Source organism: Klebsiella sp. 141162, from assembly GCF_050600755.1.
GTDB classification, from domain to species: domain Bacteria; phylum Pseudomonadota; class Gammaproteobacteria; order Enterobacterales; family Enterobacteriaceae; genus Klebsiella; species Klebsiella aerogenes.
Genome location: NZ_JAQIRI010000001.1, coordinates 230,687 through 461,372, shown reverse-complemented (window position 1 = coordinate 461,372; position 230,686 = coordinate 230,687). Strand labels below are relative to the sequence as shown.

The 230,686-nt window shown below is 54.5% G+C and carries 191 protein-coding genes, 1 tRNA gene and 1 riboswitch (1 of these 193 only partly in view); of the genes, 79 read left to right on the top strand and 113 right to left on the bottom strand.

The features are described from left to right. Positions 1–475 precede the first annotated feature (475 nt). The 18 genes from PGR23_RS02055 to galF form a co-directional block, all read right to left on the bottom strand. Entirely contained in the window at positions 476–1,537 is a 1,062-nt protein-coding gene (locus PGR23_RS02055) for a glycosyltransferase family 4 protein (RefSeq protein ID WP_348875994.1), read from the bottom strand. A gap of 155 nt (positions 1,538–1,692) precedes the next feature. Beyond that, positions 1,693–3,099: an NADP-dependent phosphogluconate dehydrogenase gene (gene gndA, locus PGR23_RS02050; RefSeq protein ID WP_045391829.1), complete on the bottom strand. Its 1,407-nt coding sequence runs from the start codon at positions 3,097–3,099 to the stop codon at positions 1,693–1,695. Between the two features lie 219 nt (positions 3,100–3,318). After that, entirely contained in the window at positions 3,319–4,470 is a 1,152-nt protein-coding gene (locus tag PGR23_RS02045; RefSeq protein WP_396279542.1) for a glycosyltransferase family 4 protein, read from the bottom strand. Between the two features lie 82 nt (positions 4,471–4,552). After that, positions 4,553–5,926, bottom strand: a complete 1,374-nt coding sequence (gene cpsG, locus PGR23_RS02040; RefSeq protein ID WP_088389864.1) for a phosphomannomutase CpsG — start codon at positions 5,924–5,926, stop codon at positions 4,553–4,555. Positions 5,927–5,942: 16 nt separating this feature from the next. Next, positions 5,943–7,364, bottom strand: a complete 1,422-nt coding sequence (locus tag PGR23_RS02035; RefSeq protein ID WP_396279541.1) for a mannose-1-phosphate guanylyltransferase/mannose-6-phosphate isomerase — start codon at positions 7,362–7,364, stop codon at positions 5,943–5,945. A gap of 55 nt (positions 7,365–7,419) precedes the next feature. Continuing rightward, entirely contained in the window at positions 7,420–8,409 is a 990-nt protein-coding gene (locus tag PGR23_RS02030; RefSeq protein WP_047078094.1) for a polysaccharide pyruvyl transferase family protein, read from the bottom strand. A gap of 1 nt (position 8,410) precedes the next feature. Beyond that, positions 8,411–9,952, bottom strand: coding sequence for a hypothetical protein (locus PGR23_RS02025; RefSeq protein ID WP_396279540.1), 1,542 nt, complete (start codon positions 9,950–9,952; stop codon positions 8,411–8,413). 61 nt (positions 9,953–10,013) lie between these two features. Then, entirely contained in the window at positions 10,014–10,997 is a 984-nt protein-coding gene (locus tag PGR23_RS02020) for a glycosyltransferase family 4 protein (RefSeq protein ID WP_059342077.1), read from the bottom strand. A 13-nt stretch (positions 10,998–11,010) separates the two neighbouring features. Further along, positions 11,011–12,057, bottom strand: a complete 1,047-nt coding sequence (locus PGR23_RS02015; RefSeq protein WP_396279539.1) for a glycosyltransferase family 4 protein — start codon at positions 12,055–12,057, stop codon at positions 11,011–11,013. Further along, a complete protein-coding gene (locus PGR23_RS02010) occupies positions 12,050–13,276 on the bottom strand; it encodes a hypothetical protein (protein ID WP_047046476.1) in 1,227 nt (408 codons plus the stop codon). Before PGR23_RS02010 ends, PGR23_RS02015 begins: the two co-directional genes overlap by 8 nt. A gap of 37 nt (positions 13,277–13,313) precedes the next feature. Then, positions 13,314–14,678 (bottom strand): right-handed parallel beta-helix repeat-containing protein, encoded by a 1,365-nt coding sequence (locus PGR23_RS02005; RefSeq protein WP_047046473.1) that lies wholly within the window; start codon positions 14,676–14,678, stop codon positions 13,314–13,316. Positions 14,679–14,698: 20 nt separating this feature from the next. After that, entirely contained in the window at positions 14,699–16,129 is a 1,431-nt protein-coding gene (gene wbaP / locus PGR23_RS02000; protein ID WP_047056460.1) for an undecaprenyl-phosphate galactose phosphotransferase WbaP, read from the bottom strand. 92 nt (positions 16,130–16,221) lie between these two features. Beyond that, positions 16,222–18,375, bottom strand: a complete 2,154-nt coding sequence (locus PGR23_RS01995; RefSeq protein WP_047046468.1) for a polysaccharide biosynthesis tyrosine autokinase — start codon at positions 18,373–18,375, stop codon at positions 16,222–16,224. A 16-nt stretch (positions 18,376–18,391) separates the two neighbouring features. Next, positions 18,392–18,826, bottom strand: a complete 435-nt coding sequence (locus PGR23_RS01990) for a protein tyrosine phosphatase (protein ID WP_072057560.1) — start codon at positions 18,824–18,826, stop codon at positions 18,392–18,394. 2 nt (positions 18,827–18,828) lie between these two features. Then, positions 18,829–19,965: a polysaccharide export protein gene (locus tag PGR23_RS01985; RefSeq protein ID WP_047046465.1), complete on the bottom strand. Its 1,137-nt coding sequence runs from the start codon at positions 19,963–19,965 to the stop codon at positions 18,829–18,831. A 110-nt stretch (positions 19,966–20,075) separates the two neighbouring features. Continuing rightward, positions 20,076–21,515 carry a capsule assembly Wzi family protein gene (locus PGR23_RS01980; RefSeq protein WP_047046462.1) on the bottom strand — a complete coding sequence of 480 codons (1,440 nt, stop codon included), beginning with the start codon at positions 21,513–21,515 and terminating at the stop codon, positions 20,076–20,078. A gap of 921 nt (positions 21,516–22,436) precedes the next feature. Next, positions 22,437–23,066 carry a phosphatase PAP2 family protein gene (locus PGR23_RS01975; protein ID WP_045391862.1) on the bottom strand — a complete coding sequence of 210 codons (630 nt, stop codon included), beginning with the start codon at positions 23,064–23,066 and terminating at the stop codon, positions 22,437–22,439. A gap of 448 nt (positions 23,067–23,514) precedes the next feature. Continuing rightward, positions 23,515–24,405, bottom strand: a complete 891-nt coding sequence (galF, locus tag PGR23_RS01970) for a UTP--glucose-1-phosphate uridylyltransferase GalF (RefSeq protein WP_015706060.1) — start codon at positions 24,403–24,405, stop codon at positions 23,515–23,517. An 855-nt stretch (positions 24,406–25,260) separates the two neighbouring features. Here galF and PGR23_RS01965 point away from each other — a divergent pair. Continuing rightward, a complete protein-coding gene (locus PGR23_RS01965; RefSeq protein ID WP_047046458.1) occupies positions 25,261–26,847 on the top strand; it encodes a TerC family protein in 1,587 nt (528 codons plus the stop codon). A gap of 47 nt (positions 26,848–26,894) precedes the next feature. Here PGR23_RS01965 and asmA read toward each other — a convergent pair whose 3' ends face one another. From asmA to alkA, 4 genes are all read right to left on the bottom strand, one after another. Beyond that, the gene (asmA, locus tag PGR23_RS01960) at positions 26,895–28,742 is read right to left on the bottom strand and encodes an outer membrane assembly protein AsmA (RefSeq protein WP_396279538.1); all 1,848 of its coding nucleotides are present in this window, start codon (positions 28,740–28,742) and stop codon (positions 26,895–26,897) included. Positions 28,743–28,769: 27 nt separating this feature from the next. Then, positions 28,770–29,351 carry a dCTP deaminase gene (gene dcd / locus PGR23_RS01955; protein WP_015365790.1) on the bottom strand — a complete coding sequence of 194 codons (582 nt, stop codon included), beginning with the start codon at positions 29,349–29,351 and terminating at the stop codon, positions 28,770–28,772. Between the two features lie 90 nt (positions 29,352–29,441). After that, positions 29,442–30,083 carry a uridine kinase gene (gene udk, locus PGR23_RS01950; protein ID WP_015365789.1) on the bottom strand — a complete coding sequence of 214 codons (642 nt, stop codon included), beginning with the start codon at positions 30,081–30,083 and terminating at the stop codon, positions 29,442–29,444. A 114-nt stretch (positions 30,084–30,197) separates the two neighbouring features. Next, on the bottom strand, positions 30,198–31,046 hold the full coding sequence (gene alkA / locus PGR23_RS01945; RefSeq protein ID WP_396279537.1) for a DNA-3-methyladenine glycosylase 2: 849 nt from the start codon (positions 31,044–31,046) through the stop codon (positions 30,198–30,200). A gap of 136 nt (positions 31,047–31,182) precedes the next feature. On the opposite strand from alkA, the gene yegD reads away from it, so the two are divergent. After that, positions 31,183–32,535, top strand: a complete 1,353-nt coding sequence (gene yegD / locus PGR23_RS01940) for a molecular chaperone (protein WP_047078113.1) — start codon at positions 31,183–31,185, stop codon at positions 32,533–32,535. Between the two features lie 99 nt (positions 32,536–32,634). Here the strand turns inward: yegD and PGR23_RS01935 are convergent, their stop codons facing one another. Next, positions 32,635–32,694 (bottom strand): type I toxin-antitoxin system Ibs family toxin, encoded by a 60-nt coding sequence (locus PGR23_RS01935; RefSeq protein WP_108418926.1) that lies wholly within the window; start codon positions 32,692–32,694, stop codon positions 32,635–32,637. Between the two features lie 253 nt (positions 32,695–32,947). Here PGR23_RS01935 and PGR23_RS01930 point away from each other — a divergent pair, with 253 nt between their 5' ends. From PGR23_RS01930 to yegS, 8 genes are all read left to right on the top strand, one after another. Then, on the top strand, positions 32,948–34,192 hold the full coding sequence (locus PGR23_RS01930; protein WP_289578134.1) for an MdtA/MuxA family multidrug efflux RND transporter periplasmic adaptor subunit: 1,245 nt from the start codon (positions 32,948–32,950) through the stop codon (positions 34,190–34,192). Then, on the top strand, positions 34,192–37,314 hold the full coding sequence (locus PGR23_RS01925; protein WP_289578133.1) for an MdtB/MuxB family multidrug efflux RND transporter permease subunit: 3,123 nt from the start codon (positions 34,192–34,194) through the stop codon (positions 37,312–37,314). The genes PGR23_RS01930 and PGR23_RS01925 overlap by 1 nt, the downstream gene beginning before the upstream one ends. Further along, positions 37,315–40,392: a multidrug efflux RND transporter permease subunit MdtC gene (mdtC, locus tag PGR23_RS01920; protein WP_289578132.1), complete on the top strand. Its 3,078-nt coding sequence runs from the start codon at positions 37,315–37,317 to the stop codon at positions 40,390–40,392. Between the two features lies 1 nt (position 40,393). After that, positions 40,394–41,809, top strand: a complete 1,416-nt coding sequence (locus tag PGR23_RS01915) for an MFS transporter (protein ID WP_047046441.1) — start codon at positions 40,394–40,396, stop codon at positions 41,807–41,809. Next, the gene (gene baeS / locus PGR23_RS01910) at positions 41,806–43,260 is read left to right on the top strand and encodes a two-component system sensor histidine kinase BaeS (RefSeq protein WP_045391887.1); all 1,455 of its coding nucleotides are present in this window, start codon (positions 41,806–41,808) and stop codon (positions 43,258–43,260) included. The genes PGR23_RS01915 and baeS overlap by 4 nt, the downstream gene beginning before the upstream one ends. Beyond that, positions 43,257–43,979, top strand: a complete 723-nt coding sequence (baeR, locus tag PGR23_RS01905; RefSeq protein ID WP_045391890.1) for a two-component system response regulator BaeR — start codon at positions 43,257–43,259, stop codon at positions 43,977–43,979. The genes baeS and baeR overlap by 4 nt, the downstream gene beginning before the upstream one ends. A 145-nt stretch (positions 43,980–44,124) precedes the next feature. Continuing rightward, positions 44,125–45,486: a tRNA 5-hydroxyuridine modification protein YegQ gene (yegQ, locus tag PGR23_RS01900; protein ID WP_032714942.1), complete on the top strand. Its 1,362-nt coding sequence runs from the start codon at positions 44,125–44,127 to the stop codon at positions 45,484–45,486. Positions 45,487–45,743: 257 nt separating this feature from the next. Further along, positions 45,744–46,637 carry a lipid kinase YegS gene (yegS, locus tag PGR23_RS01895; protein WP_015706070.1) on the top strand — a complete coding sequence of 298 codons (894 nt, stop codon included), beginning with the start codon at positions 45,744–45,746 and terminating at the stop codon, positions 46,635–46,637. 34 nt (positions 46,638–46,671) lie between these two features. Here yegS and PGR23_RS01890 read toward each other — a convergent pair whose 3' ends face one another. The 3 genes from PGR23_RS01890 to dalD form a co-directional block, all read right to left on the bottom strand. After that, complete coding sequence (locus PGR23_RS01890) at positions 46,672–47,949, bottom strand: RbtT/DalT/CsbX family MFS transporter (protein ID WP_165430571.1); 1,278 nt, start codon at positions 47,947–47,949, stop codon at positions 46,672–46,674. Positions 47,950–48,014: 65 nt separating this feature from the next. Then, entirely contained in the window at positions 48,015–49,478 is a 1,464-nt protein-coding gene (xylB, locus tag PGR23_RS01885) for a xylulokinase (RefSeq protein WP_047047564.1), read from the bottom strand. After that, positions 49,469–50,854: a D-arabinitol 4-dehydrogenase gene (gene dalD, locus PGR23_RS01880; protein WP_213797893.1), complete on the bottom strand. Its 1,386-nt coding sequence runs from the start codon at positions 50,852–50,854 to the stop codon at positions 49,469–49,471. The genes xylB and dalD overlap by 10 nt, the downstream gene beginning before the upstream one ends. A 196-nt stretch (positions 50,855–51,050) precedes the next feature. Here dalD and PGR23_RS01875 point away from each other — a divergent pair, with 196 nt between their 5' ends. Then, complete coding sequence (locus PGR23_RS01875) at positions 51,051–51,992, top strand: sugar-binding transcriptional regulator (RefSeq protein WP_045398229.1); 942 nt, start codon at positions 51,051–51,053, stop codon at positions 51,990–51,992. 12 nt (positions 51,993–52,004) lie between these two features. Here PGR23_RS01875 and PGR23_RS01870 read toward each other — a convergent pair whose 3' ends face one another. Beyond that, positions 52,005–53,018 carry a LacI family DNA-binding transcriptional regulator gene (locus PGR23_RS01870; protein WP_045398223.1) on the bottom strand — a complete coding sequence of 338 codons (1,014 nt, stop codon included), beginning with the start codon at positions 53,016–53,018 and terminating at the stop codon, positions 52,005–52,007. Positions 53,019–53,306: 288 nt separating this feature from the next. Here PGR23_RS01870 and PGR23_RS01865 point away from each other — a divergent pair, with 288 nt between their 5' ends. From PGR23_RS01865 to PGR23_RS01855, 3 genes are all read left to right on the top strand, one after another. Continuing rightward, positions 53,307–54,056 (top strand): SDR family oxidoreductase, encoded by a 750-nt coding sequence (locus PGR23_RS01865; protein ID WP_045398225.1) that lies wholly within the window; start codon positions 53,307–53,309, stop codon positions 54,054–54,056. 32 nt (positions 54,057–54,088) lie between these two features. Next, positions 54,089–55,696: an FGGY-family carbohydrate kinase gene (locus tag PGR23_RS01860; protein WP_396279535.1), complete on the top strand. Its 1,608-nt coding sequence runs from the start codon at positions 54,089–54,091 to the stop codon at positions 55,694–55,696. Positions 55,697–55,778: 82 nt separating this feature from the next. Continuing rightward, positions 55,779–57,062 carry an RbtT/DalT/CsbX family MFS transporter gene (locus PGR23_RS01855; protein WP_396279534.1) on the top strand — a complete coding sequence of 428 codons (1,284 nt, stop codon included), beginning with the start codon at positions 55,779–55,781 and terminating at the stop codon, positions 57,060–57,062. A 63-nt stretch (positions 57,063–57,125) separates the two neighbouring features. Here PGR23_RS01855 and fbaB read toward each other — a convergent pair whose 3' ends face one another. From fbaB to PGR23_RS01835, 4 genes are all read right to left on the bottom strand, one after another. Next, on the bottom strand, positions 57,126–58,178 hold the full coding sequence (fbaB, locus tag PGR23_RS01850) for a class I fructose-bisphosphate aldolase (RefSeq protein WP_015365768.1): 1,053 nt from the start codon (positions 58,176–58,178) through the stop codon (positions 57,126–57,128). 148 nt (positions 58,179–58,326) lie between these two features. After that, positions 58,327–59,127 carry a bifunctional hydroxymethylpyrimidine kinase/phosphomethylpyrimidine kinase gene (gene thiD, locus PGR23_RS01845; RefSeq protein ID WP_015706078.1) on the bottom strand — a complete coding sequence of 267 codons (801 nt, stop codon included), beginning with the start codon at positions 59,125–59,127 and terminating at the stop codon, positions 58,327–58,329. Further along, complete coding sequence (thiM, locus tag PGR23_RS01840) at positions 59,124–59,897, bottom strand: hydroxyethylthiazole kinase (RefSeq protein ID WP_396279533.1); 774 nt, start codon at positions 59,895–59,897, stop codon at positions 59,124–59,126. Before thiM ends, thiD begins: the two co-directional genes overlap by 4 nt. Before the next feature lie 34 nt (positions 59,898–59,931). Then, positions 59,932–60,028: riboswitch (TPP riboswitch) on the bottom strand. A gap of 104 nt (positions 60,029–60,132) precedes the next feature. Next, the gene (locus PGR23_RS01835) at positions 60,133–60,450 is read right to left on the bottom strand and encodes a DUF1493 family protein (protein ID WP_045391193.1); all 318 of its coding nucleotides are present in this window, start codon (positions 60,448–60,450) and stop codon (positions 60,133–60,135) included. Between the two features lie 294 nt (positions 60,451–60,744). Between PGR23_RS01835 and PGR23_RS01830 the strand changes: the two genes are divergently transcribed. Together PGR23_RS01830 and PGR23_RS01825 are read left to right on the top strand one after the other, a co-directional pair. After that, a complete protein-coding gene (locus tag PGR23_RS01830) occupies positions 60,745–61,170 on the top strand; it encodes a hypothetical protein (RefSeq protein ID WP_380377597.1) in 426 nt (141 codons plus the stop codon). Positions 61,171–61,454: 284 nt separating this feature from the next. Beyond that, a complete protein-coding gene (locus PGR23_RS01825; protein WP_348876007.1) occupies positions 61,455–63,431 on the top strand; it encodes an alkyl/aryl-sulfatase in 1,977 nt (658 codons plus the stop codon). A 45-nt stretch (positions 63,432–63,476) separates the two neighbouring features. On the opposite strand, the gene PGR23_RS01820 is transcribed toward PGR23_RS01825, so the two are convergent. Then, positions 63,477–64,112 carry a helix-turn-helix domain-containing protein gene (locus PGR23_RS01820; protein ID WP_396279532.1) on the bottom strand — a complete coding sequence of 212 codons (636 nt, stop codon included), beginning with the start codon at positions 64,110–64,112 and terminating at the stop codon, positions 63,477–63,479. 214 nt (positions 64,113–64,326) lie between these two features. Here PGR23_RS01820 and PGR23_RS01815 point away from each other — a divergent pair, with 214 nt between their 5' ends. Next, positions 64,327–66,303: an alkyl/aryl-sulfatase gene (locus PGR23_RS01815; RefSeq protein WP_396279531.1), complete on the top strand. Its 1,977-nt coding sequence runs from the start codon at positions 64,327–64,329 to the stop codon at positions 66,301–66,303. A 141-nt stretch (positions 66,304–66,444) separates the two neighbouring features. Continuing rightward, positions 66,445–66,867, top strand: a complete 423-nt coding sequence (locus tag PGR23_RS01810; protein ID WP_015365758.1) for a universal stress protein — start codon at positions 66,445–66,447, stop codon at positions 66,865–66,867. Here PGR23_RS01810 and PGR23_RS01805 read toward each other — a convergent pair. Next, positions 66,864–67,775 (bottom strand): LysR family transcriptional regulator, encoded by a 912-nt coding sequence (locus PGR23_RS01805; RefSeq protein ID WP_047078264.1) that lies wholly within the window; start codon positions 67,773–67,775, stop codon positions 66,864–66,866. The two genes, PGR23_RS01810 and PGR23_RS01805, sit on opposite strands and share 4 nt — an antisense overlap. Before the next feature lie 124 nt (positions 67,776–67,899). On the opposite strand from PGR23_RS01805, the gene PGR23_RS01800 reads away from it, so the two are divergent. Both PGR23_RS01800 and PGR23_RS01795 read left to right on the top strand, forming a co-directional pair. After that, positions 67,900–69,711, top strand: coding sequence for an adenine deaminase (locus tag PGR23_RS01800; RefSeq protein ID WP_396279530.1), 1,812 nt, complete (start codon positions 67,900–67,902; stop codon positions 69,709–69,711). Positions 69,712–69,713: 2 nt separating this feature from the next. Continuing rightward, positions 69,714–71,057 carry an NCS2 family permease gene (locus tag PGR23_RS01795; RefSeq protein WP_045376687.1) on the top strand — a complete coding sequence of 448 codons (1,344 nt, stop codon included), beginning with the start codon at positions 69,714–69,716 and terminating at the stop codon, positions 71,055–71,057. Here PGR23_RS01795 and PGR23_RS01790 read toward each other — a convergent pair. Continuing rightward, the gene (locus PGR23_RS01790; protein ID WP_047051025.1) at positions 71,047–71,946 is read right to left on the bottom strand and encodes a LysR family transcriptional regulator; all 900 of its coding nucleotides are present in this window, start codon (positions 71,944–71,946) and stop codon (positions 71,047–71,049) included. The genes PGR23_RS01795 and PGR23_RS01790 overlap by 11 nt on opposite strands. A gap of 183 nt (positions 71,947–72,129) precedes the next feature. On the opposite strand from PGR23_RS01790, the gene PGR23_RS01785 reads away from it, so the two are divergent. Both PGR23_RS01785 and PGR23_RS01780 read left to right on the top strand, forming a co-directional pair. Beyond that, complete coding sequence (locus PGR23_RS01785; protein WP_015365753.1) at positions 72,130–72,447, top strand: RcnB family protein; 318 nt, start codon at positions 72,130–72,132, stop codon at positions 72,445–72,447. After that, positions 72,419–72,892: a GNAT family N-acetyltransferase gene (locus PGR23_RS01780; protein WP_047051024.1), complete on the top strand. Its 474-nt coding sequence runs from the start codon at positions 72,419–72,421 to the stop codon at positions 72,890–72,892. The genes PGR23_RS01785 and PGR23_RS01780 overlap by 29 nt, the downstream gene beginning before the upstream one ends. Here the strand turns inward: PGR23_RS01780 and apbC are convergent. After that, positions 72,889–73,998: an iron-sulfur cluster carrier protein ApbC gene (gene apbC / locus PGR23_RS01775; protein WP_015365751.1), complete on the bottom strand. Its 1,110-nt coding sequence runs from the start codon at positions 73,996–73,998 to the stop codon at positions 72,889–72,891. The two genes, PGR23_RS01780 and apbC, sit on opposite strands and share 4 nt — an antisense overlap. Before the next feature lie 151 nt (positions 73,999–74,149). On the opposite strand from apbC, the gene metG reads away from it, so the two are divergent. Then, positions 74,150–76,183 (top strand): methionine--tRNA ligase, encoded by a 2,034-nt coding sequence (gene metG / locus PGR23_RS01770; RefSeq protein WP_045377042.1) that lies wholly within the window; start codon positions 74,150–74,152, stop codon positions 76,181–76,183. A gap of 140 nt (positions 76,184–76,323) precedes the next feature. Then, positions 76,324–76,788, top strand: coding sequence for a YehR family lipoprotein (locus PGR23_RS01765; protein ID WP_047066101.1), 465 nt, complete (start codon positions 76,324–76,326; stop codon positions 76,786–76,788). Positions 76,789–76,831: 43 nt separating this feature from the next. On the opposite strand, the gene PGR23_RS01760 is transcribed toward PGR23_RS01765, so the two are convergent. Genes PGR23_RS01760 through PGR23_RS01750 form a run of 3 tightly spaced genes read right to left on the bottom strand, consistent with a single transcriptional unit; the run spans position 76,832 to position 79,754 of the window. Beyond that, a complete protein-coding gene (locus tag PGR23_RS01760; protein ID WP_015706088.1) occupies positions 76,832–77,299 on the bottom strand; it encodes a DUF1456 family protein in 468 nt (155 codons plus the stop codon). 53 nt (positions 77,300–77,352) lie between these two features. Then, positions 77,353–78,072 (bottom strand): two-component system response regulator BtsR, encoded by a 720-nt coding sequence (btsR, locus tag PGR23_RS01755; RefSeq protein WP_045391229.1) that lies wholly within the window; start codon positions 78,070–78,072, stop codon positions 77,353–77,355. Continuing rightward, on the bottom strand, positions 78,066–79,754 hold the full coding sequence (locus PGR23_RS01750; protein WP_047066103.1) for a sensor histidine kinase: 1,689 nt from the start codon (positions 79,752–79,754) through the stop codon (positions 78,066–78,068). The genes btsR and PGR23_RS01750 overlap by 7 nt, the downstream gene beginning before the upstream one ends. 199 nt (positions 79,755–79,953) lie before the next feature. Between PGR23_RS01750 and PGR23_RS01745 the strand changes: the two genes are divergently transcribed. Both PGR23_RS01745 and PGR23_RS01740 read left to right on the top strand, forming a co-directional pair. After that, a complete protein-coding gene (locus PGR23_RS01745; protein ID WP_045391234.1) occupies positions 79,954–80,685 on the top strand; it encodes a MerR family transcriptional regulator in 732 nt (243 codons plus the stop codon). Between the two features lie 59 nt (positions 80,686–80,744). Beyond that, a complete protein-coding gene (locus tag PGR23_RS01740; RefSeq protein WP_015365743.1) occupies positions 80,745–80,858 on the top strand; it encodes a protein YohO in 114 nt (37 codons plus the stop codon). Here PGR23_RS01740 and PGR23_RS01735 read toward each other — a convergent pair. From PGR23_RS01735 to bglX, 5 genes are all read right to left on the bottom strand, one after another. Then, positions 80,833–81,570 (bottom strand): ABC transporter permease, encoded by a 738-nt coding sequence (locus PGR23_RS01735; protein ID WP_047044871.1) that lies wholly within the window; start codon positions 81,568–81,570, stop codon positions 80,833–80,835. The genes PGR23_RS01740 and PGR23_RS01735 overlap by 26 nt on opposite strands. Then, positions 81,567–82,502: an ABC transporter ATP-binding protein gene (locus PGR23_RS01730; RefSeq protein WP_213797420.1), complete on the bottom strand. Its 936-nt coding sequence runs from the start codon at positions 82,500–82,502 to the stop codon at positions 81,567–81,569. The genes PGR23_RS01735 and PGR23_RS01730 overlap by 4 nt, the downstream gene beginning before the upstream one ends. Continuing rightward, entirely contained in the window at positions 82,495–83,652 is a 1,158-nt protein-coding gene (locus PGR23_RS01725) for an ABC transporter permease (RefSeq protein WP_396279529.1), read from the bottom strand. Before PGR23_RS01725 ends, PGR23_RS01730 begins: the two co-directional genes overlap by 8 nt. Positions 83,653–83,658: 6 nt before the next feature. After that, complete coding sequence (gene osmF / locus PGR23_RS01720) at positions 83,659–84,576, bottom strand: glycine betaine ABC transporter substrate-binding protein OsmF (RefSeq protein WP_396279528.1); 918 nt, start codon at positions 84,574–84,576, stop codon at positions 83,659–83,661. Positions 84,577–84,722: 146 nt separating this feature from the next. Continuing rightward, complete coding sequence (gene bglX / locus PGR23_RS01715; protein WP_369049821.1) at positions 84,723–87,020, bottom strand: beta-glucosidase BglX; 2,298 nt, start codon at positions 87,018–87,020, stop codon at positions 84,723–84,725. Between the two features lie 201 nt (positions 87,021–87,221). Between bglX and dld the strand changes: the two genes are divergently transcribed. Then, positions 87,222–88,955 (top strand): D-lactate dehydrogenase, encoded by a 1,734-nt coding sequence (gene dld, locus PGR23_RS01710; RefSeq protein WP_315711220.1) that lies wholly within the window; start codon positions 87,222–87,224, stop codon positions 88,953–88,955. A gap of 92 nt (positions 88,956–89,047) precedes the next feature. Beyond that, a complete protein-coding gene (locus PGR23_RS01705; RefSeq protein ID WP_015365736.1) occupies positions 89,048–89,602 on the top strand; it encodes a GNAT family N-acetyltransferase in 555 nt (184 codons plus the stop codon). A 43-nt stretch (positions 89,603–89,645) separates the two neighbouring features. On the opposite strand, the gene pbpG is transcribed toward PGR23_RS01705, so the two are convergent. Both pbpG and PGR23_RS01695 read right to left on the bottom strand, forming a co-directional pair. Then, complete coding sequence (pbpG, locus tag PGR23_RS01700; protein WP_161799877.1) at positions 89,646–90,596, bottom strand: D-alanyl-D-alanine endopeptidase; 951 nt, start codon at positions 90,594–90,596, stop codon at positions 89,646–89,648. Positions 90,597–90,770: 174 nt separating this feature from the next. After that, a complete protein-coding gene (locus PGR23_RS01695) occupies positions 90,771–91,358 on the bottom strand; it encodes a Yip1 family protein (protein WP_045391252.1) in 588 nt (195 codons plus the stop codon). Positions 91,359–91,512: 154 nt separating this feature from the next. Between PGR23_RS01695 and PGR23_RS01690 the strand changes: the two genes are divergently transcribed. Continuing rightward, positions 91,513–92,106, top strand: coding sequence for a DedA family protein (locus PGR23_RS01690; protein ID WP_047044885.1), 594 nt, complete (start codon positions 91,513–91,515; stop codon positions 92,104–92,106). A 27-nt stretch (positions 92,107–92,133) separates the two neighbouring features. Here PGR23_RS01690 and mdtQ read toward each other — a convergent pair whose 3' ends face one another. Beyond that, positions 92,134–93,573 carry a multidrug resistance outer membrane protein MdtQ gene (gene mdtQ, locus PGR23_RS01685; RefSeq protein WP_315711221.1) on the bottom strand — a complete coding sequence of 480 codons (1,440 nt, stop codon included), beginning with the start codon at positions 93,571–93,573 and terminating at the stop codon, positions 92,134–92,136. Positions 93,574–93,697: 124 nt separating this feature from the next. Here mdtQ and PGR23_RS01680 point away from each other — a divergent pair, with 124 nt between their 5' ends. Then, positions 93,698–94,432 (top strand): class I SAM-dependent methyltransferase, encoded by a 735-nt coding sequence (locus tag PGR23_RS01680; protein WP_315711222.1) that lies wholly within the window; start codon positions 93,698–93,700, stop codon positions 94,430–94,432. Between the two features lie 39 nt (positions 94,433–94,471). Here the strand turns inward: PGR23_RS01680 and PGR23_RS01675 are convergent, their stop codons facing one another. From PGR23_RS01675 to mhbT, 9 genes are all read right to left on the bottom strand, one after another. Further along, on the bottom strand, positions 94,472–95,866 hold the full coding sequence (locus tag PGR23_RS01675; protein WP_315711223.1) for a glycoside hydrolase family 1 protein: 1,395 nt from the start codon (positions 95,864–95,866) through the stop codon (positions 94,472–94,474). Positions 95,867–95,881: 15 nt separating this feature from the next. Next, the gene (gene bglF, locus PGR23_RS01670) at positions 95,882–97,849 is read right to left on the bottom strand and encodes a PTS beta-glucoside transporter subunit IIABC (protein ID WP_380377571.1); all 1,968 of its coding nucleotides are present in this window, start codon (positions 97,847–97,849) and stop codon (positions 95,882–95,884) included. 28 nt (positions 97,850–97,877) lie between these two features. Beyond that, positions 97,878–98,711, bottom strand: a complete 834-nt coding sequence (bglG, locus tag PGR23_RS01665; protein WP_032712035.1) for a transcriptional antiterminator BglG — start codon at positions 98,709–98,711, stop codon at positions 97,878–97,880. Positions 98,712–98,921: 210 nt separating this feature from the next. Continuing rightward, positions 98,922–99,854: a tRNA dihydrouridine(16) synthase DusC gene (gene dusC / locus PGR23_RS01660; RefSeq protein ID WP_045391272.1), complete on the bottom strand. Its 933-nt coding sequence runs from the start codon at positions 99,852–99,854 to the stop codon at positions 98,922–98,924. A gap of 74 nt (positions 99,855–99,928) precedes the next feature. Beyond that, positions 99,929–101,122: a 3-hydroxybenzoate 6-monooxygenase gene (locus tag PGR23_RS01655; protein ID WP_396279527.1), complete on the bottom strand. Its 1,194-nt coding sequence runs from the start codon at positions 101,120–101,122 to the stop codon at positions 99,929–99,931. A gap of 12 nt (positions 101,123–101,134) precedes the next feature. After that, positions 101,135–101,779 carry a maleylacetoacetate isomerase gene (gene maiA / locus PGR23_RS01650; protein WP_047077005.1) on the bottom strand — a complete coding sequence of 215 codons (645 nt, stop codon included), beginning with the start codon at positions 101,777–101,779 and terminating at the stop codon, positions 101,135–101,137. Positions 101,780–101,787: 8 nt separating this feature from the next. Beyond that, positions 101,788–102,489 carry a fumarylacetoacetate hydrolase family protein gene (locus tag PGR23_RS01645; protein ID WP_047044903.1) on the bottom strand — a complete coding sequence of 234 codons (702 nt, stop codon included), beginning with the start codon at positions 102,487–102,489 and terminating at the stop codon, positions 101,788–101,790. A 17-nt stretch (positions 102,490–102,506) separates the two neighbouring features. Further along, positions 102,507–103,544, bottom strand: coding sequence for a gentisate 1,2-dioxygenase (gtdA, locus tag PGR23_RS01640; RefSeq protein WP_045391279.1), 1,038 nt, complete (start codon positions 103,542–103,544; stop codon positions 102,507–102,509). Between the two features lie 11 nt (positions 103,545–103,555). After that, positions 103,556–104,914, bottom strand: coding sequence for a 3-hydroxybenzoate transporter MhbT (gene mhbT, locus PGR23_RS01635; protein WP_396279526.1), 1,359 nt, complete (start codon positions 104,912–104,914; stop codon positions 103,556–103,558). 127 nt (positions 104,915–105,041) lie between these two features. Between mhbT and PGR23_RS01630 the strand changes: the two genes are divergently transcribed. The 5 genes from PGR23_RS01630 (at position 105,042) to sanA (ending at position 109,048) form a co-directional block, all read left to right on the top strand. Continuing rightward, positions 105,042–105,947 (top strand): LysR substrate-binding domain-containing protein, encoded by a 906-nt coding sequence (locus tag PGR23_RS01630; RefSeq protein ID WP_063415378.1) that lies wholly within the window; start codon positions 105,042–105,044, stop codon positions 105,945–105,947. Between the two features lie 112 nt (positions 105,948–106,059). Continuing rightward, positions 106,060–106,458, top strand: a complete 399-nt coding sequence (locus PGR23_RS01625; protein WP_045376759.1) for a CidA/LrgA family protein — start codon at positions 106,060–106,062, stop codon at positions 106,456–106,458. Continuing rightward, positions 106,455–107,150, top strand: coding sequence for a CidB/LrgB family autolysis modulator (locus PGR23_RS01620; protein WP_015365717.1), 696 nt, complete (start codon positions 106,455–106,457; stop codon positions 107,148–107,150). Before PGR23_RS01625 ends, PGR23_RS01620 begins: the two co-directional genes overlap by 4 nt. 127 nt (positions 107,151–107,277) lie before the next feature. Beyond that, positions 107,278–108,162: a cytidine deaminase gene (gene cdd, locus PGR23_RS01615; protein ID WP_213797428.1), complete on the top strand. Its 885-nt coding sequence runs from the start codon at positions 107,278–107,280 to the stop codon at positions 108,160–108,162. Between the two features lie 169 nt (positions 108,163–108,331). Continuing rightward, positions 108,332–109,048, top strand: a complete 717-nt coding sequence (sanA, locus tag PGR23_RS01610; protein WP_015365714.1) for an outer membrane permeability protein SanA — start codon at positions 108,332–108,334, stop codon at positions 109,046–109,048. A gap of 70 nt (positions 109,049–109,118) precedes the next feature. On the opposite strand, the gene mglC is transcribed toward sanA, so the two are convergent. The 6 genes from mglC to folE form a co-directional block, all read right to left on the bottom strand. After that, entirely contained in the window at positions 109,119–110,129 is a 1,011-nt protein-coding gene (gene mglC / locus PGR23_RS01605; RefSeq protein WP_015365713.1) for a galactose/methyl galactoside ABC transporter permease MglC, read from the bottom strand. 15 nt (positions 110,130–110,144) lie between these two features. After that, complete coding sequence (gene mglA, locus PGR23_RS01600) at positions 110,145–111,665, bottom strand: galactose/methyl galactoside ABC transporter ATP-binding protein MglA (RefSeq protein ID WP_015365712.1); 1,521 nt, start codon at positions 111,663–111,665, stop codon at positions 110,145–110,147. Positions 111,666–111,781: 116 nt separating this feature from the next. Beyond that, the gene (gene mglB, locus PGR23_RS01595) at positions 111,782–112,780 is read right to left on the bottom strand and encodes a galactose/glucose ABC transporter substrate-binding protein MglB (protein ID WP_045391288.1); all 999 of its coding nucleotides are present in this window, start codon (positions 112,778–112,780) and stop codon (positions 111,782–111,784) included. 298 nt (positions 112,781–113,078) lie between these two features. Beyond that, on the bottom strand, positions 113,079–114,101 hold the full coding sequence (gene galS, locus PGR23_RS01590; RefSeq protein ID WP_047044918.1) for an HTH-type transcriptional regulator GalS: 1,023 nt from the start codon (positions 114,099–114,101) through the stop codon (positions 113,079–113,081). Between the two features lie 155 nt (positions 114,102–114,256). After that, the gene (gene yeiB, locus PGR23_RS01585; protein WP_047078275.1) at positions 114,257–115,414 is read right to left on the bottom strand and encodes a DUF418 domain-containing protein YeiB; all 1,158 of its coding nucleotides are present in this window, start codon (positions 115,412–115,414) and stop codon (positions 114,257–114,259) included. A gap of 15 nt (positions 115,415–115,429) precedes the next feature. Beyond that, positions 115,430–116,098, bottom strand: a complete 669-nt coding sequence (folE, locus tag PGR23_RS01580) for a GTP cyclohydrolase I FolE (RefSeq protein ID WP_015365708.1) — start codon at positions 116,096–116,098, stop codon at positions 115,430–115,432. A gap of 343 nt (positions 116,099–116,441) precedes the next feature. Between folE and fghA the strand changes: the two genes are divergently transcribed. The 4 genes from fghA to arsC all read left to right on the top strand — a co-directional run bounded on the left by fghA (position 116,442) and on the right by arsC (position 119,521). After that, positions 116,442–117,278 carry an S-formylglutathione hydrolase gene (gene fghA, locus PGR23_RS01575; RefSeq protein ID WP_396279525.1) on the top strand — a complete coding sequence of 279 codons (837 nt, stop codon included), beginning with the start codon at positions 116,442–116,444 and terminating at the stop codon, positions 117,276–117,278. A 151-nt stretch (positions 117,279–117,429) separates the two neighbouring features. Beyond that, positions 117,430–117,750, top strand: a complete 321-nt coding sequence (locus PGR23_RS01570; RefSeq protein ID WP_213797430.1) for a metalloregulator ArsR/SmtB family transcription factor — start codon at positions 117,430–117,432, stop codon at positions 117,748–117,750. 34 nt (positions 117,751–117,784) lie between these two features. Beyond that, positions 117,785–119,074, top strand: coding sequence for an arsenic transporter (locus tag PGR23_RS01565; protein WP_047044929.1), 1,290 nt, complete (start codon positions 117,785–117,787; stop codon positions 119,072–119,074). 12 nt (positions 119,075–119,086) lie between these two features. Next, a complete protein-coding gene (gene arsC, locus PGR23_RS01560; protein ID WP_020078288.1) occupies positions 119,087–119,521 on the top strand; it encodes a glutaredoxin-dependent arsenate reductase in 435 nt (144 codons plus the stop codon). Positions 119,522–119,590: 69 nt separating this feature from the next. Here the strand turns inward: arsC and cirA are convergent, their stop codons facing one another. From cirA to yieE, 3 genes are all read right to left on the bottom strand, one after another. Continuing rightward, the gene (gene cirA, locus PGR23_RS01555) at positions 119,591–121,564 is read right to left on the bottom strand and encodes a catecholate siderophore receptor CirA (RefSeq protein ID WP_045391307.1); all 1,974 of its coding nucleotides are present in this window, start codon (positions 121,562–121,564) and stop codon (positions 119,591–119,593) included. Positions 121,565–121,866: 302 nt separating this feature from the next. Beyond that, positions 121,867–123,336, bottom strand: a complete 1,470-nt coding sequence (locus PGR23_RS01550; protein WP_047078277.1) for an amino acid permease — start codon at positions 123,334–123,336, stop codon at positions 121,867–121,869. A 177-nt stretch (positions 123,337–123,513) separates the two neighbouring features. Further along, positions 123,514–124,380 (bottom strand): DNA-binding transcriptional regulator YeiE, encoded by an 867-nt coding sequence (yieE, locus tag PGR23_RS01545; RefSeq protein WP_015365699.1) that lies wholly within the window; start codon positions 124,378–124,380, stop codon positions 123,514–123,516. A 179-nt stretch (positions 124,381–124,559) separates the two neighbouring features. On the opposite strand from yieE, the gene PGR23_RS01540 reads away from it, so the two are divergent. Then, complete coding sequence (locus PGR23_RS01540; RefSeq protein WP_045391310.1) at positions 124,560–125,609, top strand: YeiH family protein; 1,050 nt, start codon at positions 124,560–124,562, stop codon at positions 125,607–125,609. A 96-nt stretch (positions 125,610–125,705) separates the two neighbouring features. Continuing rightward, a complete protein-coding gene (gene nfo, locus PGR23_RS01535; protein ID WP_047078278.1) occupies positions 125,706–126,560 on the top strand; it encodes a deoxyribonuclease IV in 855 nt (284 codons plus the stop codon). Between the two features lie 53 nt (positions 126,561–126,613). Here nfo and fruA read toward each other — a convergent pair whose 3' ends face one another. From fruA to fruB, 3 genes are read right to left on the bottom strand one after another with little or no spacing between them, the layout of a single operon-like run. After that, on the bottom strand, positions 126,614–128,308 hold the full coding sequence (gene fruA / locus PGR23_RS01530; protein ID WP_045391316.1) for a PTS fructose transporter subunit IIBC: 1,695 nt from the start codon (positions 128,306–128,308) through the stop codon (positions 126,614–126,616). Between the two features lie 16 nt (positions 128,309–128,324). Next, a complete protein-coding gene (gene fruK / locus PGR23_RS01525; protein WP_015365695.1) occupies positions 128,325–129,263 on the bottom strand; it encodes a 1-phosphofructokinase in 939 nt (312 codons plus the stop codon). Further along, positions 129,264–130,394, bottom strand: coding sequence for a fused PTS fructose transporter subunit IIA/HPr protein (gene fruB, locus PGR23_RS01520; protein ID WP_396279524.1), 1,131 nt, complete (start codon positions 130,392–130,394; stop codon positions 129,264–129,266). A gap of 330 nt (positions 130,395–130,724) precedes the next feature. On the opposite strand from fruB, the gene setB reads away from it, so the two are divergent. Next, on the top strand, positions 130,725–131,906 hold the full coding sequence (setB, locus tag PGR23_RS01515; RefSeq protein ID WP_047044945.1) for a sugar efflux transporter SetB: 1,182 nt from the start codon (positions 130,725–130,727) through the stop codon (positions 131,904–131,906). On the opposite strand, the gene PGR23_RS01510 is transcribed toward setB, so the two are convergent. Beyond that, positions 131,903–132,157 (bottom strand): YkgJ family cysteine cluster protein, encoded by a 255-nt coding sequence (locus tag PGR23_RS01510; RefSeq protein ID WP_045391329.1) that lies wholly within the window; start codon positions 132,155–132,157, stop codon positions 131,903–131,905. The genes setB and PGR23_RS01510 overlap by 4 nt on opposite strands. A 205-nt stretch (positions 132,158–132,362) precedes the next feature. On the opposite strand from PGR23_RS01510, the gene yeiP reads away from it, so the two are divergent. Further along, positions 132,363–132,935 carry an elongation factor P-like protein YeiP gene (gene yeiP, locus PGR23_RS01505; protein ID WP_015365690.1) on the top strand — a complete coding sequence of 191 codons (573 nt, stop codon included), beginning with the start codon at positions 132,363–132,365 and terminating at the stop codon, positions 132,933–132,935. Between the two features lie 544 nt (positions 132,936–133,479). On the opposite strand, the gene uxuA is transcribed toward yeiP, so the two are convergent. Continuing rightward, complete coding sequence (gene uxuA / locus PGR23_RS01500) at positions 133,480–134,670, bottom strand: mannonate dehydratase (RefSeq protein ID WP_430915564.1); 1,191 nt, start codon at positions 134,668–134,670, stop codon at positions 133,480–133,482. Positions 134,671–134,876: 206 nt separating this feature from the next. On the opposite strand from uxuA, the gene PGR23_RS01495 reads away from it, so the two are divergent. The 9 genes from PGR23_RS01495 (at position 134,877) to yejF (ending at position 146,536) form a co-directional block, all read left to right on the top strand. After that, the gene (locus PGR23_RS01495) at positions 134,877–136,343 is read left to right on the top strand and encodes a mannitol dehydrogenase family protein (protein WP_047044948.1); all 1,467 of its coding nucleotides are present in this window, start codon (positions 134,877–134,879) and stop codon (positions 136,341–136,343) included. A 121-nt stretch (positions 136,344–136,464) separates the two neighbouring features. Further along, positions 136,465–137,442: a CobW family GTP-binding protein gene (locus PGR23_RS01490; protein WP_059342127.1), complete on the top strand. Its 978-nt coding sequence runs from the start codon at positions 136,465–136,467 to the stop codon at positions 137,440–137,442. Between the two features lie 42 nt (positions 137,443–137,484). Next, positions 137,485–138,192: a phosphatase PAP2 family protein gene (locus tag PGR23_RS01485; RefSeq protein ID WP_047043195.1), complete on the top strand. Its 708-nt coding sequence runs from the start codon at positions 137,485–137,487 to the stop codon at positions 138,190–138,192. Between the two features lie 426 nt (positions 138,193–138,618). Next, positions 138,619–139,188 (top strand): bifunctional murein DD-endopeptidase/murein LD-carboxypeptidase, encoded by a 570-nt coding sequence (mepS, locus tag PGR23_RS01480; RefSeq protein ID WP_047043201.1) that lies wholly within the window; start codon positions 138,619–138,621, stop codon positions 139,186–139,188. Positions 139,189–139,390: 202 nt separating this feature from the next. Then, positions 139,391–140,953, top strand: a complete 1,563-nt coding sequence (locus tag PGR23_RS01475) for a cyclic di-GMP phosphodiesterase (RefSeq protein WP_063414626.1) — start codon at positions 139,391–139,393, stop codon at positions 140,951–140,953. 57 nt (positions 140,954–141,010) lie between these two features. Continuing rightward, positions 141,011–142,816 (top strand): extracellular solute-binding protein, encoded by a 1,806-nt coding sequence (locus PGR23_RS01470; protein ID WP_396279523.1) that lies wholly within the window; start codon positions 141,011–141,013, stop codon positions 142,814–142,816. Positions 142,817–142,825: 9 nt separating this feature from the next. Then, entirely contained in the window at positions 142,826–143,920 is a 1,095-nt protein-coding gene (locus tag PGR23_RS01465) for a microcin C ABC transporter permease YejB (protein WP_020078276.1), read from the top strand. Beyond that, positions 143,920–144,945, top strand: a complete 1,026-nt coding sequence (locus tag PGR23_RS01460) for a microcin C ABC transporter permease (RefSeq protein WP_396279522.1) — start codon at positions 143,920–143,922, stop codon at positions 144,943–144,945. The genes PGR23_RS01465 and PGR23_RS01460 overlap by 1 nt, the downstream gene beginning before the upstream one ends. Before the next feature lies 1 nt (position 144,946). Then, complete coding sequence (yejF, locus tag PGR23_RS01455) at positions 144,947–146,536, top strand: microcin C ABC transporter ATP-binding protein YejF (RefSeq protein WP_047043211.1); 1,590 nt, start codon at positions 144,947–144,949, stop codon at positions 146,534–146,536. A gap of 3 nt (positions 146,537–146,539) precedes the next feature. Here yejF and PGR23_RS01450 read toward each other — a convergent pair whose 3' ends face one another. From PGR23_RS01450 to rsuA, 3 genes are all read right to left on the bottom strand, one after another. After that, positions 146,540–146,884 carry a YejG family protein gene (locus PGR23_RS01450; protein ID WP_045391356.1) on the bottom strand — a complete coding sequence of 115 codons (345 nt, stop codon included), beginning with the start codon at positions 146,882–146,884 and terminating at the stop codon, positions 146,540–146,542. A 331-nt stretch (positions 146,885–147,215) separates the two neighbouring features. Then, positions 147,216–148,412, bottom strand: coding sequence for a Bcr/CflA family multidrug efflux MFS transporter (locus tag PGR23_RS01445; RefSeq protein ID WP_045391357.1), 1,197 nt, complete (start codon positions 148,410–148,412; stop codon positions 147,216–147,218). Beyond that, positions 148,409–149,128, bottom strand: a complete 720-nt coding sequence (gene rsuA / locus PGR23_RS01440) for a 16S rRNA pseudouridine(516) synthase RsuA (protein ID WP_047043216.1) — start codon at positions 149,126–149,128, stop codon at positions 148,409–148,411. The genes PGR23_RS01445 and rsuA overlap by 4 nt, the downstream gene beginning before the upstream one ends. Positions 149,129–149,275: 147 nt before the next feature. On the opposite strand from rsuA, the gene PGR23_RS01435 reads away from it, so the two are divergent. Beyond that, complete coding sequence (locus PGR23_RS01435) at positions 149,276–151,033, top strand: DEAD/DEAH box helicase (protein ID WP_316423274.1); 1,758 nt, start codon at positions 149,276–149,278, stop codon at positions 151,031–151,033. Between the two features lie 136 nt (positions 151,034–151,169). Further along, on the top strand, positions 151,170–151,454 hold the full coding sequence (gene rplY / locus PGR23_RS01430) for a 50S ribosomal protein L25 (RefSeq protein WP_015365674.1): 285 nt from the start codon (positions 151,170–151,172) through the stop codon (positions 151,452–151,454). A 58-nt stretch (positions 151,455–151,512) separates the two neighbouring features. Here the strand turns inward: rplY and PGR23_RS01425 are convergent, their stop codons facing one another. Beyond that, a complete protein-coding gene (locus PGR23_RS01425) occupies positions 151,513–152,400 on the bottom strand; it encodes a LysR family transcriptional regulator (RefSeq protein WP_045391365.1) in 888 nt (295 codons plus the stop codon). A gap of 103 nt (positions 152,401–152,503) precedes the next feature. Between PGR23_RS01425 and PGR23_RS01420 the strand changes: the two genes are divergently transcribed. Then, a complete protein-coding gene (locus PGR23_RS01420) occupies positions 152,504–153,790 on the top strand; it encodes a serine hydrolase domain-containing protein (RefSeq protein WP_045391367.1) in 1,287 nt (428 codons plus the stop codon). A 20-nt stretch (positions 153,791–153,810) separates the two neighbouring features. On the opposite strand, the gene PGR23_RS01415 is transcribed toward PGR23_RS01420, so the two are convergent. Beyond that, complete coding sequence (locus PGR23_RS01415) at positions 153,811–154,407, bottom strand: NUDIX domain-containing protein (RefSeq protein WP_047043222.1); 597 nt, start codon at positions 154,405–154,407, stop codon at positions 153,811–153,813. A gap of 81 nt (positions 154,408–154,488) precedes the next feature. On the opposite strand from PGR23_RS01415, the gene PGR23_RS01410 reads away from it, so the two are divergent. Continuing rightward, on the top strand, positions 154,489–155,250 hold the full coding sequence (locus PGR23_RS01410) for a DeoR/GlpR family DNA-binding transcription regulator (protein ID WP_047078287.1): 762 nt from the start codon (positions 154,489–154,491) through the stop codon (positions 155,248–155,250). 39 nt (positions 155,251–155,289) lie between these two features. Here the strand turns inward: PGR23_RS01410 and yejK are convergent, their stop codons facing one another. Further along, complete coding sequence (yejK, locus tag PGR23_RS01405; protein WP_396279520.1) at positions 155,290–156,297, bottom strand: nucleoid-associated protein YejK; 1,008 nt, start codon at positions 156,295–156,297, stop codon at positions 155,290–155,292. Positions 156,298–156,485: 188 nt separating this feature from the next. Here yejK and PGR23_RS01400 point away from each other — a divergent pair, with 188 nt between their 5' ends. From PGR23_RS01400 to PGR23_RS01380, 5 genes are all read left to right on the top strand, one after another. Continuing rightward, complete coding sequence (locus PGR23_RS01400) at positions 156,486–156,713, top strand: YejL family protein (RefSeq protein WP_045377048.1); 228 nt, start codon at positions 156,486–156,488, stop codon at positions 156,711–156,713. A 19-nt stretch (positions 156,714–156,732) separates the two neighbouring features. Continuing rightward, positions 156,733–158,493: an LPS biosynthesis-modulating metalloenzyme YejM gene (gene yejM / locus PGR23_RS01395; RefSeq protein WP_045391375.1), complete on the top strand. Its 1,761-nt coding sequence runs from the start codon at positions 156,733–156,735 to the stop codon at positions 158,491–158,493. Between the two features lie 76 nt (positions 158,494–158,569). After that, positions 158,570–158,646, top strand: a tRNA-Pro gene (locus tag PGR23_RS01390). Between the two features lie 338 nt (positions 158,647–158,984). Beyond that, positions 158,985–159,299: a cupin domain-containing protein gene (locus tag PGR23_RS01385; protein WP_045391377.1), complete on the top strand. Its 315-nt coding sequence runs from the start codon at positions 158,985–158,987 to the stop codon at positions 159,297–159,299. A gap of 32 nt (positions 159,300–159,331) precedes the next feature. After that, positions 159,332–160,159: an aminoglycoside phosphotransferase family protein gene (locus PGR23_RS01380; RefSeq protein WP_396279519.1), complete on the top strand. Its 828-nt coding sequence runs from the start codon at positions 159,332–159,334 to the stop codon at positions 160,157–160,159. 115 nt (positions 160,160–160,274) lie between these two features. Here PGR23_RS01380 and PGR23_RS01375 read toward each other — a convergent pair whose 3' ends face one another. After that, positions 160,275–160,730, bottom strand: a complete 456-nt coding sequence (locus PGR23_RS01375; protein ID WP_045376845.1) for a GNAT family N-acetyltransferase — start codon at positions 160,728–160,730, stop codon at positions 160,275–160,277. 227 nt (positions 160,731–160,957) lie between these two features. On the opposite strand from PGR23_RS01375, the gene PGR23_RS01370 reads away from it, so the two are divergent. Both PGR23_RS01370 and eco read left to right on the top strand, forming a co-directional pair. Next, the gene (locus tag PGR23_RS01370) at positions 160,958–162,067 is read left to right on the top strand and encodes an AI-2E family transporter (RefSeq protein ID WP_045391382.1); all 1,110 of its coding nucleotides are present in this window, start codon (positions 160,958–160,960) and stop codon (positions 162,065–162,067) included. Positions 162,068–162,196: 129 nt separating this feature from the next. Continuing rightward, on the top strand, positions 162,197–162,688 hold the full coding sequence (gene eco, locus PGR23_RS01365; RefSeq protein WP_045391384.1) for a serine protease inhibitor ecotin: 492 nt from the start codon (positions 162,197–162,199) through the stop codon (positions 162,686–162,688). A 46-nt stretch (positions 162,689–162,734) separates the two neighbouring features. Here the strand turns inward: eco and mqo are convergent, their stop codons facing one another. Next, positions 162,735–164,369, bottom strand: coding sequence for a malate dehydrogenase (quinone) (gene mqo, locus PGR23_RS01360; protein ID WP_047043232.1), 1,635 nt, complete (start codon positions 164,367–164,369; stop codon positions 162,735–162,737). Between the two features lie 278 nt (positions 164,370–164,647). Between mqo and PGR23_RS01355 the strand changes: the two genes are divergently transcribed. Next, positions 164,648–165,856, top strand: a complete 1,209-nt coding sequence (locus PGR23_RS01355) for a SulP family inorganic anion transporter (protein WP_047043234.1) — start codon at positions 164,648–164,650, stop codon at positions 165,854–165,856. Here the strand turns inward: PGR23_RS01355 and mgtE are convergent. The 6 genes from mgtE to PGR23_RS01325 form a co-directional block, all read right to left on the bottom strand. Next, the gene (gene mgtE, locus PGR23_RS01350) at positions 165,819–167,255 is read right to left on the bottom strand and encodes a magnesium transporter (protein ID WP_045391390.1); all 1,437 of its coding nucleotides are present in this window, start codon (positions 167,253–167,255) and stop codon (positions 165,819–165,821) included. The genes PGR23_RS01355 and mgtE overlap by 38 nt on opposite strands. 164 nt (positions 167,256–167,419) lie before the next feature. Continuing rightward, entirely contained in the window at positions 167,420–169,063 is a 1,644-nt protein-coding gene (locus PGR23_RS01345; RefSeq protein WP_047043236.1) for a multidrug ABC transporter permease/ATP-binding protein, read from the bottom strand. Positions 169,064–169,131: 68 nt separating this feature from the next. Further along, positions 169,132–169,791 carry a DNA oxidative demethylase AlkB gene (alkB, locus tag PGR23_RS01340; protein WP_045391394.1) on the bottom strand — a complete coding sequence of 220 codons (660 nt, stop codon included), beginning with the start codon at positions 169,789–169,791 and terminating at the stop codon, positions 169,132–169,134. Continuing rightward, the gene (gene ada / locus PGR23_RS01335) at positions 169,791–170,861 is read right to left on the bottom strand and encodes a bifunctional DNA-binding transcriptional regulator/O6-methylguanine-DNA methyltransferase Ada (protein ID WP_045391396.1); all 1,071 of its coding nucleotides are present in this window, start codon (positions 170,859–170,861) and stop codon (positions 169,791–169,793) included. The genes alkB and ada overlap by 1 nt, the downstream gene beginning before the upstream one ends. A 72-nt stretch (positions 170,862–170,933) precedes the next feature. Continuing rightward, a complete protein-coding gene (gene apbE / locus PGR23_RS01330; RefSeq protein WP_396279518.1) occupies positions 170,934–171,986 on the bottom strand; it encodes an FAD:protein FMN transferase ApbE in 1,053 nt (350 codons plus the stop codon). 103 nt (positions 171,987–172,089) lie between these two features. Beyond that, positions 172,090–173,193: an OmpK36 porin gene (locus PGR23_RS01325; protein WP_047066177.1), complete on the bottom strand. Its 1,104-nt coding sequence runs from the start codon at positions 173,191–173,193 to the stop codon at positions 172,090–172,092. Between the two features lie 771 nt (positions 173,194–173,964). Between PGR23_RS01325 and rcsD the strand changes: the two genes are divergently transcribed. Together rcsD and rcsB are read left to right on the top strand one after the other, a co-directional pair. Then, the gene (gene rcsD, locus PGR23_RS01320) at positions 173,965–176,625 is read left to right on the top strand and encodes a phosphotransferase RcsD (RefSeq protein WP_348876075.1); all 2,661 of its coding nucleotides are present in this window, start codon (positions 173,965–173,967) and stop codon (positions 176,623–176,625) included. A gap of 16 nt (positions 176,626–176,641) precedes the next feature. Then, positions 176,642–177,292 (top strand): response regulator transcription factor RcsB, encoded by a 651-nt coding sequence (gene rcsB / locus PGR23_RS01315; RefSeq protein WP_015365624.1) that lies wholly within the window; start codon positions 176,642–176,644, stop codon positions 177,290–177,292. 112 nt (positions 177,293–177,404) lie between these two features. Here the strand turns inward: rcsB and rcsC are convergent, their stop codons facing one another. Together rcsC and gyrA are read right to left on the bottom strand one after the other, a co-directional pair. Further along, the gene (gene rcsC, locus PGR23_RS01310; RefSeq protein ID WP_049061095.1) at positions 177,405–180,257 is read right to left on the bottom strand and encodes a two-component system sensor histidine kinase RcsC; all 2,853 of its coding nucleotides are present in this window, start codon (positions 180,255–180,257) and stop codon (positions 177,405–177,407) included. 131 nt (positions 180,258–180,388) lie between these two features. Beyond that, positions 180,389–183,022 carry a DNA topoisomerase (ATP-hydrolyzing) subunit A gene (gyrA, locus tag PGR23_RS01305; RefSeq protein ID WP_045391405.1) on the bottom strand — a complete coding sequence of 878 codons (2,634 nt, stop codon included), beginning with the start codon at positions 183,020–183,022 and terminating at the stop codon, positions 180,389–180,391. 146 nt (positions 183,023–183,168) lie between these two features. On the opposite strand from gyrA, the gene ubiG reads away from it, so the two are divergent. From ubiG to yfaE, 4 genes are all read left to right on the top strand, one after another. Then, entirely contained in the window at positions 183,169–183,897 is a 729-nt protein-coding gene (ubiG, locus tag PGR23_RS01300; RefSeq protein WP_396279517.1) for a bifunctional 2-polyprenyl-6-hydroxyphenol methylase/3-demethylubiquinol 3-O-methyltransferase UbiG, read from the top strand. A gap of 346 nt (positions 183,898–184,243) precedes the next feature. After that, the gene (gene nrdA / locus PGR23_RS01295) at positions 184,244–186,529 is read left to right on the top strand and encodes a class 1a ribonucleoside-diphosphate reductase subunit alpha (RefSeq protein WP_015365619.1); all 2,286 of its coding nucleotides are present in this window, start codon (positions 184,244–184,246) and stop codon (positions 186,527–186,529) included. Between the two features lie 100 nt (positions 186,530–186,629). Continuing rightward, the gene (nrdB, locus tag PGR23_RS01290) at positions 186,630–187,760 is read left to right on the top strand and encodes a class Ia ribonucleoside-diphosphate reductase subunit beta (RefSeq protein ID WP_015365618.1); all 1,131 of its coding nucleotides are present in this window, start codon (positions 186,630–186,632) and stop codon (positions 187,758–187,760) included. Further along, positions 187,760–188,014, top strand: coding sequence for a class I ribonucleotide reductase maintenance protein YfaE (gene yfaE, locus PGR23_RS01285; protein WP_015365617.1), 255 nt, complete (start codon positions 187,760–187,762; stop codon positions 188,012–188,014). The genes nrdB and yfaE overlap by 1 nt, the downstream gene beginning before the upstream one ends. Before the next feature lie 94 nt (positions 188,015–188,108). On the opposite strand, the gene glpQ is transcribed toward yfaE, so the two are convergent. Both glpQ and glpT read right to left on the bottom strand, forming a co-directional pair. Then, complete coding sequence (glpQ, locus tag PGR23_RS01280) at positions 188,109–189,176, bottom strand: glycerophosphodiester phosphodiesterase (RefSeq protein WP_396279516.1); 1,068 nt, start codon at positions 189,174–189,176, stop codon at positions 188,109–188,111. 9 nt (positions 189,177–189,185) lie between these two features. Next, positions 189,186–190,532, bottom strand: coding sequence for a glycerol-3-phosphate transporter (glpT, locus tag PGR23_RS01275; RefSeq protein ID WP_015365615.1), 1,347 nt, complete (start codon positions 190,530–190,532; stop codon positions 189,186–189,188). Positions 190,533–190,802: 270 nt separating this feature from the next. On the opposite strand from glpT, the gene glpA reads away from it, so the two are divergent. Genes glpA through glpC form a run of 3 tightly spaced genes read left to right on the top strand, consistent with a single transcriptional unit; the run spans position 190,803 to position 194,858 of the window. Then, positions 190,803–192,425, top strand: coding sequence for an anaerobic glycerol-3-phosphate dehydrogenase subunit A (gene glpA, locus PGR23_RS01270; RefSeq protein WP_396279515.1), 1,623 nt, complete (start codon positions 190,803–190,805; stop codon positions 192,423–192,425). After that, the gene (gene glpB / locus PGR23_RS01265; RefSeq protein ID WP_396279514.1) at positions 192,415–193,674 is read left to right on the top strand and encodes a glycerol-3-phosphate dehydrogenase subunit GlpB; all 1,260 of its coding nucleotides are present in this window, start codon (positions 192,415–192,417) and stop codon (positions 193,672–193,674) included. Before glpA ends, glpB begins: the two co-directional genes overlap by 11 nt. Then, complete coding sequence (gene glpC, locus PGR23_RS01260; RefSeq protein ID WP_045391420.1) at positions 193,671–194,858, top strand: anaerobic glycerol-3-phosphate dehydrogenase subunit GlpC; 1,188 nt, start codon at positions 193,671–193,673, stop codon at positions 194,856–194,858. The genes glpB and glpC overlap by 4 nt, the downstream gene beginning before the upstream one ends. Before the next feature lies 1 nt (position 194,859). On the opposite strand, the gene PGR23_RS01255 is transcribed toward glpC, so the two are convergent. The 3 genes from PGR23_RS01255 to PGR23_RS01245 form a co-directional block, all read right to left on the bottom strand. Then, the gene (locus PGR23_RS01255; RefSeq protein WP_045391423.1) at positions 194,860–196,059 is read right to left on the bottom strand and encodes a nicotinamide mononucleotide deamidase-related protein YfaY; all 1,200 of its coding nucleotides are present in this window, start codon (positions 196,057–196,059) and stop codon (positions 194,860–194,862) included. 94 nt (positions 196,060–196,153) lie between these two features. Beyond that, on the bottom strand, positions 196,154–196,696 hold the full coding sequence (locus tag PGR23_RS01250) for a YfaZ family outer membrane protein (RefSeq protein ID WP_015365610.1): 543 nt from the start codon (positions 196,694–196,696) through the stop codon (positions 196,154–196,156). A gap of 283 nt (positions 196,697–196,979) precedes the next feature. Continuing rightward, on the bottom strand, positions 196,980–197,921 hold the full coding sequence (locus PGR23_RS01245; protein ID WP_396279513.1) for an Rpn family recombination-promoting nuclease/putative transposase: 942 nt from the start codon (positions 197,919–197,921) through the stop codon (positions 196,980–196,982). Between the two features lie 137 nt (positions 197,922–198,058). Here PGR23_RS01245 and nudI point away from each other — a divergent pair, with 137 nt between their 5' ends. After that, complete coding sequence (gene nudI / locus PGR23_RS01240) at positions 198,059–198,484, top strand: nucleoside triphosphatase NudI (RefSeq protein WP_047078301.1); 426 nt, start codon at positions 198,059–198,061, stop codon at positions 198,482–198,484. On the opposite strand, the gene PGR23_RS01235 is transcribed toward nudI, so the two are convergent. Continuing rightward, positions 198,481–199,890 (bottom strand): sensor histidine kinase, encoded by a 1,410-nt coding sequence (locus tag PGR23_RS01235; protein WP_045391433.1) that lies wholly within the window; start codon positions 199,888–199,890, stop codon positions 198,481–198,483. The two genes, nudI and PGR23_RS01235, sit on opposite strands and share 4 nt — an antisense overlap. Then, positions 199,877–200,554: a transcriptional regulator TctD gene (gene tctD / locus PGR23_RS01230; protein WP_045391436.1), complete on the bottom strand. Its 678-nt coding sequence runs from the start codon at positions 200,552–200,554 to the stop codon at positions 199,877–199,879. The genes PGR23_RS01235 and tctD overlap by 14 nt, the downstream gene beginning before the upstream one ends. A gap of 133 nt (positions 200,555–200,687) precedes the next feature. Here tctD and PGR23_RS01225 point away from each other — a divergent pair, with 133 nt between their 5' ends. The 3 genes from PGR23_RS01225 to PGR23_RS01215 are packed head-to-tail and all read left to right on the top strand — an operon-like array spanning position 200,688 to position 203,644. Further along, positions 200,688–201,668, top strand: a complete 981-nt coding sequence (locus PGR23_RS01225) for a Bug family tripartite tricarboxylate transporter substrate binding protein (RefSeq protein ID WP_045359580.1) — start codon at positions 200,688–200,690, stop codon at positions 201,666–201,668. A 15-nt stretch (positions 201,669–201,683) separates the two neighbouring features. Next, positions 201,684–202,115: a tripartite tricarboxylate transporter TctB family protein gene (locus PGR23_RS01220; protein WP_015365604.1), complete on the top strand. Its 432-nt coding sequence runs from the start codon at positions 201,684–201,686 to the stop codon at positions 202,113–202,115. 11 nt (positions 202,116–202,126) lie between these two features. Continuing rightward, positions 202,127–203,644, top strand: a complete 1,518-nt coding sequence (locus PGR23_RS01215) for a tripartite tricarboxylate transporter permease (protein ID WP_015365603.1) — start codon at positions 202,127–202,129, stop codon at positions 203,642–203,644. Here the strand turns inward: PGR23_RS01215 and menE are convergent. The 7 genes from menE to PGR23_RS01180 form a co-directional block, all read right to left on the bottom strand. Then, a complete protein-coding gene (gene menE / locus PGR23_RS01210; RefSeq protein WP_396279512.1) occupies positions 203,641–205,002 on the bottom strand; it encodes an o-succinylbenzoate--CoA ligase in 1,362 nt (453 codons plus the stop codon). The two genes, PGR23_RS01215 and menE, sit on opposite strands and share 4 nt — an antisense overlap. After that, positions 204,999–205,964: an o-succinylbenzoate synthase gene (gene menC, locus PGR23_RS01205; protein ID WP_396279511.1), complete on the bottom strand. Its 966-nt coding sequence runs from the start codon at positions 205,962–205,964 to the stop codon at positions 204,999–205,001. The genes menE and menC overlap by 4 nt, the downstream gene beginning before the upstream one ends. Further along, positions 205,964–206,821: a 1,4-dihydroxy-2-naphthoyl-CoA synthase gene (gene menB, locus PGR23_RS01200; protein ID WP_015365600.1), complete on the bottom strand. Its 858-nt coding sequence runs from the start codon at positions 206,819–206,821 to the stop codon at positions 205,964–205,966. The genes menC and menB overlap by 1 nt, the downstream gene beginning before the upstream one ends. A gap of 14 nt (positions 206,822–206,835) precedes the next feature. Next, complete coding sequence (gene menH, locus PGR23_RS01195) at positions 206,836–207,594, bottom strand: 2-succinyl-6-hydroxy-2,4-cyclohexadiene-1-carboxylate synthase (protein WP_047043273.1); 759 nt, start codon at positions 207,592–207,594, stop codon at positions 206,836–206,838. After that, positions 207,591–209,261 carry a 2-succinyl-5-enolpyruvyl-6-hydroxy-3-cyclohexene-1-carboxylic-acid synthase gene (gene menD / locus PGR23_RS01190; RefSeq protein ID WP_045391450.1) on the bottom strand — a complete coding sequence of 557 codons (1,671 nt, stop codon included), beginning with the start codon at positions 209,259–209,261 and terminating at the stop codon, positions 207,591–207,593. The genes menH and menD overlap by 4 nt, the downstream gene beginning before the upstream one ends. A 76-nt stretch (positions 209,262–209,337) precedes the next feature. Then, a complete protein-coding gene (gene menF, locus PGR23_RS01185; protein ID WP_063414600.1) occupies positions 209,338–210,633 on the bottom strand; it encodes an isochorismate synthase MenF in 1,296 nt (431 codons plus the stop codon). A gap of 173 nt (positions 210,634–210,806) precedes the next feature. After that, positions 210,807–211,268, bottom strand: coding sequence for a GNAT family N-acetyltransferase (locus PGR23_RS01180; protein ID WP_396279510.1), 462 nt, complete (start codon positions 211,266–211,268; stop codon positions 210,807–210,809). A 56-nt stretch (positions 211,269–211,324) separates the two neighbouring features. Between PGR23_RS01180 and rnz the strand changes: the two genes are divergently transcribed. Continuing rightward, complete coding sequence (rnz, locus tag PGR23_RS01175; RefSeq protein WP_396279509.1) at positions 211,325–212,245, top strand: ribonuclease Z; 921 nt, start codon at positions 211,325–211,327, stop codon at positions 212,243–212,245. Between the two features lie 56 nt (positions 212,246–212,301). On the opposite strand, the gene nuoN is transcribed toward rnz, so the two are convergent. From nuoN to PGR23_RS01105, 14 genes are all read right to left on the bottom strand, one after another. Next, positions 212,302–213,759 carry an NADH-quinone oxidoreductase subunit NuoN gene (gene nuoN, locus PGR23_RS01170; protein ID WP_015365594.1) on the bottom strand — a complete coding sequence of 486 codons (1,458 nt, stop codon included), beginning with the start codon at positions 213,757–213,759 and terminating at the stop codon, positions 212,302–212,304. Between the two features lie 6 nt (positions 213,760–213,765). After that, the gene (gene nuoM, locus PGR23_RS01165; protein WP_015365593.1) at positions 213,766–215,295 is read right to left on the bottom strand and encodes an NADH-quinone oxidoreductase subunit M; all 1,530 of its coding nucleotides are present in this window, start codon (positions 215,293–215,295) and stop codon (positions 213,766–213,768) included. Positions 215,296–215,464: 169 nt separating this feature from the next. Continuing rightward, positions 215,465–217,306 (bottom strand): NADH-quinone oxidoreductase subunit L, encoded by a 1,842-nt coding sequence (gene nuoL, locus PGR23_RS01160; RefSeq protein ID WP_015706160.1) that lies wholly within the window; start codon positions 217,304–217,306, stop codon positions 215,465–215,467. Then, positions 217,303–217,605 carry an NADH-quinone oxidoreductase subunit NuoK gene (nuoK, locus tag PGR23_RS01155; protein WP_004865088.1) on the bottom strand — a complete coding sequence of 101 codons (303 nt, stop codon included), beginning with the start codon at positions 217,603–217,605 and terminating at the stop codon, positions 217,303–217,305. The genes nuoL and nuoK overlap by 4 nt, the downstream gene beginning before the upstream one ends. Further along, a complete protein-coding gene (gene nuoJ / locus PGR23_RS01150; RefSeq protein WP_015365591.1) occupies positions 217,602–218,156 on the bottom strand; it encodes an NADH-quinone oxidoreductase subunit J in 555 nt (184 codons plus the stop codon). Before nuoJ ends, nuoK begins: the two co-directional genes overlap by 4 nt. An 11-nt stretch (positions 218,157–218,167) precedes the next feature. After that, positions 218,168–218,710, bottom strand: a complete 543-nt coding sequence (nuoI, locus tag PGR23_RS01145; protein WP_015365590.1) for an NADH-quinone oxidoreductase subunit NuoI — start codon at positions 218,708–218,710, stop codon at positions 218,168–218,170. 14 nt (positions 218,711–218,724) lie between these two features. Next, the gene (nuoH, locus tag PGR23_RS01140; protein ID WP_015365589.1) at positions 218,725–219,702 is read right to left on the bottom strand and encodes an NADH-quinone oxidoreductase subunit NuoH; all 978 of its coding nucleotides are present in this window, start codon (positions 219,700–219,702) and stop codon (positions 218,725–218,727) included. Then, complete coding sequence (gene nuoG, locus PGR23_RS01135) at positions 219,699–222,425, bottom strand: NADH-quinone oxidoreductase subunit NuoG (RefSeq protein WP_047043280.1); 2,727 nt, start codon at positions 222,423–222,425, stop codon at positions 219,699–219,701. The genes nuoH and nuoG overlap by 4 nt, the downstream gene beginning before the upstream one ends. A gap of 32 nt (positions 222,426–222,457) precedes the next feature. Then, on the bottom strand, positions 222,458–223,795 hold the full coding sequence (gene nuoF, locus PGR23_RS01130; protein WP_430915563.1) for an NADH-quinone oxidoreductase subunit NuoF: 1,338 nt from the start codon (positions 223,793–223,795) through the stop codon (positions 222,458–222,460). Continuing rightward, positions 223,792–224,292, bottom strand: coding sequence for an NADH-quinone oxidoreductase subunit NuoE (nuoE, locus tag PGR23_RS01125; RefSeq protein ID WP_015365586.1), 501 nt, complete (start codon positions 224,290–224,292; stop codon positions 223,792–223,794). Before nuoE ends, nuoF begins: the two co-directional genes overlap by 4 nt. Before the next feature lie 2 nt (positions 224,293–224,294). Beyond that, entirely contained in the window at positions 224,295–226,103 is a 1,809-nt protein-coding gene (gene nuoC / locus PGR23_RS01120; RefSeq protein WP_015365585.1) for an NADH-quinone oxidoreductase subunit C/D, read from the bottom strand. Between the two features lie 88 nt (positions 226,104–226,191). Continuing rightward, on the bottom strand, positions 226,192–226,866 hold the full coding sequence (nuoB, locus tag PGR23_RS01115) for an NADH-quinone oxidoreductase subunit NuoB (RefSeq protein ID WP_002913178.1): 675 nt from the start codon (positions 226,864–226,866) through the stop codon (positions 226,192–226,194). 15 nt (positions 226,867–226,881) lie between these two features. Then, positions 226,882–227,328: an NADH-quinone oxidoreductase subunit NuoA gene (gene nuoA, locus PGR23_RS01110; protein WP_002913181.1), complete on the bottom strand. Its 447-nt coding sequence runs from the start codon at positions 227,326–227,328 to the stop codon at positions 226,882–226,884. Positions 227,329–227,980: 652 nt separating this feature from the next. Next, positions 227,981–228,907, bottom strand: coding sequence for a LysR family transcriptional regulator (locus PGR23_RS01105; RefSeq protein ID WP_045391466.1), 927 nt, complete (start codon positions 228,905–228,907; stop codon positions 227,981–227,983). Positions 228,908–229,792: 885 nt separating this feature from the next. Here PGR23_RS01105 and alaA point away from each other — a divergent pair. Further along, positions 229,793–230,686: the 5' portion of an alanine transaminase AlaA gene (gene alaA / locus PGR23_RS01100; protein WP_015365583.1), read on the top strand. It continues 324 nt past the right edge of the window; 894 of the gene's 1,218 nt are visible here — the first part of the coding sequence; its start codon is at positions 229,793–229,795; its stop codon lies beyond the right edge, outside the window.

Here is a 230,686-nt window from a genome sequence, read left to right as displayed (position 1 = left end):
ATCCAGGCCCAGAGTTATTGGGAGTACATTGGAAGCGTTTGCATCAGCATAGATGCACCTTCCCCTTAATAAGAAAAGTCTAAAAAAATCACACCGTCAACACGCCCGAATAAAAAAATAAATCACGAATAGTTTCCATAAGTTATACAGCTATAAATTAAAACCAGAGCTTCCCTCCCCCCACTAAATTCAGTAGGGGAAAACGCAAGAAGGATAAATTCAAATTAGAAACGACAAATACCACCACTTATAACAAGGGTATTTTACATGTTAACAGAATTGCGGAATTTTTTGAGGATAGGGCCAGAGGATGGTGTAGTAAATGCAGGCTTAGCAGATGTAGCCTAATTGAGGTCAGAGCAAGTCAAGGCGGGTAAAATGTTAATTAACTGAAATAATTAACACCATTATTAATAAAGCAACTTTGTTGACAATGAATAACGTGTAACACACTCGAGAGTGTATAGTGAATAAGCTATTCAACTTTAGTAATAAGCATATTCAGTGTTTCAGCGGAACGTTCCCAGGAGTATCTCTGCACATTTTCTTTACCTTTTCTAATCAACAAGTTACGGTCTTCAACGCTGTTGTTTAATTTTATGATAGCTTTGATAAGCTCATATTTTGAGTCTGGATCAAAGTACAATGCACTATCACCTAAGGTCTCTTTAAGGGAAGCTCTATTTGAAGAAATAACTGGGCAAGAGCATGATTGAGCTTCCAGTGGGGGTATACCAAATCCTTCATAAAAGGATGGAAATATAAAAGCTTTTGCACCTTTATATAATGAAATAAGTTCATCATCAGATACACGCCCTAAAAAATCAATTCTTGGATCATTAGTTTTTATATTTACACAATTAAACACTGTGTTCCTGTCACCTATTATCTTCAAATTTATATTTAAATCTGCAGATAGTATAGTTTCAATAAGACCATGAATATTTTTATGATGATTAACCGAAGATACAGTCAGAAAGTAGTCGCATCCACGAATCTCATTAGTCTTAACCATACTGTCATGTGGTTTAAAAAAATTATTACTCACAGCATTCGGAATGATATGAATCTTACTGGCATCACAATTATAATAATTTACTAGCTCACTTTTAGAAAAATCACTAACCGTCACTATTAATTTAGAGTTCTTTAGTAAAATAGGGGTTAATAATGAATATAACCATCTGAAGCCAAATGAAAAGCTTTCTGGGTAACGAATATAAGTAATATCGTGTTGCGTAATAATCTGCCTTTTGAAAAGCAAAGGACCAGTGTTGCATAAGTTGATTAGCATGCAATCTTTCTGTTTTTTTAAAAAAAGAGGTAATGTGAATTGTTCCCAGAAATGGCCTCTACCCCCTGAGATTTCTTTAATATTAAAACCTGAAATGTTATAGCTTTTATCAATGGCGGAGATATTGGGTACCAAGACCACAACATTATGTCTCAATTTCGATAACCGAAGAGTCATTTCATAAGCAAATCGCTGCACACCGGTAAGTTTTTGAGTAAGAAAACGACCATTAACATAAATCATTAGCGACCTACTTGAGGTTTATTATTATAAGACACTCATTATGACAGGATTATAAATTGAAAAAAACCATTTTCGAACAAAATATAATATCTAAACAGATATAGATAAAAAAAAGCCCTGTAAAAACAGGGCTTAGAAAGCAAATCTTTACTAACTTAGTTAATCCATTCAGTATGGAACACACCGTCTTTGTCAGTGCGCTTATAAGTATGTGCGCCGAAGTAATCGCGCTGAGCTTGAATTAGGTTCGCTGGCAAAACAGCAGAGCGATAGCTGTCATAATAAGCAATAGCAGCTGAGAATGTCGGAACAGGGATCCCATTTTGCACCGCATAAGCTACGACATCACGTAATGCCTGCTGGTAATCATCAGCGATCTGTTTAAAGTATGGGGCTAATAACAGATTGGCTATTTTATCATCCTGATTATAAGCATCGGTGATCTTCTGAAGGAACTGAGCACGAATGATGCACCCTGCACGGAAAATTTTAGCAATTTCACCGTAGTTGAGATCCCAATGATACTCATTCGAGGCAGCTCGCAACTGAGAAAAACCTTGGGCGTAAGAAACAATCTTACCTAAATATAATGCTCTACGGACTTTCTCGATAAATGCAGTTTTATCACCGGCAAGTTTAGCCTGTGGGCCCGTCAAGACTTTAGACGCTGCAACACGCTGCTCTTTTAGGGACGAGATATAACGAGCGAAAACTGATTCCGTAATAAGGGACAAAGGTTCGCCTAAATCGAGAGAACTTTGGCTTGTCCACTTACCGGTGCCTTTATTCGCGGCTTCATCAAGAATAACATCTACCAGATAGTTACCTTCTTCATCTTTCCTGGTGAAGATATCTTTTGTAATATCAATAAGATAACTGCTTAGCTCACCTTCATTCCATTTGGTGAAAGTTTCCGCCAATTCGTCGTTAGAAAGATTTAAACCACCTTTCAACAATGCATAGGCTTCAGCGATAAGTTGCATATCACCGTATTCGATACCATTATGAACCATCTTAACATAATGGCCAGCCCCATCAGCTCCGATGTAAGTTACGCAAGGTTCACCGTCTTCCGCAACAGCAGCAATTTGTTTAAGAATTGGCGCAACAAGTTCATAAGCTTCTTTTTGACCACCCGGCATAATTGAAGGGCCTTTCAACGCACCTTCTTCTCCGCCGGATACCCCTGTCCCGATAAAATTGAACCCTTCAGCAGAGAGTTCACGATTACGACGGATAGTATCCTGGAAGAAAGTATTCCCCCCATCAATAATGATGTCGCCTTTTTCCAGGTATGGCTTAAGAGATTCAATAGCACTATCAGTGCCGGCACCGGCTTTAACCATCAACAGGATGCGTCGAGGGGTTTCCAGAGATTCAACAAACTCTTTCACTGTGAAATAAGGGACTAATTTTTTGCCTGGATTCTCAGCAATAACTTCTTCAGTCTTTTCACGGGAGCGATTGAAAACAGAGACGGTATAGCCACGACTTTCGATGTTGAGCGCAAGGTTTCGGCCCATCACCGCCATACCAACAACCCCAATCTGTTGCTTGGACATTACTTACTCCTGTCTGGTGTGGTCACTGCGACAAGTTCGCAGTTCAAATGTGATGTTTATATTAGCTCAAAGCCTGTATGACGTATAGTGTAAAAATGTTCACAAATTAAGAATGGCAGTCATAACCCATTGAAAATTATTGGTTTTAATTCTGCCTTTTAATACCATTACCGCAACAAAAGCCAAGTGGCACAAAATTGCTTAGTTTTTATTCATTTATTAATAGATAATTTTTTTGTTTTCCACAAATTCACAATATTTAGAATTGACGTATTCAGAAATTTCCTGATTAAACCGCTCGGTTGAAAATTTTAGCGCATGAGCACGACAATCATTAGGAAGAATTTGATCCTGCATAGTTTCAAACTTTTGGACAGCATCAATGACAGAACCTATATCCTGTTTGTCAAAAAGGATACCTGTTGGATTATCTACACCAAATGGTCTTACTGTTTCAAGTGAACCACCTTTGCCAAACGCAATAACAGGCGTCCCACAAGACTGCGCTTCAACAGGAGTAATTCCAAAATCTTCTTCTGCCGCAAAAACAAATGCTTTAGCATTTCTCATATGTTCTTGCATGACTTCATTTGATTGATAACCCAGGATTTCAATGTTAGACGTGGCTTTAGACTTTATCTTTTGCATTTCCGGCCCATCACCAACAACAACAAGTTTACGGTTTGGCATGTGACTGAAAGCCTCAACTATCAAATCAATACGCTTATATGGAACAAGGCGTGATGCGGTAAAGTAATAATCTTCTTTAGCTTCATTCAGAAGAAAGCGATTGACATCAACAGGCGGATAAATGACATCAGCCTCTCGCCCATAAACTTTTTTAATCCGCCGCGCGATAAATTGCGAGTTAGCAATAAAATGATCAACGCCATTTGCAGTACGGTAGTCCCACATGCGCATTTTATGCAAAATCAATTTTGCAATCATTCCTTTGACTCCATGATCTAAACCTGCTTCCCGTAGATATTGATGCTGGAGATCCCATGCATATCTTATAGGGGAATGAACATAACTAATATGCAGTTGATCGGGCCCCGTCAAAACCCCTTTAGCAACAGCATGGCTGCTAGAAAGAATGACATCATGGCTGGATACATCAAGTTGCTCAATCGCTAATGGCATTAAAGGAAGATATGTTTGATATTTTTTCTTCGCTTTTGGGAGGCGTTGAATGAATGTTGTGGTTATTTCTTTATTCTGAAAGTGTTTTTTATTTTCAGAGGAAAGAAAATCCACAACAGAATACAAGTGTGATTCTGGATATGATTTAATAAGTTCCGCTACTACTTTTTCAGAACCAGCATAAGTAATAAACCAATCAGCAACAATACCAACATTTAAATCGCGCATAAAAATCCATCGTACATTTATAATTTAACATGCAAAATATAAAGGTGCTCCAGATTTGAAAAGCACCTTTAGTAATTTAAATTTAAGCCCTTAACAAGGCTAAAATCTCTGCAGTTTTTTCTTTCATTAAAGTAACATCACTTCTGGATTCCACATTTAAGCGAACGACAGGCTCAGTGTTAGAACTACGTAGATTGAAGCGCCAGTCCGCAAATTCAAGGCTTATACCATCCGTGTAATTAATATCAAGAGCTTCATTCTGATATCGCTCAAGAACCCGTTTGATCGAGGATTGCGGATCGCTAAGGGAGCTGTTGATTTCTCCAGAGGCAGGATAAGCTTGCATCCGTGCACTAACTAATTGGTTTAGCGTTTTATCCTTGATACAGAGTAATTCAGCGACAAGGAGCCATGGGATCATTCCGCTATCGCAATAGGCAAAATCGCGGAAATAATGGTGGGCACTCATTTCGCCGCCGTATATTGCATCTTCTGCACGCATACGTTCTTTAATGAAAGCATGACCTGTTTTAGACATCACAGGAATACCGCCAGCATTTTTTACAATATCAATTGTATTCCAGCTTAAACGCGGGTCATGAATAATACGAGAACCTGGATTCTTTTCAAGAAATGCGTCAGCCAAAAGACCAACAATATAGTAGCCTTCGATAAAGTTACCCATATTATCGAACAGGAAGCATCGATCGAAATCACCATCGAATGCAATACCCATATCAGCATTATTTTTTATGACAGCGTCAGTGGTATCTTTTCTACACTCTGGTAATAATGGATTTGGTATACCATTTGGGAAGGTCCCATCGGGTTCATGGTGCACCTTTATAAATTCAACAGGAACATTATGTTTTATAAAGCGCTTCTCAAGGGCATCAATAACATGACCAGCGGCGCCATTACCAGAGTTAACAACTAATTTTAGCGTTCTATTGATATTATGAAGATTGATATAGCTCAATAACTTATCAATATATGCATCTAATATAGAAATGGATTGATAACTACCTTTAGGCTGCGATGAATTTATAGCAAAATTATTCTCTTCGGCAAGACGCTGGATCTCCCTTAGCCCAGTATCACCACTGATTGGCTTTGAGTTCTCGCGGACGAGTTTCATTCCATTATAATCAATTGGGTTATGACTTGCTGTTACTTCCACTCCGCCATCAACACCGAGGTAAGATGTAGCAAAATAAATCTCCTCAGTACCCGATAAACCAATGTCTAAAACATCAGTACCAGCATCCTGCAATCCTTTGGCAAGGGCAAGTTTAAGGGATTCACTAGTTAGTCTAACATCGCCTCCGACAACCATTTTTTTAGGCTTAAGATACTCACCATATGCACGACCAATACGGTATGCGATGTCCTCTGTAAGTTCCGAGCCTAGCTTGCCGCGAATGTCATACGCTTTAAAGCAGGTTAATAATTCCATCATTTTCCCCGTTTAATCAAATTCCATAATGATCTTTTAGACGAACAATATCATCTTCACCTAAATATGAACCAGATTGAATCTCAAGGATTTCAAGATCTATTTTCCCTGGATTTTCCAGCATATGAGTCGAACCAGCAGGAATAAATGTTGATTGGTTTTCAGTAAGCAAAAACTCACGTTCGTTTAAGGTAATCTTCGCTGTTCCTGATAATATAATCCAGTGCTCGGCCCGGTGGTGGTGCATTTGCAAAGAAAACTTACCGCCCGGTTTAACTGTAACTTTGTTAATGTGATATTTAGTTGTATTAACCACTTTATCACTATGCCCCCAAGGGCTATAGGATTCACGGTGGATCCTATACTCTCTACGCGAAGTCATTTTAAGATGTTCAACTACACGTTTAACGTCTTGCACCTGTGATTTATCTATAACGAGCACAGCATCTTTGGTGCTGACTACTACCAGATTGTTAACCCCAACGGCAGCTACTAGTTGTTCTTCGCTATTTATATAACAGTTAGAAGAATCATGAACAAAAACATCCCCGGATAGTGAATTACCTTGAACATCCTTATCGTTGACTTCCCACAGTGCTGACCATGAACCTACATCATTCCAACCTGCATCCAGTGGTACTACAGATGCAGATTGCGTTTTTTCCATTACAGCATAATCAACTGACTCATCAGGGCAAGCAATAAAAGCATCTTTATCAACACGAATAAAATCACGTAAAGAATCGGTATGCACAGTCTGCATTGCCTTTTTACATGAGCTAAGAATATCTGGACGGAACTCATCCAACTCTTGAAGAAAGCGTCTTGCTCGAAACATGAACATACCGCTATTCCAGTAATATTCACCGCTGTCCAAATATTCTTGTGCTGTATGCAAGTTAGGTTTTTCAACGAAACGTTTTACATCATAAGCTATATGATTATCGAAATGTTCTTCGTTACCACGCTGGATATAACCATATCCCGTTTCAGGGCCAGTAGGCACAATACCAAACGTTACAAGCTTCCCTTGATTTGCATAAACTACAGCGCTGTTGATTGCAGCTTGAAAAGCATCGTTATTCTCAATAACGTGGTCCGCGGCCAAAACAAGTAGCAATGGATCATCATCATCATGTGCTACTGCGTGTAATGCAGCAAGTGCAATTGCTGGAGCCGTATTACGTCCAATTGGTTCAAGGATAATGTTATTAGATAGCTTTTCGATTTGACGTAGTTGTTCTGCGACTAAAAAACGATGTTGTTCGTTACATATCACAATAGGTTCTTTAGTCTCTAAACCATTAAGGCGAGTAATTGTCTCCTGAAGCATTGATTGCTCGCCGTGTAAACGTAAAAACTGTTTTGGATATAGCTCTCGCGACATCGGCCATAAACGACTACCAGTACCTCCAGCCATTATCACTGGGAGAATCATGACTTAACCTCATTTAATATATTTACAGTTCGATAAAGAGACATTTAGAATAAAATTACACAACAAAACTTCTGCATTTATCCGCTAATTCATTAGCATATTGTTCATGCAATGTTTTATTTTTAATAATAGTATTCATACCTATTTTCTTACCATCAAATTCGAAGTTAGCAGTCGCATTGGCATTCATATCGACGTCAATTCTATTAAAGAAGTCAAATAACCCATCGAAACGGCAGTTATCAACTTTATTTTTAAAACCACCATTTACAAAAATAACTGGAGTGCCCATAGCCAGGCATGGAAGAGCAGTATGAATCCTGGAGGTTACTACCAGTTTTGCATTAGCCAATTTCCTCAGAAAATCATCGGCTAATTTAAAACCTTCGTCAGCGGAAAGGTACGGAATGATCTGTTTTTCATGTTTAGCATGCTTGAGTAATTCACTATCAAAAAACTGGTTTAGTACTTTGCTTCTATGATTAAATTCAAATGCCCGACCATTTAGCAAGCGTTTTCCGAAACGTAATGGTTGGCTCATTAACTCTGGTAATGACATTGAGTCATACATCACATCGATAAAATAAATATCATCAGTAACATTATCCCGTTTATATTTATTCCCCAACGTAAGTGTCATACAGCCTGAGTAATATGCATCAATCCCTTTTGAGATCAGCAAATCACGAGTGTAAAAATCACGGCAACCTATCGGCGCATGTTTTTTAAAGTGCTCAATACTCGCAGGTGTGAAAATTTTATCTACAATAGTAGAGTTAATATGGATTGACACATATAAAGGAGTTATATCTTCAGATGGCGGAAAGTTTTCTGGTATATCCATATACCACGCATTCATGATCATTTTTACTTTATTACCACTATAAGTATTCATATGATCTCGTGGTATATACTCATTCACGCAAGGTAAAAACTGGCGTGCTGCTGTACTTTGTACATAATCACCCAGATTGATCCAGTTTCTTTTGACATAGATGTCACTTTCGTACGTCAGGACGCCATATTGAGTATTGTTTACTTGCATGTTATTTCCTACCTAATTTTTTCTTTATTAAAGATGTTAAATATTTTCTTTCTGAACTAATTAGCACCAAATAGAAAAAGAATATAGCCACTGAGATTGTGTTTAAGGCGATTAGAAGCAGTAACCCTAAAAAACCTACAGGAAGTACGGTGTTAATGTAAAATGAAATTGCAAATGATATTACAGAAACAGAAAATAAGCGCGGGAAAATATTAAGGAAAAATATTTTACTATTTAATCCAGTTACTTTTTCCACATACAAAACTCTGAACATAAGCATTGCAACTGCACAAAGTATACGACTAGACACCGCCACAACCAATGCAAAACCCAAAGAGTAAAGAGCATATGTTAATACCAAAGTTAAAAGCATTATTAATGATGCTATTAACTGATAGTTCCGCAACTTTCCCACTGCATATGCTACGGTAACAAAAGGTCCTGATAGAGAATCAATGATGACATACAGTATGACAATTCTTACCAACACCACCAAATGTTCTGGAACTTGTTTCAACCATAAGTTAATAACAAAAGGCGCATCTACAAAGGCGGGTACTGCTGCAATCAGTACGATAAAGCCAGTCAACTTGCAGGATAAAGATAGAAGAGACGAAACCTCTTCGTGATTTCCAGTTGAATGCTGCTTTATCAGTTGAGGATTGAATGCGGTTTGCAAAGTACCTATGACACGGTTAAATGCAATCAGCACCTGCTCCGCTAACCAAACAGAACCATTTGCCACAACTCCGACAAAGAAATATGTCAGGAGAGCAATACCTTGAGAAAGTCCGACTAAACTCAATGAGCCCATCATTGACCAACTCGAGAAGGATAGTATTTCCTTGAGCAGTTCTTTATTTTCTTTGAAACTTACCTTTACAGTACATATATCTATTTTCTTAATGCAACTAACAAAATAGACAAAAAAGACTGATATATATCCAAAAAGCAAGAATGCAGCATACCATATTAATTTCGAGTCGAATTCGAACAAGGTAAATAAATACACCATGCCCCAGCGCTGAATAGCATCAAATATCCCTATCTTAGCAAACAAATCCATCTTTTCAGTTGCAATTAACGCTGCAATAAATGGTGTTTGCATGATCTGAATAAGCAGAGATATGACAGACAACTGGTACACCCAAAATATTTCTGTCATACGCTCAACGGGAACTCTTAATTTATAGATTAAGAACCATAACCCAATTGTCTCAGCGAGGAATAAAACGGCACCACATATTATGAAATGGACCAATATACTTGTCGAAAAGACTCTTTTAGTCCAGGAAAAGTCCCTTCTACCTAAACCAACTGACAGGAACCTTTGAGTTGCCAAAGCTGATACGTTTTGAATGAACGAAAATAAAACGATAATACTGCCAATGACACTGTAAAGCCCAAAGTCATAAACCCCAAGCGCATTTAAAACTAAGCGTGAGGTATAAAAAGTTGCAAACATTATTAGTAACATCCTGCCATAAAGCATGAATGTGTTCTTTGCAACTATTTTTTTATTTGTAGCGTATTTTTCACTCATTTTTACCAACATTATCGTCAACACAGAAAAATTTCATTCTTGTTTTACGATTTCTATACTCTCAACTACTTGTTAGATACTTATTAACAAGTTCTGCGGTAGCACTCCAGGAATATTTACCGACCTGTTTTGAGCCTTTACTAATGAGTTGGGTTTTAAGTTCAATATCAGAATGTAATTTAGATATTGCAGTTGCTATTTGCTGTATATTCTCAGGGTCAACTACAAGTGCTGCGTCGCCAGCAACCTCACCGAGGGAGGTTGTTTTGGAGGTAATTACAGGTATACCACTTGCCATTGCCTCAATAACAGGGAGACCAAATCCTTCATAGAAGGAGACGAAAATCAATCCTTCTGCACCACGATAAAGCTCAGGTAATTCTTCGTTTTTGACAAAACCAGTAAATACAACCCTATCAGTAAGCTCATTGATTTCGATGAGAGTCGCTAACTCATCTGTTTTCTTGCCAGTAAAAACAAGTTTTACGTTTTTAGGGATATCTGCTCTGGCAAAAGCCTGAATTGTTCCAACCTCATTCTTATGACTTTTCCTGTTACTGACACATAAATAATAAGGATATCCAAAATCTTTCTTTTGTCCATTTGGTCGAAAATTGTTGGATACTCCATTCCCTACATTTACAACTTTTTCAGCAGGAACTCCGGACCATTGGATGATTTTTTGTCGAGAAAATTCGGAAACAGTAAAAATATACTTAGCTTTTCGACATCCTCTTTTTATAACAACCTTATAGAATATTTTTTTTAATAGACTCGAATTTTCAGGACGCTCCAAATGATTCAAATCATGGATTGTAAACACAAATGGTATTCTGGAAAATAATGGAGGAATATAGCCTGGAAAAAAAACTATACCATCACGCATCTTCAGCATCTTTAACGATGTTTTTATGCAATCAACAGGGCTGAATGGTTTGCCGGTGAAACCCGCACTCTTATAATTTGTTATTTTATTAATTTCTTCAGCAAATGTTCCGATTCCGCCTGAACCTGACCATCGGTCATCAATTAGAATGTTTTTCATAAATATCCATTGGTTAGTTGCCACTTATAATATCTTGCAGCTTTATCGATAAAGCGTCTATTTCTTCTTCTTCACTACCAGTTTTATATAAATAAATCTGAGGTATATAATCAAGCATGCCATCACGGGCAGGAGCTATAATCGAGACATTTGCCTTAATTGCTTCAAGCATGACGAGCGGTACTCCTTCATACAATGAAGGTAAAACTAATGCATCCACATCCTTGGTATAGTCCCATATATTATTCTTCCAGCCCATGTATTCAAACGTCACATTAGAACTCAGTGTGTCTGACATCTCCTTCATTTTTTTAAGGTCTGGGCCATCACCAATAACCTTAACTCTTATGTTTTTATTGACATTAATTTTTTTCAAAGCACCAATCAGTAGATGTTGCCCTTTTTGCCGAAAATAGATTCTTCCGGCCATTAGCAAAACAAATCCATTTTCACTTTGATGGTATGTGTAACCACTTCCTCTTACATTCTCAGGGTTAAAATTAACTATAACATTACGTAATACTTTTACACGAGCATTTGAATTTCTTTTCTTCAGCTCATTAGCAAATACATTGCTTATTGTGATGTATTTGTTGCATCTTTTATAAACGATGTTGGACAAAATATCCTTAACTAAGGCAAACTTGCTTCCCATTAAAGAAAAGCGATGTGTATAAGGGATATAACTAATTATTTTGTCTTTACAAATAACCGCCCCTTCATTTATTAATACAGAACCTAACTCAATATCACCTTGAATAATGACAATATAATCATAATCAGCACTTATTTTTTTTAAAAAATGTCTTGCCCGCATTCTATATTTTAGATTTAAAAAAGAGTGCAGAATTTCCAATCTTTTATGACATACTGCATGCGTATCATATACTACGCTTTGATTTGTAAGGATTTCTTTTAGTTGAGAATTATCCTCTGGTACAAAACATGATAAACTAAACCCTTTATTAAGAAATCGCTTTATATGAGCTATAGCCATTAATTCATGACCACCCACGATTGATGCAGTAAAAACAACCGCTGTTTTAATTTTATTAATCATTAGCACCTTCAGTTTTATTTTTACACTCTTGATTAAACCAAACTGTACATAACCCCATAATAATAAAAAGATTCGTAGCAGTCGGTGGCAACCAAAAAGCACCATCTGACAATGCGGCGCAAAAATATGCGACAAACGGCAAAATGTAAGGCGATCTCAACAACGGTTTTAACTTAATAAAAATAAAACTCAAGAAATATAAAACCATAGGCACACCAAAAATTTGTGCTATTGATGCCGGAAGAACTTCATAAATCTCATAAAATGTTCTATTGTAAGATAACATACCATTTAGCAAAATTAATGGATGTTCGGTAATAATATCAATATAGGATATAATCTTTTCAATTCTCCCGCTCCCTTGACTTAAGTCACGGTTAACCAATCTTTCATATATTATTTTTGAAAAAATATTATCGGTATTTAATAAAATCAAAAACATTACTGCCGAGACTACGATTACAAGTAGCATTACTATCAATGCCATTGGGGATTTTTTTTCTGCAGTAAAAAACATCCATAAAAGTGCCCCAATCATTCCAAGGTATATTGATGCTGAGGCTGTCAATAACACGACGACCCCAAGCAAAGATAATGGGACAAGTGTTCCTTTTAACTCATTTCTTAAATTTGCAATAACAGCGAAACCAATTAGTAATAGATTCGCGCCAAATACATTACCATTTTGGTATGTGGATGTAGCTTTAAGATAATGTATCCCCCAAATCATGTTATTTTTGTCTGCAAGAAAGTTTGGCGTTACTGCATCCTGAAAATTTGCTGTAATGCCGGGGATAACCACAGTATAGTCACCAATAATTTTTTGCATTAAAGCATAAATAACAAGGATGTAAAAAATTAATTTTAAATAACGTTTCCAATTATCAGCATTGTTGATACCAAGAGCACCATAATAACAAAAAAAAGCAAACATCGAACTAATATATGCTATTTGAGATGACAATGGTAAAAATGGTGAGCCCGAAAAAAACAATGCATTGTATGAAGATTGATTTATTAAAAATGAAAGCAATAACAATATTAATGGTATTAATGCGAGTAAGAGTTCTTTCGGTCTTGTCAGTGCATGCAAGGCTCCCATGAACATAAAATACATACTACTCAACAGCGAAATATATAGTGGGAACCCTCCGATTTTAGCACCTGCTTTGGGGATCGCAAATGTTATGAAAAGCAGTGCATCTTTTAACCTACTCATATTTCTTATCCATTTTTATATTCTTAATTTCAAAACATCAATTCTGATATGATATTTGGTCTTTGTTAATCAAAACATTATTTAATACATTGTTATTGGTTTTTACGCTCAATTTCTTATTTGATTCAATCTTAAAAAACTGTATAGCTTTAAAATTTTCAGATGGTATGTTTATGAATGTATTATTAGCGATTTTTATACTTGCACTTGCTTTCTTAACGTTTCCAACCCTAATTGTACTAGCCATTTTATCAATTATAGTATCGTATTTAAACTTATTATCAGAAATGTCAATATCACCATTGTTATTGCTAGTAAAATCAACAATTACATTGCCAAAATAATTATTTCTAACATTCAGGTAATCAGTCGCACCATTTTGTTTAAAATATGAAATCAAACCTTCACTAACAAACACATTACCGATAAAGTTAATATTTTTATTAAGTGGTTTTTGACTTGCATTAAATATAGCCGCGATTGATTTCCCATAAAGACCCGAGTTAAGTGCAAGATTATTTTTAAATATAATATTATTACATATAAAAAAAGTTGCTAGACATCCATGCTTAAAATTTTTGACGATGTTGTTTTTAGCAATACTATTATTACAGCCCTCAAAATCAATACCCACATCACCACCGTTTTCTACATAATTCGCAGTAATGCTTACACGTTCCCCCATTGACCCCCAAATCCCGCCTAATCTGACATCACGGATTATATTATTATTAATTACTAATGCTGTGCATTTTCTTTCATTATGCGGTTCCCCATCTTTAACGGGATTCGAATCACCGCCCCAGAACATAATTCCATGATAGAAAGCTGATATTATATTATTACCACACCGCCCTCCATTGATATAACTAAGTTCAATACAGGCATGATTAGTTTTTATTTGTTTTGCATTAGCACTACAAGATGACACATTGATATCCTGACTTATTCTTTCAATAAGAATATCAGAGTATCTTTGTGTCATTTTGGAAGAAAAAATCCGACACCCTATACACTTAATTTTTTTTACAGTAATATTTTCAACATAATCCACACACTGCACAACTACTATCAAATCATCTTCAGCAATGAAGTTCCCTCCTGAAATTTGTATATTTTTAGCACCTGCAATATTAAATATCGCAGCACTACGATTACTCTTATGTGCATCAATATAAATATTAGCCCCATCCGAAAAAATTATTTCTGACATCGAGTCAATGTTTATAGATGTACCGTCAAAGTAATAGTCACCAGGAGGGATTAAAATCTTCTTACTATTTTGGTTTTTAAAAAATTCTGATAAATTTTTTTTAGTATTATTTACTGTTACTGCGCGCGCAAACTGACTGCTTAATGCTACACTAGAAATCGTTGATAACAAGAAAGCTCTTCTATTCATGTTCACACCCACAGCAATAGTTAATAAGCACCATCTTTTTTCAAAACTACTGTAATTGTTTTGAATAATATGGCTATATCATTCCACATTGACCAATTTTTAACATACCAGGCATCAAGATATACACGGGTGTCATAGTCAACATCACTTCTACCACTTACCTGCCATAATCCAGTCATTCCTGGTTTGCTCAGAAGATAGTACTCCACTTCATCGTTATACCTTTCTAACTCAGCTGTGATAATTGGCCTCGGTCCAACCAGACTCATTTCGCCTTTTAACACATTAAACAACTGAGGTAACTCATCCAAACTTGTTTTCCTCAGGAATTGGCCAATTTTGGTAATCCTTGGATCATTTTTTAATTTAAATGTCGCATCCCATTCCGCTTTGGCATCAGCATTTGAAAGAAGTAACTCTTCCAAAACCTGCTTTGAATTAACAACCATTGAACGAAATTTCAAACACTTAAAAGATTTCCCGTCTTTCCCTACTCGTTCGTGACCATAAATTGCCGGGCCACCATCCTTTTTAACTTTATGGCTGATATATATAAGAAGCGGTGATAATATCACTATAATACTTATTGACCCTATAATATCAAAGGTTCGTTTAAGTATTCTTGACGACAGTTTCGCTAAATTTTGTTGAACACGGAATATCATTACCTCATGACTAAAAATAAATGACATATCCGTACTATCGAGTGGCACACCCCTCAATGTTGGTATAACCGATACGTATCGGTATCCTTTGATCATAAAATCTCGTAACCATGCATTTCGCACATCGCCTTGATTTGATTCTACTGCAACGATGAACTGTGTTCTTTTATCAATGCTATTCAGCCAGTTTTCTTCGGGCTTCAAAACATTTGCATTTTTTAATTTTTCTTTTATTAACCCCTGCTGCTCACTATCTGAAATAAACCCAACAATATTTAAACCGAGATTTTTTTCACTTTGTATCGCATTATATGCATCTAATGCATTTTTACCGCTGCCAATAATCCAGGTATCTCTGAGCCATAACCCGATCTTTTTGAGCACCCATTTTGCAGCGATTCTTGACAACGGGACTAATGCAAGGGCAAATAACCATGTCAGCAACCAGACATATCTTGAAAAATACCATTTTGCAAATGCAATGACAGCGATTTCTATAACAGCAAAAATTATTAATGTACGCAATATTTCTTTTAATTCAAACCAAAATGTTTTCCGATAAAAATAATGTCTGAGTCGTACTCCATACCAGCATATGCAACATACTCCTAGCAACCAATGTAAAGCAATCCAACCGGATATTTGTTCTTCTGGTACACGTTCTTCAAAGTGAGTTAGCGTAACTGAAAGTATTCCTAAGGAAAGATATAAAGAGAGAACAAAGCCAAAAAAATCGGCAAGCGCTAGGATTACGCTGCAAGTTATATTTTTAGAAAAGTGCGTCATAGCTCCCTCTGTGTACACATAGAGATTTAAATTGTATATGACAATATTTAAGGTGAGCTATAGTAGCTCACCTTTAATATCATAATAATTTATTATTCTTTGTTTGAGTATGAATAACCATAATGATTATATCCATAACCATAATAGCTACTTGCTTTCTTTAACACACCATTCAATATACAACCTTTAACATTTACACCACTTTGTTCAAAGCGCTTAACACTTACTGAGATTTCTTTCGTAGTATTAGCCTCGAAACGAGCAACAAGCAATGTTGTTCCTGCATAGCGCCCAATGATAGCAGCATCGGTAACCGCAAGGATTGGTGGTGTATCGACAATTACAAGGTCATAATTACTTGATGCCCATTCGATCATGTCAGAGAAGCGAGTATGCATTAGCAATTCAGCAGGGTTCGGAGGAATTTGTCCACGGCCAATATAATCAAATTCACCACCGGGAACTCGTTCGATGACTTTTTCAATTGATTCTTGACCAGATAATATCTCAGATAGTCCCTTGGCATGCTGTTTGCCCAACATTTTGTGTACATACCCCTTACGTAAATCGGCATCCACAAAAAGAACTTTTTTTCCTGTCAAAGCAATTATTGCAGCTAAGTTAGTACTAATGAAAGTTTTACCTGCATTAGGGCTAGCACCTGAAATCATAAGAACATTATTCTTTGCTTCCATCATTGCAAAGTGAAGGCTGGTGCGTAAACTTCGGATAGCTTCCACAGCCAAATCAGCTGGATTCTCTACAGCAAGTAAAGTACTAGATTGATTTTTATTGCGTTTGATTTTTCCGGTATTTTGTTTTGTTAACCATTCAGACACCGGTACACTTGCATAAACATTTACACCGAGTTCTTCTAATTGTTCAGGAGATTCGATTCCTCTACGCAGAACGACACGAACCAATACGAGTCCTACCGAAATAAATAATCCCAATATAATTCCGATTACGATAACAAGGATTTTTTTAGGTTTCACCGGACTTGGTTCTGTTATTGCCTGATCAATTATACGGACATTACCAATAGCACTCGACTTAGCAATGCTTAACTCTTGTTGCCGGTTGAGCAACTGCATATAAACGGCTCGACCTGACTCAACATCACGGCTTAATCGAAGTACTTCTTGCTGCGTTGATGGCATCGCGCTTACGCGCTTACTTAGTTTTCCTTTTTCTTGTTGCAGAGTTTTACGTTTTTCCATTAACGCTTTATATGTAGGATGTTCTTTCGTATATAACTGCGAAATTTCAGCCTCTTTGAATGTCAACGTATTCAATTGGTTATCGACATTTACAATTTGATCAAGTACTGATTTTGCCTCCATAGACAAATCAACTGAGTCTTTTTGTTTCCTATAAGCATTCAATTTATCTTCTGCAGCATCTAAGTCAGAGCGAACAGTCGGTAACTGATTACTCAAAAACTCTAAACTCTTTGCATCTTGTGCTGCTTGCCGATCGACATTCTGGGATAGATAATTTTGACTAATATTATCTAACATATGAGCAATAAGCTCAGGATCATCTCCGGTTAATGTCAAATTAAGCATCCCGGTATCTTTGCCTTGATCGACAACACTAAATGAGTCTTGAAGGTTACTTATTGCTAATAGCCTTGGCAAATATCTTATTTTAAATTGTGTTCCCGGTTCTGCATCGATTGATTGAACTAATAATGATATTCCTTTATCTTCAATCAATTTACCCACGACTCCATTAATGACCAAATCACCACTTTCAATTTGGTAATTATTTTTATCCTTAACTGTCAGTATGATTTCAGGTGTATCGCCCTTCAGGCTTTTTGGCAAATACAGCCTGGATACATTTATTTTGCCTCGTTTTTCACCTAGTATTCTGGATAAACCTTTCCCAAACACGGGAAAGTAAATCTGTTCTGTCTGAGCCTGAAGATTTAAATCATCAACTGATTTGCCAAGAATCATTCGTGATTGTAGTAATGCTATTTCAGGTGCAGACTGAGGTTGACTATCAGGCAACATCTGACTGAGACTATCTAAAAGTGCATTTCCTTGTTTTTGTTCAACTTGGATTAAAGCATTTGCTTGATATATTGGGGTAGCTAACAGTGAGTACAATACCGCCAGTACTGTAAAACCAGCAGTAACAGCAATGATGAGTTTTTTATGGTCAATCAACTCACCAATCAGCCGCCCGAAATCAATGTCGTTACTATCTTGCGAAGTATTGTTATTTAATGATGCCATGCAGAAAATTCCTGAATTATCTACCTAGTTTCTCTGCCCAGTGCTGGCAGCTTTGGTCTATTAATCGATACACCGACTCAAACGCCTCATCGCTTTTGCGATAAGGATCGGGGATTTCTTTTCCTTGCAACCAATGTCCAAGTAGCATTGTCTTGCCTCTAACCTCCGGCGCGATTCGACTAACTTGTTCTAAATGCTCAGTTTCCATTACAAGTAGCAGATCGTATTGTCGACCCAAAGCACTAGTAAATTGTATTGCTTTATGCCCTTCCAGGGATATGCCATGGTTACTAGCTACCCTTATCGCTGAATTATCTGCTGCATGACCTACCAATGCGCCAACACCAGCGGAATCAATTTTTTTATCTGGAAAAATACTACGTAGTATTCGCTCTCCTATTGGAGAGCGACAAATGTTACCTGTACAGATCACTAATATAGAATCAAACATTATTATGGCCACGTTTTGATATATCTAACAGTTTCAGTCATATCATGAACCCCACTAATTGTTGGTACCAATTGTGAAATAACGCGGTTCCATCTAACCAGCGGAGCTGTTGTAACATAAACAATGTCATATGGCTGTAATTGGAATTCAGTCCCTAATACCATTGCGGATGCATCTTGAGCATTAAGTTGGTAAATATTAGCAATTTTACCCTGCTTATCACCTTTAAGCTGGCGAACTACAAATACCCCTGTTGCATCGCTCATTGCTTGGGAAATTCCTTCTGCATTCCCTAGAGCTTCTGCGAGCGTCATTCCACTTCGATCCATTTTCATGGTGCTTTGTTTGCCCACTTCTCCCATCACAAATACCTTGAGATCATCGTTTCTTGGTACAAACAAAATGTCACCCGGATACAGTAAGTGGTTTTGAGTTAAATCTCCTTTTTGCATCAGAGCATATAATGAAATCTTAGTATCTTTGCCATTATGTGTCAGGACTACATTTCGCCAATCAGCATCAGGTGCTAAGCCGCCCGCGTTATTTATTGCGTCCATAACTGTCAGCGGTATATTGGTTATCGGTTGTTGGCCTGATTTAACCACTTCACCTGTAACATATGCTTTTTGAGAGCGGAAAGCTGCCACGCTGATGTCGACTTGTGGACTCTCGATGTATGTTGTCAATCTGCTCGCTATTTCTTGTCTAACTTGACTCAACGGTTTTCCTGCTACCTGAACTTTACCTATATAAGGATAAAAAATTGAGCCGTCAGAATTCACCCAGTTGCCGGTGTCACTTGCACTACGATACTGGCCAGCTGGAGTAGTTAACTCTGGATGATCCCAAACAGTGACCATCAGCACATCCCCCACCCCAATACGATACTCATAGTTTTTCAATAAGTTATCTAACTGAGGGTTTGGGCGAGCCAGCACAGTCTCAGGTCTAAGCTGCTCCACTAACCTCGGCGTCATTGGATAAACGTTCACCAACTTATCCAGGTCATAATCGCTATCCGGAAGTTCAACTACATTTTTGCGTAAGCTGTTCAGCCCCTGACCCGGAACAATAGTACACCCTGTCAAAAAGCTAATTGCCAATGCCACTGCTGAAACCCTAACAATTTTTTTCTTCATAATGTCACATCATCAATAAACCAAATTTTTCAATTACTGATTTGCCGTCTGAGTTTTTACCGATTAACAATTCACAATCAGTAATCCCTACCCTCTTCTCAGCATCCAGCCTATAAACTAAATGGAATCTCTATCCCTGCACTGGCACCAACATCGTCGCTATCGCTGTTATCGGCATTGGTGTACCAAAGATTAGTATTCAATCGAACAGATTTATAGACATCGCCACTCCAGCCCAACTGTATCCCTTTTAAGGTGTCTGAATTAGGAAACGCTTTATTGATAGTCTGATTTTCCGGGTTCACTTTCGCGTACACCAGACGGGTACTCCAGCGCTGATTATCTTCAGTCACCAACTCAACTTTGCCTGCAAACAACTGGCCATCTCCCCCCATCGCATCACCTAGTGGATAGCCTTGCTGATAATAACCATCTTTATAGATGTGATGGGTATAACTGTAATTAGTGCGACTCATATTGGTACGGGTATCATGCGCTTCCACATACCAGTTAATCGCATCTTTACCCCAGCCGTGGTGACCTTCAATACCACCAAGATACATATTCGCGGAAGGTAAGAATCCTGACTCATCTTCGCCAATCATTTGGCCATAGAAACTCACCGGCCAGCCCAGAGTAGGTTCGAGCTTAAACTTAAAATCAAAACCGGCAAGTTGGTTGCCCGGTTCATTTGGGTCGTTGGCTGAGGTGTTGTCTTTGCCGGTGAATCCATCCCAGAAGTTGCTAAACGATTGAGGACGTCCCTCCCCACCCCACTGCATTATGCGTGAAGCGCCAAGCTCAAGTGACTGGAACGGAGTAAAGGTAAAACGGCCACCGATAATTTTGGTATGAGGTACGGCCGTGTATTGGTTCATCTGGCTTGCGGAAATCTGATACTGCCACGGACCAATCCAGCGCAACCACCATGTCTCAGGAGCAGCTTGTTCAGCGCGTTGCATTAAAAAACCGGTCATCGGTCTTGCCGCATCGCCACGAATCAAGCTACCTTCATAACCAGGGCCCCACCACTGGGGCACCTGGCCGAATGATAACCATTGATTCCAGAATTTGACTGCGCCATATGCGCCGTTGGCATTAAAACGTGATCCATTGCTAATACGCTCGCCGCCTTCGACATTCCCCTGCAGATGCACATCCCACCATTCACCGCTGTTATTGAAGGCAAGAGAGAGAGAATTATCTGCTGGTTGGCTTTGGCCAAATCCCTGCGGTGTTCCAGGCTGGTCAGTTGACGTATAGCCGCTTACGCGAAAATCCGCCTTCAAATTAGAAAGGCGTTGATTGATGCGCGCCAGGACAACTTGTTCAGAGGAATATGAAGGTTTTGCTTTTTTCAGCGCTCGGGTAATTTCTTCCTGGCTGAGCGGCCAGGTGGAGAGACTTAGATGAATGACTCCGCGATCGGATAACCACGCCAGGTCGTTGCGAAGTTCATTATCATTTTGCACCAACCCTGCTGCATATACCTGCGAGCTAACTGATGCAACCAGACCCAAAGCAAGTGCGATACGAGCAATTTTTATCATTGTTCAAGTTCCATTTACGAGTCCCTTCCCACCAGGTGGGTACGGCAATGGGGATTTTTAAGAATCAGGAGCTTATGAGTTCGACAAGCCTATTTTTTACAACAGCGATCCATTGCCTCGATGGACAACATCCTCAGGTACGAGCGGTTTGCTGCAAACGGATGTGAACTTAATGCATTCATAATGTAAGCGATATTGGTTGCCAAGGCTACTTTCATGGGCTCAATAATGTGCACATGATCAGAAGTCTGACAACGTCGCTATGCGTATGGTGAGTATTCAAAACATTGGGTACCGTGAGTGTCAGGATACGCTACCGCCCTTGGCTTAACAGCTACCAACGCACTGTACCTCTTACCCAGGAATTTTCTTTACATCGACTGTTGGTGAATTAACCACAGCAATTATTTTTACCGCCTCGAGTTTACGAGATTCTTCTGTTAATTGGGAGTATAAATTCACCCCCACGAAGCGGATAAAACGATATTTTTCATTTTTACTGGCAAGGGTTCATCTGTTAATAAGATTATTTAATGGCATCCCTCACCAACTGACCACTTTATTACCACCCTAAGAATGAACCATGGTAACTATATGATTTTAAAGCAATTAAAATAAATGCTATGTTTAAGTGAAAAAACACCCATGCAGTAGTCAACTACAAAATATGATAGATATCATCACCCACTTCTTTTTTGGGTTCCAGAACGATAACTCTGATTTCCGTTATTCTCTTTTCATTTAAGAATCATCTTATCCGTAATAACATACCGAACCGCGCTTTCAAAGATCCTGTTAACATTATTATGTTTCACCATTATGAAAGCCACGATTCTAAAATCCCTTAGTTAACTATGGATACGCCATTTATCATACTAATCACGCCAACTGTTAACCCGTAAACTTATCGAAATAGTATGATTAATATATATGCTTATGTAGATCGGCTCTGGTAAACGGCTTCTCAAATGGTCCGATCATGGTTGCAACCTCGCCTAACAACGACTGCGTCGGTGCTTTAACCCCAGTGTTTAATAATATGAGTGGGATAATTACCACGCTCAACGCCCCCATCCATGAAATCTGCGCAGAACGAAAAGCCGACGTACGCCATTGCAACAGCAGAAAAGTCAAACTTCCACAAGCCCCCAGAATAAATCCACTCACCACTTCAGATACCGAATGTGCATGAATCATCAATCGGGAATAACCCACAATACCCGCCAGAATAAAGCCCAGAAGCACGGCCCCCCAGCGCAGGGATGATGAAGCACGAGAAGTTAACAGCCATAAGAGTATTGGCCAAAAGGCGGTTGAGAGTGCGGTATGTCCGCTGAAACCGGTAAAATCGATTTCCCGTATGCCAATTCCCCAGCCCATAAAGGCCAGTTTTGAAATGCACACGACAGTCCCCGTAATCCCAAAGAGCAGCGCCCATTGCCAGGCCAGAGTCCGGGATGTTTTACGCAGCACCAGCACCGCGAACAGCACCACTGCGCTAGGAAGCAACACGGTACTATCGCCAAAAAACGAGACAAATTGCCAGTTCATTTACGCTTCATCCTCTGACGATACATCCCTTTTCCCTGTATCTTATCCATGAATTCCTTATGGGCATATTCATCCATTAACGTTACGTTTATATGCATACATCACCGTTGTTTAATGGCTAAACATGATCTCAGTCAAGTTTTATTTCGCATCTCTAACTGTGCTACAGTGCGCTTGCTTAAGAAAGAGCGCACTAAGCAACTATCAGTTAAGCAATTTTCTGACTCATCTGACCAAATGACTGCTTCACGCACGACAATCATCAATCAGCCATCGCATCTATGTACTCAATAAGATTCAACTGAGATGAAAACTCTTCATTGCAATTAATGAACCGAATAAATAAGAATATCGGCTTCATTTCAGTTGGATCTTCTAACGCTGGCGTGCCACTCAACAATATGATGTTATCTGCACGCCAGCTTTCGTTCGTATTAAGCGCCTGGTTTCACGCCAGCAGCTTTTTGATGCTCTCGCGGAATTTAGTCCCTTCTTTATGGTTACGTAAGCCGTAGCTTACAAACGCCTGCATGTAGCCCATTTTTTTACCGCAGTCGTAGCTCTCACCGGTCATCAACATGGCATCAACAGACTGTTTCTTCGCCAGTGCGGCTATAGCGTCAGTCAGCTGGATACGACCCCATGCGCCAGGTTCGGTACGCTCAAGTTCTTCCCAGATATCAGCAGACAGCACATAACGGCCAACGGCCATCAAATCGGAATCGAGCGTTTGTGGTTCGTCTGGTTTTTCAATAAATTCAACAATACGGCCAATCTCCCCTTCCACTTTCAACCCATCTTTGGTTTGAATGACGGAATACTCGGAAAGGTCCCCTGGCATGCGTTTGGCCAGAACCTGACTGCGCCCGGTTTCATTAAACCGCGCTACCATTGCCGCAAGGTTATAACGCAGCGGATCCGCGCTCGCACCATCAAGAATGATATCCGGCAACACCACTACAAACGGATTATTGCCAACGGCCGGACGCGCACAAAGGATAGAGTGACCCAACCCCAGTTGCTGACCTTGTCGAACGTTCATTATCGTGACGCCTGGCGGACAAATCGCCTGCACTTCTGCTAACAGTTGGCGTTTAACTCGTTGCTCCAGCAGCGCTTCCAGCTCATAAGAGGTATCGAAATGGTTTTCTACAGCATTCTTAGATGAATGGGTGACCAGCACAATTTCTTTGATTCCGGCGGCGACAATTTCATCGACGATATACTGAACCATCGGCTTATCAACGATCGGCAGCATCTCTTTCGGTATCGCTTTGGTTGCAGGCAACATATGCATCCCTAACCCTGCTACCGGAATAATTGCTTTCAAACTCACCATTATTTCATCCACCTATATGGTTATAAACTTTCGAATTTTTGTCAGAACGTTGATGTCACTGGCATTTGTTTGTGATGGTACAGCATCGTACCGTGCACGACTTTAACCAAAATCCTAAATTACTCTCTTAGTCCAAGAATACACGCAAAAAATGCTAGCTGACAGGTAGCTTTAAGAAAATTCTCACACACTTGTCCTGGTCAATTGGCATTCATGGGAGCAGAGCAAAAGCAGCGCTTAATTCATTGTTATTTAACAATAATAATTGGAAAGCGTTCCTGGCGATAAGCAACTTCCTTTGCAGATTAAACACCTTTTTTCTTAAAAATCGCCATGGCAAGACACTTCAGAAAAAGTCAAATACCATGTGAAATAGCAATTTGGCGATAGTAATTAGTAAAATCGTCTAAATTTTGGACAAAAGGCTAACTTGACTAACCTTCTTACCCGCAGTTTAACCCATTGTCCATCGCTGATACTGCTGCTTTTATGCAACAATAAGCCATCTTAAGGGTCTTATTAAACGAGAGGCCTGACAAGCTACGGAATTCAGTAGGAATTTTCCCCTAAATAACAACTTGCTGAAAAATACGCCAATATTTTGGTGTTGGCCACGGTTAATAATCTTTTCTTATCCTTGCTATTACCGCACAGTAATTGTGTGGATTTCTAATTAATTCCAAATCAGCCCAAATAGATCTTAAAGGCCCGATATTTAACCATAGTTTATTACGTTATAACTTTCGTTTGTACGCTAACCCGCTACGCATCTCCACCATAAGTCGTTGCATTTTACCTGGCGCTTATCCATGATCGATAGATGATACGATTATGTTGTAAAGGTTCTTATTGATTATGGAATGGATTGCCGATCCCTCTATCTGGGCTGGTCTCATTACGCTCGTGGTTATCGAACTGGTTCTGGGGATAGATAACCTGGTATTCATTGCTATCCTTGCCGAAAAGCTTCCCCCTGCCCAGCGCGATCGCGCGCGTGTTACCGGTCTGTTGTTGGCAATGGTGATGCGTTTGGTTCTGCTGGCGTCAATTTCCTGGTTAGTCACCCTCACCACGCCGCTCTTCAACTGGCATGATTTAAGCTTCAGCGCCCGCGATTTGATCATGTTATTCGGCGGGCTGTTCCTGTTGTTTAAAGCCACCGTTGAGCTTAATGAGCGGCTGGAAGGGAAAGACAGTAATAATCCCACCCAGCGTAAAGGGGCGAAGTTCTGGGGCGTGGTGGCGCAAATAGTCGTGCTAGATGCTATCTTCTCGCTGGATTCAGTCATTACCGCGGTTGGTATGGTTGATCATCTGGCGGTAATGATGGCCGCAGTTATTATCGCCATTACGCTGATGTTAATGGCCAGCAAAGCCCTGACCCGCTTTGTCAACAGCCACCCCACGATTGTCATCCTATGCCTTAGTTTCCTGCTGATGATCGGTTTTAGCCTGATCGCCGAAGGGTTTGGCTTCCCAATCCCGAAAGGTTATCTGTATGCCGCTATTGGTTTCTCGGTGATGATCGAATCGTTCAATCAGTTAGCTATCTTTAATCGCCGGCGCTTCCTCTCGGCCAATCTCACTATGCGGCAGAGGACGACTGAGGCGGTGATGAATCTACTAAGCGGACGTAAGGAGAATGCTGAGCTTGATGCCGAGACGGCAACCATGGTCGCCGATCAAGGGGAAAACCCGCTGTTTAATCCGCAGGAACGCTTAATGATTGAGCGCGTACTGAATCTGAATCAACGCACCGTCAGCAGCATCATGACTTCACGTCATGATATCGAGCACATCGACTTAAGCGCGCCCGAAGAGGAAGTCCGCGCGCTGCTGGAGAAAAACCAGCATACCCGTATCGTCGTCACCGGCGGCAACGATAACGAGGATCTGTTAGGGGTTGTTCATGTTATCGACCTGCTACAGCAGTCGTTGCGCAATGAGCCGCTTGATTTACACGTTCTGCTACGACAACCGCTTATTTTTCCGGAAACCTTGCAGCTACTCCCGGCGCTGGAGCAGTTTCGCCAGGCGCGGACGCACTTTGCTTTTGTGGTCGACGAATTTGGCTCCGTTGAAGGGCTGGTGACTATCAGCGATGTTATGGAAACCATTGCGGGTAATCTGCCTAATGAAGTGGAAGAGATCGATGCTCGTCATGATATTCACAAAAACGCCGATGGCAGTTGGACCGCTAACGGCCATATGCCGCTGGAGGATCTGGTTCAGTACGTTCCGCTGCCGCTGGATGATAAACGCGAATACCACACGATAGCCGGCTTATTGATGGAATATTTGCAGCATATTCCAGCCGCAGGTGAAGAAGTGAAGATTGGCAGTTATACCCTGCGAACTCTGGAAGTTGAAAGCCACCGAGTGCAGAAAGTACAAATTATCCCGCCTGTTGAAGTAGAAGATGAATTAGATTATGAAGTGTGAATAAAGCGGTTCAGCCGCCGCAAGCTGCTCGCGGCGGCTGATGATGGTTACAGCTTATCGAGCAGCTTCTTCACATCTTTGCCGTTTTGACTATTACTATTGCGTTCAGCCCACTCGTTCAAACGCTGTCTGGCTTCGTCCTGCAACTGCTTACGCAGGATCTGATCTACCTGTAGGCTATAGCTTAACGACTGCCACTTACCATAGATACGCAGCGGGATTGCCGTCTGCTTGAGGCGGTCAATCAGCTTGCTTTCACCTTTCCAGCCGCCTAACACCCGCACGTTGAAATGCATGTCGCAATCCTCTGCTTGCAGATTCAGATTACCTTGCCCGTTCAACGCCATCATTGCGGACTGTCCCTGCAAGCCGTTAAGCGTTATCTGGCCATTATTCAGGGTTAAATCACTGCTTAACGCGTCAAGCTGAGTCGCATTATCGAAGTTTTCTTGCGCCTGTACGTTGGTGCTCCTCGCTACAGCCTGCTGTACGAGCTGCTGGAAGTTGAGTCCTTCGGTACGCGTATCCTTCATTCGTAGCTGTGCCTGTCCCTGCCAGTTACGACGGAAGTCATCTGCATCAATGCGCGGGCCGGAGAAATCGCCATTCAGGGATAATTTTCCCGTCAGGCTAATCGGGTAGTGGAAGGCCTGCAAAATGGTACCGATTTCCACATTATCTAACTGCGGTTGGAAAGCGGCATGGGACGTATTGCCCCGAACATCCAGCACTCCAGGTAACGAGATACGCCCCTCGCCCAGACTGCCCTGCAGTTGTTTCACCGTCAGCAGCCCCTGCTGGTTCGTGATATCACTCTTCACCTGGCTGAATCGCATACCACGCCACTGCACCTGATCCGCCGACAGCGCGAGCTGGCCGTTAAAGCCAAGCAAACTATGATAATCCTGCTGGATATCGCTATCGGCAATCACGGGGCGCAGCTGTCTCGGCTGGCTTTGCCCACGCTGATCAGCATTGCCTTCATTAGCCGCCGCGTTTTGCGCAAGCAAACTGTCCAGATTCAGGGTGGTCGCCTGCAGGTTTAGCACCCAGTCAGGTTTATCCCCCAACACAACGCTACCACTACCGGTAATTGCGCTGCCATTAGCCGTGAGATGGAGATTGTCGAAATTGAGTTTTTTCGCCTCTTCAATCCAGCTTGCTTGCAGACTTCCTTGCCCGTTGAGGCCATCCGGCGGCAGCTCCGCTCCGCGTACCTGCCAGTTGAGCTGCGAAAAATCCGCTTTCAGAGAATGAGGGTAATCACCGCCCTGAACCTGTGCAGTAAAGGACAACGCCAGGTCACGTTGATCGCGATTGACCCTGCCGGAGAAATCAACCGTCGCCAGATGGTTGTCATCCTGCTCCATTTGTAAGCGTATGTCGCGCACGGTGATCTGTTCGCCATTTTCATGCTGGAAGAACAGGACACTATCGGCTACCTGCAGCTTACGGACATCGTAGGACCAACCGCGATCTTGCGGCGCCTGAGGCAACGTATTGTCATGCGGCACCACCGGCGCGTTCTGGTCACGCACCGCTTCCGTTTTCGCGGTAAGCTGAATGACCGCGCCTTTCAGCATCACCTGCTTGACCTGCAGTTGATGAGAAAGTAGCGGCATCAGCGCAACATCCAGACGCATATTATCAGCACGCACGACCGGTTCGGAAGCACCTGGCGCCGTTAGCGCCATACGGCCGGAGAGAATACTCAACTGCGGCCAAACATGCCAACGCAGCGGACCATCAAGCTTCAGTTGATAGCCGCTACGCTCCGCCACTTCCTGCACCATATAGTTGCGGAAGTCATTAGGGTTGACCAGCAACACCAGCGCAGTGAGTCCCGCGACAATGACGGTCAACAAGATCATCAGCGTGGTCAGAATTCGTCTCATGACATCCTCTATTAGCCGCTTACTTTATCAATCCTTGTCGATTCGACTAGCCACCGCGCCCTGCTGGTCGCGATATTTGGCGTCTTCACGGCGGTTGTATGGCCGTGCCGCCGGGCCAGAAAGCGGCTCGAAGCTCAACGCGCCAATGGGCATTCCCGGGCGCAGCGCCAACGGCAGCTTGCCGGAATTATAGAATTCCAGCACGATGCAGCCAGACCAGCCCGGATCAATTCGGTGCGCAGTGACGTGAACCATAAGTCCGAGACGCGCCAGTGACGAGCGGCCATCAAGCCAGCCGACGAGGTCTGCCGGAAGCGTTACAGACTCATAAGTCACCGCCAGCGCCAACTCTCCAGGATGAAGATAGAAAGCCTCACCTTCCGGCAATACGATCTCTTCGCTCATGACCCGGTCCAGCGCCGCGCTCACTTCCGCCTTAGGGCCGCTCAGGTCAATAAATGGCGCCGTATGACCGCGGAAGGTACGGAATTTATTGCCTAAGCGAACGTCAACGGTCGCACCGTTAATTCGGTCCACCGGCGGACGTGGGCTGATTGCCAGGCGCCCTTCATCCAACCAGGCTTCTATATCTCGGTCACACAGACGCATGAGCTTTCTCCTTTAAGGCATCTAGCCCTTACGCTTTCCGGGAATAAGGGCAATTGGGATTCTCTTTGCACGTTACACAATTAGTACGTGTTATTCAAAGAACTGACTGATTTTGGCCTTCAGAATATCGATGGCAATACGGTTTTTACCGCCGCGCGGGACAATAATGTCGGCATATTGCTTGGAAGGTTCAATAAATTGCAGGAACATTGGCCGCACCGTCTTCTGATACTGCGCCATCACCGAGTCCATGGAACGACCACGTTCGTTAACATCACGCTTGATGCGGCGCATCAGGCAGATATCCAGCGGCGTATCGACGAAAATAGAGAAGTTTAATTCATTGCGGAGTCTGGCATCCGTCAACAGCAGGATCCCTTCCAGAATGATCACTTTCTTCGGTTGAATATGAATCGTTTCCGGCATACGCGTATGTTCAACGTAGCTATACACGGGTAATTCAATTGGCTGGCCGCTTTTCAGCGTCTGTAAATGCTGGAACAACAAGCTATGGTCCATCGAGCTCGGATGGTCATAGTTGGTTTTTACACGCTCTTCCATCGACAGATGGCTTTGATCTTTGTAATAGCTGTCTTCTGGAATAACGCCAATATGCTCATCGCCAACTTGTTCACGTAATTCACGATAAAGTGTGCTGGCGATAAGGCTTTTGCCCGAAGCCGATGCGCCGGCGATGCCTACAATGACGCACTGATGAGACGTATCAGTCATAAATTTTTGCGACCTGATTAACCTGGATGTAGATGGAGGGTGACGTTTGACCGTCAAACGCGGCAATTATAGGGATTTCAGGGCGGCGATACCAGTGATATGCGCCCTGTACGCCTATTCCTCGTCCGGCGTCCAGCCTTCGGTATACCAGATATGCAACAACGCATAGGAGCGCCAGGGTTGCCAGCGGCTGGCATAGCGCGCGATACGCGCGGGCGTCATTCCAGGAAAACGCTGTTTAATCAGATAGTCATCGGGCAGAAAAATATCTTTTGCCTGCCAACCACGCAGCGCATAGTAATTCGCCGTCCAGCGACCAATGCCCGGCAGACTCTGCAATCGCTTCATACCGGTTGCAATATCAGCAGGCGCCGTCAACGGCAATTCACCGCTCAATGCCGCTTTGCCAAGGTGAATCAAGGCTTCCGCGCGGCGAAGGGGCATACCTAGCGCTTTGAGCGCCAATGGATCGGCTTGCGCCAGTTTCTGTGGGTCAGGGAAGAGAACATAGCCTGGCGCTTCGCTTAACGGCTGCCCGTAGGCCGCAGCCACTTTGGCCGTCAGCTTCGCCGCCATCGCTACGCTCACCAGTTGCCCCAATACCGCGCGCACCGCCTGTTCAAACGCATCCAGCGCGCCCGGCAAGCGTAACCCAGGCCGCGGCTGCGCCAGTTTGCCTAAGGTTTGCGTGACCTCAAACGGATCGCATGCTAAATCAAACAGTTGCGCTACGCGCGCCAGGCACTGGTCTACTACCGGTAATAGTCCGCGAGAGAGCATCACCCGGAAACCCTGCCCGCATTCATCCGCTTTAACGGTAATCAATCCGCTGTGCCCATCGATACTAAAGCTGCGGGTATATTCATCTTCATGGAAGCTTTCAATTCCCGCTACCGCACGCGCGCTGAGAAACGCGAACATCCATCGCCAGTCATAAGGCGGTTGCCAGGGTAATAATGTCATGCACTCTCCTTATTGATCGCAACAAGCATAGATGCTCTGCGCCAGATACGCCTTGCTTTTAAATTCCAGTTGTCGGCATGGCGGCAATCCGCTAAAGTCGCCCCCCTTCTTCACTGGCATGGGGATTTTTCCGGTTATGTTTATTGGTTTTGACTATGGTACCGCTAACTGTTCGGTCGCCGTTATGCAGGGTGACAGCCCACGGCTTTTAACGCTGGAAAATGGTAGCCCGCTGTTGCCATCGATGCTTTGCGCTCCGACGCGCGAAGCGGTCAGCGAATGGCTATACCGCCACCACAATGTCCCGGCCGACGGTGCGGAAAACCAGGCGCTGCTGCGTCGCGCCATTAATTATAACCGTGATGAAGATATCGAAGTCCTGGGCAACAGCGTTCAGTTCGGACTCGCCTCTCTGCATCAATACGTTGACGATCCGGAAGAGGTCTACTTCGTTAAGTCGCCAAAATCGTTTCTTGGCGCCAATGGCCTTAAACCCCAGCAGGTTGCGTTATTTGAAGATCTGGTCTGCGCGATGATGCTGCATATTAAGCAGCAGGCGCAGTCTCAGCTAAGCGAACAGATTACCCAGGCGGTCATTGGTCGACCGATTAACTTCCAGGGGCTTGGCGGCGATGACGCCAACGCTCAGGCACAAGGAATTCTTGAGCGGGCGGCGAAACGCGCTGGATTTAACGATGTCGTATTTCAGTTTGAACCCGTCGCGGCGGGATTAGATTTTGAAGCCACCCTCGATGACGAAAAACGCGTGCTGGTCGTCGATATCGGCGGCGGCACCACCGACTGCTCGCTGCTGTTGATGGGGCCGCAGTGGCGGCAGAAAGCTGACCGTCAGGCTAGCCTGCTCGGCCACAGCGGCTGCCGTATCGGTGGTAACGATCTGGATATCGCCCTGGCCTTCAAATGCCTGATGCCGTTACTCGGTATGGGCGGTGAAACGGAAAAAGGCATTGCGTTGCCGGTACTGCCCTGGTGGAATGCAGTGGCGATTAATGACGTCCCGGCGCAAAGCGATTTTTATAGCGCCGCCAACGGCCGTATGCTCAATGACCTGCTGCGCGACGCCCGCGATGCCGACAAGGTCGCACTGCTGCTTAAAGTATGGCGTCAGCGTCTGAGCTATCGCCTGGTGCGCAGCGCGGAAGAGAGCAAAATAGCCCTTTCCGCCCAGCAGGATTTCAACGCCGAACTGCCGTTTATTAGCGATGAGCTGGCGACCGCTATCAGCCAGCAGGGGCTGGAAGAGGCGCTCAATCAACCGCTGGCCCGCATTATGGAGCAGGTAAAGTTAGCGCTGGAAAGCAGCCATGAAACCCCGGACGTTATCTATCTCACCGGCGGTAGCGCGCGATCGCCATTAATTAAGAAGGCGCTGGCCGCACAGCTGCCGGGGATACCGATCGCCGGCGGCGATGATTTTGGTTCCGTGACCGCCGGTCTTGCCCGCTGGGCGCAGGTGGTTTTCGCCTGAAACGCGAGCGCCATTCGGTAACCTGAGTTGACTTTGCCGCTTTTTCGTCCTAATTTGCAGGATGAAGGGTAAGGGAGGATTTCTCCTCCCCCTGGCGTCTTAGTAAGCCGGTAAGCTAATCACTAAGAGTATCACCAGTATGATGACCAGGTTCATCATAACCCTTTCCTTATTTAAGGCCCCTTCCTCAGGAGGGGCTTTCCTGTATTTAGCCTCCGCTAAATCAAGCTGACGTTACCATGCCGCGTCCGACACATTTCTTTTCAGCGTTCGGCTTTGCGAGCCTCCTCGTGAAAGCCCGCCAATTCAGACCTTTCCATACGCGCTTTTCATAATTCCTCCATTTTTGCGGGGCGTTCCGTTACTAAACTAGTATCATTCAGCGAAAGCTTCAGGATGAGATAGCAAAATAATGAAAAGTAGTCACACACTTCGTTGGGGAATAGTCCTGACGGTAATTTTGGCGGCGGGAGCCGCCTATTGGTTCTGGCACGATCGCTTTGAAGAAACAACCGCAGGCGCTGCTGGCGCAAGTCAACAAGGAGCAAAACCGCCTGCCGGGGCGCGTCATGGGCGTTTTGGGGCGACGCTGGCCCCGGTGCAGGCGGCAACCGCCACCAGCGAATCCGTCCCCCGCTATCTTACTGGCCTGGGGACTATCACCGCGGCGAACACCGTGACCGTGCGCAGTCGGGTTGACGGTCAGTTGCTGAGTATCCATTTCCAGGAAGGTCAGCAGGTAAAAGCCGGCGATCTGCTGGCGCAAATCGATCCCAGCCAGTTCAAGGTCGCGCTGGCCCAGGCGCAGGGCCAGCTTGCCAAAGATAACGCTACCCTCGCAAACGCGCGCCGAGATCTCGCCCGCTATCAACAACTGGTCAAAACCAACCTTATCTCCCGTCAGGAGCTGGATACGCAGCAGTCGCTGGTGGTTGAATCCGCCGGTACGGTTAAAGCCGATCAGGCCGCCGTCGCCAGTGCGCAACTGCAGCTGGACTGGACCCGCATCACCGCGCCGATTGACGGACGCGTGGGCCTGAAACAGGTCGACATCGGCAACCAAATCTCCAGTGGCGACACCACCGGCATTGTCGTACTCACGCAAACCCACCCTATCGATTTGGTCTTTACCCTGCCGGAAAGCGATATCGCCACCGTGGTACAGGCGCAAAAGGCCGGGAAAACGCTGACCGTTGAGGCCTGGGATCGTACCAATAAACAGAAGATCAGCACTGGCAACCTGCTGAGCCTCGATAACCAAATCGATGCCACCACCGGCACTATTAAGCTTAAGGCGCGCTTTAATAACCTCGATGATGCTCTGTTCCCGAATCAGTTCGTCAACGCCAGAATGCTAGTGGATACCGAGCAGGATGCGGTCGTGATCCCCACCGCCGCGCTACAAATGGGCAACGAGGGGCACTTCGTGTGGGTGCTGAACAGTGAGAATAAAGTCAGTAAACATACGGTCACGCCGGGTATTCAGGATAGCCAGAAAGTGGTGATTAACGCCGGGCTGTCAGCAGGCGACCGGGTGGTGACCGATGGTATCGACCGCCTGACCGAAGGGGCCAAGGTCGAAGTCGTCGAAGCTCACAGCGCCGCGGAGGAACAACCCGCCGCCCGCCAGAGTGGTAAAAACGGAGCGGGCGCCTGATGCAAGTCTTACCCCCAAGCAGTACGGGCGGTCCGTCCCGGCTGTTTATTATGCGTCCGGTAGCGACAACGCTCTTGATGGTCGCCATTCTGCTGGCCGGCATCATCGGCTATCGCTTCCTGCCGGTCTCCGCGCTGCCGGAAGTGGACTACCCCACTATTCAGGTGGTGACGCTTTACCCCGGCGCCAGCCCGGATGTGGTGACGTCGTCGATTACCGCGCCGCTGGAGCGCCAGTTTGGCCAGATGTCCGGCCTTAAACAGATGTCCTCACAAAGCTCGGGCGGCGCGTCGGTCATCACCCTCCAGTTCCAGCTGACCCTGGCGCTGGATGTTGCCGAACAGGAAGTGCAGGCGGCTATTAACGCCGCCACCAACCTGCTGCCGTCTGATTTACCCAACCCGCCGGTTTATAGCAAAGTGAACCCGGCGGATCCGCCGATCATGACCCTGGCCGTCACCTCCAGCGCAATGCCGATGACGCAGGTCGAAGATATGGTGGAAACTCGGGTGGCGCAGAAGATTTCTCAGGTTTCCGGCGTCGGTCTGGTGACGCTGGCCGGCGGCCAGCGCCCTGCTGTGCGCGTTAAGCTCAATGCCCAGGCGATCGCCGCGTTAGGTTTGACCAGCGAAACCGTGCGTACCGCCATTACCAGCGCCAACGTGAATTCAGCAAAAGGTAGCCTTGACGGTCCGGCCCGCGCGGTCACTCTTTCCGCCAACGATCAGATGCAGTCGGCGGAAGATTACCGTCGACTGATTATCGCCTATCAGAACGGCGCGCCGATCCGCCTTGGCGATGTTGCGACCATCGAACAGGGCGCCGAGAACGCCTGGCTCGGTGCGTGGGCCAATAAGCAGCGGGCGATCGTAATGAACGTCCAGCGCCAGCCGGGAGCGAATATCATCGCCACCGCCGACAGCATCCGCCAGATGTTGCCGCAGCTCACAGAGAGCCTGCCTAAATCCGTTAAGGTACAGGTGCTTTCTGACCGCACCACCAATATTCGCGCGTCGGTCAGCGATACGCAGTTCGAATTGCTGCTCGCCATCGCTCTGGTGGTGATGATCATTTATCTCTTCCTGCGCAATGTCCCGGCGACTATCATCCCCGGCGTCGCCGTGCCGCTGTCGCTGGTCGGCACCTTCGCGGTTATGGTGTTCCTTGATTTTTCAATTAATAACCTGACGCTAATGGCGCTGACCATCGCCACCGGCTTCGTGGTCGATGACGCCATCGTAGTCATCGAAAACATCTCCCGCTACATTGAAAAAGGTGAGAAACCGCTTGCCGCCGCGCTGAAAGGCGCGGGGGAAATCGGCTTCACGATTATTTCATTAACGTTCTCGCTGATTGCCGTACTGATTCCGCTGCTGTTTATGGGTGATATCGTTGGGCGATTGTTCCGCGAATTCGCCATTACCCTGGCGGTGGCGATTCTGATTTCGGCGGTGGTCTCGCTGACCCTGACGCCAATGATGTGCGCGCGGATGTTAAGTCACGAATCGCTGCGCAAACAAAACCGCTTTTCGCGGGCCAGCGAGCGATTCTTCGAGCGGGTGATTGCCGTGTATGGTCGCTGGCTGAGCCGCGTGCTGAACCACCCGTGGTTAACATTGAGCGTGGCGTTAAGCACCCTTGCGTTATCGATTCTGCTATGGGTCTTTATCCCGAAAGGCTTCTTCCCGATCCAGGATAACGGCATTATTCAGGGCACGTTACAAGCGCCGCAGTCGGTATCGTTCGCCAGTATGGCGCAACGCCAGCAGCAGGTATCCGAGCTGATTCTGAAAGATCCGGCGGTTAAAAGCCTCACGTCGTTTGTCGGCGTTGATGGCACCAATCCGGCGCTGAACAGCGCGCGTCTGCAGATTAACCTCAAGCCGCTGGATGAGCGTGACGATCGGGTACAAACGGTCATTAGTCGCCTGCAACACGCGGTGGCAAGCGTACCGGGCATTGAGCTCTACCTGCAGCCAACGCAGGATCTGACTATTGATACCACCGTCAGCCGAACGCAGTATCAATTTACCCTGCAGGCTAACTCGCTCGATGCGCTGAGCAACTGGGTGCCGCAATTGCTGTCGCGCCTGCAATCCTTACCCCAGCTTGCCGACGTCAGCAGCGACTGGCAGGATAAAGGGCTCGCGGCTTATATCAATGTCGATCGCGATAGCGCCAGCCGACTGGGTATTTCCATGGCGGATGTCGATAACGCGCTGTATAACGCCTTTGGCCAACGGCTGATCTCGACAATTTATACCCAGGCCAACCAATATCGCGTGGTGCTGGAGCACGACACCCAGGCGACGCCGGGGCTGGCGGCGCTGGATAATATTCGCCTCACCAGCAGCGATGGCGGCATTGTGCCGCTGAAGTCTATCGCCAGCGTCGAGCAGCGTTTTACGCCGCTGTCGATCAACCATCTCGATCAGTTCCCGGTTACCACCATTTCATTCAACGTGCCGGACAACTACTCTCTTGGCGAAGCGGTAGAGGCTATTTTGTCCGCCGAGCAGTCGCTGGATTTCCCAAGCGACATCCGCACTCAGTTCCAGGGCAGTTCGCTCGCGTTCCAGTCGGCGCTCGGTAGCACCGTCTGGCTGGTCGTTGCGGCGGTCGTCGCCATGTATATCGTGCTCGGCGTGCTGTACGAAAGCTTCATTCATCCCATCACCATTCTTTCTACGCTGCCGACCGCTGGCGTCGGGGCGCTACTGGCGCTATGGCTGGCCGGTAGCGAGCTGGATGTAATTGCGATCATCGGCATCATTCTGCTGATTGGTATCGTGAAGAAAAACGCCATCATGATGATTGACTTTGCCCTCGCCGCCGAGCGCGAACAGGGAATGCAGCCGCGCGAAGCCATTTATCAGGCCTGCCTGCTGCGCTTCCGTCCGATTCTGATGACCACCCTCGCCGCCCTGCTCGGTGCGCTGCCATTGATGCTCAGTACCGGCGTCGGCGCCGAGCTGCGTCGTCCGCTGGGCATTGGTATGGTTGGCGGCCTGATGCTCAGCCAGGTACTGACGTTATTCACCACGCCGGTGATTTATCTGCTGTTCGATCGGCTATCGCTGTATATGAAGAGCCGCTTCCCGCGCCGCGAAGAGGAGGCGTAAGTGAAGTTTTTCGCTCTCTTCATTTATCGTCCGGTGGCGACGATTCTTATCTCGCTGGCGATTACCCTGTGCGGGATCCTCGGATTCCGCCTGCTGCCGGTCGCGCCGCTGCCGCAGGTCGATTTCCCGGTGATCATGATTAGCGCCTCGCTGCCCGGCGCCTCGCCGGAAACCATGGCCTCGTCGGTAGCCACACCGCTGGAACGCTCGCTGGGGCGCATTGCCGGGGTCAATGAAATGACCTCGTCGAGCTCGCTTGGCAGTACCCGCATCATCATGGAGTTTAATTTCGATCGCGATATTAACGGCGCAGCCCGCGACGTGCAGGCGGCGATTAATGCCGCGCAAAGCCTGCTGCCGAGCGGGATGCCCAGCCGCCCCACGTATCGCAAAGCTAATCCATCCGATGCGCCGATCATGATCCTGACGCTCACCTCGGATACCTATTCGCAGGGCGAGCTGTACGATTTCGCTTCAACCCAGCTGGCGCAAACCATCGCGCAGATCGACGGCGTCGGCGATGTCGACGTCGGCGGCAGCTCACTGCCGGCGGTGCGCGTCGATCTCAACCCGCAGGCGCTGTTTAACCAGGGCGTCTCACTGGATGCCGTGCGCAGCGCCATCGACAACGCCAACGTGCGTCGCCCGCAGGGCGCGCTGGAAGATGGAACCCATCGCTGGCAGGTGCAGACCAACGATGAACTGAAAACCGCGGCGGAATATTTGCCGGTAATCGTCCACTACAACAACGGCGCAGCGGTACGTCTTGGCGACGTGGCAAAAGTGACAGATTCAGTGCAGGATGTGCGTAACGCCGGAATGACCAACGCCAAACCGGCGATCCTGCTGATGATACGCAAGCTGCCGGAAGCCAACATCATTCAAACGGTTGATAGCATTCGCGCCCGCCTGCCGGAGCTACAGCGTACCATCCCCGCCGCCATCGATTTACAGATTGCCCAGGATCGTTCGCCCACTATCCGCGCATCGCTTGAAGAGGTCGAGCAAACGCTGGTGATCTCGGTCGCGCTGGTGATTCTGGTGGTCTTTCTGTTTTTGCGCTCCGGGCGCGCAACGCTTATCCCGGCTGTCGCCGTACCGGTATCGTTAATCGGTACCTTCGCCGCCATGTATTTATGCGGCTTCAGCCTTAATAATCTGTCGCTAATGGCGCTGACCATCGCCACCGGTTTTGTTGTTGATGACGCCATCGTAGTGCTGGAAAACATTTCCCGCCATCTTGAGTCGGGAATGAAACCGCTGCAGGCCGCGTTACAGGGCAGCCGTGAAGTCGGCTTTACCGTGCTGTCGATGAGCCTGTCGCTGGTGGCGGTGTTCTTACCGCTGCTGCTGATGGGCGGCCTTCCGGGCCGTCTGCTGCGCGAGTTCGCCGTCACGCTATCGGTAGCGATCGGCATTTCGCTCGCCGTATCGCTCACGCTAACGCCGATGATGTGCGGCTGGCTGCTGAAAAGCGGCAAACCTCATGAACCAACGCGCAATCGCGGCTTTGGCCGCCTGTTGGTCGCTATTCAGGGCGGCTATGGCAAATCGTTAAAATGGGTGCTGAAGCATAGTCGTCTGACTGGCCTGGTCCTGCTCGGTACGATAGCGCTCAGCGTGTGGCTGTATATCGCCATTCCGAAAACCTTCTTCCCGGAGCAGGACACCGGGGTGCTGATGGGCGGCATTCAGGCGGATCAGAGCATTTCTTTCCAGGCGATGCGCGGCAAACTGCAGGACTTTATGAAGATCATCCGCGAGGATCCGGCGGTCGATAACGTGACCGGCTTTACCGGCGGCTCGCGGGTGAATAGCGGTATGATGTTTATCACCCTGAAACCGCGCGAGCAGCGCCATGAAACCGCGCAGCAAATCATCGACCGGCTGCGGAAAAAGCTGGCGAAAGAGCCCGGCGCTAATCTGTTCCTGATGGCGGTGCAGGATATCCGCGTCGGCGGGCGTCAGTCGAATGCCAGCTATCAATACACTCTGTTATCGGACGATTTGTCGGCGCTGCGTGAATGGGAGCCAAAAATCCGCAAGGCACTGGCGGCGCTGCCGGAACTGGCCGACGTTAACTCGGACCAACAGGATAACGGCGCGGAGATGGATCTGGTCTACGACCGCGACACCATGTCACGACTGGGTGTCAGCGTACAGGATGCCAACAGTCTGTTAAACAACGCTTTCGGCCAGCGGCAAATCTCGACCATCTACCAGCCGCTGAACCAGTACAAAGTGGTGATGGAAGTCGATCCGCTTTATACCCAGGACGTTAGCGCGCTGGAACAAATGTTTGTCATCAGTAAAGACGGCAAACCCATTCCGCTGTCGTATTTCGCCAAATGGCAACCGGCGAACGCGCCGCTTTCGGTCAATCATCAGGGGCTATCGGCCGCCTCGACCATCTCCTTCAACCTGCCAACCGGCAAATCGCTATCGGAAGCCAGCGACGCCATTGACCGGGCGATGACCCAGCTCGGCGTGCCGTCGAGCGTCCGCGGATCGTTTGCCGGCACCGCGCAGGTATTCCAGCAGACGATGAACTCACAGGTGATCCTGATTATCGCCGCCATCGCCACGGTGTATATCGTGCTGGGGATCCTCTACGAAAGCTACGTGCATCCGTTAACTATCCTCTCTACCCTGCCATCGGCTGGGGTGGGCGCGCTGTTGGCGCTGGAGTTGTTCGGTGCCCCATTCAGCCTAATCGCCCTGATAGGGATCATGCTATTAATTGGCATCGTAAAGAAAAACGCCATCATGATGGTCGATTTCGCCCTTGAAGCGCAGCGCAGCGGTAATCTGCCGCCGGAAGAGGCCATCTTCGAGGCCTGCCTGCTACGTTTTCGCCCGATCATGATGACCACCCTGGCGGCGCTGTTCGGCGCACTGCCGCTGGTGCTGTCGGGCGGGGATGGTTCAGAGCTGCGGCAGCCGTTGGGGATCACCATCGTCGGCGGTCTGGTCATGAGCCAGCTGCTGACGCTGTACACCACCCCGGTGGTCTATTTGTTCTTTGATCGTCTGCGGCTGCGTTTTACGCGCAAGTCTGCTCAACCGGTAAGCGAATAAAATGACAGATCTGCCCTCCAGCGTACGCTGGCAGTTATGGATTGTGGCCTTCGGCTTCTTTATGCAGTCGCTGGATACCACCATCGTTAACACCGCCCTCCCCTCGATGGCCAAAAGCCTTGGGGAGAGCCCGCTGCACATGCATATGGTGGTGGTCTCATATGTGCTTACGGTGGCGGTCATGCTGCCGGCCAGCGGCTGGCTGGCGGACCGGGTTGGCGTGCGCAATATCTTCTTCAGCGCCATTGTATTGTTTACCGTCGGCTCGCTATTCTGCGCCCAGGCCAGCACTCTCGATCAGTTAGTGATGTCCCGCGTGCTGCAAGGCGTCGGCGGCGCGATGATGGTACCGGTCGGGCGTCTGACGGTGATGAAAATCGTTCCACGCGATCAGTATATGGCGGCGATGACCTTCGTCACCCTGCCCGGCCAGGTTGGACCGCTGCTCGGCCCGGCGCTTGGCGGCGTGCTCGTCGAATATGCTTCCTGGCACTGGATTTTCTTAATTAACATCCCGGTAGGTATCATCGGCGCTATCGCCACGTTATGCCTGATGCCAAACTACACCCTGCAGACCCGGCGTTTTGATATTCTTGGTTTTATTCTGCTGGCGGTGGGAATGGCCGCCCTGACGCTGGCGCTTGACGGCAAAAAAGGGCTGGGTATCTCGCCGCTGCTGCTCGCCGTGCTGGTCGTCGGCGGCCTGATGGCGATGGGATTCTATTGGTGGCACGCCCGCGGTAACGTTAACGCATTGTTTAGCCTCAAACTGTTTCGCAATAAAACCTTCTCGCTCGGTCTTGGCGGCAGCTTCGCCGGGCGTATCGGCAGCGGGATGTTGCCGTTTATGACCCCGGTATTCCTGCAAATTGGCCTCGGCTTCTCGCCGTTCCACGCCGGGCTGATGATGATCCCGATGGTGCTGGGCAGCATGGGGATGAAACGCATCGTGGTGCAGGTAGTGAATCGCTTTGGCTATCGCCGCGTGCTGGTTTTCGCAACCCTCGGCCTGGCGCTGGTGAGTTTGCTGTTCATGGCCGTCGCACTGGCCGGCTGGTACTGGCTGCTGCCGCCAGTGCTGTTCCTGCAGGGCATGATTAACTCCAGCCGTTTCTCGTCGATGAATACTCTGACGCTAAAAGACCTGCCTGATGAGTTGGCCAGTAGCGGTAACAGCCTGCTCTCGATGGTTATGCAGCTCTCGATGAGTATCGGCGTGACCATCGCCGGGCTACTGCTCGGCATGTACGGCCAGCAGCATATCAGCGCCGATGCCCCAGCCGTTCATCAAGTTTTCCTCTACACCTATCTGAGCATGGCGGTGATTATCGCCCTCCCGGCGCTCATCTTTTCCCGCGTACCGAACGATGTCGGCAGCAACACCGTCATCCGCCGACGCAAAAGGAGTGAATCGTGAAACTTTGGCGCCCGGGTATCACCGGTAAGCTGTTCCTGGCTATTTTCGCTACCTGTATCGTGCTGCTGATTAGCATGCACTGGGCGGTACGTATCAGCTTTGAGCGCGGCTTTATCGACTATATAAAACGCGGTAATGAACAGCGATTAACGATGCTCGGCGACGCGCTGAGCGAACAGTACGAGCAGCACGGCGACTGGAAGTTTTTGCGCAATAACGATCGTTTTATCTTCCAGTTACTGCGCACCTTCGAGCGGGATAACGACGAACGCCCGCCGGGTGGTCCGGGCCCACACGGCGAGCCAGGGCCAATGCCCGGGCCTGGCCCGCGTCCCGATATGCCGCCGCACGGTTGGCGCACGCAATTTTGGGTTGTCGATCAACAAGGGCGCGTGCTGGTAGGCCCGCGAGCGCCGGTACCGCAAGATGGCACCCGGCGCAACATTGTCGTCAACGGCGTGACCGTCGGGGCGGTGATCGCCTCGCCGGTCGAGCGACTCACGCGCAACACGGATATCAATTTCGACCGCCAGCAAAAACGCACCAGTTGGCTTATCGTCGCCCTCGCCACCCTCCTCGCCGCTCTGGCCACCTTCCCGCTGGCCCGCGGGCTGCTGGCGCCGGTCAAACGGCTGGTGGAAGGTACCCATAAGCTGGCGGCGGGCGATTTCTCTACCCGCGTCACGGTCACCGGCGGGGATGAACTGGGTCGTCTGGCGCAGGATTTCAACCAGCTTGCCAGTACGCTTGAGCGCAACCAACAAATGCGCCGCGATTTGATGGCCGATATTTCGCATGAACTCCGCACGCCGCTAGCGGTGCTGCGCGGCGAGCTGGAAGCTATTCAGGACGGCGTGCGTAAATTCACCCCGGATTCAATTTCTTCGCTGCAGGCGGAAGTCGGCACGCTCACTAAGCTGGTAGACGATCTGCATCAGCTATCGATGTCCGATGAAGGCGCGTTAGCCTACCAGAAAGAATCGGTCGATTTAATTGCGCTACTGGAGGTCGCCGCAGGAGCGTTCCGCGAACGTTTCGCCAGCCGCGGGTTGACCATCGGCGTCTCGCTGCCGGATAACGCTATCGTGTTCGGCGATCGCGATCGGCTAATGCAGCTGTTCAATAATCTGCTGGAAAACAGCCTGCGCTATACCGACCGCGGCGGACGCCTGCTGATTAGCGCCAAACAAAACGGCCGCATGTTGACGCTCGATTTTGCCGATAGCGGCCCCGGCGTTAGCGACGAGCAGTTGGCGCGGCTGTGTGAACGTTTTTACCGCACCGAAGGTTCGCGTAACCGCGCCAGCGGCGGATCCGGCCTTGGGCTGGCAATCTGTATGAACATCGTAGCGGCCCACGGCGGCAGCCTGAACGCCAGCCATTCGCCTTTTGGCGGGGTTAGCATTAAAGTAGAATTACCTCTGGAACAGGATTTATCGAGGGACGTATGAGCGAATTACCCATTGATGAAAACACGCCGCGTATTTTAATCGTGGAAGACGAGCCCAAGCTCGGTCAGTTGTTGATCGACTATTTGCAGGCCGCGAGCTACGCGCCAACGCTAATTGCGCATGGCGATCGGGTACTGCCCTACGTTCGCCAGACGCCCCCGCATTTGATTCTGCTGGATTTAATGCTGCCCGGCACCGACGGCCTGACATTGTGCCGTGAAATCCGCCGTTTTTCCGATGTACCGATCGTGATGGTCACCGCCAAAATCGAGGAGATCGATCGCCTGCTGGGGCTGGAGATCGGCGCCGACGACTACATCTGCAAACCATATAGTCCGCGTGAAGTTGTGGCTCGCGTGAAGACGATCCTGCGTCGCTGCAAGCCACAGCGCGCTCTGCAGGCGCTGGATGCGCAAAGCCCGCTCATCGTTGATGAGAGCCGCTTCCAGGCCTCGTGGCGCGAAAAATTACTGGACCTGACTCCCGCCGAGTTTCGGCTATTAAAAACGCTGTCTCAGGAGCCGGGTAAAGTCTTCTCCCGCGAACAACTGCTCAATCATCTGTACGACGATTATCGCGTGGTCACCGACCGCACTATCGACAGCCATATTAAAAACCTGCGCCGTAAGCTTGAATCGCTGGATGCCGAGCAGTCGTTTATTCGCGCCGTCTACGGCGTCGGCTATCGCTGGGAGGCGGACGCCTGTCGAATAGCCTAACCTCTGCGCCTCTCAGAGCAGAGAGGCGCAAAGGTTTACTCCCTCTTTCCACGGCGCTACAATGCCCGCCCTTAATGTGGGGACACTCCCCCGAATCGCCGCACCTGGTGCGGCGAGTCTGACCTGTCATCAGAACGAGAAAATCATGTTTAAACCGGAACTCCTTTCCCCGGCGGGAACGCTGAAAAATATGCGTTACGCTTTCGCTTATGGCGCCGATGCGGTCTACGCCGGCCAGCCGCGTTACTCACTGCGCGTGCGCAACAATGAATTTAACCACGAAAACCTGCAGCTCGGCATCAATGAGGCCCACGAGCTAGGGAAAAAATTCTACGTGGTGGTTAACATCGCACCGCATAACGCCAAGCTGAAAACGTTTATTCGCGATCTCAAACCGGTAGTGGAAATGGGGCCGGACGCGCTGATTATGTCCGATCCTGGTTTAATCATGCTGGTGCGGGAAAACTTCCCTGATATGCCAATTCACCTGTCGGTACAGGCCAACGCCGTCAACTGGGCGACGGTGAAATTCTGGCAGCAAATGGGGCTAACCCGCGTGATCCTCTCCCGCGAGCTGTCGCTGGACGAGATCGCCGAAATTCGCAGCCAGGTGCCGGAGATGGAAATCGAGATTTTCGTCCATGGCGCGCTGTGCATGGCCTACTCCGGCCGCTGCCTGCTCTCCGGCTATATCAACAAACGTGACCCTAACCAGGGTACCTGCACCAACGCCTGCCGCTGGGAGTACAACGTCCAGGAAGGCAAAGAAGATGACGTAGGTAATATCGTCCACAAGCATGAGCCTATCCCGGTGCAGAACGTTGAACCCACTCTCGGTATCGGCGCGCCAACCGACCAGGTATTTATGATTGAGGAAGCCAAACGTCCGGGCGAGTATATGACCGCCTTCGAAGACGAGCACGGCACCTACATCATGAACTCCAAAGATCTGCGCGCAATCGCCCACGTGGAGCGCCTGACCCAGATGGGCGTGCACTCGCTGAAGATTGAAGGCCGCACCAAATCCTTCTACTACTGCGCGCGCACCGCCCAGGTGTACCGTAAAGCGATTGACGACGCCGCCGCCGGTAAACCGTTCGATACCAGTCTGCTGGAGACGCTGGAAGGTCTGGCTCACCGCGGCTATACCGAAGGCTTCCTGCGCCGCCACACCCACGACGACTATCAGAATTACGAGTACGGCTACTCGGTTTCCGAACGCCAGCAGTTTGTCGGCGAATTCACCGGCAAGCGTAATGGTAATCTGGCCGAAGTGGCGGTAAAAAATAAGTTCTCGGTCGGCGACAGCCTGGAGGTCATGACTCCGCAAGGCAACGTCAACTTTACGCTCGAACATATGGAGAACGCCAAAGGCGAAGCAATGCCGGTCGCGCCGGGAGACGGTTATATCGTCTGGCTGCCGCTGCCGGAGGATATGGCGCTGGAGTATGGTTTGCTGATGCGTAACTTCAACGGCGAGTCGACGCGCAATCCGCATAAAAATTAGTTTATTGGCGTTATTTTTTCACTATGTATGGATATTAGAATCGGATCACATACCGTTACGTTCGAAGCAGGTATCATCCATTTCGCTGAAAAACATAACCCATAAATGCTAGCTGTACCAGGAACCACCTCCTTAGCCTGCGTAATCTCCCTTACGCGGGCTTATTTTTTATGCATCCTATTTTCCCGACTTTCTTATTCCATGACGCCATTCATGCGATACACTGAGGATGACGACTAAGAATGAGGCGATAAAGGATGACCCAATTTCCAGCCAGCTTATTAATTCTCAACGGTAAAGGCGCGAATGAGCCCCAACTGCGCGAAGCCGTTAATCTCCTGCGCGAAGAAGGTATCGAGATACACGTCCGCGTGACCTGGGAAAAAGGCGATGCGATTCGTTTTGTCGAGGAAGCCGAAACGCTCAGGGTGGCGACGGTGATTGCCGGCGGCGGCGATGGCACGATTAATGAAGTCGCCACCGCGCTGGTCCAGCGCGGCAGCAATATGGCGCTGGGAATACTCCCCCTCGGCACAGCCAATGATTTCGCCACCAGCGTCGGCATCCCGCAGGACTTAGCCAGCGCGCTGAAGCTGGCGATAGCCGGGCGCGACGTCCCTATTGATGTGGTTCGCGTGAATAACGAGGCCGGATTTATCAATATGGCCACCGGCGGCTTTGGTACCCGTATCACCACCGAAACGCCGGAAAAACTAAAAGCCGCGCTCGGCGGCGTCTCCTATCTGATTCACGGCCTGACGCGCATGGATACCCTGAAGCCGGACCGCTGCGAAATTCGCGGCGAGAACTTTCACTGGCAGGGCGACGCGCTGGTTATCGGCATCGGCAATGGCCGCCAGGCCGGTGGTGGTCAGCAACTGTGTCCTGAAGCATTAATTAACGACGGGCTACTGCATCTGCGTATTTTTACCGGCGAAGAGTTGCTGCCTGCGCTGTTTAGCACCCTCGCTAATCCCGATAATTCACCAAATCTGATCGACGGCGTATCGCCGTGGTTTGAAGTCACCGCCGCCCATGAAATGACCTTCAACCTGGATGGAGAACCGCTGAGCGGCAAATCCTTCCGTATGGAAATCCTCGGCGAGGCGCTACGCTGCCGTCTGCCGCCGGACTGTATGTTACTGCGTTAAAACATCAGGGCGGGATATACCCGCCCTGATAACGTTATGAATATTCTACCCCTTCCCTGACGCCGCTTGCCTTACGGACAAAGCCCGGCTGATCGACACGAATAAACGGGCACAGACAAAACGCCAGCAGATAGAGCGCGGTATAGGCCACCACCACGCCGATGGTGCTGAAGTGCGGCAGCAGCACCACCGCAATCGCCGGCGCGAGGAAGTTCGACAGCCCGGCAGACAGGTTGTAGACCGAAATCGCCGCCCCTTTATGCTTTGGCTCCAGCGCCGGGAACACCGCCGCCATCGGCACGAACGCCGCGACAAAAATCCCCAGCGCAATCGCCGGCACCAGCGCCATGGCGAAGTTATGCCCGAAGTGCTGCGGCAGGTAGTAAAACGCCAGGCTCGACAGCGCCATGCCGATGCAGCCGAACCAGCGCACCACTTTCATCCAGCCCAGTTTCTCCGCCACGATACCCCAGAAGACGTTGGAGAAGATGGTGGTGAAGAAGAACGCCGCCCATACCTGCAGCCATTCGGAAGTGGTGAAGCCGAGCTCATCGACGAACATCATCGGCATGACCACCGCGAAGCCGAACAGCGACAGGGTGTTGATAATGCGCACAATGCTGGAGAGCATAATGCTGCGGTTGGTGTAGATAAGGGTCACCGCGCGCCCCAGCTCGGAGAACTTCTCGCGGGTGGTGAGGTTCTGCATATGGCGCGGGGTTTCGGTGTTGCGCAGCGCCGCCAGGGCAATCAGTCCGCCGGTGACGCAGAACGCCAGCGCCAGCCACAGAGTGCCCATCTCGCCGATGTGCGGGATGGTGAAGCTCGGGATATAGCTGCCGAACACGCCGATACCGACGGAGTAGACCGCCCAGAACCAGCCCAGCGCCGAGCTGGAGCTGTCGCTGCGGACGTTATGGATAATGGCGACGATGAACGAGTAGAGGAACAGCGGATAGGCCAGACCGCGGATACCGTAAAACAGCAGGATTAAGGCGTAGTTGGCGCGGCCGAGGCCGAAGACGAGGAACAGGACGTGGAACACGCACCACAGCACAAAACCGATAAACATGGTTTTACGCGGGGTGATGATTTCCGCGACCACGCCGGAGACCCAGGCCGAGAGGGCAGCGGCGAGGCCGTAGAGGGTGAAGGCGAAAGAGGCCTGTGCCGGGCTGAAGCCCAGCTCCTTGATGTAGTGCGAGAGGAAGGCGAGTTCAAAACCGTCGCCGGTCATAAACACGGCGATGGCGACGTATCCCCAGATAAGGTTCAGCGGCAGACCGAGCCACTGTTTGTGATTAACGGACATGGTGACCTCGTTGTTGTAGGGTGCAGGAGAATCACTCCGGCAGTTTCGCCGGAGCGTCATATGTCTTATTGCTGTCGAAAATGTCGGTCGTTGAGGTACAGAGACTGAAAATGGGCGTAACGCGGCATCAGCGTCTGATGACGCTGCGGATCCGTCTGCCAGGTTTGCCAGATTTCCGGCTTATGACAAACGCTGGCCAGCGGTTTGCCCGCCGCCAGGCAGGCCAGCCGCGCCGCTCCCAGCGCGCCGCCGGTTTCCCCACCTTTATGCGTCACCACCGGCATCGCCAGGATATCCGCCAGCAGTTGCGCCCAGAACGGACTGCGGGCGCCGCCGCCGACCAGGGAACACTGGTCGATACGGGTTCCGCTCTCCTGCAACGCGCGCAGGCCGTCAGCAATGCCGAAGCTCACCCCCTCCAGCACCGCATATCCCAGTTGAGCGCGCTGGCTGGCATGGGTCATTCCCCAGAACATACCGCGCGCCAGCGGATCGTTATGCGGCGTACGCTCGCCGGAAAGATAAGGCAGGAAGTATGGCGCATTGGCTTTTTCGTCTTCGCTTAACTGGGCTATCTCCTCCAGTAGCGCCACTTCGGTGGTGCCGGTCAGACGACAGAACCACTGCAGACAGCTGGCGGCGCTGAGCATCACGCTCATCTGGTGCCACAGGTTCGGCAGTACGTGACAGAAAGCATGCACCGCCGACTGCGGCGCCGGACGATAGCGGTCGGTGACGACAAACAGCACGCCGGAGGTCCCCAGCGAGATAAAAGCGTCTCCCGGCGACACCGCGCCAACGCCAATCGCGCTGACCGCATTATCGCCGCCGCCCCCCGCCACCAGCACCGAAGGATTAAGCCCCCAGCGTTCGGCAATGTCTGCCGCCAGCGTGGCGGAAACGTCGCATCCTTCAACCAGTTCCGGCATTTGTTGCCGCGTCAGGCCGCACTTTTGCAGCAGCGCGTCGGACCAGTCCCGTCGCGCAACATCCAGCCACAGGGTGCCGGCGGCATCCGACATATCGGAGACTTTTTTGCCGGTCATCTTGTAGCGCAGAAAATCCTTCGGCAGCAGTACGCAAGCGGTACGGGCAAAATGCTGCAGCTCGTGACGCCGCACCCACAGCAGTTTCGGCGCGGTAAATCCCGGCATCGCCAGATTACCGGCCACCTGATGCAGCTCCGGCGCCATCTCCTCAAGCTCGGCGCACTCCTGCGCGCAGCGGGTATCATTCCATAAAATCGCCGGGCGAATCACCTCGCCGCTGGCATCCAGTAGCACGGCGCCATGCATCTGTCCGGAAAGGCCGATGGCTTTAATCGCCGACCAATGGCTCGCGCACTTCTCGCGCAGAGTGGCAATCAGGTATTCCGTCGCTTCCCACCACGCCTGCGGCGATTGTTCAGACCACTGCGGATGCGGCCGTTGAATGGTCAACGGCGCGCTATGGCTGGCGACGACCGCATTGTTTTCATCCAGCACCAGCGCTTTAACTTCCGAAGTGCCGAGATCGATGCCTAAATACATAGCGCCTCCTGCTGGGTCAGCGCGTAGACGGCGGCGATTTGCTCACGCAGCAGCGCGTGGAAATCCGCCGATTCCGCCAGATCGCCAAACAGGGCTTTATCACCGGCGTACCGGGCGATCGGGTCAGGCGAATTAAACATGGCGTGTACCGCCGATTCATCAAGAATTCCGTCCTGGTACTGATACGGTAAAGCCCCTTTATGCCACTGCTGCATAAAGACAAAGAACAGCGCCGGCAACATAGCGGTAGCCTGCGGACGCACGCCGCGCTGGTAGCACTCCTGCAGGGTTGGGGCAATCATCGCCGGGATTTTTGAGAATCCGTCTGCCGCCACCCGCTGATTGGTGTCCTGGATATAGGGGTTGGTAAAACGCTTGAGTACCACGTCGCGATAGGTTGCCAGGTCGATACCGTTATCGCCCAGACACGGAATCACATCTTCACTGACGTAACGGTCAGCGATGGCGTAGATGGCATCGGTAAGCGTACTCTCGTGAATATATTGCTGGCCCAACAGGGTTCCCGCCCAGGCGATACAGCTATGTGACGCGTTAAGAATGCGAATCTTCGCCTCTTCATAGGGGATAACCGACGCCACCATCTCCACGCCTACCGTCTCAAGCGCCGGGCGCTCAGCGCGGAAATTATCTTCCACAACCCATTGAATAAAGGTTTCGCCCATCACCGGCGCTTTATCGTCGATGCCGGTTTGCGCTTTGATACGTGGCGCCAGATCGGCGGCCGGGCGCGGCGTGATACGATCGACCATGGTGTTTGGACAGGTCGCGTTCACCGCCAGCCAGTCAATAACCTGCTGTTTACCGGTCAGCTGCAGAAATTCCACCAGTCCATCATGGAAACGTTCGCCGTTGTGGCGCACGTTGTCGCAGTTAAGCAGCGTCAGCGGACCAGCATCGTCGGCGATGCGTTTTTCAAGGATCCGGGTGATGGTGCCATAAATGGTTTTGCAATCCCCCTGCAAATCGGCCTGCAGATCGGCGTTGCTGGTTTCCAGGCGATGTTGCGTATTGAGGTAATAGCCCCCTTCCGTCACCGTGAAAGCAATGACTTTGGTCTGCGGGTTCGCGCCTTCATCAATCAGCGGCTGCAGCCCCGCCTGCCACGGCAGTAATTTTTGAATTGAGGCGATCTCTTCGTATTCTCGCTCCCCTTCCGGGCTCACCGTCTCGAGGACATAGCGCCCTTCCTGCTCCGCCAGCGCATGCACCACATGCTCGGCGTCATTACGAATATTTCCCGCCGCGATATGCCAGCGCGAATCGCCGGAAACCCGCAGTCGATGCAGATACCACGCCTGATGGGCGCGATGAAAAGACCCGAGACCAATGTGAAGCCATGTGAATTGCGTATTCATGTTCTGCTCTCCTTGAGGTGATGCGGCTCACTGTAGATGATCATTTGAATCAAATAAGAGCTACAGATCACAAAAGAACAATTACCCAATAAAATTACAAATGACCAATTCAGAGCAAAAGCTTGCCTGTTTGGAAAACCGCAGCCAAAATGCGGGTATCTGCGCTACTGCGCCCGCGTATTTAAGGCAGGATAACGTGAGTAAAGAAGACGACATCAGGCTGGATCAGAAGGTCCGCGCCGCATGGATGTACTACATTGCCGGTCAGAATCAGAGCGAAATCGCCAGCCACCTCGGCACCTCAAGGCCGGTGGTCCAGCGCCTGATCGCCGCGGCGAAGGAAGAAGGTATTGTGTCGATTGGTTTACATCATCCGGTGGCGAACTGCCTCGATTATGCGCAGTTGTTGCAGGAAAAGTATCAACTCATCGAGTGCAATATCGTGCCGACCTACAACGAAGAGAGCACGCTGGATAGCGTTTCCTTCGGTTGTTATCAGCTGATGGCCCGCTACCTGCAGAGCGATAACGCCAAAATAATCGGCATTGGTTCTGGATTAACGCTGAAAAAAACCATCCAGCGCATTGATTTCGATAGCCCCAACAGCCGCTGCGTGGCGCTGATTAGCGCAATGAACGATGAAGGGAAATGCAACTACTACGACGACGTGCCGTTGCTGCTGGCGCGGAAAATTCAGGCCAACTACTACCAGTGGCCCGCGCCGCGCTATGCGCAAACCCGTCAGGAACATGAGATGTGGTGCGGCAGCCGCCTGTTCAGCAACGTATCTGCCGCCGCACAGCAGGCGGACGTTATTTTCGTCGGTATCGGCCCATTGGGGACCCAAAGCCCCATCTTCAAAGACGGATTTATTAATAAGGCCCAACTGGATGAACTGACGGCACGCGGCGGCATCGGCGAGATCCTCGGCCGCTTTATCGATGCCGACGGCGGCGTCGTCGACAGCGAAATTAATCGCCTGATCACCAGCTACGATATCCGCCAAAATCAGTGCCCGCGGATAGCCGTCGCCTGTGGCGAGAACAAGCGCCCGGCGATCCTCGCGGCGTTAAAAGGCGGCTGGATTAACGGCCTGGTGACCGATGAACATACCGCCCGCTGGCTGCTGACGCGCTAGCGCCAGCGGTTTTCACGCCAGATGCTCGCGGCTGCTAATCAGCAGCGGCGGGATCTCTACCCGCTGCTGGCTGGCCTCGCCAGCGTCGATGATATTGAATACCGCTTCCAGCATCGCCGGTACGTTCTGCTGCACCATGTCAATGTCGTGACCCAATAGATAAACAAACGGATCCCAGTCAAAACAGCCCATTGGTGGCTGTTCGGCGCCGGTCAGCCCTAGCTGGGCCAGCCATCGCACCACCCCTTCCAGCGAGATGGTCGAGTTAACGAAGAACCCCTGAAGATGTTCATCAGCGCTTTTGAAACGCGCCTGCATGCAGGCTTCTACTTTGCCTTTTGAATAGCCCGGAGAAAGAATATTTTCATCCGGCACGCTCATGCCGCGCGCCGCATGGGCATCGCGAAATCCGCGCAAACGCTCCAGGGTGTTGTGGTCGCTGCTGCGCCCGCCGACAAAAAACAGCGGCGCCAGTTTGCCGTGGCGATTGAGGCTGTTATCAAGAATTTTATCGGTCAACGCGCGGGCGCCCGCGTAGTTATCGGAGATCACCGACGGTGCGGTGGAGCCCGGCAGGTCAAGGTTGACCGTCGGCACCCCCGCCTGCTGACAAAGCTCGGTAATTTTATCCGGATTAGTCGCCCCGGTCGCCACCACCCAGTCCACCTGCCAGGAAAGCATCGCTTTCACCGCTTCGATTTCCAGCTCCGGTCGACGGCGAGTACAGGTAATAATCGGCAGCAGGCCGCGCTCACGCGCCATCTCTTCAAAGCCTTCCGCCACGGAACCAAAATAACGGTTGTCGTATTTGGGGACAATCATCCCGATGACATGCGATTTTTTACTGCGCAACATGCTGGCCTGGCGATTAATCGCGTAGCCCTGTTCTTGCGCAATCCGCGTCACTTTTTCCGCAAGTTTGGCGCTGATACGGCGTTTTTTCCAGTTGCCATTGAGGATCGCGCTCACCGCGCTTGCCGAAACGCCGGATAATTCCGCCAGATCGTAGATAGTGATTTTTTTCATTTTCCCAACTTGCGTCACAAATTCATTTCGCTGTTAATTTCCCCACTTGCTCAATCGATGAAGCTGGCGCAACATTAGCTTCATCGATTGAGCAACCATGACGCTCGCTAGCGTATACACTCAATAATCGTTCAGACATCAGCAAATTGAAATAAATGGTGCTGATATTCAATAGCTTAACTTAGTTACTCCTGCTCTGACAGGCCAGATTGTTGTAGCAGGTAACCGCTCCTCAAGCTCGTCGAGTCCCGCTTGATGAGCAAAACAGACAACATGAAGGATTATAAAATGAACCACTCTGTATCCTCTATGAATACTTCTCTTAGCGGCAAAGTCGCCGCGGTCACCGGCGCCGCTTCCGGCATTGGTCTTGAATGCGCGAAAACCCTGCTTGGCGCGGGCGCGAAGGTGGTTCTGATCGACCGTGAAGGCGAAAAGCTCAACAAGATTGTGGCAGAGCTTGGCGAAAACGCTTTTGCTTTACAGGTCGATCTGATGCAGGGCGATCAGGTGGATAAGATCATTGACGGCATCCTGCAACTTGCCGGCCGTCTCGATATCTTCCACGCCAACGCCGGCGCTTACATCGGCGGCCCGGTCGCTGAGGGCGACCCGGACGTCTGGGATCGCGTGCTGCACCTCAATACTAACGCCGCCTTCCGCTGCGTGCGTAGCGTGCTGCCGCATATGATCGCGCAAAAATCCGGCGATATTATTTTCACCAGCTCCATCGCCGGCGTGGTGCCGGTTATCTGGGAACCTATCTATACCGCCTCAAAATTCGCCGTACAGGCATTTGTTCATACTACCCGCCGCCAGGTTTCCCAGCACGGCGTCCGCGTCGGCGCGGTACTGCCGGGCCCGGTGGTCACCGCCCTGCTCGATGACTGGCCGAAAGAGAAAATGGAAGAAGCGCTGGCCAACGGCAGCCTGATGCAGCCTATCGAAGTTGCCGAATCGGTGCTGTTTATGGTCACCCGTTCGAAAAACGTCACCGTGCGCGACCTGGTTATTCTGCCTAACAGCGTTGATTTATAACCCCCGGTATCGGTGACTAAAAGGACGATTTTATGAATGGCGAGACTCAAACCCTTATCGGCGTCGATGTCGGCTCCGGCAGCGTGCGCGCCGGGGTATTTAACCTCAGCGGCGAACTGCTGGCCCACGCCACCCGGGAGATAACCCTCTTCCGTAGCGCCGGCAGCGTGGTGGAACAATCCAGCCGCGAAATCTGGCAGGCGGTTTGCGACTGCATTAAACGCGCGGTCGTAAAGGCCGCCGTCTCTCCGCACTCGGTAGCCGGTATCGGCTTCGACGCCACCTGCTCGCTGGTGGTAATCGGGGAGAATGACGCGCCGCTGGCCGTCGGCCCCAGCGAAGAGGCGGACCGCAATATCATCGTCTGGATGGATCACCGCGCCACCGAACAGGCGGAACGCATCAATGCCACCCGCCATCCGGTGCTGCAATACGTCGGCGGGACTATCTCTCCGGAGATGGAAACGCCGAAGCTGCTGTGGCTGAAAGAAAATCGCCCGCAGACTTATGCCCGTGCGCGTCACTTCTTCGACCTGGCCGACTACCTCACCTGGCGCGCGACTGGCGATCTGGCCCGCTCCGTCTGTACCGTCACCTGTAAATGGACCTATCTGGCCCATGAAAAGCGCTGGGATGCCGACTACTTCCGCCAGATTGGCCTCGCAGAGCTGGCGGAAGAAGACTTCGCCCGTATCGGCCAGCGTATCGTCGATCCGGGAACGCCATGTGGTGATGGGTTAACCGCGGCGGCGGCCGAAGAGATGGGTCTGCCTGTCGGTACGCCGGTGGCGGTCGGGATGATCGACGCCCATGCCGGCGGCATTGGCACCGTTGGCGTACTCAACGGCGCGGTGAATAATATGGCCTACGTCTTCGGCACCTCCTCCTGCACCATGACCACCACCGAGAAAGCGGTGTTCGTCCCTGGGGTCTGGGGGCCTTACTATTCGGCGATGGTGCCGGGTTACTGGCTGAACGAAGGTGGACAAAGCGCCGCCGGCGCGGCTATCGACCAGTTACTGAGCTTCCATCCGGCGGCGGCCGAAGCGCGCGAACAGGCCAAAGCCGCCGCCGTTCCACTGCCGGTCTGGCTGGCGGATCGCGTGCTGGCGCAGGTTGCCTCGCCGTCGGAGGCGGTGAAGCTGGCAGATGGACTGCACGTCGTGCCGGAGTTTCTCGGCAACCGCGCGCCGCTTGCCGACCCCCACGCGAAAGCGCTGATTGCCGGGCTGGGGATGGAGCGGGATCTTGATAACCTGACCGCGCTGTATGTCGCCGGATTATGCGGGATTGGCTACGGCCTGCGGCAGATCCTCGATGCCCAACGCGCCTGTGGTATTGAGAGCAAAAATATCGTTATCAGCGGCGGCGCAGGGCAGCACCCGCTGGTACGCCAGCTATTGGCCGATGCCTGTGGCGTAACCGTGGTCAGCACCGCCAGCAGCGAACCAGTATTACTGGGCTCCGCCATCCTCGGCGCCGTCGCGGGTAACGTCGCCGCCTCGCTGCCGGACGCCATGAAGCGGTTCACCAGAGTGGATAAAACCTATCGCAGCGAAACGGCGTTTAGCCCGCTGCATCAACGCAGGTATGAGGCCTACAAAGCGCTACAACAGGCCGGTCGGCTAATCCGCGAATAACGTACCTCTTTAATTTAATAACAATAATGCTCCGCTGTTGTGCAGCGGAGCCGCTCCTCTGCATCCTGAAATCGAGGTTAACATGTCCGTTAATAACAAACAGTGGTTCGGTCTGCCGCTGAACCTTATCTGGGGATACGTCGCCATCGCCGTGTTTATGACCGGCGACGGTTTTGAACTCGCCTTCCTCTCGCACTACATCAAGGAGCTGGGCTTCAGCCCGGCGCAGGCCTCTTTCGCCTTCACCCTCTACGGCCTCGCCGCTGCCCTCTCGGCCTGGGTCTCCGGCGTGGTCGCGGAAATCATCACCCCGCGTAAAACCATGTTTATCGGTTTTGTGCTGTGGTGCGTGTTCCACGTCCTGTTCCTCGTCTTCGGCCTCGGCCGCGCCAACTACGCCTTAATCCTGCTGTTTTACGGTATCCGCGGACTGGCCTATCCGCTGTTCCTCTATTCGTTTATCGTCGCCATTATCCATAACGTCCGCAGCGACAGCTCCAGCTCGGCGCTGGGCTGGTTCTGGGCGGTCTACTCCGTCGGCATCGGCGTGTTCGGCAGCTATATCCCGAGCTTCACCATCCCGCACATTGGCGAGATGGGCACTCTGTGGCTGGCGCTGGCGTTCTGCGTCACCGGCGGGCTGATTGCCCTGGCGGCGCTGCGCAACACCGAAACCCCGCGCCATATGCAGAACCTCACCACCCGCGAGAAGTTCTCCGAACTGGGGCGCGCGGTGACCCTTATCTACACCAACCGCAGCATTATGCTCTCCAGCATTGTGCGCATTATCAACACCCTGTCGCTGTTCGGCTTCGCGGTGGTCATGCCGATGATGTTCGTCGATGAGCTCGGTTTCACCACTTCCGAATGGCTGCAGGTGTGGGCGGCGTTCTTCTTCACCACCATTTTCTCCAACGTCTTCTGGGGTATCGTGGCGGAGAAACTGGGCTGGATGAAAGTGGTGCGCTGGTTCGGCTGCATCGGCATGGCGCTGTCGAGCCTGGCGTTTTACTACCTGCCGCAGCACTTCGGGCATAACTTCGCCATGGCGCTGGTGCCGGCGATTGCGCTGGGGATTTTTGTCGCGGCGTTCGTGCCGATGGCGGCGGTGTTCCCGGCGCTGGAGCCAAAGCATAAAGGGGCGGCGATTTCGGTCTACAACCTGTCTGCCGGGCTGTCGAACTTCCTCGCGCCGGCGATTGCGGTGGTGCTGCTGCCGCACTTCAGCACCATCGGCGTGGTGGTGGCCTATACCGCGCTCTATATTCTCGCCTTCTTCCTGTGCCCGTTTATTCGCGTTGAACAGCCAGGGTTTGCTACCAGCGAAGCGGCTAAACCGCTGACCGTCAGCACAGCAAAATCATAAAAAAACCCCGGAGACCGGGGTAAGTAAAAGAGTCAATCCGGGCCTCACGCCCGGATTTTTGCCTTATGCGATAGTGACTTTGCCGTCCAGATAGACATCCTGCACCGCATTGATCAGCTTCACGCCTTCGCTCATCGATTTCTTAAACGCTTTACGACCGAGGATCAGCCCCATGCCGCCGGCGCGTTTATTGATCACCGCCGTGCGCACCGCATCGGCGAGATCGGTTTCGCCGCCCGCCGCGCCGCCGGAGTTAATCAACCCGGCACGGCCCATATAGCAGTTTGCCAGCTGATAGCGCACCAGATCGATCGGGTTATCGCTGGTCAGCTTGCTGTAGACGCGATCGTCGGTATAACCGAAGTTCACCGCCTTATAGCCGCCGTTATTCTCGGCCATTTTCTGCTTCACGATATCAGCGCCGATGGTGGCGGCCAGATGGTTGGCCTGGCCGGTCAGGTCAGCGGAAACGTGGTAATCGACGCCATCTTTTTTGAATGCCGGGTTGCGCAGATAGGCCCACAGCACGGTGACCAGGCCGAGCTCGTGCGCGCGCTCGAAGGCGGCGGAGATCTCTTCAATCTGCCGACGCGACTGCTCGGAGCCAAAATAGATCGTCGCGCCAACCGCAACCGCGCCCATGTTGAACGCCTGCTCAACGCTGGCGTACAGGGTCTGGTCATACTCGGTCGGGTAGCTCAGGGTTTCGTTATGGTTGAGCTTAACGAGGAATGGAATGCGGTGCGCGTAGCGGCGCGATACCGAGGCCAGTACGCCATAGGTAGAAGCCACGCAGTTACAGCCGGCTTCGATGGCGAGTTCCACGATATTTTTCGGATCGAAGTAGAGCGGGTTGGCGGCGAACGACGCGCCCGCCGAGTGCTCTACGCCCTGGTCGACCGGCAGAATGGAAAGGTACCCTGTTCCCGCCAGACGCCCGGTATTGTAGAGGGTCTGCATATTACGCAGCACCGCAGGCGGGCGGTTGTTATCCACCATCACCCGGTCGACGTAATCCGCGCCCGGTAAATAGAGTTGGTCGGCTGGAATAGTCATACAACGGTGCTGTAAAAGGCTGTCGGCATCTTTGCCAAGCAACTGCGTAATATCAGTCATAGCTATCTCCCGTAAGTGCTGGCCGCAGCCAGCATGTTTTATCCCAACCCAAAAATTTTGGGCAGGTTAAGCCTGGTACCGAGTTAGCATATTTTCCAGCCGGGAGCGCATTTTTTCAGTAGATTCTGCTGTCTCGTTTCACTGCCATTTACCACCAGGCGTGGAAATGATGTACCGGGCCGATACCGTGCCCCACTTCCAGCGAATCGGCCTGCGCCAGCGCCGCCGATAGCCAACCCTTCGCTTCGGCGACGGTTTGTCCCCAATCGGCATAGCGAGGACGCAGCGCCGCCAGCGCGGCAGATAACGTACAGCCGGTACCGTGGGTATTTTTGGTCTGCACGCGCGGCGCGGTAAAGCGCTGTTCGCCTTCGCGGGTGAACAGCCAGTCCGGGCTTTCGGCGTCGTCCAGATGTCCGCCCTTCATTAATACCGCCCCGCAGCCTAATGCCAACAGCGCCCTGCCCTGTTCCAGCATCTCGCGCTCGCTTTGCGCATGCGGCGCATCGAGCAGCGCCGCGGCCTCCGGCAAATTCGGGGTGATCAGTGAAACGTGCGGCAGCAGGCGCTGGCGCAGCGTCGCAATTGCCGAGTGGGATAACAGCGGATCGCCGCTTTTCGCCAGCATCACGGTATCCAGCACCACGTTGGCAATCTGATAGCGGGCAAGACGCTCCGCCACCGCTTCAACGATATCGGTTTCCGCCAGCATGCCGATTTTCGTGGTATCGATTCGCACGTCGCTAAACACCGAATCCAACTGCGCCGCCACGAAGTCCGGCTCAATGCGGTATACCGACTGCACGCCGCGGGTATTCTGCGCCACCAGCGCGGTGATCACCGAGCAGCCGTAAGCGCCGAGTGCGGAGAATGTTTTGAGGTCGGCCTGGATCCCGGCGCCGCCGCTGGGATCGGTGCCGGCGATGGTTAAGGCGTTAATCCGCTTCATGCCGCCACCTCCGCGTATAACGCGTCGAGGAATGCCGGGATAAAACTGCCGGGACCGCCGTGTCGCGCCGCTTCACCTCCCGCCATTTTCATCAGGCCGCAGGCGGCTGCTACGTTTTGCAGCCGATCGCCGGGCATCGCGGCGCTTGCCGCCACCACCGCGGATAACGCGCAGCCGGTCCCGACCACCCGCGTCATCAGGACATCCCCGCCGCTCACGGCTAGTGTGCGCTCGCCGTCGCTGATGTAATCCACCTCGCCCGTCACCGCGACCACGGTATTGAGCTTGCGCGCCAACGACTGGGCGGCGGGTAACGCCGCGGCCGCGCTATCGGTCGTGTCCACGCCGCGCCCGCCGCCGCTGCTCCCCGCCAGCGCCATGATTTCCGAGGCGTTGCCGCGAATCGCCGCAGGCCGCAGTTCCAGTAACTCACGACAAAAATCAGTGCGTAGCGTCAGCGCGCCGACGGCAACCGGATCCAGCGTCCAGGGTTTTCCCGCCTGGCGGGCGCTCTGCGCCGCCGCTCGCATCGCGTTGGCGCGCTCAGTGGTTAAGGTCCCGACATTAATCAATAGCGCATCGGCAATGGCGGCAAACTGCGCGGCTTCCGTAGAATCAATCACCATCGCCGGCGAGGCGCCAATAGCCAGCAGGACGTTAGCGGTGAAAGTCTGGACCACATCGTTGGTCATACAGTGAACAAGCGGCGAAGAGGTGCGGAAAAGCTGCTGCAGGTGCGCGATATGCGCCGGATTTAGCGGTTCATGCATGGTTTGCTCCCGCCAGATGAGGAAGCAGCGCAGACCATGCGGTCTCTGACTTCCCTACGCTGGCATTATCCAGATCAGGTGGTACGGGTATTTCTCAGCCTTCACAAAGAAGGGCACCCCGAGTCATTTGGTACAAAATGGCGACTAACGTTCCGTTAATCTCTCTTCAGGATAGTAATGCCAGCGGTAAGTCTTGTAAACGGTAAAAGCGGTATGTCTCCCGGCGATATGTCCCTTAATCGTACAGCCATTCACCCGCTTTTGCGGACTCTACCAACATTTGTACTGTTAGCGGTTTAAGCGGCTTCTCTGGAGGCATGGAACCTAAAAACTCAGGTTCAAAGTAATAGATAATTTCGAAGCCATTCATTTTTACATTCCATTGTTTGAAATAGTAATCTAAAGTATCTTCTGCATCTTCCCAGATGATATTCAGCCCCCCCTTTGTTAATTCAGTATCTAACGTGACTTCTGGACGATCGCCAAAAAAACAGTATTTCTTATGGCTATGATGAGTATATATATAATCAATAATTTCTTGTTCAATGCTCATTAGAAGTATGTCCATAGTTTCATCATAATGGCTGATTGGCACACCGTCATTACTCGTCATTGTATCATCCCCGTACGCTTGCCACAGAGACGCTCTTTTCACCGCATTGTAAACGATTACACTATTTTTTAGTTATCCGTACGGCGGTTGATGTAGATCACAATTTGCTTAATCACCCTACGACATAGTTACCACGCGTTACGAATTAAGCACGCTAACGATCCGCGGACGATCGCCGCTGTCATGAATGTTCGTCGCATGTATAAAATAATATCTACGATAAGGTCGTTAATGATGAAAGTGAAATACGTCTCGATGATACTGCTGGCACTCAGCGCAGCCATCGCGGCTGGTTGCAGTTCGCCGGCGCAGCGTATGGCCGAGTGTGAAGCCCAGGGGCTCAGTAAAGACGCCTGTTATATTGCGGAACAAAACAAACAGGCTGCGGTGAACGCCGCAGCAGAGAAGCAGGCGCTGGAAAACGCGCAGGCTTTATATCCCGTGCAGAAAGCGCAATCCAGCAAAAAAGTGAAAATCTTCAATGGCATGAAGCTGGTCATAAACTCAACCGGGCTGATCGTTGATGGCAAACCCGCGGCTTTAGACGAAAGCAATGCTGACGCGAAAACCTATTCACAGGGTTTATACGTTTTTATAGTCTACCAATCAGGAAAAATCGCCGTCATGCAGGACGGTAAATTTTTAGGCTACGCCAAATAGCGCCGCTTCCTTGTTAATTTAAAAGCGGCCTAAGAGCCGCTTTTTTCTCCCCTTCCCCGCAGTAACCGACACGTCTGACACCGCGCTAAACAAGAGACATCAATCCCATTGGATAAATCTCATTTTACCTACGAGTGAGTAGTTTTTTAACTAATGTAGTTTTTTTGTAACCATAACTTGCTCAATGTAAACAACTGGTTATAGTTCAAATAAGCGTTACAAGTTGTAACACCACGTCAGATCGGAATTAACGAGTGAATTGCCATCATGGTAAGAGGATTCCAATGAAATTGACCCCCGTAGTGAAAGGTTTAGCCATCGCCGGCTTGCTGTCATCGTTAAGCCTGTCAGCATGGGCGGAAGTCGCCGCAAAAGAAGCGACCGCCGCCACCAAACAAGCCAACGACACCCTCTATAACCAACTTCCCTTCTCAGATAACACCGATTTCACCAACGCCCACAAAGGTTTTATTGCCGCCCTGCCCACAGAGATCATTAAAGGCGAACAAGGTAACGTAGTATGGGATCCGCAGCAGTACTCCTTCATCAAAGAAGGTGAAAAAGCCCCGGACACCGTCAACCCGAGCCTGTGGCGTCAGTCTCAATTGATCAATATTAGCGGCCTGTTTGAGGTCACCGATGGCGTCTACCAGATCCGCAATCTTGATCTCTCCAATATGAGCATCATCGAAGGTAAAGAAGGCATTACCGTCGTGGATCCGCTGGTGTCGGCAGAAACCGCCAAAGTGGGCATGGATCTGTATTACCAAAACCGCGGTAAGAAACCGGTCGTCGCCGTTATCTATACCCACAGCCACGTTGACCACTACGGTGGCGTGCGCGGCGTAGTTGATGAAGCGGATGTAAAATCCGGCAAAGTGAAAATTTACGCACCGTCCGGCTTTATGGAAGCGGCGGTCGCAGAAAACATCATGGCCGGTAACGTCATGAGCCGCCGCGCCAGCTACATGTACGGTAACCTGCTGAAACCATCGGCCACCGGACAGGTCGGCGCCGGCCTTGGCACCACCACCTCGGCGGGTACCGTGACCCTGATTGCGCCGACCAATATCATCGAAAAAGACGGGCAGAAAGAAGTCATTGACGGTCTGACCTATGACTTCATGCTGGCGCCGGGTTCGGAAGCGCCGTCGGAAATGCTGTGGTTCATCGAAGAGAAAAAACTGATTGAATCCGCGGAAGACGTGACACACACCCTGCACAACACCTATTCGCTGCGCGGCGCGAAAATCCGCGAACCGCTGCCGTGGTCGAAGTACATCAACGAAGCAATTGTGCGCTGGGGCGACAAGGCCGAAATTATTATGGCTCAACACCACTGGCCGACCTGGGGCAACGAAAACGTGGTTAACCTGCTGAAGAGCCAGCGTGACCTGTATCGTTACATTAACGATCAGACCCTGCGCATGGCCAACGAAGGGCTGACCCGCGATGAAATCGCCGCTAAATTCAAACTGCCGGAGAGCCTTGCCAACACCTGGGCTAACCGGGGTTATTACGGCTCTGTCAGCCACGACGTGAAGGCCACCTACGTGCTGTATCTCGGCTGGTTCGACGGCAACCCGGCGACCCTCGACGAACTGCCGCCGGAAGAAGCGGCGAAAAAATTCGTCGATTACATGGGCGGCGCCGATGCCATCATGAAGAAAGCGAAAGAGGATTTTGACCAGGGTAACTACCGCTGGGTTGCTCAGGTCGTCAGCAAAATCGTCTTCGCCGATCCGAAAAACCAGGACGCGCGTAATCTGGAAGCGGATGCGCTGGAGCAGTTAGGCTACCAGGCGGAATCCGGCCCGTGGCGTAACTTCTACCTGACAGGCGCGCAGGAACTGCGTAACGGCGTAGTGAAAGGGCCAACCCCGAACACCGCCAGCCCGGATACGGTGCGCGCGATGACCCCGGAAATGTTCTTCGACTATCTGGCGGTACATATCAATGGCGAGAAAGCGGGTAACGCGAAATCGGTGTTTAATATCGATCTCGGCAGCGACGGCGGCAAGTATAAGCTGGAGCTGGAAAACGGCGTACTGAACCATACCGCCAACGCGGAAGCGAAAGATGCCGATACCACTATCGCCCTCAACCGCGCCACACTGAATAAGATCATCCTCAAAGAGGAGACGCTTAAACAGGCCGTCGATAATGGCGACGCTAAAATCACCGGTAACGCCGATAAGCTCAATGAAATGCTGGGTTATATGGACAATTTCGAATTCTGGTTCGACATCGTCACGCCATAATGCCCTGCTCCCGCGGCGCCCGGTCGCGGGAGTTTTCCCTCTCTGCTAATAGTCTTCCGGCAACGGTCGATCGATAGAAATCAGTTTGCCGCGCTTCATTGTGATATAGCCCCCGGCTTTTAGGTCCGCCAGCACCCGAAAAACATGCGTGCGCGAGAGATTAGTGCGCTTGATAATAAACAGCGCCAGGCCTTCGTTTTCCCCCTGATGGGTATTCTGACGGTAAAGATAACGAAACAGCATTGGCCTGATGGTCTGGTAGCTGGTCATTTGCCGGCGTTCGTTGTGAAGATCGATAGTAAAAATCGACATATAGGTCAGAATGGTCGCCAACTCCTGCACGCGTTCAGGACCGCCGCGTAAAAAGATTTGGTCAAAAACATCATAAGTGACTTTGACCAGCTTCACCGCCGCGCTGCCGATGTATTCAAACTTCGCCAGCGGGCAGTATCTTTCCATAAGACCAATCGGCATATACTCAATGGAATTTCCAATATAAAGGCCATTCTCCGGCATTAATATGGAAAGCGAACCTTCAGTGCAAAAATAAATATATTCTGGCTGGATTGCTAATTTTTTATTTGCCGCAACCGTCAGGGGCTCCCCTTGTGCCATTATTTGCGGAAAAAAGGCATCAATGTTGAGTTGCTGATAATAGCTATGGATATCCTGAAAATTCACGCTATACACCTTGCTACGCCGTCTGTTGTGGTATCGAGTATAGCAGCGAAGTGATAGCGGATTCGAGATGATTATTTTTTCACGAATGACCAGTCCCATATGGGACTATCAACGCAAAGTATTCGCTTTAAAATGGCCAGTAATTAGTCCGCATTTGAATTATCCGCTGATATTAAACATTGATAGCGGAACAAATAATCTAAGAGGCCATGCAATGAAATTAAATCAGATCGCTAAACATCTGGCTCTGGCCGGTGTTTTAACTTCACTGTCGCTTTCCGCCTTCGCTGCCGCCCAGCAACAGGACGCCACTCCGGCAACTCAACAGGCAAATAACGCGCTGTACAACAAACTGCCGTTTGCCGATAAAACCGATTTCGATAACGCGCATAAAGGCTTTATCGCCGCGCTGCCGCAGACCATGATTAAAGGCGAGCAAGGCAACGTTATCTGGAACCCGGCAAAGTATGACTTCGTCAAAGAAGGTGAAAAAGCCCCTGATACCGTTAACCCAAGCCTGTGGCGCCAGTCGCAGCTGATTAATATCGGCGGCCTGTTTAAAGTCACCGACGGGGTTTATCAGATCCGTAATCTCGATCTCTCCAACATGACTATCATTGAAGGTGAGAAAGGGATAACCGTTATCGACCCGCTGCTGAGCGCCGAGCCGGCGAAAGAAGCGATGGATCTCTATTACGCCAACCGTGGTAAAAAGCCGGTTGTCGCCGTGCTGTTCACCCACAGCCACGTTGATCACTACGGCGGTATCCGCGGCGTGGTTGATGAAGCCGACGTGAAAGCGGGTAAGGTGAAAATCTACGCCCCTGCCGGATTTATGGAAGAAGCGGTTTCCGAGAACATCATGGCCGGTACCGCAATGAGCCGCCGCGCCAGCTACATGTACGGCAACCTGCTGAAGCCTGACGCCAAAGGGCAGGTCGGCGCCGGTCTTGGCACCACCACCTCCGCAGGTACCGTGACGCTTATCCAGCCGACCAACTACATCACCAAAACCGGCCAGCAGGAAGTGATAGATGGTCTGACCTACGACTTCATGATGGCGCCGGGTTCCGAAGCGCCGTCGGAAATGCTGTGGTATGTCAAAGAGAAGAAAATGATTGAAGCGGCAGAGGATGTTACCCATACCCTGCACAATACCTACTCGCTGCGCGGCGCGAAGATCCGCGACCCGCTGGCGTGGTCAAAATATATTAACGCCGCGATCGACCGCTGGGGCAACGATGCTGAAGTCATTATCGCTCAGCATCACTGGCCGACCTGGGGTAACGACAATATTATCAAGCTGATGAAAGGCCAGCGCGATATGTATCGCTACATCAACGACCAGACCCTACGCATGGCCAACGAAGGCCTGACCCGCGATGAAATCGCCGCTAACTTCAAGCTGCCGGAATCGCTGGAAAAACAGTGGTCGAGCCGCGGTTATTACGGCTCCGTCAGCCACGATGTAAAAGCAACTTACGTTTACTACCTCGGCTGGTTTGATGGCAACCCGGCGACCCTCGACGAGCTGCCGCCGCAACAGGCTGCGAAGAAGTTCGTTGAATACATGGGCGGCACCGATGCCATCATGCAGAAAGCCAAAGCCGACTATCAGCAGGGGAACTACCGCTGGGTGGCGCAGGTGACCAGTAAAATCGTCTTCGCCGACCCGCAGAATACCGATGCGCGTAATCTCGAAGCGGATGCCCTGGAGCAGTTAGGTTACCAGGCGGAAGCCGGTACCTGGCGCAACTTCTACCTGACCGGCGCGCAGGAACTGCGTAACGGCGTACAGAAACTCCCGACGCCAAATACCGCCAGCCCGGATACCGTGCGCGCGATGACCCCGGAGATGTTCTTCGACTATCTGGGCGTACATATCAACGGCCAGAAAGCCGGCGCGGCGAAAGCGGTCTTCAATATCGATCTGGGTACAGATGGCGGGAAGTATAAGCTGGAGCTGGAAAATGGCGTGCTTAACCACACCGCTAATGCGGTAGCAGACAACGCTGACGCCAGTATTACTCTGAACCGCGATACCCTGAACAAGATCATTTTGAAACAGGAAACGCTGAAGCAGGCTGAAGATAAGGGCGACGTCAAGATTAGCGGCAATGGCGCTAAGCTCGATGAAATGCTGAGCTACATGGACAAATTTGAATTCTGGTTCAACATTGTCACCCCGTAAGCGATAATCGCTGAATCTCCCTCGCGCCCTTTCTGGCCGCGGGGGATTTTTTTATCCATTCGCCTCGCATGTTCTGATTTGCGTTCCCCTCGCCGCAGGCCCAAAATGAGTTCAGGACTGTTTTATTGCGCGGAGGTATATATGACCGTTTATCACCATGCGCTGGTACTGATTAATAGCAGCCTTGATGGTGTTCCGTTGCTACAACACGCCGCCAGGATGGCGCAGGAAAACGGGATGCGGATTACCATCGCCCACATCAGCACCGACTACCGGGCGCTTAATTACGTGTCCGACAGCCTGCAGAATGATGAAGTATCGCAAGAGGTCATTCAGGCCAAAGCCCTGCTCAACGAGCTGGCGACGACCGTCGCCCTGCCGGTACAGACGCTATCGCTGGTGACGACCCGCCGTTTTGCTGATGTCGAAGAGTGCGTACAACAACGCCATATCGATTTAATTATCGCCGGACACCATAACCGGCTGCTGGGGGTGCTGTCCTCGCACTCGCTGGAGTACATCAACCATTTGACGGTGGACGTACTGATAAAACACCTGCCCTAGCGCAATGCGGACTGTAACAGAGAAAAACACTCTTCGATTAACGGTGCAAGCGCCTGCGGCCCGCGCATCAGGGCCACCGTCCGCGTCAGCGCCGGCTGCTGTAGTTGCGCCACCTTTAACGCCGGGTCCTGGAGATAGGTCGTATACAGCGCCGGGAGAATGGCCACCGCCAGTCGCGAACGCACCAGCCCATAAAGGGTTTCGATATAGTCTACCTGGTAACGCGTCGTTAAGGTCAAACGCTGGCTTTCCACCAGCGCCGCCACCAGCCGCTGGATATTCCCCTTGGAGAAAACGGCAATATCACGACCAACCAGTTGCTTCCACGGTAAATTTGGCTGCGCAGCCAGCGGATCATCGCTGTGCAGTACCGCCACGAACGGATCCTCGCGTAGCGGATAAACCAGTAGCTCAGCCGGCAGCGAACTGTCGATGGCGCCGATACCAAAATCAATCTCACCGCTTTGCAGCGCCCGCATTAACGCATCGTTGGTCTGGTCATGAAATTCGATGCGCAGACGCGGAAAGGCCTGCGCCAGGGTCTGCGGCAGCAGCGGAAACAGCAGTGAGCTCACCGACGGAACCAGGCCTATTCGCACCGTGCCATCGCCGCCCGCTTCCACGATCTGTTGCATATCAAAAAAAGATGCCTGGGCCACGCTCAGTATCCGCTGGGCATGAGGTAAAATCGCCGCCCCCAGTTCCGTCAGGGTGACCGCCGAGGCGGTACGATTGACCAACTTGCCCCCAAGCACCGCTTCTATCTGGCGCAGCGCGCTGCTGAGCGCCGGTTGGCTAATCGCCAGCCTATTGGCGGTATCGGTAAAATGGCGTAGCTGGGCCAGGGTCACAAAATACTGCAGTTGCTTTAGTGAGAGCGCGGGCAGACGTTGCCAGGGTTCGTTCATTGTCAGGTTCGCTACCGGTGGTCATACAGGATAACCCGAGCTTATCGGGCGATAAATTTATTCATCTGGGCAAACGTTTGCTGTGCCCCTAGAGTATCCGCATTATCCTTGTGGCGGAGTTGTTATGTCCAGCAATGCTGAAGTCCGTCGTCGCGCCGTACAGGCCGCGCGCGGCGAGTCCCCGTTTGATCTGTTGCTTATCGATGCGCAGATCGTCGATATGGCCACTGGCGAAGTCCGCGACGCTGACGTCGGCATTGTGGGTGAAATGATTGCCAGCGTGCATCCGCGCGGTAGCCGCGCCGACGCCCATGAAGTGCGCTCGCTGCAAGGCGGCTATCTGTCGCCCGGCTTGATGGACACCCACGTACACCTTGAAAGTTCGCATCTACCGCCCGAGCGCTATGCCGAAATCGTCCTGACGCAGGGTACCACCGCGGTATTCTGGGATCCGCATGAGCTGGCCAACGTGCTCGGCGTCGATGGCGTGCGCTACGCGGTTGACGCCAGTCGCCACCTGCCGCTACAGGTGATGGTGGCCGCGCCGTCCAGCGTCCCCTCTACGCCAGGTCTCGAAATGTCCGGCGCTGATTTCGCCGGCGCTGAAATGGAAACCATGCTCGGTTGGCCGGAAGTACGCGGCGTGGCGGAAGTGATGGATATGCACGGTGTGCTGAACGGTAGCGAACGGATGCAGGAGATTGTTCAGGCCGGGCTTAACAGCGGCAAACTGATTGAGGGACACGCCCGCGGGCTTAGCGGTGCTGACCTGCAAGCGTACCTCGCCGCCGGCGTCACCTCCGATCATGAGCTGACTTCAGCGGCCGATGCGCTTGAAAAACTGCGCGCCGGGCTGACTATCGAAATTCGCGGCTCACACCCCTATCTGCTGCCCGATATCGTTACGGCGTTAAAAACGCTGCCGCATCTCTCTTCGCAAATCACCGTCTGCACCGATGACGTCCCGCCGGATATGCTGCTGGAGAAAGGTGGCATTATCGCTCTGCTCAACCTGCTGATTGAACACGGTTTGCCAACGGTCGATGTGCTGCGTTTCGCCACCCTCAATGCGGCTATTCGCCTGCAGCGTAACGATCTTGGGCTGATTGCCGCAGGACGGCGCGCGGATCTGGTGGTGTTTGATTCGCTGGAGAAACTCGAGGCTCAGGAGGTCTACGTCGGCGGCAAACTTATCGCTCGCAGCGGTCACCTGCTAACCCCCCTTGCCGCCGCGCCCGGCGTGACGCCGCCGCGTGATACTCTGCAGTTAGCACCCCTCGCCGCGGAAGACTTTATCCTGCGAATTAAGGGCATTCGCCATGGCGTCGCCCGCCTGCGCCACATCAGCGGCGCGCGCTTCACGAAATGGGGTGAAGTAGAAGTACAGATCCGCGACGGCGAAGTACAACTGCCCGCGGGCTTTAGCCTAATTTGGGTTAAGCACCGCCACGGCCGCCATCAGGCAACGCCGCAAATCGCCCTGCTCGAAGGCTGGGGCGAGCTGCGCGGCGCCATCGCCACCAGCTACTCGCATGATTCACATAACCTGGTCGTGCTCGGGCGCGATGCTCAGGATATGGCCCTAGCGGCAAATCAGCTGATCGCTTCCGGCGGCGGAATGGCGCTGGCGCAACAGGGCGAGATCCTGGCCCATGTGGCAATGCCGATTGCCGGCATGCTCTCCGATCTTCCCGCCGCCGAGCTGGCGCGGCAGTTCCGCGAGCTGCGAGATTTAAGCAGTAAAGTCGCCGACTGGGAGCCGCCATACCGGGTATTTAAAGCGATTGAAGGCACCTGCCTCGCCTGTAATGCCGGGCCGCATCTAACCGATTTGGGTCTCACCGACGGCGGCAGTCGCCAGATATTTGACCCGTTGATAGCCTGCCGGGAGACACCGGCGCCAACTCATCACAACAATAATCCTCAGGGAGCCTGAGCATGGCCGATAACACACTTCATACTTCTGCCCGTAGCCACTGGCTGGAGCGCCGCTTTGCGCTGCACTCACGGGGCGGTTCGCTACGCACCGAATGCCTGGCCGGGATCACCGGCTTTCTCGCCGCCGCCTATTTACTGGTGGTCATTCCAGGGCTGCTGGCGATTGGCGGAATGGATAAAGGCGCCGCCACCACCGGCACTATCCTGGTTTTTGTCGCCGGTTCGCTATTGATGGCGTTTTATGCCAACCTGCCGTTTATCGTCGGCCCGGGCATTGGCGGCTCGGTACTGGTAGGGGTGACGCTGGCGGGCAGCGAAGGTATTGGCTGGCAGATTGGCCTCGGAATTGCCTGCTGGTCGGGGATCCTCTTCTTCCTGTTGACCCAATTTGGCCTGCGCGAAGTGGTCACTCGCTCGGTACCGCAGTCAATTAAGCTGGGGCTGACGGCCTCGATCGGGTTGTTCGTCGCGGTTCTCGGCTTTCGCAATGCCGGGCTGGTGTTGGCGAATGCCAAAACCAACGCCCTGATGCTCGGCGATTTTCTTGCCCCCGGCGCGCTGGTGGCGCTGTGCGGCCTGTTTCTGGCGATAGCGCTACAGGCGCGTAAAGTGCCCGGCGCGATACTGTGGGCCATTCTGTTCGCCACCCTGGTGGGTATTCCGTTCGGGGTAACAAAGCTGCCGGGCAGCTTTATTGATGTTCCGCACTCGCTGGCTCCGGTGTTCGGGCAAATCGATCTGTTGGGGGCATTAAATATCGCCTTTCTGCCGTTCCTGTTCGTCTTTTTCGCGTCCGAGTTTTTCTCGACCATGGGCACGACCCTGGCGGTCGGTGGCGAAGCGGGTTTACTGGATGAAGAAGGTAACATGCCGCAGATTAATCGCCCGTTTATGGTCGATTCGATTGCCGCCGCGCTGGGCCCGTGGGTCGGTATTCCGGCGGCTACGGCGCTGATTGAATCATCCGCGGCGGCGGAAGCCGGCGGCAAGACCGGCCTCACGGCGCTCTCGGCGGCGGTGATGTTCCTGTTGATGCTACTGTTTACGCCGGTGGCGCTCATGATCCCTAAAGAGGCCACCGCGCCGGCGTTAATTCTGATTGGCCTGAATATGTTCAGCGGCCTGCGCAAAGTCGATCTGGGTAACTTTACCGATGGACTGCCGGTCCTCATGATGGTGATGATTACGCTCATCGCCAACAGCTTCGGCACCGGTATTGCCGGCGGACTGCTGTTTTACATTGTCATCAAAGCGATCGCCGGCAAGTGGCGTGAAATTCCGATTGGCCTGTGGGTGCTGGCGATCCCGCTAATCTATTATTTCGCGACCTTAGTTAAGCACTAAGCGCTTCACAATGTGATTTCACCTCTTGATATAACAAACGCACCGCGGCAGAGAGCTGTTTGCGGTGCGGACAAATCATATTCAACGGCGTTAAATCGCCCTGATAGTCCGGCAGCAGCCGCACCAGTCTTCCTTCCCGCAGATCGTCGCTGACATCGAGAAACGATTTATATGCGATCCCCTCCCCGGCTACCGCCAGCCGACGGATCACCTCCGCATCATCGCTCATAATCGCGCCGTTCATCTCCACGGTATGTACTTCATTACCTGAAATCAGCGGCCAGCGGTCAAAAGGCCGGCCGCGTAATACATACAGTAGCGCACTGTGCCGGGATAACTCCTCCAGACTACTGATTTGACCGTGGCGGGCAATCCACTGCGGTGAAGCGACTAACACCCGGCGATTCTCCGGCGCGACCGGCAGCGAGATAAACGAAGCGTCTTCGTGGTAGCCGTAGCGAAAAGCGACATCCACCGGATCTTTAAACACGTCGGTCAGATGATCGGAAAAGTGCAGCCGCAGACTCAGCGCCGGATGACGTTCGCGAAAAGCGCAAAATACCTTGAGCAGCAGGTTGCGCCCAAGGTCGGATGGCACAGAGATTTGCAGCGTGCCGCGCACTTCATCCCCCGGCGCCTGAATTTTCTGTAACCCGGCCTGTAAGGTATCGAGCATCTGAGTGGCATAGGGCAACCAGGTTTCGCCCTCCGGAGTCAGACGCAGGCTACGGGTCGAACGAGCAAAGAGGCGAATATTAAGCGTCGTTTCCAGGCGTTTGATCGCCGCGCTTACCTGCGCTGGCTGCTGCCCCGCTTCTCGTGCCGCCTCGCTAAAACTGCCTAACGCCGCCGCGCGGACAAATAAGGTCAGATCTTCCAGCCTGAACATGCCAATTCTCCAAAGCTTCAGAATGCTCCCAAAATAGCGATTTACCGCGTAACAACGCAAGCGGCACAAGACTTCAGCCGTGTTTTGCTTACACTTTTTAAAAAACCAGTGCTTGCCATTTCAGCAGCGCTTCAGGAATGATACGAGGCTGCTATTTTGAGTCCAGGTAATATTGAGGAAAATATGCGTAAAACAAAAATGATGCTTCTGGGCGTACTTCTTGCCAGCGCCAGCGCAAGCTGGGCGGCGCCGGCCTCCGGGATTGAACAGTATGCGATGAAAGAATTCACCGCTGATTTTACCCAATTTCATATTGGCGATACCGTGCCGGCGATGTACCTCACTCCTGAGTACAACATCAAGCAGTGGCAATTGCGTAACCTGCCCGCGCCGGATGCCGGCAGCCACTGGACCTACATGGGCGGCAACTATGTTCTGATCACCGACACCGAAGGCAAGATCCTGAAAGTGTATGACGGCGAGATCTTCTATCATCGCTAAGCTCTCACTATCGCCGCAGTTGCGTATTCGTCCTGGCCGCGACAGCGACTACCCTCGCCTGCGTCAGCTGTTTCTTGACGCGCGTCTTGCCTCGTGGACATGGCTTAACGGCGATCAATGGCGGTTGGAAGATTTTGATGCCGTAGTGCAAGACGAACAGCTATGGGTCGCCGAATGCGGCGATGTGCTGGCAGGATTCGCCTCGGTGTGGGTTATCGACAACTTCCTGCATAACCTGTTCGTGGATCCGCAGTGGCAGGGAAAAGGCGTCGGTAGCCTGCTGCTGGAACAGGTTCAGCGCTCATTTAAGCGCAGCGGCACGCTGAAGTGCCTGTCGCGAAATGAAAACGCCCTGCGCTTCTACCAGCATCACGGCTGGAAAGTCGAAGCGCAGGGCGCGTCTCCTGACGGAGATTATTGGCTGATGCGTTACACCCAGCCTTAAACGGCGCGGAAGGCGATCTCGCTCGGGATAACTTCGCCCTGCCAGTACATCTGCGCCGCCACGCGTCCCGCCAGCTGGCGGTAGATATCGGTAAACTCGCTTTCCGGACGCGCAATGACCGTCGGCGTGCCTTTATCCAGGTCTTCACGCAGCGTGATATGCAATGGCAACTGGCCTAGCAACTGGGTGTGATACTTCGCCGCCAGCTTCTCGGCGCCGCCGGTGCCAAAGATAGGTTCGTGGTGGCCACAGTTGCTGCAGATATGCATGCTCATGTTTTCCACGATCCCCACGACCGGCACTTCCACCTTCTCAAACATCACGATGCCTTTTTTGGCGTCGATCAGCGCGATGTCCTGCGGCGTCGTCACCACTACCGCGCCGGTCACCGGAATGTTTTGCGCCAGGGTCAGCTGGATGTCGCCCGTTCCCGGCGGCATATCCAGTACCAGGTAATCCAGATCCGGCCACAGCGTCTCTTGAAGCATCTGCATCAGCGCCTTGCTGGCCATCGGGCCGCGCCACACCATGGCGTTGTCGTCGGTTACCAGATAACCAATGGAGTTAGTCGCCAGGCCATACTTCATGATCGGCGCCATATGGGTGCCGTCCGGCGACGTCGGGCGGCTGTCTTCGGCGCCGAGCATGGTCGGAATCGACGGACCATAGATATCGGCATCGAGAATACCCACTTTGGCCCCTTCCGCCGCCAGCGCCAGGGCGAGGTTCACGGCGGTAGAAGATTTGCCCACCCCGCCTTTACCGGAACTCACGGCGATGATGTTTTTCACGCCATTAATGCCCGGCTGGTTTTTCACTCGCTTCAGGGTGGCGATACTGTGAGAGAGCTTCCAGTCGATGGCCTTCGCGCCGGTAATGCGCAGCAGCTCGGCGCTGCATTGCTCCTTCAACGCCTCAAACGCGCGGGTCCAGACGAACGGCATTTGGATCTCGATATGCACGGTATCGTCAAGCCAGGCAACATGGTGCAGCGCCTTTAGCGTGGTGAGGTTATGCTTCAGGGTTGGGTGCTGGAAATTAGCCAGAGTCCCGGCGACCATCGCACGTAGACGTTCGGGGGATTTGGCCTGGGATTGCGAACTCATCCCGACTCCTTTGTTATTGTGAGTTGATTCTTGTCCGTTAAGTTTACCTGAAAGGGAATAATTCCCCCACAATAAGCTTTGGGCTTACCAAATTATTGCCTTTCAGGTAACATCAAAAGCCCTTTTTACAACAGAAGATGTAATGCCCACTATGACTCAAGTCGCGAAAAAAATTCTGGTAACGTGCGCGCTGCCGTACGCCAACGGCTCTATCCACCTCGGCCACATGCTGGAGCACATCCAGGCTGATGTCTGGGTCCGTTACCAGCGAATGCGCGGCCACGAAGTCAACTTCATCTGCGCCGACGACGCCCACGGCACCCCGATTATGCTGAAAGCGCAGCAGCTTGGCATCACCCCGGAGCAGATGATTGGCGAGATGAGTCAGGAGCATCAGACCGATTTTGCCGGTTTCGATATCAGTTACGACAACTACCACTCGACGCACAGCGACGAGAACCGCGAGCTGTCGGAGCTTATCTATACCCGTCTGAAAGAAAACGGTTTTATTAAAAACCGCACTATCTCCCAGCTCTACGACCCGGAAAAGGGCATGTTCCTGCCGGACCGTTTCGTCAAAGGTACCTGTCCGAAGTGTAAATCTCCGGACCAGTACGGCGATAACTGCGAAGTCTGCGGCGCGACCTACAGCCCGACTGAACTCATCGACCCGAAATCCGTGGTGTCCGGCGCGACGCCGGTGATGCGTGAATCTGAGCACTTCTTCTTCGACCTGCCGTCCTTTAGCGAAATGCTGCAGGCGTGGACCCGCAGCGGCGCGCTGCAGGAGCAGGTGGCGAACAAAATGCAGGAGTGGTTCGAATCCGGCCTGCAGCAGTGGGATATTTCCCGTGACGCGCCGTACTTTGGCTTTGAAATTCCGAATGCGCCGGGCAAATACTTCTACGTCTGGCTGGATGCGCCGATCGGTTACATGGGTTCCTTTAAGAATCTGTGCGATAAACGCGGCGACACAACCAGCTTCGATGAATACTGGAAGAAAGATTCCAGCGCCGAGCTATATCACTTCATCGGTAAAGACATCGTTTACTTCCACAGCCTGTTCTGGCCGGCCATGCTTGAAGGCAGCAATTTCCGTAAGCCGACCAACCTGTTCGTTCACGGCTATGTCACGGTAAACGGCGCCAAGATGTCCAAATCTCGCGGCACCTTTATCAAAGCCAGCACCTGGCTGAACCATTTTGATGCCGATAGCCTGCGCTACTACTACACCGCTAAGCTCTCTTCGCGCATCGATGATATCGACCTGAACCTGGAAGACTTTATCCAGCGCGTTAACGCCGATATCGTTAACAAAGTGGTCAACCTGGCCTCACGTAACGCCGGCTTTATCAATAAACGCTTTGACGGCATGCTCTCTGCTGAGCTGGCTGACCCGGCGCTGTATAAAACCTTCACCGATGCGGCTGCCGCTATCGGCGAAGCGTGGGAAAGCCGCGAGTTCGGTAAAGCAATCCGCGAAATTATGGCGCTGGCCGACGTCGCTAACCGCTATGTCGACGAGCAGGCGCCGTGGGTGGTGGCCAAACAGGAAGGCCGTGACGCCGACCTGCAGGCAATCTGCACCATGGGGCTGAACATGTTCCGCGTATTGATGACCTGGCTGAAGCCGGTTCTGCCGGGGCTGAGCGCGCGCGCTGAAGCGTTCCTCAACACCGAGCTGAGCTGGGACGCCATCCAGCAGCCGCTGCTGGCGCACAAGGTTAACGCTTTCAAAGCGCTGTACAATCGCATTGAGATGAAACAGGTCGAAGCGCTGGTGGAAGCCTCTAAAGAAGAAGTTAAAGCCGCCGCCGCGCCGGTGACTGGCCCGCTGGCCGATGATCCGATCCAGGAAACTATCTCCTTTGACGATTTCGCCAAGGTGGATATGCGCATCGCGCTGATTGAAAACGCCGAGTTCGTCGACGGTTCCGATAAGCTGCTGCGCCTGACCCTCGATCTCGGCGGCGAGAAGCGCAACGTCTTCTCCGGCATCCGATCCGCCTACCCGGATCCGCAGGCGCTGATTGGCCGTCTGACGGTGATGGTCGCCAACCTGGCGCCGCGTAAAATGCGCTTCGGTATCTCCGAAGGGATGGTGATGGCCGCCGGCCCTGGCGGGAAAGATATCTTCCTGTTAAGCCCTGACAGCGGCGCACAGCCGGGTCAGCAGGTTAAATAACCCTCCGCAAAAGCGCTGCTCCGGCAGCGCTTTTTTTATTCCCTTCACGCCTTCTGTTGCGACAACGTGTAATCGCCATAATAATCATTACTGTCTGCTCCTCTCTGGACGCGCAATACCACTCAACATAGGGAATCGTGATGAAATTTAACCGCAAGATGGCTGGCGTGCTGGCCGTATCCGTTCTGCTGGCGGCCCTCGCCGGCTGCGATAATAAAAAAGAAGAGACTAAAACCTTTGCGCTGAATACTAACGGCGTCGAACTTAGCTTTACCTACCACTATGACGGCGACAAAGTGCTGCGTCAGGATGCCGACAATACCATTCCCTATAAATCGATCGGCGCCGAAAATAAAGAACAGGCGCGGGCGATTATCGAGCCGATCAGCAGCGTCTATCGTAATCTGCAGGGCGTTGAGCAGACCATCGACTATAAAGATTCCTACGCGCTTGAACATCTGACCGTGGATTTCAGCAAAGCGAAAATCAGCGAGCTGTGCAAGCTGCCGGGCTCGATGTTCACCGACTGCTCACAGCAGTTTGTTTCGCTATCAGTATCGACTAAGCTGCTGGAATCGCAGGGTTTTAAAGAAGTGAAGAAGTAAAGAGATACAGGGCCCGGGCGCAGGCCCGGGTCAAGTCAGGCGCTTAGCCTTTGGCGTGCTCGCGCTCGGTAAGACCGCGCAGGAAATAGCGCAAAAACTGATCGCCGCATTCACGGTAGTTTTTATGGTCCGGCGCGCGCATCATGGCGGTAATTTCAGGCATCGACACGCGGAATTTTTGCTGAGTCAGGATCGCCAGAATGTCGTCGGTCTTCAGCGAGAAGGCGATACGCAATTTTTTCAGTACGATATTGTTATTCACCCGGCGCTCGACCGCCAGCGGCGGCGCCGACTCATCTTTACCACGCTTGTCGTAAATCAGACCGTTGAGGAAATTCGACAGTACGACATCCGGGCAGCGCGCAAACCCTTCTTCGTCTTCTTTTTTCAGCCAGGGTACCAGTTGTTCCGCACTCACCGGCGCATCCGCCAGCGCAAAGATACGTACCAGACCGTTATTATTCGTTTTCAGGGTGTAGCGCAGGCTACGTAAAATGTCGTTACTGATCATAATGCCTTCATGATGAAAAATGCTGGCGCTAAGTCTACCATGATTCCGCGTTTTTACAGACCAATCGCCTCTTTCAGGCTTTTCAGATAACGACGGCTGACCGGCACCGTTTGCCCGGCGCGCATCAGTAGCTCCGCCTGGCCGTTCTCCTCAAGGCGGATCTCTTTCAAATGCGCCATGTTAACCAAATACTGACGGTGGCAGCGCAGCAGCGGCGTTCGGCTTTCCAGAGTACGCAGAGTCAGCTCGGTAAAACCTTCTTTGCCTTCGCTATCGGTGACGTAAATACCGCTCATTCGGCTGCTCACAAAAGCCACATCCTCCATTTGCAGTAGCCAGATGCGGCTGTGACCGGTGCAGGGAATGTACTTCAGCGCCTGCTGGGCATCCTCCAACAGTGATACATCCTGCAGACTGCGCTCCTGGCGCAGGCGGCCCAGCGTTTTCTCCAGCCGGACGTTCTCAATAGGCTTGAGGAGATAATCGAAAGCGTGCTCTTCAAACGCCTTCACCGCATATTCATCGAAGGCGGTTAAAAAGACGATATAGGGGCGATGTTCAGGATCGAGCATGCCAACCATCTCCAGCCCACTGATACGCGGCATTTGAATGTCCAGAAACAGCACGTCGGGACGCAGCTTATGCACCGCGCCAATCGCTTCGACGGCATTGCCGCATTCGCCAACGATTTCTATATCGCTTTGCTCCTCCAGCAGGATGCGCAGGTTTTCCCGCGCCAGCGGCTCATCATCGACGATTAAAACTTTTAGCATGCATTTTCCTCCACAGGCAGTCGCAGCGTGATGCGGGTAAAATGTTCCGCTTCGCAAGCGACGCTAATTCCGCAGTCGGCGCCGAAGCGCGTGCGCAGTCGTCTGTCCACCAGACTCATCCCAAGCCCGCTGGCATTAGGGTTATCACGGTAAAGCCCGGCATTGTCTTCCACATCCAGCTGTAGCCAACGCTCATGCTGACTGGCGCGAATGGTAATTTCGCCCACGCCAAGATGCTGAGAGGTGCCGTGCTTGATCGCGTTTTCGACTATCGGCTGTAACGTAAATGCCGGTAGCTGGAGATGCTCAAGCGACGCTGGCACCTGCATGCGTATCTGCAAATTATCCTGGAATCGCGCCTTCTCAATTTGCAGATAGGCATTCACATGTTCAATTTCGTCCGCCAGGGTGACAATCTCCGTTGGTCGCTTCAGATTTTTGCGAAAGAAGGTCGATAAATACTGCACCAGTTGCCCAGCCTGATCGCTATCACGGCGGATCACTGCCTTCAGCGTGTTCAGGGCGTTGAACAGAAAGTGCGGGTTAACCTGCGCGTGTAGCAGTTTAATTTCCGACTGGGTCAGCAACGCTTTCTGTCGTTCATACTGGCCGGCAAGGATCTGCGCCGACAGCAGTTGCGCTATCCCCTCCCCCAACGTGCGGTTAATCGAGCTGAACAAGCGGTTTTTCGCTTCATATAGCTTAATAGTGCCAATAACCCGTTGATTCTCACCGCGCAGCGGAATGACCAGCGTCGAGCCCAGTTTACAGCCGGGGTGAATTGAACAACGGTATGGCACCTCGTTGCCGTCGGCATAAACCACTTCGCCGGTATCAATCGCCTTTTGTGTATAGGATGAGGAGATAGGTTTACCTGGCAGATGATGATCGTCGCCGATACCGGTAAACGCCAGCAGCCTTTCGCGGTCGGTAATCGCCACGGCGCCGATATCGAGTTCCTGAATCAGCACCTGAGCGACCTTCATACTGTTCTCTTCGTTGAACCCCTGGCGCAGGATCCCCTCGGTGGAGGCCGCCACCTTTAACGCGGTGGCTGAAAAAGCCGAGGTGTATTTCTCAAACATCGCTCGCTTATCCAGCAGAATGCGCATAAACAGCGCGGCGCCGACGGTATTCGTGACCATCATCGGCGCGGCGATACTCTGCACCAGGTGCAACGCATCCTGGAATGGCCGCGCAATGAGCAGAATTATCAGCATCTGTACCAGTTCAGCGAAAAAGGTAATCGCCCCGGCGGTAAGCGGGCTGAACACTTTATCCGGACGTCCGCGTTTAATCAGTATGCTGTGTACCAGGCCGCCGAGCAGCCCTTCGACAATGGTCGACACCATACAGCTTAACGCCGTCATGCCGCCCAGCGAATAGCGATGCAAGCCGCCGGTCAACCCCACCAGACCGCCGACCACCGGGCCGCCGAGCAGGCCACCCATCACTGCGCCAATAGCGCGAGTATTAGCAATAGAGTCTTCGATATGCAGACCGAAATAGGTCCCCATAATGCAAAAAATCGAGAAGGTGACATAGCACAGCAGCTTATGCGGTAAACGCACGGTGACCTGCATCAGGGGAATGAACAGCCGCGTTTTACTCATCAGCCAGGCGATAACCAGAAACACGCACATCTGCTGGAGCAGCAGCAAGACCAGATCGAACTCGTACATACCCGCCAACCACACAACCTTTGAAAGCGCGTAACATACACTGCCCGTCCATAACTTTCTTTGAAGCGATACAAGAAAATGATAAATCATGGTGACGATCACACTTCCCACCGTCTCGCCGGCGCCGTAAAGCGCAAAAAATGAACAATTGATAAACCCCTTCTACAGTTAAATGAGGAGCACACGGCGGGAGGGGAAAATGGCGCTGTATACGATAGGCGAAGTGGCTCAGCTTTGTGATATCAATCCCGTGACGCTGCGAGCCTGGCAGCGACGTTATGAACTCATCAAGCCGCAACGCACCGATGGCGGCCATCGTTTATTCAATGACAGTGAAATCGATCGCATCCGCGAAATTAAGCGCTGGATTGATGCCGGCGTTCAGGTCAGCAAAGTAAAAAACCTGCTGCCCGATCGCGAAGCGGATGTCGAAGACGGCTGGCGCGAACAGCAGGAAATCTTGCTCGGTTTTCTGCAGGAAGGTCATTACCAACGCGTGCGGCTATGGCTCAAAGAGCGTAGCCACAGCTATAGCGCACAGATGCTGGTGCATCATCTGCTCAATCCGCTTCGCCACCGCCTGCTAAGCCCTCAGCCGACTTTACTGGCGCTGCGTAGCCTGCTCGATGGTATCTTAATCAACCACATCGCCCAATGTCTCGCCCATGCCTGGAAGCGCCCCGGCCATCACGCGGTGGTGGTGGGCTGGAACACCGATGACACCACTCAATTATGGCTGGAAGGTTGGATCGCCTGCGAGCAGGGCTGGCGGGTGGATATCGTCGCGCACTCGCTTAATCAGATCCGCCCGCAGCTATTTCCTGACAGCACCCTGCTGGTGTGGTGCCCCGCGCCGCCGGGTAGCCCTCAGGCAGCGCAGCTCCGCGAATGGGAACAGCGGGAAAATCTGATCTGGCTAAATAGCAATTAATGTTTCATTAACACCTGCGCTTCACCGTATAATCCCTCCGTTAACAAAAGGAGCCTATCATGAAGCCTGCGAAAATCGCGGTCATTACCCTCTTCTTATGCATGGCCATCGGCGGGATCGGCGGCGTCATGCTGGCAGGTTACTCGTTTATTGTTCGCGGCGGTGTCGGCTGATCCACTGGTTCAGCCGTTCAAAAAAGCGGTCAATTATGATCGCGGCGAGCGCCACCAGCAGCGCCCCTTGCAGCACATAAGCGGTATTAAAGCCGCTGAGACCGATAATTATCGGCGTGCCGAGGGTGTTGGCGCCCACCGTTGAGGCAATGGTTGCTGTACCAATATTGACGATGGTCGAGGTGCGGATCCCGGCCAGCATCACCGGCGCCGCCAGCGGCAGCTCCACCTTGCACAACCGCTGCCAGCCGCTCATCCCCATCCCCTCGGCAATATTCAATACCCCAGGCGATATCGAACTTAATCCAGCCAGCGTCCCCTGCAGCACGGGCAATATTCCGTATAGCGCCAATGCGATAAGCGCCGGCTGCCAGCCGAAGCCCATCACCGGTACCGCGATCGCCAGTACCGCTACCGGCGGAAATGTCTGTCCCATGGCGGCAATAGTTTCCACCAGTGGACGAAACTCTCGCCCGGCGGGTCGGGTGACGATAATCCCTGCCCCCACGCCGATAACCGTCGCGGCAATGCTTGAGAGCGCCACCAGCCAAAAGTGGGCCAGCGTCAGCGCCAGAAAACTCTCCTGCTGATAAACCGGGCGCGGCAGCTCCGGAAACAGCCAGCTAAACAGCGGCGCGCTGTGGGGCAATACCAGCAGCAGCGCGATAAACAGCGCTACCAGCCACAGTAGCGGATCGCGAAGCGCCTTCACATCGTGCCCCTATCGTGTAGCAGGTCTGCAAAGTGCAACGTACCGCACGCTTCACCCTGTTCATCGACCACCGGCAAAACGTCGCGGCGGTGAGCGACAAACTGCGACAGCGCCTCGCGCAACGTCATCGAGACGTTCAGCGCATCGCCTGCCAGCCGTTCATCCCGCCGCAGGTAATCCCCAACGCCGCGTAGCGAGAGCAGCCGAACGCCCAGTTCGCTACGGCCAAAGAAGGTTTCAACAAAGGCGTTTTTCGGCTGCAGTAGCATCTGCATAGGTTCCCCCTGCTGCACCACTTCGCCGCTGTCCATCAGCACCAGGTGATCCGCCAGGCGTAGCGCTTCGTCGATATCATGGGTGACGAGCACGATCGTGCGCCCAAACAGACGATGAATGCGCAGCATCTCCTGCTGCAGCGCTTGGCGGGTGACCGGATCCAGCGCGCCAAATGGCTCATCCATTAACAGCACCTCCGGGTTGGCTGCCAGCGCCCGCGCCACACCAACGCGCTGCTGCTGGCCGCCGGAAAGCTGATGCGGGTAGCGATCGCGTAGCAGAGGTTCCAGGCCAAGTAACGCCATGAGTTCATCAACCCGCTCGGTAATTTTTCCGCGCGGCCACTTTTGCAGCTGCGGCACGGTGGCGATATTCTGCGCCACCGTCCAGTGTGGAAACAGGCCGATAGACTGAATGGCGTACCCCATACGGCGGCGCAGCGCCAGCAGCGGCTGTCGACGGATATCCTCGCCGGCGAAGCGTATCACTCCACTATCCTGTTCCACGAGTTGATTAATCATCTTCAGAGTGGTCGATTTTCCGGAGCCGGAAGTACCAATCAGCACGGAAAACGCGCCTTCGCGCAGATGCAGATTAAGATCCTTCACCGCCGGCTGTCCGGCGAAGGCCTTGTTCACCCCGGCGAATTCAATCATGCGCCTCTCCTTTTAATAACGCGCCCCACAGTGCAAACACGGCATCCACGACTACCGCCAACGCAATCGTCGGAATGACGCCCAGTAGCACCAAATCCAGCGCGCTGCTGAGGAGCCCCTGAAACACCAAAGCGCCGAAGCCGCCCGCGCCTATCAGCGCCGCCACCACCGCCATACCGACGGTCTGCACGCTGACGACCCGCAGGCTACGCAGCAGAATCGGTAGCGCCAACGGCATTTGGACCTGGCGAAAACGCTGTCCGCCGCTCATTCCCATCGCCATCGCGCTTTCCAGCGCCTCCCGCGGCACCTGCTGTAGTCCGCTCACCACCCCGCGCACCAGCGGCAATAACGCGTACAACACCAGCGCGATCAGCGCCGGCGCCATCCCGGTTCCAGAAATACCTATATTCCCCAACCACGGAAAATGGCGGGTCAAACCGGCGAGCGGCGCGATCAACAAACCGAATAGCGCCACCGAGGGAATAGTTTGAATCACATTAAGGAAGGTAAATACTGGCGCCTGCCAGTGCGGTCGCCGCCAGAGGGCGAAGCCTATCGATAAACCCAATAATAATCCGGGTAGCAACGTCCCGAACAACAACCATAGATGCTGACGCAGCGCGTCATTAAAGACATCCTCGCGGTTAGCATATTCTTTCAGCAAAGAGAGTTGATCGAGGGCCCCATGCCACAGCAGCAGGCACGGTAGCAACCAAAGCTGCGCATTCAGCAGCCAACGCCATAAAGCGTGCGGAGTCAGTCGGCGGATAGTATCGCTGGCAAGCAGCAGGCATAGCGCGAGAGCAAGCCATAATCCGCTGCCAGGAGAGGTACGCGCCAGCGGGGAACCCTGTTGCACTAGCTGTAGCGCGATGTCTCCGGCGCCCCACATTAGTAGTGGCAGGAGCAAATCGGCAATCAGCAGACTTCCTAACAGCGCCAGACGGCCAGGGATCCAGCACAATAACAACAGCAACAGCCCGCCCGCCAGCTGCGCCGCCGCCAGCCACGGCATTTGCGTCCAGAGCCAGCGCGCTTCACCGGAGAGCAGACGATTAGGGGCATAAGTAACAAACGGCAGCGCCGCCACGGCCAACAGCAGTAGCGTGAGCAGCAGCGCCACGCGGTTATAACAACGAATAGTCACCAGTCCTTACTTCAGCAGCCCTTTTTGTTGCAGGTAATCGGCGGCAACGCTCTTCGCGTCACGCCCTTCAACGGCAATACTGGCGTTTAGTTTCTGCAATGTTTTTTCATCGAGGCTAGCGAACACCGGCTCCAGCCACTGCGCCATCTGCGGATACGCCTTCAGCACCGCGTCGCGCACCACCGGCGCCGGCGCGTAAATGGGCTGTACGCCTTTTGGATCGCTCAGGGTTTGTAACCCCAGCGCCGCCACCGGCCCATCGGTACCATAGGCCATCGCCGCGTTAACACCGGAGGTTTGCTGTGCCGCCGCTTTGATCGTCACTGCGGTATCGCCGCCAGCCAGCGACAACAGCTGATTCTGATTAAGCTTAAATCCGTAAGCTTTTTCAAATGCCGGCAGGGCATCGGCGCGCTCGATAAACTCCGCGGAAGCCGCCAGTTTAAAGTCGCCGCCCTTCTGTAGATAGGCGCTAAGATCGGCCAATGAAGTAAGATGATTTTGCTCTGCCACTTCCTGTCGCACTGCGATAGTCCAGGTATTATTTGCGGGGGCCGGGGTCAGCCAGATCAGCTTGTTTTTTTCCGCGTCCAGCTTCTTAACTTTTTCATAGCCCTGTTTGGCGTTTTTCCACGCCGGGTCATTTTCATCTTTAAAGAAGAAAGCACCGTTGCCGGTATATTCCGGATAGATATCCAGTTCACCAGCGGTAATCGCTCCGCGAACCACCGGCGTGGTGCCAAGCTGGACTTTATTGACCGTTTTCACCCCATGGCTTTCCAGCACCTGCAAAATGATATTGCCGAGCAGCGCCCCTTCCGTATCGATTTTCGAGCCCACCTTCACCGGTTCCGCCGCCTGCAGCGGCAGGCTAAGCAGGGCTGCAAGCGCCATTACACCTAACCATTTCATTGCCATCATCATCCCGCTTCCCTCATTTTTATACGCTTCGCTTACAGAAGCTTAAGAGAAAAGCGTAGTCCATTTGGCCATTTAACGAAAAAGAAAAGGCCGATTAATCGGCCTTTCAGGTGTAACACCCGGTTTATCCCTTTTTACTGGGCTCGCGACTACAGCAGCTCAAATTCGCTCTGCTTAACGCGGGCGGAATCGACGCCGATAAAGACGTTAAATTTGCCCGGTTCGGCAACGTATTTCATCTGCTGGTTCCAGAACTTCAGCGCTTCAACATCAATCGGGAAGCTGACAGTTTGCGTCTCGCCCGGCTTGAGATTCACCTTCTTAAAGCCGCGTAGCATTTTCACCGGCCGGCTCATCGACGCGGTCACGTCCTGCAGATAAAGCTGGATCACCGTCGCCCCTTCACGTTTGCCGGTGTTGGTCACCTGCACGCTGGCGGTCACGCTGCCGTCGCGCGGCATCGTCGGCGCCGACATTTTGACATCGGAAACGCTAAAGGTGGTGTAGCTCAGGCCATAGCCAAATGGATACAGCGGGCCGTTCGCTTGATCGAAATAACGCGAAGTGTATTTATTCGGTTTTTCCGGATTATACGGACGGCCGGTATTCAGATGGCTGTAGTAGGTCGGGATCTGCCCCACCGAACGCGGGAAGGACATCGGCAGCTTACCGGACGGGTTGTAATCGCCAAACAACACATCGGCGATCGCATGGCCGCCTTCAGTACCGGCAAACCAAGTCTCCAGCAGCGCATCCGCCTGCTGATCCTCTTTCACCAGCGCCAGCGGACGCCCGTTCATCAGCACCAGCACCAGCGGTTTACCGGTCGCTTTCAGCGCGCTAATCAGATCGCGCTGACTTTGCGGCAGGGTGATATCGGTACGGCTGGAAGCCTCATGCGCCATACCCTGCGCTTCGCCCACCACCGCAACGACCACGTCGGACTGTTTCGCCGCCGCCACGGCCTCATCGATCATCTCCTGCGGCGAACGTGGGTCGACCTGCACCGCTTTCTCATACAGGTTAAGGAAATCGACAATGCCTTTATCGTCGGTAACGTTAGCGCCTTTGGCATAAATCACTTTGCCTTTATCGCCCAGCGCCTCTTTGATGCCGGTCAGCACGGTGACCGACTGATCGGCCACGCCCGCCGCCGACCAGCTGCCCATCATGTCGCGCTTGCTATCCGCCAGCGTGCCCACCACCGCGATGGTACCGGATTTTTTCAGCGGCAACGTATCGAGACGATTTTTCAGCAGCACCAGGCTTTCTCGCGCCACTTCGCGCGCCTCTTTACGATGCAGACGGCTTTCGGCGTTGGTGTCCTGCGGGTCGGACGCTTTCGGCCCCAGATGGCTGTACGGATCGTTGAACAGCCCCATGTCATACTTGACGTTGAGCACGTGGCGGGTAGCGTCATCCAGTTCAGCCATCGTCACCTTGCCGGATTTCACCAGCCCCGGCAGATATTTGCTGTAGTACTCATCGCTCATGCTCATGTTGATACCGGACTTCAGCGCGACGCGCACCGCGTCTTCCGGGTCGGAGGCGACACCGTGTTTAATCAACTCTTTGATGGCGCCATGGTCGGAAACGGTGATGCCTTTGAAGCCCCACTGGTCGCGCAGGACGTCTTTCAGCAGCCAGGAATCGGAAGTGGCCGGGGTACCGTTGAGCGAGTTTAGCGCCACCATCACCGCGCCGCTGCCGGCATCGAGACCGGCTTTATACGGTGGCATGTAGTCGTTGAACAGGCGCTGCGGGCTCATATCGACGGTGTTGTACTCTTTACCGCCTTCAACCGCGCCGTAGGCGGCGAAGTGTTTAACGCTGGTCATCACCGAATAGCGGTCTGCCGGGCTCTTGCCCTGCATCGATTCCACCATCGCTTTACCCATCACGGTGGTCAGGTAAGTGTCTTCGCCAAACCCTTCAGAGGCGCGGCCCCAGCGCGGGTCGCGAGAAACGTCGACCATCGGCGCCCAGGTCATATTAAGACCATCGTCAGCCGCTTCGTAGGCCGAGATACGCCCGACGGTATTCACCGCGTCGAGATTAAAAGAGGAGGCCAGGCCGAGGCTTATCGGGAAGACGGTACGCTGGCCGTGCAGCACATCGTAGGCGAAAAACAGCGGGATCTTCAGGCGGCTTAGCTGCATCACCTGATCCTGCATCACGCGGATATCAGGCCGGGTCACGGTATTAAAAATCGCCCCAACCTGACCGTTTTTGATCATTTCCCGGATCGCTTCTTTCGGGTTATCCGGGCCAACGCTGATTAAGCGCAGCTGACCGATTTTTTCATCGACCGTCATTTTTTTCAGCAGTTCGCTAACAAACGCATCTCGCGCCTCAGGCGTCAGCGGATGGTTACCAAACAGTTCATCGGCCAGCGCGGGTTGCAGCGCCAGGCTCACGGCGACGCCAACAGTACACAACCATTTCATTATTATGTATCCCTCTTTGATTCGGTGCTAATAACCCAGCGAAAACGCAGCAAAAACCGCAGTTTGCCATATATATAAACAACGCGCCCGTAGAATGCTAAGGTTCTTATCTGATTTATAGAAACATTCATACACCAAATTGTCATACAAAGCGGTATGCTAACAGCGATATAGCTTTCCTGTGCCCACAAGGAGTGAATCATGTCATCTGCAACAACAATAAATAACCCTCCCTTTTTGGCGGAACTGGCGCGGCTGGTTGGCTCCTCGCATCTGTTAACCGATCCGGCGAAAACCCAGCGTTACCGAAAAGGTTTCCGCTCCGGCCACGGCGATGCGCTGGCGGTGGTGTTCCCCGGTACCCTGCTTGAACTATGGCGGGTGCTCAGCGCCTGCGTACAAGCTGACAAAATTATCCTGATGCAGGCGGCGAATACCGGCTTGACCGAAGGCTCCACCCCGAGCGGCAATGATTACGATCGCGAAATCGTCATTATCAGCACGCTGCGTCTGGACAAGCTGCACCTGCTGGATAAGGGCGAGCAGGTGCTGGCCTACCCTGGTACCACCCTCTATTCACTGGAAAAAGCGCTCAAGCCGCTGGGCCGCGAACCGCACTCGGTGATCGGCTCTTCTTGCATCGGCGCATCGGTTATCGGCGGTATCTGTAACAACTCCGGCGGATCGCTGGTGCAGCGCGGACCGGCCTATACCGAAATGTCGCTGTTTGCGCAGATTGACGCCGACGGCAAACTGAAATTAGTCAACCATCTGGGAATCGATTTAGGCGCGACGCCGGAACAAATCCTGAGCCGCCTCGACGACGATCGTATCACCGATGCCGACGTGCAACACGATGGCCGCCACGCCCACGATCACGATTACGTCACCCGCGTGCGCGATGTCAACGCCGATACTCCGGCTCGCTATAACGCCGACCCGGACCGCCTGTTCGAATCCTCCGGCTGCGCCGGCAAGCTGGCGGTCTTCGCCGTCCGTCTCGATACTTTTCCAGCGGAAAAACGCCAGCAGGTGTTCTATATCGGCACTAACCAGCCGGAAGTGCTCACCGAGATCCGCCGCCACATCCTCGCTGAATTCAATAATCTGCCGGTGGCCGGCGAATATATGCACCGCGATATTTACGATATCGCCGAAAAATATGGCAAAGATACCTTCCTGATGATCGATAAGCTCGGCACCGACAAAATGCCGTTCTTCTTCACCATGAAGGGGCGTACCGACGCGATGCTGGAAAAGATCTCCCTGTTCAAGCCGCACTTCACCGACCGCTTTATGCAGAAGCTCGGTCATGCCTTCCCGGCGCACCTGCCGGAGCGTATGAAAACCTGGCGCGATAAGTACGAACATCACCTGCTGCTGAAGATGGCCGGCGACGGCATCGAAGAAGCGCAGAAGTGGCTTACGGAATATTTCCAGCAGGCCGAAGGCGATTTCTTTGTCTGTACCGCGGAAGAAGGCAGCAAGGCATTCCTGCACCGCTTCGCCGCCGCCGGCGCGGCGATCCGCTATCAGGCGGTACATGCCGACGAAGTGGAAGATATTCTGGCGCTGGACATCGCCCTGCGCCGCAATGACACCGACTGGTTCGAACATCTGCCGGCGGAAATCGACAGCCAGCTGGTCTACAAGCTCTACTATGGCCACTTTATGTGTCACGTCTTCCACCAGGATTACATCGTGAAGAAAGGGGTCGACGCGCACGAACTGAAGGAAAAAATGCTGGATCTGTTGAAAGCGCGCGGCGCGCAGTATCCGGCGGAGCACAACGTCGGCCATCTGTATGAAGCGGCGGAGAGTTTAAAGCGCTTCTATCGCCAGAACGATCCCACCAACAGCATGAATCCGGGTATCGGCAAAACCAGCAAACAAAAATACTGGGGCGAGGCGCAGAAGCCAACGGAAGCACAATAATCGTTAACCAGGACTGTTCAGCCGCGGGACTTCTGTATTACGCTGCATGCCGGAGAAAAAGACTCTCCGGCCAATTAGCTTGAGGAGCCCCCATGTCCGCCAAGGATAAGTTACAAGACGCCGACTTAGAGATCCGCGAAGCGCTGCCCGATGACGCGCATGCGATTGCCGCGCTGTACGTCTGGCACGTGCTTAACGGCCGCGCCTCGTTTGAAGAGATCCCGCCTACCGTCGACGAAATGCGCAAGCGAATTAAAACCGTGCGCGATAACGGGCTTCCGTGGCTGGTCGCGCTGTGGCGCGGCACCATTGTCGGCTACTGCTATGCCACCTTTTACCGCCCTCGCCCGGCCTATCGCTATACGCTGGAAGAGTCGATTTACGTCGAGTCCGGCATGGGCGGGCGCGGCATCGGCAGCGCGCTGCTGACGCGCCTCATCGCGCAGTGTGAACAGGGGCCGTGGCGGCAAATGCTGGCGATTATCGGCGACGGCCACAACAACGCCGGCTCGATTGCCATTCATAAGAAATTTGGCTTTACCGTTGCCGGACAGCTGCGCAGCGTCGGCTATAAGATGGGCGACTGGCGCGATACCCTCATTATGCAGCGCCAGCTTGGCGACGGCGACTGGACGTTACCGGAGTGATATTAGAATTCCCGGATTGCAGCGCAATCCGGGGAAGGACAAATTAATCGTTCTGCGCGGTCTGCGTGCCGCCTTTCAGCATCGCTTCCGCCATCTGCGCTTCGCGCTGCTTTTTATAGCTCAATGCGGAGGCCGGAACCGGCATCACCTTGCCGGTTTCAATCCAGGTCCGTAAACGACTGGCGTCGGCAAAATGGGTGTATTTGCCAAACGCGTCCATTACCACCAGCGCCACCGGGCGTTGATTAATCACCGTACGCATAATCAGGCAGTGGCCGGCGGCGTTAGTAAAGCCGGTTTTGGTCAGCTGAATATTCCAGTTATCGCGATACACCAGATGGTTGGTATTGCGGAACGGCAAGGTATAAGCCGGATGCGCAAAGGTGGCGGTATCTTCTTTGGTGGTGCTTAGCTGGCCGATCAGCGGATATTGTTCGCTGGCGATCAGCAGCTTAGTCAGATCGCGCGCCGTGGAGACGTTATGCACCGACAGGCCGGTCGGCTCAACATAGCGTGTATGGGTCATCCCCAGCGCCTGCGCTTTGGCGTTCATCGCGCGGATAAAAGCGTTATAACCGCCAGGATAGTGGTGCGCCAGGCTGGCGGCGGCGCGGTTTTCCGAGGACATCAGCGCCAGCAGCAGCATATTGCGGCGGCTGATTTGGCTGTTAAGACGCACGCGGGAATAGATACCTTTCATCTCCGGCGTCTGGCTGATATCAACGGTCAGCATCTCGTCCAGCGGTAAATGCGCATCCAGCACCACCATGGCGGTCATTACTTTGGTGATCGACGCCATCGGGCGCACCAAATCGGGCTGGCTGGCGTAGATGATTTTCTTGGTCGCCAGATCGACGATCATCGCGCTACCGGAAGCGATATCCGGCTGGGAAGCGGCGGTTACCGCGCTGGTTTTTGCTATCGCCTGGGGCGCAAAAGGCACAGCCAGCAGCAAAGTCAGGCTGAGCAAGGAAATTCGAAAATTCGGCATCATGGGCATTCTGAAAAGTATTTTTGCACGCTATTGAACGTACGCCGCGGCGTAAAGTGGGCTACGCCGCTGGCAAACGCCATCATACCGCGTCATAACGCCCTGAGGCCAATAAGAATCGTGAGTAAATGCTGCATTGCCGACATAATTATTCATTTCTGCCGGCAATGCATCTGATTAGAAGAGTCGGTACCCGTAGCCCCACAGCACGACGGTGATCGCCAGCAGCACTTCCAGCACCAGCACCCCGATAGCCAGGGTTGAGCTGGCGAAGCTGAGCCCCTCTTCCTTATTAATACTCAGAAAGGTCGGAATACCCAGATACAGCAGATAACCGGTGTAAAACAGCGCGATGGTGCCTATTAACGCGCACAGCCATACCAGCGGATAGAGCGCCACGATCCCGCTTAAAAACAGCGGCGTCGCGACGTAGCCGGCAAAGACCATACAGCGTTTCAGAGACGGCTGTTGCGGATAGCTCCTGGCCATCCACCAGATCACCCGCCCCATCACCGCCACCCCGGCCAGCATCACGGCATAAAACAGTACCGCTAATACCAACCCGGTCATCAGTGAAAGCTTAATCACCGTGCCGTCGCCGAAGTTCCAGCCGAGCTGCGTCGTACCGATAAAGGCACAGATAACCGGAACCGCCGCCATCACCAGCACATGGTGGGTATAATGGTGCGAAATGGTTTCATTTTCACTCTTGATCACGCTCATCTCTTGATTAGGATGAGAGAAGAGTCCCCAGACATGGTTCATAGCGTCCCCCTTGTCACGGCTTCGTACAGCACTGATACAAGTATAATTCACTCTGTAGATTATTTTGTGTACAGCGATAAAAATGCGCTTCAGACCGTTTTAATCATCAGGGTGTATGATTAAGGGACTGGTAATAGTAGGGGTTTATGTTTATATGGATATCAATCACCTGATTTCCCAATACGGCTACGCGGCGCTGGTTATCGGCAGCATCGCAGAAGGTGAAACCATCACCATCCTTGGCGGCGTGGCGGCGCATCAGGGTCTATTGAAGTTTCCTTTGGTGGTCGTTGCCGTAGCCTTAGGCGGCATGATCGGCGATCAGCTACTCTATTTTCTGGGGCGCCAGTTCGGCGGCAAGCTACTGCGTCGCTTCTCGCGGCAGAAGGCGCGGATCCGGAAAGCGCAGCGCCTGATTCAGCGGCATCCCTATCTGTTCGTTATCGGCACCCGCTTTATGTACGGCTTTCGGGTTATCGGCCCGGTCTTGATCGGCGCCAGTCGCTTGCCGCCGAAAATTTTTCTGCCGCTGAATATTTTCGGCGCCATCGTTTGGGCGCTGATTTTTACCACCCTCGGCTACCTTGGCGGCGAGGCGATAGGCCCATGGCTACATCATCTCGATCAGCACATCAAACACTGGGTCTGGCTGATCCTGGTGGTGGCGCTGGTAGTCGGAGCTCATCTGTGGCTGAAACGCCGGGAAGCGAAAAGAAAAGCGGAAGATACAGAGGATGATAATGAATAGCGGCGCCGCGCGCCGCTATTGACGCCGTTATTTCGTCGTCTGGTGATAACCGCCGCCCAGCGCGGAAGTCAGCTGAATGCTGGCGTCCAGCCACTGGCCGTGCAGGCGCAGGGCGGTGATTCGCTCCTGTAGCGCAGGTAGCTTCGCCATACTCACGCGGGAACCGGGTAAGATTCCCGCATTCATCCGCGCCTGGGCGAGATTGACCACCCGCTGCGCATCTTTCTCCACCTGCTGCTGCTGCTGGTTTTTCTCCATCAGCGTCTCTACCTGGCTTGCGGTTTTCGCCACCTGGTTCACCGCATCGACTACGGCTTTGTTGTATTTAGCGATCGACAGGCCGTTCTGCGCGCTGGCGATATCGAGATTGGCATTCAGCCTGCCGCTATCAAAGATAGGCAGCGTCAGCCCGGCGGTCACGCCCATCTGCTGCGCCGAATGACGGAACAGATCGCTTAAATGCAGCGCATCCTGCTGCAGGAACGCCATCAGGTTGATATCCGGATAAAACGCCGCTTTCGCCGCATCAATTTCGCTCAGCGAGGATTCGATATACCAGTGGGCTTCCTGCAGATCCGGACGGCGGGCCAGCAGTTCATAGCCCAGTTCGCTCGGCATCTGCGCGCTGACCGCGGGCAGCGGCGCCGCTCGCAGATTGAGCGACTGGCTCTGGCTGTTGGTTAACGCCATCAGCCGCGCTTCAATCTCTTTCATATTACCCGCCACGTCGGCCAGCTGCTGATCGGTTTTGCTGACGTTAATGTCGTTCTCCGCCCCTTCGGCGGAGTTGGTGATGCCACGCTGATAGAGCGCGGTATCGACGCTAACAATATTATTCTGTTCGCTTTTAACCTGCTGCAGCACCGTTTTTACCGCCGCTTCGGTCTGCCACTGCCAGTACAGGCGCGCCACGCTGCTGGCCAGCAGCTCGCGGGTCTGCGCCTGCTCGGCGAGCTGGGCTTTCACTTCGCCGATGCGCGCTTTCACCAGCGCGCGGTTTTTCCCCCACAGGTCCAGATCCCAACCGGCGGTCAGGCCAAAGGTACCGTTGGTATACCAGGGTCCGGTATTGCCGTCGGTGTCGGTGGCGAATGGCCCCATCAGGCCTTCCGCGGACATTTTCTGTCGTTCGATATCGGCGGAGAAATCCATCTCCGGACCGAGATTCGCCTGAGACATTCGCGCCTGCGCTTCGGCCAGCTTGATGCGCTGCGCGGCAATTTGCATATCCGGAGCATTGGCTAACGCGCGCTGAATCAGATTATCCAGTTGGGCATCGTGGTAATCTTTCCACCAGTCGGTATGCGGCCAGCCATTTTTTACGGAGGCGGGCAGATCCATCGAAACGTGAGATGCCGGGGTTTGCTGCTTTAAAGGGCCGCCAATGTCATGCGATGGCGCGCAGCCAGCCAGCGCGATGGCCAGTGGCAGTGCCGCCAGCACGCTTTTGCTCAGTGTAAGATTCATTCTTCGGGTCGGGTTACTTATAAAGGTTGGTCATCATAAATTAATTGAATGACGGTCGTTAAGTAAAGCGTGTGCATTGACAATGAGTCAGCTAAAAATAAACAAAGTTATTATTGGAGTTGCAATGAGTCAGAACATTTATGACGATCCCGGTTTCTTTGCCGGTTACGCCACCCTTGACCGCTCGGTGAAGGGTCTTGACGGCGCGCCGGAGTGGCCGGCAATTCAGCGCCTGCTGCCAGCGTTAGATGGCCTGCGGGTGGTCGATCTCGGCTGCGGATACGGCTGGTTTTGCCGCTGGGCGCAGCAACAGGGAGCAAAACAGATAATCGGTTTCGATCTCTCCAGCCGGATGCTGGAGCGGGCGCGGGAGATGACCGCCGGCGAGACTATCGAATATCGCTGCGCCGACCTGCAAACCCTGACGCTGCCTGCGAATAGCTGCGATCTGGTCTACAGTTCGCTGGCGCTGCATTATCTGCCGGACGTCGCGCCGCTGTTCGCCATGCTCTATCAGGCGCTGGTTCCCGGCGGTACGCTGGTCTTTTCCGCCGAACACCCCATCTATACCGCGCCGCTGCAGCAGGGTTGGCAGGTAGATGAACAGGGGCAAAAACGCTGGCCGGTGAGCCACTATCAGCAGGAAGGCGAACGTATCAGCAACTGGTTTGCCGAGGGGGTGATTAAACAGCATCGCAAACTCTCAAGCTGGATTAACGCGCTTATCGCCGCCGGTTTTGTGCTGGAGCAGCTTGATGAGTGGGGCCCGAGCGCCGAGCAAATCGCCGCCCAACCGGCGCTCGAGGAAGAGAAAGAGCGTCCGATGATCTTTTTACTGCGCGCCGGTAAACCGGCTTAAACGGCATGCGGCCCGGAAAAAACCGGGCCGCCGAACAGCTTATTCCTGCAGACTACCGCCGTTGCTGGCAATCACCGCCTGATACCAGGCGAAGCTTTTCTTCTTACGCCGTTCGAGCGTCCCCTGCCCGAGATCGTCACGATCGACATAGATAAAACCGTAGCGCTTGGACATCTCGGCCTTCGACGCGCTAACCAGATCGATTGGCCCCCAGCTGGTAAAGCCCATCAGTTCGACGCCGTCAGCAATGGCTTCGCGCGCCTGCACCAGATGATCGTTGAGATAGCTGATGCGATAGTCATCGTTGATGCTGCCGTCGGCTTCGATTTTATCCTTCGCCCCCAGACCATTTTCAACGATAAACAACGGCTTCTGATAGCGGTCCCACAGTACGTTCAACAGCGTACGCAGCCCCAGCGGGTCTATCTGCCAGCCCCACTCTGAGCTTGCCAGATGCGGGTTCGGCACCATGCTGAGAATGTTGCCGCGCGCCTGCTGGTTCAGCGCTTCATCGGCGGTGACGCAGCCGGTCATATAGTAGCTAAAGGAGATAAAATCGACGGTCTCTTTCAGCGCTTCCCGGTCGTCGTCGGTGATGGTCAGCGTAATATCGTTTTCGCGGAAATAGCGCTGCATGTAGCCCGGATAGGCGCCACGGCACTGCACATCGCCGAAGAACTGCCAGCTGCGGTTTTGCTGCAGCGTTTCAAAGACATCTTCCGGCTTGCAGCTCAGCGGATACATCAACCCGCCGAGCAGCATATTGCCAATTTTCCCTTGCGGTACCAGTTCATGACAGGCTTTGACCGCCAGCGCGCTGGCCACCAGCTGGTGGTGGATAGCCTGATAGACTTCGCCTTTACTGCTACCGGCCGGCAGGCCGACGCCGGTCATTGGCGCATGCAGCGACATATTAATTTCGTTAAAAGTGAGCCACAGCTTGACCTGATTTTTATAGCGGCTGAATACCGTCCGGGCGTAGCGCTCGAAAAAGCCAATCACCTCGCGGCTGCCCCAGCCGCCATAGTTTTTCACCAGCGCCCACGGCATCTCGTAGTGCGATAGCGTCACCAGCGGAGTGATGTTGTGCGCGGCCATCTCGGCAAACAGCTTGTCGTAGAAGGCCAGCCCGGCTTCGTTCGGCTCGGCGTCATCGCCGTTCGGGAAGATACGCGTCCAGGCGATCGAGACCCGCAGACAGTTGAAGCCCATCTCAGCAAACAGCGCGATATCCTGCGGGTAACGATGGTAAAAATCGATCGCCACATCTTTAATACCGCTGTCGCCGGCGACGCGCTCCACGACGTCGCCGAATACCCCCTGCGGCTGCACGTCGGAGGTGGATAAACCTTTGCCATCTTCCAGATATGCGCCTTCGACCTGATTTGCCGCGGTGGCGCCGCCCCATAAAAAGCCCTGCGGGAATGTTTTCATCGCTCTCTCCTGTGATTAATGGCTAACGGACAACAGCGGCTGGCCGGCATCCACGACGCTCGCGGACACAATCTCAACGCTACGGTAATCATCGCTGTTGCTGATAATAATCGGGGTCGCCAGGTCGTAACCGGCGTCCAGAATGGCCTGACGATCGAACTCCAGCAGCAGATCGCCGGCCTGAACTTTGTCCCCCTCTTTGACATGGGCGGTAAACGGTACGCCGTCGAGTTTGACGGTATCAATGCCGACGTGGATCAGTAGTTCAATGCCGCTGTCGCTCAGCAGGCCGATGGCGTGTTTAGTCTGAAACAGTGAGGCGACCTCGCCAGAAAACGGGGCAATGACCTTGCCCACCGCCGGAATAATGGCTACGCCTTTGCCCAGCAGGCCGCTGGCGAAGGTGCTATCCGGCACCTGATCGAGGGCCAGTACGCTGCCGGACATCGGCGCCAGAATATCGTTTTCCGCCGCAGGCGCGATGACGACCGCCTGTTCTGCCTGGCTGCGCGGCAAGCCGGCGAAGAAGGTCAATACGCAGGCGAGAATGAAAGCCACGCCGGTGCCAATGAGACCGCCCCACACGCTAAAATCAATGCCGCCGGGCGGGATCATCTGTGCCGGAAAGAAAATGTTCGGCACCCCAAAGGAGTAGGCGTAGCTATTACTGAAGGCGGTAATCGCGCCGCCAATCGCGCCGGCGATACATCCGAAGATAAACGGGCGACGTAACGGCAGCGTCAGGCCATAAATGGCAGGCTCAGTGATGCCAAACAGCCCGGCGGAAAACGCGGAACCGGCCAGCATCCGCTGACGCGAATCGCGCGTGGCCAGCAGTATCCCCAGCACGGCGCCCACCTGGGCTATCACCGCCGGCAGAATGATCGGCAGCATGGAATCATGCCCCAACACGGTCATGTTATTGATCATCAACGGTATCAGCCCCCAGTGCAGGCCGAAGATAACGCATACTTGCCATAGCGCGCCCAGCACTGCGCCTGCCAGCCATGGGGCAAAAACGTAGATAACCTGATAGCCATTGGCAATCATGTGGCTCAGCCAGGTCGCCAGCGGGCCTATCACCAGAAAGGTCAGCGGCACTACCACCGCCAGACAGATTGCCGGGGTAAAAAAGTTCTTCATCGCCGACGGCAGCACCGCGTTACTCTTCCGTTCGAGCCAGCAGCAGACCCAGGAGGCAAGAATAATCGGGATCACCGAGGAGCTATAATTGATATAGGTCACCGGTATACCGAGAAAATGCTCCACGGGCGCCCCCGTCTGACTGGCTTCAAAGGCCTGCATCATCAGCGGGTGGGTTAACGCGCCGCCGATCACCATTGAGATAAACGGGTTGCCGCCAAACTTTTTGCCGGCGGTGTAGCCAAGAAACAGCGGGAAGAAAAAGAACAGCGCGTCGCTGGCGGCAAACCAGATTTTATAGGTCCCCTGCTGCGGCGTGAGCCATCCGCAGGTTAGCGCCAGCGCCAGCAGTCCTTTCAGCAGACCCGTCGCCGCCATCACGCCAATAAAAGGGGTAAAGATGCCGGAGATGATGTCGATCAGCTGACTTAATACCGAGCTTTTCGCCGCTTTCTCCTGCGGCACCGGTTCGCTGTCGTCACTTAAACCCGCCTGCTGGCGCACTGCCAGCCAGACATCGTGGACATGGTTACCGATGACCACCTGAAACTGGCCGCCGCTTTCGACTACCATGATCACACCAGGGTTCGCCTTCAGCCCTTCGGCATCGGCCTTCGCGTTATCTTTCAATTTGAAACGCAGACGTGTCGCGCAGTGAACCAGACTCACAATATTCTCTTTGCCGCCGACGCGGTGAAGAATATCCTGCGCGAGTGCTTTATATTCCATGCTCTTTTCCTTACTGCCGCTGCCCACAGACAACCGGCGACTGAGTAGTAAAAATAAAAAAACCCGAGAACCACGCCGGTTGGCGTCGCGCTCAGGTTTTGCCTGCATCATGCAGTAACAATCCAGTTTTGTGGGGGGATTAACGCCCCTCTTTTCTTACCCGCTCGATATGAATGGCAAGAAACATAATCTCTTCGGTGGTCAGCGCCCGTTGATAATTCTTTTGCAGGTGCTTCGCCACCGTTTCCGCACACTTCCACGCTTTGGCGTAGTTATCTTTCACCGCACTGTGCAGCGTAACGTCGTCATCCTGCACTACCGTTCGCGTTAACATGCGCTGGGCGAAAAACTTCAGATGGGTCACAAAGCGCTGGTAGCTGAGCGACTCTTCATCGTAGTTAAGCTGCAGCTGGTACTTCACCAGTTGCAGAATCTCCTGCATCACCCGCGTTACGTGCATCACTTCCGGCATTTCGCTGTTGAGCTGCGCCGTCACCAGATGCAAAGCGATAAACCCGGCTTCATCCTCGGCAAGCTCGACGCCCAGCCGGCGGGCGATGATGGCCCTCGCCTCCTGACCCAGTTCGAACTCCTTCGGATACAGCCGTTTAATCTCCCACAACAGCACGTTGCGAATCGCGACGCCGTTTTTCTGCCGCTCAATGGCAAAGTGACAGTGGTCAGTTAAGGTGATGTACAAACTTTCCTGTAACTTTCCCAACCGCCCGCGGGCCAGCTCGATGATACGATCGCAGGTGGTCATTACTTCTAACGGTATCTGACTGAGTAATTCGCCTAAGCGGCCAACCAGTTCATCGCTTTGTAAGGCGAAGACTTTTTCAATTTTACTTTCGTCCAACGAGTCGCCCACGCGCTTTTGAAAGGCCAGCCCTCGCCCCATCACCACCTGTTCGCGCTGCTGCTCGTTGACCACTACCACCACGTTATTATTAAGTACTTTGGCGATTAGCATATGAACCCCAGAAACAAAAAAACCTGACCCCCGACAAATGCCAGGTAATCAGGTTTCGCCTGCCGAAGCAGTAGCAATCCAACTATTGCACTGTATCAACTTCTTGTGACGACTCAAGCGCGAGGGAATAAAAACGTGATACAGCTCGCGTCGTATCGTGCAGGAATAAGTGCTAATTAATAAAGTGCGTACGGAATAACACCGCCTTATCTAATAACGTGCAATCGCTTTCGCTATCTCTGCTGAGGTTTGCAAGGTGCGAATTTCATTAAAGAGGCCAAGCGCTTCCGTGTATTCTTTGCGTAAATAGCCCAGCCACTGCTTAATGCGCGCTACGTGATATAAACCGGTATCCCCCTGCTTTTCCAGTTGGGTATATTTTTTGAGTAACTCAACCACCTGTGGCCACGGCATACGCGGTTCATTGTATTTGATTACCCGGCTGAGATTCGGCACGTTGAGCGCGCCGCGGCCAATCATCACCGAATCACAGCCGGTAGCGGCCATGCACTCCTGCGCGCTTTGCCAGTCCCAGATTTCGCCGTTAGCAACCACCGGAATAGTCAGACGCTGGCGGATTTCGCCGATGGCCTGCCAGTTGATGCGTTCAGCTTTGTAACCATCCTCTTTGGTGCGGCCATGCACCACCAGCTCGCTGGCGCCCGCCTGCTGTACCGCGTCGGCGATTTCGAAGCGCCGTTCGCCGCTGTCCCAGCCGAGGCGAACTTTCACCGTCACCGGCAGGTGATCGGGAACCGCTTCGCGCATGGCTTTCGCCCCGCGATAGATAAGCTCGGGATCTTTCAGTAACGTCGCGCCGCCGCCGCTGCCGTTCACCAGCTTCGATGGACAACCGCAGTTTAAATCCACGCCCCAAGAGCCAAGCTCCACCGCGCGGGCGGCGTTTTCCGCCAGCCATTGCGGGTATTGCCCCAACAATTGCACGCGCACGCGGGTGCCGGACGGAGTGCGACTTTGATGGTGCAGTTCCGGGCACAGTCTGTAGAACGATTTTACCGGCAGCAGCTGATCCACCACGCGCAAAAATTCGGTGATGCACAGATCGTAATCATTAACCTCGGTCAGCAGCTCGCGCACCAGCGAATCGAGCACGCCTTCCATTGGCGCCAGTAATACACGCATATCGTTACCCGGAAAAAAAAGAGGCGCTATGGTAGCGCCTCTGTGCGTCGGTTTAAAGATCTCAATATCAGACCTTAGCGTGGTGCGAGGCAGTTATCCTCTTTCCAGCCGTAAAGCCACTCGATACCGCGGTAAAATTCATCCTGCGTTTTGCCCTTCCATAGAAGATTACGTACCTGCCGTTCGACCCCCGCCGCGTGATAAATCCGCCCCATTTCACGAGTTGACCAGACAATTCGCGCGGTACGCGGAATACGCACCGACTCGTACAGCGCGAAGGCGCGAGCGGCGTCGCCGTCGCACTGTTGCAGCGCTTTGCCTATCGTTACCGCATCCTCCAGCGCCATGCAGGCGCCTTGCGCCATATACTGCGCCACCGGGTGTGCGGCATCGCCGACCAGAGTAATGCGATCGTTGCCCCACTTTGCAACCGGCTCGCGGTCGGCGGTAGACCAGCGGCGCCAGGACGTTGGTTTGTCGAGCATTTGCCGCGGGCGGGGATGAATCCCTTTAAAGTAAGAAAGCACCTCTTCTTTGTTTCCGTCGCGCACGCCCCACTCTTCACTTTCGCGGCTATGGAAGGTGACCACCAGGTTGTACTGTTTGCCGCCGCGCAGCGGATAATGCACCAGATGACAATGCGGCCCGGCCCACAGCACCGGCGCGTTAATCCGCAGGTCTTCCGGCATGTCGGCCGCCTCGATCACCGCGCGGTACACCACGTGGCCGGTGACCCGCGGCGCATCGCCGAGCAGACTCTGGCGCACCACTGACTTCACGCCGTCGCAGCCCAGCAGAATATCGGCGGTCCAGCTGTTGCCTTTGTCATCAAAGACCGTCACGTCATCGGCGGTCTGGCGGATATCCACCACCTGAGTTGAAGTCCGGTATTCCACGCCGGGATGGGTCAGCGCGGCTTCCCAGACGGTGGCGTGAATGTCCACCCGATGGATCACCGCATACGGGCCGCCGAAATGGTCACGGAAGGCCTGGCCGGTCTCGATACGCACCACCTCTTCCCCATTCACCGCATCCATCATCGTGATATGGTCGGTAAACACCGCGCGCTGGCGCGCCACTTCGCCGACGCCGAGGCTATCCAGCGCTGAAAACGCATTCGGCCCCAGTTGAATACCGGCGCCGATTTCACCGATTTCATGCGCCTTTTCCAGCAGCATTACTTTGATTCCCTGGCGCGCCAGAGAGAGCGCCGTCGCCGCGCCGCCAATGCCGCCGCCGACGATAATTGCTCGCGTCACTTTCGCCATTTTCCTTCCTCCCTAGGCCGGAATTTTGTCTTGTTGATTTTCCGGCGCGGCGGCAATAAACGCCGGTAGCCGGGTACAGGCGTCGTAAACCGCCTGGCAGCGCGGATAATGGCTCAGATCGCACCCCATTCGCTGCGCGTTGGCCCACTGCGGCACCAGGCAACAGTCGGCGAGCGTTGGTCTATCGCCGATGCAGAAAGCGCCGGATTTCGATTGTCGCAGCAGTTGCTCCAGCGCACTCAGCCCTTGCTGGATCCAGTGGGCATACCAGCGTTTTTTGTCCGCTTCGCTGACCTTCAGCTCGTCGCTAAGGTAGCGTAAAACCCGCATGTTATTAATCGGATGAATATCGCAGGCGATGGCGTAGACCATCTCCAGCACCCGCATCCGCGCCGGATCCTCCTGCGGCAGCAGCGGCATCTGTGGGTAGTGGCGGTCAAGCCAGTCAACTATCGCCAGCGACTGGCTCAGCGATTCACCGTCATCGGTGATAAGCGTCGGCACCAGCCCCGCCGGATTGAGCCGCCGGTAGTCCAGCGCATTCTGCGCCCCGATGCGGATATTCACCCCCACGCTCTGATAATCGATGCCCTTGAGGGCCAGTGCGATGCGCACCCGGTATGAGGCAGAGCTATTAAAAAAACTGTACAGCTTCATTGTTCACCTCACACCACGCGAACGGCGATAGGCGTCAGTCCGTCTACGTTGCCGGTAATCACATCGCCCTTCACCACCGCGCCGACGCCTTCCGGCGTGCCGGTGAAAATCAGATCGCCGGGCTGCAGTTCAAAAAAGCCCGACAGATAGCTGATGGTTTCATTTACTGACCAGATGAGGTGGCGTATATCGCTACGCTGATGATCTTCACCATTCACCTGCAGCCAGATCCCGGCTTGATTCACCTCGCGCGCCTCAGCGGCTTTATGCAGCGGCGCGACAGGAGCGGAAAGATCGAATGCTTTACCTATTTCCCACGGGCGCCCCATCTGGCGCATCTCCATCTGGCGGTCGCGGCGGGTCATATCGAGTCCGGTGGCATAGCCCCAGATATATTCCTGCGCCTGCTCCAGCGGGATGTCGCGTCCCGCCTTGCCGATAGCGACCACCAGCTCAATCTCGTAGTGATAGTTGTCGGTCTGCGCCGGATACGGCAGATCCAGCGTTTCGCCAGCCGCCACCGGCACAACCGCATCCGCCGGTTTGCAAAAGAAGAACGGCGGTTCGCGATCCGGATCGAAGCCCATTTCACGGGCGTGGGCGGCATAGTTACGGCCTACGCAGTACACGCGGCGCACCGGGAACTGCTCATCGCTGCCAACAACGGGGAGACTAATCGGCGCCTGGGGAGCAAAAACGTATTGAGTCATGATGGTTTTCCTTCTTATTAATAACGCGCTTCGCGGAACAGGCCTAAGGCCTCCTGTACCGGACGGTCCGAGAAGCTAAATAACACGCACTCTTCGCAGGCGTTGAACGATACGCCGTGCCAGGTTGGCGCCACGAAGATGTCTTTCGGCTGGAATGCGAAGGTTTGTTCGCCAATCGTCACCTGGCCGCTACCTTCCACTACGTGGTAGATGGTGCTGTCGGTGGTTTTCGCCACCCGCGACCGGAACCCTTTCGGCAACAGTTGCAGGAAAGCGCCCATCGAGGGCATCGGATAGCCGCCGGTGACCGGGTTGACGTAGCGCATCTTGTAGCCGTCCCATTCGTCGGCCTCGCCAAGATGGGTCAGGTCATGCAGCGCCTCGCGGCTACGGTCGTAGCGGTAGTTAAAGATCGGCGAGGAATTTCCCACCTGATGGCGCAGCGGCAACATGTTGGCAGCGTAGCGCGGCAGGTAGTCGCCCTCTTTACGCGTCACCGGCTGCTGCTCCTGCGGATAATCTTCAGCAAAACCGCAGCCGAGATAGTTGACCAGCGGTAAATCGAGACCATCGAGCCAGACCACCGGTTCATCGCCAGGATTGCCGTGATCGTGCCAGCGCCACTGCGGAGTCAGAATAAAATCGCCGGGGCGCATTGGCGTGCGCTCGCCGTCGACGGCGGTAAACGCGCCGTGGCCTTCCACGATAAAGCGCAGCGCCGACTGATTGTGACGGTGGCTCGGCGCCACCTCGCCCGGCATGATGAGCTGCAGGCCGGCATACAGCGACGCGGTAATGGACGACTGGCCGCGCAGCTGCGGGTTCTCCAGCACCAGTACCCGACGTACCGCCTCTTTAGCGCCGATTAACTGCCCGCTTTCCAGCAGCAGCGGGCGAATTTCCTGATAGTTCCAGTACGCCGGGGCGCAGTTGGCATTCGGCGTTTGCGGCACCAGATGGTGCAACGATTCCCACAGCGGCGTCAGATTCTGTCCAGCGATATGCTGATAGAATTGCTGACGATTGCGGTTCGATTGCGGAGTAGATGGCGTCATTATTATTCTCCTCATTTATTCGCGATACCGGCAGAGGGCAGCGCGTCGGGTACAGTTCCAGGGCGGCGAACCGCCAGCATCAGCAGGATGAGCATCACCGCGCCGATCGCCGCCGGTACCGCTATAACGTAAAACAGCGTGTCGAAAGAGAGATTCATCGCCATCATCATGCCGCCGGAGAGCGAACCAACGATGGCGCCGCAGCGGCCGACGGCGTTGGACCAGCTGACACCGGTCGCGCGGCTCTGAGTAGGATAAAGCGTGGCAGTCAGCGCATTCAGGCCTACCTGCGAACCACTCACGCCGATTCCGGTGCCGAAAATCGCCAGCGCCATCAGCCACAAACCGTTTTCGCTTAAACCGATCATCACGATGCACAACGCGCCCAGGCAGTAACTCAGCGCCAGCACAAGGAAGGGATTGAAACGGTCCATCAGGATACCGAGCAACAGTGCGCCGAGCGTGCCGCCCACCTGAAACGCGGCGGTCACCCACGAAGCGTGCTGCAAATCGATACCACGATGGTTAAGCAGCGTCGGCATCCAGCTGGAGAGCAAATAGATAATCAGCAGGCTCATAAAGAACACCACCCAGAGCATCAAGGTGATTGTCAACTGGCGGCCGACAAACAGCTGGCTAATGCTGCCTTTCGGCCCGGCCGCCGGTTCATCCAGCCAGAAATGGGTTTCGGAATAGCGCTCGCCGGTGATGGCGCTGACGGTTTTGGCGATGGTCGCCTGCGGCAGTCCGCGGCGAACCTGCCAGCGCGGCGATTCCGGCAGCGCCCACAGCAGCGCGACGGCCAGCAGCAGCGGCAGGATGCCGCCTAAGGCCAGAATGCCGTGCCAGCCGATATGCGCCACCAGTTGGGCGCTCACCACGCCGCCCAGCGCCGAACCCAGCGTGAAGCCGCAGAACATCAAGGTTACTAACGCCCCGCGGCGGCGAGCCGGCAGATATTCCGAAGTCATGGTAATGGTGTTGGGCATCGCCCCGCCCAATCCCAGACCGGTGAGAAAACGCAGGATCACCAGCATTTCAAGATTCGTCGAGAACGCGGAGAGCAGGCTAAAAAAGCCAAACAACGCGACACAGAACTCAATCACCCGTTTTCGGCCAAAGCGGTCAGAAAGCGGGCCGCAGAGCAGCGCCCCGGCGGTCAATCCCAATAGTCCGGCGCCAAACAGCGGCGCGAGTTCGCTGGCGCTCAGTTGCCAGTGAACGCGGATATCGGGGGCGATAAAACCAATGGCGGCGGTGTCAAAACCATCAAGCATCACCACCAGAAAACAGCAAATAATCACACGCCACTGCAGGGCGCCAACCGGCGCTGCGTTGAGTAACGTCTGTAGTTCACGTCGTTGAGCCATAATGATGCCTCAGTGCAGGTCAGGGTAGATGTTGTATTTATTTCTTTTATGTTGCGATTTTGTAACCATGGCGATGAAATGTACAATGGCTTTTCGGGCATAGACATAACCTGGAGGTTATCGGCTGATGGCGAACTGGACGCAAAAGTTGAAGCTGCAGCATTTGAAAATGCTGGTGGCGCTGGGTGAGCAAGGCAATCTCACGCAGGTCGCGAAAATGATGAATATTACCCAGCCCGCACTCTCTAAGTGGCTGACGCAATTTGAAGAAGAAGTCGGCATGCCGCTCTTTGAGCGCCACAGTAAGGGCCTGCGCCCTTCGGAAGGTGGCAAACTGCTGCTTCAGCACGCCCAGCGGCTAATCAACGACATGTCGCGCTCGCAGTACGAGATCGAGCGCTTTAAACAAGGCGGGCTGGTCGGCAGCCTGATGATCGGCTGCTCGCCGGTGGCGACAGACTGCGTGGCGCAGGCGATCCTCGCCCTGCTTAAAGAGATGCCGACCCTGCATCTGAATATCGAAGAAAAAGTGATGACGCCACTGCTGCACGACCTGCTCTCCGGCGTGGTCGATGTGGTCGTCGGACGTGTTGGGGGGCGCGCGCTGGAACTGCCGCTCAACTACCGTGTGCTCTATACCGAACCGGTATGCTTCGTCGCCCGTCCCGATCATCCGCTGGCCAGCAGGTCCCATCTGAACTGGGCGGATCTTGCCGCCTGGCGCTGGATCGTCTGGCCTACAGGCACGCCCATTCGTCAGAGTATTGATAACGCGCTGGTCGATAACGGCGTCATGCTGCCGGAGAATACTATCGAGTCGGCCTCGATGAATGTCACCAGCAATTTGCTGCAAAGCAGCGATATGATCTCTATTCTTTCTTTGCGGCTGGCGCAGCATTACGCCGAACATGGGCAACTGGCGATTCTGAATTTGCCGCGTATTGAACAAAAAGGTAGCGTTGGGGTGTTCTGGCGCAAAAGCGAAGTGCCATCGCTGGCGCTCACTCGTTTTCTGCACTACCTCGCAGAATAAGGCCGCTGTTCCCATTTTCTATGCTGACGATGCGTAGAATTCATGATGTGATCGGTAGCACATTTCAGGGTTTAATTGTATGATGAATGGCAGTTCATCAAGGGTTATTACCATGAGTAAGTCGCTGAATATTATCTGGCAGTACGCGCGAGCTTTCGTCCTGATTTACGCCTGCTTGTATGCGGGCATTTTTATCGCCGGGCTACTGCCCATCACAATTCCCGGCAGCATTATCGGCATGCTGATTTTGTTCGTGCTGCTGGCGCTGCAAATTATGCCGCCGCAGTGGGTCAACCCCGGCTGTAACATCCTGATTCGCTACATGGCGCTGCTGTTCGTGCCTATCGGCGTCGGCGTAATGCAGTACTGGGATTTGCTGCGCGCGCAGCTGGGGCCGGTGGCGGTCTCCTGCGCCGTCAGTACCTTATTAGTCTTTTTGGTAGTGAGCTGGAGCTCGCATCTGGTCCACGGTGAACGCAAAATCATCGGGCAAAAAGGAAGTAAAAAATGATCCATGAAATGTGGTGGTCGCTCCCGTTAACGCTGATTGTCTTTTTCCTTGCCCGCAAGCTGGCGGCGCGGTTTAAATTTCCGCTGCTCAACCCGCTGCTGGTCGCCATGGTGGTCATTATTCCTTTCCTGCTGGTCACCGGCATTTCTTATGAACGCTATTTTGCCGGCAGCAAAATCCTTAACGATCTACTGCAGCCGGCGGTGGTCGCGCTGGCCTTTCCGCTGTATGAACAACTGCACCAGATCCGCGCGCGTTGGAAATCCATCATCACCATCTGCTTTATCGGTAGCTGCGTGGCGATGATCACCGGTACTACCGTCGCTCTGCTGATGGGCGCCACCCCGCAAATCGCCGCTTCCATCATGCCAAAATCCGTCACTACGCCGATTGCCATGGCGGTCAGCGGCAGTATTGGCGGTATTCCAGCGATTAGCGCCGTATGCGTCATTTTCGTTGGCATCCTCGGCGCGGTGTTCGGCCATACGCTGCTTAACGCCATGCGTATTCATACTAAAGCATCCCGCGGCCTATCGATGGGTACCGCCTCGCACGCCCTCGGCACCGCCCGTTGCGCCGAACTGGACTACCAGGAAGGGGCATTTAGCTCGCTGGCGCTGGTACTGTGCGGAATTATTACCTCGCTGGTCGCGCCTTTTCTGTTCCCGGTGATCGTCGCTGTTGTTGGATAAACGTGATATGCATCACACCTATAAATGCAACAAATTAGCGTTGCACAAACAATGAGACTTATGTCACATATAGGGCCCGTACGGGCCCGTACACTAGCTTCCCATTACATTGTTATGAGGCAACGCTATGCACTCTCGTTTTCAAGCTGCTTTGACTAATCTGGCGGCAGACCTGCAGGCGGCCATCGCCCCGATGCTCGCAGACCCGCACTTCCCGGCGCTGCTCGAAGCCGATCAGGTGGCGACGCTACAACAAGCAACAGGTTTGGATGAAGACGCGCTGGCCTTTGCGCTACTGCCGCTTGCCGCCGCCTGCGCCCGTGCCGATCTTTCTCACTTTAACGTTGGCGCTATCGCCCGCGGCGTGAGCGGTCGCTGGTATTTCGGCGGCAACATGGAATTCCTCGGCGCCACCATGCAGCAGACCGTCCACGCGGAACAGAGCGCCATCAGCCACGCCTGGCTGCGCGGCGAAAAATCCCTGCGCGCCATTACCGTCAACTACACGCCTTGCGGCCACTGTCGCCAGTTTATGAACGAACTGAACAGCGGCCTGGCGCTGCGCATTCATCTGCCGGGTCGCGAAGCGCATTCCCTGCAGCACTATCTGCCGGACGCCTTTGGCCCGAAAGATCTGGAAATCAAAACTCTGCTGATGGATGAGCAGGATCACGGCTTCGCCCTCAGCGGCGATGCCCTCACGCAGGCGGCTATTCAGGCGGCGAACCGCTGCCATGCGCCGTACAGCAACTCCCCTTCCGGCGTGGCGCTGGAGCTGAAAGACGGCACCATTTTCTGCGGCAGCTACGCGGAAAACGCGGCGTTCAATCCGACGCTACCGCCGCTGCAGGGCGCGCTGAACCTGCTGAGCCTTAACGGTTACGACTATCCGGATATCCAGCGCGCGCTGTTAGCCGAGAAAGCCGACGCCGCGCTTATCCAGTGGGATGCGACCGTTGCAACCCTGAAAGCGTTGGGCTGTCAGAATATCGACCGCGTGCTGTTAGGTTAACTAGCCAGATAGCCTGAGCAGATTGCCGGATGCGCCTTTGGCTTATCCGGCCTGGATTCGGTAATCTGCCATATTGCTGAAAATCCCCGCAATTAAACGATGGTTTCTTGCGCTTACCCGGCGGGTAAAGTAGCCTGAAGCTTCCCTCGTCCACCATTGAGTCAAGTTCATGTTAAAGCGTGTGTTATACAGCCTGTTAGTCCTGCTCGGCCTGCTGCTGTTGACCGTGCTGGGTCTTGACCGCTGGATGAGCTGGAAAACCGCGCCCTATATTTACGATGAGCTGCAGGATCTCCCCTACCGCCAGGTTGGCGTGGTGTTGGGTACTGCCAAATATTATCGCACCGGCGTGATCAATCAGTATTATCGTTACCGAATCCAGGGCGCGCTCAACGCTTACAATAGCGGTAAGGTCAATTATCTGCTGTTAAGCGGTGACAACGCCCTGCAAAGCTATAACGAACCGATGACCATGCGCCGGGATCTGATCAAAGCCGGCGTCGATCCGGCGGATATCGTGCTGGACTACGCCGGTTTCCGCACCCTCGATTCGATCGTGCGCACCCGCAAAGTGTTCGATACCAACGATTTTATTATTATCACCCAGCGCTTCCACTGCGAGCGCGCGCTGTTTATCGCCCTGCATATGGGGATTCAGGCGCAGTGCTATGCGGTGCCTTCGCCGAAGGATATGTGGACCGTGCGTCTTCGCGAGTTTGGCGCCCGGTTTGGCGCGCTGGCGGATCTCTATATCTTCAAACGCGAACCGCGTTTCCTCGGGCCGCTGATCCCCATCCCGGCGCAGCAGCATGAAGTTCCGGAGGATGCGCAATCCTACCCGGCGGTCACGCCTGAGCAGTTGCTGGAGCTACAGAAAGAAAAATAGCCGCCGTCGTTTCGTCGATTTGAGATATAAAAAAACCCGCGCCAGGCGCGGGTTTTGTATGCGTTCAATCTTATTTCTTACGCGCGTATTTCAGTGAATCCAGCGCCACGGCGAAGATGATAATCGCCCCTTTAATAATATACTGCCAGTATGGATTGACGCCGATGTAGGTCAGACCGTAGTTGATGACGGTAAAGATAATAACCCCGGTCACCACGCCGAAAACCGTACCCACGCCGCCGCTGAAGGAAACGCCCCCCACCACGCAGGCGGCAATCGCATCCAGTTCGTACATAAAGCCGAGGTTGTTGGTCGCCGAACCGATACGTCCGGCTTCCAGCAGCCCGCCGAAGGCGTAAAACACCCCGGATAGGGCATAAATCATCAGCAGGTTCAGCGCCACGTTAACGCCGGAGACACGCGCGGCTTCCGGGTTACCGCCGATAGCGAAGATGTTTTTACCGAAACGGGTTTTATTCCACAGGATCCACACGAAGAAGATAGCGATCAGCGCGTAGAAAGTTATGTACGACAGGCGGAATGAACCTAAAGCGACAAAGCCCTGGGCAAACTGCGAGAAGTGGCTGTCGAAACCGGAAATCGGCGACGCGCCGACGAAGTCGTAGTACAGGGAGTTGATACCGTAAACGATAATCATCGTCCCCAGGGTAGTGATAAACGGCGTCACGTTGAGATAGGCAATGACGATACCGTTAATCAAGCCAATCACCGCGCCAATTGCGCAAACCAGCAGAATAACCAACGGGATCGGCATGGTCGCCATCTCCGGGAACACCTTGTTGGCGTTATCCACCGCCTGCAGCATGGTAGCCGCCACCACCGCCGCCAGACCCACCTGACGTCCAGCGGAAAGGTCGGTCCCTTGAGTAACAATCAGCCCGGCGACGCCGAGCGCGATGATAATACGTACCGAGGATTGCGTCAGGATGTTACTTAAGTTCAGCAGACTTAAGAAGGTCGGGTCCTGGAAAATAATAATGGCCAGCAAGACCAAAAGTACAACGTAAATCCCACCCTCTTTCAGGTAAGTGAGGAAACTCTTTTTATTTAACGCACTCATGGAAAGCCCCTGATCTCAAAGGTGCAATGATGCAAGACGCAGAATTTCATTTTGCGTCGTGGTTTTGGTCTCAACAATTCCGGCAACCAGCCCGTTGCTCATAACCAGAATACGGTCGGTAATTCCCAGCAGCTCCGGCATTTCAGAAGAGATAATAATGATGCCCTTATCTTTTTTAGCCAGTTCGGCAATCAGCTGGTAAATTTCAAATTTCGCGCCGACGTCAATTCCGCGGGTCGGTTCATCAAGCATTAATATTTCCGGTTGGGTTAATAACCAACGGCCGATAATAACCTTCTGCTGATTCCCGCCGGAAAGCGAACCGATTTGCGTTTGATGACCTGGCGTTTTTACACGCATGGAATCGATAACCCATTGGGTATCGCTTTTCATCCGTGAATTGTCCAACAGGCCGACCTTGTTTTTATACTTCTTGATATTTGATATCAGCGAGTTAAAACCAATATCGAGATAAGCATAAATCCCCGTCGAACGACGCTCTTCGGTTACCAGCGCAAAGCCGTGGTTAATCGCTTCGTTAGCGCTATGGTTATTAATTTTTTTACCATGCAGGGTAATAGTGCCGCTGGCCTTTTCGCGGATGCCAAACAGCGTTTCAACGATATCGGTACGCTTCGCGCCTACCAGCCCGGCAATACCGAGAATTTCGCCCTTATGCAGATCGAACGAGACATCGCGAATCGACGGCTGGCGCAGCGAGGTCAGGTTACGAACTTCAAGGATTACTTCGCCCGGTTTGTTTTGTTTATCCGGAAAACGCTGGTTCAGCGAACGGCCAACCATCATCGCAATGATCTTATCCATATCCAGCCCTTCCAGCGGCTGGGTGGCAATCCACTGACCATCGCGCAGGATAGTAATCTCATCGCAGAGCTGGAATATCTCCTCCATTTTATGGGAGATATAAACAATGCCGCAGCCACGCTCTTTCAGCTTGCGGATTATTTTAAACAGGTGATTGACCTCTTTTTCGGTCAGCGATGAGGTAGGCTCATCCATAATGACTATTTTGGCGTCATAGGAGAACGCCTTCGCAATTTCAATCATCTGCATCTGCGATACCGATAACGTCCCCACGCGAGCGCGCGGGTCAATATCAATATCCAGTTCATCAAATATCGCTTTGGTATCGCGATACATTTTATCCTGATCGACAAACATACCTTTGGTGGGGTAACGCCCCAGCCACATGTTGTCCATGACCGAACGTTGTAGAACCAGGTTTAACTCCTGGTGCACCATTGAAATACCGTTCTCCAGGGCTTCTTTCGCCGAATGGAAATCGATCTCTTTTCCCTGAAAAAGAATACTGCCGGAATCTTTTTGATAGATCCCAAATAAGCATTTTAATAATGTCGATTTACCCGCGCCATTCTCCCCCATTAATGCATGGATTGAGTGCGGACGAACCTTCAGGTTGACATTATCAAGAGCTTTCACGCCGGGGAAAGATTTGTTGATGTCGCTCATTTCCAACAAATATTCGCCCGACTGTACGCTATTATTGCTGACCATAGTTATACCTGGCTGCGTTCGTGCCGATCCGCGACGATAAGTTATATCGCAGCAAAATCGGCTTCGGTATCAGGAATAATCGGGCGCGCTGAACGCGCCCGCAATGCATGTAAAACTTATTTACCGATAAACTGGCTGAGGTTGTCTTTATCGACGCCTACGTATGGTACGCGGACAATCTTATTCTCAATTTTCCAGTTGGTGCCAGCAGCAGGCTCTTTGCCGTCAGCCAGGTTCTTCGCCAGATCGAAAGTCGCTTTCGCCTGGTTGTTGGCGTCGTTCAGCACGGTACCGGCCATCGCGCCGGATTTCACCAGCGCCAGCGCTTCAGGCAGAGCATCGACGCCGAACACCGGAATGCTGCTCTTGTTATGCGCTTTCAGCGCTTCTACCGCGCCCATCGCCATCGCATCGTTGTTAGCGATCACCACTTCGATTTTGTTAGCGTTCGGGCCGGAGAGCCAGGCGTCCATTTTATCTTTCGCTTGCGCGGTATCCCACATGGCGGTATCTAACGCCAGCTGCTGAGTTTTAAGACCTTTTTCATTCAGCTCTTTGATAACGTAGGAAGTACGCGCTTCGGCATCCGGGTGGCCCGGCTCGCCTTTCAACAGAACAAACTGAATCTGACCATCTTTATTCAGATCCCAGTTAGGGTTCGCTTTCCAGTGTTTGGCGATAAGATCGCCCTGGATAATCCCGGATTCTTTAGAGTCGGTACCTACATAGTAGGCTTTATCGTAGCTATCCAGCGCCTTGCGCGATGGCTCTTTGTTAAAGAACACCACCGGCACATTTTGCCCGCGCGCTTTGTCGATAACCGTACCCGCCGCCGCCGGGTCAACCAGGTTGATCGCCAGCGCCTTCACCCCTTTCGCCAGCAGCACGTCGATCTGATCGTTCTGTTTGGACTGATCGTTCTGCGAGTCATTCATCAGCAGTTTCACGTCCGGCGCAGATTTGCCGTCTTTTTCGATAGCTTTACGCACGACGGACATAAAGTTGTCGTCATACTTGTAGATCGTAACGCCGATACGGGTATCCGCGGCATGCGCTGCGGCGCCGAAAAGCATACCAGCCATGACGGCGGACAGAGCTAAGACCTTCTTATTCATGGAATCTCCGGTTTTATTATTTTGCATCGTTTTTTTTGGCGTGAAGATAGCTGGCGGGAGTTGTTACATTAGGGTTACCGCACAACGATATTCACAACGTTAATTCTGTCTTCCGTGTAGGGTAACGCTCCAGAAAAACGGCTTCATCAAGTGCCTAACCTATTGTTTAAAATGATGTTTAAACGCATCATCAGCACAGTCTGGTTCGGACTGGTCAACGCTGCCATCATAAACAGCGGAATGTTAATATACTGTGAATTTACTCACAGATTGAAAGCGGTTACATCGATGGATAGATTCAGTTAGTGATCGGCCCCACACTTTGCTTCTGCGTCACAGAATGGCGGCGCACCAGCGTGGGCATAAAACAGTGGCTGGCCTCACTATCGAGTTTTCCTGCCGCCCCTTGTAGCGCCAGTTCGGTAGCCAATTTGGCCATCGACATAATGGGATAGCGCACCGTGGTCAGCTGCGGATCGGTGTAACGGGAAATGGGAATGTCATCAAAGCCAATCAGCGAGAGATGCTGCGGCACAGCAATGCCGTTATCCTTGAGGGTGGTGAGCGCGCCGGCGGCCATACTGTCGTTATAGGCAAACACCGCCGTCAGGCCTAAATTACGCCCAAGCAGTTCCACCATCGCCGCTTCGCCGCCCTGCATATCCGGCGATCCCGAGCCAATCCAACTTTCCGGGGCGATAATACCCTGCTCCTGCAGCGCCTTACCCCACCCTTCGCGGCGCAGTTCATCATCCTCAATGCCGTGGTTGGAAGAGAGATAGCCAATCCGCTGATGGCCGTGATTGAGCAGCATCCGCGTAGCCATGAGCGCGCCGCTGACGTTATCGAGACCCACACAGCGGTGCGCGAAGCCGGGTACAATGCGGTTAATCAGCACCATGCCCGGAATATGCTGCATAAAATCGCCGAGTTCGGCATCGCTTAACGCTTTCGAATGCACAATAAGCGCCGAACAGCGCTGGCGAATCAGCACCTCAATGGCGTTACGCTCTTTTTCAGCTTCATGATAACTGTTGCCGATCAGGACATATTTCTGGTGCTGCTGCGCGACGGTATCCACCGCTTTCACCAGCGCGCCGAAAAAGGCGTCCGACACATCCATCACCACCACGCCGATGGTATCGCTAACCTGGGTCGCCAGCGCCTGGGCATTGGCATTGGGTCGATAACCCAGCTGCGCGACCGCTTTCATCACCGCTTCCCGCGTATCCGGGCTCACCAGCGCGCTGTTGTTCAGCACCCGTGAGACCGTCGCTACGGAGACCCCCGCCTGACGGGCGACATCACGAATGGTGATCATGGAGACCCACCTTAATAGCATTACAATACGTCACACCCACCTCCTGTGTTCAGCAAGGTGGCTATTCTGGCAGTGACGCGCGCCGCGCTACGTGAGTGAGGTCACACCGCTGGAAACGGTTACATCCATTTTGTTAATGATTGTGATCGAGATCGTTATACGGATGTATCTCTTGTTGTTGTCCCTGAGGCTCTCAGGGTTAACTGACGCCATAGCCACTCAACGGGCCCCTGGCGGAAATGACGCAGCCAAAACTGCGAGAAGAGGAGATTAACGGCCCACACCGCCGGCACAAAGGCCAACAGCTGAAAACGGTCAAATTTCATAAACAGGCCGAGATGATAGAACAGCGTGGTGCAGATCAGGGTTTGCAGTAAATAGTTACTGAGCGCCATCCGCCCAACGCAGGCAATCGCGCCGACCAGACGGAAGCGGCATAATTGCGGCCAGAATCCCCACGCCAGCGCGGCATAGCCGATGGTTTGAAGCGGCGCGCCAAGTTCACGCGGCGCCTGCAGCAGAAAACCACACCAGCGGTAGTCCCATTGCAAGTACCACTGCGCGGCGATGGCCGGCACATTCACCGCCATCCCGGCAATAATCAGCACCAACCCGACGCGGCGGTAGTGACTAAGGCTAAACTGCCCTTTCAACCAGCCGCAGCGCATTAGCGCCGCGCCCATTAGCATCATCCCCGCCAGCTGCCAGCCGTACTGCACGCCCAGCGCCACCAGGTTATCGGACAGCATATCCGCGCGATTGCTCACCGCCTCCATACCGCCTTTGAGCTTCCAGAACTGCTCATACTGCACATTCGCGGCATCGGGCACCCATGACCGGCTGGCGCCGTTGGCGGAAATCAATCCCAGCAATACCAGTACCGCAATACCGATGAGATATAGCACTACGCCGGTATTAAATAGCGATTTAACGTGATGGGCATCGCGTACCATGCGCCAGGCAATCAGCCCCACCAGCGCATAGGCCAGCAGAATATCGCCATCCCAGAAAAAGAGGCCGTGAATAAAACCAAGTAGGGCAAGCAGCGTTAGCCGTGACTGGATCCAGCGTTTACCGCGTACCAGCAGCATTTGTAATCCGGCGCCGAACAGCAGAGCAAACAGGGTGAGGAATTTCACCTGCGCAAACAGGTCGAGGATTGCCCAGCTCCAGGCGTCGCTCAGCGAAATACTCCCGGCCCAGGCCGGATTAAGATAGGCCGCCTTCGGCAAGCCGAAGGCGGTGATATTCAGTAGCAGAATGCCGAGGATGGCGACGCCGCGAACGAAGTCCAGCGTGACGTTTCTCTCCATGCACCCTGCTCCGAATTAATTGTGGTGACGTACGGCGCGCAGGAACTCCTGGCGGGTATTCTGGCTGGATTTAAACAGACCGCCAAGCGAAGTGGTGGTCGTGGCGCTGGTCGCATCGCGGATGCCGCGCGCTTTCACGCAGTAATGCACCGCGTCAATGGATACCGCGACGTTACTGGTACCGAGCAGGGTCTGCAGCGCAGTGAGGATCTGCTGCGTCAGGCGCTCCTGCACCTGCGGACGCTGGGCAAAGAACTGCACGATGCGGTTAATTTTCGACAGGCCGATTACCGAATCTTTCGGGATATAAGCCACGGTCGCTTTGCCGTCAATCGTCACAAAGTGATGTTCACAGGTACTGGTCAGCGTGATATCGCGAACCGTCACCATCTCGTCAACTTTCATTTTGTTTTCAATAACGGTGATTTTCGGGAATCTGGCATAATCCAGACCGGAGAAAATCTCATCAACGTACATTTTTGCGATGCGATGCGGAGTCTCCATCAGGCTGTCGTCACTGAGATCAAGATTCAGCAGCTGCATAATCTCAGTCATGTGCCCGGCGATCAGACGCTTGCGCGTTTCATTATCAATTTCTTGTACTGGCGGACGCAGCGGCGTCTCCAGCCCACGAGCGACCAGCGCTTCATGAACGAGTATGGCTTCTTTACTCAATGATGACATTTAGGTTCTCCTGCAGGTGTGGCGCTCTTTGCTCTTCTGAGGGCAAAGTTTGCACTCATTGTGCGTGAGGTGGCGCACATAATCCAGTAGCCGTCACGATAATTATTGAAATTGGCGCAACCTTTCATTTTTACCGCTGCGGTTGGACGTTGTCGATGCGCCACGCCAGCGAGCCCCGCCGCTACCGCGCGCAATCATAAGTACTGTAGATGTTCTGAGATGTTCTTTATAACTCGTATTAATGATGCAATAGCTTTGCGCGACGGGAAAGTGAAAGTTGCTCACCGGTTAATGAAATATCTGTATTATTAAGCATTACACATAGATACCCGAGGAGCCCTGCATGGAACTGCTTGAAGAGCATCGCTGTTACGAGGGTCGACAGCAACGCTGGCGTCATCACTCCAGTACCCTGAACTGCGCCATGACGTTTAGCATCTTTTTACCGCCGGCGACGGAAACCGCCCCGCCGCCGGTGCTGTACTGGCTATCCGGTTTGACCTGCAATGACGAAAACTTTACCACTAAGGCCGGCGCTCAGCGGATAGCCGCCGAACTTGGCATTGCGCTGGTGATGCCCGACACCAGCCCGCGCGGCGATGACGTCGCCGATGATGCCGGTTACGATCTCGGTAAAGGCGCAGGTTTTTACCTCAACGCCACTCAGGCGCCGTGGGCGGCGCATTTTCGCATGTACGACTACCTGCGCGATGAGCTGCCGCAGTTAATTAACAACCAGTTTCAGGTCGCCGACCGTTGCGCCATCAGCGGCCACTCGATGGGCGGCCACGGCGCGCTCATCGTGGCGCTGAAAAACCCAGGGCGCTTTACCAGCGTCTCGGCCTTCGCGCCGATCGTCAACCCATGCAAAGTTCCGTGGGGACAAAAAGCGTTCAGCGCCTATCTCGGCGATGATGAGGCGACCTGGCAGGAGTGGGACAGCTGCGCGCTGATGCAGGCAAGCCAGGCCGGGGATGCCATTCCGACTTTAATTGATCAGGGTGACGCCGACCAGTTTCTCGGCGCCCAACTGCAGCCCGCGGTCCTTGCAGAGGTGGCGCGACAGAAACAATGGCCGCTGAGCCTGCGTATCCAGCCCGGCTACGACCACAGCTACTATTTCATTGCCACCTTTATAGAAGATCATCTGCGTTTCCACGCGAAGCATCTGTTTAAATAGTCCCCCTCCCCCGCCTCGCCGGGCATCCTCCGCTTGCCCGGCTTTTTATCATCGTCAGGAACTACCTTGTCGCTACGGGCGATAATTTGTTATTTAAAACAAAACACATATGATTTAGCATATATGTACTCCGATGATAATCTGGTCAATCATGATAAAACCTATCCAGCTGTTTAAAATTCTGGCGGATGAAACCCGTTTAGCCATCATCATGTTGCTGCGTGAGTCCGGCGAACTGTGCGTCTGCGATCTGTGTGCCGCCACCGGGCAATCCCAGCCGAAAATATCGCGTCATATGGCGATATTACGTGAGTCCGGACTGGTGCTCGACCGTCGGCAAGGGAAATGGGTCCACTATCGCCTCTCGCCCCATATGCCGGCTTGGGCGGCGGAGATCATTGCCGCATCCTGGCAGAGCATGAGAGAAGATTTTGACGAATGGCGCACGAAATCAGCGTGTAGCACCTGTTGATACATATATATAAACGCATATATTGGAGTAGTGAATGTTGTTGGCAGGTAGTCTCTTTTTATTCACGCTGGTGTTGGTAATCTGGCAGCCCCGGGGCCTCAGCATCGGCTGGAGCGCGAGTATTGGCGCAGTGCTGGCGCTGGTCAGCGGCGTTATTCATCCCAGTGATATTCCTGTGGTCTGGAATATCGTCTGGAACGCAACTGCGACTTTTATCGCGGTAATTATCATCAGCCTGCTGCTCGATGAATCGGGCTTTTTTGAATGGGCCGCGCTGCATGTCTCCCGCTGGGGCAACGGGCGCGGTCGTCTGCTGTTTAGCTGGATTATCCTGTTAGGCGCGACCGTTGCGGCGCTGTTTGCTAACGATGGCGCAGCGCTCATTCTGACTCCCATCGTCATTGCCATGCTGCTCGCTCTGGGGTTCAGCAAAAGGACAACATTGGCCTTTGTCATGGCAGCCGGGTTTATTGCCGATACCGCCAGCCTGCCGCTTATCGTTTCTAATCTGGTAAACATTGTCTCTGCTGACTTCTTCCGGCTTGGTTTTACGCAATACGCCTCTGTAATGGTTCCTGTTGATATTGCTGCCATCGCGGCCACGCTGGGCATGCTGCATCTGTTTTTCCGCCGGGATATTCCGGCAACCTACAACGTCACTTTGCTGAAAACGCCTGCCAGCGCGATTAAAGATCCCGCAACCTTCAAAGCTGGCTGGGTTGTTCTGCTTTTGTTGCTGGTTGGTTTCTTTGTTCTTGAACCGCTGGGGCTGCCCGTTAGCGCCATCGCCGCTGTCGGAGCCGCTGTTCTGTTTGCCGTTGCGAAAAAAGGTCACGCTATCAATACCGGTAAAGTATTGCGCGGCGCGCCCTGGCAGATCGTTATTTTCTCGCTGGGTATGTACCTGGTGGTCTACGGTCTGCGCAATGCGGGCTTAACGGAATATCTGTCGGGTGTTCTGAATATGCTGGCGGATAAGGGACTGCTGGCGGCAACGTTTGGCACGGGCTTCCTGACCGCTTTCCTGTCGTCGGTAATGAACAATATGCCAACGGTCCTGGTGGGCGCGCTGTCGATTGAAGGAAGCACCGCTTCTGGCGTTATCAAAGAAGCGATGATCTACGCCAACGTGATTGGGTGCGATTTAGGCCCCAAAATCACGCCAATAGGCAGTCTGGCGACCCTGCTGTGGCTGCACGTACTGTCGCAGAAGAGTATGATCATCAGTTGGGGATATTACTTCCGCACCGGCATCATCATGACGCTACCCGTGCTGTTTGTCACTCTGGCCGCGCTGGCGCTGCGGCTCTCTCTCACTCTATAACGAGACACTTATATGAGTAATATCACCATCTATCACAACCCGGCCTGCGGCACGTCACGTAATACGCTGGAGATGATCCGTAACAGCGGTAATGAACCCACCGTTATTCACTACCTTGAAACCCCGCCAACTCACGATGAGCTGGTTAAACTTATCGCAGAGATGGGGATCGCGGTGCGTACTCTGCTACGCGAGAATGTTGAACCTTATGCCCAGTTGGGACTCGCGGAGGACAAGTTCACCGACGAACAGTTAATAGAATTTATGCTCGCTCATCCCATCCTGATTAATCGCCCTATTGTGGTCACTGAACGGGGAACCCGCTTATGTCGGCCTTCTGAAGTGGTACTGGATATCCTGCCCGATCCGCAGCAAGGCGCTTTTAGCAAAGAGGATGGAGAAAAGGTGGTGGATGAAAGAGGCAAGCGGCTGATACCTGGTGGATAGCGGCGTACACGTTTTATCGGGGCTGCCGCCACTGAAGTTACTTCAGCGGCGGCAGACAGTTTATCGCTATTAGAAGCGGTAATCGACGGCCATAAAGTAGCGACGGCCATCTTCGGTATAGCTGTAATCGTCGCGGTTCAGATCTTTGTCGCCAACGTTAAGCACGCCGGAGCGCAGTTTCACGTTTTTACTGACCTGCCACGCGGCGCCGATATCGAACATGGTATAACCGCCTGGGGTTTTACCCGTCGCGCTTACCGCACGCTGCTCGCCGGTATAGTTGGCCGTGACGTAGAAAGACCAATCCTCCAGCGGTTTCCAGTCGAGGGTACCGTTAGCGGTATGGAACGGCAGCGTCTGCAGCGGTTTATTGCCGCCGTTGCTCAGATCGCGACCATCGTTATAGGTATAGTTGACCGTCAGTTTCCACTCTTCGCCGAACGGAACCTTCACTTCGGTCTCCACGCCTTTAATCCGCGCTTTGTTGACGTTGAAGTAGCGGAATACCGGCACGCGCTTACCGTTCACGGTCTTCCAGCCGACGAAGTTCGGGTAACCCGGCGCCTCGCTGGCGCTGGAGGTGCGCAGGATGTCGATCATATCGTCAACGTTGTTCTGGAAGGCGGTCACGCTGCCTTCAACACCTTCCAGCCAGCCCTCTTCACCGCTGTAATACAGACCAAGCTCAAAGCTTTCGCTGGTTTCCGGCTTCAGATTCGGGTTACCGATAATGCTGCAGCTACCGCGACAGGAGTTGGTGGTCCAGTCCGGGTTCAATTGCAGCAGCGACGGCGCTTTAAAGGCCGTAGCCCAACCGCCTTTCACGGTCACGGTATCGGTGGCGTTATAGACCAGGTACGCACGCGGGCTCCAGTGATCGCCGTAGGTTTGGTGATCGTCCATACGGATGCCGGTGGTCAGCGCCAGCGGTTCAAAGATCCGCCACTCATCTTCGAGGAACAGCGCGTACTGGCTGGCGGAAGTCGATTTGCCGCCGCTGCTCAGGTTTACCGGATCTTTGAGTTTATCGTGGCGCCATTCACCGCCGAGGGTCACGATCTGGTTGATCATACCCAGCGGCATCACATATTTACCATCGACCGCATTACTCTCAGAAGTAATAGTGCCCGCCTGCCCTGGATTTTTGTTATCCACTTTCTCGCCGTAGAATTTCACTTCGCTATTACCAACGTCCCAGCGCCCGTTATGGGTCAAAGAGTAGTTCTGACGTTCGAGGCGGTTTTTGTCGAGCGAGTCTGAATCGCGATCCTGGCGATCGAAACCGTAGCCGGCGGTAATGTCCTGGTTCTCCGTTGGCGTCCAGGCGAACTCAACGTTGCCGTCGCGGCTGGTAAAACCTTCAATGCGCGGCGTTTCGCCCGCGGCGTTGCTGGAAGATTGCTGATCGTCTTTACTGCGTTTCGCCAGGCTGCCGTAGGCTTTCATACCCAACACGCCGTCAATCAGCGGGCCGCTGGTGAAGAACTGGCCGTTATAAGTGTCACCGCGATCGCGGTGTTCCTGAATGGTGGCATCGCTGCTGAGGGTACCGGTCCATTTCTGGCCGATTTTTTTAGTAATGATGTTGACCACGCCGCCGAGCGCGTCGGAACCGTACAGGGAAGACATCGGGCCGCGCACTACTTCAATCCGCTCGATGGAGTCCACCGGGATCCAGTTAAGATCGAAATCGTTATGGCGGAAGACAGCATTACGCGAGTTCACCCGTTTGCCATCGATCAGGATCAGCGTATAGCTGCTACTCAGGCCGCGAATACTCACGCCCTTACGGTTATCCCCTTCGTTGGTGAGCTGAACGCCAGGCACATCGCGCAGCACGTCCTTCAGGTTCTGCACCGGCTTACGCTGCAAGTCCTGTTGGGTGATAACGCTGATACTGGCGGGGGCATCTTTGACGCTCTGTTCAGTCGCCGCGGCGGTGACAACCAGCGTTTCGTCATCATTTGCGGCCAGCGCCGGAAATGCCAATGCTACGACGGACGCGCACAGTCCCGCCCGGGCAAAAGGGTTTAACCTGAACATACCAAATCTCCATGAGGTCAACTACAAATCAAACAAAGGGTGCTGCTTGCACATCCTGTCGACACGCGGCTCTGGCGGCTGCGCGCAAATTTTTACAGTCGATGTGGCTGGTCGCCCCTTGCCTTTCATGGTTGAGCGGCAAGATATGGAGATTGGCTTCATCCTGAATTTGCCGAAATGATAAGGATAATGATTACAATTATCAATACAATTATGAAGAAGTGTGTCCGTTTGTAAGTCTTGCAGGCATAAAAAAAGCCCTCTTTAAAAGAGGGCTTTATCGAAAGCGGCAGTGTATGAAGTTAGCCTTTAAAGCGTTCCGGGAACTTCATCTCGCTGTAGCGCACGAAGCGGGTACCTTTCACCAGCTTGTAACCAAACCAGATAACCAGGAACAGCGGAATGCCGATGTAGGTCGCCGCCACGCCGCCCCAATCAATGGTGTCCTTGAGGAAGGCTTCGTAGTTCTGGCCCAGCGTGATGATAAGGCACAGTACGAAGGCGAAGATCGGCCCCAGCGGGAAGAACCCGGAACGGTACGGCAGGTTATTAATATCGTTACCCTGCAACACGTAGCCACGACGGAAACGGTAGTGGCTGATCGCAATCCCCAACCAGGCGATAAAGCCGGTCATCCCGGAGGTGTTCAGCAGCCACAGGTAGACCGTCTGGTTGCCGAACATCGAGGTCAGGAAACACAGCGCCGCAATCACGGTCGTCGCATACAGCGCATTACGCGGTACGCCGCCTCTCGACAGCTTCGAGAAAATGCGCGGCGCTTTGCCGTCGCACGCCAGGGTATACAACATACGCGTAGAGGCGTACATCCCGGAGTTACCCGCCGACAGCACCGCCGTCAGGATAACCGCGTTCATGATCGCCGCCGCAGAGAGCAGACCGGCGTGCTCGAACACCAGGGTGAACGGGCTAACGGAAATATCTTTAACGTCGTTACGCAGCAGGCTCGGATCGGTATACGGGATGATCAGGCTGATAATCAAAATCGCGAAGACATAGAACAGCAGGATACGCCAGAACACCTGACGCACCGCGCGCGGAATGTTCTTCTCCGGATTTTCCGATTCGCCCGCGGCAATACCGATGAGCTCGGTGCCCTGGAAGGAGAAGCCGACAATCATCGCCACGCCGATCATCGCCGCAAAGCCGCCGGCAAACGGCGCGTCATCAATGCCCCAGTTGCTCCAGCCCGCCGGCGTCGTACCTTCGAAGATGCCGAAAATCATCATGACGCCGACGATGATAAAGATAATCACGGTGGCAACTTTAATCAGCGAGAACCAGTACTCCGCTTCGCCGAAGCCGCGTACCGAGATCCAGTTCAACAGGAACATGATACCAAGGAACAGCGCGCTCCAGATCCAGCCGGGGGTATCCGGGAACCAGTAGCTCATCACCAGCTGCGAGGCAACGAGGTCAACGGCGATAGTCACCGCCCAGTTGTACCAGTAGTTCCAGCCCAGCGCGAAACCAAAGCCTTCTTCTACGTAGTTCTGACCGTAGGTCGCAAAGGAGCCTGAAACCGGCATAAACGCCGCCAGCTCGCCGAGACTGGTCATCAGGAAATACACCATCAGACCGATCAGAATGTAGGAAAGCAGCGCGCCACCGGGGCCTGCCTGTGAAATTGTTGCGCCAGAGGCAACGAAAAGACCTGTACCGATGGAACCGCCAATAGCGATCATGGTCAAGTGGCGCGCTTTTAGCTCGCGGCGGAGCGTGGGCGCTTCTGTGGTTTTAGTTTCCGAAACCATGTGAAAATGCTATCCATCCAAAAAATGAGGCGCGATTGTAGCAGACGATCGTCCGTCCATCCGGTACAAATGCAAAGTTATAAGAGAGCTTCATGATCTGACACAAATTATTAGTAAAGCAGTAATCCTGCATTGGCGCATAAAAAAACAGACAAAAAATCGTGGCTTACGCCAGCGCTATACCTCGCAGTAGCGGATAAAACGCTGCAGCGCCTTGGAAACGTGTTTTTGCCGATGGCGAATACGCCACAACGTGCGCGTCAGGCGCGGTAACGGCAGCTTGAGCTCCACCAGCGTTCCAGCCTCCAGCTGCTCGGCAATCACCCGCCGTGACAGGCAGCTGATGCCTAACCCATGACGGACCGCATGTTTAATCGCCTCCGAGTTGCCAAGCTCCATGCCCAGTTGAAATGCGGGCAGATGCGACAACAGCACGTAGTCGACGATTTCCCGCGTGCCGGAGCCATGCTCGCGCAGGATCCACTGCGCTTCCGCCAGCCGTTGCAGCGTCAATTCGCCCTCTAAGAACGGCGAGTCAGGGGCGGCGAACACCACCAGTTCATCTTCAATCCACGGCTCGGCGATAATATCCGCCGCGTGGCACGGCCCTTCTATCAGACCAATATCGACGCGCAGATCGCTGACCGCATTAATCACGTCCTGGCTGTTGCCGACGCTCAGCTCCAGCGGTAGTTCGGGGAAATCGCGGCGGTAGCGGGCGATGATTTCCGGCAGAATATAGTTGCCGATGGTGCTACTGGCATAAACGCGGATAGCGCCATTATCGCCTCGAAACAGCTGTTCTATCTCTCCGGCGCGCTCCAGCAGCGCCAGCGCCCGCGGGTAGAGCAAGCGGCCGTGCTCGTTGACCACCAGCCGTTTACCGACGCGGTCAAACAGCTGAACGCCGAGTTGCCCCTCCAGGTCGGTTAGCGCCGCGCTCACCGCCGACTGCGACAGCGCCAGCATCTGTGACGCCTGCGTCGTTGACCCGCTTTTCAAAACCTCAGCAAAAACTTCCAGTTGCCGTAGCGTGATATGCATAACTCACCTGTGTAATAGCCCAAGCTGGATAACCGTCAACGCTATGTTGACATAAATCAGCAGGGCTGTGGCCTGAAGGATAAAGGGTTTATCACTTATTCCGATAGATTATAAATATATAATCAATTTTATTTTTAAACCAGCCAGTCGTATTCTTTGCCCAGACAAAGGAGAAGGTTATGACAGCACTCACTTTACCCACTAAACATCGCACCCTGTGGCATTTCGTCCCAGGCCTGGCGCTGACCGCCGCGTTGACCGGCGCCGCCCTGTGGGCAGGCAGTTTTCCTGCTATCGCCGGCGCGGGCTTCAGCGCGCTGACGCTGGCTATCTTGTTCGGCATGGTGGTCGGTAACACCGTTTATCCAAAGATTTGGCAGTCCTGCGACGGCGGGGTGATTTTCGCCAAGCAGCATCTGCTGCGCCTGGGGATCATTCTGTACGGTTTTCGTTTGACGTTCGCCCAGATTGCTGACGTCGGCGTCAGCGGGATCCTGATTGACGTACTGACACTTTCCAGCACCTTCTTTATCGCCTGTTTCCTCGGGCAGAAGGTCTTCGGTCTCGATAAACACACCAGTTGGCTTATCGGCGCCGGTAGCAGCATCTGCGGCGCCGCGGCGGTTCTGGCCACCGAACCGGTCGTCAAAGCTGAAGCCAGTAAAGTGACGGTCGCCGTGGCGACAGTGGTTATCTTTGGTACCATCGCCATCTTCCTCTACCCGGCGATGTATCCGCTGCTGGCGCACTGGTTCACTCCGGAAACCTATGGCATCTATATGGGCTCCACCATGCATGAAGTCGCCCAGGTGGTTGCCGCCGGTCACGCGGTTAGCCCGGACGCCGAAAATGCCGCGGTTATCGCCAAAATGCTGCGCGTGATGATGCTGGCTCCGTTCCTGCTGTTCATCGCCGCTCGTGTGAAACAGCTGGCGCCAGCCGGTAACGGCGAAAAGAGCAAAATCACCATTCCGTGGTTTGCCATCCTGTTTATTCTGGTGGCGGTGTTTAACTCCTTCCACCTGCTGCCGAAAGCCGTCGTCGATATGCTGGTCACGCTTGATACCGTACTGCTGGCAATGGCAATGGCCGCGCTGGGCTTAACTACCCACGTCAGCGCGCTGAAAAAAGCCGGCGCTAAGCCGCTGCTGATGGCGCTGGTGCTGTTCGTCTGGCTGATTGTTGGCGGCGGCGCGATTAACTTCGCTATCCACCACCTGATTGGCTAAGCAGTAAGTTTCTCGTCGATATTCATTCATTGCTGTAACTCTCCGGTTAAGCCGCTATCATTACCCTCCCCCCAGCGGCTTAACTGGAGTTTTTTTATGAAATACATTGGAGCGCACGTAAGCGCCTCCGGCGGGCTGGCCAATGCCGCCATCCGCGCCGCCGAAATCGAAGCGACCGCCTTCGCCCTGTTCACCAAAAATCAGCGTCAATGGCGCGCCGCGCCGCTCACCGATGACGCGATTGCCGAATTCAAAGCCGCCTGCGAAAAATATCACTTCGGCCCGGGGCAGATCCTGCCGCACGACAGCTACCTGATTAACCTCGGTCATCCGGTCGAAGAAGCGCTGGAGAAATCCCGCGAGGCGTTTATCGATGAATTAACCCGCTGCCAGCAGTTGGGATTAACGCTGCTCAACTTCCATCCGGGCAGCCACCTGCAGCAGATCCCGGAAGATGAATGCCTGGCGCGTATCGCTGAATCCATCAACATCGCGCTGGCGAAAACCGAAGGCGTGACCGCGGTTATCGAAAATACCGCCGGTCAGGGCAGCAATCTTGGTTTTAAATTTGAACATCTGGCCGCCATCATTGACGGCGTTGAAGACAAATCCCGCGTTGGCGTCTGCATTGATACCTGCCACGCTTTCGCCGCCGGTTATGACCTACGCAGCGCGGAGGAGTGTGAAAAGACCTTTGCCGAATTCGAACGGATCGTCGGCTTCCAGTATCTGCGCGGCATGCACCTCAATGATGCCAAAAGCACTTTTGGCAGCCGCGTCGACCGTCACCATAGCCTCGGTGAAGGCAATATCGGCCATGATGCTTTTCGTTGGATCATGCAGGATAACCGTTTCGATGGTATCCCGCTGATTCTGGAAACCATTAACCCGGATATCTGGGCGGAAGAAATTGCCTGGCTGCGGGCGCAGCAGACCGCCGAAGTGGCCTGAATTCAGGAACAAAAAAAGGGCCGATGAATCGGCCCTTTTCTATTGCGCTGATATTACGCCGCTTTTTCAACTTCCGCTGCCGGCGCTTCCGGGCGCTTCAGCACCGCGTAAGAGAGACCCGCGACCAGCGTACCGGCAATAATCGCCAGCAGATAACCCAGCACCGGAGTGATGGCGCCAGGGATCAGCAGGACGAACAGACCGCCGTGCGGCGCCATCAGTTTCGCGCCTACCGCCATCGAGATAGCGCCGGTCACCGCGCCGCCAACGATACAGCAAGGCAGTACGCGCATCGGGTCACGTGCGGCGAATGGAATCGCCCCTTCGGTGATAAAGCACAGCCCCAGAACCAGCGCCGCTTTACCGCCTTCACGCTGCGATTTATCGAACTTGTTACGAGCAATCAGCGTTGCCAGGCCAAGCGCCAGCGGTGGCACCATACCGGCCGCCATGATCGCCGCCATCGGCGCATAGGTTTGGGTACTCAACAGACCCACACCGAAAGCATAAGCCGCTTTGTTCACCGGCCCGCCCATATCGGTACACATCATACCGCCGAGGATCGCGCCCAGCAGCACCGCGTTCGCCGTCCCCATGGTTTGCAGCCAGTGGGTCAGCCAGGCCAGGATACCCGCCACCGGTTTGCCAATCAGGTAGATCATTGCCAGGCCGACAATCAGGCTGGAAATCAGCGGAATGATCAGAATCGGCTTCAACGCTTCCATACTCTGCGGCAGCTTCAGCTTGGTGCTGATTAACTTCGCCACATAACCGGCAAGGAAACCGGCGATAATACCGCCGATAAAGCCGGAGCCGCCGCTGACGGCCAGCATACCGCCGATAAGACCAGGCGTCAGACCCGGACGGTCAGCGATGGAGAAAGCGATAAAGCCCGCCAGTACCGGCACCATCAGCGCAAAGGCTGAACCGCCGCCGATTTGCATCAACGCCGCCGCCATGGTGTCTTTCACTTCAAACGCTTTAATACCAAACGCGAACGACAGCGCGATACACAGCCCGCCCGCGACCACCATCGGCAGCATGTAGGATACGCCGGTCAGCAGGTGACGATAGGCGCCAGCCGACTCTTTTTTACCTTCACCGGACGCCTGCGGTTTGCCGGATGGCTGGTACGGCTTCGCTTCCGCAACGGCTTTATCCAGCTCCTGCGCGGTTTTCTTCAGCGCCAGGCCGGTGGTGGTGCGATACATCGGTTTACCGGCGAACTTCGCCAGATCGACTTCAATGTCGGCGGCGACGATGACCAGATCCGCCTGCTCCACCTCTTCCGGAGTAATGGCATTACCCGCCCCCACGGAGCCACGGGTTTCCACTTTCACCCACCAGCCGCGTTTTTTGGCTTCGGTTTCGATGGCTTCCGCCGCCATAAAGGTATGAGCAACGCCGGTCGGACAAGCGGTAACGGCGACAATACGTTTCTGCCCCTGAGCGGCGGCCGGAACGGCTACCGCCGCTGGCGCAACGTACGGCTTAGCGTGGTCTTTCGCTTCGCCGAGGAACAATTCCGGATGAGCGACTGCACGGTTAATATCGCCCAGATAGACGTTTTTACCGTTCAGCGCGCTGTCAGCCGGCAGCGCGGTTCCCAGCACGATGGCCAGTTCGGCATCGTTCGGGTTATCAATCAGCTCAAGGTGCGCTTTCTGCGCCGCGGCGCTGAGCAGGGTCTTCGCCATGTAGGCGCGAGCCTGTCCAAGCCCGGCATCAATAATCAGCAGCGTTTTCATTATGCCTCTCCTGCTGTCAATTAAAGGGTTGTAAGTCGACGCGCGCCATCATTGCGGCCAACTGGGTACGATCGGTAATGCCAACGTTGCTCTGGCTGACGGCCAGGGCGGCGACGGCGGTCGCCAGACGCAGGGTATGCTCGCTGGATTCACGCATCAGCAGGCCGTAAATCAGGCCGCCGACCATCGAATCACCGGCGCCTACGGTGCTGACGACCTCGACTGAAGGCGGTTTAGCAATCCATTCGCCGGAGGCGTTGACCCACAGCGCGCCCTCTTCGCCCAGCGAAATCACCACGTGGGCGATACCTTGCTCGCGTAGCGCATGAGCGGCGTCGATGACATCTTTCATCTCCGGCAGCTTGCGGCCAGCCCAGATTTCCAGCTCGCGGCGGTTTGGTTTTACCAGCCACGGCGCGGCTTTCAGTCCGGCGACCAGCGCTTCGCGGCTGCTATCGAAAATAATGCACGGACACTGGCTGCGCAGGCGCGTCATCCAGTCGGTGAAGGCCTCCGGACTTACGCCGGACGGCAGGCTGCCGCTGACGCAAACCATATCGAACTGCCCCAGCCAGCTCAGAGAATCATTAACGAAACGCTCCCAGTCCGCCGGGGTTACTTCAAAACCGGAGAAGTTGAAATCGGTCACTTCGCCGTCTTTTTCCGTCAGCTTGACGTTAATACGGGTACGCCCCTGCACCACCTGGAAGCGGTTGGCGATGCCCAGCTCGCTGAACAGCTGCTGGAAGCCATCCTGGTTATCTTTTCCGAGGAAGCCGCCGACGGTGACGTCGATGCCGAGATCTTTCAGCACTTTCGCCACGTTAATACCTTTACCTGCCGCATGCAGGCCGGTGGTGCGCACGAGGTTCACTTCGCCACGTTCGATTTCCGGGGTGAAGCCCACCAGGTCGTATGCCGGATTTAAAGTAATCGTTGCTACACGTCTGCTCATTTATGCGCCCTCCCCAAGGCCTGCGGCGATCGCTTCGCCAATCGCATCCAGCGCTTGTTGCGCATCTTCACCCTGCGCGGTAAAACGCAGACGGTGACCTTTTTTCACACCCAGCGCCACGACCTTCATCAGGCTGCGGCCATTGGCCGGCTTGCCGGAACCGTCGAGGTTGGTGACGGTAATGTCGCTGGAGAATTGTTTAATCGTATTGACCAACATCGTGCCCGGACGCGCGTGCAGCCCGTGCTCGTTGCGTACTACAAATTCAGCATTCAGCACGTCTTCAGCAATGGCGTCGTCGCTGGTCAGCAGCGCCAGCAACGTGGCGGCGTCGGCTTTCAGCAGATGCTCCGTTTTTTTATCAATGAGCAGATTGCTCAGGCGATTAAGCACCGCGGTCGGCTGCTCATCGGCCATCGCGACGGTGATCAGCAGCGCCACCGGCTGCCCGTCAGCGGTAAACACGTTGGCGGCGCGACTCACGGCGATAGCGCTACGCAAGTTGCCTTCCGCACAGTCGTTCAACCAGATCCCCTGACCCAGGTTGAGCGGCGCATCGTTAATGGTGCGGCTGACGAAATCGGCGTTTACCGCGCCCGCCTCTTTCAGCCGCGCGGCGTTCAGCGCCTGCAGCGTCAGCAGATCGTTGGCGACCACGTCCAGGCTCAAGGTTTCGTTGTCGAGCTTCAGCGCTTCGCTTTGCTTTTCGCCCATCAGCAGAGCGCGCAGTTCTTCTGCCGTAGTGGCGGTTCTCAGCTGTTCAGCCACCGAGTCGTCGCTCAGAACGTGCGTCAACTGACGCAGCAGACCAAGGTGCTCGTCGGAGCTGGCGGCAATGCCGATCGCCACATAAGCGGTTTGTCCTTCTCCCCAGGTCACGCCCTGCGGGAACTGATACACCTGTACACCCGTTTTCAGAACCTGGTCGCGGGTATCGGTGGTGCCGTGCGGGATGGCGATGCCATTGCCGAGGAAAGTGGAGGTCTGCTGCTCGCGGGCAAGCATACCGTTAACGTAGCCGTCAGCCACATTACCCGCGCTAACCAGCGCGCCAGCAATCTGACGTATTGCCTCTTCTTTATTCGCGGCCTGCTGGCCGGGATGAATATCCTGAACAGATAACTGGAACATAGTTCTCCTCTCCGCTGAAGTGAATCGTTTCAGCTAACATGAGAAAAAATACGCCACCCGATGATTGGATAATACTCTGATGACGCTGAAACGTTTCAATGAGTCTGTACCTTTATTGTGCACTGCGCAAGTAAACTCCGAAGGCTGATAACAGAATTTAGAGATACCGCACATTTTTGCTGAAGCTAATAGTGAAATCCGCCATTGGCTTCAGCATTTTGCTGAACGACATAATTTGAAACGCCTTTTTAATTTTTCGTGCCATACCACTATTTATTTTATGGGTGTCGGCGTAAACTTCGCCTCTTCTGAAACCAACGATATTCCAGCATGCAAAACAGTAGCGCCGCCCTTCCCCGCCGCGGGTTCGACTTAACCTCCTCCGCTTTTCTTATCGTCGCCTTTCTGACGGGGATCGCCGGGGCCTTACAAACCCCGACCCTGAGCCTGTTTTTGACCAATGAGGTGCACGTGCGCCCGGCAATGGTCGGCTTCTTTTTTACCGGCAGCGCGGTCATCGGTATTCTGGTAAGCCAGTTTCTTGCCGGGCGTTCCGATCGTAAAGGCGATCGCAAGCAGCTGATTGTCGCCTGCTGCCTGCTGGGGGTGCTGGCCTGCGTGCTGTTCGCCTGGAACCGCAACTACTTTATTCTGCTGTTCGTCGGCGTCTTTCTCAGTAGTTTTGGCTCTACCGCCAACCCGCAAATGTTCGCCCTCGCTCGCGAACACGCGGACAAAACCGGGCGCGAGGCGGTGATGTTCAGCTCCATTCTGCGCGCGCAGGTCTCGCTGGCGTGGGTAATCGGCCCACCGCTGGCCTACGCGCTGGCGATGGGTTTTGGTTTTACCGTGATGTATCTCAGCGCCGCCGTGGCGTTTATTATCTGCGCGCTGATGGTCTGGTTTTTCCTGCCCAGCATGCGTAAAGAGAGCAAAACCGCCGTTGGTCATCTCGAAGCGCCGCGCACCAACCGCCGCGACGCGCTGCTGCTGTTCAGCATCTGTACGTTAATGTGGGGCACCAACAGCCTCTATATCATTAATATGCCGCTGTTTATCATTAATGAACTTCATCTGCCGGAGAAACTGGCCGGGCTGATGATGGGGACCGCCGCCGGGCTGGAAATCCCCACCATGCTGATTGCCGGGTATTACGCGAAACGCTTTGGTAAGCGCTTGCTGATGCGCATTGCCGCGCTTGCAGGGCTGCTGTTTTATATCGGTATACTGACCGTCCATACCCCGGCCCTGCTGCTGGGGATGCAGGCGCTGAACGCGATTTACATCGGGATCCTCGCCGGTATCGGTATGCTCTATTTTCAGGATCTGATGCCGGGCCAGGCGGGCGCGGCGACCACGCTCTATACCAATACCACGCGCGTCGGCTGGATCATCGCCGGCTCGCTAGCGGGCGTCGTCGCGGAAATCTGGAGCTATCACGCGGTATTCTGGATTGCGCTAGTGATGGGAATTATCGCCCAGGTCTGCCTGTGGCGTATTAAAGACGTTTAGGGCGCAGTCAGCGCTTCGAGATGAATGAGATAAGCCATCGCCTGCTGACGCGTGCTGCCGCACATTTCCGCCGTCGGTTGTAAACCCGCGCAGACTTTAGGGCGCAGCGGCGAGGCAAAAATCTTGCAACGCAGATGTTCATCCAGCTGCACGCACGGTGTATTTGCCGGCTTGCCGTCAGGCATTCCGGGAATGGGGCTTGAGATGGACGGCGCGGTGCAACAGGCTCCGCAGTCCGGGCGACATTCCATACCTGACTCCTTAATGAGTGGGAGGCGGACAGTAGCAAAATATCGGCTATCAGGAAAGCTGAAGCTGGCGAAACGGCTTTTTCAGCAGCGCCGATCGAAGATTTGCCAGGAGATAGCAAAAGTCGCGAATTCCGCTTGCCTGAAAGGCCCGGCGCGAGTAGTTTTACGCGATATTTTTGACCCTTTAAGTGACAGGATTACTGCAATGCCAAGAGCGAATGAAATTAAAAAAGGTATGGTGCTGAATTACAACGGCAAACTGCTGATTGTTAAAAATATTGATATTCAGTCGCCAAGCGCCCGTGGCGCAGCAACGCTGTATAAAATGCGTTTTTCCGACGTGCGTACCGGCCTGAAAGTAGAAGAGCGTTTTAAGGGCGACGATATTGTTGATACCGTCACCCTGACCCGTCGTTTCGTTGATTTCTCCTACGTCGATGGCAACGAATATGTATTCATGGATAAAGAAGACTATACCCCGTATACCTTCACCAAAGAGCAGATCGAAGAAGAGCTACAGTTTATCCCGGAAGGCGGCATGCCGGATATGCAGGTTCTGACCTGGGATGGCCAGCTGTTGGCGCTGGAGCTGCCGCAGACCGTTGACCTGGAAATCGTAGAAACCGCACCGGGTATCAAAGGCGCTTCCGCCAGCTCGCGCACCAAACCGGCCACTATGAGCACCGGGCTGGTCATTCAGGTTCCGGAATACCTGACCAGCGGTGAGAAAATCCGCATTCATATCGAAGAGTGCCGCTATATGGGCCGCGCGGACTAACCCCCCTCCTCTGACGGTTGCCCGGCCCCGCGTCGCGCAGGCCGGGTCTGTTCCCGGATGGCGGCGCTGCGCGCCTTATCCGGGCTACAGTTCGTGCCATTGTGAGCTTAAGATCTCTATTTTGTACCCATGGTTACTGAAACTGCCGGTGTTGGTGGCCTCAAAATCGCTGAGACGTTCCCGGAAGGCCGGGGCAGCCCGCATGGATGCGGGCTGAGGGCCGTGTTTTGCAAGGACGCTGCCTCGGCCCGACCCGAAGCCTTCAGGGATAAGTCGAAGGAACCACGAAGTGGCGATTTTGGCGGCCAGAGCCCGGGAGTACAGAGGGCGGCGGCGACTGGCCGCCCTCTGTGCGCTCCCTGCGCCACGGAAAACATATTGCAGAAAAATTAACCGGGAGCGCAAGATACTCTGGAGCGAAACGAGATAAACGCTTTTCTCAAGCTAAAAGTTTGCAAACCGATAACAGTATCTACTCGCTGCCGATATCAGGCACAAAAAAGGACAGCCGTTGGCTGTCCTTTTGCTTTCCCTCACGCCATGATTACAGCAGCTCAGGGTATTTGGTCATCTTCAGCGCCAGCTCAACCCCGCGCACTTCCGCCATGCCTTTCAGACGGCCAATCGCCGAATAACCGGGGTTGGTTTTCTTACGCAGATCGTCAAGCATCTGATGGCCGTGATCCGGACGGAACGGGATCGGGCGCAGATCGCCGGCTTTCTTACGACGCAGCTCTTCGCTCAGGATAGCATTGACCACCGCCACCATATTGACGTCGCCGTTCAGGTGCGCCGCCTCGTGGAAGGTTTTTGGATTTTCTTCACGGCAGGTAGAGCGCAAATGGGTAAAGTGGATACGATCGCCGAAGGTTTCCACCATCTTCACCAGATCGTTATCGGCGCGCACGCCGTAGGATCCGGTACACATGGTAAAGCCGTTATAAATGCTGTCTACCGTCTCTTTCAACCACTGCATATCGTCGATCGTCGACACGATACGCGGCAGGCCGAGGATCGGACGCGGCGGATCGTCCGGGTGAACCGCCAGGCGCACGCCGACTTCTTCGCACACCGGCACAATCGCCCGCAGGAAGTAGGCCATGTTCTCACGCAGCTGCGCTTTATCGATGTGGTCATACTCCGCCAGCCGCGCGCGGAACTGATCGAGGGTATAGCCCTCTTCCGCTCCCGGCAGACCGGCAATGATATTGCGGGTCAGCTTGTCGATATCCGCCGCGCTCATCGCTTTGAAGTAAACTTCAGCCTGCTGCTGCTCTTCAGCGCTGTAGTCAGCTTCGGCGCCCGGGCGTTTAAGGATGTGCAGTTCAAAAGCGGCGAAAGCAATCTGGTCAAAACGCAGCGCTTTGGAGCCATCGGCCAGCTGATATTCCAGATCGGTACGCGTCCAGTCCAGAATCGGCATGAAGTTATAGCACACGGTATCAATACCGCAGGCCGCCAGATTGCGGATGCTCTGCTGGTAGTTGGCAATCCACTTATCATATTGTCCGCTGTGGGTTTTGATATCCTCATGCACCGGGATACTTTCGACCACCGACCAGCTCAGGCCTTTTTCCGCCAGCAGCGCTAAACGCTGTTGAATCTCGTCTACCGGCCAGAGCTGGCCATTCGGAATATGATGCAACGCCGTCACGACACCCGTGGCGCCCGCCTGGCGCACATCATCAAGCGATACCGGATCGTTCGGTCCATACCAACGCCAGGTTTGCTCCATCGCAATGCCCTCTTTAAGTTGTTATACCAATAATGTGAAACATCATGACGACTACCATACATGCTTCTGCTGAATGGTCAATTTCGCCCGTAGCATTGATTGATCCAGCTCACACTAAGCGGATAAATTCGGCTTACCAATTTAAATTGCTGTCATATAACTTTACACTGCGTGATGTTAATCATTGGTTAATCAGGTGTATAAAAATGACAACTATCGCTACCGCCGCGCTGCCAGCAGGCGTGCAACTTCCGCAGTACGATCGCCGCCAATTGCGCTCGCGTATCGTGCACCTTGGTTTTGGCGCGTTTCACCGCGCGCATCAGGCGCTGCTAACCGACCGGGTGCTTAACGCCGGCGGCGGCGACTGGGGAATTTGTGAAATCAGCCTGTTCAGCGGCGATAAGCTGATGAGCCAACTGCGTGCGCAGGACCACCTGTTTACGGTGCTGGAAAAAGGCGCTGAGGGTAACCAGCCGATCGTGGTTGGCGCAGTACATGAATGCCTGAACGCCAGACTGGATTCGCTGGCGGCGATTATCGAGAAATTCTGCGAACCGCAGGTGGCTATCGTTTCGCTGACGATCACTGAGAAAGGTTACTGCATCGATCCGGCGACCGGTAAACTGGATCCAACCCAGCCGCGTATCGTTCACGATCTGGAAAACCCGACGCTGCCGCAGTCGGCTCCCGGTATTTTAGTTGAAGCGCTCAATCGTCGCCGCGAACGCGGACTCGCTCCCTTCACCGTACTCTCCTGCGACAATATTCCCGACAATGGTCACGTCGTGAAAAACGCCGTTCTCGGCATGGCTGAGAAACGTAGTCAGGAGCTGGCCGACTGGATTGCTGAACATGTCAGCTTCCCCGGCACTATGGTTGACCGCATCGTACCGGCCGCCACCGAAGAATCGCTGGCGGAGATTGTCTCCGTGCTGGGCGTTGAAGATCCCTGCGCCATCAGCTGCGAACCGTTTATTCAATGGGTGGTGGAAGATAATTTTGTCGCCGGGCGCCCGGCCTGGGAAACGGCGGGCGTACAGATGACCCGCGACGTCCTGCCGTGGGAACAAATGAAACTGCGGATGCTCAACGGTAGCCACTCTTTCCTCGCCTGGCTGGGCTATCTGGCAGGGCACGCGCATGTGAGCGACTGTATGCAGGATGATGTTTTCCGCCATGCCGCACGCCGCCTGATGCTTGATGAACAAGCGCCAACGCTATCGATTACCGGCGTGGATTTAGTTGCCTATGCTGACAGCCTGATAACGCGCTTCGCCAATCCGGCGTTAAAGCATCGTACCTGGCAAATCGCCATGGACGGCAGCCAAAAGCTGCCGCAGCGCATGCTCGATAGTATTCGCGTTCATCTGGCAAACGGCAGCCGCTGGCCGCTGCTGGCGCTGGGCGTGGCTGGCTGGATGCGTTATGTAAGCGGCGTCGACGACGCCGGGCAAGCCATTGATGTGCGCGACCCGCTGGTCGACAAAATCAAACAGTTGGTTGACGCCAGCCAGCAAGAAGAGCGCGTCAGCGCCCTGCTCAGCCTCGAAGAGATATTTGGCAAGGATCTACCGGGCAATCCGCAGTTTGTTGCCGACGTCACTGCAGCCTGGCATCAGTTGGTTAAATCAGGCGCCCGCGAAGCTGTGGCTAAGGCGCTACGCAGTTAACAATTTCTGCTGTTTAGCGGACAGAATGCATTTCTGTCCGCAGTATCCCTTCTCTTTTTCCCCTTTTTTCGTCAGGATAGTCGCAACTGTTACAACATTACATTTCTGTGCTGGAGAAATTGTGACCAAAACTAACCTGATCACGGGCTTTCTCGGCAGCGGCAAGACGACCTCAATTCTTCATCTACTGGCCAATAAACCTGCGGATGAAAAATGGGCCGTGCTGGTCAACGAGTTTGGGGAAGTCGGCATCGACGGCGCCCTGCTGGCGGAAAGCGGCGCGTTGCTAAAAGAGATCCCCGGCGGCTGCATGTGCTGCGTCAACGGTCTGCCGATGCAGGTTGGGCTCAATACGCTGTTGCGCCAGGGAAAACCTGACCGTCTGTTGATTGAGCCTACCGGGCTGGGCCATCCGAAGCAAATTCTCGATATCCTCACCGCCGCCGTCTATGAACCGTGGATCGATCTGCGCGCGACGCTGTGCATTCTCGATCCGCGCCAGCTGTTGGAGGAAAAGATCGTGGCCAATGATAATTTCCGCGATCAGCTGGCCGCAGCCGATGTCATCGTCGCCAATAAAAGCGATCGGGCGACGCCGGAAAGCGATGCCGCTTTTGCCAACTGGTGGCGGCAGTACGCCGGGGAGCGCCTGCAGGTAAACGCCACCCAGGGGAATATCAAGCTCGCGCTGCTGGATCTCCCGCGCCGTAACACCGCCCCGCTGCCGGCAAGCCCGGACCACGTGCATAGTCACGGGCAAAAGCAGGGTCTGGCGGCGTTGAATCTACCGGCGCATCAACGCTGGCGTCGCAGTGTTAACAGCGGCCAGGGATACCATGCCTGCGGCTGGATTTTTGATGCTGATACCCAATTTGACACCGTTGGGTTGCTGGAATGGGCGCGCCTGGCGCCGGTTGGCCGGGTGAAAGGCGTGATGCGTATTGCTGAAGGATTGGTGCGTATCAACCGTCAGGGGCTCGATCTACACATCGAAACCCAAAACGCGCCGCCGCCGGATAGCCGCATCGAACTGATTTCCGAGTCAGAAGTTGACTGGAATGCCCTGCAGTCCTCGCTGTTGAAGCTTCGTTTAAGTTAATGCGGCTATGTTTGGCCGCTGTTTAAAAAAATCGCATCTGTTATGACTAAAAACCGTATCCCCCTTATCTTGCTGCTGAACGTCGCGGGCGTAGCCTTATTTTGTTCCTGGTATCTACCGGCAAATCACGGTTTCTGGTTCCCGCTTGACTCGGCTATTTTTCACTTCTTTAACCAGGGCGTCAGCACCAACCGCGCGTATGCCTGGCTGTTAGCCATTATCAACAATCGCGCGTTCGACGCCTGCTCGCTGCTGGCGATGGGCTGTCTGATGCTCAGTTTCTGGATCAAAGCGCAGAGCGCTGAACGCCGTCGCATTATCCTTATGGGGCTGGTGATGTTGCTCGCGGCGGTGATTATCAATCAACTTGCCCAGCATCTGATGCCGGTACAGCGCGCCAGCCCTTCGTTGTTCTTTACGGATATTACGAAAGTCAGCGACGTGGTCTCACTGCCAACTAAAGACGCTTCAAAAGATAGCTTCCCGGGCGACCACGGCATGATGTTGCTCATTTTCGCCTCGTTTATGTGGCGATATTTCGGCCGCCGGGCATTTATCATTGCACTGGTTATTTTTGTGGTTTTTGCTTTCCCGCGAGTGATGATCGGCGCCCATTGGTTCACCGATATTGCCGTAGGGTCGCTCAGCGCGGTGCTGATAGGTGCGCCGTGGGTATTAATGACCTCGCTTTCCGATAAGTTGATCGCCTGGTTTGACCGTTCGCTTCCGGGTGGAATAGCAAAAAAATAAGATCATTTTTACATTTTATTAATATTATCCATAAGGGGTCGTTCTGACCCCTTTTTTTATATTTGCTGATGATTTATTCGCGACATCATCTTCCTGTCACATTAATCATCATTGAAATGAAGATATTGCATATTTTTCAGCCAAAAAAGGCGCTATTTTTCCCTTTGCCGATGATTCACTTTTTGTCGCAAAAATACTTATAAGAAATCGCGCAAAACCGCTCGCCATCCCACGTTTGATAGGGTAATCTCTTTCTCGTTTTGCCCTTCCAGGCAACACAATTCATCATTTGAATAAATTTGTGCGGTACTCCACATTTTTAGGCTTAAGGAATTGTCTCATTGCTTTCTGGAATCTAGGCTCTACCACGTTTGGCATTTTTTATAACGACATTGTCGTTAAGGACAACAAGGGAAAATAAACATAATGGTCAAATCTCAGCCGATTTTGAGATATATCTTGCGGGTCGTCCCCGCGATTGCAGTTGCGGTTCTGCTTTCCGCGTGTAGTTCAACAAGTACCGCCAAGAATATGCATTCTGAGACGCATGCTGTGGGTAGTGGAGATTTATCATCACTGCAAGCCTCTCAGGATGAATTTGAAAAAATGGTCAGCAACCTGGACGTTAAGTCCCGCTTGATGGACCAGTATGCTAGCTGGAAAGGCGTGCGTTACCGCCTTGGCGGCAGCACCCGGAAAGGGATCGATTGCTCGGCGTTCGTGCAGCGTACTTTCCGTGAACAATTTGGTCTGGAGCTGCCGCGCTCAACTTCCGAGCAGCAGGATTCCGGCAAATCGATTTCGCGCACTCAACTGCGTACCGGTGATTTAGTACTGTTCCGTGCGGGCTCTACGGGCCGTCATGTCGGTATCTACATCGGCAACAACCAGTTTGTACATGCCTCTACCAGCAGCGGCGTCACCATCTCAAGCCTGGATGAGCCATACTGGAAAAAGCGCTATAACGAAGCGCGTCGCGTTCTGAGTCGTTCCTGATACCTCTTCTTACCGTCGGTTATCCCTTGGCTGACGGTAAGAAATGAAAAAACACTGCCCCGGCAGTGTTTTTTTGCTTTTCCGCCGATGATCTCCGCAAAATAAGCTATGTCTTTACAAGCTATGCCTTTTAAAGGAAATGGAACCATACTCTTCTGGCACCCCATTGGCATGATTCAATTATACGGACAGATTCTGGCCTATGCTAACCCGCTACTTTTCACCCCGACGTAAAATCTGGCTCACCAGTATTTGCATTGGCGTTGCCGTCGCGCTACTGGCCGGCAGCATCCAGTTTATGGTTATCTACCACAACCGCTCTGAACGTTTCGATCAGATAATCAATAACGTCAGTCACTACCTTAATAGTTATTTCGCCGATTTAAGCGAAACCATCGAGGGCCTGCAGCCTCTGCTCGATCAGCCCTGTGAGCATATTGACTCCGGCCTGGCTGCCAGCGCCGCCTTCAGTCCGAACGTACGCGCCTTCCTGCTGGTGAAAAACGGTAAAGCGTTCTGTTCATCCGCCACTGGCGCAATGAACACACCGTTTAAACAATTGATACCGCAGCTTGATATCAATAAACCCCTGGATATGGCCATCCTCCAGGGCACACCGATGATGCCGGACACCGCCGCGTTGGCAATGTGGGTGCAACACCCCGGCGATCGAGACAGCGGCATTTTTGTATCCATCAATGCTAATCTGACGCCTTACATCCTCTATACCGCACGGCAGAATGACTTCAACGGTATTGCGCTGGCCATCGGCCATACTGCGATTTCGACCTTCAGCAGCAAAATTATCGATCCGCTATCATTGCCCAATGAGCCGATACGCCAGATTCAGGTTCCGGGGCTACCGCTAAAAGTGTATCTCTTTTCCAACAGCTGGTTTGGCGAGAATACCCAGTTCGCCCTGCTGCTCGGCGTGGTATGCGGCATGCTTGCCGGCTTACTCAGCTACTACATCCTGACGATCAAATCCGATCCGCGGAAATCGATCCAACTGGGCATCAAAAACAACCAGTTCTACGTGGTCTACCAGCCGGTGGTAAAGGCCGATACCCTGCAGATTAGCGGCGTTGAAGTGCTGATGCGCTGGCGGCATCCGGTGGTGGGTGAAATCCCGCCAGACGTCTTTATTAATCTGGCGGAAACGCAGCAGATGATCGTGCCGCTCACCCATCACCTGTTAATGTTGATTGCCCGCGATGCGCCGACTCTGCAGCGCATTTTGCCGCGCGGCACCAAGCTTGGCCTGAATATCTCCCCCGCCCACCTGCATGCCGCCGAATTTCAGCAAGATATGCGACGTTTTGCTGCCGCGTTACCCGCAAACTACTTCGACGTCGTGCTGGAAATAACCGAGCGTTCGATGATCGATAAAAACCGGTCGATGGCTATTTTTGAGTGGCTGCACCAGCAGGGCTTCGAAATTGCTATTGATGATTTTGGTACCGGCCATAGCGCGCTAATTTATCTTGAGCGCTATAACTTTGATTATCTGAAGATCGATCGTGGTTTTGTGCAGGCGATCGGTACCGAAACCGTCACCTCTCCCGTCCTGGATGCGGTATTAACGCTAAGCCGCCGCCTGCAGTTGAAAACCGTGGCAGAAGGCGTAGAAACACCGGAGCAGGCGGAATGGCTGCGCGCTCACGGCGTGAAATATCTGCAAGGTTACTGCTTCAGCCGGCCGCTGCCGCTGGATAAACTGGTTGCCGCTCATGATGAACCGGCAAATTATTTCACAAGCCGCTGAGGGTCGCTTATGATGCGAAACCATCGGGGTTAATGGTCAGAGGATGATATTCCAACTATGTTTGCGCGCATCGGCCTGCTGCTGCTGGCTTTATTTAGCCTTAGTAGCCAGGCGCAAACCATAAAAGAGAGCGAGGCGTTCGCTATTATCGGCGAGCCAAAGTATGCCGTTGACTTTCATCACTTCGATTACGTCAATCCGGATGCGCCAAAAGGCGGTGGTATTACGCTTGCCGCCATTGGCACCTTCGACAATTTCAATCGCTACGCCCTGCGCGGTAATCCCGGCGTACGCACCGATGCGCTGTATGACACTCTGTTTACCACCTCGGACGATGAACCGGGCAGCTACTACCCGCTGATTGCCGATCGCGCGCGCTTTACCGATGATTTCTCGTGGATGGAAATTACCATCAACCCGCGCGCCCGCTTTCATGACGGTAGCCCGATTACCGCCAGCGACGTTGCTTTCACCTTTCAAAAATTTATGACCGAAGGGGTGCCGCAGTTCCGTCTTATTTATAAAGGGACGACCGTCAAAGCTATCGCCCCGCTGACGGTGCGCATCGAACTGGCCAAGCCGGGCAAAGAAAATATGCTCAGCCTGCTGTCCCTGCCGATAATGCCCGCGTCATTCTGGCGCCATCATAAACTGAGCGACCCCCTTTCAACGCCGCCGCTCGCCAGTGGCCCCTATCGCATCAGCAGTTGGCGGATGGGGCAATATATTGTCTATTCGCGAGTCGAGAACTACTGGGCCGCCGACCTGCCGGTAAACCGCGGGCGCTGGAACTTCGACACGATTCGCTACGACTACTATCTCGACGATAACGTCGCTTTCGAAGCCTTCAAAGCCGGAGCGGTAGATATGCGCGAGGAGAGTTCGACAAAAAACTGGGCGACGCGCTATATCGGGCGCAACTTTAGCAACGGTTATATAGTGAAAGACGATCGCACGACTACCTCGGCAAAGGATACCCGCTGGCTGGCTTTTAATACTCAGCGCCCGGTCTTTGCCGACCGCCAGGTGCGTGAAGCCATCACCCTTGCATTTGATTTCGAATGGATGAATAAGGCGCTGTTTTACGGCGCCTACAGTCGACCAAACAGTTACTTTCAGAATACAGAATATGCCGCTCGTGATTACCCGAAGGCCGATGAACTCACTTTGCTGGCGCCGTTGAAAAAAGATGTGCCGCCAGAGGTCTTTACCCGGATTTATCAGCCGCCCGTTTCCAACGGCGATGGGTTTGATCGCGCCAATTTACTTAAAGCAGATGCCCTGTTGAACCAGGCGGGATGGGTGCTAAAAAACCGTCAGCGGGTAAACCGTAAAACCGGCAAACCGCTGCGCTTTGAGCTGCTGCTCGCTTCCGGCGGCAACGTCAGTTGGGTACTACCGTTCCAGCATAATTTACAGCGTTTAGGCGTGACGATGGATATCCGTCAGGTGGATAACTCCCAGGCCACCAGCCGACTGCGGAGCCGCGATTACGACATGATGCCTTCGCTGTGGCGCGCCACCGCCTGGCCAGATACGGGTTTACAGGTTTCGTGGGCCTCGGACTATATTAACTCCAGCTATAACGCGCCGGGAGTGCAGAACCCGGCGGTCGACGCGCTGATTGCGCAGATCGTTCGCTGGCAGGGCAACAAACAGAAACTCCTGCCGCTGGGCCGCGCGCTCGACCGGGTGCTGACCTGGAACTATTACATGCTGCCGATGTGGTATATGGCGCAGGACAGGACGGCTTACTGGAATAAATTTTCCTTCCCGCAAACACGCCCGACCTACTCCTCCGGTTTTGATGGCTGGTGGTACGATGTTAACAAAGCCGCCAGGCTTCCCGCGGACCGACGTTAAGGATTAAAGATGGGCGCCTACCTGCTCCGCCGACTATTACTGGTGATCCCGACGCTCTGGGCCATCATCACCATCAATTTTTTTATCGTGCAGATTGCGCCAGGCGGTCCGGTCGATCAGGCGATCGCCGCCGTGGAGTTCGGCGACCGCAGCGGGTTGCCCGGCGCAGGAGATAGCGGTATGGGCGCCAGTCATGCGCGTACCGGCGTTGGCAATATCAGTGAAGGTCATTATCGCGGCGGGCGTGGGCTCGATCCGGAAGTGATTGCCGAAATCACCCACCGCTACGGTTTCGATAAACCGATTCACGAACGCTACTTTAAGATGCTCGGCGACTATCTGCGCTTTGATTTTGGCGATAGCTTGTTTCGCAGCGCTTCGGTGCTGCAGTTGATTAAAGACAGCCTGCCGGTGTCTATTACCCTCGGCCTGTGGAGCACGCTGATTATCTACCTGGTGTCGATACCGCTGGGGATCCGTAAAGCCGTCAGTAACGGCAGCCATTTCGACGTCTGGAGCAGCACATTTATCATCATCGGTTACGCCATCCCGGCGTTTCTGTTCGCGATATTACTGATCGTGATTTTCGCCGGCGGCAGCTATTTCGATCTTTTTCCGCTGCGCGGCCTGGTCTCCGCTAATTTTGATAGCCTGCCGTGGTATCAGAAGATCGCCGACTATCTCTGGCATATCACCTTACCGGTGCTGGCGACGGTGATCGGCGGTTTCGCCGCCCTGACGATGCTGACTAAAAACAGTTTCCTTGATGAGATCCGCAAACAGTATGTGGTGACGGCCCGCGCCAAAGGCGTCGGGGAAAAACAGATCCTGTGGAAACACGTTTTTCGCAACGCCATGCTGCTGGTGATTGCCGGTTTTCCCGCCACCTTCATTAGCATGTTCTTTACCGGCTCGCTGCTGATTGAGGTGATGTTCTCGCTCAATGGTCTTGGGCTGCTCGGCTACGAAGCCACCGTGTCGCGCGATTACCCGGTGATGTTCGGCACTCTGTATATCTTCACGTTAATCGGCCTGTTATTAAACATTGTCAGCGACATCAGCTATACGTTGGTCGATCCGCGTATCGATTTCGAGGGCCGCTAATGTCATTTCTCTCCCCCGTTAATCAGGCCCGCTGGGCGCGTTTTCGCCACAACCGCCGCGGCTACTGGTCGCTATGGATCTTCCTGGCGCTGTTTATTTGCAGCCTGTGCGCCGAGCTTATCGCCAACGATAAGCCACTGCTGGTGCAGTATCGCGGTAGTTTGTACGTACCGGCGCTGAAAACCTATAGCGAAACGACCTTCGGCGGTGATTTTGCCACCGCCGCCGACTATCAGGATCCCTGGCTGCAAAAACGGCTGGCGGAAAACGGTTGGGCGCTGTGGGCCCCGGTGCGTTTCGGCGCCACCAGCATCAATTTCGCCACCGACAGCCCCTTCCCTTCGCCGCCGTCCAGGCACAACTGGCTGGGTACCGACGCTAACGGCGGCGATGTATTCGCACGGATCCTCTATGGCGCGCGGATCTCATTATTATTCGGTCTGCTGCTGACGCTCTTCTCCAGCGTGCTTGGCGTGCTTGCCGGGGCGCTGCAGGGCTACTACGGCGGTAAGCTCGACCTGTGGGGGCAGCGTTTTATCGAAGTATGGTCCGGAATGCCGACGCTATTTTTAATTATTCTGCTCTCAAGCGTAGTGCAACCTGATTTCTGGTGGCTGCTGGCAATCACCGTTTTATTTGGCTGGATGACGCTGGTCGGGGTGGTTCGCGCCGAATTCCTGCGCACCCGCAACTACGATTATATTCGCGCCGCACAGGCGCTGGGGGTCAGCGATCGCCATATTATCCTGCGCCATATGCTGCCGAATGCGATGGTCGCCACCCTCACCTTCCTGCCGTTTATTTTGTGCAGTTCGATAACCACCCTGACCTCGCTCGATTTTCTCGGCTTTGGCCTGCCGCTAGGCTCGCCGTCGCTGGGCGAACTGCTACTGCAGGGGAAAAATAACCTGCAGGCGCCGTGGCTGGGGATGGCGGCATTTTTGTCGGTGGCGGTGCTGCTGACGTTGCTGATTTTCATTGGCGAAGCGGTCCGCGACGCCTTCGATCCGAGTAAGGCGGTATAACATGAGCCAGCCGTTATTAGACATTGACGACCTCTCTATCGCCTTCCGCCAGCAAGGGGCAAGCCAAACGGTAGTTAGCAACCTGACGCTGCAGATTGCCGCGGGTGAAACGCTGGCGTTGGTCGGCGAATCCGGCTCCGGCAAGAGCGTCTCCGCGCTGTCGGTACTGCGCCTTCTGCCCTCGCCGCCGGTTAGCTATCCCAGCGGCGATATCCGCTTTCACGGCCAGTCGCTGCTGCACGCCGATGAGCGTACCCTGCGCGGGATCCGCGGCAACCGCATCGCGATGATTTTCCAGGAGCCGATGGTCTCGCTCAATCCGCTGCATACGCTGGAGAAACAGCTGTACGAGGTGCTCTCGCTGCACCGCGGCATGCGCAAAGAGGCGGCGCGCGGCGAAATCCTCGACTGTCTGGATCGGGTTGGCATCCGTAACGCTTCACGGCGGCTTGCCGACTATCCGCACCAGCTTTCCGGCGGCGAACGCCAACGGGTGATGATCGCCATGGCGCTGCTGACGCGCCCGGAGCTGCTCATCGCCGATGAACCAACCACCGCGCTGGACGTCTCGGTGCAGGCGCAAATTCTGCAACTGCTGCGCGAACTGAAGCATGAGCTCAACATGGGGATGTTGTTCATCACCCACAATCTAAGTATTGTCCGCCAGCTTGCCGACCGGGTGGCGGTGATGCAAAACGGCCGCTGCGTCGAAGAAAACGGCTGCCGGGAGCTGTTTCAGGCGCCCGCGCATCCGTATACCCGCCGCCTGCTGGATAGCGAACCGACCGGCAAACCGGTGCCGCTATCCGCCGATGCGCCCATCCTGCTGCAGGCCCGCGATCTCAACGTCGCCTTCCCAATCCGCAAAGGGATCCTGCGCCGGGTGGTCGATCACAATCGGGTGGTCAACCATCTGACTTTTACCCTGCGGGCCGGAGAAACGCTGGGGCTGGTGGGAGAATCCGGCTCTGGCAAAAGCACCACCGGGCTGGCGCTGCTGCGGCTGATTAACTCCAGCGGAGAAATGCAGTTTGCCGGCGAGTCGATCCAGGGGCGAAATCGCCGCCAGATGCTGCCGCTGCGCCGACGCATTCAGGTCGTTTTTCAGGATCCGAATTCATCGCTCAACCCGCGCCTGAGCGTCCTGCAGATTATCGAGGAAGGATTACGCGTTCATCAGCCAACGCTGACGCCCGCGGAACGTGAACAGGCGGTGATTCAGGTGATGCAGGAAGTGGGGCTCGACCCCGCGACGCGACAGCGCTATCCGGCGGAATTCTCCGGCGGCCAGCGCCAGCGTATCGCCATTGCCCGGGCGCTGATCGTCAAACCGCAGCTGATTGTGTTAGATGAACCGACTTCATCACTGGATAAAACCGTGCAGGCGCAGATCCTGGCGCTGCTGAAGACGCTACAGCAAAAGCATCAGCTGGCCTATCTGTTTATCAGCCACGATTTACGTGTTGTACGGACGCTCTGTCATCAGGTGATAGTGCTGCGGCAGGGAGAAGTCGTCGAGCAGGGTGAATGCGAGCGCGTATTTACGGCACCGCTTCAGGAGTACACCCGCCAGCTGCTGGCGTTAAGCTGACGGTCAGAAGGGGTTGTTGCCAGAGAAAGGCTCGGCAATGGCCACGCCGAAATTTTTCAGTCGGCAGGTAGCGGCAAACTCATCCTGCATATTAACGAACAGGCACGGCTCGCCTTCACACTCAAGAATGGAACAATCCACTTCAATGTCGCTCAGCGCCTGGCTCAGCGTACGCATCACCGGCCACGCTTTCTCGCCGTCCGGGCTGAGCAGTTTTAATGCCACCAGGCTATTTTCACCCTGCGCGCCGTTTTGCGGAATCGGTTCAACTCTTGAACCCGCAAAACCGGCCAGCCAGCGATAGCTCTGCGGCAGTCGGTGTACGATAGAGAGTTGCTGTGTATTCACTTGGTTTCCCCGGAAGCAAAAGGCTTCACAATAAATTTACATCAATATTAACACATTGTTGACAAATAGTCCTGCAACAGCTTAGAAAACGCTTACACCCGCATCGGGCCAGGGCTAACAGCTTATTATCCAGAACTTTATAGTTGCCTTGCGGAAACAGTTCGCGGCTATATGTACCCGTTTCTGTGATCCAAAACAACTTTTTTATCGCAACATTGCGACTTTTTACACTAATTGATTTTACATAAAAGAAACAAATAGCTAAACAGGGAAGCCGATTTCGGTTGATATGTATCAAAAAAGGGGCGGAAATCGCCCCTGAAAATGTGACTTAATGTGCGACTTTTCGTCGCCGGCTGGCGTACAGATAGAAGAGAATGGAGCTCGCGGCGCAAAAAGCGATAGAAATCAGCATCGGCCAGGCGGTGGTAAAGGTGGCCATCGACAGCAACGCGCCGATAATCGCGCCAATCCCAAAACGAAATGTTCCGGCCAGCGACGATGCGGTTCCCGCCATATGCGGAAACTCGTCGAGGATCACCGCCATGGCGTTAGAGGAGACCATTGATACGCAGCCGACGAACGCCGCCACGCCCACCACCAGCGACCAGAAACCAACATCAAGCAGCGCGCAAACCACCATCCACACCGCCATCGCCAGCTGGATCCACAGCCCGGCGCGGAACATATTCAATGCGCCGACCCGGCGAACAAAGCGGCTATTAATGATGGTCATGATGAACAGGAACACGATATTCAGCGCAAAATAGTAGCCAAAGTGCTGCGGCGACACGTGATTAATGTTGATGTAGACGAATGGACCCGCGCTGAGAAATGAAAACATGCCGGCAAAACTAAAGCCGCTGGCCAACATATAGCTGAGTACCCGCTTGTGGCGGAACAAGGTGGCGAAGTTGCCAAGCGTGGTGCGAATATGAAATTTCTGCCGTCTTTCAACCGGCAGCGTCTCGCTAATAAAGAAAGCGATCATCGCCGACGCCAGCAGCGCCGCCAGCGCCAGGATCCAGAAAATCGCGTGCCAGCTGAACCACACCAGCACCGCGCCGCCGACCATCGGCGCCACCAGCGGCGCAATGGTGGTGACCAGCATGACAAATGACATCATGCGCGAGAACTCTTCTTTCGGGTAAATATCGCGCATCAGGGCGTTGATCACCACGCTGGCCGCCGCGGCCGCCAGGCCGTGGAAGAAACGCATAGTAATCAGCATCTCGATGGTCTGCGATAACGCGCAGGCCACCGCCGCCGCGGCGAAAATCAGCGTCCCGCCGAGGATCACCGGTTTACGGCCAATGCTGTCGGCCATCGGCCCGTACAGCAGCTGGCCCAGCGCAAAGCCCAGAATATAGGTGCTGAGCGTCATTTGCGCGCTGCCGTCCGGCACGTTGAACTGCGACGAGATAACCGGTAGCGCCGGCAGATACATATCAATCGACAGCGGCATTAACATGGCCAACAGGCCAAGAATAAACACAATCCCCAATGAAGAATTCTGCTTTGTCGTCACGTTTTACTCCGTGCTTGTGGGGCGCCAACGCTGGCGATTTCGTCAGCCGTCAGCGGGCGGTATTCGCCGGGCTCCAGCGACGCATCAAGGGTAATATCGCCGATACGTTCGCGATGTAATCCCACGACGTGGTTACCCACCGCCGCGAACATGCGTTTTACCTGGTGGTAGCGGCCTTCGCTGATGGTCAGGCGCACTTCTGTCGGAGTGATGACTTCGAGGACAGCAGGTTTGGTGAGATCTTTTTCATTATGCAGCTGCACGCCTTTGGCAAACTGCTCGGCGACGCCCTCTTCCAGCGGATTTTCCAGCTCCACCAGATAGGTTTTTTCGCAGTGATGGCGCGGCGAAGTAATGCGGTGCGACCACTGCCCATCATCGGTCATCAGTACCAGACCGGTGGTGTCGATATCCAGACGCCCGGCGGCGTGCAGCTTATGGGCAACCGGCTCATCGAGAAAATAAAGCACCGTTGGATGATCGGGATCGTCTGTTGAACAGACATAACCCTGCGGCTTGTTGAGCATAAAGTAACGGGGGCCGTGCTGCTGGGTCAGCGTATTGCCGTCATATTCCACCTCGTGCTCCGGCTGGAGCTTAAAGGAGGCATCTTTCACAATGTCGCCGTCCACGGTAACGCGGCTGCCGCGGATTTCACGCCCGGCAATAGCACGGCTGACGCCAAGCTGCTGAGCGATAAACTTATCAAGTCGCATGAGATTTTTTAGCCTGTAATAATGCTGGAGCGGGCATCTCGCCCGAAAAAGAAGAATTCCATTGGTTAGTATAACGGGGTCTTAACACCACTCAAGGGAAAAGATTCATGGCATACTATTTGCGAGTTAATTAACCCCCGAGAATTGATGACTTTTACACTACGTCCCTACCAAAAAGAGGCGGTCGACGCCACGCTCGCCTGGTTTCGCCGTCACCATGAGCCGGCCGCCATCGTGCTGCCGACCGGCGCCGGCAAAAGCCTGGTGATCGCCGAACTTGCGCGGCTGGCGCGCGGACGCGTATTGGTTCTGGCCCACGTTAAAGAACTGGTGGCGCAGAATCACAGTAAATACTGTGCGCTTGGCCTGGAAGCCGATATTTTCGCCGCCGGTCTGCAGCGTAAAGAGAGCCAGGGCAAAGTGGTCTTCGGCAGCGTGCAGTCGGTGGCGCGCAATCTTGAGCAGTTTCAGAGCGAATTCTCCTTACTGATCGTCGATGAGTGCCACCGTATCAGCGACGATGACGACAGCCAGTATCAGCAAATCATCAGCCACCTGCGGCAGGTGAATCCACAGCTCAGGCTGCTTGGCCTGACCGCGACCCCCTTCCGTCTCGGCAAGGGGTGGATCTATCAGTTCCACTATCACGGTATGGTGCGCGGAGACGAGAAAGCGCTGTTCCGCGACTGCATCTACGAGCTGCCGCTGCGTTATATGATTAAGCACGGCTACCTGACGCCGCCTGAGCGCCTCGATATGCCGGTGGTACAATACGATTTCAGCCGCCTGCAGGCGCAGAGCAATGGCCTGTTCAGCGAAGCCGACCTTAACCATGAGCTGAAAAAACAGCAGCGCATCACGCCGCATATCGTCAGCCAAATCGTTGAGTTTGCCGAAAGCCGTCAAGGCGTGATGATTTTCGCTGCGACCGTCGAACATGCGCGGGAAATTACCGGCCTGCTGCCGCCCGCGCAGGCGGCGCTGATTACCGGCGAAACGCCGGGGCCGGAGCGCGATCGCATCATCGAAGCTTTTAAAGCGCAGCAGTATCGCTATCTGGTGAACGTCGCGGTACTGACCACCGGCTTTGACGCGCCGCACGTCGATCTTATCGCGATTCTTCGGCCAACAGAGTCGGTAAGCCTTTACCAACAAATTGTTGGCCGCGGCCTGCGTCTGGCGCCGGGCAAAACCGACTGCCTGATCCTCGACTATGCCGGCAACCCTCACGACCTGTATGCGCCGGAAGTCGGCACGCCAAAAGGCAAAAGCGATAATGTCCCGGTACAGGTCTTCTGCCCGGCCTGCGGTTTCGCCAATACTTTTTGGGGGAAAACCACCGCCGACGGCACGTTGATTGAGCATTTTGGCCGTCGCTGCCAGGGCTGGTTCGAAGACGATGACGGCCATCGCGAACAGTGCGACTTCCGCTTTCGTTTTAAAAACTGTCCGCAGTGCAACGCCGAGAATGACATTGCCGCCCGCCGCTGTCGCGAGTGCGATACTATTCTGGTCGACCCGGACGACATGCTGAAGGCGGCGCTGAAGCTTAAAGACGCGCTGGTGTTGCGCTGCAGCGGCATGGCGCTGCAGCATGGCAGCGATGAAAAAGGCCCGTGGCTGAAAATCACCTATTACGATGAGGACGGCGCCGATGTGAGTGAGCGCTTCCGTTTGCAAACGCCCGCCCAGCGTACCGCCTTTGAGCAGTTGTTTATCCGCCCGCATACCCGTACTCCGGGCGTGCCGCTACGCTGGATAACTCCGGCAGACATCATTGCCCAGCAGGCGCTGCTGCGCCATCCGGACTTTGTCGTCGCCCGGATGAAGGGGCAATACTGGCAGGTGCGGGAAAAAGTGTTCGATTATCAGGGCCGTTTCCGTCGCGCCAATGAGCTGCGTTAATCCGCCAAAAACTGAGGTTTTGATTGCCGCTGTGCCGATAGGCGGCTATAATGCCGCCCGCTTTTGCATTCGCAAAGCAGATAATCTGCCTGCTGCTGGGTCGCCTGTTGCAGGCTTTATATATAGAGAGACATCAATGTTTACTATCAACGCAGAAGTACGTAAAGAGCAGGGTAAGGGTGCGAGCCGCCGCCTGCGCGCAGCTAACAAGTTCCCGGCAATCATCTACGGTGGCGAAGCTGCTCCGGTTGCTATCGAACTGGACCACGACAAACTGTGGAACATGCAGGACAAAGCTGAGTTCTACGGCGAAGTTCTGACCCTGGTTGTCGATGGCAAAGAAGAGAAAGTTAAAGTTCAGGCTGTTCAGCGTCACGCGTTCAAGCCGAAACTGACCCACATCGACTTCGTTCGCGCTTAATCGCCGATAGCAAGTTGTATGGCAAACGCCCTGGTGTCTTCTGACCCGGGGCGTTTTGTTATCTGCGTCGCCATAACCCTGGCGCGTCGTCAACAATCTCTCCCAGCGCGCGGTGTTTATTCATTCCCGGCAGCCACAGCATCACCATAGTAACGTTAAGCCCCTGATTACCGACCTCGGTGGCTATTTCTGCAACCCCCTGCCACTCGTCGGGCCGTAAATGGTCGGGTAAAAAACCCCAGCCCTGCCCCTGCTCCATAGCGTGGCGCAACATGGTGATTTCATTCATATACAGCGTATGGCCGGATATCTGCAACCGGCGGGCGATTTGATCGTCGCTGCGCCGGTGCATGACTAACTGCGGGGTGAGCGATAAATTCAGCAACGTCAGCGGCCTTGCGGCATCAGCGAACAACCGCTGCGCGGCGTAAAAGCGTAAATCAACGGTACCCAGCGCCCGCCACTCCATTTCGCTACCCAGCGTACGATTGTTAGCCTGGCAAATGGCCATATCCGCGACGTCATCGCTCAACGCCTGCTCGGCTTCGCGACGCGAAGCGCTCCAGCAGCTTAAACGGATCTGCCGCCGGGCAAGCGTATCGGCCAGCAAACAGAGAAATTCACGCGGCACGAACGGATCGTACACCAGGCGTAACTCCTGCCAGGCCGTTTGCGGCAGCGTTTGCGCAAAAGACTCGAAAGCCTGCGCCTGTCGCAACAACAGGTGCGCCTGGCGAAAAAGCTGCTCTCCCTCGGCCGTTAAAGTCAGGCTACGCCCTTCACGGCTGAATAGCCGGTAGCCCAACGCATCTTCCAGGTAATCCAGCAGATCGCGAAGCGTCGTACGGTCTTTCCCTAAACGGATCGCCGCCCGCGACAGGCTGCCGGTCTCAGCAATCGTCGCGAAGGCTTCAATCTGTGCAAATGAATACTGCAGGGTTTTCATCCTTCTCTCCCTTTCGGGGGAAAATCCCCCATAGAGTGATTTTAGCCGCCGCGCGCCGGTTTATATACTGCGATGCGAATCTATGGCAAACGAGGGAATGAAAATGATAAGAAAACCACTGGCTCTGGCGTTAATTTTGGCGGCGCTGCCGGCGGCGGCAATGGCGCAAAACTGCGGCGGCCTGACGCTGGATGTCTGCCCCACGCCTTACGATCAAACGCTACCCGCGGCCAAAGACATGCTCACCTGGGATCAGGCGTCACGCGTCGTTGGCTTTCGTAATGACTATCGCAACTATGCTGGCGATGTTTTCCGTCACGGCGACTCGGTCCCGCTGGAGCGCGCTAAAAAGCAGCTGACCGATGCCCGCTACACGCTCAACGGCCACACCTGGAATTTGCAAGATTACCTGAAGCGCGAAAACGTCAGCGGTATGCTGGTGCTGAAAGATGGCAAAGTCGCCTGGAAATATCTCGCCGAAGGTAATACCGACACCACGCTGTGGACCTCGCGCTCGGTGGGTAAATCGGTCGTCTCGACGCTGGTCGGTATCGCTATTCAACAGGGTAAAATCCACTCCCTTGATGACCTGATTACCGTTTATGAACCCGAACTGAAAGGCACCGCCTGGGATGGCGTGACGCTCAAGCAGCTCATTCAACATACCAGCGGCGTGGAATGGAATGAAGATTACACCAATCCACAGTCGCACTTCGCCCGCCTGACCCAGTGTGAAGCGCAGCCCGGCGCCTATGATTGCGTGCGTAAAATTGTGTCGACGCTGTCGCGCAAACACCCGGCAGGCGAGCAGTGGTCCTACTCTTCCGGCGGCGCCTGGCTGCTGGGCGATGTGCTGGAACGCGCAACCGGTATGTCGCTGGCCGCCTGGCTTGAACAATCACTGTGGCAGCCTGCGGGCATGGCCCACGATGGCGTGTGGCACGCCTACAAAAAAGGACAACATGATGTCGGCGCCCACGGCTTTAACGCCACCCTCGAAGACTGGGGACGCTTTGGCGAGTTTGTCGCCCGCGATGGCCGCCTGAGCAACGGTGAACAGCTGGTGCCCGCAGGCTGGTTCGATCAAGCCGCGAGCTGGACAAAAGCGCTGAACTCGGTTTCAGCAGCGCATCCGGAAGGTATCTACGGCTATCAATGGTGGAATAACGCCATTCCGGCCAATGCGCAAAACGTGCAGCCGACGCCGCAGGAAGGGCTCAAAGGCTCGCTGTGGGCGCTGGGGATCTACGGCCAGGTGATAATGGTCAACCGTGCGGAACATCTGGTGATCGTGCAGTGGTCAACCTGGCCACAGGCGGAACCGTCCTTTAACGCGCAACCGCTGGAAGCGGCGCTGATGTACAGCGCCATTGCCCGCGAATTGCGCTAATCTTGCCGGCTCCTTGCCGCTTAACCGGCAAGGAGCGTGTCGGCATTTAACGCCAGGTGCTGCAGCAACATAATGGTTTTCGCATCCACGATTTCGCCATCGCGAATGGCCCGTAACGCCCGCGCCAGCGGCCACTCCAGCACTTCAATATCCTCTCCTTCCGCCGCCAGCCCGCCGCCATCGCCACGGCGATCGTCAGCGGAGTATTCGGCAATAAAGAAGTACAGCTTCTCGGTCACCGACCCCGGACTCATAAACGCGGTGAATACCGGTTCAATACGGGTGACGCGAAAACCGGTCTCCTCTTCCGCTTCGGCGATAATGCGCTCTTCCGGCGAGGCGTTATCCAGTAACCCCGCGGCGGCCTCGATCAGAAAGCCGTCGTGACCGTTGATCCACACCGGAAAACGAAACTGGCGGATGAGCACCACGCTCTGCTTGTGGCGATTGTAGAGCAGAATAACCGCGCCGTTGCCGCGGTCGTAGGCTTCCCGGCTCTGCTCCTGCCAGCGTCCATCACGACGCAGCAGTTCGAAGGTATATTTTTTCAGCGTGTACCAGTTATCTGACAAGAGCGTTTCGCGAACGTGGCGAACGCGCGGTGCGTCTACATGCATGTTTTTCCCCTTCTAAGGTGACAGCGGGCAACATAACATGCATAATCGTGCATAAACAAGGTCAATCGTGAAGTGAACAACATGCTCGCCAGCCAGAGAAAACAGCACATCCTGCAGATCCTTGCCGCAGAAAAACAGGTGATGTCGGGAGAGTTAAGCCAGCGCTTTAAAGTCTCCGAAGACTCCATTCGTCGCGATCTGCGCGAACTGGCGGCGGAAGGTAAACTGCAACGGGTCCACGGCGGCGCGCTGCCGGTATCCGCCGCTATCGCGCCAATCGAAAGCAGAAAAAGCGTGCAGATGGCTTCCAAACAGGCGATAGCCCGCCGGGCGGCGGCGCTTATCCAGCCAGGACAGGTGGTCATCGTCGACGGCGGCACCACCACCACGGCGATGATCGCCGCGCTACCCGCCGACCTTGCTTGTACCGTGGTGACGCACAGTCCAGGGATCGCCGTGGCGCTGGTCGAGCATCCGCTGATCGACGTGATCCTGCTCGGCGGCACAATGTTTAAACATTCGGTAGTCACGGTCGGCGCCGAGACGCTGGCGGCGATGGCGCGGATTAATGCCGATCTGTTCTTTATGGGAGTAACGGGTGTGCACCCGCGGGTGGGCTTTACCACCGGTGATTATGAAGAGGCGGGCATCAAGCGCGCGCTGGCTGCCAGAGCCGCAGAAACCGTGGTGATGGCCTCTGCCGAGAAAATCAACTCCGCCTCCGCATTTGCCATCGGCGAGCTTAATCTTGCCAGCACAGTGGTTATCGACAGCGAACTGGATGACACGTTACGCCAGAAGCTTAAACAAAGCGGCGTCGGGATTATTCAGGTAGAAGGTTAACCCGGCGGCATCATGTTCCGCCGGGATAAGCAGCAGGGATTAATTACCGCCAGAAGTACGGCGCTGCAGCTGATCGCGCAGGTTCGGCGGCGTACCTTTGATGGTCAGCGTATCCGTTGCCGGATCCCAGAATACGCGCTCGCCTAACAGCATCGCATCAAAGTTAATGGTCAAACCGCCGCCGCTACCGGCAAATTTGGTCAGCTGGCGCAGCGTACTGCGGTCCGCCGGGAAGCTCTCTTCCAGCTCATAACCCTGTTCAGCGGTAAACTCCTGGAAACTCTTTTCGCCGACGCCGGAGAGCTCTTTAGACAGCGACTCCAGCTCGATCTCTTCGCCCGCCTGCAGCTGTTCGTTACAGTAGGCGTACACCTGCTGGCGCACGTTCTGGCGCTCGGATTTATCCAGCTGCGCGTCAGCGGCGAAATCATCCACCGCCTGCAGCAGACCGCGGTTCTGCGCTTTGGCGTTGAGCCCTTCGCTGGCGCCGAGGAAGTCCATGAAGAAATCAGCGACTTTACGCCCCACCCGCCCTTTCAGGAAGGTCAGGTAACGGGTCGATTCGGGATTGGTTTCCCACTCGGTCAGATCGATACGCGCCACGATGTCGGCATGGTTGATATCGAGGTAATGCGTGGAACTGATATCCAGCTCTTCGTTAACGCGCATGCTGCTCAGATTATTGAGCACCGCCACCAGCAGATACTCGACCGCCAGATAACGATACTGACAGAACAGCACAATGCCGCCTTCGGCAAACGGATACTTCGCCAGCTCATCGCGCAGGCGACCGGTTGCCGCACGGCTGAAAGGAAGAAATTCTTCTTCACCCTGACGCTGTAAACGCAACGCTTGCGCCAGCTCGCTCTCTTCATTAAAGAGGCCATAGGCTTTGCTTTTTGCGCTGTAGACACGATGCAGTTCAGCCATCATTTCCACGACAGTGGCATTTGGTTCCAGCAGCGACTCGCGCAGCACCAGTTCCAGATTCTGTTCATCACGTTTGATCAACTGATGCAGGGCAATCTGGTCGATATCCAGACTCATGTTAAACTCTCCTTTTAGACCGGGCGGTATTCAACCACCACCGGGACGATGACGCAACCGGCAGATGTCTGTTTCACGCTTGAGACTCGCGTTGCTGGGCGCTTTTACGCCGTGGCGAAAAAATGCGGAAAAAATGCTGCTGCTACGGTAATATGTTGCCCTTTCACGAACAAACAGATTTTGAGTTTATGCCACAAATATCCCGCTATAGCGATGAACAGGTCGAGCAGCTGCTCAGCGAGCTGACGAACGTCCTGGAAACACACAAAGCGCCGGTTGACCTGTCACTGATGGTGCTGGGCAATATGGTGACCAACCTGATTAACAGTAGCGTCGCGCCGGCGCAGCGTCAGGCAATCGCCCGTTCTTTCGCCCAGGCGCTGCAATCGTCCATTAACGACGATCCCGCGCACTAAGGATAACGAACAACAGTATATGGTGACTCTACGTCAGCCCTACCGAGAAAAAGTCTCCCAGATGGTCAGTTGGGGACACTGGTTTGCCCTGTTCAACATGTTGTTGGCCATGGCGCTCGGCAGCCGCTATCTTTTTGTCGCCGACTGGCCAACGACGCTTGCCGGGCGGGTTTTCTCGTATGTCAGCCTCGTTGGTCATTTCAGTTTTCTGGTGTTCACCAGCTATGTACTGATTCTCTTCCCGCTGACCTTTATCGTCGGCTCGCAGCGGCTTATGCGCTTCCTGTCGGTCATCTTCGCCACCGCAGGGATGACGCTGCTGCTGATCGATAGCGAAGTCTTCACTCGCTTCCACCTGCACTTAAACCCTGTCGTCTGGGAACTGGTGATTAACCCCGACCAGAACGAGATGGCTCGCGACTGGCAGCTGATGTTTATCAGCGTACCGATCATCTTCCTGATCGAGATGCTCTTCGCCACCTGGAGCTGGCAAAAGCTGCGCAGCCTGACGCGCCGCCGTCACTACGCGCGCCCCGTCGCCTGGTTTTTCTTTATTTCGTTTATCAGCAGCCACCTGATTTATATCTGGGCGGATGCTAACTTCTATCGCCCGATCACCATGCAGCGGGCCAACTTGCCGCTCTCTTATCCGATGACCGCTCGCCGCTTCCTTGAGAAGCATGGCCTGCTCGACGCTCAGGATTACCAGCGCCGTCTGGTTGAACAAGGCGCGCCGGAAGCGGTTTCGGTGCAGTATCCGCTGAGCGATCTGCGCTATCGCGACCTCGGCACGGGCTACAACGTGCTGCTCATTACCGTGGATAACCTCAACTATTCACGCTTCGAGAAGAACATGCCGCAGCTGGCTGCTTTTGCAAAAGAGAGCGTCAACTTTAGTCAGCATATGAGCTCCGGTAATAGTACCGATAGCGGAATGTTCGGCCTGTTCTACGGCATATCGCCGGGTTATATGGATGGCGTGCTCTCGGCGCGTATCCCGGCGGCGCTGATTACCGCCCTCAACCAACAGGGTTACCAGTTGGGCCTGTTCTCATCTGACGGTTTCAGCAGTCCGCTCTATCGTCAGGCGCTGCTGTCGGACTTCTCGCTGCCGGCGGCCAAAACGCAAAGTGACGAGCAAACGGCAGACCAATGGATCGGCTGGCTGGATCGCTACGCCCAGGATGAGAACCGCTGGTTCTCGTGGGTATCGCTGAACGGCACTAATATTGATAACAGCCAGCAGCAGAATTTTGCGCGCACCTATGGCCGCGCCGCAGGCGACGTCGATACGCAAATTGGCCGCGTGCTCGACGCGCTGCGCAAAGCGGGCAAACTGGATAATACGGTGGTGATTATTACCGCCGGGCACGGTATGCCGCTGGATAACAAGCAGGGTAAATTCGACTGGTCACGGGGCAATCTGCAGGTGCCGCTGGTTATTCACTGGCCGGGAACCCCAGCGCAGGAGATCGCCACGCTCACGGATAACAAAGACGTGATGACGACGCTGATGCAGCGTCTGCTGCACGTGTCGACGCCAGCGAATGAATATTCGCAGGGCGAAGACCTGTTTAGCCCGGCGCGCCGCCGCAGCTGGGTCACCGCGGCCAATAGCGATACTCTGGCGATTACCACGCCAACGATGACCGTGGTGCTCGACCACAACGGCACCTATCACACCTGGAACAGTAACGGCGAGAAGGTGAAAGACCAAAAACCACAGCTCAGCCTGCTGCTGCAGGTACTGACGGATGAAAAACGCTTTATCGCTAACTGATTGATTAATTTTGAATCAATCAGTTGTCGGTCGCTTGCATTCGATGGGGGAACGGGTAATATTATCCTCCACGCGTCGGCACGTAGCGCAGCCTGGTAGCGCACCGTCATGGGGTGTCGGGGGTCGGAGGTTCAAATCCTCTCGTGCCGACCAAAAACCTTCGAAAAACCAGCCTCTTATGGCTGGTTTTTTTGTGCTTGTTTTTTGCAGGGGGTGAAACCCCGTCGAAAAACTCGATCCTTCCTTCACTCCAGACCTGAAACGTGTCCCCCTGCCCGGCCTTTCTCTATAGATCATTCACCGCGTAACCGCCGGCTGTAACTACCCCTGCCCATCATGATGAAGCAGGACATCCGCCCCTCGCTCCCAGCGGAAATTCAACTCAGTAAATATATACTTCTTACTCAACCTGTTTTCCCATATTTGTTATATGACGGCAGGAAACTTATATGGCATAAGAGCAATAAACGCACATCAAAAGGAATGGCGCTATGTCGCTTTATGACCTCAGAACCGAAGCGCATGCATTACCTGAAGCCTGGCACTCTCATGTATTAGGCCGCATTGGCACTGCAAATCTTAAAGTTGTACGAATGGATGAACGCTCAGTAGCTGAAGAAGTACATGAGTATGACGAGGGGTTGCTGGTCATTAATGGACAACTGGAGCTGAGTGTGAAGGGAGAAAAAATCACTGTATCGTCTGGCCAGCTTTATGTGGCAAAAGCTGGCATTCCTCATACGGTAGATACGGGCAGCTTTGGTATACTGGTTATCATTGATTTACCCGAAACGGACGTTGTCTAAACGTTGATTGCAAGGATGTTAAAGACCGCTTTATGGATATGTTCAAGTTAACACCCTGGCTAAATTGCTGGAATCTCATTCCTGATAGCACCCCATTTGTCACTCATACGTCACAGTTGTATCCGGTCAAAACAGCAACCCATGGTATTAAAGCCATGTTAAAAGTCACTGATGATCCTGACGAACAAGCCGGTAATGCACTCATGGTATGGTGGGAAGGGAACGGCGCTGCCCATGTGATTGCACATGAAAAGGAAGCTATTCTTCTCTCAAGAGCCACAGGTTCCGCGTCTTTATCAGCAATGTCTCGTGGAGATAGGGATGATATCGCTTGTCGTATTTTATGTATGACTGCGAACCGGCTTCATTCATTCGCCAAAAGACCGTTCCCCCGGCTAACCTCCCTGCGTGAATGGTTTTATCCTCTAAAACCAGCCGCCTTGCAGTATGGCGGTATCCTGACACGTTGCGCAGAAATTTCAGAAGAGTTGCTTTCTTCTCCACGAGATGTGGTTGTATTACATGGCGACTTACATCACGGTAACGTGCTTGATTTTGAAACGTCCGGTTGGTTAGCCATTGACCCCAAAGGGCTGATAGGTGAACGGGGATTCGACTTTGCTAATATTTTTACTAATCCGGATCTTGGTTATCCGGTACCTGCTGTTGCGACTGTACCAGAGACCTTTAAACAGCGTCTAAGCATCGTTACCAGGATGGCAGACATGGATAAAGAGCGCCTGCTCAAATGGATAATTGCGTGGTGCGGTCTTTCAACCGCCTGGTCACTCTCAAGTAACGAAACGACTTCAATAACAATAAAAATTGCCGAACTGGCGATTGCTGAATTGGAATCGTGAGTGGGATATCGCCACTGGGTATGGTGATTTCCTGCACGCCCGCTTCGCGTCAAGAGTAGATACATCAGGAAACAAGCCAACAAGCACCTGAATATGAGTGTTTGCCAGACAGATTTTATCCCTTGGTATAAATATCAGGCCTGGTAATAGTCCAGGCGTAGTTTTCCTGGTTTACTGGCTGGTAGCCGAACTTTTCGTAAAGCCAGGGCGCGGTGGTGGTGAATAACATAATTCTGCGAAGCTGTTCAAATAAAGGATGATTATGCAAACATTCCATCATCCACCTTCCAAGCCCTTCTCCCTGATATTCTTCGAGCACATACACATCACAAAGATAGGCAAATGTAGCAAAATCCGTAATCAGGCGAGCGAAGCCTATCTGAGTATCATGATGATAAATGCCAAAATTAAGGCTGTTTTCAATTGATGTAGCGACAGTGTCAAGATTGATACCCTTGGCCCAGGTCGACCTTGTCAGATACCGATGGATAGCCTTAACATCCAGTTTTTCTCTGTCTGTACTGACCAGGTAGCTATTCTTGCGCCACTCGTAGATCTCGGAAATATTCACTTTCGGCCATACCTCAAATAGTTAGATAAACCCAAGCCTATCACCTGACGAAAAAATGTATGATTTAAATTGCACGGACGGATCGCCACACATGATCATGTCGTCTTGTAGCACATCTTTTTAATGTTTGTACTCCCCTTCCCGCTAAGACTGCGATTATCCTGATGGCAAATTGTTAAATTCCATCTATTATTCGACTGTATTCGTTATCATCTGGAGCGGACCCAATGAGAGTTAAAGGACTTCCCAAAGGATTTTTTATCCTTATTTTACTGATCGTTACCCTGGCCTTTTTTGACGTACTCTCCCCTTACTATTCCGCTATCCTGTGGGCCGCAATCCTGGCGGTGATATTTAATCCGATTAAAAACAATATCCGTACGCGCATCGGTGAACGCAACGGCATCGCGGCGCTCCTGACCGTCGTCATTATCTGTCTTATTGTTTTCACCCCGTTGGCGATTATCATTTCGTCGCTAGCCTTCGAGCTGAACGTGGTCTACACCAAGCTACAGCATAATGACACCCAGTTTCCGACGGTGGTCGCCAACCTGTTTGCCCATCTCCCGAGCTGGGCCAGAAGTTTCCTCTCAGAGCACAATCTCGATAGCGCGGAACAGATTCAGCAGCAACTATCCGATGCCGCCCTGAAAGGCGGACAATATCTGGCCGGTAGCGCCTTCCTGATCGGTAAAGGGACGTTTGGCTTCACCGTCAGCTTCGGCATTATGTTATACCTGCTGTTCTTCCTGCTGAAAGACGGCCCTTATCTGGTGCTGTTAATCCTTGAATCTTTGCCGCTATCCAATTATGTCAAACAGCACCTGTTTGCCAAATTCGCCGCCGTCGCGCGGGCGACGGTTAAAGGTACCGTTGCCGTCGCGCTGGCACAGGGGGCGCTCGGCGGCTTTGCATTCTGGATTGTCGGTCTTGATGGCAGCATTCTGTGGGGCGCTTTAATGGCTTTTCTGTCGCTCATCCCGGCGGTGGGCTCCGCCATTATCTGGGTGCCGGCGGCGATTTATCTGTTCGCCACCGGGCAATTGTGGCAAGGGGCGTTTATTGTCGGTTTCTTCGTCATTGTCATCGGCCTGGTGGATAACATTCTGCGTCCGCTGCTGGTGGGAAAAGATACCAAAATGCCGGATTACCTGATCCTGATTGCCACTCTTGGCGGCATGGAAATCTACGGTATCAACGGTTTCGTCATTGGCCCGCTGATTGCCGCCTTGTTTATTGCCTGCTGGAACCTGTTATCGGGGCGTGAACACGCCGGGAACGCCGACTTACTGGACGAAGAGTTTATTGAAGAAGCCAAAAACAGCCGCGATGAATAGCTGGCGCACGCTTCACTTCACTAGTGCATTTCACTATTCATAATGAAAATAATGGTAAATAACTCTTATCATTCAGGCCAATGATGTTAGTCTGTATTGGTTAGTAACGATAATAAAGGATGATCAACCGTGAAAAAAATCGCTACGCTTGCTGTTTCTCTGCTGGCCGTTGCCTGTGTTTCCACCAGCGCGTTAGCCGCTGAGCAGCCGTTGGAGAAAGTCGCCCCCTATCCGAAAGCGGAAAAAGGGATGAAGCGTCAGGTGATTCAGCTGCCGCAGCAGCAGGATGAATCCGCGTTAAAAGTTGAACTGATGATTGGCCAGACGCTGGAAGTCGACTGCAACCATCACCGCCTCGGCGGTCAACTGGAAAGCAAAACGCTGGAAGGCTGGGGCTATGACTACTATGTCTTTGATAAGCTGACGTCCCCGGTTTCCACCATGATGGCCTGCCCGGACGGTAAGAAAGAGAAGAAATTTGTTACCGCGGGTCTCGGCGATGCAGCCATGCTGCGCTACAACAGCAAGCTGCCGATCGTGGTTTATACTCCGGCCAACGTTGAAGTGAAATACCGCATCTGGAAAGCCGAAGAAACTATCGGTAATGCCGTGGAGCGTTAATCGCCAGCGGTAATACAAAACGGCAGCCCTCGGGCTGCCGTTTTTGTTATAGCGCGATATCCGCCATCGGTTTGCCGCCGGTCAGCGGCTTGAGTTCAGCCTGCGGCACGTCGTCTGCCGCGGTCGTCGGCTCGTAGTGTAGCCCCAGCACTTCACTGGTCCACGCCAGCGCCTGCTCAATAGCGGCCGGATTACCATCCAGACGCATGCCGTAGCTCGGCACGATCTCTTTCATCTTCGCCTGCCAGGCCGGCGTCTGTACTTTGTCTTTGAAGACTTTCTCCAACAGCTGCACCATGATCGGCGCCGCCGTCGACGCGCCAGGAGAAGCGCCCAGCAGAGCAGCTACGGTGCCTTCATCATCGCACACCACTTCGGTGCCAAGGCGCAACACGCCGCCCATCTTCTTATCACGCTTGATAATCTGTACACGCTGGCCGGCCTGCCACAGGCGCCAGTCTTCTTTGCGCGCCTCCGGGTAGTACTCGCACAGCGCGGCATGACGATCTTTATCTTTCTGCAATACCTGGCTAATCAGATATTTCACCAGGTCAAAGTTATCCATCCCGACGTTAAGCATCGGCAGAATATTCGAGGTATTGGTCGACGCCAGCAGATCCCAAAGGGAGCCGTTTTTCAGGAAGCGGGTCGAGAAGGTCGCGAACGGCCCGAACAGCACCACGCGTTTGCCGTCGATAATACGGGTGTCGATATGCGGCACCGACATCGGCGGCGCGCCAACTTCCGCCTGGCCATAGACTTTCGCCAGGTGATGATTAACCACTTCCGGGTTCTCACACACCAGGAACTGTCCGCCAACCGGGAAGCCCGCATACTCTTTCGCCTGCGGAATGCCGGTTTCCTGCAGCAGCGTCAGGGCAGCGCCGCCCGCGCCAATAAAGATGAATTTGGTTTTGATCGTCCGCTTCTGGTGACGATTGTTGGCATCCGCCAGCGTCACCGTCCAGCTGTTGTCCGCATTGCGCTTAAAGCGGCGAACGACGGTACCCAACTGGAGAGAGAAGTTATCATGCGTCTGTAGCCCGGCGATCAGCTGGCGAGTGATCTCGCCGTAGTTAACGTCGGTACCCATTTCGGTACGCGTTGCCGCGACTTTTTGCTGCGGATCGCGTCCTTCCATCACCAGCGGCGCCCACTCTTTGATCTGCTGATGATCTTCAGAATAACGAATACCGCGGAACAGTTCGCTCTGCTGCAGCGCCGCGTAGCGCGCGCGCAGGAAGTTAACGTTGTCTTCGCCCCACACAAAGCTCATGTGCGGCACGCTGTTAATAAAGGATTTCGGCTTAGTCAGGATGCCGCGGGTCACCTGGTGGGCCCAAAACTGACGAGAAATATGGAAGGACTCATTGATATCGACCGCTTTGTCGATATTGATCCCATTGGCGGTTTGCGGCGTGTAGTTGAGCTCCATCAACGCCGCATGGCCGGTACCCGCATTGTTCCAGCCGTTCGAGCTTTCCTCGGCAACGCTGGTCATCTGCTCGACCATGGTAATAGACCAATCCGGCTCCAGTTCCTGCAGCCAGGTTCCCAACGTGGCGCTCATGATACCGCCGCCAATCAACAATACATCCGTCTCTTGCTCATGGCGGGTGTTGGTCCGATTTGTATTGGAACCAACCGCCTGTGAGCTGGGTACGGCCATCTTTTTCTTCATCGGATTTGAGCCTTACTTTTACTCGCTTTTTTTATTTAGCGCAGGTGAAACGATTCTCGGGATCAAAGGTACCACCTGTACTCAAAAATTTAAATATTGTTTAAATTTTAAGTTGAGTTTTGAGATCTGTTATAAAAATGTTTAATAAATGTGTACACAAAATCACTTTTTGTACTGGTATGATGGCCCTTTCCGCGCTATCATCTCCCGTTCTGTGATGGAGCGCACGCCAACGGCGGCTTCTCTCCCTTCAAATTTTTTATCATCCGCGAACTTTTATGCCCTCAACTTCCCGCACTCTCTCACCGGCGTTGATAACACGCGAGACCCTCGCTGGCGTGCTAACTGCCCTGGCGTTAATCCCTGAAGTCATTTCATTTTCGGTCATTGCCGGCGTGGACCCGCAGGTCAGCCTGATTGCTTCAGTGGTGCTCTGTCTGGCGATGTCGGTTCTCGGCGGGCGTCCGGCGATGGTGACGGCGGCGGCAGGTTCTGTCGCCCTGGTAATTGGCCCGATGGTACATCAGCATGGCGTAGGGTATATTCTGCCTGCTGTCATTCTGGCTGGTATTATTCAAATTTTGTTTGGGGTATGCGGTATGGCGCGGTTAATGCGCTTTATCCCGCCAGCGGTGATGACCGGTTTTGTTAATGCGCTCGGCATTCTTATTTTTTTCGCCCAGGTTCCCCATTTCTGGAGCAGGCAGCCGCTCATCGTCGGCCTGTTCGTTCTGACGCTGCTCATCGTGCTGTGGGCGCCGCGTTTTATCAAAGCCGTGCCGGCGCCGCTTATTGCTATCGTCCTTCTCACCGTTTATACCGTCACCAGCGGACAGTTGCTGCCGACCGTGGGTGATGAAGGCGCCATGGGCGGCGGTCTGCCGGGCTTCAACGCGCTGGCGGTGCCGCTGGATTTAAGCACCTTGAAAATTATCTGGCCCTGCGCCCTGAGTATCGCCTTTGTCGGCCTGATGGAATCGCTGTTGACGGCAAAGCTGGTTGACGATCTCACCCATACGCCGTCAAATAAGTCGCGTGAGAGCGCAGGACTGGGGGTCGCCAATATCCTCGCGGGCTGCTATGGCGGCATCGCCGGGTGCGCGATGATCGGCCAGACTATCGTTAACGTGGAAATGGGCAAGGCGCGTAGCCGCCTATCGACGATAGTGGCCGGTCTGGTACTGCTGCTTCTGGTGACGGCGCTTAGCCAGGTGATGGCCAAAATTCCAATGGCGGTGCTGGCCGGGGTCATGGTGATTGTGGCGGTGAAAACCTTCAGCTGGCAGAGTATTCGCCCAACCGCGCTGGCGCGCAATCCGTGGCCGGAAACGCTGGTCATGGCGGCAACCGTCGTCGTGACGGTCACGACCAGTAATCTGGCGATCGGCGTACTGGCGGGGCTTATCGCAATGGCGCTCATCCCTCGCCGCCTGCGCGTAAAAGCGCAGCTTACATCAGAAACAGCGTCGCCAGACCAAGGAAAATAAAGAACCCGCCGGTGTCGGTAATCGCGGTGATCATCACGCTGGAGCCGACCGCCGGATCGCGCCCCAGCTTGACCATCACCATCGGGATGATAACCCCCATCATCGCCGCCATCAGCAGATTGAGCATCATCGCCAACGTCATCACCCCGCCAAGCTGCGGGTCATCGTATAACCACCAGGTGATAGCCCCCATAATCCCGCCCCATACGAGGCCATTAATCAGCGCCACCCCCATCTCGCGCAGGATCAGGAAGGTAAAACTTCCCGGCTGGATCTTTTGCAGCGCCATCGCGCGGACGATCATGGTGATCGTCTGATTGCCGGTATTTCCGCCTATCCCGGCGACGATCGGCATCAGCGAGGCCAGGGCCACCAGTTGAGAAATGGTATGTTCAAAGCCATCGATCACCCGTGAAGCGATAAACGCCGTACAGAGGTTCACCGCCAGCCACGCCCAGCGGGTTTTCACCGCTTTGCTTACCGGCGCAAAAACATCATCATCTTCGCTCAGACCGCCCATCCGGCGCAGATCGTTATCGGTCTCTTCGTACACCACATCGACGATTTCATCGATGGTCAAACGCCCCATCAGCTTGCCGTCGGCATCAATTACCGCAGCACTCAGTAAGTCATCACGCTCGAAGGTACGCGCCACTTTTTCCGCCTCTTCCTGCGGCTGGAAAGTCACCGGATCGCCTTCCATCACCTCGCCAACGCGCTTTTGCGCATCGTTGAGCAGAATAGTCTGTAGCTCCAGCTCGCCGAGCAGCAGTTTATTGCGCGTGGTGACGAACAGTTTATCGGTGTTTTCCGGCATTTTGCCCAACCGGCGCAGATAGCGCTGTACCGCCGCCAGAGTGGCTTCCGGGCGAACGGTAATCACCTCAAACTCCATGATCGCGCCGACGGTGTTATCGGCGTAGCGCATCATCTGGCGAATGCGCGCGCGTTTATCCGGCGGCAGCGTCGCCAGCAGGCGGCCGGTTAAGTCGCGCGGCAGGTGCTGCAACAGGTAAACCTGTTCATCAATATCCAGCGATTGCAGGGCAAATATCAGGTCGTGGTCGCTCATCTTGTCGATGAGATCGCCCCATACGCTCTCTGACGCCTCCAGCAGCACTTCGCCGCGCTTGTCATCGGCAACCAGCCCCCACAGCGCGGTACGCGCGTCATAAGGCAGCGCTTCCAGGGCATCGGCGAGATCCGGCGGCGGCAGATGCGACACCAGCACTTCCACTTCCGCCAGGTCATCGGCCAGCGTCCCTTCATCATAGCGCTCCGCGAGGGTGAGTTTCCCCAGCAGCGCGGAGGTGACGGCTTTATCAGTGCTCAATAGCCAAATCAGGCGGGCGCGTTCTTCATCGCGTAATCGGGCGCTTTTTTTATGCAAAACGGACATCGCTCAGGCAATCCTTGTGAGAATAGAAGTCGACCTGCATGGCCGCAACCATAAGCATAGCGCGAGGAGGGGGAAATAATAACCGCCAGCAATTTATCTGCTGTAAAAACCAGCAATATGTCCCGATCGGACGAAAACGACCGATCGGGTAACCAGCAAAAACGTTAAGCAGTACGTGCTACCGCGTCGCGGGTCGCCAGTTCGCGCTCAACGCCGGTGAGCTCGCTCAGCTTGCCGCTGCGCATCTCCAGCAGGCGATCGGCATGCTGGAAATAGTGATCATCATGGCTGATGGCAAACACGGTTTTCCCCATTTGCTGCATCAGCGGCAATAGCACCTGATAAAACTCGCGGCGGAAATGCGGATCCTGATCCGCGGCCCACTCATCGAGCAAAATGATATCGCGCTCTTCGGCCAGCGCCAGCAGCAGCGCCACACGCTTTTTCTGCCCTTTAGACAGCTTCAGATCGAGGATTTTCCCCTCTTCCAGCTGCAGCTTGTGGTCCATCTTCAGATATGCCAGCCACTTCGCGACCAGCGCCGGATCGGCGCGTTCGCCTTTTGGCCCTAACAGACGATCAAATAGCCAGACATCGGTAAATACCGCCGAGAATAGCTTGCGGTAATCTTCTGGTTTTTCCGTCGCCAGAGGCTGACCATCGAGCAGGATCTGCCCGGAGAGCGGTTGATACAGCCCGGTCAGCAGCATCGCCAGCGTCGACTTGCCGCTGCCATTGCCGCCAATCAGAAACACCAGTTCGCCGCGTTTGAGAGTCAGATTAATCGGCCCGACGGCAAAACTGTTATCCGGGTAGCGGAACGAGACGTCGCGCAGCTCCAGAGTCTGCCAGTGCGGATGCGCCTGCGGCTCGGGGAAACCGGGGCGGTAAGGCGCCAGCGCGAACTGATGCAGTTTATTGAATGCCACCTGGGCGCTGAGCAAGGTCGGCAGCGCCCCCACTGCCGACAGCAGCGGCGTACGCAGGAATAGCAGCGTCAGGGAATAGGTCGCCGCCACCGCGGTATTGGCCCACCCGAGGCCATTAGCCATCCAGAACACCAGACCGATGGCGCCAAGCATCATGATATTCGACCAGTTCACCGCGCTCAGGTGGAACGTATCGGCGCGAATGATGTGGTGGCGATAATCGCGGGCATCCGGCAGATACAGCTGATTAAAAACATATTCGGCGCGTTCGCGGTTCAGCGTCAGCTCTTTGCGCCCTTCCAGCACCGTCTGATAATCATGATACAGCTTATCTTCGGTCTCGCGCAGCGTCGCCATATGCTTATAGACGCGCGCCACCAACACAAAGCCGCCCCAGATGGTGACCGCCATCCAGACCGCGGTCACCAGCATCATTTTACCTGACAGAAAAGCCAGGTAGGCGGCGGACCCGAAGGTCAGGATAATCCCCTGCACCAGCTCCGGCAGGCGCACAAAGGCGATGGTAATGTTACGCACGTCGCTGGTTAAGCCCGCCAGCAGCGAAGCGCTGCCGATTTTTTCGATCTTTTCGATTTGGGTGTCGAGAATGCGTTTTATAAATTCGCCGCGCAGGCGATAGACGAAATGGTGGCCAAGGGTGGTTAACGCCAGCTGCGAGCCGAGCGTGACCGCCATCAACAGCAGCAGCAGGCCGAGAAACTCCGGCAGCACGGTGAGCGAGGTATCCACAAGGGAAATCAGGCGCAGGTTAATAAAGGCGATAAGCCCGATACCCAGCGCCGCGCTGAGCAAACTCAGCGCCATGACGGCAATGAACGGCCAGCGGTACTGGCGCCAAACAAGAACAAGTAATTCCATAAGCTACGATCCGGACAAGCAAACAGCCAGCAGTTTAAACGGCTTGCCGACGACAGCAAGAATAATTCTTATTTTTGTTTTTGCCGGCCTCCCGCGAGGCGAAACGTGAGGTTATAACGACAGGCGCCGGTCAGCGGGTGCTCCCCCGGTTTAAGCGGCTGGATGCCGTGGTAAAAGAGCCGTGATTCGCCGCCCCAAACCACCACATCGCCATGCTCCAGCAGCAGCCGACGCAGCGGATCGTTACGTTTCAGCCCGCCAAACTGAAACACTGCCGGCAGTCCCAGCGACACCGAAACGATAGGCGCACGCAAATCCCGCTCGTCTTTATCCTGATGCAGCGACAGCTTCGCGCCCGGCTGGTAGCGGTTAATCAGACAGGCGTCCGGGGAGAAATGCGCATAGCCCGCCTCCTGCGCTGCCTCCGCCGCCAGTTGCTGAAAGAGCGGCGGCATCGGCGGCCAATGTTCGCCGGTCAACGGATCGCCCGGCGCATAGAGATAGCCGTGCATATCGGTCGTCCAGCCGAGTTGGCCACAGTTGGTCATAGCCACCGACATGGTATAACCACCGGGGGTCACCATCTGGCGGAACGGAGAAGCGCTGGCCACTCCGGCGATGGCCTGCAGCAGCGCCGGCGCGCGCTGAACGGCAAAACGGCGTAACATCATCGCCCCGGGGGCCAGCGGCTCCTGCCAGGGTGGCGTATCGGCAAACAGATCGAGCATTATTTCTCCCGTATTTTTGCTTCGCGCGCCAGCAGCAGCGCTTTGCGTTCGCTGCCCCAACGATAGCCGGAAAGCGCCCCGCCCTCACGTACTACCCGATGGCAAGGAATGACTATCGCCAGTTTATTAGCCGCACAGGCCCCGGCAACCGCTCTGACCGCACGCGGTTGACCAATGCTGTGCGCCACCTCGCGGTAGCTGCGGGTTTCGCCTGGCGGGATCTGGCGCAAGGCTTGCCACACCCGTTGCTGGAAAGCGGTACCGCGAATATCCAGCGGCAAATTCACCGCCTGCTGCGGATTATCCAGATGGGCAACCACCTGCGCCACGCGTTCGGTAAACGTGTCATCACCCGGCTGTAATTGGGCGCCGGGAAACAAGCTCGCCAGCTGCGCATATAACGCCTTATCGTCATCGCCCAGCAACACGGCGCATACGCCACGTTCGCTGAACGCCACCAGGCACCGGCCAGAGGCGCTATCGCTGCAAACCCAGCGAATCACCACATCTTCGCCGCCGCGTTTAAACTGGCGGGCGGTCATGCCCAGCGTCTCGTTTGCCTGGCGATAATAGCTGGCGGAATCGGGGAAGCCTGCAGCTAATGCCGCGCGGGTGACATTCTCGCCCTGGCTTAATGCTTCGCGTAGGCGCCGCGCGCGCCACGCCTGCTGCCACGCCTTGGGCGTAAGCCCGGTGACGGATTTAAAAATACGATGGAAGTGAAACGGGCTGACCGCCAGCTGCTGCGCCAGCGCCTCAAGGGTGATTGGCGCCTCTTGTTCCAGCAGGCGACAGGCGGCGGCCACCTTCTCGACCCGCTGTTGGTCGGGGTCGAGATTATCCGGCCGACACCGTTTACAGGGGCGATATCCGGCGGCCTTTGCCGCTTCGACATCAGAATAAAAGCGGACATTCTCCCGTAGCGCGCGCCGTGAACGGCACGAGGGACGGCAGCAGACGCCGGTGGTCAACACGGCGAAGACAAACTGCCCGTCGGCGCTGGCGTCACGTTCGCAGACCGCCTGCCAGCGGCGGTCATCGTTAGTCATATCGGCAATCATCGGTTTCATAGCGGGCTCCTGCTGTAAGTGTATCCTTACTTTGCGCCTTGCTCCGATCTAAAAAACTGCGCTTCTTGCTTTTTAATTCTGCTCGCCGACCAGGAAGGTGCGGAACTGCGGCGACATCCAGGTCTTAAAGCCGTCGCCCTCTTTGATAATCATATAGACCGCCAGCCCCTGCTCGTGTGCCACCTGTTGGGCTTTTTCCGGCCCTAATACCATCAGCCCGGTATCCCAACCGTCGGCTTCCAGCGCCGTCGGCGCAATCACCGTCACCGAAACTAGCTTATGGTTGATGGGGTGCCCGGTTTGCGGATCGATAACGTGAGAAATACGTTTGCCGTCCAGCTCGTAGTAGTTGCGATAGCTACCGGAGGTGCTGATGCCGTGGCCGTTGATATCGACAATCGCCTGGACGGCGTTTTCGCGGTCGGTTGGTTTTTGAATCGCCACTCGCCACGGTTTATCGTCACCGTTCATCCCGCGGCTGACCAGCGCGCCGCCAACCGATACCAGATAGCGGGCAATTCCTTCCTGCTCCATCAGCCGCGCCAGATGATCGGCGGCATAGCCCTCGCCGACCGTGGAAAGATCGACAAATAAATCGGCAATATCTTTTTGCAGATACTGTTGATCGGCGCGGTTAATCACCGTCAAATGCTGCAGCCCGGTACGCGCTTTTGCCGCCGCGATTTGCTGCGCCGTCGGCGTTTTTACCGGTTGCTTATCCGGGCCAAATCCCCATAGATTGACCAGCGGCCCGACGGTAACATCCATCGCCCCGGCGGTTTTGGCGCCAATACGCAGCGACAGAGTGACGATATCCGCCATCGCTTCGTTCACCGGCCACGGTTCGGTCGTGGCGTCATGATTGAAGCGCATCAGCGCGGAGTCGTTTTTCCAGGTCGAAAGCAGCAGATCGTCACCATCGAGCTGCGCCTGAACTTTATGGCGTAAATCTTCGGCTTTCGCCGGATCCAACCCGACGACGCTAACGCGCCAATAGGTCCCCATCGTTTTGCCATCGAGCACGGTGGCGGCGGATTTTGGCGTGGCCGGGGAGGTCGCGGAATCACAGCCGGTAAGCAGAACGCTGAGGCCGAAAAAGGCGGCGCGGAAAAAGGTGGTATCCATGAAAACGGGCTCCTGTTACAAAGGCAGCCAGAGTATACCAGCGAGGTTAAACCGGGCATAAAAAAAGGCGCCCGCAGGCGCCTTTTTCAACACTTCAGCTTGCTTAGAACTGGTAAACCAGGCCCAGAGCAACAACGTCGTCGGTAGAGATACCGGCGTTACGAGTGAAGTTGTTTTCGTCCAGCAGGTTGATTTTGTAATCAACGTAGGTGGACATGTTTTTGTTGAAGTAGTAGGTCGCGCCCAGGTCAACGTATTTCAGGATATCCTGGTCACCGTAACCGCGCTCCAGATCCTTACCTTTGGACTGCAGGTAAGCGACGGACGGACGCAGACCGAAGTCGAACTGGTACTGAGCAACCACTTCGAAGTTCTGCGCTTTGTTAGCAAAGCCCAGGGAACCTGCGCGAGTTGCGTTGTAGGTCTGGGTGTACTGAGTCGCCAGGTAGATGTTGTTAGCGTCGTATTTCAGACCACCGGTGTAGGTTTCAGCATCGTCACCACGGCCCAGAGCCAGTTGGGAATTCTGGTCGCCAGTACGTTTAGAGTGGGAGTACGCGAAACCTGCGCTGATGCCGTCCCAGATATCATAGGTCAGAGAGGTACCGAAGCCGTCGCCGTTCTGTTTCAGAGCGCCACGGCCGTTGTTGGTCGGAGAAGTACCTTCGCCGCTTACGCTGCCGTTTTTACCCTGGTACTGCAGAGCAAAGTTCAGGCCGTCAACCAGACCGAAGAAGTCAGAGTTACGGTAGGTAGCAACGCCGTTAGCACGGGACTGCAGGAAGTTGTCGGAACCGTAGGTGTCGCCGCCGAATTCCGGCAGAACGTCGGTCCAGGAAGTTACATCGTAAACAACACCGTAGTTACGACCGTAGTCGAAAGAACCCGCGTCGCCGAATTTCAGACCAGCGAATGCCAGACGAGTCCACGCCTGATCGCTGGAGCTTTCGGTATTGTTCGCCTGAACGTTGTATTCCCACTGGCCGTAACCGGTCAGCTGGTCGTTGATCTGGGTTTCGCCTTTCACGCCGATACGCATGTAGGTCTGGTCGCCGTCTACGCTCTTGTCGTCAGAGAAGTAGTGCAGACCATCAATTTTACCGTACAGGTCTAATTTGTTGCCGTCTTTGTTATAAATTTCAGCCGCATTTGCTGCGCCCGCTACCAGCAGTGCTGGTACCAGGAGGGACAGTACTTTAACTTTCATGTTATTAACCCTCTGTTTGTTATATGCCTTTTATTATTGCCACTGCTTACTGATTACCCTTCTAATCAGTCGGCTGTATTCATTGTGCTGCAAAATGCAGAATAATCCAACAAGAATATGATACGAAAACTTCTAAGGTGTTTCAAAATGCGCACAAGATGTTTCAATTTGTAAATATCAAGGAACTTTTCAGGCACGATAATGGTCGCCAAAATAAGCATCAAAAATCAAAAAAATAATATTTATCTTTAAAATCAAATTATTGAAAGCAGGTAAATGTATAGCACTGAATGGTAAAACAAAATCTTCCCCGAAGACTAAAATAATCCTCGCTATCATCATTAACTTTATTTATTACCGTCATTCAGTTCTGAATGTCTGTTTACCCCTATTTCAACCGGATGCCTCGCATCCGGTTTTTTTTACCCTTCTTTACGTATCTTTAATTATGCTGTGCTATCGCATAAAAAAATAACGACTATTAATCAATCAATTCCGAATGAAAGTTAGCCTATTTCGCCAATTTCTTGTTTTTTCGTGCTATTTATCTGCAACAAATGCCAGTTAATTGTACAAGATCAATTCCACTGTACATATTCGTCGTCGCTATGGTTTTGAGACAAATCTCAGCATTAAAAGATCCCTCAGCGTCAATCTGTTGTATGGATTTCCCGTTTTAGCCTTTATACTTCCAGCCAGTATTCGTTGTGCTGCCCGTCACTATGGCGCAACATCTTGTTTACAAACACTACTGAGCAGCCCTGCTACGCGATGACCCAAAAAAAATTCTCCCTGATCCCAGGCAACATCACCCGCTTCTTCATTTTGATGGTTATCGTCTTGCTCGCGACGATGGGCGTGATGATCCAAAGCTCGGTCAATACGTGGCTAAAAGACAGAAGTTACCAGGTGGTTGATATCAGCCACGCGTTGCACAAACGCATCGATACCTGGCGTTACGCCACCTGGCAGATTTACGACAATATCGCAGCCACCAGCTCCAGTACTTCAAGCGATGGGCTGCAGGAAACCCGGCTAAAGCAGGACGTGTACTATCTGGAAAAGCCTCGGCGCAAAACCGAGGCGCTGATTTTCGGATCTCATGACAGCTCGACGCTTGAGATGACGCAGAAGATTTCTAACTACCTCGATATTCTATGGGGCGCGGAAACCATCCCCTGGTCGATGTATTATCTGAACGGGCTGGATAACAGCTTGATTCTGGTCTCTACCCTGCCGCTGAAAGATCTGTCTTCGAGTTTTAAAGAATCGACGATTAGCAGCGTGGTGGAATCCCGCCGCGCCGAAATGCTGCTGCAGGCAAATACGCTGGACGAACGGGAAACCTTTTCTTCGCTGCGCCATTTGACCTGGCAAAATGGCCACTACTTCACGCTGCGTACCACCTTTAACCAACCGGGCCACCTGGCAACGGTGGTGGCCTTCGATTTACCGATTAACGACCTCATCCCCCCGAGCATGTCGTTGGATAGCTTCCGTCTGGAGGCAGATCCGGCACAGAATGCCGCCAACAGCCCTGATAAAGAAGCCGTTGATAACGTTAGCGTCAGCTTCAATGGCCTGCGTATTGAGATAACTACCGCCATCAATACCACCGGCATGCGGCTGGTGTGGGTCGTGCCGTTCAGTACTTTGCTGATGGAATCCCTGCAGAATATTTTACTGCCGCTGCTGCTCACCATTGGTCTGCTGGCATTAACCCTGTTTGGCTTTACCACATTCCGTCACTATAGCGGTCGCCGTAATCCTGGCAGCGTTAGCGCGGCACCCACCGCCGCCAACAGCGAGCTTCGCGCTCAGCGCGCAATTAATGAAGAGATTGTCTCTTTGCTGCCGCTGGGCCTGTTGGTGCACGATCAGGAAGCCAATCGCACTATTATCAGCAACCCGATCGCCGATCATCTGTTGCCTCATCTGAACCTGCAGAACATCACCAACATGGCCGATCAGCATCAAGGGGTCATTCAGGCGACGATCAATAATGAACTTTATGAAATCCGCCAGTACCGTAGCCAGGTTGCTCCGCGTACGCAGATCCTGATTATTCGCGACCAGGACAGAGAAGTACTGGTGAACAAAAAGCTTAAACAGGCCCAGCGTCTGTATGAAAAAAATCAGCAGGGGCGTATCGCCTTTATGCAGAACATCGGCGCCGCGCTGAAAGAACCGGCGCAGGCGCTGGCGCATGAAGCGGCGGCCATCGGCATTAATGAGAGCCGTAAACTGGCGCAGCGCGCGGATGAACTGGTTCATCTGGTCGATGAGATTCAGTTGGCGAACTTACTGGAAAGCGACGCCTGGAAAACCACACCCGGCTTATTCTCCATTCAGGGCTTAATAGATGAAGTAGTTCCTGAAGTCCTACCAATGGTAAAACGCAAGGGACTCCAGCTGTTAATCAATAACGCGCTGCCGGCCAACGAGCAGCGCTACGGCGATCGCGACGCGCTGCGCCGCACGCTATTACTGCTGATTCAGTACGCGATCACCACTACCTCTATCGGTAAAATCACCCTTGAGGTGAGCAAAGATGAATCTGCCGACGATCGGCTGACTTTCCGTATCCTTGATACCGGCAACGGCGTAAGCGCTAATGAAATCGATAATATGCACTTCCCGTTCCTTAACGAGACGCAAGCCGACCAGTACGGCAAGGCCAATGCCCTCACCTTCTGGTTATGCGACCGTTTAACCCGCAAGCTTGGCGGGCAGCTTAATATTAAGGCGCGAGAATCGCTCGGCACCCGCTACTCGCTACACCTTAAAATGGCGGCAAGCGAGGAAGAGAGCGACTCCGGCGAACACCTGTTGGACGATGTAGTCGTGATGATTGACATTACCGCCAATGAAGTACGCCGCATCGTGACGCGCCAGTTAGAGAGCTGGGGCGCAAGCTGCATCACCCCGGACGAAAGACTCGCAAGTCAAGAGTACGATCTCTTTTTAACTGATAATCCGTCTAATCTTACTGCTTCAGGCTTGCTTTTAAGCGATGATGAGGTTGGGATACGCAAAATTGGCCCTGGTCAGTTGAGCGTCAATTTTAATATCAGCACTGCCATGCAGGAAGCTATCCTGCAGCTGATTGAGCAGCAGCTGGCGCAAGAAGAGATTCAGCCCACCTCCACTGGAAATGAAGGGAATGCTGAACTCCATGCCAGCGGTTATTACGCGCTGTTTGCCGACACTGTTCCGGATGATGTTCAGAGATTGTATACTGAATTAACCATCAGCGATTTCGCTGCGCTGGCGCAGACCGCTCATCGCCTCAAAGGGGCGTTTGCGATGCTTAATCTGATACCCGGCAAGCAGTTATGTGAAGCGCTTGAGCATCTGATTCATGAAAGAGATGCTCAAGGTATAGAAAAATACATCAGCGACATTGACGGTTACGTCAAGAGCTTGCTGTAGCAAGGTAGCCTAATACATGAACAATATGAACGTAATTATTGCCGATGACCATCCGATCGTACTGTTCGGCATTCGTAAGTCACTTGAGCAGATCGAGTGGGTGAATGTTGTTGGCGAATTTGAAGATTCCACAGCTCTGATTAACAATCTTCCTAAACTTGACGCGCACGTCCTGATTACCGACTTGTCGATGCCTGGCGACAAATATGGCGATGGGATCACCCTGATCAAATACATCAAACGCCATTTTCCTGAACTGTCGATTATCGTTCTGACCATGAACAACAACCCGGCTATCCTCAGCGCAGTGCTGGATCTCGATATTGAAGGGATCGTACTGAAGCAGGGTGCGCCGACCGATCTGCCGAAAGCGCTGGCCGCGCTGCAGAAAGGCAAAAAGTTTACTCCGGAAAGCGTCTCCCGCCTGCTGGAAAAAATCAGCGCCGGCGGTTATGGCGACAAACGCCTGTCGCCGAAAGAGAGTGAAGTTCTGCGTTTGTTCGCTGAAGGCTTCCTGGTCACTGAGATCGCCAAAAAGCTAAACCGCAGCATTAAAACCATCAGTAGCCAGAAGAAATCGGCAATGATGAAGCTGGGTGTCGAAAATGATATCGCACTGCTGAACTACCTCTCTTCCGTTTCTCTTACCTCAACGGATAAAGAGTAATTCACTTTTCCCGGATGGCGGCCAGCCGCCGTTTCCGGGCCATTCTGAAACTTTATTCCCGCCCCGGAGAGCATCGCGCGCCGGGGAGCTCTCAGCACCATTCCGTGCGGCCTCAGCTTGTTTTTCTGGCTTTACGTACCTGTGCGGCATAGGTGGCCAGCGTGTGCTTAAGGATATCCAGCGTCACCGGTTTTGACAGGCAGCTATCCATTCCCGATTCCAGACAACGCTGTTTTTCTTCCGCCAGCGCGTTAGCCGTCACGCCAATAACCGGCAACGTCATCTCCAGCTGACGGATCCGCTGCGTCAGACGGTAACCATCCATATTGGGCATGTTCACATCGCTGAGAACAATATCAATATGCTGTTTACTGAGGACGTTAAGCGCATCGATGCCATCATTGGCCGTTACGCATTGATAACCCAGCGAGCCAAGCTGATCGGCCAACAGGCGGCGGTTAATCGGATGATCGTCGACCACCAGAATCATCATGTCGTCATTGCTGGCCGTTGGCGCGTCATGGGCCGATAGCGCCGGACCATTCTCTTCCGCCGCCAGCGCCAGATGCAGCAGACGCCCCAGTAATGGCAGGAGCTCATGCGGCGTGGTAACGCTATGTAGCCACTCTCCCGGCGCGCGCTCAACAGGAATGCCGATATGGCGGCGGCAGAAGATCACCGCAGCGCTTCCCGGCCAACCCTCATAGCCTTCATCATCGGTTAATAAAATATCGTCGGCAGCCGGCGTCTGACCAGCAAATTGACGTACCGTCAGGCCATGATATTGCAGCAGCGATTCGACAAAAAGCGCCAGTGACGTGTTATGAATCGCCAGCCAACAGGTGCTGTTGCTGTGCCGATCGGCCAGCAGCGGCGGCATCGGCTGCATGCCGTATAGCGGAATACGAATAGTGAAACGGCTTCCCATGCCGGGTTCAGTTTCCACGGCAATGTCGCCATCCATCATGCTGATAAGTTTTTCACAGATAGCCAGCCCCAAGCCGGTGCCCTGGAAATTACGCTGTACTCCGGTACCGACCTGGAAGAACGGGTCGAACAGGCGCACAACCTCTTTCGCCGGGATCCCCTCGCCGGTGTCACGTACGCTAATTTGCAGATAGTCGCCGGCGCGCTGGACGTGCAACACGATACAGCCGGTATCGGTAAATTTAATAGCGTTACTCAGCAGGTTGGAAATAACCTGCTGCAGACGCATCGGGTCGCCGATCATCGTTTGCGGGACATCCGGCTCGATGAAACAGTACAGCCCCAGCTGTTTGCGTACCACCAGCGGTAGATAGTTCGCCGAAATATGATTCATGACCTCGCGTGGCGAGAACTCTCGCGGTTCGATTTTTAGCTGCTCTGACTCAATCTTCGAGAAGTCGAGAATATCGCTGATAATCTTCAATAGCAGGCTGGAGGAGTTATTCATCGCCGTCACCAGCCGATCGACTCCCTTCGGCAACGCTTTGGTCTGCAGCAGATCGAGGTTGCCAATAATGCCGTACAGCGGCGTACGCAACTCGTGGCTAACGGTGGCGAGGAACATCGATTTCGACTGGCTGGCCTGTTCCGCCGCCTGGGCCATCTCCTGCAGCGACTCTTCCATTTTCACACGGGCGGAAACATCCACCAGCACGCATATCGCGACGTTTTCATTACGATAGCGCGAGTGTACAAAGCTAATCTGCAGGTTGGTGTTGTTGCTGGTTAACACGTCGACGAAGTTGACCTGCTGGCCGCAGATAATCTGCGTGAGCCGCTGGCGGTCTTCGTGAGTCAGCATATTCAGATAGTTATGCGCCAGTTCGTTACTGAGTATGTTAGTGCCGTCCTGGGTACGCAGAATACAGATCCCTACCGGCGCGGAGGCGACGATTTTACGGTTGAACTGCTCATGCTCTTCCAGACGCTGGGCGTCGTTTTCCGCCGGAATAAATATCCGCCGTTCATACATGCGCGCCAGCGCGAACAGGATCGCGCCAGTCAGGATATTCAGCACGATAGCGTTGAGGATCAGCATCCTGATGCGCTCGAGCACCTGATCGACGGAAACCGAATAGACAATACTCAGCGATGACGGCAGCAGGCTCTTTTTCAGCACCAGTTCGCGGAAACCAGAGCTGTAGCCAAACCACATCCGCTCCTGCATCCAGCGGGTTTCCGGTTTAATACTGTTATCCGGCCCGGCAAGGGAAATGAGCTGCTGGCCGTTATCATCGAGGATCGTCACGCTCATCGGCAGGCTGCCTGGCGTAAAGAAGCTCTCCATGCGGATAGTCTGCTCGACGCCGAGCATCGCCTGCAGGCGGTTAGCCATATAGATTGGCGTCAGGGCATAGAAATAGCCGACGCCCGGACGCACGCCCTGGCTAATCCAGAACAGGTTATTGCCCCGCTCGTTTTGCGGCGCATCGCGATATTGTTCGATACGTTGATGCAGCACCTTCAGCGCCTGATCGCGCTCCAGCGGCATATCGCGCAGGCCGAAGTTAGCCATACAGAGGTTGTCGCTGCCAATTAAAAAGATACGGTTCAGGTCGTAGGCAGCGGAGAAATTATCGCGCCAGTAGCGCATGAACCACGCCAGCGATTGCAGCGAATTGCGCCAGGCGCCGCTCATTGCGCTGCAGTCGGAATCCGGATACAGCGGTTCAAAATTGGGGATAGTGATATTACCGCTGTTGGCCAGCGCCGCGCTGCCCTCGCTCCCGGTCGCCGCACGATTGCCTGCGACGTACTTCAGCTCTTTAATGACATCCGCAGTCCGCTGGATATAACGCTGCGCCTGATCGGCGTTAAGATTCAGCTCCTGACGAATTTCCGATTCCCGTTCATGCAATGCGTTAACGATATAAAACACGGAGACAAAAGCAATCAGCATCCATAGCAGAACCGCCAGCGCTCTGAACAGATAACGAGAAACCTTTAAGGTCGTATGAAACGAGGCAAGATATTTCAATGGGGCAATGCTCGGTCGTCAGGGGCTCAACAGAATGGGGTTAAAGTAGCGGTAAATGGGCTTTGTCGCAATGTTAATGCAAAAAGGGCCGGGATAATACCCGGCCCTTTCAGAACATTTACCTGCGACGATTACTCTTCGTCTTCGGCGATGTCGTCGTCAGCATCGTTTTCCGGCGCGATATCATCATCGCCTTCCGCTACGCTGCCGTCGATGGCATCCAGTTCTTCGTCGTCAACCGGTTCAGCCACGCGCTGCAGGCCAACAACATTTTCATCTTCCGCGGTACGGATCAGAATCACGCCCTGAGTATTACGGCCCACGATGCTCACTTCAGAAACGCGAGTACGCACCAGGGTGCCCGCATCGGTGATCATCATGATCTGGTCGCAATCATCGACCTGCACGGCGCCGACCACGGAACCGTTACGTTCGGTGACCTTAATAGAGATAACGCCCTGCGTCGCACGTGACTTGGTCGGATACTCTGCTGCCGCAGTACGCTTGCCGTAACCGTTTTGCGTCACGGTCAGGATAGCGCCTTCGCCGCGAGGAATGATCAGCGACACTACGCTATCTTCTCCCGCCAGCTTGATGCCGCGTACGCCGGTTGCGGTACGGCCCATCGCGCGAACGGCGTCTTCTTTAAAGCGCACCACTTTACCAGCGGCGGAGAACAGCATCACTTCGTCCTGGCCAGAAGTCAGATCGACGCCGATCAGTTCGTCGCCTTCGTTCAGATTGACGGCAATGATACCGGCAGAACGCGGACGGCTGAACTCGGTCAATGCCGTTTTCTTCACGGTACCGCTGGCGGTCGCCATAAAGACGTTAACGCCCTCTTCGTACTCGCGAACCGGCAGGATAGCGGTGATACGCTCGTCAGCTTCCAGCGGCAGCAGGTTGACGATCGGCCGACCACGCGCGCCGCGGCTGGCTTCCGGCAGCTGATAAACCTTCATCCAGTACAAACGACCACGGCTGGAGAAGCAGAGGATCGTGTCATGGGTGTTGGCCACCAGCAGGCGGTCGATAAAGTCTTCTTCTTTAATACGCGCTGCCGATTTGCCTTTACCGCCACGACGCTGCGCTTCGTAGTCGGTTAACGGCTGATACTTCACATAACCCTGGTGCGACAGGGTCACGACAACATCTTCCTGGTTGATCAGGTCTTCGATATTGATATCGGCGCTGTTGGCGGTGATTTCGGTACGACGCGCATCGCCAAACTGTTCTTTAACCAGCTCCAGCTCTTCGCGAATAACTTCCATCAGACGATCGGCGCTACCCAGAATGTGCAGCAGCTCGGCAATCTGATCCAGCAGCTCTTTGTACTCGTCGAGCAGTTTTTCATGCTCCAGACCGGTCAGTTTCTGCAGACGCAGATCCAGAATCGCCTGGGCCTGCTGTTCGGTCAGATAGTACTGGCCGTCACGCACGCCGAACTCTGGCTCCAGCCACTCCGGACGCGCAGCGTTATCGCCGGCGCGCTCCAGCATCGCGGAGACATTGCCCAGATCCCATGAACGCGCGATTAAACCCGCTTTTGCTTCCGCCGGCGTCGGCGCGCGGCGAATCAATTCGATAATCGGATCGATGTTAGCCAGCGCAATCGCCAGCGCTTCAAGGATATGCGCACGGTCGCGCGCTTTGCGCAGTTCGAAAATAGTACGACGAGTGACAACTTCGCGGCGGTGACGAACAAACGCCGCGATGATGTCTTTCAGGTTCATGATCTTCGGCTGACCGTGGTGCAGCGCAACCATGTTGATACCGAAAGAAACCTGCAGTTGGGTCTGGGAGTAGAGGTTGTTAAGAACCACTTCACCCACCGCGTCGCGTTTCACTTCGATAACGATACGCATACCGTCTTTGTCAGATTCGTCGCGCAGCGCGCTGATGCCTTCAACGCGTTTTTCTTTCACCAGCTCGGCGATTTTCTCAATCAGGCGCGCTTTGTTCACCTGATACGGAATTTCGTGCACGATGATGGTTTCACGACCGGTTTTCGCGTCAGCTTCGACTTCCGCGCGCGCGCGAATGTAAACTTTACCGCGACCGGTACGATAGGCCTCTTCAATACCGCGACGGCCGTTAATGATAGCGGCGGTCGGGAAGTCCGGGCCCGGAATGTGTTCCATCAGCCCTTCAATGCTGATGTCTTCGTTATCAACGTACGCCAGGCAGCCGTTGATAACTTCCGTCAGGTTATGCGGCGGAATGTTGGTCGCCATACCTACGGCGATACCGGAAGAACCGTTCACCAGCAGGTTAGGGATTTTTGTCGGCATGACGTCAGGGATTTTCTCCGTGCCGTCATAGTTGTCGACGAAATCAACCGTCTCTTTTTCGAGATCGGCCATCAGCTCATGAGCGATCTTCGACATACGGATTTCCGTATAACGCATCGCTGCGGCGGAGTCGCCATCGACAGAACCAAAGTTACCCTGGCCATCGACCAGCATATAACGCAAGGAGAACGGCTGCGCCATACGTACGATGGTGTCATAAACGGCGGTATCACCATGCGGGTGGTATTTACCGATTACGTCGCCAACGACACGGGCTGATTTTTTATAGGCTTTGTTCCAGTCATTGCCCAATACGTTCATGGCGTATAGTACGCGACGGTGTACCGGCTTCAGGCCATCTCGGACATCCGGCAGCGCACGGCCAACAATGACCGACATCGCATAATCCAGATACGAGCTTTTCAGCTCTTCCTCAATGTTGACCGGTGTAATTTCTCTCGCAAGGTCGCTCATCTAACCGCTATCCCTCTACTGTGTCCCGGATTCAAAGGTCGCAAATTATAACACAGCCGTCGTAATAGAGGTAAAGCAATACGGTTTATTCGTGGCAGTCTGCTGATATACTCGCAGGTCAGAACAGAAAAGGAGTAAAAGCGCCCATGAATGCCGAAAAACCGTCGGTGGCCCCCAACGTTGATCACAATGAAATCGCCAAATTTGAAGCCGTCGCCTCGCGCTGGTGGGATCCAGAAGGCGAGTTCAAACCGCTGCATCGCATCAACCCGTTGCGCCTTGGCTATATTGCCGAACGCTCCGGCGGCCTGTTCGGCAAAAAAGTGCTTGATGTCGGCTGCGGCGGCGGCATCCTCGCCGAAAGCATGGCGCGCGAAGGTGCGACAGTCACCGGTCTGGATATGGGCTTCGAGCCGCTGCAGGTCGCAAAACTGCACGCGCTGGAGAGCGGCGTTCAGGTGGAGTATGTGCAGGAGACCGTCGAAGAGCACGCGGCGAAGCACGCCCAACAGTACGACGTCGTCACCTGTATGGAGATGCTCGAGCACGTCCCTGATCCACAGTCGGTCGTGCATGCCTGCGCGCGACTGGTGAAGCCCGGCGGCCAGGTCTTCTTCTCGACCATTAACCGCAACGGCAAAGCCTGGCTGATGGCCGTGGTCGGCGCAGAATACGTGATGAAAATGGTGCCAAAAGGTACGCATGACGTTAAGAAGTTCATCAAGCCGGCGGAGCTCATCGGCTGGATCGATCAGACTTCTCTGAAAGAGCAGCACATTACCGGCCTGCATTACAATCCGCTCACTAATACCTTCAAGCTGGCGCCGGGGGTTGATGTTAACTATATGTTGCATACAACGGCGAAAAAAGCATAACGTCATACGTTTTTATGATGATGATTGCGCGGCATCAAGCTGCGCAATTTTCCCTTCCGACGAAGAAATCAGCACTCGATCAAATTTTGATTTTTTTTTCTGTTTTATTGACTTCTTCTCCAGGCCTTATACGGCGTGGACTTAGCGATTATTACGCCTGCGCAACCTCAAATTAACGTCAAAATCAACCCTTGTACTCAAAAGAATCCTTACTAAAATAACTCACCATATAGCGTTCTTTTTATCGACAACCCCCTACATATAGTATTTATCCACAGAGTTAGTCACAACGACTTGCTGTGGATAAATGGGGGGATATTTTTTCTCACGGACAGGTAAAAACCACATGAATCAGAGTCTGCTGGTGACAAAGCGCGACGGTAGCACCGAGCGTATCAATCTCGACAAAATCCATCGCGTACTAGATTGGGCGGCAGAAGGACTGAATAACGTTTCGATTTCTCAGGTAGAACTGCGTTCGCATATTCAGTTCTATGACGGCATCAAAACCGCCGACATCCACGAGACCATTATTAAGGCCGCAGCGGACCTGATCTCCCGCGATGCACCGGACTACCAGTACCTCGCCGCGCGACTGGCGATTTTCCACCTGCGCAAAAAAGCGTTTGGCCAGTTTGAACCGCCGGCGCTGTACACCCATGTGGTGAACATGGTCGAAAAAGGTAAATACGATCATCATCTGCTGGAAGACTACACGGAAGAAGAGTTCCAGCAGATGGACGGTTTTATCGACCACTGGCGCGATATGAACTTCTCCTACGCGGCCGTTAAGCAGCTGGAAGGTAAATACCTGGTGCAGAACCGCGTCAGCGGCGAAATCTATGAAAGCGCCCAGTTCCTCTATATTCTGGTCGCGGCTTGCCTGTTCTCTAATTATCCGCGTGAGACCCGTCTGGACTACATCAAGCGTTTCTATGACGCGGTGTCCACCTTTAAAATTTCGCTGCCGACGCCGATCATGTCCGGCGTGCGTACCCCAACTCGTCAGTTCAGCTCCTGCGTGCTGATCGAGTGCGGCGATAGCCTGGATTCGATCAACGCCACCTCCAGCGCGATTGTGAAATACGTTTCCCAGCGCGCCGGTATCGGTATCAACGCCGGCCGCATTCGCGCGCTGGGTAGCCCGATCCGCGGCGGCGAAGCTTTCCACACCGGCTGCATCCCGTTCTATAAGCACTTCCAGACCGCGGTGAAATCCTGCTCGCAGGGCGGCGTTCGCGGCGGCGCGGCCACCCTCTTCTATCCTATGTGGCATCTGGAAGTCGAAAGCCTGCTGGTGTTGAAAAACAACCGCGGCACCGACGCCAACCGCGTTCGCCACATGGACTACGGCGTGCAGATCAACAAGCTGATGTACACTCGCCTGCTGAAAGGCGAGGACATCACCCTGTTCAGCCCGTCCGACGTTCCTGGCCTGTACGATGCGTTCTTCGCCGATCAGGATGAGTTCGAACGTCTGTACACTAAATACGAAAAAGACGACAGCATCCGCAAACAGCGTATTAAAGCCGTTGAGCTGTTCTCGCTGATGATGCAGGAACGCGCCTCTACCGGCCGTATCTATATCCAGAACGTTGACCACTGCAACACCCACAGCCCGTTCGACCCGGTTGTCGCGCCGGTGCGCCAGTCTAACCTGTGCCTGGAAATCGCCCTGCCGACCAAACCGCTGGACGATGTGAACGACGAAAATGGCGAAATCGCGCTGTGCACGCTGTCGGCGTTCAACCTTGGCGCCATCGATAGCCTCGACGAGCTGGAAGATCTGGCGGTACTGGCGGTGCGCGCGCTGGATGCCCTGCTGGATTATCAGGATTACCCAATCCCGGCGGCCAAACGCGGCGCGATGGGTCGTCGTACGCTGGGCATCGGCGTTATCAACTTCGCTTACTATCTGGCGAAACATGGCAAACGCTACTCCGACGGCAGCGCCAACAATCTGACGCACAAAACGTTCGAAGCTATTCAGTATTATCTGCTGAAGGCCTCCAACGAACTGGCTATCGAACAAGGCGCCTGCCCGTGGTTCAACGAAACCACCTACGCGCAGGGTATTCTGCCGATCGATACCTACAAGAAAGACCTGGATGCGATCGTGAGCGAATCCCTGCATTTCGACTGGGAGCAGCTGCGCGAATCCATCAAAACCCACGGCCTGCGTAACTCCACGCTCTCCGCATTGATGCCGTCTGAGACCTCTTCGCAGATCTCCAACGCCACCAACGGCATTGAGCCGCCGCGCGGCCACGTGAGCATCAAAGCGTCGAAAGACGGGATCCTGCGCCAGGTCGTTCCGGATTACGAAAATCTGCAGAACGCCTACGAACTGCTGTGGGAAATGCCGAATAACGACGGCTATCTGCAGCTGGTCGGCATCATGCAGAAGTTTATCGATCAGTCGATTTCCGCCAACACCAACTATGACCCGACGCGTTTCCCGTCCGGAAAAGTGCCGATGCAGCAGTTGCTGAAAGACCTGCTCAACGCCTATAAATTCGGCGTGAAAACGCTGTACTATCACAACACCCGTGATGGCGCGGAAGACGCCCAGGATGACCTGGCGCCGTCAATTCAGGACGACGGCTGCGAAAGCGGCGCATGTAAGATCTAAGGTATTTTTGCCGGGTGGCGCGATGCCTACCCGGCCTACGGTTTTGTAGGCCCGGCAAACGCAGTGTTGCCGGGCGATACAATCTCAACAGGACCCACTCATGGCATACACCACTTTTTCACAGACGAAAAACAATCAACTGCTTGAGCCGATGTTTTTTGGCCAGCCGGTTAACGTGGCCCGCTACGATCAGCAAAAATATGACATCTTTGAAAAGCTGATTGAAAAGCAGCTTTCCTTCTTCTGGCGCCCGGAAGAAGTCGACGTTTCGCGCGATCGCATCGACTATCAGGCGCTGCCGGAACATGAAAAGCATATTTTCATCAGCAACCTGAAATATCAGACGTTGCTCGACTCCATCCAGGGCCGTAGCCCGAACGTCGCGCTGCTGCCGCTGATTTCCATCCCCGAACTGGAAACCTGGGTAGAAACCTGGGCCTTTTCCGAGACGATCCACTCGCGCTCTTACACCCATATTATTCGCAACATCGTCAACGATCCGGCGACGGTGTTCGACGATATCGTGACCAATGAGCAGATCCAGAAACGCGCGGAAGGCATCTCGCACTATTACGATTCGCTGATCGAAATGACTAGCTACTGGCATTTGCTGGGCGAAGGCACCCACACCGTCAACGGCAAAACCGTGACCGTGAATCTGCGCGAGCTGAAAAAGAAACTGTATCTGTGCCTGATGAGCGTCAACGCGCTGGAAGCGATCCGCTTCTACGTTAGCTTCGCCTGCTCCTTCGCCTTTGCCGAACGCAAGCTGATGGAAGGCAACGCCAAGATTATTCGCCTGATCGCCCGTGATGAAGCGCTGCACCTGACCGGCACTCAGCATATGCTGAACCTGCTGCGCTCCGGCAGCGACGATCCGGAAATGGCGGAAATCGCTGAAGAGTGCAAACAGGAGTGCTATGACCTGTTCGTGCTGGCGGCGCAGCAGGAAAAAGAGTGGGCGGACTATCTGTTCCGCGACGGCTCGATGATCGGCCTGAACAAAGATATTCTCTGCCAGTACGTCGAGTACATCACCAATATCCGCATGCAGGCTGTGGGCCTCGATCTACCGTTCCAGACCCGCTCCAACCCGATCCCATGGATCAACACCTGGCTGGTTTCCGACAACGTTCAGGTCGCGCCGCAGGAAGTGGAAGTCAGCTCTTATCTCGTCGGCCAGATCGATTCTGAAGTCGACGCTGACGATCTGAGCAACTTCCAGCTGTAATGAAGCGGATTTTCTTGAGGATTTCTGACACTCGCCTTGAGTGTCAGGATGAACATCCTTCCCTGTTGGCCGCGCTTGAATCGCATAACATCGACGTGGAGTATCAGTGCCGCGAAGGCTATTGCGGTTCCTGCCGCACGCGTCTGGTGTCAGGTCAGGTTGACTGGCTGACCGAACCGCTGGCGTTTATCCAGCCGGGAGAAATTTTGCCCTGCTGCTGCCGGGCGAAAGGCGATATTGAGATCGAGATGTAGTGTTGTCGATGTGTGCGGCCTGATGCCCTCACCCCGGCCCTCTCCCACAGGGAGAGGGGGAAAACATAAAAAAGGGCCTTACGGCCCTTTTGTTTTATTTCGCGTCCAGGAACAGCACCGCTTTATCCGGGAAATCGGTAAACAAGCCGTCGACGCCCGCCTGGTTATACAGCACGTCATAGAGCTGATTAACGTTAGTGGCGTACTCCGGCAACTGATCCGCGCGCACGGTATACGGATGCACCTGCAGATGGCTGGCGTGCGCCTCTTTTACCATCGCCGTCAGCTTCACCGCGCCCGGCTTCGAGCCTTCCGCTACCAGCATATGGTAATCCGGACCAATACCGTCGGCGTACTGCGCAATCTGCGCCATCGCCCCCGGCTTGAACATCCAGTCATAGCTGTAGTTCACCCATTTACCATCGGCCTGTTTCTGCTGCGTTTCATTCCAGTCGGTATAGGCGATGAGCTGCACCAGATTGAGATCCATCCCCATCTTCGGCTCCAGCTCATTCTTAATGCGTTTGAGCTCGTTGGCGTCAAAGCACTGCAGATAAACCTTATCCTGCTTGCTGGTGTAGCCATATTCCTTCAGCACTTTCAGCGTGCTGGCGGCAATATCTTTGCCTTCCTGATGGTGGAACCACGGCGCTTTGATTTCCGGGTAGATACCGATATTTTTACCCGTCGAATGGTTTAGCCCCTGTACAAACTCAATCTCTTCTTCAAAGGTATGAATACGGAAATCGGATTTACCCATCGGGAAACGCCCGGGATAGGTTTGCACGTTTTTACCATCTTTCGGCTCAAAACCTTCGGTGAACTTCAGCGACTTAATCTCGGCCAGGGTAAAGTCAATAGCGTAAAAACGACCATCTTTACGCGCCCGCTGCGGGAAACGCTGCGCTACGTCAGTCACCCGATCAAGATAGTGGTCATGCAACACCACCAGCCGGTCGTCTTTGGTCATCACCAGGTCTTGCTCAAGGTAATCCGCCCCCTGAGCGTAAGCCATCGCTTTCGCCGGCAGGGTATGTTCCGGCAGATACCCGCTGGCGCCGCGGTGGGCGATGACAATTTTCTCTGCCGCGACGGCGCTGAAGCACAGCGCCGAACTGGCCAAAATCATTCCGCTCATTAGCGCGGTAAGTTTCATTTTCATCGCCGCTCCTTAGGCTTGTTTCAGTTGTTGATGATGACGACGCTCGCCAAGCATAACGATAATCAGCAGCAGAACCGCCAGTACGCTACCGCCAATCATTACCATAAAGCCGCCGTCCCAGCCGAAGAAATCGACGGTATAGCCAACAATGGCGCTCGCGGCTACGGAACCGCCGAGATAACCGAACAGACCGGTGAAGCCCGCAGCGGTGCCGGCAGCTTTTTTCGGCGCCAGTTCCAGCGCATGCAGACCGATCAGCATCACCGGGCCGTAAATCAGGAAGCCAATGACGATCATACAGGCCATATCGACGCCCGGATTACCCGGAGGGTTCAGCCAGTAAACGATAGTGGCAATCGTCACCAGGGTCATAAAGAACACGCCGGTTGCGCCGCGGTTGCCTTTAAATACTTTGTCCGACATCCAGCCGCACAACAGGGTGCCCGGAATGCCCGCGTACTCATAGAGGAAGTAGGCCCAGGAGGACTTATCCAGCGCGAAGTGTTTGACCTCTTTCAGGTAGGTCGGCGACCAGTCCAGAATGCCGTAGCGCAGCAGATAAACGAAGACGTTAGCGATAGCGATGTACCACAGCAGCTTGTTCGGCAGAATGTACTGCATAAAGATCTGCTTCGCCGTCAGCTCTTCTTCGTGCTTTTCGCTATAATCATCCGGATAGTCGTTTTTATACTCTTCGATCGGCGGCAGACCGCAGGACTGCGGGGTATCTCGCATCATCGCAAAAGCAAAAATGGCCAGCAGAATCGCGCCGAAGGCGGGCATATACAGCGCCGCGTGCCAGTCGTTAAACCACGCCATCCCCAGCAGGAACAGCAGCGGCGGAATACCGCCGCCGACGTTATGCGCGCAGTTCCACACTGAGACAATCCCGCCGCGCTCTTTCTGCGACCACCAGTGCACCATGGTACGACCACACGGCGGCCAACCCATCCCCTGGAACCATCCGCAAAGGAACAGCAATACGAACATGATCATGATGCTGGAAGTCGCCCACGGCACGAAGCCCATCACCAGCATCACCAGCGCCGCCAGAATTAACCCTGCGGGCAGGAAAATGCGCGGATTCGAGCGGTCGGAGACCGATCCCATGATGAATTTCGAAAATCCGTAGGCGATGGAGATACCGGAAAGCGCGAAACCGAGGTCGCCACGAGAGAACCCCTGCTCAATCAGATAAGGCATCGCCAGCGCAAAGTTCTTACGAACCAGATAGTAAGCGGCATAACCGAAGAAGATGCCAATAAAGATCTGCCAACGTAATCGACGATACAACGGGTCGATTTCCGCCGCCGGCAAACGCGCTTTATGCGCTGCGGGTTTAAAAATACTTAACATATCAGCCTCCGTGGCCATTGCTGTTTCACTGACATCGACGCAAAAAATCTAATTTATTCACGCACTTCTAATTAGGTCGCGATGGTAGGCAAAGCGTAGAACTAATACTGTGAAATATCGCACATTTTGTTACAGATATATGACAAAATTTTCCATTGTGAGCACAAAATCACAGCAAACGCTCGAATTGCGCGCAAATATGCTCGAAATCAAACATTCCACACTTTTTATATGGCTAAATGGTGTAAAACGAAAGTAGAGGACCGGAAGATGGCCGAGACGCAAGAATTTGATGCGCTGATTATTGGCGGCGGCGCCACCGGCGCGGGAATCGCCCGCGACTGCGCCCTGCGCGGGTTACGCGTAGCGTTGATTGAGCGGCACGATATCGCCACCGGCGCCACCGGCCGTAACCATGGTCTGTTGCACAGCGGCGCACGCTATGCCGTCACCGATGGCGAATCCGCGCGCGAATGCATCAGCGAGAATCGCATTTTACGCCGCATCGCCCGCCACTGCATTGAACCCACCAACGGGCTGTTTATCACCCTACCCGAAGATGACATCGCCTGGCAGCAAACCTTTATCAACGCCTGTCAGCAGGCCGGTATCGATGCCAAACCGCTTACCCCCGCTGAAGCTTTGCGTCTGGAACCCGCGGTCAACCCGACGCTGCTTGGCGCCGTACAGGTACCGGACGGCACCGTCGATCCGTTCCGCCTGACGGCCGCTAATATGCTCGACGCCCGCGAACACGGCGCGCAGATCCTCACCGGCTGCGAGGTTACCGGCCTGCTACGTCAGGGCGATCGTGTGTACGGCGTACAGATCTACGATCATCAACGCCGTGAAGCGCGCAGTATGCGTGCACAGGTCGTCGTCAACGCCGCCGGGATCTGGGGCCAACGCATCGCGGAATACGCCGATCTGCGCATCTCCATGTTCCCGGCAAAAGGCTCGCTGCTGATCCTCGACCACCGCATTAATAACCAGGTGATTAACCGCTGCCGCAAGCCGGCGGATGCCGATATTCTGGTGCCCGGCGATACCATCTCGCTGATTGGCACCACCTCGACGCATATTCCTTATGACGAGATCGATGATAACCGGGTGACGACGGAAGAGGTCGATACGCTGCTGCGCGAAGGTGAAAAACTGGCGCCGATCATGGGGCGCACCCGAGTGCTACGCGCTTACTCCGGCGTCCGGCCGCTGGTCGCCAACGATGACGACCCCAGCGGGCGCAGCGTCAGCCGCGGTATTGTGTTGCTCGACCACGCCGCGCGCGACGGTATGGAAGGCTTTATCACCATCACCGGCGGTAAGTTGATGACCTACCGTCTGATGGCGGAATGGGCCAGCGACGCCGTCTGCCGCAAACTCGGCAATGCTGAGCCGTGCCGCACCGCGGAGCGTCCGCTGCCGGGCTCGCAGGAAGCCACAGAAACCACGCTGAAAAAGATTATCTCGCTACCGACGCCCCTGCGCGGGTCGGCGGTCTATCGCCACGGCGACCGCACCCCGGCATGGCTCGGCGACAGCCGCCAGCACCGCAGCCTGGTCTGTGAATGTGAAGCGGTCACCGCCGGGGAAGTGCAGTACGCGGTAGAGAATCTGGCGGTGAAGAATCTGCTCGACCTGCGCCGCCGGACCCGAGTCGGTATGGGCACCTGCCAGGGGGAACTGTGCGCCTGCCGCGCCGCCGGGCTGCTACAGCGCTTCAACGTCGCCACACCGGCGCAGTCGTTAACTCAGCTGTCGGAATTTCTTAATGAACGCTGGAAGGGCGTTCAGCCCATCGCCTGGGGCGACGCGCTGCGCGAAAGTGAATTTACCCGCTGGGTCTACCTCGGCTTATGCGGACTGCAAAAGGAGCATCAGGATGAAATTTGATTGCGCCATCGTCGGCGGCGGACTAGCCGGTCTACTGTGCGGGCTGGCGCTGAATCAATACGGCCTACGCTGCGTGATAATCAGCCGCGGGCAAAGCGCGCTGCACTTTTCCTCTGCTTCGTTAGACCTGCTCTCGGCGCTGCCGAACGGTGATACCGTCACAGACGTCGCACAAGGTCTTCAGCAACTGGCCGTTCAGCTTCCTGAACACCCTTACTCCCGCCTCGGCGCAGACGCGGTGCTCGAATACGCCAGGCAGACCGAAACGCTGCTGGCCGCCTGCGGCGCGAACATGCAAGGCGAAGCGCGCCAACCTCATCTGCGGGTGACGCCGCTGGGGACGTTGCGCCCGGCGTGGCTGTCGCCGAAAGAGGTTCCGCTGGCGCCCTTCGCGCAGCAACGGGTATGCCTGGTAGGAATTAGCGGTTTTGCCGATTTTCAGCCGCACCTGGCAGCCGCCGCCCTCGGGCAGAGCGGAGTGAATGCCACCGCCGCGGAGATTGATTTACCGCTGCTTGATGTGCTGCGCGATAACCCTACGGAGTTCCGTGCCGCCAACATCGCCCGCGTGCTTGATAATGAAAACCTGTGGCCTGCCCTGCAGTCCGCGCTGCTGCCGCTGGCGCAAGAGTACGAGCTGCTGATGATGCCCGCCTGTTTTGGGCTCGCGGATAATCGCCTCTGGCATTGGCTACAGGAACATCTGCCCTGCCCGCTGCGTCTGCTGCCGACGCTACCGCCTTCGGTGCCGGGGATGCGCCTGCATAGCCAGCTTCAGCGTCAGTTCATCCGCACCGGCGGTACCTGGCTTGCCGGTGACGAAGTGGTGAAAATCAGCCATCAGCAGGGCGCCGTCGAGGCCGTATGGACGCGAAATCACGGCGATATCGCGCTGCGCCCGCGCTTTACCGTGCTGGCGAGCGGTAGCTTTTTCAGTAACGGTCTCGTCGCCACGCGTGATAGCGTGCGCGAACCGATTCTCGGCCTCGATCTGCAGCAAACGCTGGCGCGCGATAGCTGGTATCAGCGTGATTTCTTCGCGTCACAACCGTGGCAACGCTTTGGTTTAAAGACGGACCCCATGCTACGCCCACGCCTGCTCGGCCAGCCGCTGAGTAATCTTTTCGCTATCGGCTCGCTGCTCGGCGGTTTCGATGCCATTCAACTCGGCTGCGGCGGCGGCGTTTGCGCCGTCACCGCGCTGCATGCCGCCAGACAGATCCACGACCTTGCAGGAGGCCGGCCATGAACGATACCCGCTTTGAAAGCTGCATAAAATGTACGGTCTGTACCACCGCCTGCCCGGTGAGCCGGGTGAATCCGCGCTATCCTGGCCCGAAACAGGCGGGGCCGGACGGCGAACGTCTGCGTCTGAAAGATGGCGCGCTGTACGACGATGCGCTGAAATATTGTATTAATTGCAAACGCTGCGAGGTGGCCTGTCCATCTGATGTGAAAATCGGCGATATCATTCAACGCGCGCGTGCGCAGTACAGCCAGCAAACACCGACCCTGCGCGATGCTATCCTCAGCCATACCGACCTGATGGGTACCCTTTCCACGCCTTTTGCGCCGCTGGTCAACGCCACGACCGGTTTAAAACCGGTGCGCCGCCTGCTCGATGCGGCGCTGAAAATCGACCATCGCCGCACGCTGCCAAAATATGGCTTCGGCACCTTCCGCCGCGCTTACCGCCAGCTCGCCGCCGCACAGGCGCAGTACAGCGAGCAGGTGGCTTTCTTCCATGGCTGCTACGTCAACTATAACCACCCGCAATTGGGTAAGGATCTGATTCGCGTCGTCAACGCGCTGGGTACCGGCGTGCAGCTCTTATCAAAAGAAAAATGCTGCGGCGTCCCGCTTATCGCCAACGGCTTTTTTGACAAAGCGCGCAAGCAAGCGCACAGCAACGTCGCCGCCATGCGCGAAAACACCTTGCCGATCATCGCCACCTCTTCAACCTGTACTTTTACCCTGCGCGATGAATATCCCCATCTCCTGGATATCGATAACAGCGATCTGCGGGATCGGGTGGAGTTAGCAACCCGCTGGATTTGGAAACAGCTCGATGCCGGCAAAACCCTTCCATTGCGCCCGCTGCCGCTGAAGGTGGTCTATCACACTCCATGTCACATGGAAAAAATGGGCTGGTCGCTATACACCCTTGAGCTTTTGCGCCAAATCCCGGGCCTACAGCTGGAAGTACTGGATTCGCAGTGCTGCGGTATCGCCGGCACCTTCGGCTTTAAGTCGGAAAACTATTCGTCGGCGCAGGCGATTGGCGCACCATTATTTCGCCAGATTGAGGAGAGCGGCGCGGACTTAGTGATTACCGATTGCGAAACCTGCAAATGGCAGATAGAGATGTCCACCAGCAAGCGCTGCGAACATCCCATTACTCTGCTGGCGCAGGCGCTGGGGGCGCCTGCCTGAATCAGTCGATAAACAGCGTCTCGACGACGTTGATCCAGCCATGCTCGCCGCTGACCGGCTTACCGTTGAGCCAGCGGCGCAGCATATTCAGCGCCATCATGGCGCACACTTCTTGTCGCACCGCCAGCCCGTGGCGATTCACGCTGAACTTAACCCGCAGCGCGTGCGTACCTTCCGGCGTCGCCAGCACAAAGTTCAGGTAATCGGCCTCCTGACCGCTGACCGACAATGCCAGTCCGGCAAAATGGTTTACGCGCCGCTCGGCGGCCCAGCGCGCCGATTGCGCCAACGTCTCCTCCTGCGCCGGCACCACTTCGCTGGCGAGAAGCGGCGCGTTCGCCCGCCTCAGCTGCAGCGCCAGCAGGCCGCTGGTGAACTGTTCGCTCAAGGTCAGGCTAAGCTGACGCTCCTGCAGGCAGCGCGCGATCTGCGCCGGTAACCCTTCCGTGCCCTCGAAGATAACGCTCTCCCCGGCCACTTTACGCACCTCTGGCCACAACGCCAGCATCGCATCGCGCTGCGTGGCAGGACCGGTCAGCTTCAGTTCGATAATCGGCATTGACGAGCGATAGCCCATCACCACACCCGGCGGTAGCTGCAGATGGTTGAGGCTCTGCGCCAACTCGCTTTCCGAACGTCCGAAGGTAGTTAAACGCAGACAAACCGGCGGCGACGGAAGCGTGAAGCGCGCACGTAAACGCGGTACGATCTCCTGCTCGACCATAACTTTGAATTCAGACGGCACGCCGGGGGTGAAAAACATCAGGCAGCGGTTGAGCTGTACGGCGAACCCGCAGGCGGTGCCCACCGGATTATTGATCATTTCGGCGCTGGCGGGGATTTCCGCCTGCTTGCGATTGCTTTGCGCCATTGGCCGACCGCGCTCGGCAAAGAATCGCGTCATCGTCTCCAGCCATTCAGCGTTGAGGACCAAACCTTCGCCTTTCGCCGTCGCCGCCGCCAGCGCGCTAAGATCGTCGCTGGTCGGCCCCAGACCGCCATTCACGATCAGCACATCCGCCTGTTCGCTGCGTTCGCGCAGAATAGCCACCAGCGCGTCGAGGTCATCGCCGACGGTATTGCGGCGCGTTAACGGTAAACCCTGATTAAAAAAGTAATCCGCCAGCCAGGCGGCATTGGTATCGACAATCTGCCCATGCAGCACTTCATCGCCGGTGGACAGCATTTCCACTTGTAGCATTATGAACTCCAGCCTGATAAGTCGAATTACTATAGCGCAAAGGCGCGGGCTGGCGACGAAGAAATTTGGCGCGGCGGCAGGCCGCGCCGGAGGATTAGAAGCTGGCGCTGGCGCCGATGTACGGACCGTCGGCGATAGTGTTATCACGGTTGCCGTCTTTACCCGCCAGGTTCAGATAGCGATAGCCTGCCTGGATGCTAAGCGGACGCATAATGGTCCAGCTGGCGCCGACGTTAGCTTCTTCATAGCTATCGATGCCGCTGGAGAGTGAATCAGGCGAGTAGTAATAGTCGCCGTACAGACGGAAGCTATCGCCGATTTTCCACTGCAGGCCGCCGCCGACCGCCGCCGCGTAACCTTCATCGCCCTGCTTCGGATTGGTGTAGATACCTTTGCCACCTACGGTCGCCAGGAATGGTCCCAGCGGAATATTCAGACCCAGACCCAGGCCCGCGGCGTCGCCGTCGTTATCGCTATGCAACCAGTTGCCGGAAATTGCCAGGCCGGTGGATTCGGTGCCGAAGCCAACGCCGAGGTTGGTATAGTGCTCGCCGGCTTCGCCGGTAACGCTAATAGCATGGGCCGCCGAGGAAACCATCATTACCCCGGCCAGGGCCATAAAAATGCTCTTTTTCATTATTTACTCTATCCAGAAAAGAAGAATCAAAGAAGTCCCGAAAAAACCAGAAAATTCTACTGCGCACCCGTCAGGAATCAATGACCTGGCGAAATGATTTTTCACAAGAGTGTAACCAGTTGCGTCTTTTTACATCAATACTGACGCGCATTTGCGAAAGAAAGTAAATTCCACCGAATTCAAATTCAGCGTAATTATATTTAATTAGGTTGTATTGATTAAATAAATATATATTAACCTGCGCAATCAGCGTCGCGCAGGCCGTTTGAAAGAAGCAGAAAAATTAATGGGCGAGCAGGGCCAGACGCTCCGGCGCAAGCCCCGTCAGCTTCGCCACCAGCGCCAGGTCAAGCCCGTTTTCCAGCATCGCCTGGGCAATACGTTGCGTAGCCAATTGTTCTCCCTGTTCAAGGCCTTGCTGCAGGCCCTGCTCAAGGCCCTGCTGATGGCCCTGCTGATGGCCGCGTTGTTCCAGAAACTGGGCAATGTTCATTAGCGTCTCCTTATGCGGCCGTCTGGGGACATTTTGCGCAAGATTACGTAAAAAGGCGACCGGATCGGCGGCATTTCCTGCCTGCAATAAATAGTGAAGCAGCGTCCTGAGCTGTCTGCGGCTAGTGTATCCCAGCGCCAACAGGCTGGCTAGTTGCTCCTGCAGTTCCATCATATCGCGTTGCCGGATATGCTTTTGCAGCAACTCAAGCATCGCGACCCGTCGGTGCTGCATTATTGTATCGTCAGGAAGCACCGTGATATCGATTAAGTGAAAATCCTGATTGTATACCTGCCGCGCGGTTTGCGGATGAGCAAATCCTTCCAGCCAGCACATGGGATACGGCCAGGGCGAGACTTGCCCATGATAAAAAAGCAGCGGGATCACCAATGGCAGTTGTGTATGCCCTTTATCCAGATGCCGCTGCATCGCTGCTATCGCATAACGCATCAGGCGAAATGCCATATGACGGTCCACAGAGCTTTGATGTTCGATAAGCAGATAGATATATCCGTCTCCCGCCTGAGTTTGCAGCGAGTAAAGAATATCGGAATGGCTGGCGCGCAGGTCTTCATCGATAAAACTTCCGGATTCCAACTGCAGCGTTTGCAGATTGCATAATTCTCGCAAATGTTCAGGAAGGTGAATGTCCAGAAAATCCCGCGCCGTCGCCCGATGCGACAGCAGGTGTTTAAACACGGCGTCATGTGGGGAATGGGTGGTCCTTTCCATGGTGGCTCTCCATAAGATAATTTCGCTTAACTTAGCACTCTGTAGAGCCAGCGCCGTATTTCCCTTGCGGTTTGCCGAGGCGCCTCGCAAACTGTTTCCTCGATACCCGGCCCGACTCACTGCGAAGGAGAAAAATCATGCGTCAAAGGACGATTGTTTGCCCGCTCATCCAAAATGATGGCCATTATCTGTTGTGCAAGATGGCTGCCGACCGCGGGGTTTTTCCCGGACAGTGGGCGCTTTCCGGCGGCGGCGTGGAACCGGGGGAAAGTATTGAAGAGGCGCTGCGACGTGAAGTCCGCGAGGAGCTTGGCGAAAAACTACAGTTGACCCACATCACGCCATGGAGCTTCCGCGATGATACCCGCGTGAAAACTTATGCCGATGGTCGCCAGGAAGAGATCTACATGATCTATTTGATTTTCGATTGCATAAGCGCCAACCGCGAGGTCACGATCAACGAGGAATTCGACGATTACGCCTGGGTGAAGGGCGAAGACCTGCAACATTACGATCTTAATGCCGCGACCCGCCTCACCCTCAGCCAGAAAGGGCTGCTTTAAGCCACGGTCAGCAGACGCAGCGTCACCTTTAATCCTCCCAGGCTTTCGCTGCGCGACAGTTGCGGCCGGCTACGATGCAGACGCGCGATATCGTTTACCAGCGCCAGGCCCAGCCCGGCGCCGGGTAGGCCGCCGCCATTCTCCAGCCGTCGAAACGGCGTCAGCGCCTGGTGAATCAGGTTTTCCTCGATGCCCGGGCCGCTATCCTCCACGCTCAGCGTGACGGCTTCGCCATCGCGATGCAGGCTCAGCGTCACCGTTCCGCGTTCCGGGGTGTAGCGAATCGCATTGTCGAGCAGGTTGGCGCACAGTTCGCCCAACAAAACGCCATCACCCAAAACGTACACCGGCGACTGTTCGCCCTCATAACCCAGATCGATGTTTTTACTGCGCGCCTGAGCAATACGCGAAAAACAGCTATGGTGCACGACCTCCTGCAGATCGACCGCGGCAAACGCCTGCTCGCCCTGCTCCCGGCGTTTCACCGTCGCCAGTTGCAACAAACGTTCGGTGAGTAAAATCGTATCATCCAGCGTCGCGCGCATGGCCTGCAAACTCTCACGCCACAGCCGCGGATCGTCGCTGGCCAGCGCCACCGAAGCCTGGGTTTTCAGGACCGCCAGCGGCGTTTTCAACTGATGTGAAGCATCGGCGCTAAAGCGTTCCTGCCGGGAGATCATCACCCGCAGGCGGTCGATATAGCGGTTAAAAGCCACGATCAGCAGCCGCGTTTCCGACCACGGCAACAATTCCGGTAGCGGCGTCAGCAGGCCGGGTTCACGGCGCACCATCAGCGCCGAGAGCTGACGCATTGGCCGCAGAACGCGGCGCAGTAGCCACCCCGCCAGTACCAACGTCAGCAGCACTAATAAGCCCTGCGACACCCAGGATGAAAACAGCAGTTGCCCGGCCAGCCAGCGCCGCGACTGCAGCGTTTCGGCAATATAAATCTCCGCCATACCAACGATACCGCCTTCATTGACCGGCTGCAGCAGGCGCGCCACGCGGATGGCCTGACCGCGGTATTCGGTATGATAAAACCATGCCAGCGCCGGATAAAGTTGAGTTCGTGAAGTGGCCGGCGGCATTGCCGGCAGATCGTCAAAGCCGGAAATCACTTTCCCCTGCGGGTCGACCACCTTGTAATACAGCCGGTCGTTCATGTTGAGTTCAAAGCTGTCCAGCACCACCCAGGGCACATTGACCTCCAGATGGCCGCCGCGCACTACCAGCCGCTCCGCCACGGTGCGCGCCGAGGAGAGCAGCGTACGATCGTAGGCCTGCGTCGCCGCCTGCAGCGCGCTCACGTAGCTATTGAATGCCGATAACCCCCACAACAGCGCCAGCGGCAGGCCAAGAAACAGCAGCAGTTGGGCATACAGCGATTGCGGTTTACCCCAGCTCATGCGGCTCACACTCCAGCAGATAACCCAGCCCGCGTAGCGTAGTGATACGCACGTTACTCTGCTGGAGCTTCTTGCGCAGGCGGTGAATGTAAAGTTCGATGCTTTCCGGACTGACGTCGTCGCTGAGGCTAAACACCTGTTCAAACAGCTGCTGGCGGGAAACCGGACGGGTACGGCGAAACATCAGCACTTTCAACAGCGCCAGCTCGCGCGGCGTCAGGGGCAACATCTCACCGCGCAGCAGAAAATAGCCTTCATCGCGATATTCCAGATCGCCAAGCTGCTGCACCTCATGGACCTGCCCTTCGCTGCGTCGCAGCAGCGCCCGCAGCCGGGCGTCGAGCTCCTCCAGCTCAAAAGGTTTAGGCAAGTAATCGTCGGCGCCGACGTTCAGCCCTTTCACCCGATCCGCTACCGCGCTGCGCGCGGTCAGCAGCAACACCGGCAGCGTTTGTCCACGCTTACGCAACCGCTGTACCACCTCGAGGCCATCTAAGCCCGGCATACCGATATCCAGCACCGCCAGCGCATATTTTTCGCTTTGCAGCAGGTGATCAGCCGCCCGGCCATCAAAAACGCAATCCACGGCAAAACCGCCCTGCACCAACGCTTTTTCCAGCCAGTGAGCCAGCTCACGATTATCCTCGGCTAATAAGAGACGCATATCACATCCTGTAAAGTTGCTGCCGCATTGAAAGGGAAATGAAAGGTAACTGTTTTAACAATCACGCAACCGAATCGCCACATGTCGGTTCACATAATCAGAAAAACATTCCCTGTACCTACTGAGGAAGCCTATGAAAACGCCATTTTTCCGCCATCTTAGCGCCATCGCGCTGTGCCTCTGTACAACCACCGCTTTCGCGGCGCAAGCCCCGTCCCGCACCGAATGTATCGCGCCCGCCAAGCCCGGCGGCGGCTTCGACCTCACCTGTAAGCTGATTCAGGTGAGCCTGATGGAAACCGGCGCGATCGAAAAACCGATGCGCGTCACCTATATGCCCGGCGGCGTCGGCGCGGTGGCCTATAACGCCATCGTCGCCCAGCGCCCGGCAGAAGCCGGAACCGTGGTCGCCTTTTCCGGCGGCTCGCTGCTGAATTTGTCGCAGGGGAAATTCGGCCGCTACGGCGTTGATGACGTGCGCTGGCTGGCCAGCGTCGGTACCGACTACGGCATGATTGCCGTACGCGCCGATTCACCATGGAAAGACCTGAAGTCATTCATGACCGCGATGGAGAAAAATCCCGCCACTATCGTCATTGGCGCCGGGGCCTCCATCGGCAGCCAGGATTGGATGAAAGCGGCGCTGCTGGCGCAAAAAGCCAATGTTGACCCGCACAAGATGCGCTACGTCGCCTTTGAGGGCGGCGGCGAGCCGGTAACCGCGCTGCTCGGCAACCATGTGCAGGCGGTCTCCGGCGATCTGAGTGAAATGGTGCCATACCTGCAGGGAAATAAGATCCGAGTCCTTGCGGTCTTCTCCAACGAACGTCTGCCGGGCGCGCTGGCCGATGTCCCTACCGCTAAAGAGCAGGGCTATGACCTGGTCTGGCCGATTATTCGCGGCTTCTTTATGGGCCCGAAGGTAAGCGATGCCGACTACCAGTGGTGGGTTGATGAATTCACTAAACTGCAGCAAACCGATGAGTTCAAAAAGCAACGTGAACTGCGTGGCCTGTTTGAATTCAACATGAACGGCAAGGAGCTCGATACCTATGTAAAACAGCAGGTCAGCGATTATCGCGAACAGGCGAAAGCCTTTGGCCTGGCTAAATAATCCGCGGAGGCGCTTATGAGCGATCGTATCTTTGCCGGAGTCTGGCTGTTGTTATGCATTGGCGGCCTGTTTATCGCCTGGCAGATCCACAGCGAATACTCGTATGAACCCGTCGGCCCGCGCCCTTTCCCGTTGGGCATTATCGGCCTGATGCTGCTGTGTTCAGCGCTGATGCTGCTGCGTCGCCCGGACGCTATCGAGTGGCCGGGACGACATGTCCTGCAACGGCTGTTAACCATGGTCGTGGTGCTGGTGGTCTATGCCTGGGGATTTGAATGGCTGGGCTTTCCGCTGGCGACCGCACTGCTGACGGCGGTGATCGGCCTGCTGTTCGGCGCCACGCTACCGGCGGCAGGTATTGCCGGCGTGGTGATGGGCGTCTCGTTATGGTACGCCTTTGATACCTTACTTGATGTGACTCTGCCGCTTGGCGTCTGGTTAAATTAACGGAGAAGCTTATGGATACCTGGATCTATCTGTCGCAGGGTTTCGCCGTCGCCATGACGCCGGAAAATCTGCTTATCGCCCTCATCGGCTGCTTTGTCGGAACCATCGTCGGGCTGCTGCCCGGCCTCGGGCCGATTAACGGCGTCGCCATTCTGCTGCCGCTGGCCTTTGCCCTGCACCTGCCCGCGGAATCGGCGCTGATCCTGTTGGCGACGGTCTATATCGGTTGCGAATATGGCGGGCGTATTTCGTCTATCCTGCTGAACGTGCCCGGCGATGCCGCCGCCATCATGACGGCGCTTGATGGCTATCCCATGGCGCAGCAAGGGCGCGGCGGCGTCGCGCTGTCGATTTCCGCCGTCAGCTCTTTCTTCGGTTCGCTGATTGCGATCGGCGGTATTATTCTGTTCGCGCCGCTCCTCGCCCAGTGGTCGCTGGCGTTCGGCCCGGCGGAATATTTCGCGCTGATGGTGTTTGCCATCGCCTGCCTCGGCAGCATGATGGCGCAAAACCCACTGAAATCGTTCCTCGCGGCGTTAATCGGTTTGGGCCTGGCGACGGTCGGCGTCGATGCCAACACCGGGGTTTACCGCTTCACCTTCGACAGCGTCCATCTCTCCGATGGCGTGCAATTTATTGTGGTGGTTATCGGTCTGTTCTCCGTTTCGGAGATTCTGTTGATGCTGGAGAGCACCAGCGGCGGGCAAACGCTGGTGCGTAAAACCGGGCGCATGCTGTTTAACACCAAAGAGGCCGCGCAGTGCGTCGGCGCGACCCTACGCTCTTCCGTGGTGGGTTTCTTCGTTGGTATTCTACCCGGCGCCGGGGCGACCATCGCCAGCGCCATCACCTATATGACGGAGAAAAAAATCAGTGGTAATAGCGATAACTTCGGCAAGGGGGATATTCGCGGCGTGGCGGCGCCGGAAGCCGCGAATAACGCCTCCGCCTGCGGTTCGTTTATTCCGATGCTGACGCTTGGCGTGCCTGGCTCCGGCACCACCGCGGTCATGATGGGCGCATTGACGCTGTATAACATTACGCCCGGCCCGGCGATGTTCACCGAACAGCCGGATATCGTCTGGGGGCTCATCGCCGCGCTGCTTATCGCCAACGTGATGCTGCTTATTATGAACATTCCGCTGATTGGCCTGTTCACCCGCATGCTGACGATCCCGCTATGGTTCCTGGTACCCGCCATCGCCGCCGTTTCCGCCGTTGGCGTCTATGCGGTTCACAGCACCACCTTTGACCTGTTGCTGATGGTTGGCCTCGGCGTGCTCGGCTACATCATGCGTAAAATGCACTTCCCGATGTCGCCGCTGATCCTCGGTTTTGTATTGGGCGAGATGCTGGAGCAGAACCTGCGCCGCGCGCTGTCAATCAGCAACGGTAATCTGGCTATTCTCTGGGAAAGCGGCGTAACCAAAACGCTGCTGATGCTGGCTGTCGCCGTGCTGGTGGTACCGCCGCTGCTGCGTCTGAGACGTAAACAGCGCCAGCGCCGCGCCGAGGCCAATATCGGCTAAACCGGCGAATTGACCCATTCGCGCAGAGCCCGGCGCGAAATCTTAATCCCGCCGTTCTTTAACGTTTCCGGCAGCCGTAGCCACTGTATCGGCTGCTGGAAACGCGCTAACCGTTCAGCACTCCATGCCGCCAGGGTGGTCATTTCGCAGCCATCCTCGCATTCAACCACCGCCACCGGGCGCTGGCCATATTCGACATCATCCTGCGGCACAATAAACACCTGCTGAACCTGCGGATGGGCGAGTATCACGCGCTCAACCTCCTCCGGCTGAATGCCTTCGCCGCCGCTAAAAAAGAGATTATCCAGTCGCCCAATAACCGACAGTCGACCGGCACGTAACTCCCCGCGATCGCGCGTCGCAAACCAGCCTTCATCGTTGGTTAATGACAACAGTTGACCATTCCGCCAGTAGCCGGCGGCCATGCTCGCCGCCCGTAGCCAGATCTCGCCGGCGACAATTTTCACCTCCCTTCCCGGCAGCACCTCGCCCACATCCGCCGCTCCGTCGGCCTCTTTAGCGCAGACCGTGGAGGCGAATTCGGTGAGGCCATAGCCGCAGAAGCTGCGTATCCCCTGCGCTCGCGCCCTTTCGGTCAGCTCGACGGGGATCGCCGCGCCGCCAAGCAGCACCGCCTTGAGTGAAACATCGGCATCGCCATTCAGCAGGCGCCATAGCTGAGTCGGTACCAGTGAAGCATGGGTACAGCCCAGCAGCGCTTGCTCCAGCGGTTGTCTATCGCGCACCGTCAGCCGCGCGCCAGCCAGCAGCCAACGCCAGATGATCCCCTGCCCGGAGACATGGAACAATGGTAGCGACAGCAACCAGTCGTCCTCCCCGGCAAACGGCATCAGCGCCAGCACGCCAGCGGCGCTGGCCAGATGGGCGCTGGCGCTATGCACCGCCGCCTTTGGCAGGCCGGTCGAGCCGGAGGTTAACGTCATCGACACCAGCCGTTCGCCATGCCAGCAAACGGTATGGGCGGCTTCTGCCGCCTGCAGAGTTAACGCCGGTAAATTCCCCGGCAGCGTATCACCGTTAAGCACCAGTTGATGCTGTACGGTTAACGCAGGCAGCAGTTCCTGCAGCAATGCCATAGGCAGCTGCGGATTAAGCGGCAGCACCCGCGCCCCGCACTGCAGCAGCGCCAGCCAGGCGAGTAGCGTCTCCGGCTGGTTGTAGGCCCGTAGCGCCACGCCCTGACCTTCCATGACGCCCTGCGCGGCAAAACCAGACGCCAGCGCGTCAATCCGCGCGCATAGCTCACGCCAGGTCAACGCCTGGTCATTCAGGCGTAGCGCCTGCGACTCGCCGCGTAACTGACGCCAGTGGCGCCACGGCCAATCGGAAAACATCACAGCAGTTGCTCCAGCTCATCAGCATTGAATATTGGCAGCGTACTCTCCGGCCACGCCCGCACCAGCTGCGCGCCCATCAGCGCCAGCGTGTCGAGTCCGGGGATAGTCTGCGGGGTCAGCCAGGCGGCGATCCGCGCCAGCTGCGTTAACCCCAGGCTGGACTCGATCGACGAGCTAATCACCGCGCTCAGCCCCAGCGCATGCGCCGCAGCGACCTGTTGCTGAACCTTTTGCAAGCTGCCGGTCAGCGTCGGTTTGATCACCACCGCACGCACGCCGGGCTCGGCGACAAAGCGGAAATCCGCCTCGCGCAGGCTTTCATCCCAGGCGATAGCAATACCGGTCTGCTGGCTGAATTCACGCGAATCGTCGCGGCTTTTGCACGGTTCTTCGAGAAAGGCAATGCGTTGGCGATAGGCCGGATTAACATATTTGGCGAACTGCTGCGCTTTGACCGGCGTCCACGCCCGGTTGGCATCCAGCCGCAGCTGCAGGTCGGGGATCGCTTCCAGCAGCAGATTCACCACCATGCCGTCGCGTACCGCCTCCCACAGCCCCACTTTCACCTTAGCGACTTTATCGCCGGGCATCGCCGCCAGTTTGGCGAACAGTTCATCCGGGTCGCCGGAACAGAGCGGCGCCGCGCGATAATCCGCCGCCTGCGGTAGTTCGCCGCCAAGCTCCGCCTGCGCGCAGCTAATACCAAAAGCAACGGAGGGCGGCATAGGAAGCGGCGGCTCGGCGCCGTCGCGCCAGGCCCGCGCCCACGCCAGCAGCGCCATTTGCGCCTCTTCCAGCGTTTCGTCACTGAATCCCGGCAGGGGAGAAATTTCCCCCCAGCCTTCGCGTTCGCCCTCCTGCAGGCGGATGAACAGCCCATCGCGGGTTTTTAACCGCCGTTCGCGCAGAACCACGCCCGCGTCCATCGGTATCTGCCAGCGGTAAACCTGCGAAACGCGCATTATGGATTCCGTTTAAATTTGCTGAAGTCCGGCTGACGTTTCTGGTTAAAGGCGTTACGCCCTTCTTGCCCTTCTTCCGTCATGTAGAACAGCATGGTGGCGTTACCCGCCAGCTCCTGCAGCCCGGCCTGGCCATCGCAGTCGGCGTTCAGCGCCGCTTTCAGGCAACGCAGCGCCATCGGGCTGTTTTGCAGCATTTCACGGCACCAGCGCACGGTCTCTTTTTCCAGATCCGCCAACGGGACCACGGTGTTCACCAGCCCCATATCCAGCGCCTGCTGGGCGTCGTACTGACGGCACAGGAACCAGATTTCGCGCGCTTTTTTCTGCCCGACGATACGCGCCATATAGGAAGCGCCCCAGCCGCCATCAAAGGAGCCGACTTTAGGCCCGGTCTGGCCGAAGATGGCATTATCCGCCGCGATGGTCAGGTCGCACATCATGTGCAGTACGTGGCCGCCGCCGATAGAGTAACCGGCGACCATCGCTACTACCGGTTTCGGGCAGGTGCGGATCTGGCGCTGGAAGTCGAGTACGTTGAGATGGTGAACGCCGGAGTCGTCCTGATAGCCGCCGTAGTCGCCGCGGACTTTCTGGTCGCCGCCGGCGCAGAAAGCTTTATCGCCTTCACCGGTCAGCACGATGACGCCGATATTGTCGTCATAGCGGGCATCCGCCAGCGCCTGAATCATCTCTTTAACGGTCAGCGGACGGAAGGCGTTGCGCACCTGCGGACGATTGATGGTGATTTTAGCAATCCCGTCAGTCGATTTTTGATAACGAATATCGGTATAGCCTTCTGAGCAATCGTGCCATTCAACGGGGGCATAGAGCATTGCTTCATCAAGAGAGATCATAGAATGTCCTTCAGTTAACTTGCCAGAATCTGCGCCAGACAGGCAATCACCGCCGCGGGGTTGTCCCGGTGCGCGTTGTGTCCGGCATGGTGAATGATATGGGTATCGGCGGCGAGCGCTTGCGCGATAGCGCGAAACTTCGCGTCGCGTTCGCCGCACAGGTAGTGAAAAGGAAAATCGCGAGCCTGCAGAGACGGGCGCAAATCGGCCTGCCGGGCAAGGGAGGTCGCCTCCAGCATCGCCGCCAGCGTAGCGCCGTTATTGTGGCGACGTAGGGCGACCAGCGACGCGCGCTGCGCCGCATTCAGCGAAGCGAAGACCGGCTGCTGATACCAGTCGGCGAAGACCTGCGCTAACGGCTCGCGGCGAAAGCGTTCCGCCCAGGCGCTATCATTGCCGCGCCGCGCCTGCCGCGACGCTTCATCCTGTAGGCCCGGATGTCCGCCCTCGACGATCAGGCCGCGCAGGCCCGCGCGCGGCTGGCAGGCGAAGTTCATCGCCACCCGGCCGCCCAGGGAGTAGCCAACCAGCCAGTAATCCAGGATGTTGTAACTATTTAGGGTAGCCTGCAGTAATTCGCTGACCCCGGCAAAGCCATCGACCGCGATATCCGCCGATCCGCCGTGTCCCGGCAGATCGAGATACAGCCGCGGCCAGGCCGGAAACGCTTCGCCAACCGTACGCCACTCGTCGCGGTCTCCGGAAAAGCCGTGCAGGAATACCAGCCAGGGATAACCCGGTTGGCCGCTTTCAACCGCCGCGTTGAGCGTCACAGCCGGCTTACCTGCGCCAGCAGTTGCTGGAGAGTCTGCGTACCGTCGGTCTCGTTAACCGCCAGCTCAATCACCGTCGCCCCGGCGCGGCGCCACGCGCCTGCCATCGCCTCATCCAGCGACTGCCAGTCATCAGGGCGGTGATAAGCCAGACCGAACATCGCCGCCGCGTGGCTGAAATCCACGTCCTGCGGCATTAAATAGAACTGGCGGCGCTCGTCCTGCGGCGTCGGCAGCATAGAGAAAATCTGCCCGCCGTTATTATTGACCACGATCAGCACCAGCGGCGCCGACGCCTGGCGCAGCAGGGCCAGCGAGTTGAGATCGTATAACGCCGAAAGATCGCCGACGATCGCAAGCGTAGGCCGGGCGCTCGCGCGCTGCACGCCGGCGGCTGTCGCCAGTAGGCCATCGATGCCGCTGGCGCCGCGATTACTATAGACCGGATAACCCGCCGGCAGTTGCCCCAGCGCGTCTATCAGGCGTACCACTAAACTGTTGCCAACAAACAGCTGTCCCTGATCCGGCAAATAGCGCCGAATGCGCTGCGCCAGCTGCGCTTCGCCAAAGGGCTCGTTGCTGGCGACCGCGGCCTGCCACGCCTGCCCGGCAAGCTGCGGGATCACCGTCGCCCACGGCTGGCGTTTCTCCGCCGGATGCAGTTCGAGCCAGCGCTCAACGCTTGAGAGCAGACGGCGACCGCGGTGCTGCGCCGGATCGAGGCGACCGCGCAGATTATCCACCAGCCAGTATTCATCCGGCTCGCAGGTCGCCTGCCACTGGAGCACGCGTTTGCCGGTCAGACTGCTACCGAGTTGCACGACGATTTGCGCCTGCGCCAGTTCGCTTACCGCTTTACCGTTGCCCAGCCACAGGTCGGCGCACGGCAACGGCTGCCCGGTCTGCGACAGGACATCGCCAATCAGCGGCCAGCCGAGGGTCTGCGCCCATTCAGCCACTTTTTTACCTTCCGCGGCGCTCATCCTGCCCGCGACCACTACTCCGCGCTTTTGCCGCCAGAAGAACCAGTCGCGCTGTTTCTCACTCTCCATCTGCAGCGCCTGACGCAACCAGGGTTTATCGCTCTGCCACCAGTTGCCGAGCTGCTGTTGCCACTCCAGCCCGCTATCGTCCATATCGCCATATAGCGGCTCAGCGAACGGGCAGTTGATATGCACCCCGCCGGCATGCAGCTCGCCCAGCGCCTGATCGATAGTCGAGACCAACCAGCGCGCGGAAATATCCTGCGAAGGACGCGGTAAAGAAACGGTCTGCGCAGGATGAGAAGCAAACATTCCCGGTTGGCGGATGGCCTGATTGGCGCCGCAGTCGATAAGCTCCGGCGGGCGGTCGGCGGTCAGCAGGATCAGTTTTTCACCCGTCAGGCCCGCTTCAATCAGCGCCGGATAGAGATTCGCGGTCGCGGTTCCGGAGGTGACAATCACCGCCACCGGCTGGCGGCTGGCCTTCGCCAGTCCCAGCGCCAGGTGGCCAAGGCCACGTTCGTCAAAATGAGTGTGATGAATAAAAGCGCGGTTTTCCGCCGCCGCCAGGGTTAAGGGCGTCGAGCGCGAGCCTGGGGCAATGCAAATGTGCTGCACGCCGTGGCGGGTTAAAGCTTCAAGGATCACCGCCGCCCAGCGTCGGTTAAATGCGCTTACTGACATGAAATTGTCCGGTATCAAATATTGATGCTAAGTATAGATAAGGCAGAGTTGCGCCGTTTTGATATACGTCGTCTCTCTACGTTTCTGAAAGTAATAACGTTCGTAGTCCCGCCGCTTTATTTTCTATTTCTTGCCACTCCTGCTGCGGGTCAGATCCGCTGACGATACCGGCCCCGGCATACAGCCGCAGGGTGTTGTTCTCGACTTTTGCCGAGCGCAGCGCCACGCAAAACTCGCTTTGCGCCAGTGAAAGATAACCTGCGGAGCCGGCATACCATTCGCGGGCGAAAGGCTCATGACGGCGGATGAAAGCCAGCGCCGCCTGGCGCGGTAGCCCCGCCACCGCCGCGGTAGGCTGCAGCTGCAGCAAGCAGCGGCTATCGTCGGGCTCGGCCAGTTCGCTCCAGATACAGCGCCGCAGATGCTGCACCTTGCGCAGGCGTACGACCTGCGGCGGCAGAACGTCAAGCGTCGGCGACTCGCCCTGCAAACGCTGGCAGATATCCTCCACCACCAGCATATTCTCCCGCTGGTTTTTATCGTCTTTCATTAGCCAATCGGCTAACTGCTGCGCCCGGGCGTCATCATGATGGTTAGCGACGGTGCCCGCCAGCGCTTCGGTGCGCAGCAGCGCGCCGCGTCGCCGCCACAGCCGTTCCGGCGTGGAGCCGAGAAACGCCTGCTGCGGGCTAAAGGCCATCAGGAAGTGGAAACAGTTAAGATTGCTGCGCCGACTGGCCGCCATAATGGCAAACGCCTGCAGCGGCGCGCTAAAGCGTAAATCCGTGACCCGCGCCAGCACAACCTTATCCATTTCGCCGGCGCCGATTGCCTGCGTCGCCTGCATAATCAGCTCGCGCCACTGCGGGTATTCCGGCGCATGCAGCTCGCTTCGCAGCGACGGCATCGATGCCGCCGTCACCTGCTCGCTATTTAATGATTGAAGAAACGCCCGCGCGGCCACCGCGTCGTCAAACAGCGAGGTCGCGCTATGTATCACCAGCCGCAAGGTCGCTTTGCCGCCCAGGCGACGCCACTCCAGCCGCGGCAGAAACAGATTACCCTGATGAGGGTCGAACGCGTTCAGCCCGCTGATGCGCAGATCTTCCCGCCCCTGCGCACATAAAAAATCATGCGCCGCGGACAAGGAGGCAAAGGTGGTTACCGCCCCCAGCGCCGCCAGCTCTTCATCACCGTTACGCTGCTGCCAGTAGAATTGCGGCCAGCACGGCTGGCGTGCGCACCACAGTAACGGGTCGAAGGCGTCGTTTAACGGGAATGGGATATCAAAAATTCGCGTGCCGGGTGACGGAGGGAAATCTTCAGCCAAGCAGCCCAGCAGGCTTTCCAGCGCGGTGGAAACAGACAGCACGCGAACCTCCACGAAATTAAAAACCCCACATTATAAAGGGTAGCTGCGATAAATAGCAGTACCCATCATGAGGGAGCGAACCTTAACAGGCACGGCGAACGCCAGCCACTGGATTCGCTACAGGAGGAAAAGTATAGATAATTGATAGCGATACGCTATTACTATTTAGCTTCTTAATGAGTTGTGATGTCACGCGCCATACCGATATGGGCAATCCCGTCTTCATCGTATACGTCCGTCACCGGCACAAAACCAAAGCTGGCATAAAATTTCTGCAAATGCGCCTGCGCTCCCAGATAAATCGCCTTCTGCGGCCAGTTCTGCCGGCAGCTGGCCAGCGCCTGCTCCATCAGCTGGTAGCCCAGTTTCTCGCCGCGCACGGTCGGGCTGACGATAACCCGGCTGATCACCACCGGTTCGAACTCCTCTTCGCTTTTGAGGATCCGCGCATAGGCCACCAGCTCGCCGTCGCGCCAGCCGAGCAGATGACGGTTCTCACCGACTAAATCATCGCCGTCGATATCCTGATAGACGCAGTGTTGTTCGACGACAAACACCGCGCTGCGCAGCTTCAGCAAGGCGTACAGTTGGGCAACGGTGAGCTCACTGTGATGTAAATCCTGCCAGGTCATCATTTGTTACTCCTTATTGATATACTGATGCTTTACCACTCGCCTGAGGACACTGGACGATGGAATTAACATTTTTGGGGACATCCGCCGGCGTGCCGACCCGTACGCGTAATATGACGTCGATAATACTGAATTTGCAACAACCCACCAGCGCTGAAATGTGGTTGTTTGACTGCGGCGAAGGCACCCAGCATCAGTTTCTCCACACCCCTTACCACCCAGGCAAACTGAATAAAATTTTCATCACTCACCTGCACGGCGATCATCTGTTCGGCCTGCCCGGCCTGTTGTGCAGCCGCTCGATGCAGGGAAATTCGCTGCCGCTGACGGTCTACGGACCAAAAGGGATTAAAGAATTCATCGAAACCGCGCTGCGCCTGAGCGGCTCGTGGACCGATTATCCGCTCACTATCATTGAAGTCGGCCCCGGTCTGGTCTTCGACGAAGAGGGCTATCGGGTCAGCGCGTACCCGCTCAGTCATCCGGTGGAGTGCTACGGCTACCGCATCGAACAACATGACAAACCCGGAACGCTCGATGCCGCCCAACTGATTGCCGATGGCGTGCGTCCGGGGCCGCTGTTCCATCAACTCAAGCTCGGCCAGCGCGTTGAACTGGAAGATGGTCGGGTCATTGACGGTAGCCGCTATCTGGGGCCATCGACGCCGGGTAAAACGCTGGCCATTTTTGGCGATACCGCCCCTTGTCCGCAGGCGCTGGAGATGGCGCGCGGCGCGGACGTGATGGTCCACGAAACCACCCTTGAGCAGGCGATGGCGGAGAAAGCCAATAGCCGTGGCCACTCTTCCAGTCAGCAGACCGCGGCGCTTGCCAAAGAAGCGGGGGTCGGCACGCTAATCGCCACCCACTTTAGCTCGCGCTACGATGCCGAAGGCTGCCTGCGCATGCTGGCGGAATGCCGGGAGATTTTCGCTAATACGCTACTGGCGGAGGATTTTATGGTCTATCGGCTGGCGTAAACCGCAGGCATAAAAAAACCGCCGACAAGTCGGCGGTTTTTTATTTATAGCGCAGATTACATCAGCGGCGTCGCCAGCTGCACGATGCTAATCAGCGGCTGCGGCCACACGCCAAGCACCAGCACCAGCAGCGCGGAGATCAGCACCACGATACCGCCGGCGCTGTACTGCCAGTTTGACGGCGCATCGCGGTTCAGCTGCTCCGGGGCGCTCAGGTACAGGCTGACGGCAACGCGCAGGTAGTAGTAGAGACCAATCGCCGAGCCGATCACTACCGCGGCAACCAGCCACCACAGGTGCGCATGCACACCGACGGCCAGCACGTAGAACTTACCGATAAAGCCGAGGGTCATCGGAATACCGGCCAGCGACAGCATCATCACCGTCATTACCGCCGACAGGATCGGACGGTGCCAGAACAGACCGCGGTAGGAGAACAGCGAGTCAGCATCCGGGCCGCGGTACGGGCTGGACATCAGGCTGACCACGCCGAACGCGCCGAGGCTGCTGAACAGATAACCGGCCAGGTAGACGCCAACGGCTTCCATCGACATTTCGCCGCTCTGCAGGGCGATTAACGCCACCAGCAGATAGCCGAGGTGGGAAATGGAAGAGTAACCGAGCAGACGCTTAATGTTGGTCTGGCTCAGCGCCATCAGGTTACCGAAGATGATAGAGGCGAAGGCGATCAGGCCCAGCACCACGCGTACCGCTTCGCTGTCGCCCACCGGCATGTACAGGAACAGACGCATCACCACGCCGAAGATGGCAATCTTGCTGGCGGTAGCCAGGAAGGTGGATACCGGCGCAGGCGCGCCCTGGTAAACATCCGGCGTCCACAGGTGGAACGGCACCAGCGACAGTTTAAAGCCAAGACCGACGATCATCAGACCGAGGCCCGCCAGCAGCAGCGGCTCGTGCAGCGCGTTGTCAGCCAGGCTCTTGCCCAGCGCGAGGAAGGACAGGTTGCCGGAGTTCGCATACACCAGCGCCATACCGAACAGCAGGAAAGACGAGGCTGCCGCGGAGAGGATGGTGTATTTGATGCTCGCTTCCAGCGAACGTTTCTGGCGGAAGGCGTAGCCGACCAGGCCGAACAACGGCAGCGAAATTAATTCGATACCGAGGAACAGCGAGGCCAGGTGATTGGCGCCGGCCAGCAGAATGCCACCCAGCGCGGCGATCAGCACCAGCAGGTAGAACTCTTCTTTATTGTCCTTGTAACCCTCAAGCCATGGGTAGGCGAAAGTACAGGTCGCGAGGCTCGCCAACAGCACCAGCCCGGTATAGAGCATCGAGTAACCGTCAACGCGGATCAGCGGGGTGACGTCCATCGCCCCGTTCTGACCGACAAACCAGAGCGAGACCAGCGCGGCGTTTAGTCCGAGAACCGACAACGTGGCATTGAGAAAATGATTGCGTCGCCACGCAATGGAGAGCATCACAACCACCACCGTCAAGCCGACGATCAGCAGCGGTAGCAGTGCGATCAGTTGTTGTGGAGTTATTGTCATGGCGAATTACGGCCTTGTAGTAGAAACAGAATTAACAAACCACTGCTGAATGTTGCTCATCGCAGCATGCGAGGTGTCGAGAATCGGCTGCGGGAAGAAGCCCAACAGCACCAGCAGCACCACCAGCAGCAGGATGATAGACAGTTCACGCAGGGACATCCCCGGCAGCTCTTTCGTCGCGATTTCGCTCTTCGCCTTACCGAAGTAGGCGCGATGCAGCATCGACAGCGAGTAAACGGAAGCGAATACCAGACCAAAGGTCGAGATAACGGTAATCACCGGCACCACTTTATAGCTGCCGAACAGAATCATAAATTCGCCGACAAAGTTACCGGTGCCCGGCATCCCCAGGGTGGCGACAGCGAAGAACATCGACATCGCCGGCAGCCATTTAATTTTGCTCCACAAGCCGCCCATCTGGCGCATATCGCGGGTGTGCAGACGTTCGTACAGCTGACCACACAGAATGAACAGACCCGCCGCGGACAGACCGTGGGCAATCATCTGAATCACCGCCCCTTGATAAGCCAGCTGGCTACCGGTGTAGATAGCAATCAGCACGAAGCCCATGTGGGAAACGGAGGTGTATGCAATCAGACGTTTGATATCGGTCTGGGCGAAGGCCATCCACGCGCCGTAGAAGATACCGATCACGCCCAGCCACATGGCGATTGGCGCAAACTCGGCGGAGGCGTTCGGGAACAGCGGCAGCGCAAAGCGCAGCAGACCGTAGGCCGCGGTTTTCAACAAGATGCCCGCGAGGTCGACGGAACCGGCAGTCGGCGCCTGGGAGTGGGCGTCCGGTAGCCAGCCGTGCAGCGGCACCACTGGCATTTTCACCGCGAAGGCGATGAAGAAGCCGAGCATCAGCATGTATTCCACGCCGTGCGACATCGGGGTTTTCAGCAGCTCTTCATAGTTGAAGGTCCACACGCCGGTGGCGTTGAAGTGAACGAATGCCAGCGCCAGAATGGCGATCAGCATCACCAGGCCGCTCGCCTGGGTATAGATGAAGAACTTGGTGGCCGCCGTGATACGCGTTTTACCGTCAGAGGCTTTGTGACCCCACAGCGCGATCAGGAAGTACATCGGCACCAACATCATTTCCCAGAAGAAGAAGAACAGGAACATGTCGATGGCGAGGAATACGCCGATGACGCCGCCCAGGATCCACATCAGGTTGAGGTGGAAGAAGCCCTGGTACTTTTCGATTTCGCGCCAGGAACAGAGCACCGCCAACACGCCGAGCAGGCCGGTCAGCACCACCATGAGCAGCGACAAACCGTCAATCGCCAGATGGATGCTAATGCCGAAACGTGGGATCCACGGCAGCACGAATTCCGACTGCCACTGCGGAATCCCCGCGGATTGCGTCAGAGAATAGCCGCCCTGCATCCACAGCTGCAGGCCAAGCACCAGCGTCAGTCCCATGGTAATCAGCGCAATCCAGCGCGGCAGTTTCACGCCAAAGCGTTCAGTCTGCCAGCACAGGAAGCCGCCAATAAAGGGGATTAATATTAGCCAGGGTAATAACATGGCGATTTTTATTCCTTGTTAAAGTCCCGTTCAGGACCGATTTTCAACGAATTCGACTACATTCACGTTTGAGGGCGGTTTGTTGTGTCGGGTGGCGATTCGCTTACCCGACCTACGGTTTCGTAGGCCCGGTAAGCAAAGCGCCACCGGGCAAAACCGCGCGATCAAATCAACGCAGTACCATCAGCAGAGCCAGCACCACCACCGCGCCGATGCTCATTGAAGCCACATACCAGCGCAGATAGCCGTTCTCGCTCACCAGCAGACCTTTGCCTGCGAAGCGGGACAGAATCGCCGGGATATTCATCAACGAGTTCAGCGGATCGCTCTTCAGCAGCCAGGCAATACCGAGGAATGGTTTCACGAACACTTTGTCGTATAACCAGTCGAAGCCCCAGGCATGGAACCACCAGGTACCGAAGAAGCGGCCAGGCGCGCTGTTGGCGATGGAAGTCACCAGCGTACGTTTGCCCAGCCACAGCCACGCGGCGATCAGGATGCCGGCGATAGCGATAATCCCGGAGGTCATTTCCAGCGTCATCACGCTACCGTGAGCGAGCTCAGTGGTCTGCGGCAGTACGCCTTCCAGCGGCGGCACAATCAGCGCGCCAACGAAGGTGGACAGAATCAGCAGCACAATCAGCGGCAGATGGTGGGTAATCCCCTTCCCTGCGTGCGCGTGAATTTGCTCTTTACCGTGGAACACGATGAAAATCATACGGAAAGTGTACAGCGAGGTCATAAAGGCGCCGACCAGGCCCGCTACCATCAGATTGATATGGCCGTTGGCCATCGCGCCAGCCAGAATCTCATCCTTACTGAAGAAGCCTGCGGTGATAAGCGGCAGAGCGGACAGCGCCGCGCCCCCCACCAGGAAGCAGACATAAACCAGCGGAATGGATTTGCGCAGGCCGCCCATCTTGAAGATGTTCTGTTCGTGATGGCAGGCGAGGATCACCGAACCGGACGACAGGAACAGCAGCGCTTTAAAGAACGCGTGCGTCATCAGGTGGAAGATCGCCGCGTCCCATGCCTGCACGCCCAGCGCGAGGAACATGTAGCCAATCTGGCTCATGGTCGAGTAAGCCAGCACGCGTTTGATGTCGGTCTGCACCAGCGCGGCGAAGCCCGCCAGCACCAGCGTGATTGCGCCAACGATACCGACCAGATGCAGCACTTCCGGCGTCATCAGGAACAGGCCGTGGGTACGGGCAATCAGGTACACGCCCGCGGTCACCATGGTAGCGGCGTGGATCAGCGCAGAGACCGGCGTCGGGCCCGCCATCGCATCGGCAAGCCACGTTTGCAGCGGCAGCTGAGCGGATTTACCGACCGCGCCGCCGAGCAGCATCAGCGTCGCCCACTGCAGCGTGGTGCTGCCGTTAGCGAAGTGCTGCGGCGCCAGCTCAACCATTTCACGGAAGTTCAGGGTGCCCAGTTCGTTATAAAGAATGAACAGCGCGAAGGCGAGGAACACGTCGCCGACGCGGGTGACCACGAACGCTTTCATCGCCGCGGCGTTGTTCTTCGGATCGGTGTAGTAGAAACCGATCAGCAGGTAAGAACAGAGACCCACGCCTTCCCAACCCAGGTACATCAACAGCAGGTTATCGGCCAGCACCAGAACGACCATGCTGGCGATAAACAGGTTGGTGTAAGCGAAGAAGCGAGAGTAGCCCTCTTCGCCGCGCATGTACCAGGAGGCGAACATGTGGATCAGGAAGCCGACGCCGGTAACCACGGAGAGCATGGTCAGAGACAGGCCATCCAGCACCAGGTTGAAGCCGATGTTGAAATCACCGACCGACATCCAGTTCCACAGCGGTACGCTGACCGCCTGTTTGCCGTTAGCGAAAAAGTCGACGCCGACGTACGCCGTCACCAGCGCCGCCAGGCCTACCGAGCCCATCCCAACGGTGGCGGAAAGATTTTCCGACCAGCGTCCGCGGGAGAAGGCCAGCAGCACAAAGCCAATCAATGGCAGAAGAATGGTTAAGGCAAGCATGTTCATCCACGCAACTCACTTACTGAATCGATGTTCAGGTTCTGGCGGCGACGATGGAGCTGCAGCAGCAGCGCCAGACCGATACTCGCTTCCGCAGCCGCGAGGCTGATAGCGAGGATATACATAATCTGACCATCAGTCTGGCCCCAGTAGCTTCCCGCGACCACGAATGCCAGCGCGGCGGCGTTAATCATGATTTCCAGGCTAATCAGCATAAATAGCAGATTGCGGCGGATCACAAGACCAGTCAGGCCGAGCACAAACAGGATGGCGGCGAGGATCAGTCCATGTGTTAAGGGGATCATGCGTGTTCCTCCGTTTTTCTTTTGTCGCTGTCGTTCACGCGATTGCTCAGCACCTCACCGGCGCGCTCTTCGCGGCCAATGTGGAAGGCGACAACCAGGCCCGCCAGCAGCAGCATGGAGGCCAGCTCCACCGCCAGGACGTACGGCCCAAACAGCGCAATACCCACTTCTTTGGCGTTGATCGCCGCGCCGTCGATACCCTGGTCATTGATGCCCAGGATGGCGTAAACGATAACCACCAGCAGCACCGCGGAAAGGATGGCCGGGCCAATCCAGATCCCCGGCTGCAGCCATTTGCGTTCCTGTTCGATCTCGGTGCCGCCCAGGTTGAGCATCATCACCACGAACACGAACAGCACCATAATGGCCCCGGCGTAAACGATGATTTCCAGCGCACCGGCGAAGTAAGCGCCCAGCGAGAAAAACACCCCGGCAATCGCTAACAGCGAAATGATCAGGTACAACAGCGCGTGCACCGGATTGGTGTGGGTGACGACCCGCAAGGTTGCGAGGATGGCTATCAGGCCACAGATATAAAAAGCGAATTCCATTGCCCCTCTCCTTACGGTAACAGGCTCTTGACGTCGATTGGCTTAGCTTCGTTTTCCGCTTCGCCCTTATCTTTGCCGTCGATTGCCATACCCGCCATCCGGTAGAAGTTATATTCCGGGTATTTGCCCGGACCGGAAATCAGCAGATCCTCTTTTTCGTACACCAGATCCTGACGTTTGTATTCGCCCAGTTCGAAGTCCGGGGTCAACTGAATCGCCGTGGTCGGGCACGCTTCTTCGCACAGGCCGCAGAAAATGCAGCGTGAGAAGTTGATGCGGAAGAACTCCGGGTACCAGCGGCCGTCTTTGGTCTCTGCTTTCTGCAGAGAGATACAGCCAACCGGGCAGGCTACCGCACACAGGTTACAGGCAACGCAGCGCTCTTCACCGTCCGGATCGCGCGTCAGCACGATACGGCCACGATAGCGCGGCGGCAGATATACCGGCTCTTCCGGGTACATCTGAGTTTCACGTTTGGCGAAGGCGTGCATCCCGATCATGCAAATACTGCGGACCTGGGTGCCGAACCCTACCAATAATTCTTTTAAGGTCATGTTCAATTCACCCCTTATTGCGCCTGCCAGAGAATGACAGCCGCCGTTACCAACAAGTTGACCAGCGTTAACGGCAGGCATACCTTCCAGCCAAAGGACATTACCTGGTCATAACGCGGACGCGGTAATGATGCGCGGATCAAAATGAACATCATCATGAAGAACGCGGTTTTCAGCGCGAACCAGATGAAAGGCGGTAACCACGGGCCATTCCAGCCGCCGAAGAACAGCGTAACGATCAGCGCTGAGACGGTGACGATACCGATGTATTCACCGACGAAGAACAGACCGAATTTCATACCGGAATATTCAATGTGGTAACCATCGGCCAGTTCCTGCTCCGCTTCCGGCTGGTCGAACGGGTGACGGTGACACACCGCCACGCCGGCGATGGCGAAAGTCACGAAGCCGAAGAACTGCGGGATGACGTTCCACAGATGCGCCTGGTTGTTGACGATATCGGTCATGTTGAATGACCCCGCCTGCGCCACCACGCCCATCAGGGAGAGACCGAGGAACACTTCGTAGCTCAGCGTTTGCGCGGAAGCACGCATCGCCCCCAGCAGCGAGTACTTGTTGTTGCTCGACCAACCGGCGAACAGGACCGCGTAAACCGCCAGGCCTGCCATCATCAGGAAGAACAGAATACCGATGTTCAGGTCGGCGACCACCCACGACGGGCTAACCGGCACGATAGCAAAGGCCAGCAGCAGCGAGGTAAAGGCGATAACCGGCGCCAGAGTAAAGATCACGCGATCGGAGAAGCGCGGGATCCAGTCCTCTTTGAAGAACATCTTGATCATGTCGGCGACCAGCTGCAGCGAACCGCCCCAGCCCACGCGGTTAGGTCCGTAGCGGTTCTGGAACAGGCCGAGCAGACGACGCTCGCCGAAGCTCATGAACGCGCCGCAGGTGACGACCACCAGCAGAATGACTACGGCCTTCAGGATGCTTAACAGAATGTCGATAAGATCCGGCGTTAACCAACTCATGCTTGCGCCTCCTGCAGTGAATCAATACGCGCCCCGGCCAGTACCGGCGCGATGCCCGGCATGCCCATCGGTAAGCCAACCTGTCCTGCGGTCAGCCCTTCAGAGATAACCAGCGGCAGACTCAGCGTCTGGCCTTCTACGCTGAAGGAAACCATCGCTCCGGCGTTGACGCCAAGCTTTGCGGCATCCGCCGGGTTCAGCTTGATGTACGGCTCAGGCATCCGGCTCTGGAACACCGGAGAGCGCTGAGACAGCTCATCGCTGCCAAACAGGTGGTAGTAAGGCGCGATACGCCATTTGCCCTCTTCCGCGTGGAAGCTGGCCGGAACCGCCGTGAAGTACTCCAGCCCGCTGGCGGAAGCTTCAATCAGACGCACGCCCGGATCGCCGTGGCGCAGTTTACCGCCCACTTCATCCTGGAATTTGTTCCATGCCTGCGGGGAGTTCCAGCCCGGCGCCCAGGCGAACGGGATCTGCGAACGCGGCGCGGACGGCTGGTTGTTCCCTTCCATTGAGAAGGCGAACATGGTGTCTTTATCCTGCGGCTGACGCGGCTCGTGCACGCTGATGTTAGCGCGCATCGCCGTGCGGCCGCTGTAGCGGTGCGGTTCACGCGCCAGCTTCTGGCCGCGAATGCGGAAGGTCGCATCCGGCGCGGCATCTTTAATGCCCGCCAGCTGCGGCAGGGCGGCAATCGCGGCATCGATGACGTGGTCCAGCTGCGTCCAGTCAACCTGACGGTTGTTAACGGTACTGTGCAGCGAATGCAGCCAGCGCCAGCTTTCCAGCATCACGGTTTTCGCGTCGTAGTAAGCCGGGTCGTAAACCTGGAAGAAGCGCTGGGCGCGGCCTTCGTTGTTCACCACGGTACCGTCGCTTTCCGCAAAGCTTGCCGCGGAGAGCACCAGGTGCGCTTTGTCCATAATCGCGGTGCGCTGATGGTCAACCACCATCACCAGCGGCGCTTTCGCAAGCGCTGCGTCGACGCGCGCGGCGGAAGCATGACGGTGCAGGTCGTTTTCCAGCACGATAACCGCGTCTGCGGCGCCGCTTTCCAGTTCGTCCAGCGCCTCTTCAAGCGAGCCGCCACCGATCATGCCCAGACCGACGCTGTTCACCGCGCGGGCAACCATCGTGATGCCAACATCGGCGCCGCGGCCTTTCAACGCTTTCGCCACGTTAGCGGCAGCCTGAATGATTTCCATGCTGCCGGCGTTAGTGCCGGAGATAATCAGCGGTTTTTTCGCCCCGGCCAGCGCCTGAACGATCACATCGACTTTACCCTGCAGGTCATGGCTCAGGCCATCAACCGCCGGCGCGCTGTCATCCAGCGCATGAGCGATAGCGAAGCCCAGACGCGCCTGATCTTCCACCGGCGCGCGGTAGGTCCACGCCGCGATGTCATCCAGGCGCGTGTCGTCGATATTAGTGACAAATAACGGATGCTTGGCGCGCTGTCCGATGTTGAGAATTGCCGCAATCTGCCAGTCGGCCACTTTCTGCGCCGCCGCCATTTCACGTGCTTTCCCTTTCACCGCCTGGCGTACCGCCAGGGCAACGCGCGCGCCGGTCTGGGTAATGTCTTCGCCCAGCACCAGTACCGCATCGTAGGATTCGATATCGCGCAGCGTCGGGGTATGGATCCCGCCTTCACGCAGCACTTTAAGCATCATCTGCAGGCGCGCTTGTTCGCCTTTAGCGATGCCGGTATAGAAGTTTTCGCTACCGACCAGCTCACGCAGCGCGAAGTTGCTTTCAATGCTGGCGCGCGGAGAACCGATACCAATGACTTTCTTCGACTGACGCAGGATATCCGCCGCCCCCTGCATCGCCTGTTCGGCGTTGAGCGCGATCAGATCGTCGCCGCGGCGCTGAACCGGCTGACGCGGACGATCTTTGAGGTTTACGTAGCCATAGCCGAAACGACCGCGGTCGCAGAGGAAGTAGCGGTTAACGGTACCGTTATAGCGGTTTTCGATACGACGCAGCTCGCCATAGCGTTCGCCAGGGCTGATGTTACAGCCAATGGAACACTGCTGGCAGATGCTCGGCGCAAACTGCATGTCCCACTTACGGTTGTAACGCTCGGAGTGCGTTTTATCGGTGAAGACGCCGGTCGGGCAAACTTCAACCAGGTTACCGGAGAACTCGCTTTCCAGCGTGCCATCTTCCGGGCGGCCGAAGTAGACGTTGTCATGAGCGCCATAAACGCCCAGATCGGTGCCGTCGGCATAATCTTTATAGTAGCGAACGCAGCGGTAGCAGGCGATGCAGCGGTTCATTTCGTGAGAAATAAATGGCCCCAGATCCTGGTTGCGGTGGGTACGCTTGGTGAAACGATAGCGGCGGAAGCTATGACCGGTCATGACCGTCATATCCTGCAGGTGGCAGTTGCCGCCCTCTTCGCAGACCGGGCAGTCGTGCGGGTGGTTAGTCATCAGCCACTCCACCACGCTTTCGCGGAACTGCTTCGCTTCGCCGTCGTCAATAGAAATAAAGGTGCCGTCGGATGCCGGAGTCATACAGGACATCACCAGGCGACCACGCGTGTCTTCCGCGTTCTGATATTGCTTCACCGCACACTGGCGGCAAGCACCGACGCTCCCTAGCGCCGGGTGCCAGCAAAAGTATGGAATATCAAGACCAAGAGAGAGACAAGCCTCTAGCAGGTTGTCCGCTCCGTTGACCTCGTATTCTTTGCCGTCTACATGAATCGTAGCCATTTGCGTGCTTCCAAAAATAAAAAACCTTTAGATTACCAGCGCGTCTTAAGCAGGTTCGGCTGAATACCGTTAATTGCATGGGTATTGCTGAACTGCTGCTTAATGCCAGCCTCGAATTCTTCGCGGAAATATTTGATAGCGCTCTGCAGCGGTTCAACCGCGCCCGGCGCGTGCGCGCAGAAGGTTTTACCCGGCCCGAGGAATCGACACAGTTGCTCAAGGGTTTCGATATCGCCAGGCTGGCCTTCGCCGCGCTCCAGGGCGCGCAGGATCTTCACGCTCCACGGCAGACCGTCGCGGCAAGGCGTACACCAGCCGCAGGATTCGCGGGCAAAAAATTCTTCGAGGTTGCGCACCAGCGGAACCATGCCGATCTCGTGGTCGACGGCCATCGCCAGCGCGGTGCCCAGACGGCTCCCTGCCTTACCAATGCTTTCAAACTCCATCGGCAAATCGAGGTGCGCTTCGGTCAGGAAGTCGGTACCGGCGCCGCCCGGCTGCCAGGCTTTAAACTTCAGGCCATCGCGCATGCCGCCAGCGTAATCTTCGAGGATCTCGCGCGCGGTGGTGCCGAACGGCAGTTCCCAGACGCCCGGATTCTTCACGCGCCCGGAGAAGCCCATCAGCTTGGTGCCGGCATCTTTGCTGGTTGAAATATTCTGGTACCACTCCACGCCGTTGGCGAGAATGGCTGGCACGTTGCACAGGGTTTCAACGTTGTTGACGCAGGTCGGTTTGCCCCATACGCCCGAGCTCGCCGGGAACGGCGGCTTGGAGCGCGGGTTCGCGCGGCGGCCTTCCAGCGAGTTGATAAGCGCCGTCTCTTCACCGCAGATATAGCGCCCTGCCCCGGTATGCACGAACAGCTCGAAGTCAAAACCGGTGCCGAGGATATTTTTCCCCAACAGGCCCGCTTCGGTGGCTTCGGCAATCGCACGACGCAGATGCTGCGCCGCTTCGATATATTCGCCGCGCAGGAAGATGTAACCGCGGTATGCCTTCAGCGCAAAGGCGGAGATCAGCATACCTTCCACCAGCAGGTGCGGCAGCTGTTCCATCAGCAGACGGTCTTTATAGGTACCCGGTTCCATTTCATCGGCGTTACACAGCAGGTAACGGATGTTCATGGACTCGTCTTTCGGCATCAGGCTCCACTTCAGACCGGTGGAAAAGCCCGCGCCGCCGCGCCCTTTCAGGCCGGCGTCTTTTACCGCATTGACGATTTCATCCGGCCCCATGCCGCCTAAGGCTTTGCGCGCCCCTTCATAACCGTTTTTGCTGCGATACTCGTCCAGCCATACCGGCTGCTTGTCATCGCGCAGACGCCAGGTTAATGGATGCGTTTCGGCAGTACGAATAATGGTTTTCATTTATACCGCTCCAGGAGGTCAGGAATCGCTTCCGGCGTCAGATAACTGTGCGTGTCGTCATCAATCATCATGGTCGGCCCCTTGTCGCAGTTGCCAAGGCAACAGGTCGGCAGCAGCGTGAAGCGGCCATCAAAGGTGGTTTGACCCGGTTTGATGTCCAGCTTTTTCTCGATAGCCGACTGGATCCCCTGGAAGCCGGTGATATGGCACACCACGCTGTCGCAGTAGCGGATCACGTGACGGCCAACCGGCTGGCGGAAGATCTGGCTATAGAATGTCGCCACGCCTTCGACGTCGCTTGCCGGGATCCCCAGCACATCGGCGATCGCGTAGATCGCGCCATCCGGCACCCAGCCGCGCTGTTTTTGAACAATTTTCAGCGCTTCGATGGACGCCGCACGCGGGTCTTCGTAGTGGTGCTTCTCGTGCTCAATAGCCTCACGCTCTGCCGCACTCAGCTCAAAAGCCTCGGTTTGTGGTTGTTGATTCTCGTGCATAATTAGCGGTCCACGTCTGACATAACAAAATCGATACTACCCAGATAGACGATAAGGTCGGATACCAGGCTACCGCGGATCGCCGCCGGGATCTGCTGCAGGTGCGCATAGCTCGGGGTACGAATACGGGTACGGTAACTCATGGTGCTGCCGTCGCTGGTCAGGTAGTAACTGTTAATCCCCTTCGTCGCTTCAACCATCTGGAAGGATTCGTTGGCCGGCATCACCGGGCCCCAGGAAACCTGCAGGAAGTGAGTAATCAGGGTCTCAATGTGCTGCAGCGTGCGCTCTTTCGGCGGCGGCGTGGTCAGCGGGTGATCCGCTTTGAACGGGCCTTCCGGCATATTATCGAGGCACTGCTGGAGAATGCGCAGGCTCTGGCGCAGCTCTTCCACTTTCAGCATCACGCGGGTGTAGCAGTCGGAAACGCCGCCGCCGGTCGGGATTTCAAAGTCGAAGTTTTCGTAGCCAGAATAAGGACGCCATTTACGCACGTCGAAGCCGATACCGGTCGCGCGCAGACCTGCGCCGGTGGTGCCCCACTCCAGCGCTTCTTTCGCGGTGTAGGCGGCAACGCCTTTCGAGCGGCCAATCAGAATGGTGTTGCGCAGCGCGGCTTTCTCATAGGAATCCAGGCGCTTCGGCATCCACTCAAGGAATTCACGCAGCAGGCGATCCCAGCCGCGCGGCAGGTCGTGGGCGACGCCGCCGATGCGGAACCACGCCGGGTGCATACGGAAACCGGTGATCGCTTCGACCAGATCGTAGATTTTCTGACGGTCGGTAAAGGCGAAGAAGACCGGCGTCATCGCGCCGACATCCTGAATAAAGGTCGAGATATACAGCAGGTGGCTGTTGATGCGGAACAGTTCGGACAGCATCACGCGGATCACGTTCACGCGATCCGGCACGGTGATCCCGGCCAGTTTTTCCACCGCCAGTACGTACGGCATCTCGTTGACGCAGCCGCCGAGGTATTCAATACGGTCGGTGTAAGGGATGTAGCTGTGCCAGGACTGGCGTTCGCCCATCTTCTCCGCGCCGCGGTGGTGGTAGCCGATGTCCGGCACGCAGTCGACGATCTCTTCGCCATCCAGCTGCAGAATGATACGGAATGCGCCGTGAGCGGACGGGTGGTTCGGGCCGAGGTTGAGGAACATAAAGTCCTCGTTTTCGGTGCCGCGCTTCATGCCCCACTCTTCCGGCTTGAAGGTTAACGCTTCCATTTCCAGATCCTGCTTGGCTTTAGTCAGCTCAAACGGATCGAATTCGGTGGCGCGCGCCGGATAGTCTTTACGCAGCGGGTGGCCTTCCCATGTCGGCGGCATCATGATGCGGCGCAGATTCGGGTGACCGTCAAAGGTCACGCCAAACATTTCCCAGGTTTCACGCTCATACCAGTTGGCGTTAGGGAAAAGTTTGGTGAAGGTCGGCAGATGCAGATCGTTTTCAGACAACGCCACCTTGAGCATGATATCGCGGTTGCGGTCTACTGAGATCAGGTGGTAGAAAACGGAAAAATCCGCGGCTGGCAAGCCATCGCGGTGCGTACGTAAACGTTCGTCCATGCCGTGCAGGTCAAACAGCATCACGTAAGGTTTTGGCAATCTCTTCAGGAAATCACCCACCTCAAGCAGTTGTTCGCGCTTCACCCATACCACCGGAACGCCGGTACGGGTAGGCTGAACGGTAAAGGCATCCGGCCCAAAACGGTTGCGCAGTTCGCCGATCACCGGGTCATCAAGGTGATCGCGGGTTTGCCAGGCTGGTGCGGCGTCATGCGCGGTTAAATCAGTCATATTGTTCACCATTGCAAAAGGTCCGTGGTGACTGCCGGGCGAGGCTTCGCTGCTTTTGTAGATTGATTTGCGAAGTCTGGTTCCCGCCCGCAGGCGCAAGTTAAATCTCGTCCGGAGTCCGCAGATTGGTCACCGCAATTCGTTCGCCGCGTTTACGCTCGCGCTCGGATTGCATGTTGGCGCGATAGACGCCCTGATCGCCAACCACCCAGGAGAGAGGACGGCGCTCTTTACCAATGGATTCCTGCAGCAGCATCAGCGCCTGCATATAAGCTTCCGGACGCGGCGGACAGCCCGGGATGTAAACATCAACCGGAATAAACTTGTCCACGCCCTGCACGACGGAGTAGATATCGTACATCCCGCCGGAGTTAGCGCATGCGCCCATAGAGATAACCCACTTCGGCTCCAGCATCTGATCGTACAGGCGCTGAATTACCGGGGCCATTTTGGTGAAGCAGGTGCCGGCGACCACCATCAGGTCGGCCTGACGCGGAGAGGCACGCAGTACTTCCGCGCCAAAACGCGCAACGTCATGCACCGCAGTGAATGACGTCACCATTTCTACATAGCAGCAAGACAGGCCGAAGTTGTACGGCCAAATCGAGTTCTTACGGCCCCAGTTCACCATGTCATGCAGCGCGTGTTCGAGTTTCCCCATATACACGCTTTTATTGACTTCTTGCTCCAGGGGGTCGGTTACGATCTCCTGTTTTTGCAGGGGGTAACGGTCGTTCTCACCGTTAGGATCTATGCGGGTGAGCGTATAATCCATCTTATTGCCTCGCTTTTACTGCATATGACGGTTAGTGGGACTGTCTGTTTCCGGGTTAACCAGCGTGCGACGGGAACGCGCAGGCGTCCAGTCCAGTGCGCCGATGCGAACGAGGTAAACCAGACCAGCCAGTAGCACTAAAATGAAAATTGCGGCTTCCACAAAGCCAACCCAACCGCTTTCGCGAATGGAGGTTGACCATGCGTAGAGATACAGGGCTTCCACGTCGAAGATAACGAAGAACATGGCGACCAGATAAAACTTCGCAGAAAGACGTAAGCGGGCCGAACCAACGGAGTCGATCCCCGATTCAAACGGCGTGTTTTTGCTACGCGCGCGCGCGCGACCGCCGAGGTACCAGCCGCCGACGAGCATCAGGCAGCACAGACCGATAGCGATGATGAGAAATATAGCGAATGCCCAATGATGAGCGATGACTTCAGTGGATGTTGACATACGCATTGCTTAACCAAAAAAGTGTAGCGCCAAAACCCTCTGCTCTTGATGGCAGATGAACGCCACAGCGTTTCACGGGAGGAATAAAAAAATGACCTTGCAAAAAAGCGTCCCTGGTTGATGAGGAAGCCCAAATGCCGTGGCTTTTTACCCCTTTCTTTAACCTTTTGTCAACTTTAACAAAAGTTTTAACTACATTAATTTACATTGGAATCTTTTCATTAACATTAAATGCCCTTTGTTGCGTAATAACCTTGCATATCATTCGGATTTAGTGTTGTTGAATCGTGTCCGTTTTAGACGTAAATCAGTTTCGCCAATCTATTTTGACAGGATTTGGCCGCGATTCCTCCCCCCAAGTAGGGGTATTTTCTTGATCTGTGACACGCTTTTGTTAATTACATCAGAAAAACGGCAACAATCCGTCCGGTTTTTTAACATTAGCAGGAAGTATTGAAACTGCAGCTAAAAACAGGGAAACAATGGCCGCTTCCGGGTCAACCTATTGATTCATATATCAATAAATTATTAAACTGCTTAAAATCCTTGTAAAATATAAAAAAAAAGAGCCACTGACCTCATTTTGTCGATCGGCGGCTCTTTTTTACACTTACATTTTGTTACCGGATTATTGTGATCGATATATGATAATTTGGCTTTATGAAACCAGGGAGCCGTCTCCCCCTTCCGGGGTATAGAGCGTTTCTGTTTTCCACGGGTTATGGTCCTGGCTCAGCGACTGAAAAATTGCCTGCGCCAGCTCGTTTTCCCGCTGTGGATTACAGCTCAACACATAGTGGGTATCCGGCAAACCCGGTAGGCCATCGCTTTTACCCGGCACGCGCAGCTCAGGGCTCATCATTTCAACCGGTCGCGCGGTGACGCCAAGCCCCGCCTTCACCGCGGCTTTTACCCCGGCCAGAGAACTGGCGGCATGCGCCAGATGCCAGGGGACCTGCGCGGCATTAAGCGCGGAAATGATATCTTCACGGAACGGCCCTGACTCTTCGAGCAGCACCAGCGGAACGGATTCTCCGTGCGCCAGTACGTAATCCGCGGCGCAGTACCACAGCGTCGGCGAGGTACGCAGCGTCAGGACGTCAAATTCGCCGGTTTGATGGGTAGTTAACGCCAGGTCAATCTCGCCGCTGCCTAACTTCGCGACGATATCGGCGTAATTCAGGACCTTAATTTCCAGCGTTAGTTTGGGATAGAAGCTGCCGATTCGATTGAGCAGATAAGGTAGAATGGTATCCGCCGTTTCATCGGCAGCGCCGATAGTCAACGTCCCCTGCAGGCTGCCAAACATTAGCGACATGCAGGCTTCATCATTAAAACGCAGTATTTTACGCGCGTAGCTGAGCAGTTGAATCCCCTGCTCGGTCAGTAATTTATTACGCCCATGGCGAGCGAAAAGCTCTTTGCCAACCAGTTGCTCCAGGCGCTGCATCTGCTGACTGACGGCGGACTGGGTACGACATACCGCGGCAGCGGCCGCCGCAAAGGTGCTCAGATCGGCGACGGCGACGAAGGTCCGCAGCAGATCGAGATCGAGATTCAGTATCGGACGATTTGCATTTATCATATTTCTTCACTTACAGGCGCTGGTGCTGGCCTGCCTTGTTGATGCTGTATCCAGGTTTCCGGCTATTCCATGAGCCTCGTGCCGAGCGGACAATTGCCGCAGATGACAACTGGAAGAACGTCATTGCATGTGAAAGCACTCGTTCGCGACAAATGTGCGAAAAATTTGAGTAATATTTTGTTCGTAGCTCTACGCATTTTTAATTACTGAGACTTACGTTATGTGATGAATCTCAAACAAAGTCTGCAATAACAAATCTCGTTACGCCCGGAAGCCCGACACGCATAACAACGCCTGCTGGAACACAAACAAAAAAGCCTGCAATAACAATATATTAATAAAATCACGCCGTTAAACAGAGGTTTATACGTCGATATTAACCGTCATATCCTAACCGAAAACCACAATATTTATAAGCGCTAATCAGTATTATCTAAGGTAATTTTAAACATTTTTGCAGCACTATAATTAAATTAACAAAACCCGAAATAATCTATGCAATCAAATATACCTGATTCATTAATTGGCATGTTTTATTAAAAAAAATTAACATAGTTGCTACAGTTATCAGCACCCTCTTTCTTATTAGCATAGTGTCTTTTAGCGGTTAAAATTCAGGCAACCCGCTTTTTCCATCAGCAACAAACCAGATAAATATCCATGTATCTGCGCAATATGCGCAACATAAAACCATTCCAAAACCCATATCAGGCACATTATATAAAGAATAACGCCATTACACAGATAAATTCATTACTCTAAAAAAATACTATTCGCAAAATCTTCTCCTGTTAACCCTTCAAAACAGCGGGGATGCGGAGTACATTGTTCCGTGCTGACTTCCACGGCAGGGAGTGGCGATAACAGCTAAAAGGTCAAAGGTTCATGTCCCCTATCGAAAAATCCAGCAAGTTAGAGAATGTCTGTTACGACATCCGCGGTCCGGTTCTCAAAGAAGCAAAACGCCTTGAAGAAGAAGGCAACAAGGTACTCAAGCTGAATATCGGCAACCCGGCGCCGTTCGGCTTTGATGCGCCTGACGAAATCCTCGTCGACGTTATCCGCAATCTGCCGACCGCCCAGGGCTACAGCGACTCAAAAGGTCTCTATTCCGCCCGTAAAGCAATTATGCAGCACTACCAGGCGCGCGGAATGCGCGATGTTACCGTGGAAGATATCTATATCGGTAACGGCGTTTCTGAGCTGATAGTCCAGGCCATGCAGGCGCTGCTCAACAGCGGCGACGAAATGCTGGTTCCAGCCCCGGACTACCCGCTGTGGACCGCGGCGGTCTCGCTTTCCAGCGGCAAAGCGGTGCACTATCTGTGCGACGAATCCTCAGACTGGTTCCCGGATCTCGACGATATCCGCGCCAAAATAACGCCGCGCACCCGCGGGATCGTCATCATTAACCCGAATAACCCAACGGGCGCCGTTTATTCCAAAGAGCTGCTGCAGGAGATTGTCGAGATCGCCCGTCAGCACAACCTGATTATTTTCGCCGACGAAATCTACGACAAGATCCTGTATGACGACGCCGAACATCACTCTATCGCCGCGCTGGCGCCGGATATGTTAACCGTCACCTTCAACGGGCTGTCGAAGACCTATCGCGTCGCTGGTTTCCGCCAGGGCTGGATGGTGCTGAACGGGCCGAAAAAGCACGCCAAAGGCTATATCGAAGGGCTGGAAATGCTGGCCTCGATGCGCCTGTGCGCCAACGTCCCGGCGCAACACGCTATCCAAACCGCGCTAGGCGGCTATCAGAGCATTAGCGAG

Bases quoted from the DNA above. Each gene is read 5' to 3' on its own strand.
- PGR23_RS02055 (WP_348875994.1), bottom strand. From the start codon at position 1,537: ATGATTTATGTTAATGGTCGTTTTCTTACTCAAAAACTTACCGGTGTG.
- gndA (WP_045391829.1), bottom strand. From the start codon at position 3,099: ATGTCCAAGCAACAGATTGGGGTTGTTGGTATGGCGGTGATGGGCCGA.
- PGR23_RS02045 (WP_396279542.1), bottom strand. From the start codon at position 4,470: ATGCGCGATTTAAATGTTGGTATTGTTGCTGATTGGTTTATTACTTAT.
- cpsG (WP_088389864.1), bottom strand. From the start codon at position 5,926: ATGGAATTATTAACCTGCTTTAAAGCGTATGACATTCGCGGCAAGCTA.
- PGR23_RS02035 (WP_396279541.1), bottom strand. From the start codon at position 7,364: ATGATTCTCCCAGTGATAATGGCTGGAGGTACTGGTAGTCGTTTATGG.
- PGR23_RS02030 (WP_047078094.1), bottom strand. From the start codon at position 8,409: ATGCAAGTAAACAATACTCAATATGGCGTCCTGACGTACGAAAGTGAC.
- PGR23_RS02025 (WP_396279540.1), bottom strand. From the start codon at position 9,952: ATGAGTGAAAAATACGCTACAAATAAAAAAATAGTTGCAAAGAACACA.
- PGR23_RS02020 (WP_059342077.1), bottom strand. From the start codon at position 10,997: ATGAAAAACATTCTAATTGATGACCGATGGTCAGGTTCAGGCGGAATC.
- PGR23_RS02015 (WP_396279539.1), bottom strand. From the start codon at position 12,057: ATGATTAATAAAATTAAAACAGCGGTTGTTTTTACTGCATCAATCGTG.
- PGR23_RS02010 (WP_047046476.1), bottom strand. From the start codon at position 13,276: ATGAGTAGGTTAAAAGATGCACTGCTTTTCATAACATTTGCGATCCCC.
- PGR23_RS02005 (WP_047046473.1), bottom strand. From the start codon at position 14,678: ATGAATAGAAGAGCTTTCTTGTTATCAACGATTTCTAGTGTAGCATTA.
- wbaP (WP_047056460.1), bottom strand. From the start codon at position 16,129: ATGACGCACTTTTCTAAAAATATAACTTGCAGCGTAATCCTAGCGCTT.
- PGR23_RS01995 (WP_047046468.1), bottom strand. From the start codon at position 18,375: ATGGCATCATTAAATAACAATACTTCGCAAGATAGTAACGACATTGAT.
- PGR23_RS01990 (WP_072057560.1), bottom strand. From the start codon at position 18,826: ATGTTTGATTCTATATTAGTGATCTGTACAGGTAACATTTGTCGCTCT.
- PGR23_RS01985 (WP_047046465.1), bottom strand. From the start codon at position 19,965: ATGAAGAAAAAAATTGTTAGGGTTTCAGCAGTGGCATTGGCAATTAGC.
- PGR23_RS01980 (WP_047046462.1), bottom strand. From the start codon at position 21,515: ATGATAAAAATTGCTCGTATCGCACTTGCTTTGGGTCTGGTTGCATCA.
- PGR23_RS01975 (WP_045391862.1), bottom strand. From the start codon at position 23,066: ATGAACTGGCAATTTGTCTCGTTTTTTGGCGATAGTACCGTGTTGCTT.
- galF (WP_015706060.1), bottom strand. From the start codon at position 24,405: ATGGTGAGTTTGAAAGCAATTATTCCGGTAGCAGGGTTAGGGATGCAT.
- PGR23_RS01965 (WP_047046458.1), top strand. From the start codon at position 25,261: ATGGAATGGATTGCCGATCCCTCTATCTGGGCTGGTCTCATTACGCTC.
- asmA (WP_396279538.1), bottom strand. From the start codon at position 28,742: ATGAGACGAATTCTGACCACGCTGATGATCTTGTTGACCGTCATTGTC.
- dcd (WP_015365790.1), bottom strand. From the start codon at position 29,351: ATGCGTCTGTGTGACCGAGATATAGAAGCCTGGTTGGATGAAGGGCGC.
- udk (WP_015365789.1), bottom strand. From the start codon at position 30,083: ATGACTGATACGTCTCATCAGTGCGTCATTGTAGGCATCGCCGGCGCA.
- alkA (WP_396279537.1), bottom strand. From the start codon at position 31,046: ATGACATTATTACCCTGGCAACCGCCTTATGACTGGCGATGGATGTTC.
- yegD (WP_047078113.1), top strand. From the start codon at position 31,183: ATGTTTATTGGTTTTGACTATGGTACCGCTAACTGTTCGGTCGCCGTT.
- PGR23_RS01930 (WP_289578134.1), top strand. From the start codon at position 32,948: ATGAAAAGTAGTCACACACTTCGTTGGGGAATAGTCCTGACGGTAATT.
- PGR23_RS01925 (WP_289578133.1), top strand. From the start codon at position 34,192: ATGCAAGTCTTACCCCCAAGCAGTACGGGCGGTCCGTCCCGGCTGTTT.
- PGR23_RS01915 (WP_047046441.1), top strand. From the start codon at position 40,394: ATGACAGATCTGCCCTCCAGCGTACGCTGGCAGTTATGGATTGTGGCC.
- baeR (WP_045391890.1), top strand. From the start codon at position 43,257: ATGAGCGAATTACCCATTGATGAAAACACGCCGCGTATTTTAATCGTG.
- yegQ (WP_032714942.1), top strand. From the start codon at position 44,125: ATGTTTAAACCGGAACTCCTTTCCCCGGCGGGAACGCTGAAAAATATG.
- yegS (WP_015706070.1), top strand. From the start codon at position 45,744: ATGACCCAATTTCCAGCCAGCTTATTAATTCTCAACGGTAAAGGCGCG.
- PGR23_RS01890 (WP_165430571.1), bottom strand. From the start codon at position 47,949: ATGTCCGTTAATCACAAACAGTGGCTCGGTCTGCCGCTGAACCTTATC.
- xylB (WP_047047564.1), bottom strand. From the start codon at position 49,478: ATGTATTTAGGCATCGATCTCGGCACTTCGGAAGTTAAAGCGCTGGTG.
- dalD (WP_213797893.1), bottom strand. From the start codon at position 50,854: ATGAATACGCAATTCACATGGCTTCACATTGGTCTCGGGTCTTTTCAT.
- PGR23_RS01870 (WP_045398223.1), bottom strand. From the start codon at position 53,018: ATGAAAAAAATCACTATCTACGATCTGGCGGAATTATCCGGCGTTTCG.
- PGR23_RS01865 (WP_045398225.1), top strand. From the start codon at position 53,307: ATGAACCACTCTGTATCCTCTATGAATACTTCTCTTAGCGGCAAAGTC.
- PGR23_RS01860 (WP_396279535.1), top strand. From the start codon at position 54,089: ATGAATGGCGAGACTCAAACCCTTATCGGCGTCGATGTCGGCTCCGGC.
- PGR23_RS01855 (WP_396279534.1), top strand. From the start codon at position 55,779: ATGTCCGTTAATAACAAACAGTGGTTCGGTCTGCCGCTGAACCTTATC.
- fbaB (WP_015365768.1), bottom strand. From the start codon at position 58,178: ATGACTGATATTACGCAGTTGCTTGGCAAAGATGCCGACAGCCTTTTA.
- thiD (WP_015706078.1), bottom strand. From the start codon at position 59,127: ATGAAGCGGATTAACGCCTTAACCATCGCCGGCACCGATCCCAGCGGC.
- thiM (WP_396279533.1), bottom strand. From the start codon at position 59,897: ATGCATGAACCGCTAAATCCGGCGCATATCGCGCACCTGCAGCAGCTT.
- PGR23_RS01835 (WP_045391193.1), bottom strand. From the start codon at position 60,450: ATGAGCATTGAACAAGAAATTATTGATTATATATATACTCATCATAGC.
- PGR23_RS01830 (WP_380377597.1), top strand. From the start codon at position 60,745: ATGAAAGTGAAATACGTCTCGATGATACTGCTGGCACTCAGCGCAGCC.
- PGR23_RS01825 (WP_348876007.1), top strand. From the start codon at position 61,455: ATGAAATTGACCCCCGTAGTGAAAGGTTTAGCCATCGCCGGCTTGCTG.
- PGR23_RS01815 (WP_396279531.1), top strand. From the start codon at position 64,327: ATGAAATTAAATCAGATCGCTAAACATCTGGCTCTGGCCGGTGTTTTA.
- PGR23_RS01810 (WP_015365758.1), top strand. From the start codon at position 66,445: ATGACCGTTTATCACCATGCGCTGGTACTGATTAATAGCAGCCTTGAT.
- PGR23_RS01805 (WP_047078264.1), bottom strand. From the start codon at position 67,775: ATGAACGAACCCTGGCAACGTCTGCCCGCGCTCTCACTAAAGCAACTG.
- PGR23_RS01800 (WP_396279530.1), top strand. From the start codon at position 67,900: ATGTCCAGCAATGCTGAAGTCCGTCGTCGCGCCGTACAGGCCGCGCGC.
- PGR23_RS01795 (WP_045376687.1), top strand. From the start codon at position 69,714: ATGGCCGATAACACACTTCATACTTCTGCCCGTAGCCACTGGCTGGAG.
- PGR23_RS01790 (WP_047051025.1), bottom strand. From the start codon at position 71,946: ATGTTCAGGCTGGAAGATCTGACCTTATTTGTCCGCGCGGCGGCGTTA.
- PGR23_RS01785 (WP_015365753.1), top strand. From the start codon at position 72,130: ATGCGTAAAACAAAAATGATGCTTCTGGGCGTACTTCTTGCCAGCGCC.
- PGR23_RS01780 (WP_047051024.1), top strand. From the start codon at position 72,419: ATGACGGCGAGATCTTCTATCATCGCTAAGCTCTCACTATCGCCGCAG.
- apbC (WP_015365751.1), bottom strand. From the start codon at position 73,998: ATGAGTTCGCAATCCCAGGCCAAATCCCCCGAACGTCTACGTGCGATG.
- metG (WP_045377042.1), top strand. From the start codon at position 74,150: ATGACTCAAGTCGCGAAAAAAATTCTGGTAACGTGCGCGCTGCCGTAC.
- PGR23_RS01765 (WP_047066101.1), top strand. From the start codon at position 76,324: ATGAAATTTAACCGCAAGATGGCTGGCGTGCTGGCCGTATCCGTTCTG.
- PGR23_RS01760 (WP_015706088.1), bottom strand. From the start codon at position 77,299: ATGATCAGTAACGACATTTTACGTAGCCTGCGCTACACCCTGAAAACG.
- btsR (WP_045391229.1), bottom strand. From the start codon at position 78,072: ATGCTAAAAGTTTTAATCGTCGATGATGAGCCGCTGGCGCGGGAAAAC.
- PGR23_RS01750 (WP_047066103.1), bottom strand. From the start codon at position 79,754: ATGTACGAGTTCGATCTGGTCTTGCTGCTGCTCCAGCAGATGTGCGTG.
- PGR23_RS01745 (WP_045391234.1), top strand. From the start codon at position 79,954: ATGGCGCTGTATACGATAGGCGAAGTGGCTCAGCTTTGTGATATCAAT.
- PGR23_RS01740 (WP_015365743.1), top strand. From the start codon at position 80,745: ATGAAGCCTGCGAAAATCGCGGTCATTACCCTCTTCTTATGCATGGCC.
- PGR23_RS01730 (WP_213797420.1), bottom strand. From the start codon at position 82,502: ATGATTGAATTCGCCGGGGTGAACAAGGCCTTCGCCGGACAGCCGGCG.
- osmF (WP_396279528.1), bottom strand. From the start codon at position 84,576: ATGATGATGGCAATGAAATGGTTAGGTGTAATGGCGCTTGCAGCCCTG.
- bglX (WP_369049821.1), bottom strand. From the start codon at position 87,020: ATGAAATGGTTGTGTACTGTTGGCGTCGCCGTGAGCCTGGCGCTGCAA.
- dld (WP_315711220.1), top strand. From the start codon at position 87,222: ATGTCATCTGCAACAACAATAAATAACCCTCCCTTTTTGGCGGAACTG.
- PGR23_RS01705 (WP_015365736.1), top strand. From the start codon at position 89,048: ATGTCCGCCAAGGATAAGTTACAAGACGCCGACTTAGAGATCCGCGAA.
- pbpG (WP_161799877.1), bottom strand. From the start codon at position 90,596: ATGATGCCGAATTTTCGAATTTCCTTGCTCAGCCTGACTTTGCTGCTG.
- PGR23_RS01695 (WP_045391252.1), bottom strand. From the start codon at position 91,358: ATGAACCATGTCTGGGGACTCTTCTCTCATCCTAATCAAGAGATGAGC.
- PGR23_RS01690 (WP_047044885.1), top strand. From the start codon at position 91,513: ATGGATATCAATCACCTGATTTCCCAATACGGCTACGCGGCGCTGGTT.
- mdtQ (WP_315711221.1), bottom strand. From the start codon at position 93,573: ATGAATCTTACACTGAGCAAAAGCGTGCTGGCGGCACTGCCACTGGCC.
- PGR23_RS01680 (WP_315711222.1), top strand. From the start codon at position 93,698: ATGAGTCAGAACATTTATGACGATCCCGGTTTCTTTGCCGGTTACGCC.
- PGR23_RS01675 (WP_315711223.1), bottom strand. From the start codon at position 95,866: ATGAAAACATTCCCGCAGGGCTTTTTATGGGGCGGCGCCACCGCGGCA.
- bglF (WP_380377571.1), bottom strand. From the start codon at position 97,849: ATGATGCAGGCAAAACCTGAGCGCGACGCCAACCGGCGTGGTTCTCGG.
- bglG (WP_032712035.1), bottom strand. From the start codon at position 98,711: ATGCTAATCGCCAAAGTACTTAATAATAACGTGGTGGTAGTGGTCAAC.
- dusC (WP_045391272.1), bottom strand. From the start codon at position 99,854: ATGCGTGTATTACTGGCGCCAATGGAAGGCGTGCTCGATTCGCTGGTG.
- PGR23_RS01655 (WP_396279527.1), bottom strand. From the start codon at position 101,122: ATGGCGAAAGTGACGCGAGCAATTATCGTCGGCGGCGGCATTGGCGGC.
- maiA (WP_047077005.1), bottom strand. From the start codon at position 101,779: ATGAAGCTGTACAGTTTTTTTAATAGCTCTGCCTCATACCGGGTGCGC.
- PGR23_RS01645 (WP_047044903.1), bottom strand. From the start codon at position 102,489: ATGACTCAATACGTTTTTGCTCCCCAGGCGCCGATTAGTCTCCCCGTT.
- gtdA (WP_045391279.1), bottom strand. From the start codon at position 103,544: ATGACGCCATCTACTCCGCAATCGAACCGCAATCGTCAGCAATTCTAT.
- mhbT (WP_396279526.1), bottom strand. From the start codon at position 104,914: ATGGCTCAACGACGTGAACTACAGACGTTACTCAACGCAGCGCCGGTT.
- PGR23_RS01630 (WP_063415378.1), top strand. From the start codon at position 105,042: ATGGCGAACTGGACGCAAAAGTTGAAGCTGCAGCATTTGAAAATGCTG.
- PGR23_RS01625 (WP_045376759.1), top strand. From the start codon at position 106,060: ATGAGTAAGTCGCTGAATATTATCTGGCAGTACGCGCGAGCTTTCGTC.
- PGR23_RS01620 (WP_015365717.1), top strand. From the start codon at position 106,455: ATGATCCATGAAATGTGGTGGTCGCTCCCGTTAACGCTGATTGTCTTT.
- cdd (WP_213797428.1), top strand. From the start codon at position 107,278: ATGCACTCTCGTTTTCAAGCTGCTTTGACTAATCTGGCGGCAGACCTG.
- sanA (WP_015365714.1), top strand. From the start codon at position 108,332: ATGTTAAAGCGTGTGTTATACAGCCTGTTAGTCCTGCTCGGCCTGCTG.
- mglC (WP_015365713.1), bottom strand. From the start codon at position 110,129: ATGAGTGCGTTAAATAAAAAGAGTTTCCTCACTTACCTGAAAGAGGGT.
- mglA (WP_015365712.1), bottom strand. From the start codon at position 111,665: ATGGTCAGCAATAATAGCGTACAGTCGGGCGAATATTTGTTGGAAATG.
- mglB (WP_045391288.1), bottom strand. From the start codon at position 112,780: ATGAATAAGAAGGTCTTAGCTCTGTCCGCCGTCATGGCTGGTATGCTT.
- galS (WP_047044918.1), bottom strand. From the start codon at position 114,101: ATGATCACCATTCGTGATGTCGCCCGTCAGGCGGGGGTCTCCGTAGCG.
- yeiB (WP_047078275.1), bottom strand. From the start codon at position 115,414: ATGGAGAGAAACGTCACGCTGGACTTCGTTCGCGGCGTCGCCATCCTC.
- folE (WP_015365708.1), bottom strand. From the start codon at position 116,098: ATGTCATCATTGAGTAAAGAAGCCATACTCGTTCATGAAGCGCTGGTC.
- fghA (WP_396279525.1), top strand. From the start codon at position 116,442: ATGGAACTGCTTGAAGAGCATCGCTGTTACGAGGGTCGACAGCAACGC.
- PGR23_RS01570 (WP_213797430.1), top strand. From the start codon at position 117,430: ATGATAAAACCTATCCAGCTGTTTAAAATTCTGGCGGATGAAACCCGT.
- PGR23_RS01565 (WP_047044929.1), top strand. From the start codon at position 117,785: ATGTTGTTGGCAGGTAGTCTCTTTTTATTCACGCTGGTGTTGGTAATC.
- arsC (WP_020078288.1), top strand. From the start codon at position 119,087: ATGAGTAATATCACCATCTATCACAACCCGGCCTGCGGCACGTCACGT.
- cirA (WP_045391307.1), bottom strand. From the start codon at position 121,564: ATGTTCAGGTTAAACCCTTTTGCCCGGGCGGGACTGTGCGCGTCCGTC.
- PGR23_RS01550 (WP_047078277.1), bottom strand. From the start codon at position 123,336: ATGGTTTCGGAAACTAAAACCACAGAAGCGCCCACGCTCCGCCGCGAG.
- yieE (WP_015365699.1), bottom strand. From the start codon at position 124,380: ATGCATATCACGCTACGGCAACTGGAAGTTTTTGCTGAGGTTTTGAAA.
- PGR23_RS01540 (WP_045391310.1), top strand. From the start codon at position 124,560: ATGACAGCACTCACTTTACCCACTAAACATCGCACCCTGTGGCATTTC.
- nfo (WP_047078278.1), top strand. From the start codon at position 125,706: ATGAAATACATTGGAGCGCACGTAAGCGCCTCCGGCGGGCTGGCCAAT.
- fruA (WP_045391316.1), bottom strand. From the start codon at position 128,308: ATGAAAACGCTGCTGATTATTGATGCCGGGCTTGGACAGGCTCGCGCC.
- fruK (WP_015365695.1), bottom strand. From the start codon at position 129,263: ATGAGCAGACGTGTAGCAACGATTACTTTAAATCCGGCATACGACCTG.
- fruB (WP_396279524.1), bottom strand. From the start codon at position 130,394: ATGTTCCAGTTATCTGTTCAGGATATTCATCCCGGCCAGCAGGCCGCG.
- setB (WP_047044945.1), top strand. From the start codon at position 130,725: ATGCAAAACAGTAGCGCCGCCCTTCCCCGCCGCGGGTTCGACTTAACC.
- PGR23_RS01510 (WP_045391329.1), bottom strand. From the start codon at position 132,157: ATGGAATGTCGCCCGGACTGCGGAGCCTGTTGCACCGCGCCGTCCATC.
- yeiP (WP_015365690.1), top strand. From the start codon at position 132,363: ATGCCAAGAGCGAATGAAATTAAAAAAGGTATGGTGCTGAATTACAAC.
- uxuA (WP_430915564.1), bottom strand. From the start codon at position 134,670: ATGGAGCAAACCTGGCGTTGGTATGGACCGAACGATCCGGTATCGCTT.
- PGR23_RS01495 (WP_047044948.1), top strand. From the start codon at position 134,877: ATGACAACTATCGCTACCGCCGCGCTGCCAGCAGGCGTGCAACTTCCG.
- PGR23_RS01485 (WP_047043195.1), top strand. From the start codon at position 137,485: ATGACTAAAAACCGTATCCCCCTTATCTTGCTGCTGAACGTCGCGGGC.
- mepS (WP_047043201.1), top strand. From the start codon at position 138,619: ATGGTCAAATCTCAGCCGATTTTGAGATATATCTTGCGGGTCGTCCCC.
- PGR23_RS01475 (WP_063414626.1), top strand. From the start codon at position 139,391: ATGCTAACCCGCTACTTTTCACCCCGACGTAAAATCTGGCTCACCAGT.
- PGR23_RS01470 (WP_396279523.1), top strand. From the start codon at position 141,011: ATGTTTGCGCGCATCGGCCTGCTGCTGCTGGCTTTATTTAGCCTTAGT.
- PGR23_RS01465 (WP_020078276.1), top strand. From the start codon at position 142,826: ATGGGCGCCTACCTGCTCCGCCGACTATTACTGGTGATCCCGACGCTC.
- PGR23_RS01460 (WP_396279522.1), top strand. From the start codon at position 143,920: ATGTCATTTCTCTCCCCCGTTAATCAGGCCCGCTGGGCGCGTTTTCGC.
- yejF (WP_047043211.1), top strand. From the start codon at position 144,947: ATGAGCCAGCCGTTATTAGACATTGACGACCTCTCTATCGCCTTCCGC.
- rsuA (WP_047043216.1), bottom strand. From the start codon at position 149,128: ATGCGACTTGATAAGTTTATCGCTCAGCAGCTTGGCGTCAGCCGTGCT.
- PGR23_RS01435 (WP_316423274.1), top strand. From the start codon at position 149,276: ATGACTTTTACACTACGTCCCTACCAAAAAGAGGCGGTCGACGCCACG.
- rplY (WP_015365674.1), top strand. From the start codon at position 151,170: ATGTTTACTATCAACGCAGAAGTACGTAAAGAGCAGGGTAAGGGTGCG.
- PGR23_RS01425 (WP_045391365.1), bottom strand. From the start codon at position 152,400: ATGAAAACCCTGCAGTATTCATTTGCACAGATTGAAGCCTTCGCGACG.
- PGR23_RS01420 (WP_045391367.1), top strand. From the start codon at position 152,504: ATGATAAGAAAACCACTGGCTCTGGCGTTAATTTTGGCGGCGCTGCCG.
- PGR23_RS01415 (WP_047043222.1), bottom strand. From the start codon at position 154,407: ATGCATGTAGACGCACCGCGCGTTCGCCACGTTCGCGAAACGCTCTTG.
- PGR23_RS01410 (WP_047078287.1), top strand. From the start codon at position 154,489: ATGCTCGCCAGCCAGAGAAAACAGCACATCCTGCAGATCCTTGCCGCA.
- yejK (WP_396279520.1), bottom strand. From the start codon at position 156,297: ATGAGTCTGGATATCGACCAGATTGCCCTGCATCAGTTGATCAAACGT.
- PGR23_RS01400 (WP_045377048.1), top strand. From the start codon at position 156,486: ATGCCACAAATATCCCGCTATAGCGATGAACAGGTCGAGCAGCTGCTC.
- yejM (WP_045391375.1), top strand. From the start codon at position 156,733: ATGGTGACTCTACGTCAGCCCTACCGAGAAAAAGTCTCCCAGATGGTC.
- PGR23_RS01385 (WP_045391377.1), top strand. From the start codon at position 158,985: ATGTCGCTTTATGACCTCAGAACCGAAGCGCATGCATTACCTGAAGCC.
- PGR23_RS01380 (WP_396279519.1), top strand. From the start codon at position 159,332: ATGGATATGTTCAAGTTAACACCCTGGCTAAATTGCTGGAATCTCATT.
- PGR23_RS01370 (WP_045391382.1), top strand. From the start codon at position 160,958: ATGAGAGTTAAAGGACTTCCCAAAGGATTTTTTATCCTTATTTTACTG.
- mqo (WP_047043232.1), bottom strand. From the start codon at position 164,369: ATGAAGAAAAAGATGGCCGTACCCAGCTCACAGGCGGTTGGTTCCAAT.
- PGR23_RS01355 (WP_047043234.1), top strand. From the start codon at position 164,648: ATGCCCTCAACTTCCCGCACTCTCTCACCGGCGTTGATAACACGCGAG.
- mgtE (WP_045391390.1), bottom strand. From the start codon at position 167,255: ATGTCCGTTTTGCATAAAAAAAGCGCCCGATTACGCGATGAAGAACGC.
- PGR23_RS01345 (WP_047043236.1), bottom strand. From the start codon at position 169,063: ATGGAATTACTTGTTCTTGTTTGGCGCCAGTACCGCTGGCCGTTCATT.
- alkB (WP_045391394.1), bottom strand. From the start codon at position 169,791: ATGCTCGATCTGTTTGCCGATACGCCACCCTGGCAGGAGCCGCTGGCC.
- ada (WP_045391396.1), bottom strand. From the start codon at position 170,861: ATGAAACCGATGATTGCCGATATGACTAACGATGACCGCCGCTGGCAG.
- apbE (WP_396279518.1), bottom strand. From the start codon at position 171,986: ATGGATACCACCTTTTTCCGCGCCGCCTTTTTCGGCCTCAGCGTTCTG.
- PGR23_RS01325 (WP_047066177.1), bottom strand. From the start codon at position 173,193: ATGAAAGTTAAAGTACTGTCCCTCCTGGTACCAGCACTGCTGGTAGCG.
- rcsD (WP_348876075.1), top strand. From the start codon at position 173,965: ATGACCCAAAAAAAATTCTCCCTGATCCCAGGCAACATCACCCGCTTC.
- rcsB (WP_015365624.1), top strand. From the start codon at position 176,642: ATGAACAATATGAACGTAATTATTGCCGATGACCATCCGATCGTACTG.
- gyrA (WP_045391405.1), bottom strand. From the start codon at position 183,022: ATGAGCGACCTTGCGAGAGAAATTACACCGGTCAACATTGAGGAAGAG.
- ubiG (WP_396279517.1), top strand. From the start codon at position 183,169: ATGAATGCCGAAAAACCGTCGGTGGCCCCCAACGTTGATCACAATGAA.
- nrdA (WP_015365619.1), top strand. From the start codon at position 184,244: ATGAATCAGAGTCTGCTGGTGACAAAGCGCGACGGTAGCACCGAGCGT.
- nrdB (WP_015365618.1), top strand. From the start codon at position 186,630: ATGGCATACACCACTTTTTCACAGACGAAAAACAATCAACTGCTTGAG.
- yfaE (WP_015365617.1), top strand. From the start codon at position 187,760: ATGAAGCGGATTTTCTTGAGGATTTCTGACACTCGCCTTGAGTGTCAG.
- glpQ (WP_396279516.1), bottom strand. From the start codon at position 189,176: ATGAAAATGAAACTTACCGCGCTAATGAGCGGAATGATTTTGGCCAGT.
- glpT (WP_015365615.1), bottom strand. From the start codon at position 190,532: ATGTTAAGTATTTTTAAACCCGCAGCGCATAAAGCGCGTTTGCCGGCG.
- glpA (WP_396279515.1), top strand. From the start codon at position 190,803: ATGGCCGAGACGCAAGAATTTGATGCGCTGATTATTGGCGGCGGCGCC.
- glpB (WP_396279514.1), top strand. From the start codon at position 192,415: ATGAAATTTGATTGCGCCATCGTCGGCGGCGGACTAGCCGGTCTACTG.
- glpC (WP_045391420.1), top strand. From the start codon at position 193,671: ATGAACGATACCCGCTTTGAAAGCTGCATAAAATGTACGGTCTGTACC.
- PGR23_RS01255 (WP_045391423.1), bottom strand. From the start codon at position 196,059: ATGCTACAAGTGGAAATGCTGTCCACCGGCGATGAAGTGCTGCATGGG.
- PGR23_RS01250 (WP_015365610.1), bottom strand. From the start codon at position 196,696: ATGAAAAAGAGCATTTTTATGGCCCTGGCCGGGGTAATGATGGTTTCC.
- PGR23_RS01245 (WP_396279513.1), bottom strand. From the start codon at position 197,921: ATGGAAAGGACCACCCATTCCCCACATGACGCCGTGTTTAAACACCTG.
- nudI (WP_047078301.1), top strand. From the start codon at position 198,059: ATGCGTCAAAGGACGATTGTTTGCCCGCTCATCCAAAATGATGGCCAT.
- PGR23_RS01235 (WP_045391433.1), bottom strand. From the start codon at position 199,890: ATGAGCTGGGGTAAACCGCAATCGCTGTATGCCCAACTGCTGCTGTTT.
- tctD (WP_045391436.1), bottom strand. From the start codon at position 200,554: ATGCGTCTCTTATTAGCCGAGGATAATCGTGAGCTGGCTCACTGGCTG.
- PGR23_RS01225 (WP_045359580.1), top strand. From the start codon at position 200,688: ATGAAAACGCCATTTTTCCGCCATCTTAGCGCCATCGCGCTGTGCCTC.
- PGR23_RS01220 (WP_015365604.1), top strand. From the start codon at position 201,684: ATGAGCGATCGTATCTTTGCCGGAGTCTGGCTGTTGTTATGCATTGGC.
- PGR23_RS01215 (WP_015365603.1), top strand. From the start codon at position 202,127: ATGGATACCTGGATCTATCTGTCGCAGGGTTTCGCCGTCGCCATGACG.
- menC (WP_396279511.1), bottom strand. From the start codon at position 205,964: ATGCGCGTTTCGCAGGTTTACCGCTGGCAGATACCGATGGACGCGGGC.
- menB (WP_015365600.1), bottom strand. From the start codon at position 206,821: ATGATCTCTCTTGATGAAGCAATGCTCTATGCCCCCGTTGAATGGCAC.
- menD (WP_045391450.1), bottom strand. From the start codon at position 209,261: ATGTCAGTAAGCGCATTTAACCGACGCTGGGCGGCGGTGATCCTTGAA.
- PGR23_RS01180 (WP_396279510.1), bottom strand. From the start codon at position 211,268: ATGATGACCTGGCAGGATTTACATCACAGTGAGCTCACCGTTGCCCAA.
- rnz (WP_396279509.1), top strand. From the start codon at position 211,325: ATGGAATTAACATTTTTGGGGACATCCGCCGGCGTGCCGACCCGTACG.
- nuoN (WP_015365594.1), bottom strand. From the start codon at position 213,759: ATGACAATAACTCCACAACAACTGATCGCACTGCTACCGCTGCTGATC.
- nuoM (WP_015365593.1), bottom strand. From the start codon at position 215,295: ATGTTATTACCCTGGCTAATATTAATCCCCTTTATTGGCGGCTTCCTG.
- nuoL (WP_015706160.1), bottom strand. From the start codon at position 217,306: ATGAACATGCTTGCCTTAACCATTCTTCTGCCATTGATTGGCTTTGTG.
- nuoK (WP_004865088.1), bottom strand. From the start codon at position 217,605: ATGATCCCCTTAACACATGGACTGATCCTCGCCGCCATCCTGTTTGTG.
- nuoJ (WP_015365591.1), bottom strand. From the start codon at position 218,156: ATGGAATTCGCTTTTTATATCTGTGGCCTGATAGCCATCCTCGCAACC.
- nuoI (WP_015365590.1), bottom strand. From the start codon at position 218,710: ATGACCTTAAAAGAATTATTGGTAGGGTTCGGCACCCAGGTCCGCAGT.
- nuoH (WP_015365589.1), bottom strand. From the start codon at position 219,702: ATGAGTTGGTTAACGCCGGATCTTATCGACATTCTGTTAAGCATCCTG.
- nuoG (WP_047043280.1), bottom strand. From the start codon at position 222,425: ATGGCTACGATTCATGTAGACGGCAAAGAATACGAGGTCAACGGAGCG.
- nuoF (WP_430915563.1), bottom strand. From the start codon at position 223,795: ATGAAAACCATTATTCGTACTGCCGAAACGCATCCATTAACCTGGCGT.
- nuoE (WP_015365586.1), bottom strand. From the start codon at position 224,292: ATGCACGAGAATCAACAACCACAAACCGAGGCTTTTGAGCTGAGTGCG.
- nuoC (WP_015365585.1), bottom strand. From the start codon at position 226,103: ATGGTGAACAATATGACTGATTTAACCGCGCATGACGCCGCACCAGCC.
- nuoB (WP_002913178.1), bottom strand. From the start codon at position 226,866: ATGGATTATACGCTCACCCGCATAGATCCTAACGGTGAGAACGACCGT.
- nuoA (WP_002913181.1), bottom strand. From the start codon at position 227,328: ATGCGTATGTCAACATCCACTGAAGTCATCGCTCATCATTGGGCATTC.
- PGR23_RS01105 (WP_045391466.1), bottom strand. From the start codon at position 228,907: ATGATAAATGCAAATCGTCCGATACTGAATCTCGATCTCGATCTGCTG.